At 68.5% G+C, this 227,029-nt stretch carries 202 protein-coding genes, 1 tRNA gene and 2 pseudogenes (2 of these 205 running past the window's edge); 107 read left to right on the plus strand and 98 right to left on the minus strand.

Annotated features, from left to right (window positions below; translation table 11 throughout):
• Positions 1 to 825, minus strand: the 5' portion of a protein-coding gene (locus tag IEY36_RS13075; protein ID WP_188967519.1) for a GntR family transcriptional regulator. 291 nt of this gene lie to the left of the window's left edge; 825 of the gene's 1,116 nt are visible here — the first part of the coding sequence; it begins with the start codon at positions 823 to 825; its stop codon lies off the left edge, out of view.
• 166 nt (positions 826 to 991) lie between these two features.
• Here IEY36_RS13075 and IEY36_RS13080 point away from each other — a divergent pair, with 166 nt between their 5' ends.
• From IEY36_RS13080 to IEY36_RS13100, 5 genes are read left to right on the plus strand one after another with little or no spacing between them, the layout of a single operon-like run.
• Positions 992 to 2,029 carry an extracellular solute-binding protein gene (locus IEY36_RS13080; protein ID WP_188967520.1) on the plus strand — a complete coding sequence of 346 codons (1,038 nt, stop codon included), beginning with the start codon at positions 992 to 994 and terminating at the stop codon, positions 2,027 to 2,029.
• A 4-nt stretch (positions 2,030 to 2,033) separates the two neighbouring features.
• A complete protein-coding gene (locus tag IEY36_RS13085; RefSeq protein WP_229681296.1) occupies positions 2,034 to 3,104 on the plus strand; it encodes an ABC transporter ATP-binding protein in 1,071 nt (356 codons plus the stop codon).
• Positions 3,101 to 3,925 (plus strand): ABC transporter permease, encoded by an 825-nt coding sequence (locus IEY36_RS13090; RefSeq protein ID WP_188967521.1) that lies wholly within the window; start codon positions 3,101 to 3,103, stop codon positions 3,923 to 3,925. Before IEY36_RS13085 ends, IEY36_RS13090 begins: the two co-directional genes overlap by 4 nt.
• The gene (locus IEY36_RS13095) at positions 3,922 to 4,716 is read left to right on the plus strand and encodes an ABC transporter permease (RefSeq protein ID WP_188967522.1); all 795 of its coding nucleotides are present in this window, start codon (positions 3,922 to 3,924) and stop codon (positions 4,714 to 4,716) included. The genes IEY36_RS13090 and IEY36_RS13095 overlap by 4 nt, the downstream gene beginning before the upstream one ends.
• A 2-nt stretch (positions 4,717 to 4,718) precedes the next feature.
• Entirely contained in the window at positions 4,719 to 5,618 is a 900-nt protein-coding gene (locus IEY36_RS13100; RefSeq protein WP_229681297.1) for a polysaccharide deacetylase family protein, read from the plus strand.
• 123 nt (positions 5,619 to 5,741) lie between these two features.
• Here the strand turns inward: IEY36_RS13100 and IEY36_RS13105 are convergent, their stop codons facing one another.
• The 4 genes from IEY36_RS13105 to IEY36_RS13120 are packed head-to-tail and all read right to left on the minus strand — an operon-like array spanning position 5,742 to position 10,598.
• The gene (locus IEY36_RS13105) at positions 5,742 to 7,811 is read right to left on the minus strand and encodes an acetate--CoA ligase family protein (RefSeq protein ID WP_188967523.1); all 2,070 of its coding nucleotides are present in this window, start codon (positions 7,809 to 7,811) and stop codon (positions 5,742 to 5,744) included.
• The gene (locus IEY36_RS13110) at positions 7,808 to 8,635 is read right to left on the minus strand and encodes an enoyl-CoA hydratase/isomerase family protein (RefSeq protein ID WP_188967524.1); all 828 of its coding nucleotides are present in this window, start codon (positions 8,633 to 8,635) and stop codon (positions 7,808 to 7,810) included. The genes IEY36_RS13105 and IEY36_RS13110 overlap by 4 nt, the downstream gene beginning before the upstream one ends.
• On the minus strand, positions 8,632 to 9,621 hold the full coding sequence (locus IEY36_RS13115; RefSeq protein ID WP_188967525.1) for a D-2-hydroxyacid dehydrogenase family protein: 990 nt from the start codon (positions 9,619 to 9,621) through the stop codon (positions 8,632 to 8,634). Before IEY36_RS13115 ends, IEY36_RS13110 begins: the two co-directional genes overlap by 4 nt.
• Positions 9,618 to 10,598, minus strand: a complete 981-nt coding sequence (locus IEY36_RS13120; RefSeq protein ID WP_188967526.1) for a Bug family tripartite tricarboxylate transporter substrate binding protein — start codon at positions 10,596 to 10,598, stop codon at positions 9,618 to 9,620. The genes IEY36_RS13115 and IEY36_RS13120 overlap by 4 nt, the downstream gene beginning before the upstream one ends.
• Before the next feature lie 136 nt (positions 10,599 to 10,734).
• Here IEY36_RS13120 and IEY36_RS13125 point away from each other — a divergent pair, with 136 nt between their 5' ends.
• Entirely contained in the window at positions 10,735 to 11,640 is a 906-nt protein-coding gene (locus IEY36_RS13125) for a LysR substrate-binding domain-containing protein (protein ID WP_188967527.1), read from the plus strand.
• A 2-nt stretch (positions 11,641 to 11,642) separates the two neighbouring features.
• Here the strand turns inward: IEY36_RS13125 and IEY36_RS13130 are convergent, their stop codons facing one another.
• The 4 genes from IEY36_RS13130 to IEY36_RS13145 all read right to left on the minus strand — a co-directional run bounded on the left by IEY36_RS13130 (position 11,643) and on the right by IEY36_RS13145 (position 14,946).
• Complete coding sequence (locus tag IEY36_RS13130) at positions 11,643 to 12,443, minus strand: SDR family NAD(P)-dependent oxidoreductase (RefSeq protein ID WP_188967528.1); 801 nt, start codon at positions 12,441 to 12,443, stop codon at positions 11,643 to 11,645.
• 44 nt (positions 12,444 to 12,487) lie between these two features.
• Positions 12,488 to 13,063: a carboxymuconolactone decarboxylase family protein gene (locus IEY36_RS13135; protein WP_188967529.1), complete on the minus strand. Its 576-nt coding sequence runs from the start codon at positions 13,061 to 13,063 to the stop codon at positions 12,488 to 12,490.
• 41 nt (positions 13,064 to 13,104) lie between these two features.
• Entirely contained in the window at positions 13,105 to 14,502 is a 1,398-nt protein-coding gene (locus IEY36_RS13140; RefSeq protein ID WP_188967530.1) for an aminotransferase-like domain-containing protein, read from the minus strand.
• Positions 14,503 to 14,574: 72 nt separating this feature from the next.
• Positions 14,575 to 14,946 carry a DUF983 domain-containing protein gene (locus IEY36_RS13145; protein WP_188967531.1) on the minus strand — a complete coding sequence of 124 codons (372 nt, stop codon included), beginning with the start codon at positions 14,944 to 14,946 and terminating at the stop codon, positions 14,575 to 14,577.
• A gap of 320 nt (positions 14,947 to 15,266) precedes the next feature.
• Here IEY36_RS13145 and IEY36_RS13150 point away from each other — a divergent pair, with 320 nt between their 5' ends.
• Positions 15,267 to 16,658: an amidase gene (locus tag IEY36_RS13150; RefSeq protein WP_188967532.1), complete on the plus strand. Its 1,392-nt coding sequence runs from the start codon at positions 15,267 to 15,269 to the stop codon at positions 16,656 to 16,658.
• 70 nt (positions 16,659 to 16,728) lie between these two features.
• Complete coding sequence (locus IEY36_RS13155; RefSeq protein WP_188967533.1) at positions 16,729 to 17,493, plus strand: citryl-CoA lyase; 765 nt, start codon at positions 16,729 to 16,731, stop codon at positions 17,491 to 17,493.
• A gap of 9 nt (positions 17,494 to 17,502) precedes the next feature.
• On the opposite strand, the gene IEY36_RS13160 is transcribed toward IEY36_RS13155, so the two are convergent.
• A complete protein-coding gene (locus IEY36_RS13160; protein ID WP_188967534.1) occupies positions 17,503 to 18,405 on the minus strand; it encodes a LysR substrate-binding domain-containing protein in 903 nt (300 codons plus the stop codon).
• A gap of 106 nt (positions 18,406 to 18,511) precedes the next feature.
• Between IEY36_RS13160 and IEY36_RS13165 the strand changes: the two genes are divergently transcribed.
• Positions 18,512 to 20,167 carry a hydantoinase B/oxoprolinase family protein gene (locus IEY36_RS13165; protein ID WP_188967535.1) on the plus strand — a complete coding sequence of 552 codons (1,656 nt, stop codon included), beginning with the start codon at positions 18,512 to 18,514 and terminating at the stop codon, positions 20,165 to 20,167.
• Positions 20,168 to 20,172: 5 nt separating this feature from the next.
• Positions 20,173 to 22,272, plus strand: coding sequence for a hydantoinase/oxoprolinase family protein (locus IEY36_RS13170; RefSeq protein ID WP_188967536.1), 2,100 nt, complete (start codon positions 20,173 to 20,175; stop codon positions 22,270 to 22,272).
• Positions 22,273 to 22,315: 43 nt separating this feature from the next.
• On the opposite strand, the gene IEY36_RS13175 is transcribed toward IEY36_RS13170, so the two are convergent.
• On the minus strand, positions 22,316 to 23,761 hold the full coding sequence (locus IEY36_RS13175) for an amidase (RefSeq protein WP_229681298.1): 1,446 nt from the start codon (positions 23,759 to 23,761) through the stop codon (positions 22,316 to 22,318).
• 120 nt (positions 23,762 to 23,881) lie between these two features.
• Between IEY36_RS13175 and IEY36_RS13180 the strand changes: the two genes are divergently transcribed.
• On the plus strand, positions 23,882 to 25,114 hold the full coding sequence (locus IEY36_RS13180; protein ID WP_188967538.1) for an aminotransferase class III-fold pyridoxal phosphate-dependent enzyme: 1,233 nt from the start codon (positions 23,882 to 23,884) through the stop codon (positions 25,112 to 25,114).
• 4 nt (positions 25,115 to 25,118) lie between these two features.
• Here IEY36_RS13180 and IEY36_RS13185 read toward each other — a convergent pair whose 3' ends face one another.
• From IEY36_RS13185 to IEY36_RS13205, 5 genes are read right to left on the minus strand one after another with little or no spacing between them, the layout of a single operon-like run.
• Complete coding sequence (locus tag IEY36_RS13185; protein WP_188967539.1) at positions 25,119 to 27,413, minus strand: penicillin acylase family protein; 2,295 nt, start codon at positions 27,411 to 27,413, stop codon at positions 25,119 to 25,121.
• Positions 27,410 to 28,987 (minus strand): ABC transporter substrate-binding protein, encoded by a 1,578-nt coding sequence (locus IEY36_RS13190; RefSeq protein ID WP_188967540.1) that lies wholly within the window; start codon positions 28,985 to 28,987, stop codon positions 27,410 to 27,412. Before IEY36_RS13190 ends, IEY36_RS13185 begins: the two co-directional genes overlap by 4 nt.
• Positions 28,988 to 29,028: 41 nt before the next feature.
• The gene (locus IEY36_RS13195) at positions 29,029 to 29,538 is read right to left on the minus strand and encodes a (2Fe-2S)-binding protein (RefSeq protein ID WP_188967541.1); all 510 of its coding nucleotides are present in this window, start codon (positions 29,536 to 29,538) and stop codon (positions 29,029 to 29,031) included.
• Positions 29,535 to 31,847: a xanthine dehydrogenase family protein molybdopterin-binding subunit gene (locus IEY36_RS13200; RefSeq protein WP_188967542.1), complete on the minus strand. Its 2,313-nt coding sequence runs from the start codon at positions 31,845 to 31,847 to the stop codon at positions 29,535 to 29,537. The genes IEY36_RS13195 and IEY36_RS13200 overlap by 4 nt, the downstream gene beginning before the upstream one ends.
• On the minus strand, positions 31,844 to 32,701 hold the full coding sequence (locus tag IEY36_RS13205; RefSeq protein WP_188967543.1) for an FAD binding domain-containing protein: 858 nt from the start codon (positions 32,699 to 32,701) through the stop codon (positions 31,844 to 31,846). The genes IEY36_RS13200 and IEY36_RS13205 overlap by 4 nt, the downstream gene beginning before the upstream one ends.
• Positions 32,702 to 32,913: 212 nt before the next feature.
• Here IEY36_RS13205 and IEY36_RS13210 point away from each other — a divergent pair, with 212 nt between their 5' ends.
• Both IEY36_RS13210 and IEY36_RS13215 read left to right on the plus strand, forming a co-directional pair.
• A complete protein-coding gene (locus IEY36_RS13210) occupies positions 32,914 to 33,690 on the plus strand; it encodes a TetR/AcrR family transcriptional regulator (RefSeq protein WP_188967544.1) in 777 nt (258 codons plus the stop codon).
• A 129-nt stretch (positions 33,691 to 33,819) separates the two neighbouring features.
• Positions 33,820 to 35,166, plus strand: coding sequence for an LLM class flavin-dependent oxidoreductase (locus IEY36_RS13215; RefSeq protein WP_188967545.1), 1,347 nt, complete (start codon positions 33,820 to 33,822; stop codon positions 35,164 to 35,166).
• 49 nt (positions 35,167 to 35,215) lie between these two features.
• On the opposite strand, the gene IEY36_RS13220 is transcribed toward IEY36_RS13215, so the two are convergent.
• The 3 genes from IEY36_RS13220 to IEY36_RS13230 form a co-directional block, all read right to left on the minus strand.
• Entirely contained in the window at positions 35,216 to 35,725 is a 510-nt protein-coding gene (locus IEY36_RS13220) for a fasciclin domain-containing protein (RefSeq protein ID WP_188967546.1), read from the minus strand.
• Positions 35,726 to 35,822: 97 nt separating this feature from the next.
• The gene (locus tag IEY36_RS13225) at positions 35,823 to 36,665 is read right to left on the minus strand and encodes an alpha/beta fold hydrolase (RefSeq protein WP_188967547.1); all 843 of its coding nucleotides are present in this window, start codon (positions 36,663 to 36,665) and stop codon (positions 35,823 to 35,825) included.
• Complete coding sequence (locus IEY36_RS13230) at positions 36,662 to 37,027, minus strand: hypothetical protein (RefSeq protein ID WP_229681299.1); 366 nt, start codon at positions 37,025 to 37,027, stop codon at positions 36,662 to 36,664. Before IEY36_RS13230 ends, IEY36_RS13225 begins: the two co-directional genes overlap by 4 nt.
• A 152-nt stretch (positions 37,028 to 37,179) precedes the next feature.
• Here IEY36_RS13230 and IEY36_RS13235 point away from each other — a divergent pair, with 152 nt between their 5' ends.
• The 3 genes from IEY36_RS13235 to IEY36_RS13245 are packed head-to-tail and all read left to right on the plus strand — an operon-like array spanning position 37,180 to position 39,849.
• Positions 37,180 to 38,607: a LutB/LldF family L-lactate oxidation iron-sulfur protein gene (locus tag IEY36_RS13235; protein ID WP_188967549.1), complete on the plus strand. Its 1,428-nt coding sequence runs from the start codon at positions 37,180 to 37,182 to the stop codon at positions 38,605 to 38,607.
• Positions 38,608 to 38,611: 4 nt separating this feature from the next.
• A complete protein-coding gene (locus tag IEY36_RS13240; RefSeq protein ID WP_188967550.1) occupies positions 38,612 to 39,319 on the plus strand; it encodes a LutC/YkgG family protein in 708 nt (235 codons plus the stop codon).
• The gene (locus tag IEY36_RS13245) at positions 39,316 to 39,849 is read left to right on the plus strand and encodes a Smr/MutS family protein (RefSeq protein ID WP_308423156.1); all 534 of its coding nucleotides are present in this window, start codon (positions 39,316 to 39,318) and stop codon (positions 39,847 to 39,849) included. Before IEY36_RS13240 ends, IEY36_RS13245 begins: the two co-directional genes overlap by 4 nt.
• A gap of 179 nt (positions 39,850 to 40,028) precedes the next feature.
• Here IEY36_RS13245 and IEY36_RS13250 read toward each other — a convergent pair whose 3' ends face one another.
• Entirely contained in the window at positions 40,029 to 41,798 is a 1,770-nt protein-coding gene (locus IEY36_RS13250) for a cation:proton antiporter (RefSeq protein ID WP_188967551.1), read from the minus strand.
• A 102-nt stretch (positions 41,799 to 41,900) separates the two neighbouring features.
• Here IEY36_RS13250 and IEY36_RS13255 point away from each other — a divergent pair.
• Positions 41,901 to 41,977, plus strand: a tRNA-Arg gene (locus IEY36_RS13255).
• Between the two features lie 245 nt (positions 41,978 to 42,222).
• On the opposite strand, the gene IEY36_RS13260 is transcribed toward IEY36_RS13255, so the two are convergent.
• Entirely contained in the window at positions 42,223 to 43,014 is a 792-nt protein-coding gene (locus tag IEY36_RS13260; protein ID WP_188967552.1) for an IclR family transcriptional regulator, read from the minus strand.
• Positions 43,015 to 43,328: 314 nt separating this feature from the next.
• Between IEY36_RS13260 and IEY36_RS13265 the strand changes: the two genes are divergently transcribed.
• Genes IEY36_RS13265 through IEY36_RS13285 form a run of 5 tightly spaced genes read left to right on the plus strand, consistent with a single transcriptional unit; the run spans position 43,329 to position 48,400 of the window.
• Entirely contained in the window at positions 43,329 to 44,402 is a 1,074-nt protein-coding gene (locus IEY36_RS13265) for a beta/alpha barrel domain-containing protein (RefSeq protein WP_188967553.1), read from the plus strand.
• A gap of 4 nt (positions 44,403 to 44,406) precedes the next feature.
• Positions 44,407 to 45,420, plus strand: a complete 1,014-nt coding sequence (locus IEY36_RS13270; protein WP_188967554.1) for a Bug family tripartite tricarboxylate transporter substrate binding protein — start codon at positions 44,407 to 44,409, stop codon at positions 45,418 to 45,420.
• A gap of 40 nt (positions 45,421 to 45,460) precedes the next feature.
• On the plus strand, positions 45,461 to 46,471 hold the full coding sequence (locus tag IEY36_RS13275) for a Bug family tripartite tricarboxylate transporter substrate binding protein (RefSeq protein ID WP_188967555.1): 1,011 nt from the start codon (positions 45,461 to 45,463) through the stop codon (positions 46,469 to 46,471).
• Positions 46,472 to 46,521: 50 nt separating this feature from the next.
• Positions 46,522 to 47,430: a hypothetical protein gene (locus IEY36_RS13280; protein WP_188967556.1), complete on the plus strand. Its 909-nt coding sequence runs from the start codon at positions 46,522 to 46,524 to the stop codon at positions 47,428 to 47,430.
• Positions 47,431 to 47,464: 34 nt separating this feature from the next.
• Entirely contained in the window at positions 47,465 to 48,400 is a 936-nt protein-coding gene (locus IEY36_RS13285; protein WP_188967557.1) for a DUF6282 family protein, read from the plus strand.
• A 246-nt stretch (positions 48,401 to 48,646) separates the two neighbouring features.
• On the opposite strand, the pseudogene IEY36_RS30620 reads toward IEY36_RS13285, so the two are convergent.
• The 6 genes and pseudogenes from IEY36_RS30620 to dctP all read right to left on the minus strand — a co-directional run.
• A pseudogene (locus IEY36_RS30620) lies at positions 48,647 to 48,751 on the minus strand (ATPase); the annotation flags it as partial.
• Positions 48,717 to 49,175: pseudogene (locus tag IEY36_RS13290) on the minus strand (IS21 family transposase); the annotation flags it as partial. The pseudogenes IEY36_RS30620 and IEY36_RS13290, both read right to left, overlap by 35 nt.
• Positions 49,176 to 49,283: 108 nt before the next feature.
• Entirely contained in the window at positions 49,284 to 49,733 is a 450-nt protein-coding gene (locus tag IEY36_RS13295; protein WP_188967558.1) for a type II 3-dehydroquinate dehydratase, read from the minus strand.
• Between the two features lie 36 nt (positions 49,734 to 49,769).
• Positions 49,770 to 51,071, minus strand: coding sequence for a TRAP transporter large permease (locus tag IEY36_RS13300; RefSeq protein WP_188967559.1), 1,302 nt, complete (start codon positions 51,069 to 51,071; stop codon positions 49,770 to 49,772).
• A complete protein-coding gene (locus tag IEY36_RS13305; RefSeq protein WP_188967560.1) occupies positions 51,068 to 51,544 on the minus strand; it encodes a TRAP transporter small permease in 477 nt (158 codons plus the stop codon). Before IEY36_RS13305 ends, IEY36_RS13300 begins: the two co-directional genes overlap by 4 nt.
• An 11-nt stretch (positions 51,545 to 51,555) precedes the next feature.
• Positions 51,556 to 52,545, minus strand: coding sequence for a TRAP transporter substrate-binding protein DctP (gene dctP, locus IEY36_RS13310; protein ID WP_188967561.1), 990 nt, complete (start codon positions 52,543 to 52,545; stop codon positions 51,556 to 51,558).
• 162 nt (positions 52,546 to 52,707) lie between these two features.
• Here dctP and IEY36_RS13315 point away from each other — a divergent pair, with 162 nt between their 5' ends.
• Complete coding sequence (locus IEY36_RS13315; RefSeq protein WP_188967562.1) at positions 52,708 to 53,451, plus strand: GntR family transcriptional regulator; 744 nt, start codon at positions 52,708 to 52,710, stop codon at positions 53,449 to 53,451.
• Positions 53,448 to 54,098, plus strand: a complete 651-nt coding sequence (locus IEY36_RS13320) for a GntR family transcriptional regulator (RefSeq protein ID WP_188967563.1) — start codon at positions 53,448 to 53,450, stop codon at positions 54,096 to 54,098. Before IEY36_RS13315 ends, IEY36_RS13320 begins: the two co-directional genes overlap by 4 nt.
• Before the next feature lie 490 nt (positions 54,099 to 54,588).
• Here the strand turns inward: IEY36_RS13320 and IEY36_RS13325 are convergent, their stop codons facing one another.
• The 4 genes from IEY36_RS13325 to IEY36_RS13340 form a co-directional block, all read right to left on the minus strand.
• Positions 54,589 to 56,484: a bifunctional sugar phosphate isomerase/epimerase/4-hydroxyphenylpyruvate dioxygenase family protein gene (locus IEY36_RS13325; RefSeq protein WP_188967564.1), complete on the minus strand. Its 1,896-nt coding sequence runs from the start codon at positions 56,482 to 56,484 to the stop codon at positions 54,589 to 54,591.
• 11 nt (positions 56,485 to 56,495) lie between these two features.
• Positions 56,496 to 57,131: a protocatechuate 3,4-dioxygenase subunit alpha gene (gene pcaG / locus IEY36_RS13330; protein WP_188967565.1), complete on the minus strand. Its 636-nt coding sequence runs from the start codon at positions 57,129 to 57,131 to the stop codon at positions 56,496 to 56,498.
• A 4-nt stretch (positions 57,132 to 57,135) separates the two neighbouring features.
• A complete protein-coding gene (gene pcaH / locus IEY36_RS13335; protein ID WP_188967566.1) occupies positions 57,136 to 57,864 on the minus strand; it encodes a protocatechuate 3,4-dioxygenase subunit beta in 729 nt (242 codons plus the stop codon).
• Between the two features lie 92 nt (positions 57,865 to 57,956).
• Positions 57,957 to 58,964, minus strand: coding sequence for a Bug family tripartite tricarboxylate transporter substrate binding protein (locus IEY36_RS13340; RefSeq protein WP_188967567.1), 1,008 nt, complete (start codon positions 58,962 to 58,964; stop codon positions 57,957 to 57,959).
• Positions 58,965 to 59,134: 170 nt separating this feature from the next.
• Here IEY36_RS13340 and IEY36_RS13345 point away from each other — a divergent pair, with 170 nt between their 5' ends.
• Positions 59,135 to 60,028 carry a shikimate dehydrogenase gene (locus IEY36_RS13345; protein ID WP_188967568.1) on the plus strand — a complete coding sequence of 298 codons (894 nt, stop codon included), beginning with the start codon at positions 59,135 to 59,137 and terminating at the stop codon, positions 60,026 to 60,028.
• Here the strand turns inward: IEY36_RS13345 and IEY36_RS13350 are convergent.
• The 10 genes from IEY36_RS13350 to IEY36_RS13395 form a co-directional block, all read right to left on the minus strand.
• Complete coding sequence (locus tag IEY36_RS13350) at positions 60,007 to 60,684, minus strand: TetR/AcrR family transcriptional regulator (RefSeq protein WP_188967569.1); 678 nt, start codon at positions 60,682 to 60,684, stop codon at positions 60,007 to 60,009. The genes IEY36_RS13345 and IEY36_RS13350 overlap by 22 nt on opposite strands.
• 200 nt (positions 60,685 to 60,884) lie before the next feature.
• Entirely contained in the window at positions 60,885 to 61,052 is a 168-nt protein-coding gene (locus IEY36_RS13355) for a hypothetical protein (protein ID WP_188967570.1), read from the minus strand.
• 138 nt (positions 61,053 to 61,190) lie between these two features.
• Positions 61,191 to 62,366: a M24 family metallopeptidase gene (locus tag IEY36_RS13360; RefSeq protein WP_188967571.1), complete on the minus strand. Its 1,176-nt coding sequence runs from the start codon at positions 62,364 to 62,366 to the stop codon at positions 61,191 to 61,193.
• Positions 62,363 to 63,469 (minus strand): mandelate racemase/muconate lactonizing enzyme family protein, encoded by a 1,107-nt coding sequence (locus tag IEY36_RS13365; RefSeq protein WP_188967572.1) that lies wholly within the window; start codon positions 63,467 to 63,469, stop codon positions 62,363 to 62,365. The genes IEY36_RS13360 and IEY36_RS13365 overlap by 4 nt, the downstream gene beginning before the upstream one ends.
• A gap of 5 nt (positions 63,470 to 63,474) precedes the next feature.
• Positions 63,475 to 64,224, minus strand: a complete 750-nt coding sequence (locus tag IEY36_RS13370; protein WP_188967573.1) for an amino acid ABC transporter ATP-binding protein — start codon at positions 64,222 to 64,224, stop codon at positions 63,475 to 63,477.
• Positions 64,221 to 64,946 carry an amino acid ABC transporter permease gene (locus IEY36_RS13375; protein ID WP_188967574.1) on the minus strand — a complete coding sequence of 242 codons (726 nt, stop codon included), beginning with the start codon at positions 64,944 to 64,946 and terminating at the stop codon, positions 64,221 to 64,223. The genes IEY36_RS13370 and IEY36_RS13375 overlap by 4 nt, the downstream gene beginning before the upstream one ends.
• A gap of 13 nt (positions 64,947 to 64,959) precedes the next feature.
• Positions 64,960 to 65,781 carry an ABC transporter substrate-binding protein gene (locus IEY36_RS13380; protein ID WP_188967575.1) on the minus strand — a complete coding sequence of 274 codons (822 nt, stop codon included), beginning with the start codon at positions 65,779 to 65,781 and terminating at the stop codon, positions 64,960 to 64,962.
• Positions 65,782 to 65,891: 110 nt separating this feature from the next.
• On the minus strand, positions 65,892 to 67,235 hold the full coding sequence (locus IEY36_RS13385; protein WP_188967576.1) for an NtaA/DmoA family FMN-dependent monooxygenase: 1,344 nt from the start codon (positions 67,233 to 67,235) through the stop codon (positions 65,892 to 65,894).
• Between the two features lie 289 nt (positions 67,236 to 67,524).
• Positions 67,525 to 68,865 (minus strand): NtaA/DmoA family FMN-dependent monooxygenase, encoded by a 1,341-nt coding sequence (locus IEY36_RS13390; protein ID WP_188967577.1) that lies wholly within the window; start codon positions 68,863 to 68,865, stop codon positions 67,525 to 67,527.
• Between the two features lie 8 nt (positions 68,866 to 68,873).
• The gene (locus IEY36_RS13395; RefSeq protein WP_188967578.1) at positions 68,874 to 70,466 is read right to left on the minus strand and encodes an ABC transporter substrate-binding protein; all 1,593 of its coding nucleotides are present in this window, start codon (positions 70,464 to 70,466) and stop codon (positions 68,874 to 68,876) included.
• Positions 70,467 to 70,618: 152 nt separating this feature from the next.
• Here IEY36_RS13395 and IEY36_RS13400 point away from each other — a divergent pair, with 152 nt between their 5' ends.
• Entirely contained in the window at positions 70,619 to 71,314 is a 696-nt protein-coding gene (locus IEY36_RS13400) for a TetR/AcrR family transcriptional regulator (RefSeq protein WP_188967579.1), read from the plus strand.
• On the opposite strand, the gene IEY36_RS13405 is transcribed toward IEY36_RS13400, so the two are convergent.
• Together IEY36_RS13405 and IEY36_RS13410 are read right to left on the minus strand one after the other, a co-directional pair.
• Positions 71,263 to 72,951: a hydantoinase B/oxoprolinase family protein gene (locus IEY36_RS13405; RefSeq protein WP_188967580.1), complete on the minus strand. Its 1,689-nt coding sequence runs from the start codon at positions 72,949 to 72,951 to the stop codon at positions 71,263 to 71,265. The two genes, IEY36_RS13400 and IEY36_RS13405, sit on opposite strands and share 52 nt — an antisense overlap.
• Positions 72,948 to 75,047, minus strand: a complete 2,100-nt coding sequence (locus tag IEY36_RS13410) for a hydantoinase/oxoprolinase family protein (protein ID WP_188967581.1) — start codon at positions 75,045 to 75,047, stop codon at positions 72,948 to 72,950. The genes IEY36_RS13405 and IEY36_RS13410 overlap by 4 nt, the downstream gene beginning before the upstream one ends.
• A gap of 239 nt (positions 75,048 to 75,286) precedes the next feature.
• On the opposite strand from IEY36_RS13410, the gene IEY36_RS13415 reads away from it, so the two are divergent.
• From IEY36_RS13415 to IEY36_RS13435, 5 genes are read left to right on the plus strand one after another with little or no spacing between them, the layout of a single operon-like run.
• The gene (locus IEY36_RS13415; RefSeq protein ID WP_188967582.1) at positions 75,287 to 75,895 is read left to right on the plus strand and encodes a 2-hydroxychromene-2-carboxylate isomerase; all 609 of its coding nucleotides are present in this window, start codon (positions 75,287 to 75,289) and stop codon (positions 75,893 to 75,895) included.
• Positions 75,892 to 76,878, plus strand: coding sequence for an ABC transporter permease (locus IEY36_RS13420; protein WP_188967583.1), 987 nt, complete (start codon positions 75,892 to 75,894; stop codon positions 76,876 to 76,878). Before IEY36_RS13415 ends, IEY36_RS13420 begins: the two co-directional genes overlap by 4 nt.
• Before the next feature lies 1 nt (position 76,879).
• Positions 76,880 to 77,797, plus strand: a complete 918-nt coding sequence (locus IEY36_RS13425) for an ABC transporter permease (RefSeq protein ID WP_229681300.1) — start codon at positions 76,880 to 76,882, stop codon at positions 77,795 to 77,797.
• Entirely contained in the window at positions 77,794 to 78,783 is a 990-nt protein-coding gene (locus IEY36_RS13430) for an ABC transporter ATP-binding protein (protein WP_188967585.1), read from the plus strand. The genes IEY36_RS13425 and IEY36_RS13430 overlap by 4 nt, the downstream gene beginning before the upstream one ends.
• The gene (locus tag IEY36_RS13435) at positions 78,764 to 79,699 is read left to right on the plus strand and encodes an ABC transporter ATP-binding protein (RefSeq protein ID WP_188967586.1); all 936 of its coding nucleotides are present in this window, start codon (positions 78,764 to 78,766) and stop codon (positions 79,697 to 79,699) included. Before IEY36_RS13430 ends, IEY36_RS13435 begins: the two co-directional genes overlap by 20 nt.
• Before the next feature lie 58 nt (positions 79,700 to 79,757).
• Here IEY36_RS13435 and IEY36_RS13440 read toward each other — a convergent pair whose 3' ends face one another.
• From IEY36_RS13440 to IEY36_RS13450, 3 genes are all read right to left on the minus strand, one after another.
• Entirely contained in the window at positions 79,758 to 80,951 is a 1,194-nt protein-coding gene (locus IEY36_RS13440; RefSeq protein ID WP_188967587.1) for a thiolase family protein, read from the minus strand.
• 123 nt (positions 80,952 to 81,074) lie between these two features.
• Positions 81,075 to 81,899, minus strand: coding sequence for an SDR family NAD(P)-dependent oxidoreductase (locus tag IEY36_RS13445; RefSeq protein WP_188967588.1), 825 nt, complete (start codon positions 81,897 to 81,899; stop codon positions 81,075 to 81,077).
• A 23-nt stretch (positions 81,900 to 81,922) separates the two neighbouring features.
• On the minus strand, positions 81,923 to 82,849 hold the full coding sequence (locus tag IEY36_RS13450; protein WP_188967589.1) for a 2-dehydropantoate 2-reductase: 927 nt from the start codon (positions 82,847 to 82,849) through the stop codon (positions 81,923 to 81,925).
• 118 nt (positions 82,850 to 82,967) lie between these two features.
• On the opposite strand from IEY36_RS13450, the gene IEY36_RS13455 reads away from it, so the two are divergent.
• Positions 82,968 to 83,543, plus strand: a complete 576-nt coding sequence (locus tag IEY36_RS13455) for a TetR/AcrR family transcriptional regulator (protein WP_188967590.1) — start codon at positions 82,968 to 82,970, stop codon at positions 83,541 to 83,543.
• A gap of 15 nt (positions 83,544 to 83,558) precedes the next feature.
• Here IEY36_RS13455 and IEY36_RS13460 read toward each other — a convergent pair whose 3' ends face one another.
• The 10 genes from IEY36_RS13460 to IEY36_RS13505 form a co-directional block, all read right to left on the minus strand.
• Complete coding sequence (locus IEY36_RS13460) at positions 83,559 to 83,696, minus strand: hypothetical protein (protein WP_188967591.1); 138 nt, start codon at positions 83,694 to 83,696, stop codon at positions 83,559 to 83,561.
• A gap of 103 nt (positions 83,697 to 83,799) precedes the next feature.
• On the minus strand, positions 83,800 to 84,573 hold the full coding sequence (locus IEY36_RS13465; protein WP_188967592.1) for an SDR family NAD(P)-dependent oxidoreductase: 774 nt from the start codon (positions 84,571 to 84,573) through the stop codon (positions 83,800 to 83,802).
• On the minus strand, positions 84,570 to 85,277 hold the full coding sequence (locus IEY36_RS13470) for an ABC transporter ATP-binding protein (protein ID WP_308423158.1): 708 nt from the start codon (positions 85,275 to 85,277) through the stop codon (positions 84,570 to 84,572). Before IEY36_RS13470 ends, IEY36_RS13465 begins: the two co-directional genes overlap by 4 nt.
• On the minus strand, positions 85,274 to 85,948 hold the full coding sequence (locus IEY36_RS13475; protein ID WP_229681301.1) for an ABC transporter ATP-binding protein: 675 nt from the start codon (positions 85,946 to 85,948) through the stop codon (positions 85,274 to 85,276). Before IEY36_RS13475 ends, IEY36_RS13470 begins: the two co-directional genes overlap by 4 nt.
• A 61-nt stretch (positions 85,949 to 86,009) precedes the next feature.
• Positions 86,010 to 86,975: a branched-chain amino acid ABC transporter permease gene (locus IEY36_RS13480; RefSeq protein ID WP_188967594.1), complete on the minus strand. Its 966-nt coding sequence runs from the start codon at positions 86,973 to 86,975 to the stop codon at positions 86,010 to 86,012.
• Positions 86,972 to 87,835: a branched-chain amino acid ABC transporter permease gene (locus IEY36_RS13485; RefSeq protein WP_188967595.1), complete on the minus strand. Its 864-nt coding sequence runs from the start codon at positions 87,833 to 87,835 to the stop codon at positions 86,972 to 86,974. Before IEY36_RS13485 ends, IEY36_RS13480 begins: the two co-directional genes overlap by 4 nt.
• A gap of 15 nt (positions 87,836 to 87,850) precedes the next feature.
• Complete coding sequence (locus IEY36_RS13490) at positions 87,851 to 89,038, minus strand: ABC transporter substrate-binding protein (protein ID WP_188967596.1); 1,188 nt, start codon at positions 89,036 to 89,038, stop codon at positions 87,851 to 87,853.
• A gap of 16 nt (positions 89,039 to 89,054) precedes the next feature.
• The gene (locus tag IEY36_RS13495; RefSeq protein WP_188967597.1) at positions 89,055 to 90,203 is read right to left on the minus strand and encodes an NADH:flavin oxidoreductase/NADH oxidase; all 1,149 of its coding nucleotides are present in this window, start codon (positions 90,201 to 90,203) and stop codon (positions 89,055 to 89,057) included.
• Positions 90,204 to 90,206: 3 nt separating this feature from the next.
• A complete protein-coding gene (locus IEY36_RS13500) occupies positions 90,207 to 91,850 on the minus strand; it encodes a hydantoinase B/oxoprolinase family protein (RefSeq protein ID WP_188967598.1) in 1,644 nt (547 codons plus the stop codon).
• Positions 91,850 to 93,859, minus strand: coding sequence for a hydantoinase/oxoprolinase family protein (locus IEY36_RS13505; RefSeq protein ID WP_188967599.1), 2,010 nt, complete (start codon positions 93,857 to 93,859; stop codon positions 91,850 to 91,852). The genes IEY36_RS13500 and IEY36_RS13505 overlap by 1 nt, the downstream gene beginning before the upstream one ends.
• 92 nt (positions 93,860 to 93,951) lie before the next feature.
• Here IEY36_RS13505 and IEY36_RS13510 point away from each other — a divergent pair, with 92 nt between their 5' ends.
• From IEY36_RS13510 to IEY36_RS13525, 4 genes are all read left to right on the plus strand, one after another.
• Positions 93,952 to 94,551 (plus strand): cupin domain-containing protein, encoded by a 600-nt coding sequence (locus IEY36_RS13510; protein WP_188967600.1) that lies wholly within the window; start codon positions 93,952 to 93,954, stop codon positions 94,549 to 94,551.
• A gap of 115 nt (positions 94,552 to 94,666) precedes the next feature.
• The gene (locus tag IEY36_RS13515) at positions 94,667 to 95,440 is read left to right on the plus strand and encodes an SDR family NAD(P)-dependent oxidoreductase (RefSeq protein WP_188967601.1); all 774 of its coding nucleotides are present in this window, start codon (positions 94,667 to 94,669) and stop codon (positions 95,438 to 95,440) included.
• Positions 95,441 to 95,471: 31 nt separating this feature from the next.
• Positions 95,472 to 96,293 (plus strand): polysaccharide deacetylase family protein, encoded by an 822-nt coding sequence (locus tag IEY36_RS13520; protein WP_188967602.1) that lies wholly within the window; start codon positions 95,472 to 95,474, stop codon positions 96,291 to 96,293.
• Positions 96,294 to 96,318: 25 nt separating this feature from the next.
• Positions 96,319 to 97,908, plus strand: coding sequence for an ABC transporter substrate-binding protein (locus tag IEY36_RS13525; protein ID WP_188967603.1), 1,590 nt, complete (start codon positions 96,319 to 96,321; stop codon positions 97,906 to 97,908).
• Between the two features lie 115 nt (positions 97,909 to 98,023).
• Here the strand turns inward: IEY36_RS13525 and IEY36_RS13530 are convergent, their stop codons facing one another.
• Positions 98,024 to 99,712: a dihydroxyacetone kinase family protein gene (locus tag IEY36_RS13530; protein WP_188967604.1), complete on the minus strand. Its 1,689-nt coding sequence runs from the start codon at positions 99,710 to 99,712 to the stop codon at positions 98,024 to 98,026.
• Between the two features lie 212 nt (positions 99,713 to 99,924).
• On the opposite strand from IEY36_RS13530, the gene IEY36_RS13535 reads away from it, so the two are divergent.
• From IEY36_RS13535 to IEY36_RS13560, 6 genes are all read left to right on the plus strand, one after another.
• The gene (locus IEY36_RS13535; RefSeq protein WP_188967605.1) at positions 99,925 to 100,158 is read left to right on the plus strand and encodes a peptidase associated/transthyretin-like domain-containing protein; all 234 of its coding nucleotides are present in this window, start codon (positions 99,925 to 99,927) and stop codon (positions 100,156 to 100,158) included.
• A gap of 499 nt (positions 100,159 to 100,657) precedes the next feature.
• The gene (locus tag IEY36_RS13540; protein ID WP_188967606.1) at positions 100,658 to 102,049 is read left to right on the plus strand and encodes an efflux transporter outer membrane subunit; all 1,392 of its coding nucleotides are present in this window, start codon (positions 100,658 to 100,660) and stop codon (positions 102,047 to 102,049) included.
• A complete protein-coding gene (locus IEY36_RS13545; RefSeq protein WP_188967607.1) occupies positions 102,046 to 103,398 on the plus strand; it encodes an efflux RND transporter periplasmic adaptor subunit in 1,353 nt (450 codons plus the stop codon). Before IEY36_RS13540 ends, IEY36_RS13545 begins: the two co-directional genes overlap by 4 nt.
• The gene (locus IEY36_RS13550) at positions 103,395 to 106,529 is read left to right on the plus strand and encodes an efflux RND transporter permease subunit (protein ID WP_188967608.1); all 3,135 of its coding nucleotides are present in this window, start codon (positions 103,395 to 103,397) and stop codon (positions 106,527 to 106,529) included. The genes IEY36_RS13545 and IEY36_RS13550 overlap by 4 nt, the downstream gene beginning before the upstream one ends.
• A gap of 4 nt (positions 106,530 to 106,533) precedes the next feature.
• A complete protein-coding gene (locus IEY36_RS13555) occupies positions 106,534 to 109,650 on the plus strand; it encodes an efflux RND transporter permease subunit (RefSeq protein ID WP_188967609.1) in 3,117 nt (1,038 codons plus the stop codon).
• 64 nt (positions 109,651 to 109,714) lie between these two features.
• Entirely contained in the window at positions 109,715 to 111,088 is a 1,374-nt protein-coding gene (locus IEY36_RS13560) for an LLM class flavin-dependent oxidoreductase (protein WP_188967610.1), read from the plus strand.
• On the opposite strand, the gene IEY36_RS13565 is transcribed toward IEY36_RS13560, so the two are convergent.
• Together IEY36_RS13565 and IEY36_RS13570 are read right to left on the minus strand one after the other, a co-directional pair.
• On the minus strand, positions 111,068 to 113,368 hold the full coding sequence (locus IEY36_RS13565) for a xanthine dehydrogenase family protein molybdopterin-binding subunit (protein WP_229681302.1): 2,301 nt from the start codon (positions 113,366 to 113,368) through the stop codon (positions 111,068 to 111,070). The two genes, IEY36_RS13560 and IEY36_RS13565, sit on opposite strands and share 21 nt — an antisense overlap.
• Positions 113,369 to 113,373: 5 nt before the next feature.
• A complete protein-coding gene (locus tag IEY36_RS13570; protein ID WP_229681303.1) occupies positions 113,374 to 114,378 on the minus strand; it encodes an Ldh family oxidoreductase in 1,005 nt (334 codons plus the stop codon).
• Positions 114,379 to 114,752: 374 nt separating this feature from the next.
• Between IEY36_RS13570 and IEY36_RS13575 the strand changes: the two genes are divergently transcribed.
• From IEY36_RS13575 to IEY36_RS13605, 7 genes are read left to right on the plus strand one after another with little or no spacing between them, the layout of a single operon-like run.
• Complete coding sequence (locus IEY36_RS13575) at positions 114,753 to 115,628, plus strand: transporter substrate-binding domain-containing protein (RefSeq protein ID WP_188967612.1); 876 nt, start codon at positions 114,753 to 114,755, stop codon at positions 115,626 to 115,628.
• A gap of 18 nt (positions 115,629 to 115,646) precedes the next feature.
• The gene (locus IEY36_RS13580; protein ID WP_188967613.1) at positions 115,647 to 116,312 is read left to right on the plus strand and encodes an amino acid ABC transporter permease; all 666 of its coding nucleotides are present in this window, start codon (positions 115,647 to 115,649) and stop codon (positions 116,310 to 116,312) included.
• Positions 116,313 to 116,318: 6 nt separating this feature from the next.
• Positions 116,319 to 116,984, plus strand: coding sequence for an amino acid ABC transporter permease (locus tag IEY36_RS13585; protein WP_188967614.1), 666 nt, complete (start codon positions 116,319 to 116,321; stop codon positions 116,982 to 116,984).
• On the plus strand, positions 116,977 to 117,783 hold the full coding sequence (locus IEY36_RS13590) for an amino acid ABC transporter ATP-binding protein (RefSeq protein ID WP_272873136.1): 807 nt from the start codon (positions 116,977 to 116,979) through the stop codon (positions 117,781 to 117,783). The genes IEY36_RS13585 and IEY36_RS13590 overlap by 8 nt, the downstream gene beginning before the upstream one ends.
• Positions 117,784 to 117,794: 11 nt before the next feature.
• Positions 117,795 to 118,958 carry an NAD(P)/FAD-dependent oxidoreductase gene (locus IEY36_RS13595; RefSeq protein ID WP_188967615.1) on the plus strand — a complete coding sequence of 388 codons (1,164 nt, stop codon included), beginning with the start codon at positions 117,795 to 117,797 and terminating at the stop codon, positions 118,956 to 118,958.
• The gene (locus tag IEY36_RS13600; RefSeq protein ID WP_188967616.1) at positions 118,955 to 120,214 is read left to right on the plus strand and encodes an NAD(P)/FAD-dependent oxidoreductase; all 1,260 of its coding nucleotides are present in this window, start codon (positions 118,955 to 118,957) and stop codon (positions 120,212 to 120,214) included. The genes IEY36_RS13595 and IEY36_RS13600 overlap by 4 nt, the downstream gene beginning before the upstream one ends.
• A gap of 19 nt (positions 120,215 to 120,233) precedes the next feature.
• Positions 120,234 to 121,133 (plus strand): aminotransferase class IV, encoded by a 900-nt coding sequence (locus IEY36_RS13605; protein ID WP_188967617.1) that lies wholly within the window; start codon positions 120,234 to 120,236, stop codon positions 121,131 to 121,133.
• A gap of 13 nt (positions 121,134 to 121,146) precedes the next feature.
• Here IEY36_RS13605 and IEY36_RS13610 read toward each other — a convergent pair whose 3' ends face one another.
• The 4 genes from IEY36_RS13610 to IEY36_RS13625 form a co-directional block, all read right to left on the minus strand.
• Positions 121,147 to 121,722: a hypothetical protein gene (locus IEY36_RS13610; protein ID WP_188967618.1), complete on the minus strand. Its 576-nt coding sequence runs from the start codon at positions 121,720 to 121,722 to the stop codon at positions 121,147 to 121,149.
• Positions 121,723 to 121,839: 117 nt separating this feature from the next.
• Entirely contained in the window at positions 121,840 to 123,504 is a 1,665-nt protein-coding gene (mdoH, locus tag IEY36_RS13615) for a glucans biosynthesis glucosyltransferase MdoH (protein WP_229681304.1), read from the minus strand.
• Between the two features lie 56 nt (positions 123,505 to 123,560).
• On the minus strand, positions 123,561 to 124,532 hold the full coding sequence (locus tag IEY36_RS13620) for a Bug family tripartite tricarboxylate transporter substrate binding protein (protein ID WP_188967619.1): 972 nt from the start codon (positions 124,530 to 124,532) through the stop codon (positions 123,561 to 123,563).
• Between the two features lie 588 nt (positions 124,533 to 125,120).
• Complete coding sequence (locus IEY36_RS13625) at positions 125,121 to 126,362, minus strand: methyltransferase (protein WP_188967620.1); 1,242 nt, start codon at positions 126,360 to 126,362, stop codon at positions 125,121 to 125,123.
• 86 nt (positions 126,363 to 126,448) lie between these two features.
• Between IEY36_RS13625 and IEY36_RS13630 the strand changes: the two genes are divergently transcribed.
• Complete coding sequence (locus tag IEY36_RS13630) at positions 126,449 to 126,964, plus strand: invasion associated locus B family protein (RefSeq protein WP_188967621.1); 516 nt, start codon at positions 126,449 to 126,451, stop codon at positions 126,962 to 126,964.
• Positions 126,943 to 128,142 (plus strand): 23S rRNA (adenine(2503)-C(2))-methyltransferase RlmN, encoded by a 1,200-nt coding sequence (gene rlmN / locus IEY36_RS13635; protein ID WP_188967622.1) that lies wholly within the window; start codon positions 126,943 to 126,945, stop codon positions 128,140 to 128,142. The genes IEY36_RS13630 and rlmN overlap by 22 nt, the downstream gene beginning before the upstream one ends.
• Before the next feature lie 16 nt (positions 128,143 to 128,158).
• Here rlmN and IEY36_RS13640 read toward each other — a convergent pair whose 3' ends face one another.
• From IEY36_RS13640 to IEY36_RS13660, 5 genes are all read right to left on the minus strand, one after another.
• Positions 128,159 to 132,250: a beta strand repeat-containing protein gene (locus IEY36_RS13640; RefSeq protein WP_188967623.1), complete on the minus strand. Its 4,092-nt coding sequence runs from the start codon at positions 132,248 to 132,250 to the stop codon at positions 128,159 to 128,161.
• 193 nt (positions 132,251 to 132,443) lie between these two features.
• Complete coding sequence (locus IEY36_RS13645; RefSeq protein ID WP_188967624.1) at positions 132,444 to 132,824, minus strand: rhodanese-like domain-containing protein; 381 nt, start codon at positions 132,822 to 132,824, stop codon at positions 132,444 to 132,446.
• A gap of 79 nt (positions 132,825 to 132,903) precedes the next feature.
• Positions 132,904 to 133,293, minus strand: a complete 390-nt coding sequence (locus tag IEY36_RS13650) for an MAPEG family protein (protein WP_188967625.1) — start codon at positions 133,291 to 133,293, stop codon at positions 132,904 to 132,906.
• The gene (locus IEY36_RS13655) at positions 133,293 to 133,775 is read right to left on the minus strand and encodes a YbaK/EbsC family protein (protein WP_188967626.1); all 483 of its coding nucleotides are present in this window, start codon (positions 133,773 to 133,775) and stop codon (positions 133,293 to 133,295) included. The genes IEY36_RS13650 and IEY36_RS13655 overlap by 1 nt, the downstream gene beginning before the upstream one ends.
• 10 nt (positions 133,776 to 133,785) lie before the next feature.
• Positions 133,786 to 134,178 (minus strand): MAPEG family protein, encoded by a 393-nt coding sequence (locus IEY36_RS13660; RefSeq protein ID WP_188967627.1) that lies wholly within the window; start codon positions 134,176 to 134,178, stop codon positions 133,786 to 133,788.
• Between the two features lie 51 nt (positions 134,179 to 134,229).
• Here IEY36_RS13660 and hemW point away from each other — a divergent pair, with 51 nt between their 5' ends.
• Positions 134,230 to 135,384: a radical SAM family heme chaperone HemW gene (gene hemW, locus IEY36_RS13665; protein WP_188967628.1), complete on the plus strand. Its 1,155-nt coding sequence runs from the start codon at positions 134,230 to 134,232 to the stop codon at positions 135,382 to 135,384.
• A gap of 191 nt (positions 135,385 to 135,575) precedes the next feature.
• Positions 135,576 to 135,809, plus strand: coding sequence for a hypothetical protein (locus IEY36_RS13670; protein ID WP_188967629.1), 234 nt, complete (start codon positions 135,576 to 135,578; stop codon positions 135,807 to 135,809).
• Between the two features lie 151 nt (positions 135,810 to 135,960).
• Here the strand turns inward: IEY36_RS13670 and IEY36_RS13675 are convergent, their stop codons facing one another.
• A complete protein-coding gene (locus IEY36_RS13675; RefSeq protein ID WP_188967630.1) occupies positions 135,961 to 136,635 on the minus strand; it encodes a hypothetical protein in 675 nt (224 codons plus the stop codon).
• A gap of 148 nt (positions 136,636 to 136,783) precedes the next feature.
• Between IEY36_RS13675 and IEY36_RS13680 the strand changes: the two genes are divergently transcribed.
• From IEY36_RS13680 to IEY36_RS13705, 6 genes are all read left to right on the plus strand, one after another.
• Complete coding sequence (locus IEY36_RS13680; RefSeq protein ID WP_188967631.1) at positions 136,784 to 137,635, plus strand: SirB1 family protein; 852 nt, start codon at positions 136,784 to 136,786, stop codon at positions 137,633 to 137,635.
• A 143-nt stretch (positions 137,636 to 137,778) separates the two neighbouring features.
• Positions 137,779 to 138,552: a (Fe-S)-binding protein gene (locus IEY36_RS13685; RefSeq protein ID WP_188967632.1), complete on the plus strand. Its 774-nt coding sequence runs from the start codon at positions 137,779 to 137,781 to the stop codon at positions 138,550 to 138,552.
• The gene (locus tag IEY36_RS13690) at positions 138,549 to 139,286 is read left to right on the plus strand and encodes a 2OG-Fe dioxygenase family protein (RefSeq protein WP_229681305.1); all 738 of its coding nucleotides are present in this window, start codon (positions 138,549 to 138,551) and stop codon (positions 139,284 to 139,286) included. Before IEY36_RS13685 ends, IEY36_RS13690 begins: the two co-directional genes overlap by 4 nt.
• A gap of 22 nt (positions 139,287 to 139,308) precedes the next feature.
• Positions 139,309 to 140,346, plus strand: coding sequence for a putative FMN-dependent luciferase-like monooxygenase (locus IEY36_RS13695; RefSeq protein WP_188967633.1), 1,038 nt, complete (start codon positions 139,309 to 139,311; stop codon positions 140,344 to 140,346).
• Between the two features lie 25 nt (positions 140,347 to 140,371).
• A complete protein-coding gene (locus IEY36_RS13700) occupies positions 140,372 to 140,971 on the plus strand; it encodes a CMD domain protein (protein ID WP_188967634.1) in 600 nt (199 codons plus the stop codon).
• 17 nt (positions 140,972 to 140,988) lie between these two features.
• On the plus strand, positions 140,989 to 141,561 hold the full coding sequence (locus IEY36_RS13705) for an alkylhydroperoxidase domain protein (RefSeq protein WP_188967635.1): 573 nt from the start codon (positions 140,989 to 140,991) through the stop codon (positions 141,559 to 141,561).
• Positions 141,562 to 142,038: 477 nt separating this feature from the next.
• On the opposite strand, the gene IEY36_RS13710 is transcribed toward IEY36_RS13705, so the two are convergent.
• From IEY36_RS13710 to IEY36_RS13720, 3 genes are read right to left on the minus strand one after another with little or no spacing between them, the layout of a single operon-like run.
• Entirely contained in the window at positions 142,039 to 143,658 is a 1,620-nt protein-coding gene (locus tag IEY36_RS13710) for a hydantoinase B/oxoprolinase family protein (RefSeq protein ID WP_188967636.1), read from the minus strand.
• On the minus strand, positions 143,655 to 145,730 hold the full coding sequence (locus IEY36_RS13715; RefSeq protein WP_188967637.1) for a hydantoinase/oxoprolinase family protein: 2,076 nt from the start codon (positions 145,728 to 145,730) through the stop codon (positions 143,655 to 143,657). Before IEY36_RS13715 ends, IEY36_RS13710 begins: the two co-directional genes overlap by 4 nt.
• A gap of 44 nt (positions 145,731 to 145,774) precedes the next feature.
• Positions 145,775 to 146,761: a Bug family tripartite tricarboxylate transporter substrate binding protein gene (locus IEY36_RS13720; protein WP_188967638.1), complete on the minus strand. Its 987-nt coding sequence runs from the start codon at positions 146,759 to 146,761 to the stop codon at positions 145,775 to 145,777.
• A 209-nt stretch (positions 146,762 to 146,970) separates the two neighbouring features.
• On the opposite strand from IEY36_RS13720, the gene IEY36_RS13725 reads away from it, so the two are divergent.
• Positions 146,971 to 147,870: a LysR substrate-binding domain-containing protein gene (locus IEY36_RS13725; protein ID WP_188967639.1), complete on the plus strand. Its 900-nt coding sequence runs from the start codon at positions 146,971 to 146,973 to the stop codon at positions 147,868 to 147,870.
• A gap of 91 nt (positions 147,871 to 147,961) precedes the next feature.
• Here the strand turns inward: IEY36_RS13725 and IEY36_RS13730 are convergent, their stop codons facing one another.
• From IEY36_RS13730 to IEY36_RS13740, 3 genes are read right to left on the minus strand one after another with little or no spacing between them, the layout of a single operon-like run.
• On the minus strand, positions 147,962 to 149,680 hold the full coding sequence (locus IEY36_RS13730; RefSeq protein WP_188967640.1) for a hydantoinase B/oxoprolinase family protein: 1,719 nt from the start codon (positions 149,678 to 149,680) through the stop codon (positions 147,962 to 147,964).
• The gene (locus IEY36_RS13735; RefSeq protein ID WP_188967641.1) at positions 149,680 to 151,761 is read right to left on the minus strand and encodes a hydantoinase/oxoprolinase family protein; all 2,082 of its coding nucleotides are present in this window, start codon (positions 151,759 to 151,761) and stop codon (positions 149,680 to 149,682) included. Before IEY36_RS13735 ends, IEY36_RS13730 begins: the two co-directional genes overlap by 1 nt.
• A gap of 42 nt (positions 151,762 to 151,803) precedes the next feature.
• Complete coding sequence (locus IEY36_RS13740; protein ID WP_188967642.1) at positions 151,804 to 152,772, minus strand: Bug family tripartite tricarboxylate transporter substrate binding protein; 969 nt, start codon at positions 152,770 to 152,772, stop codon at positions 151,804 to 151,806.
• 243 nt (positions 152,773 to 153,015) lie between these two features.
• On the opposite strand from IEY36_RS13740, the gene IEY36_RS13745 reads away from it, so the two are divergent.
• The 5 genes from IEY36_RS13745 (at position 153,016) to IEY36_RS13765 (ending at position 159,404) form a co-directional block, all read left to right on the plus strand.
• Complete coding sequence (locus tag IEY36_RS13745; RefSeq protein ID WP_188967643.1) at positions 153,016 to 154,410, plus strand: aminotransferase; 1,395 nt, start codon at positions 153,016 to 153,018, stop codon at positions 154,408 to 154,410.
• Positions 154,411 to 154,599: 189 nt separating this feature from the next.
• Complete coding sequence (locus IEY36_RS13750) at positions 154,600 to 155,610, plus strand: Gfo/Idh/MocA family protein (RefSeq protein ID WP_188967644.1); 1,011 nt, start codon at positions 154,600 to 154,602, stop codon at positions 155,608 to 155,610.
• Between the two features lie 16 nt (positions 155,611 to 155,626).
• Positions 155,627 to 156,607 carry a Bug family tripartite tricarboxylate transporter substrate binding protein gene (locus tag IEY36_RS13755; protein ID WP_188967645.1) on the plus strand — a complete coding sequence of 327 codons (981 nt, stop codon included), beginning with the start codon at positions 155,627 to 155,629 and terminating at the stop codon, positions 156,605 to 156,607.
• Positions 156,608 to 156,673: 66 nt separating this feature from the next.
• A complete protein-coding gene (locus IEY36_RS13760; protein WP_188967646.1) occupies positions 156,674 to 157,915 on the plus strand; it encodes an NAD(P)/FAD-dependent oxidoreductase in 1,242 nt (413 codons plus the stop codon).
• Position 157,916: 1 nt separating this feature from the next.
• Entirely contained in the window at positions 157,917 to 159,404 is a 1,488-nt protein-coding gene (locus IEY36_RS13765; RefSeq protein WP_188967647.1) for a M81 family metallopeptidase, read from the plus strand.
• Here the strand turns inward: IEY36_RS13765 and IEY36_RS13770 are convergent.
• The 3 genes from IEY36_RS13770 to hisD all read right to left on the minus strand — a co-directional run bounded on the left by IEY36_RS13770 (position 159,401) and on the right by hisD (position 162,426).
• The gene (locus tag IEY36_RS13770) at positions 159,401 to 160,180 is read right to left on the minus strand and encodes an enoyl-CoA hydratase-related protein (RefSeq protein WP_188967648.1); all 780 of its coding nucleotides are present in this window, start codon (positions 160,178 to 160,180) and stop codon (positions 159,401 to 159,403) included. The genes IEY36_RS13765 and IEY36_RS13770 overlap by 4 nt on opposite strands.
• 170 nt (positions 160,181 to 160,350) lie before the next feature.
• Positions 160,351 to 161,115 carry an SDR family NAD(P)-dependent oxidoreductase gene (locus tag IEY36_RS13775; protein ID WP_188967649.1) on the minus strand — a complete coding sequence of 255 codons (765 nt, stop codon included), beginning with the start codon at positions 161,113 to 161,115 and terminating at the stop codon, positions 160,351 to 160,353.
• 3 nt (positions 161,116 to 161,118) lie between these two features.
• Positions 161,119 to 162,426 (minus strand): histidinol dehydrogenase, encoded by a 1,308-nt coding sequence (hisD, locus tag IEY36_RS13780; protein WP_188967650.1) that lies wholly within the window; start codon positions 162,424 to 162,426, stop codon positions 161,119 to 161,121.
• 179 nt (positions 162,427 to 162,605) lie between these two features.
• Between hisD and IEY36_RS13785 the strand changes: the two genes are divergently transcribed.
• The 4 genes from IEY36_RS13785 (at position 162,606) to IEY36_RS13800 (ending at position 167,251) form a co-directional block, all read left to right on the plus strand.
• Positions 162,606 to 163,475, plus strand: a complete 870-nt coding sequence (locus IEY36_RS13785) for an FAD binding domain-containing protein (protein ID WP_229681306.1) — start codon at positions 162,606 to 162,608, stop codon at positions 163,473 to 163,475.
• Between the two features lie 4 nt (positions 163,476 to 163,479).
• Positions 163,480 to 163,962: a (2Fe-2S)-binding protein gene (locus tag IEY36_RS13790; protein WP_188967651.1), complete on the plus strand. Its 483-nt coding sequence runs from the start codon at positions 163,480 to 163,482 to the stop codon at positions 163,960 to 163,962.
• Positions 163,959 to 166,214: a xanthine dehydrogenase family protein molybdopterin-binding subunit gene (locus IEY36_RS13795; RefSeq protein ID WP_188967652.1), complete on the plus strand. Its 2,256-nt coding sequence runs from the start codon at positions 163,959 to 163,961 to the stop codon at positions 166,212 to 166,214. Before IEY36_RS13790 ends, IEY36_RS13795 begins: the two co-directional genes overlap by 4 nt.
• A 62-nt stretch (positions 166,215 to 166,276) precedes the next feature.
• Complete coding sequence (locus IEY36_RS13800) at positions 166,277 to 167,251, plus strand: Bug family tripartite tricarboxylate transporter substrate binding protein (RefSeq protein WP_188967653.1); 975 nt, start codon at positions 166,277 to 166,279, stop codon at positions 167,249 to 167,251.
• Between the two features lie 102 nt (positions 167,252 to 167,353).
• Here IEY36_RS13800 and IEY36_RS13805 read toward each other — a convergent pair whose 3' ends face one another.
• On the minus strand, positions 167,354 to 168,325 hold the full coding sequence (locus tag IEY36_RS13805; protein WP_188967654.1) for a tripartite tricarboxylate transporter substrate-binding protein: 972 nt from the start codon (positions 168,323 to 168,325) through the stop codon (positions 167,354 to 167,356).
• Positions 168,326 to 168,482: 157 nt separating this feature from the next.
• Between IEY36_RS13805 and IEY36_RS13810 the strand changes: the two genes are divergently transcribed.
• From IEY36_RS13810 to IEY36_RS13850, 9 genes are read left to right on the plus strand one after another with little or no spacing between them, the layout of a single operon-like run.
• Complete coding sequence (locus IEY36_RS13810; protein WP_188967655.1) at positions 168,483 to 169,736, plus strand: sarcosine oxidase subunit beta family protein; 1,254 nt, start codon at positions 168,483 to 168,485, stop codon at positions 169,734 to 169,736.
• Positions 169,737 to 170,012, plus strand: a complete 276-nt coding sequence (locus IEY36_RS13815; protein ID WP_188967656.1) for a sarcosine oxidase subunit delta — start codon at positions 169,737 to 169,739, stop codon at positions 170,010 to 170,012.
• On the plus strand, positions 170,009 to 172,945 hold the full coding sequence (locus IEY36_RS13820) for a sarcosine oxidase subunit alpha family protein (RefSeq protein ID WP_188967657.1): 2,937 nt from the start codon (positions 170,009 to 170,011) through the stop codon (positions 172,943 to 172,945). The genes IEY36_RS13815 and IEY36_RS13820 overlap by 4 nt, the downstream gene beginning before the upstream one ends.
• Positions 172,932 to 173,516, plus strand: coding sequence for a sarcosine oxidase subunit gamma (locus tag IEY36_RS13825; RefSeq protein WP_188967658.1), 585 nt, complete (start codon positions 172,932 to 172,934; stop codon positions 173,514 to 173,516). The genes IEY36_RS13820 and IEY36_RS13825 overlap by 14 nt, the downstream gene beginning before the upstream one ends.
• On the plus strand, positions 173,513 to 174,535 hold the full coding sequence (locus IEY36_RS13830; RefSeq protein ID WP_229681307.1) for an ABC transporter ATP-binding protein: 1,023 nt from the start codon (positions 173,513 to 173,515) through the stop codon (positions 174,533 to 174,535). The genes IEY36_RS13825 and IEY36_RS13830 overlap by 4 nt, the downstream gene beginning before the upstream one ends.
• Positions 174,528 to 175,499: an ABC transporter ATP-binding protein gene (locus IEY36_RS13835; RefSeq protein ID WP_188967659.1), complete on the plus strand. Its 972-nt coding sequence runs from the start codon at positions 174,528 to 174,530 to the stop codon at positions 175,497 to 175,499. The genes IEY36_RS13830 and IEY36_RS13835 overlap by 8 nt, the downstream gene beginning before the upstream one ends.
• Positions 175,496 to 176,449 carry an ABC transporter permease gene (locus IEY36_RS13840; protein WP_188967660.1) on the plus strand — a complete coding sequence of 318 codons (954 nt, stop codon included), beginning with the start codon at positions 175,496 to 175,498 and terminating at the stop codon, positions 176,447 to 176,449. The genes IEY36_RS13835 and IEY36_RS13840 overlap by 4 nt, the downstream gene beginning before the upstream one ends.
• The gene (locus IEY36_RS13845) at positions 176,446 to 177,321 is read left to right on the plus strand and encodes an ABC transporter permease (protein WP_188967661.1); all 876 of its coding nucleotides are present in this window, start codon (positions 176,446 to 176,448) and stop codon (positions 177,319 to 177,321) included. The genes IEY36_RS13840 and IEY36_RS13845 overlap by 4 nt, the downstream gene beginning before the upstream one ends.
• A gap of 26 nt (positions 177,322 to 177,347) precedes the next feature.
• On the plus strand, positions 177,348 to 178,964 hold the full coding sequence (locus tag IEY36_RS13850) for a peptide ABC transporter substrate-binding protein (protein ID WP_188967662.1): 1,617 nt from the start codon (positions 177,348 to 177,350) through the stop codon (positions 178,962 to 178,964).
• Between the two features lie 13 nt (positions 178,965 to 178,977).
• On the opposite strand, the gene IEY36_RS13855 is transcribed toward IEY36_RS13850, so the two are convergent.
• The 8 genes from IEY36_RS13855 to IEY36_RS13890 form a co-directional block, all read right to left on the minus strand.
• Complete coding sequence (locus IEY36_RS13855) at positions 178,978 to 180,105, minus strand: NAD(P)/FAD-dependent oxidoreductase (protein ID WP_229681308.1); 1,128 nt, start codon at positions 180,103 to 180,105, stop codon at positions 178,978 to 178,980.
• Positions 180,102 to 181,436 carry an NAD(P)/FAD-dependent oxidoreductase gene (locus tag IEY36_RS13860; RefSeq protein ID WP_188967664.1) on the minus strand — a complete coding sequence of 445 codons (1,335 nt, stop codon included), beginning with the start codon at positions 181,434 to 181,436 and terminating at the stop codon, positions 180,102 to 180,104. Before IEY36_RS13860 ends, IEY36_RS13855 begins: the two co-directional genes overlap by 4 nt.
• A 131-nt stretch (positions 181,437 to 181,567) precedes the next feature.
• Positions 181,568 to 182,431, minus strand: a complete 864-nt coding sequence (locus tag IEY36_RS13865) for an isocitrate lyase/PEP mutase family protein (protein WP_188967665.1) — start codon at positions 182,429 to 182,431, stop codon at positions 181,568 to 181,570.
• A 94-nt stretch (positions 182,432 to 182,525) separates the two neighbouring features.
• A complete protein-coding gene (locus IEY36_RS13870) occupies positions 182,526 to 184,112 on the minus strand; it encodes an ABC transporter ATP-binding protein (RefSeq protein WP_188967666.1) in 1,587 nt (528 codons plus the stop codon).
• Positions 184,109 to 184,942 (minus strand): ABC transporter permease, encoded by an 834-nt coding sequence (locus IEY36_RS13875; RefSeq protein WP_188967667.1) that lies wholly within the window; start codon positions 184,940 to 184,942, stop codon positions 184,109 to 184,111. The genes IEY36_RS13870 and IEY36_RS13875 overlap by 4 nt, the downstream gene beginning before the upstream one ends.
• On the minus strand, positions 184,942 to 185,919 hold the full coding sequence (locus IEY36_RS13880; RefSeq protein WP_188967668.1) for an ABC transporter permease: 978 nt from the start codon (positions 185,917 to 185,919) through the stop codon (positions 184,942 to 184,944). Before IEY36_RS13880 ends, IEY36_RS13875 begins: the two co-directional genes overlap by 1 nt.
• Positions 185,916 to 187,508, minus strand: a complete 1,593-nt coding sequence (locus IEY36_RS13885; RefSeq protein ID WP_188967669.1) for an ABC transporter substrate-binding protein — start codon at positions 187,506 to 187,508, stop codon at positions 185,916 to 185,918. The genes IEY36_RS13880 and IEY36_RS13885 overlap by 4 nt, the downstream gene beginning before the upstream one ends.
• A gap of 24 nt (positions 187,509 to 187,532) precedes the next feature.
• On the minus strand, positions 187,533 to 188,321 hold the full coding sequence (locus IEY36_RS13890) for a VOC family protein (RefSeq protein ID WP_188967670.1): 789 nt from the start codon (positions 188,319 to 188,321) through the stop codon (positions 187,533 to 187,535).
• A 201-nt stretch (positions 188,322 to 188,522) separates the two neighbouring features.
• Between IEY36_RS13890 and IEY36_RS13895 the strand changes: the two genes are divergently transcribed.
• Both IEY36_RS13895 and IEY36_RS13900 read left to right on the plus strand, forming a co-directional pair.
• Positions 188,523 to 190,079 (plus strand): D-aminopeptidase, encoded by a 1,557-nt coding sequence (locus IEY36_RS13895; RefSeq protein ID WP_188967671.1) that lies wholly within the window; start codon positions 188,523 to 188,525, stop codon positions 190,077 to 190,079.
• Between the two features lie 9 nt (positions 190,080 to 190,088).
• Positions 190,089 to 190,670, plus strand: a complete 582-nt coding sequence (locus IEY36_RS13900; protein WP_188967672.1) for an NAD(P)H-dependent oxidoreductase — start codon at positions 190,089 to 190,091, stop codon at positions 190,668 to 190,670.
• Between the two features lie 5 nt (positions 190,671 to 190,675).
• On the opposite strand, the gene IEY36_RS13905 is transcribed toward IEY36_RS13900, so the two are convergent.
• The 3 genes from IEY36_RS13905 to IEY36_RS13915 are packed head-to-tail and all read right to left on the minus strand — an operon-like array spanning position 190,676 to position 193,256.
• On the minus strand, positions 190,676 to 191,479 hold the full coding sequence (locus tag IEY36_RS13905; RefSeq protein ID WP_188967673.1) for an ABC transporter permease: 804 nt from the start codon (positions 191,477 to 191,479) through the stop codon (positions 190,676 to 190,678).
• Positions 191,476 to 192,240 (minus strand): ABC transporter ATP-binding protein, encoded by a 765-nt coding sequence (locus IEY36_RS13910; RefSeq protein WP_229681309.1) that lies wholly within the window; start codon positions 192,238 to 192,240, stop codon positions 191,476 to 191,478. The genes IEY36_RS13905 and IEY36_RS13910 overlap by 4 nt, the downstream gene beginning before the upstream one ends.
• A complete protein-coding gene (locus IEY36_RS13915) occupies positions 192,237 to 193,256 on the minus strand; it encodes an ABC transporter substrate-binding protein (RefSeq protein ID WP_188967674.1) in 1,020 nt (339 codons plus the stop codon). Before IEY36_RS13915 ends, IEY36_RS13910 begins: the two co-directional genes overlap by 4 nt.
• A gap of 193 nt (positions 193,257 to 193,449) precedes the next feature.
• On the opposite strand from IEY36_RS13915, the gene IEY36_RS13920 reads away from it, so the two are divergent.
• Genes IEY36_RS13920 through IEY36_RS13960 form a run of 9 tightly spaced genes read left to right on the plus strand, consistent with a single transcriptional unit; the run spans position 193,450 to position 201,620 of the window.
• Positions 193,450 to 194,415 (plus strand): Bug family tripartite tricarboxylate transporter substrate binding protein, encoded by a 966-nt coding sequence (locus IEY36_RS13920; RefSeq protein ID WP_229681310.1) that lies wholly within the window; start codon positions 193,450 to 193,452, stop codon positions 194,413 to 194,415.
• A 3-nt stretch (positions 194,416 to 194,418) separates the two neighbouring features.
• Positions 194,419 to 195,336: an SMP-30/gluconolactonase/LRE family protein gene (locus IEY36_RS13925; protein WP_188967676.1), complete on the plus strand. Its 918-nt coding sequence runs from the start codon at positions 194,419 to 194,421 to the stop codon at positions 195,334 to 195,336.
• Between the two features lie 42 nt (positions 195,337 to 195,378).
• Positions 195,379 to 196,161 (plus strand): ABC transporter ATP-binding protein, encoded by a 783-nt coding sequence (locus IEY36_RS13930; protein ID WP_188967677.1) that lies wholly within the window; start codon positions 195,379 to 195,381, stop codon positions 196,159 to 196,161.
• Complete coding sequence (locus IEY36_RS13935) at positions 196,158 to 196,916, plus strand: ABC transporter ATP-binding protein (protein ID WP_188967678.1); 759 nt, start codon at positions 196,158 to 196,160, stop codon at positions 196,914 to 196,916. Before IEY36_RS13930 ends, IEY36_RS13935 begins: the two co-directional genes overlap by 4 nt.
• Complete coding sequence (locus IEY36_RS13940; protein ID WP_188967679.1) at positions 196,913 to 198,100, plus strand: ABC transporter substrate-binding protein; 1,188 nt, start codon at positions 196,913 to 196,915, stop codon at positions 198,098 to 198,100. Before IEY36_RS13935 ends, IEY36_RS13940 begins: the two co-directional genes overlap by 4 nt.
• Positions 198,100 to 198,966: a branched-chain amino acid ABC transporter permease gene (locus tag IEY36_RS13945; protein WP_188967680.1), complete on the plus strand. Its 867-nt coding sequence runs from the start codon at positions 198,100 to 198,102 to the stop codon at positions 198,964 to 198,966. The genes IEY36_RS13940 and IEY36_RS13945 overlap by 1 nt, the downstream gene beginning before the upstream one ends.
• Positions 198,966 to 199,862, plus strand: coding sequence for a branched-chain amino acid ABC transporter permease (locus tag IEY36_RS13950; protein WP_188967681.1), 897 nt, complete (start codon positions 198,966 to 198,968; stop codon positions 199,860 to 199,862). Before IEY36_RS13945 ends, IEY36_RS13950 begins: the two co-directional genes overlap by 1 nt.
• A complete protein-coding gene (locus IEY36_RS13955) occupies positions 199,859 to 200,362 on the plus strand; it encodes a GAF domain-containing protein (RefSeq protein ID WP_188967682.1) in 504 nt (167 codons plus the stop codon). The genes IEY36_RS13950 and IEY36_RS13955 overlap by 4 nt, the downstream gene beginning before the upstream one ends.
• A 19-nt stretch (positions 200,363 to 200,381) precedes the next feature.
• The gene (locus IEY36_RS13960) at positions 200,382 to 201,620 is read left to right on the plus strand and encodes a metal-dependent hydrolase family protein (protein WP_188967683.1); all 1,239 of its coding nucleotides are present in this window, start codon (positions 200,382 to 200,384) and stop codon (positions 201,618 to 201,620) included.
• 9 nt (positions 201,621 to 201,629) lie between these two features.
• On the opposite strand, the gene IEY36_RS13965 is transcribed toward IEY36_RS13960, so the two are convergent.
• The 3 genes from IEY36_RS13965 to IEY36_RS13975 all read right to left on the minus strand — a co-directional run bounded on the left by IEY36_RS13965 (position 201,630) and on the right by IEY36_RS13975 (position 204,743).
• Positions 201,630 to 203,204 carry an ABC transporter substrate-binding protein gene (locus IEY36_RS13965; protein ID WP_188967684.1) on the minus strand — a complete coding sequence of 525 codons (1,575 nt, stop codon included), beginning with the start codon at positions 203,202 to 203,204 and terminating at the stop codon, positions 201,630 to 201,632.
• Between the two features lie 54 nt (positions 203,205 to 203,258).
• Positions 203,259 to 203,951, minus strand: a complete 693-nt coding sequence (locus IEY36_RS13970; RefSeq protein ID WP_188967685.1) for a GntR family transcriptional regulator — start codon at positions 203,949 to 203,951, stop codon at positions 203,259 to 203,261.
• Positions 203,952 to 204,143: 192 nt separating this feature from the next.
• Positions 204,144 to 204,743 carry a hypothetical protein gene (locus IEY36_RS13975; protein WP_188967686.1) on the minus strand — a complete coding sequence of 200 codons (600 nt, stop codon included), beginning with the start codon at positions 204,741 to 204,743 and terminating at the stop codon, positions 204,144 to 204,146.
• 226 nt (positions 204,744 to 204,969) lie between these two features.
• On the opposite strand from IEY36_RS13975, the gene tcuA reads away from it, so the two are divergent.
• The 5 genes from tcuA (at position 204,970) to IEY36_RS14000 (ending at position 210,279) form a co-directional block, all read left to right on the plus strand.
• On the plus strand, positions 204,970 to 206,367 hold the full coding sequence (tcuA, locus tag IEY36_RS13980) for an FAD-dependent tricarballylate dehydrogenase TcuA (protein WP_188967687.1): 1,398 nt from the start codon (positions 204,970 to 204,972) through the stop codon (positions 206,365 to 206,367).
• A gap of 4 nt (positions 206,368 to 206,371) precedes the next feature.
• Positions 206,372 to 207,478, plus strand: a complete 1,107-nt coding sequence (tcuB, locus tag IEY36_RS13985) for a tricarballylate utilization 4Fe-4S protein TcuB (protein WP_188967688.1) — start codon at positions 206,372 to 206,374, stop codon at positions 207,476 to 207,478.
• A gap of 383 nt (positions 207,479 to 207,861) precedes the next feature.
• On the plus strand, positions 207,862 to 208,476 hold the full coding sequence (locus IEY36_RS13990) for a M35 family metallopeptidase (RefSeq protein ID WP_188967689.1): 615 nt from the start codon (positions 207,862 to 207,864) through the stop codon (positions 208,474 to 208,476).
• Positions 208,477 to 208,702: 226 nt separating this feature from the next.
• Entirely contained in the window at positions 208,703 to 209,875 is a 1,173-nt protein-coding gene (locus IEY36_RS13995; protein ID WP_188967690.1) for a thiolase domain-containing protein, read from the plus strand.
• Between the two features lie 5 nt (positions 209,876 to 209,880).
• Positions 209,881 to 210,279 carry a Zn-ribbon domain-containing OB-fold protein gene (locus tag IEY36_RS14000; protein WP_188967691.1) on the plus strand — a complete coding sequence of 133 codons (399 nt, stop codon included), beginning with the start codon at positions 209,881 to 209,883 and terminating at the stop codon, positions 210,277 to 210,279.
• 326 nt (positions 210,280 to 210,605) lie between these two features.
• Here the strand turns inward: IEY36_RS14000 and IEY36_RS14005 are convergent, their stop codons facing one another.
• Complete coding sequence (locus tag IEY36_RS14005) at positions 210,606 to 211,346, minus strand: enoyl-CoA hydratase/isomerase family protein (RefSeq protein ID WP_188967692.1); 741 nt, start codon at positions 211,344 to 211,346, stop codon at positions 210,606 to 210,608.
• A 138-nt stretch (positions 211,347 to 211,484) separates the two neighbouring features.
• Here IEY36_RS14005 and IEY36_RS14010 point away from each other — a divergent pair, with 138 nt between their 5' ends.
• The gene (locus IEY36_RS14010; protein ID WP_229681311.1) at positions 211,485 to 211,985 is read left to right on the plus strand and encodes a CHAP domain-containing protein; all 501 of its coding nucleotides are present in this window, start codon (positions 211,485 to 211,487) and stop codon (positions 211,983 to 211,985) included.
• Between the two features lie 53 nt (positions 211,986 to 212,038).
• Here the strand turns inward: IEY36_RS14010 and IEY36_RS14015 are convergent, their stop codons facing one another.
• The gene (locus IEY36_RS14015) at positions 212,039 to 212,740 is read right to left on the minus strand and encodes a hypothetical protein (RefSeq protein WP_188967694.1); all 702 of its coding nucleotides are present in this window, start codon (positions 212,738 to 212,740) and stop codon (positions 212,039 to 212,041) included.
• A gap of 220 nt (positions 212,741 to 212,960) precedes the next feature.
• Between IEY36_RS14015 and IEY36_RS14020 the strand changes: the two genes are divergently transcribed.
• Positions 212,961 to 213,941 carry a Bug family tripartite tricarboxylate transporter substrate binding protein gene (locus IEY36_RS14020; RefSeq protein WP_188967695.1) on the plus strand — a complete coding sequence of 327 codons (981 nt, stop codon included), beginning with the start codon at positions 212,961 to 212,963 and terminating at the stop codon, positions 213,939 to 213,941.
• Positions 213,942 to 214,228: 287 nt separating this feature from the next.
• Here IEY36_RS14020 and IEY36_RS14025 read toward each other — a convergent pair whose 3' ends face one another.
• Entirely contained in the window at positions 214,229 to 215,230 is a 1,002-nt protein-coding gene (locus tag IEY36_RS14025; protein ID WP_188967696.1) for a TerC family protein, read from the minus strand.
• Positions 215,231 to 215,530: 300 nt separating this feature from the next.
• Here IEY36_RS14025 and IEY36_RS14030 point away from each other — a divergent pair, with 300 nt between their 5' ends.
• The 9 genes from IEY36_RS14030 to IEY36_RS14070 all read left to right on the plus strand — a co-directional run bounded on the left by IEY36_RS14030 (position 215,531) and on the right by IEY36_RS14070 (position 224,009).
• The gene (locus tag IEY36_RS14030) at positions 215,531 to 215,797 is read left to right on the plus strand and encodes a twin-arginine translocase TatA/TatE family subunit (protein WP_188967697.1); all 267 of its coding nucleotides are present in this window, start codon (positions 215,531 to 215,533) and stop codon (positions 215,795 to 215,797) included.
• A 136-nt stretch (positions 215,798 to 215,933) separates the two neighbouring features.
• Entirely contained in the window at positions 215,934 to 216,545 is a 612-nt protein-coding gene (locus tag IEY36_RS14035; protein ID WP_188967698.1) for a methylthioribulose 1-phosphate dehydratase, read from the plus strand.
• Positions 216,542 to 217,081, plus strand: a complete 540-nt coding sequence (locus IEY36_RS14040; RefSeq protein ID WP_188967699.1) for a 1,2-dihydroxy-3-keto-5-methylthiopentene dioxygenase — start codon at positions 216,542 to 216,544, stop codon at positions 217,079 to 217,081. The genes IEY36_RS14035 and IEY36_RS14040 overlap by 4 nt, the downstream gene beginning before the upstream one ends.
• Positions 217,078 to 217,776, plus strand: a complete 699-nt coding sequence (gene mtnC / locus IEY36_RS14045) for an acireductone synthase (RefSeq protein WP_188967700.1) — start codon at positions 217,078 to 217,080, stop codon at positions 217,774 to 217,776. Before IEY36_RS14040 ends, mtnC begins: the two co-directional genes overlap by 4 nt.
• A gap of 2 nt (positions 217,777 to 217,778) precedes the next feature.
• Positions 217,779 to 218,186, plus strand: a complete 408-nt coding sequence (locus tag IEY36_RS14050; protein WP_188967701.1) for a 2'-5' RNA ligase family protein — start codon at positions 217,779 to 217,781, stop codon at positions 218,184 to 218,186.
• A gap of 199 nt (positions 218,187 to 218,385) precedes the next feature.
• The gene (gene corA / locus IEY36_RS14055; RefSeq protein ID WP_188967702.1) at positions 218,386 to 219,432 is read left to right on the plus strand and encodes a magnesium/cobalt transporter CorA; all 1,047 of its coding nucleotides are present in this window, start codon (positions 218,386 to 218,388) and stop codon (positions 219,430 to 219,432) included.
• Positions 219,433 to 219,444: 12 nt separating this feature from the next.
• Positions 219,445 to 220,416 (plus strand): acetamidase/formamidase family protein, encoded by a 972-nt coding sequence (locus IEY36_RS14060; RefSeq protein WP_188967703.1) that lies wholly within the window; start codon positions 219,445 to 219,447, stop codon positions 220,414 to 220,416.
• Positions 220,417 to 220,466: 50 nt separating this feature from the next.
• Positions 220,467 to 222,143 (plus strand): ABC transporter ATP-binding protein, encoded by a 1,677-nt coding sequence (locus IEY36_RS14065; RefSeq protein ID WP_456307049.1) that lies wholly within the window; start codon positions 220,467 to 220,469, stop codon positions 222,141 to 222,143.
• Positions 222,144 to 222,392: 249 nt separating this feature from the next.
• Positions 222,393 to 224,009: an ABC transporter substrate-binding protein gene (locus IEY36_RS14070; RefSeq protein ID WP_188967704.1), complete on the plus strand. Its 1,617-nt coding sequence runs from the start codon at positions 222,393 to 222,395 to the stop codon at positions 224,007 to 224,009.
• A 642-nt stretch (positions 224,010 to 224,651) separates the two neighbouring features.
• Here the strand turns inward: IEY36_RS14070 and IEY36_RS14075 are convergent.
• Complete coding sequence (locus IEY36_RS14075; protein WP_188967705.1) at positions 224,652 to 224,954, minus strand: hypothetical protein; 303 nt, start codon at positions 224,952 to 224,954, stop codon at positions 224,652 to 224,654.
• Positions 224,955 to 225,014: 60 nt separating this feature from the next.
• Positions 225,015 to 225,254 (minus strand): phage baseplate assembly protein V, encoded by a 240-nt coding sequence (locus IEY36_RS14080; protein ID WP_188967706.1) that lies wholly within the window; start codon positions 225,252 to 225,254, stop codon positions 225,015 to 225,017.
• Between the two features lie 315 nt (positions 225,255 to 225,569).
• On the opposite strand from IEY36_RS14080, the gene IEY36_RS14085 reads away from it, so the two are divergent.
• Together IEY36_RS14085 and IEY36_RS14090 are read left to right on the plus strand one after the other, a co-directional pair.
• Complete coding sequence (locus tag IEY36_RS14085) at positions 225,570 to 226,763, plus strand: hypothetical protein (protein ID WP_188967707.1); 1,194 nt, start codon at positions 225,570 to 225,572, stop codon at positions 226,761 to 226,763.
• Between the two features lie 58 nt (positions 226,764 to 226,821).
• Positions 226,822 to 227,029: the beginning of an NAD/NADP-dependent octopine/nopaline dehydrogenase family protein gene (locus IEY36_RS14090; RefSeq protein WP_188967708.1), read on the plus strand. 824 nt of this gene lie beyond the right edge of the window; only the first 208 of its 1,032 coding nucleotides appear in the window; its start codon is at positions 226,822 to 226,824; its stop codon lies off the right edge, out of view.

The raw sequence follows: 227,029 nt of genomic DNA on the forward strand, positions 1-227,029 counted from the left end.
CACCAGACGCACCCGCTGGCCGCTGGCCTCTGCGGTAGCCTGCGCGGCGATGTGCCGGCGCAAGGTCTCGACCTGCGCGGGGGCGAGCCGGCCGATATCCGAGACGATGCCGGCCTCGATGACGCGCCGTGCCTCATAGGCGCGGGCGATCTCCGCATCCGAGGGGCGCGCAACGAAGGCGCCGCGGTTGCGCTCGATGTGCACCACGCCAAGGAAGGCGAGGCTGCGCAGCGCGTCGCGGATCCGGGTGCGGCCGGCACCGAAGCGGCGCGCCAGGGCTTCTTCGGCGAGCTTCTCGCCGGGCCGGAAATGGCCGGCATGGATTGCTTCGGCGAGTTGTGCCGCGACGCCTTCCGGCGGTGTGGTGCTGGCAAGCCCTTCCGGCGGAGATCGCGCGGGCGGCGCCGATGCCGCCGGGCGCCAGGCCGGGTCGGCGCGCGAGATGATTCGCCGGATGGTCGAGACGGAAAGATCGATGCCCGAATCCCGTGCCAGCCGGTCGCGGATCCGACCGAAGCCGAGGCCAGCATCGCGCAAGGCGAGCACCGCCTCGCGCTGCGCGGGTATCACCTTGCGCGACGGCGAATGAACCGGCGCTCGGCTGCGTTCCGCGAGGCCCGCGATGCCCTCGGCTTCGTAGCGCTGCCACCACTTGCGCAGCGTGGCCCGGGAAATGCCATGCCGGCGACAGACCTCCGCAGCATTGCCGCAGCGTTCATAGGCGGTGATCCAAGCGAGGCGCTGATCCAGGGCGGCGATTCCGGCGCGGAGGGTGAGATGAGCACTATGTCTTGACATCATATGCAGGCCAAGCGATAGCTTCATCCTGCCGATTATCTTTGATCAAAGAATGATTGATCCCGCGGCAGGCTGCCTCGGTGATCGCATTTTTTGTGTGCAATCTCGGTTGCGGCGTGGCGCGCAGGCGCTGCTTTCCGCTGGCACGAGCCTTGCTGCCCACCCCTGCGGTGATCCGACAGGAGTGGGCGACATGACGACATTCTCCCGCAGGGGCCTGCTGCAGGCCGCCTCCGCCGGCGTGGCGGTGACAGGCTTTCCCGGTATCCTTCGAGCGCAATCGCGCGACCTGGTGGTCGGCGGCGCCGCGGGCATGGCCGGCTACATGCGCGAATTCGTCTTCCCGGTGATCGAGCGGCAGAGCGGCATGCGCGTCGTCTTCGACGGTACGCGCTCGCTCGTGAACCTTGAGAAGCTGCGCGCTGACAAGGCCAGCCCGCGCATGTCCGTCGTGCTGATGGACGACCCGATCATGCAGATCGCCTGGGCCGAGGGGCTGCTCGAGAAGCTGGCGCCGAGTGCGACGCCGAACATCGCGAAGCTGATCCCGACGGCGATCCATCTCGATGGCGCCTGGGTCAACTACCAAGCGCCCTGGGTCGGCATCGGCTACAATAGGGACTCGATGCCGCGTGGCGTCGACAGCTACGAAGCGCTGTGGGCGCCGGCCAATCGCGGCAAGGTCATCCTGCCGTCGCTGCAGAACACCGAAGGGCTGTGGACGATGATCGTCGCTGCCCATCTCGAGACCGGCAAGCCCTTCGCTGAAGCGCAGTACGATGCCGATGCCGCCTTCAAGAAGCTGGCGACGCTGAAGCCGAACCTGCTGACCATCTACACGAACCAGCCGCAGGCGGAGAACCTACTCGAATCCGGCGAGGCCACGCTGATGTCGGGCCAGTTCTCCTCCTACACGCTGATCCGCAAGGCCGGCGGCGCGCCGGTCGACCTCGCCGCGCCGAAGGAGGGTGTCTTCGCCATGCCCTCAGGCATCTGCAAGGTGAAGAATGGACCGAATGGTGAACTCGCCAACGCCTTCCTCAACGCCTTCATGAGTGCCGAGATCCAGCAGATCCTCGCCGAGAAATCCTATGTCCTGCCGACCAATACCGAAGCGCGTCTGCCGGCCGGCTTCGTCGTTCCGCCCGGCACGCCCTTCGCGCCCGACTGGGAGAATGTGAACAAGAACCGCGATGCGTGGATCAGGCGCTGGAACGAGGTGATGGCCTGAGGCGGTGGAGGCGCATCTCGACATCGCCGGCGTCGGCAAGCGCTTCCGCCAGACGGTCGTGCTGGAGGATCTTTCCCTTGCCATGCGCAAAGGTGAGTTCGTCTCGCTGCTGGGCCCGTCGGGCTGCGGCAAGACGACGCTGCTGCGCATTCTCGCCGGACTGCTGAGCCCGGATGGCGGGCGGTTGCACCTCGCCGGGCGCGACATTGGGCGGCTGCCGCCGCATCGGCGCAATATCGGGGTGGTGTTCCAGAACTACGCGCTGTTTCCGCATCTGACCGTCTTCGACAATGTCGCCTTTGGGTTGCGCGCCCGCGGCACGCCGCGCGAGGAGATCGCCCCGCGCGTGCGCCGGCTGCTTGATATGGTGCGGCTCGGGCCAATGGCGTCGCGCGCCATCGCGCAGCTTTCCGGCGGCCAGCAACAGCGCGTGGCGATGGCGCGCGCGCTGGCGGTGAATCCGGAACTCATCCTGTTGGATGAGCCGCTGTCGGCGCTCGACCGAAAATTGCGTGAAACGATGCAGGTCGAGCTGCGGCAATTGCTGCGCGAACTCGGCATGACCGCGGTTTTCGTCACCCATGACCAGGAGGAGGCGCTGGCGCTGTCCGACCGGATCGCGGTGATGAATGCAGGCCGCATCGAGCAACTCGCCACGCCCGCGGAAATCTATGCGCGGCCGGCCTCGCCCTTCGTGCTGGATTTCGTCGGCCAATCCACGGCGCTGCATGGCGAGGTGGTGGAGGCCGGCGATGGCCGGCTTTCCGTGCAGACCGCCTACGGCGTCCTGCGCGCCCAGGGACATTTCGCAAAACGCGCCCGCGTGTTGGTCGCGGTGCGGCCGGAACGCATCGCGCCGCGCCCGGCGCCGGATGCCGAGTGGACCGGGATCGATCTGCCGCTTGCCGCGCAGACCTTCCTCGGCAGTCGTCGCCTGCTGCATGGCCATCTCGGCGGCGGTGATCGCGCCATCGTCGAATTGCCGGCCGAGACCGAGATCAGCGGCGACATGTTGCCGATCAGCTGGCGTATTACCGACACGCTCGTCTTTCCCGCGCCGGACGTTGCCGAATGACGCGCCTCGGCATCGGTTGGCTGGCCGTGCCGGCCTGCGTCTTCTGCCTGCTGGTCTTCGCCCTGCCGCTCGCGTTGCTGTTGCTGGAGAGCCTGCGCGACGGGCAAGGCTGGACGCTGGATGGCTATCGCAACTTCCTTGGCAGCGCCTATTCCTGGCAGGTGACGACACGCACCTTGCGCCTGGCGGTGTTGACGACGCTGATCTGCATCATCATCGGCTACCCCGCCGCCTTCGCGCTGGCGCGCGCGCGTGGGGTCTGGCAGGCGCTGTTCGTCGCAGCGCTTCTGCTGCCGCTGTCGCTGAGCGTCATCGTCAAGGCCTTCGGTTGGACGGTGCTGCTGCGCAGCAATGGCGTTGTGAACCGGCTGCTGATGGCAAGCGGCCTGACCGATGCGCCGATGCGCCTGATCTTCACCGAGACCGGGCTGTTGATCGGCATAGCCAACATCTTCCTGCCCTTCATGGTGTTGCCGATCTTCTCGGTGATCCGGCAGATCGACCCGCGCCTGACCGATGCGGCGGCGACCCTCGGCGCCGGGCCGATCCATGGCTTCACGCGGGTGGTCGTGCCGCTGACCATGCCGGGGGTGGTGGCGGGCGTGACGCTGGTGTTCTCGATGTCCATTGCCGCCTATGTCATCCCGACGCTGCTCATGGGCGATCGCTACCAGACCCTGTCCACGACGATCGCGACGTCATTCCTCTATCTGCAAGACCCGCAGCGCGGCTCGGTGGCGGGCGTGGTGCTGCTGGTGCTGTCGCTGCTGGTGGTGGGCGCGAGCGTTGTCCTGGCACGCAAGGTGAGGGCAACGCCATGACACGCGGCATTGGCCTGGCTGTCGCCTGGTTCGCGCTGATCGGTTGCATCGTCTTCCTGCTGGCGCCGCTGGTGGTGACGGTCGGCGTTTCCCTGTCACCCTCGCCGGTGTTCCAGTTACCGCAAGGGGAGATCTCCTGGCGGTGGTATGAGAGGCTGGGCCGGCTGGATGGCCTGCTGGATTCGGTGCTGCTCAGCCTGCAGATCGCGGCCTTCGCCACGGCGGTGTCGCTGGTGCTCGGCACCATGGCGGCGATCGCGGTGGTGCGCGGCACCTTCCCCGGGCGCGAGACACTCGCGACCTTCCTGGTCTCGCCGTTGATGTTGCCGGGGCTCGTGATCGGCATCGCCATGCTGCAGTGTTTCCGCGCGCTGGGGCTGCGGGACGCCCTGCCGTCGCTGCTCATCGCCCATGTCATCGTCGTGCTGCCCTTCGTGATGCGCACGCTGACCGCGGGCCTGTCGCTGTTTGATTTCAGCCTGCTCGACGCGGCGCGGACGCTGGGGCTGTCCTATCCGAAGGCGGTGATCCGCGTGATGGTGCCGGTGCTCGCGCCATCCTTCATCACCGGCGGGTTGTTCGGCTTCCTGGCGTCGCTCGACAACTACCCGATCTCGATCTTCCTGACCGATGTCTATCACCGCACGCTGCCGATCCAGTTGCTGCAATACCTGGGCGAATCGCCGGATCCGACGGTCGCGGCGGTGTCCACCTTGATCATTGCCATGACCGCGCTGCTGCTGATCGTCGGCGACCGCCTGGTCGGTCTGAATCGCATGGCCGGAGTCTGATAGTGCCTGTTCTGGAGCGTGATTTCCTGGGCTATGGCGCGACGCCACCCGACCCGGCCTGGCCGGGTGGTGCGCTCGTGGCAGTCTCCTTCGTCGTCAACGTCGAGGAAGGCGCGGAGCTGTCGATCATCGATGGCGATGAGCGGAACGAAGCGGTCTACGAAGTCACCGACGAAGTACGCGATGCACCGGACCCCTGCCGCGACACGCATTTCGAATATGGCACGCGGGTCGGCTACCACCGCATCATGCGGCTGCTCGATCAATACGGCGCGCCTTCGACGCTGAATGCCTGCGGCCGGGCGATCGCGCGATCGCCCTGGATTGCTCGGGATGCCGTGGCGCGCGGGCATGAGGTCGCCTGCCATGGCTGGCGCTGGGAACGGCATGCCGGCATGGCAGAGGCGGAGGAGCGCGTGACCATCGCCCGCGCCGTCGCTGCGATTCGCGATGCTGCCGGCGTGGCGCCGCTCGGATGGCACACGCGGTCGGCGCCATCGGCCAATACGCGGCGGCTGCTGTTGGAGCATGGCGGCTTTCTCTATGACAGCGACGCCTATAGCGACGACCTGCCCTTCTTCACGCAGGTCGACGGGCGACGCCACCTCGTGCTGCCCTACAGCTTCGACACCAACGACATGCATTTCCACCAGGGAAGCCAGCGCTTCACCACGGCGGGACATTTCGCGGAATATGTGATCGACGCCTTCGACGCCTTGTGGGCCGAAGGCGCGCAGACGCCGCGGATGCTGTCTATCGGGCTGCATCTGCGGATGATCGGCCGGCCTGGACGTATTGCGGGGCTGGAACGTGTGCTGCGGCATATGCGCGACAAGGGTGGTGTGTGGTTTGCGCGCCGCGACGCGATTGCGCGGCATTGGCTCGACCGCTTTCCGGCGTGAGTCCGTATCGGCGATGATGCGAGCACCTGGCGCCATGCGCGACGTGATGTCGGCAGGGGCTTTCTGACAGCACTGCATGATTCGTTCAATCGACGCTGGCGGCAGGCTGCCAGCGTCGATTGATCATCGCAGTACGACGAGCCCATCTACCGCCCGCACGCCCGCACCCTCGGGCAGCACGAAGAGTGGGTTGATCTCCGCCTCCAGCAACCTCTCGCCGGCGGCGCCGGCCATCGTGGCGAAGGCCATGACGGCATCGATCAGCGCGGCGATGTCGGCCGGCGCGCCACCGCGCCAACCGCGCAGCAGGCGAGCTGCCTTCAGCTCGCCCACCATCGCCTCGGCATCCGCGCGCGTGATGGGCAGCACGCGTAGGGCGGTGTCCTGGAACAGCTCCGCCGCGACACCGCCGGCGCCAAGCAGGATGACCGGCCCCAGCTGCGGATCGCGGTGAAAGCCGAGGATCATCTCGATGCCACCGCGGATGCGTTCCTGTACTAGGAAGCCCTCCGGCGTCGGCGCACCAGCCGCGCGCAGCGTCTCCAGCATCGTGGCGCAGGCATCGGGCACCTGCTCGGCCGTCAGTCCGACCCTGACGCCGCCGAGGTCGCTCTTATGCGCGATGGCGCGGGAGAGAATCTTGAGAACGACCTCGCCGCCAAACGCGTGTGCCGCTGCGGCCGCCGCATCGGCGTCGGCGGCGACATGCTCGCGTGTCACCGGCATGCCGAAGCGAGCGAAGATCGCCTTGCTCTCCGCCTCGTTCAGATTGCCCGCCGGCAGGCCCGCCAGCACGGCCTCATCGACGGCGATCGCCTCGGGCGCCGGGGGGAGGGGACGCCGGTGCAAGGCCCGCAATACCGAGGCGCAGCTCTCGGGCGTGGCGAAGGCCGGGATGCCCTTGCCGTTCAGCAACCGCACCAGATGCGGGGCATGCGGGCTGACATAGGCCAGCACCGGCTTGTTGCTGCGCGCCTGGCATTCGACGATCGCTCCCGCGACAATGTCTGGCGTCGCGAGGGCGGAGGAACCGATCACCACGACTACGCCGTCATATCCGGGGCTCTCCAGCAGTGCGTCGATGGCGCCGCGGAAGAGGTCCGGTCGCAGCCCGGCCAGCGTCACATCCACCGGATTGCGGCCGATCGCTGCCTGGTCCTCGTTGAGCAGCGTCGCGAGGCGTTCGGTCGTGATGTCGTCAGGGGGCGGCACCTCGATGCCCGCTATGCCGCAATTGTCAGCGAGCAAGGTGCCGGCCCCACCGGTCGAGGTCAGGATGGCGACGCGTTCGCCCGCCATGCGACGACCCGCGACGAGAGCGGCGGGAATGTCGAGCAGGTCCGTGAAGCTCCCAGCGCGGATCACGCCGACCTGGCGGAACAGCGCGTCATAGACGCGGTCGGCGCCGGCCAGCGCCCCGGTATGGGAGGTCGCCGCGCGCGCGCCGGATTCCGACCGGCCAACCTTGTAGACGACGATCGGCTTGCCAAGTTCGGCGGCACGACGCGCCGCGCGCTTGAATGCCTCCGGCCGCCGCAGCCCTTCCATGTAGACGGCGATGACGTCGGTCGCGTCATCCTCGACTAGGTGTTCGATCAGGTCGCTGCTGTCGAGATCCGCCTCATTGCCGGTCGAGACCAGCTTGGCGAAACCGATGCCGCGATCCGCCGCGCGCGACAGCAACGAACCCAGGATGCCGCCGCTCTGCGACACGACCGAGATGCGCCCGGCCGGCAGATCTGCGACCTCAAGCGCGCCGGTTGCCGAGAGCATGATGCCGTCGGTCAGGTTGACCAGCCCGATGGTGTTCGGGCCGAGCAACCGCATGCTTCCGGCGGCATCCTTCAGCGCCTGCTGGCGGCGCGCGCCATCCTCATTCGCTTCGCCATAGCCGCTGGCGAGTACGATGGCGGCCTTGCAGCCGCGCGCGGCGAGGTCGCGCACCGCCGCCTCGGCGCGGTCCGGCCCCAGCAACACGATTGCAGCATCCGGGGCGTCGGGCAGTGATGCCACATCCGGGTAGCAGCGCAGCCCGGCGATGGTCTCGACGCGCGGATTGACCGGCCAGATCGCGCCGTCGAAGGCGTATTTCTGCAGGTAGCCAACGGGCCGGCCGGTCATCTTGCTCGCGTCGGCGGAGGCACCGATGACGGCGACGCTGCGGGGCCGCAGCAGGGCGTTGAGCGCGGTCATGCCGGGTTGCCCTTCGCCGCGCGGCGTTGGGCGACGCCGTCGAGGAAGGCCGCGACCGATTCCTGATGCTCGCGCGAGCTGTAACAGATGGCCTGTGCCTGGCTGCCGAGAGAGAAGACCTGCTCGACCGTGAGTTCGAAAGTTTGGTCCATGATATTCTTGCTCAGCGCGAGCGCCGCCGGCGAGCCCTTGCTCAGTTGTTTCGCCCAGGCGCGTGCATCGGCGAGCAGCGTGTCGGCGCCGGTGACGCGATCGATCATGCCCAGGCGCAGAGCTTCCTCCGGTTCCACGGTGCGGCCGGAGAAGATCAGCTCCTTGGCGCGCGAGAGGCCGACGCGGCGCGGCAGGAAGTACATGCCGCCGCCATCCGGGATCAGCCCGCGCAGGATATAGGTCATGGCGAAGCGCGCGGCGTCGGAAGCGATGATGAAGTCGCAGCACAGCGCGACGTCGCAGCCGAGCCCGGTCGCCGCGCCATTCACCGCCGCGATGGTCGGCTTCGGCAAGGCATGCAGCAACGAGACGGCGTGGTGGGTGCGCTGCTGGCGGCGCCAACCGTTCAAGGCGACCTCGCCTGGCGGCACGGCGAGCCGCGCCTGCATCGACTTCACGTCACCGCCGGCACAGAAGCCCTTGCCGGCGCCGGTGACGACCAGCGCGCGGATCGAATCGGTGCGCGCCACATGGTCGAGCGCAGCCATCAGATCCGCGCGCATCTCGTCGTCGATGGCGTTGCGCGCGGCTGGTCGGTTCAAGGTGAGGGTCGCGACAGGCCCATCCGCCTGGAGCAGGATGGCGTCGGAAGCCGAGGTGCTCAGGGTCATGCGGGATTTCCTTGTGGAGCTTGTGCGACGCCGTTTAGCGGTCGCGGCAGGGCTTCGCCGGCGCGCCAGGCCTGCAGGCAGGCGACGACGCCATTGAAGTAGAGGCCGACATTCTGCCGCGTGACGTAGCCGAGATGCGGCGTCAGGATAGTGTTGGGCGCGTCGCGGATCGGGTCGTCGGCGGCCATTGGCTCGGGGTCATGCGTGTCGATCGCGACACCACCGAGCTGCCCGCTGCGCAGCGCCGCGATCAGCGCCACCCGGTCCACCAGCCCGCCACGCGCAGTATTCACCAGCAGCGCCCCAAGACGCATCGCACCGAGTTCCGTCGCGCCGACGATACCGCGCGTCGCTGGGCCAAGGCCGAGATGCAGCGTCACGATATCGGCGTCGCGGAAGAGCCCGATGCGATCGGTGAGCACGGCGCCGGCGGCCTCGGCCTTCTCCGCCGTCATGTTCGGGCTCCAGGCCAACAACCGCATGCCGAAGGCGCGGCCGATCGCGGCCACCGCCCCACCGATGCGACCGAGACCGGCGACACCGAGAGTCGCGCCCTCCAGCCCGAGCCCGGCGCCATGCTGCCAACCACCTTGCCGCAGCCGCTGTTCCTGCGCGGGAATGCCGCGCGCCAGGGCGAGGATCAGCCCCCAGGTCAACTCGACCGTCGGCGAGCCCCGCGAATCCGTTCCGCACACGGCGATGCCGCGCGCCACGCAGGCATCGAGGTCGAGCACGCGGTTGCGCATGCCCGCCGTGATGATCAGGCGCAGCGCCGGCAGACGTCGCAGCAGGCTTTCCGGCACAGCGGTTCGCTCGCGGATCAGTACCAGCGCGTCGGCATCGTGCAGATGATCGACCAGCGCTGCTTCCGAGAGCTTCTCGTGCAGGAATTCGACCGGCAAGCCCGACCAATCCGCCGCGCCGGGCGCCACATCGCCGTAATCGTCGAGCACGACGATCCGACGCAGGGGTGGGCGCGCGATCATTCGGCGCGGATATGCGTGCGGGTGACCACCTGCTGCCAGCGCTGCCGGTCTTCCTCGATCAGACGGCCGAAATCCTGAGGCGCGGCGCTGGGTTCGATCTCGACGCCTTCCTCGGTCAGGCGGTTCTGTACCGTCGGGTCTGCCAGGGTGGCGTTAAGCGCCGCGTGCAGCGCAGTGACGCGGCGTGTCGGCGTACCGGCCGGGGCGAGCAGCCCATACCAGGTGGAGGAGATGATCTCGGGGAAGCCGGCCTCCACCGTGCTCGGGACATCGGGCAGGATGGCGAGGCGGCGGGGCGCCGCAACGGCCAGCGCACGCAGCCCGCCCGAGGCGATGTGGGGCCGCAGCGGTGCCGCCGCATTGGTCAGGATCTGCACGCGGCCGGCCAGCACGTCGGTCAGCGCAGGACCGGTGCCGCGATACGGGACGTGGTCCATCTCCGCCCCGAAGGTGAGCGAGATGAGTGCGCCGAGCAGATGGCCCGTGGTGCCGACGCCGGGGCTCGCATAGGAGATCGGTGGGTCGGCGCGCTTCGCGAGGTCGCGCAGCTCAGCCATGCTGTGCACGGGCACACCGGGGTTGACAGTGATGACGTTCGGCGCGGCGCCGATGAAGCCGATCGGCGCGAAGTCGCGGATGATGTCGTAGGGCACGCGCGGCTGCACCAGGCTGCTGATCAGGAAACTGCCGCTGCCGCCGAGCAGGAAGGTGTAGCCATCCTTCGGTGCGCGGGCGACGACCTCGGTGCCCAGGATGCCGCCGGCACCGCCGCGATTCTCGATCACGATGGTCTGGCCGAGCCGCGCGCCCATGCCTTCGGCGATGACACGGCCAACGATGTCGTTGCTGCCGCCGGCGGCGAAGGGGATGACCATGCGCATCGGCCGGTCGGGGAAGGCTTCGCCCTGCGCCAGAGCCTGATGGCCGAGCATGGCGGACAAAGCGGGGATGAGAGTCAGGGCGGTGCGGCGCTGCATGGTGGCACGTCCTCCGGTTGTCATTGCGCGTGACCGCGGCGGCGGCCTGGCGATGCGCTGTCCTGCCACCGGGCCGGGGCGCCCCGAAAGCCACAGAGATTCTCGGCCTGCCCCAACCTCATGTTATGCTGACCCCATGCCGCGCCTGTCCCTGCCCCTGGAAAGTCTCTGGGCGTTCCACATCGTCGCCGAGACCGGCAGCATCACTGCCGCCGCGGCGGTGCTGAAGGTGACCCAGCCCGCTGTCAGCCGGCGGCTGCGCGAGCTGGAAGCCGGGTTTGGCTGCGCGCTGGTGCGGCGCAGCGCCAATGCGTTGCGGTTGACGGAACCCGGCGAGCGCTTCGCCCGCGAGTTGCGCGATGGCTTCAGCAAGATCGAGGCGGCGATGCGCAACCTCCAGGCGCAGGACGCGCCGCTGCGGATTCGCGCCTACACCACCTGGGCGCTGCGCTGGCTGATCCCGCGCCTGTCGGGCTTTCGCGCACTGCATCCGGGCATCGATGTGGAGGTGACGACGTCGACCGCCGCGGTCGACCTGGCGCGCGACGGCGTCGATGCGGCGATCAGGACGGCACCGATCGACGCGCCGCCGACGCCGGCGGCGCGACGACTTCAGGCGGTGATGATCGCTCCGTTCGCCGCGCCGTCGCTCGCCGATTCGCCGCGCGTCGCCGCCGGCTTGCCGGGGCGTCTGCTCGGCAGCCGGGTGCGCGCTGGCGACTGGATGCGCTGGCAGCGTCATGCGGGCCTCGCAGCCAACCCTTCGCCGTTGTTGTTCGAGAGCACGACGTTGGCGATCCAGGCCGCGCTGGAAGGCCTGGGCACGGTGATCTGTTCGCCGGTCTTCGTGCAGGAGGAATTGCGCGCTGGTCGCCTGCGCGCCCTGTCGGCCGACAGCGTGATGGCCGGCGATTGCTACTGGCTGATCCTGCCGCCCGGGCGCATCAGCCCGGCGCTGCGGATCTTCGCCGACTGGCTGCTGCACGAAGCCGAGGTGGAAGCGCCAGCCACGACGCCGCGCCCAAGGCGGCGTCGCGGCTGACCTCAGCCGCAGCGCACCGACATGCCGCCATCGACGACGAGTTCCGTGCCGGTGATGAAGCGCGCTTCATCGGAGGCGAGGAACAGCACCGCATTGGCGGTGTCGCGGCCGTCGCCGGCGAAGCCCATCGGGATGCGCGCGACGCGCTGTTTGATCAGCGCCTCGACATCGCCGCCGGTGCGCTGGCCGGCGAGCCGTACCTCGACCATGGGCGTGTGCATCTGCCCCGGCACCACCGTGTTCACGCGAATGCCCTTCGCCGCGTATTGCACGGCGACGACGCGGCCGAACTGGATTACGCCCGCCTTGCAGGCTGCATAGGCGACCTGCGCCGAGCCGGTCCATCGAATGCCGGAGGTCGAGGCTAGGTTGACGATGGCCCCGCGCCCCTGCGCTTCCATGATCGGCAGGACGTGCTTGCAGGTCAGGAACACGCTTTTCAGGTTGAAGTCGACCTGCGCGTCCCAGACTTCCTCGCTCATCTCAACCGGCCCGCCGGCGGCGGAACCACCCACGTTGTTGACCAGCACATCGATGCGGCCGAGGCGGTTGTGGCAATCCGCGACCATGGTATGGACCGCGGCATTGTCGGTGACATCGGCTTCCGTCGCGGTGAAGCTGCCGCCGAATTCGGCGATGCGCGCGGCGGTTTCCTCCATCGCAGCGAGGTTGCGGTCGACGCCATACACCTGCGCGCCCTCCTGCGCGAAGAGCACCGCGGCGGCGCGGCCATTGCCCCAGCCGCTGCCGACCGAACCCGCGCCGCTGACGATGACGACCTTGTCCTGGAAGCGCTTGGACATGTTTCTTCCCTTGCGTGACATGACGGTGGAGGACGCGATTCGTCTCAGGCGGCGCCGGTGGAGAATTCCGGGTCTTCCAACTCGGGCGCGACGCTGCCCGGCAGGCCGAGTTCGAAGGTGTTCAGCGTCAGGGCGACCAGGCAGTAATAGCCGAGGATGCCGACCAGCTCGACCATGCCGCGCTCGCCAAGCGTCGTGACGCCCTGGCGATACAGTGGCGGCGGCACGCGACCGGTGGCGAGCAAGGTCGTCGAGACATCATAGACCGCCTGCTCGCGCGCATCCGACAGGACCGGCGTCCGACGAGCGGCGATGGCGTCGATTGCCTTGGGGTCGAGCCCGGCCTTCAGCCCCTCGCGCTTATGCGCGGTCCATTCGTGATGGGAGGTCCAGTGCCGGCCGCAGACGAGGATGGCGAGTTCCGACAGGCGCGGTTCGAGGCTGGTCCTGTAGCGCAACAATTCACCGAGCTTCTGCGCTCGGCTGGCGAGTTCCGGGTTCTGCAGCCAAGCCACCATCGGCGCCGGCACGCGGCCGCGGATGCCCGCTACGGCCTCGGCGACGGCGGCCTTCTGTGCCTCGGTCATGGCGTCATCGGCGGGCAGGTCAAGACGAGGCATCGGGCGTTCTCCGTTATCGTGTGGTGTTGCCCGATCCTTCGTCAGACGACCATGGCTGACAAGGCGGGCGGCTGGTCCAGCAGGTCGACGATACGTTCAAGCCCGCGATCCAGCGCCTCGCGCGGGCCAGGCGCGCCGAGGCCGATGCGCACCGCCTCGGGCGGGTCCGTCAGGGCGAAGGCGTCGCTCATGACCACGCCGATGCCCGCGGCGTGCAGCCGGGCGGCGAAGATGCCGCGCGCCCAGCCTGGCGGCAAATGGAGCCAAAGATGGAAGCTCTCCGGATGGCAGGCGGCATTCGTGGCGGGCAGATGGCGCGCGACGAGGGCGCGGCGTTCGGCGGTTTCGCTGCGGATCGCCTCCAGCACGGCGGCGGCGGTGCCGTCCTGGATCCAGCGCGTCGCGGCCGCCGCCGTCAATGGCGATGCCATGCCCGAGGCGGCGCGGATGCCGATCGCGACACGCTGCGCAACGCGGGCATCCGGCACGACGAGATAGGCGATGCGCAAGGCGGGCGAGAGCGTCTTGGACAGCCCCGCGACGTGATAGCCCAGCTCGGGCGCGAGCGCGGCCAGCGGCGGCAACGGTTGTCGGGGCAGGGCGCCATAGGCGTCGTCCTCGATGATCGGCAGGGCGTGCCGGCGGGCGACCGCCACGATCGCCCCGCGCCGCGCGAGCGACATTGTCGCCGTGGTCGGGTTGTGCAGCGTCGGGGTGCAGTACAGCGCCTTCGGCCGTTCGCGCCGGCAGGCCTCGTCGAGCGCCTCGGGCAGCAGCCCCTCGTCATCCATTGCCACGCCGGCGAGGCGGAAGTGGAACTGGCCGGCCAGGCTGCGGAAACCCGGATAGGTGAGGGCCTCCGTCAGGATGGTGTCGCCCGGCTGCGCCAGCGTGGTGACGGTGGCCAGCAAGGCTGCCTGCGTCCCGGGGCAGACCAGCAGCCGGTCACGCCCGACATTCGGCAGGCGCGGGGCGAGCCATCCCGCCCCGGCCATCCGATCGGCCGGCCCGCCGCCAGGTTCCTGGTAGCGTTGCAGCAGGTCGAGGCCGCCGGCCTTCTCCAACGCCTCGAAGCCGCTCCACAGGCGGCGCCGGATGTCGGCATCCTGCAGGCGTGGCGGCAGGTTCATGCTCGTATCGACCGGAGCGGCGTCCGGCGTGTCACGGCCGGTGGAGGGCGCCGTCGCGATGACAAAGGTGCCTTGGCCGACGCGGCTGCGGACCAGGCCGCGCCGGGCGGCCTCGGCATAGGCGCGGCTGACGGTGGTGAAATCGATGCCGAGCCGATCGGCCAGAGCGCGCTGCGGCGGCAGGCGTGCACCGTCGGGCAGGTGGCCGGTGGCGATATCGGCGGCGATCGCATCGGCGATCACCCGGTACAGGGGACCCGCGCTCCGGTTGAGAACGGGGACCCAGCCGCTTGGGGCAGCGCCATTCATCGCGAAGCCTTGCCGGTCAATTGTATGGATACTGTAGGGCGGTGTATGCTGCCGCCGCAAGGGGCGTGAGCTCTATTGGCGGGCGGTGGCCCGCGTGACGCCATTGGCCCAGGCAATGCCAATCACCGCGCCCTTCATGAAGGGCAAGGTCGCCAGGGTGATGGCGACGATCAGCGGCACCCAGATGGCGAAGGTCAACCACAGCGCCGGCGCCCAGGCGCGCTCGACCACGAAAACGAAGGGCACCACCAGGTGGCCGATCAGCAGCAGGGTCAGGTAGGGCGGCGCGTCATCGGCCGGATAGACGCTGTTGTCCGCGCCACAGACCTCGCAATGCTCGCGCACCTTCAGGAAGCCGCGGAACAGGTGCCCCTCGCCGCAATGCGGGCAGCGCAGGCGTAACCCACGGACGATGCCTGTCTTGATCGAGTTGTTCCCGTTCATTGGCGGTTTCCCAGGGGCGGAGGCCGCGACCATGCGGGCGGGCGACATCGCCCCGCCTGTCGCCGCGACGCAGATATGACGTAGGTAGCCATCAAACGCAATAACAAACCAGTCAATAATTTATGCAATGATTGCATTCAATATGCTTCCGTCGGAGCGCTGCGAGCCGCCGGCGCCGGTGGTCGCGCATGCCAGCCGGCTGAGTGCTTACCCGGCGCGGTGCCGGCGCCACGCGCCGGGCCGCGGCGCGCGACCGCTCCGCTGGACGGGAGGCGCCTGCCGCGCCTCAATGGCGCGACCTTCAGGGGAGGCCTCCCGACATGACAGCCTATGCAACCGGCGACTTCCGCGCGCTCACCTTCCACGACGCGACGCCGCGCTTCGCCGATGGCACCGACACGCCGCGCGCCTATCTCGAACGCTGCCTCGAGACCATCGACGCGCGCGAGCCGGTGGTGCGCGCCTGGGTGGTGATCAACCAGGCCGGCGCACGGGAGGCGGCGGATGCCAGCACCGTACGCTGGAAGGCGGGCCAGCCGCTCTCGGCGATCGACGGCATGCCGGTCGGCATCAAGGATCTGCTCGAGACGCGCGACATGCCGACGCAGATGGGTAGCGAGGCATATCGGGGCAATTTCCCGAAACGCGACAATGCGGCGGTCTGGGCGTTGCGCCAGGCGGGCGCCGTGGTGCTGGGCAAAACCGTGACGACCGAGATGGGCGGCGCGCAGCCTGGTCCCACCACGAACCCGTTCGATCAAGGGCGCACGCCGGGCGGGTCGTCCTCCGGTTCGGCGGCTGCGATTGGGGCGTGCATGGTGCCGGCGGCGATCGGGTCGCAGGTCGGCGGCTCGATCATCCGTCCGGCTTCCTATTGCGGCAACTTCGCGCTGAAGCCGACGCAGGGCGGCATCAACCGTGGCGAGCGCCAGGCCACCAGCATGAGCACCCATGGCCCGCATGCCGGGTCAATCGAGGATATGTGGCTGGTCGCTATCGAGATCGCCCGACGCGCGGGTGGTGACCCGGGCCGGCTCGGCCTGTTCGGCCCGGCGACGCCGCCGCCGGCGCGCCGGCCGATGACGCTTGCGGTGATGGAGGCGGAAGGCTGGCGCCTGCTCGACGATGCAAGCGGTGCGGTGTTCGAGGCGGTGGTGGACGGGCTGCGCGCACAGGGCGTGACAGTACTGCGCCGCGCCGACCATCCGCTGCTCGAATCCTTCGAACGGGCGCTGGCTGGCGTGCAGGCGCTGACCGGCGTCATCACCGGCTGGGAGAACCATTGGGGCATCCGCAACGCCGTTGCGACCAACCCGGATGGCGTCAGCGCGCGGACCAAGGCGGTGCTGGCAGGGGCCGAGAAGCTGACGCCAGAGGATTATCGCGCAGCGATCCTGCAGCGCGAGGAGCTGCGCCGCCGTCATGAAGCGATCGGCCCGCTAGTCGATGCCGTCATCGCGCCGGCCTCGCCGGGGCCGGCGCCGCTCTGGGCCGGCGATGTCGCGGGGCAGCCGCAGGTCAAGCGGCCGACCGGCGATGCGGTGTACAACACGCCGAGTTCCGCGCTCGGCGCGCCGGTGGTGACAGTGCCGATGACGGCGGTCGGCGGCATGCCGATGGGGATCCAGGTGATGGGCCAGCCGCATACCGATGCGGCGGTCACCGCCATCGCGCGCTGGATGGTCGAGACCGTGCCCTTTGTCAGCGTCTGACCGGCCCGCTGTTGTCGATGGCGGTGCGCGGCGCGAGACTGTTGGGCAACGACCGATTCAGGGGAACGCCATGGACAACGACACCACCTATCTCTGCACCACCGACGAGACCTCGGTCACCATCCGCGGCAAGGATCTGGTGACCGAGCTGGTCGGCCATCTGACCTATACGGAGATGGTGTTCTTCCTGCTGCGTGGCCGCGTGCCGACGCCGCCCGAAACGCGCGTGCTGGATGCCTGCCTGGTCATCCTGATGGAGCATGGGCTCACGCTGAATACGCTGGTCGCTCGTTTCGTCGCGAGCGCGGTGCCCGACCAGATGCAGGTGGCGATGGGGGCGAGCCTGATGACCATCGGCGACACCTTCATGGGCACGATGGAAGGCTGCGCACGTATCCTGCAGGCCGGTGTTGCCGCCGATGGCGATCCGCGCGCCTATTGCGCCGAGGTGGTGGCGAAGCATCGCGCCGAGAAGAAGGCGGTGCCGGGCTTCGGCCATCGTTTCCACAAGCCGGACGACCCGCGCTCGCCGCGCCTGTTCGAGATCGCCGAGCAGGCCGGCGCCGCCGGCCCGCATATAGCCATGCTGCGCATCCTGGCCGAGGAGGTGGACCGCGTAGCGGGCCGCCACCTGACCATCAACGCGACGGGTGCGATCGGCGCGGCGTTTTCCGATATCGGCTTCAAGCCAGAGGTGATGCGGGGCTTGGCTGTTGTTTCGCGCAGCGGCGGCCTGGTTGCCCATATCGCCGAGGAGCGGGAGAGCGGTTCGGCCCGGTTGATCGAGAAGCTGGCCAAGCAGAACGTCCAGTACCGCGACCCGCCGGCCGAGTAGCGGCTTGCGTCACTCCGCGATGCGTTCGGCGTTTGCCAAATCGACCAGGCTGCGCAGCAACGCGCCGCCGCCGCGCCGGCGATAGGCCATCCAGATCCGCGACACCGCCGCCGCGTTGGCGATCGGCAGGACGCGGAGTTCCGGCAGGCTGAGCCGGCACAGCGAGCGCGGCAGGATGGACAGGCCGATCCCGGTGCCGATCAGCGCCAGGATCGAGCCGTTCTGGTTGGCTTCCTGTTCGATGCGCGGAACGAAGCCGGCGGTGGCGCAGACCGCGGCGACATGGTCGTGCAGCGCGCTGTCTGATCTCGGTGAGAAGTGGATGAAGGGCTCCTGCGACAGGGCCTCGAGCGGCACGGGTTCCTTGCTGCGTGCCAGCCGATGGTCGCGATGTAGCACCAGCATCAGCGGTTCGCGCAGCATCTCAGTCAGCGCGAAGCCGGCGGGAATGTCGGGGCGCATCGCGTGGCGTAGGAAGCTGATGTCGAGATCGCCGCCGGCCAGGTCGCGTATGGCGGCATGAACGGCCCGTTCACGCAGCACTAGCCGCACGCGCGGATGCTGCCGGCGGAAGCCGAGTACCGCGGCGGCGATCGGCGCGGCGAGCAGCGCCGAGGGAAACAGCCCGACCGTCAATTCACCGATCTCCCCGCGATGGGCGCGTGAAGCGGCCTGCCGCGCCCGGTCGGCCTGGGTGAGTGTTGCGCGCGCCTCCACTAGGAAATGGCGCCCAGCTTCTGTCAGTTCGACATGGCGGCTGGTGCGCTCGAACAGCTGGACCTGAAGGTCGTCCTCCAGGGCGCGGATCTGTTGGCTGAGCGGCGGTTGCGACATGCCGAGACGTTCGGCGGCGCGGCTGAAATGCAGCTCCTCCGCCACGACCACGAAATAGCGGAGATGCCGCAGCTCCATCGATCCATTCGCCACAGGTCTGGATATCAATAGAAATCATATTGGCGAGGCACGGCAAGCCATTCCTAAGATCAGCCTTCCACAGCAGCCTGACCGGATGGATGCGATGCCCGAAACGCCTGCGCCCGCCCTCGACCCCATTACGCTCGAGATCTATTGGAACCGCCTGATCTCGGCGGCGGATGAGGCGGCCACTGGCCTGCTGCGCACCGCCTTTTCCACCATCGTGCGCGAGTCGAACGACTTCGCCACGGTGCTGATGGACCGCAACGGCGACAGCGTGTCCGAGAATACCGGCGGGCTCGCTTCATTCTCCTGCATATTGCCACGCACGACGAAGGAGTTCCTGCGTCGCTACCCGGCCGAGACATGGAAGCCGGGCGATGTCGTGGTCACCAACGATCCCTGGCTTGCCACCGGACACCTGCCGGATTTCACCGTGGTCACCGGCATCTTCCATCACGGCAGGCTGGTGGGCTTCTCGGGCTCGATTTCGCATTCGCCGGATGTCGGCGGCGCGCTGTGGTCGGCTGATTGCCGCGAGATCTTCGAGGAAGGTATCCGCATCCCGCCCGGCTACCTGCTGCGCGAGGGGCAATGGAACCAGCAGATGCTCGACATCCTGCTCGGCAATGTGCGGGTACCGCGCCAGGTATTGGGCGATTTGCAGGCGCAGGTGGTTGCGGCCGAGGTTGGTGCGCGTCGTGTGGCGGAGTTCCTCGAGGACACCGGCCTGCCCGATCTTCAGGAATTGTCCGCCGCGCTCTCGATCCGCGCCGATCGCGCCATGCGTCGCGCCATCGCCGAGGTGCCCGATGGCACCTGGCATTCCGAGATCACCGCCGACGGTTTCGACGACAAGCACACCCGCATCGTCTGCGCCGTGACGGTGCGCGGCGAGACGATGCATATCGACTACGCGGGCACCTCGCCGCAGATCGATCGCGGCATCAATTGCGTGATGAACTACACCCACGCCTATTCGGTCTATCCGGTGAAATGCGCGCTGGATCCCTTCACGCCGCGCAATGAGGGGTCGTACCAGGCGATCACCGTGGCGGCGCCGGAGCGGTCGATCCTGAACCCGCTCTATCCCGCGCCGGTCAGCGCGCGGCAGTTGACCGGCCATCTGCTGGCGGGTGCGATCTACAAGGCGCTGTCGCAGGTCATCCCGACGCGCGTCATTGCCGAATGTGGCGGCGCACCGACCATGCGCGCGTTGTTCAGCGGCACCAAGCATGATGGCGACAGCTTCTCGCAGGTGCTTTTCGCCAGTGGCGGCATGGGCGCCTGTCCGCACAAGGACGGCATGTCCGCGACGGCCTTCCCGACCAATGTCGGCGCCGGCTCCATCGAGGCCTACGAATCCGTCGCCCCGATCATCATCCGCAAGAAGCGCCTGCGCACCGACTCCGGCGGCCCCGGCACTTTCCGTGGCGGGTTGGGGCAGGAAATCGAGATGGAACTGGATTCCGACAAGCCCGCGCGCCTCTCGCTGCTGTCCGACCGTCACGACAATCCCGCCAGCGGCATTCTCGGTGGCGGCGCTGGCGGGCCCTCGGTGATCACCTTCGGGGATGGGACAAAGCCGCATCCGAAGTCGCGCACCTCGATGGAGCCGCGCCAGAGCGTGACGCTGCTCTATGCCGGCGGCGGCGGCTATGGCGACCCCAGGAAACGCACGCGGGAGGCGGTGCTGGACGATCTTCGCCACGGCTATATCTCCGCCGATGCAGCCCGCAACATCTATGGCGTGGAGTGACGCGCATGACCACCGCCCAATCTGCGCGTGTCGGTGTCGATGTCGGCGGCACCTTCACCGATCTCGTGCTGCATGACCCCGTGCGCAACATCGTCCGTACGGGCAAGCTGCTGACCACGCCGGATGATCCTTCTGAGGCCATCCTCGCCGGCATCGCCCGCATCCTGCGCGAGGCCGACCTTAGGCCGGAGGACGTGCACAGCGTCATCCATGGCACCACACTGGTGACCAACACCATCATCGAGCGCACCGGGGCGACCGTCGGCCTGCTCACGACGGATGGTTTCCGCGACAGCATCGAGATTGGCCGCGAAACCCGTTACGACCTCTACGACCTGTTCCTCGAGACGCCGACATTGCTGGTGCCGCGCGCGCTACGCCTGGAGATTTCCGAACGCATCGCCGCCGATGGCCGCGTGCTGAAGCCGTTGGACGAGGCCGCCGTCGCATCGGCCGTCAAGCAGTTGGTCGAAGCCGAGCGCATCGAGGCCATCGCCGTCGGCTTCCTGCATTCCTACCACGCGCCGCAGCATGAAATGCGTGCCGGCGAGATCATCCGCGCGCTGTATCCATGGCTGCCGATCTCGCTATCCGCCGAGGTCGCCCCGGAGATCCGCGAATTCGAGCGCACCTCCACCGCCTGCGCCAATGCCTATGTGCAACCGCTGATGGCTCGTTACCTGGACCGCGTGCAGACCTCGCTGGAAGCGACCGGCTTTCGCGGGAATCTCTACATCATGCTCTCGGGCGGCGGCATCACCACGGTGCGGGAGGCGAAGGATTTCCCGATTCGCCTGATCGAATCAGGCCCCGCAGCTGGCGCCATGGCCTCCGCCTTCATCTCACGCCTGGCGGGGCTCGAGCATGTCGTGTCCTTCGACATGGGCGGCACCACAGCCAAGATGTGCCTGGTGGACCATCACGAGCCGAACCACAAATTCGACTTCGAGGCCGGCCGCGTGCGCCGCTTCCAGAAGGGTTCGGGCCTGCCGCTGAAGGTCTCGGTGGTGGACATGATCGAGATCGGGGCCGGCGGTGGCAGCCTCGCGCGGATCGATCCTGGTTCGGGTTTGATGAAGGTCGGCCCGCGTAGTGCCGGCGCGAAGCCGGGGCCGGTCTGCTACGGCCGTGGCGGCACGGAGCCGGCGGTGACCGATGCCGACCTGGTGCTTGGCCGTCTCGACCCGGCCTATTTCCTCGGTGGCGAGATGTCGCTGAATCTCGAACCGGTGCGCCGCGCCTTCGAAGCGCGCATCACGGCCGAAACCGGCATTGATGTCGAGCAGGCCGCCCTCGGCGTGCAGCGCATTGTCGATGAAACGATGGCGTCTGCAACGCGCATGCATCTCGCCGAAAAGGGCAAGGACCCGCGCCGCTACACCATGATCGCCTTCGGCGGCGCTGGGCCGGTGCATGCATGGAACCTCGCGCGACTGCTCAAGATCAGGCAACTGGTGGTGCCGTTGGGTGCGGGTGTCGCCTCGGCACTTGGCTTCCTGGTGGCGCCGCCGGCCACCGACATGGTGCGCAGCTATGTCGCGCGGCTGGAGCGCATCGATTGGGCGCGCGTGAATGCGCTCTTCGCCGAGATGAAGGCCGCGGGCCTGGCGCTGCTAACCGAGGCCGGTGCCGTGCCTGAGCAGATCACCTTCCGTCCTGTCGCTGAGATGCGTCATGTCGGCCAGGGCTTCGAAATCCCTGTTCCCCTACCGGGCCTGGAACTGAGCGAGGCCGATGTGCCGGGGATCCGCGCTACCTTCTTTGACAACTATCGCGATCGCTTCGAACGCGTCGTCGAGGAGAGCCCGATCGAGGCGCTGAGCTGGCGCCTGTCATGCGCCGCGCCGGGCTGGACCATCGACCTGGCCGGCGCCGTGCCCAGCACGACCGCCCCCGCCACGCCGACGCCGCGCACGCATCGTCGTGTGCTGTTTGAAGGTGTGGGTTGGCAGGATTGCCCGGTCTATGATCGCTACGCGCTGTGCATCGGCACACAGCTACGCGGCCCTGCCCTGATCGAGGAACGCGAATCGACCTGCGTCGTCGGCCCCGACAGCGCCATCGCGGTTGATGCCTTCCTCAACCTCGTCATTGACCTGCCCTAACGGCATCGATGGCCCAGCGCAATCGGCTGGGCCATCGGCTGCATCACGCGGAGGGCAGCACCGGCCGCCGATCCGCCCAGGGCCGCGCGCGTTCCAGCAGCGCGCCGACGCGCAGGATATCCGCCTCAGCACCCCAGCGCCCGACCACCTGCACGCCGGTCGGCAGGCCATCGTCGCCAACGCCCGAGGGTAGCGTGACCGCGGGATGGCCGGTCAGGTTGAAGGGGTATTGCGGCGATGTCCAACCCTGTCGCGTGATGCCGCATTTCTCTCCATCGATGATGACGTCATCATTGGCTGCATCGAAATCGGCGGGCAATGCGGTGCGCGCCATGGTCGGCGTCACCAGCACGTCGTAGAGCTCGAACAACGCTTGCATCGCGCGGAACAGCCGCGTGCGCGCGAACTCCGCATTGCGGAAATCGGCGAGGGTGAAATCCGCGCCGCGTTGCATGAAGGCGAGGGTCACCGGATCCATGCGGTTCTGCCACTGCGGCAGGAAGGGCGCGCAGAAGACTGAGAAATTCGCCTGGTACAGGACGCGACCTTCGTATTCGATCCAGTCGATGGCGTCGGTCACCTCCTCGACCTTCGCGCCCATGGCTGCCCAGGCATCGAGTGCAGCGCGCGTATTCGTCGCGACATCGGCGGCGACGCGCGGATTCGCGCAGCGCGGGATGTAGCCGACGCGCAGGGCCGACAGATCCTCCCCCATCAGTGCCGGCGAGAGTGGTCGCGCCCCGCCCGTTCGACCGAGGCTCCAGGGATCCTGCGCGCTGGGGCCGGCGAGGATTGTGTGCATTACCGCCGCATCCGTCACCGTGCGGGCCAGCGGCCCAGCGTAGCTGTTGTTGCCGAAGCTGTCGCGCGCTGTATCCCACGGCACCGCGCCGAGCGTCGGCTTCAGTCCGACCAGGCCGCAACAGGCCGCCGGCCCGCGAACCGAGCCCGCACCATCCGTGCCGAGGCCGAGCGGCCCCAGCCCCGCGGCCACCGCCGCCGCAGCGCCGCCCGAGGAACCTCCCGAGGTGCGCTCGAGATTCCACGGATTGCGCGTGGTGCCGAAGGACGGCCCGTCGGTCAGGCCCTTCACGCCGAACTCCGGCGTTGTTGTCTTGCCGATGATGATTGCCCCTGCCGCGCGCAGCCGCGCGACCAGCACATTGTCGCGAGCTGCCGGCGTCGCGTCGCTGAAGATCGCCGAGCCATGGAAGGTCGGCAGCCCGGCGACGTCGACGAGATCCTTGATGTGCACCGGCACGCCATGCAGCGGGCCGAGCGTTGCACTCGATGTCACGGCGCGTTCGGCCGCGACGGCGTCGCGCCGCGCGCCTTCCTCATCGACCGTGACGAAGCAATTCAGCACGGGCTGTGCGCGGGCGATCGCCGCGAGCACCGCATCGACATAGGCGACCGGTGAGAGATCCCGACGGCGGATTAACGCGGCGGCGCGGGTGGCGGGCATGAACAGCAGGTCGTCGTCGGCCATGGGCATCCTCCGGAGATGGCACAGCACAGCGCAGACCGCGCGCGCCGGCAATCGCCTGCCGGCTTGGCGTGCCCGGCGTGGCGGCGATAGGCTGCGCAAGGATCAAGGGAAGCCGCCGCCATGCCGAACGACCTCGCCAACAGCCTCGATGCGGCGCTGCGCCAGCGGGCGCGCCAAGTCATTCCAGGCGGGTTGTGGGGCCACCTCAACGCCGCCAATCTGCCCGAGGGCTACCCGCAGTATTTCGTGTCTGCCGAAGGTTGCCGCCTGCGTGACGCCGATGGCCGCGAGTTCGTCGATTTCATGTGTGGCTGGGGCCCGATGGTGCTCGGCTACCGCAACCCGATGGTCGAGGCGGCCGCGCGGCGCCAGGCTGAACAGGGCGATGCGATGAACGGCCCGGCGCCGGTGCTGGTGGAACTTGCCGAGACGCTGGTCGGCATGATCCCGCATGCCGATTGGTGCCTGTTCCAGAAGAACGGTACCGATGCGACGACGGCCTGCGTCACCATCGCGCGTGCCGGGACGGGCCGGCGCAAGGTGCTGGTGGCGCGCGGGTCGTATCACGGTGCGGCGCCGTGGTGCACGCCCTCGCTGGCTGGAGTGACGACGGAGGATCGCGCGCACCTCCTCCACTATGACTACAATGATGCCGCGTCGTTGCAGGTGGCGGCGGAGGAAGCGAAGGGCGACCTCGCCGCGGTGATCGTCACCGCCTTCCGTCACGACATGGGGCGCGATCTGGAACTGCCTGACCCCGCCTTCGTCCGCGCGGCACGCGAGATCTGCGATGTGACCGGCGCCGCGCTGATCCTCGATGACGTGCGTGCCGGGTTCCGGCTGCATCTTGGCGGGTCGTGGGAAGGCATCGGCGTGCGACCGGACCTCGCCGCCTACAGCAAGGCGATCGCCAATGGTCATGCGCTCTCCGCCGTGACCGGCAATGATCGTTTCCGCGAGGCTGCGACGCGCATCTATACGACCGGCTCGTTCTGGTGCGGCGCGGTGTCGATGGCGGCGGCGGTGGCGACGTTGAACGAACTGCGCCGCCTTGACGGCCCGGCGCATATGCGCGCGATGGGGGAACGGTTCCGCACCGGCCTCGCCGCGCTCGCGGCACGCCACGGCGTCGGAATCCGGCAGAGCGGTCCGGCACAGATGCCGCTCGTGCTGTTCGAGGATGACGCCGATGCCCGCAAGGGCGCGGCCTTCTGCTCGGCGGCGCTGCGCGCGGGGGCGTATTTCCACCCGCGACACAACATGTTCCTTTCCTGCGCGCATCAGGCGGCAGATATCGACCTCGCCTTGCAGGCGGCCGATGCGGGCCTCGCCGCCGTGGCGCGCATGGGCTGACGCGTCAGCCTGGCGCCAGCGATTGTCGCGCCGAAGCCGTTGCGGCGAGACCATCCCAGCCGTAGCGCATCGGCACCATGCGCGCCGCAGCCCAGGCCACGTGCTGGTTGGCGTAGTGTGGGCTGCCGGGATGGCCCGACGCACCGTGGAAGACGGTCCAGCGGGAGTTTTCCCAGGCCCCGACGTCAAAGGCGTAGCGCGCCAACGCGCCATAGGTCGCCCGCGTGCCCGCATGAGGCAGCAGCCCGTTCGCGAAGACCGTGTCGCCATCACCGCCGATGGCCTGCGCGACCGGGTCGAGCATCGGCGCGGCGTCGGGGAACATCGCCGATAACGGATGCATGAAGCGCGGGCGATGCGCTTCGCCCCAGGGCTGCGCCGCGAGTGGATCGACCGCGGCGGTGACGAGCGCGACCTGCAATGCCTGTGGCCAGCTCCAGTTACCCAGCAAGGTGGCGTCATTCGCCCGCAGCAGTGCCGGCAGCGTCCACCAGAGCTGGTTCAGCGGGACCACGCCAGGCGCCACGGCGAGCAGCGGATCGCCCGCCAAGGCACCAAGCCCGCTGCGTTCGGCGAGGATGCGCGTCAGTGCCAATCGCAGCGCGATGTAGCCACTCGCGGCGAGGCTCTCGGCCGACATCCGCCCGTCCCAGTCGAGCAGCCGCTGCCGCAGCGCTGCCGCTTCACCCGACACGGGCAGCGCGGCCAGGTTGTCGCGCAGCAGCAGCGCATTCGTTGAGAGCGTGTCACCATGAATCAGCGCCGATTGCGCCTCGGCATCCGCACCGGGCCGAGACAGCAGCTCCATGATGCGCCGCGCGCGATTGGGCGGATGGCAATCGGTGCAGAGGTAGTCCGCGCCACCATCGGCTACGACGCGGTTGTTGGCGGTGACGATGACGCCACCTTCCGGGTCGATCTGCTGCGGCATGGTCTCGAAGGGAATCCAGCCATCCCATTCATGCTCGCCGGTCCAGCCGGGCACCGGCAGCCAGCCATTCGCGCGCGGCCGTCGCGGCACCATGGCGCGCACCAAGTGGCCGATGCGGCCCTGCATGTCGCCGGCGACAAGATTATGGTCGATCAGCCCCCAGCCACGCGTTGCTTCGAACAATGCTGGCACGCTGGTGGCACGCAGCATGCGCGGCAGGCAATCGAAGGACAGGTCGGTCTCGGCGAATTGCACCGAGCGCAGCGCGATGGCCGTGCCTGAGGCCGGGTCGCCGGCGACGATCGGGCCATGCGCGGTCTCCACCACCTCGATCTCGCGCGGCGTGGCATCGCGGATGGCGATGCTCTCCCGCCGTCGCGTCACCGGTAGCCAGGTATCGCGGAAACGTACATGCGCCGCGGTGTCATCGAAGCGTTCGACGAACAGGTCGTGGATATCGACAAAGGCATGGGTGACGCACCAGGCGACGCTTCCGTTATGCGCAAAATGCGGAAAGCCCGGCACGCCCGGTACGGTCAGGCCGATGACGTCGAAGGCATCGCAGGCGAGATGTCCCTGCGCATACATGTTTGGGATCTCGAAAACACGATGCGGGTCACCGGCCAGGAAGGGCCGTCCGGTGGCGCTGCGTTGCGCGGACATCGCCCAGTTATTGCTGCCACCGCCGGCCGCATCCGGCGCGGCGCGGTCAAGCAACGCGGCGATGGCAGGCGCGAGTTCCATCAACGTTGCCGTCCAGCGCGGCGCCTCGACGCCAGGCGGGATGCAGAGCAGGTCGATCCCGCCATCCTCGTAGCGCAGCTTCATGGCCTGCTCGGCGCCGATATTCGGCAGCGCCGCCGCCCGCCACAGCTTGAACCACACCGATCCCATCAACAGGCCGAGCCGCCGCATCACGGCGATCGGGTGCCAGGCCTCCCAGCGCAGCGGCGTGGCACCCAGCAACCCGTATTCCACCGGCAATGGCGCGCCTGACTCCAGATAGGCATTCACGCCCGCGACATAGGCCTCGAGCATGGCGCGCGCCTCGTTGCCCAGTGCCGCAAAATCGCGTCGGCACGCAGCCTCCATGCCGAGGCGACGGCACAGCACATCCATCTCCGTCGCCGAGGCGCCAAGCCATTCGGCGCTGCGCCCGAGGCCGCGGCGCAGGTTCAGTTCCATCTGGAACAGTCTGTCCTGCGCATGGACGAAGCCCTGCGCCAAGAAGGCATCGCGCTGGCTCGCCGCGCGGATATGCGGCACGCCTTCCGGGTCCCGCAGTACCTCGGCAGGTTCGGCCAGGCCAGCGACGCGCAGCGTGCCGTCCAGTGGCGGCAGCGCCGCGCGCAAGGTCTCCGGCGTCATGCGGCGAGTTCCACCCCCCAGAAGATCGGGTAGGAGGATTGCACGATGTTCTTCAGCGTCGTGCGATACCCGGCCGGGATGGTGAACTGCCCCCACATCACCGAGGGCGTCAGCTCATAGGCGATGGTCTGGATGTCCGCTGCCACGCGGGCGCGGGCAGCTTCGTCCTCGGCCTTCGCGAACGATTGCAGCAGCCGCGGAATGCGGTCGTCGCAGGACCAGCCCGGAAAATCCGCGCAGGTCGAGGCGATGTAGAAATGCGTGAGGGGGGAGAACATGTCCGTCCCGTTCGCATAGACCGAGAACATCGACCACCCGTCGCGCCGCACGCGCCGCGCCAGCACCGTGCCCCAATCCATCACCTGCTGGTCCACCGTGAAGCCGGCATCCTTCATGTTCTGCACGAGCACCATGGACGCGGTCTGGCTGATCGACCCGCCCACCTCCATGGCGATCACCGGTTCGCCGCGATAGCCGGAGGCAGCAAGTTCCGCCCGCGCCGCCGCAATGTCCACCCGCGCAGCGTCGGCACCCGCTTCGGTGGAATAGGGCGCGTTGCACATCCAGAAAGACGGGCATTGCGGCGCGCGGAAGCGTTCCGGCACGCCGATCGCGGTCAGGATCGCGGTCTGGTCCGCCAGCTTCCACAGCACGCGCCGCACCGCCGGGTTGTCGAATGGCGGCGCCGCATGGTTGAGGCGGAAACTGCCCTGGAATTGCTGCAGCCCGCCGAGGCCCAGCAGTGCCACGCCACGCGCGCGTTCCAGCCGTGGCAGCAGGTCGAAGGGCAGGTATTGCATGTAGTGGATCTCGCCCTGCATCAGGGCGTTCGCGCCGGTCATCTGGTCGGGCATGACGCGCAGGTTGAGCTGGTCGACCTTCACCACCTTGCCGCCAGCGAGAAAGCTCGGCGCTTCGCTGCGCGGCACATAGTCGGCGAAGCGTTCCAACACCATGAGATTGCCCGGCCGCCACAGATCCGCCCGAAAGCGGAAGGGGCCGGAGCCGACGATCTCGGTGATGCGCTGCGTGTTCGGCACGCGCGCGAGGCGTTCGGGCATCATCACCGGTAGCGGCGCATTGGGCTTGCCCAGCATCTGCAACAGCAGCGGGAATGGTTCCTTCAGTGTCAGCACGAAGCTGCGCGCATCGGTCGCTTCCATTGAGGCGGTCGCCGCCGCCAGCATGCGCCCGAGCGGGTCCCTCGGCGCCCAGCGTTGCAGCGAGAGCACGCATTCCGCCGCCGTCACCGGCGCGCCGTCATGCCATTTCAAACCGTCGCGCAGGCGGAAGCGCCAGGTCAGGCGATCGGCGGAATTCTCCCAGGCCTCGACCATCTGCGGCTGGATCTGCCCATGGTCATCCATGGCGAACAGCGTGTCGAAGACATGGGTTGCGAAGGTGCGGGTGATCGCCGCCGTGATCACATGCGGGTCGAGGATCACCACCTCGGATTCCAGCACGATGTCGAGTGTGCCGGCGGCGCGCGCCTCGCGCGGATGGATGATGCCGGAGGCGGCGAGCGTCGCTCCGCCGGCAAGGATGGCCCGTCGGCCCGTGCCATGATGCAGCATGCCCATTTCCTTCACCCTTATGGGGCGAAGCCTAGGACCGTTTATGCCGGTGTGGAAATGGCCCCCGCGTCATCCCACCGCCCGAGCCTGCGTGCCGCCGCGCGCACGGCATCGAGGATGCCCTGATACCCCGTGCAGCGACACAGGTTCGATGACATCACCTCGCGCAGGCTTGCCTCGGTGATCTTCTGCGGCCGTTCCAGCATCCAGGTGGCGAGCATCAGAAAGCCCGGCGTGCAAAAGCCGCATTGCAGGCCGTGGTGATCCTGAAACGCCTGCTGCAACGCATTCAGCGTGCCGTCGGCGGCGGCGAGGCCCTCGATGGTGCGGATCGCGGCACCGTCGACCTGCACGCCGAAGATCAGGCAGGAACGCATTGGCGCGTCATCGACCAGCACGGTGCAGGCACCACACACACCGTGTTCGCAACCGACATGCGTGCCGGTCAGGCCACAATTCTCGCGCAGCGTCTCTGCCAATGTGCGGCGTGCTTCGATCTCCACGCATTGGGTCTGTCCGTTGACGGTGAAGGTGGTGCGGTGGCGGCTCATCGCGCGGCCTCGGCGGCGCGGATCAGGGCGCGGATGCGCGGCGGCGTCGCCGGGATTTCGGTGATCTCGATGCCGAAGGGCGCGAGCGCATCGCTGATCGCATTGGCGATCGCCGCCGGCGCACCGATCGAACCGCCTTCGCCCAACCCCTTCGCGCCGGTCAGCGTGGCCGGGCTGATCGTCTCGCGGTGATGGATCTCGATAGTCGGGATCTCGGCGCATGTCGGCGGCGTGTAATCCGCCAGCGTGCCGGTCAGGATGTTGCCATCCTCGGCATAGACGATCTCCTCGAACAACGCATTGGCGATGCCTTGTGCCACGCCGCCGCGCACCTGCCCATCGGCGATCAATGGATTGATGATGCGCCCGGCATCCTCGACGACGAGGTAGCGTTCGATGCGCACAAGGCCCGTCTCGGCATCGACCTCGACAATCGCGGCGTGGCAGGCGTTGGAGAAGGTACCGCCCGGATCATATGCGGCAGTCTCGGCCAAGTTGAAGTCGTCGAACAGGTCGCTGCGCTGATGAACCTGCTTCGCCAGCGCGGCGAGCGCAACGGAGGACCCGCTCGCGGCAACCGCCTGGCCGTCGCGCAGCGTGATCTCCTCGGCCTTCGCCTGCAGCACCGTCGCCGCCGCCGCACGCAGCCGCACTGCCAGCTTGTCAGCCGCCGTCCGGCAGGCACCGCCGCTGATCACCGTCGCGCGGCTGGCGAAACTGCCCCAGCCATAGGGTGTGCGGTCGGTGTCGCCATGGATGACGCGAATGACATCGGGTGACACGCCAAGCCGGTCCGCGACGATCTGCGCCAGCGTGGTGCGCAGCCCCTGCCCATGCGGCGACGCGCCGATGCGCAATTCGATCTCGCCGCCTGGCGTCATGGCGATGTCCACCACTTCATAGCCCGGCACGATGCCCATGCCGCGAGCCGCGAAGGCCGGCGTGCCATAGCCGGTGCGCTCATTGAACACGGCAAGACCCAGCCCGATGAACCGCCCCTCCGTCCGCGCCGCCGCCTGCCGCGCGCGAAAGGCAGGAATGTCGAGCAGCGCAACGGCGTCATCCAACGTCTCGACGTAGGACGCGTCATCCAGCGTCAGCCCTGTAGCCGTCTGATACGGAAAGCTGTCCACCAGGTTGCGCCGGCGGATCGCCACGGGGTCGATGCCGATGGCCTTCGCCGCCTGATCCATCAGGCGTTCCAGCCCGAAGGTGATGACCGGACGCGACACGCCGCGATAGGGCGCCATCGGGCAGGTATGCGTCAGCACGCCGCGCGCTCGCGCACTGTAGGCCTGCACCTTGTACGGCCCGGGATACTCGGCAAAGGCCATCAGCGGTTCGACGCCGCAGGTGGTGGGATAGGCGGAGAAGGCGCCAACATTGGCGAGGATCTCCGCCTCCAGCCCCAGCAGCGTTCCATCGGCATCGAAGGCGCCGCGCAGCACATGGCGCTGGTCGCGCGAATGGGCCGAGGCGATCAGGTTCTCGTTGCGATCCTCGATCCAGGCGAAGGCGCCACGATGCCGCCGCGCCAGCCAGACCAACACGGCGTATTCCGGGAACAGCGCCATCTTCTGCCCGAAGCCACCGCCGACATCGGGAGCGACGACCTGCAGGTCGCTCTCCGCCATGCCGAGCAGCTCGGCGATGCCGGTGCGCAGCATATGTGGCATCTGCACCGAGGCGGTCAGCCTGATGCGCCCGGTCGCGCGGTCATACTGCGCGCAGCCTGCCCGCGCTTCCATCGGCGTGGCATTCTGCCGGCGCGAGAGGATGGCAAGCTCAACGACATGCGGCGCCGCGGCGAAGACCGTTTCGCAGTCCGGCGAACGAAGCACGCCTTCCACCGCCACATTGCCCGGTGCCGCGCCATGCACCGGCGCCGCATCCGGCAACAATGCGGCGTCGAGGCCCACCACGGCCGGCTCGACCTCGTATTCGACTTCGATGGCTTCGACGAGATCCTCGGCAAGTTCCGCCGTTGCCGCTGCGATGGCCGCGATGGCTTGGCCGACGAAATGCACACGATCGCCCGGCAGCACCGGCTGTTCGACGGCGCGATAGGCGAAGCGATGCAGCATCGGCTTGATGGTGGCGGTGCCGGCCATCTCCGTGGCGCTGACGAACACCGCGCCGGGCGGCATCTCGGCCGGTGGGCGCAAGGAGACGATGCGGCCATTGGCGATCGGGCTGCGCAGGAAGCGCACCACCAGCGCGCCGCTGGTGGTATCGGCGGTGAAGCGGCCTTCGCCGCGCAGCAGCGCCGGATCCTCAAAACGGCGAAGGCTCCGCCCGACCCAGTTCATGCGGCGAAGGCCTGCGTCAGAGCGCGGCGGACCATGCTGCGGACCAGGTCGCGGCGGTAGTCGGCCGGCGCGTGGATATCGTCCTGCGGGTCACAGTCTGCGGCGGCGCAGGCGGCGGCCTCGCGGGCGATGGCAGCGCTTGGTGGCTGGCCGATCAGCAGCGCGGCCGCCCGCGACGCCAGTTCTGGCCGTCCGCCGATGCCGCCCAGCGCGATCCGGACCTCCCGCATCCCCCCATCCTCGATGCGGATCGCGACGACCGCCATGGTCAGGGCGAAATCCCCGGCGCGACGGCTGAACTCCGCAAAGCCGCAGCGCCAACCTGGATCGAGCAGCGGCAGCCGCACTTCCGCCAGCATTTCGCCGGGCTCGATCGCGGTGGTGAAGACACCCTGGAACCAATCCGCAGCGGCTATCTCACGTCGGCCATCGGGCCCGGCAAGCAGCAGTGTCCCACCCAGCGCGAGCACCGTCGCGCACCATTCGGAAGCCGGGTCGGCATGGGCGAGGCTGCCGCAGAAGGTGCCGCGCTGGCGGATTGGCGCATGGGCGATGCTGTGCGCGACCTGGGCGAGCAGCGCTCCGACCGGGCCAGCGGCGACCGGCGTCTCGAACCAGGCGTGGCGGGCGAGGGCACCGATGCGCAGGCTGTTGCCCTCGGCCTTGGTATAGGCCAGCGCGGAAATGCGGTTGATGTCCACCAGCACGCTGGGCCGCGCCATGCGGAATGCCATGGTCGGCACCAGGCTCTGCCCGCCGGCCAGGATGCGCGCCTCCTCGCCATGGTTTCGCAGCAGGTCCAGCGCCTGGTCGAGTGTCGCGGGCGCATGGTAGTCGAAGGCAGCTGGCTTCATCGAGGGCCCGACGGATGATGTGCGGAACGGCGTGCAGAGTAGGGGTGCCGCGCCCACCGGGTCCATCCGCTTGCGCGGGGGGACGGCCGGACCGGTCGCGCGGCTCGCTGCCGTCCCGCCCGGTCACGGAGGCTTGCCCGGCCGGCAAGTCATGAGAGGATGCGCCCCGCCGATGCCTGCGCGCCGGCGTCTGACCAGTCTGGAGGAACGCGGTGGCACGCTCCGCGCCGAAGCCAAGAACCACGGCCAAGCCAGCCGCCGAACCGACACCCGCCACCCCCGCAAAGCCGGCGGCCCGGCCGCGCGGTCGTGCCGCCGCCGCACGGCAGACCGAGGACCTGCTCAGCATCCTTGAACTCGGCGGCTACACGCAGCCGGCGCAGGGGCGGATCGTGCAGATCTTCGAGGTCGCCTGCCGGCTATTCGCCGGCAAGGGCTTCGACGGCGTCTCGATGCGGGACCTCGCGCTGGAATGCGGGATCTCCAAGGCGACGCTCTACCACTACTTCCCCGACAAGGATTCGCTGCTGCGGCCGCTGGCGATGGGCGTCACCAAGGCGATCTACCTGCATGTCGCGCGGCATGACGACCCCTCGCTCGGTGCCCCGGACCGGCTGCGCCGCTGCGTGGTCGAGAGCGCGCGATTCTTCGAACGCCATCGCTGGGCGTGGATCGCCTCCGCCTCCACCTTCTGGAACGATCCGGAGCTGCGCTTCCGGCGCGAACGCATCGGCTGGCGCGACCGCTATGAACGGCTGGTGCGCGAGATCCTGGAAGCCGGCATCGCCGCGGGCGAGATCCGTCCGCTGGATGTCCCGGTCGCCGGTCGCATGATCCTCGGCGCCATCAACTGGATGCCGCGGTGGTATGACCCGAAGGGCCCGCTGACCGCACCCGATATCGCGCAGTCCTTTTGCGACATGGTGCTGGGCGGCATCCTGGCGCCGGCCAAACGCGCGCCTGCCCGCAAGCCCCGCGCACCGGCATGACCGCCATGCGGGGCGACCGCGCGCCTCGCACCTTTGTTTGTCCGCCGCGCCTGCCTACCTGCTGGGGCAAGGGCCTCACGGCCATCGCCGGCGCCACCATCTCCGCGGCGCCTGACCAGGAGCATCACCATGTCCGATCGGCGTCGCCTGCATCTGGGGGCCTTCATGCGGCCCGTGACGATCCATACCGGCGGCTGGCGCTATCCCGGCGCCTGGCCGGAGGCGAATTTCAGCTTCCCGCGCCTGAAATACCTGATCCAGCGGCTGGAGGCGGGCAAGTTCGACGCCTTCTTCATGGCCGACCACCTGGCGCTGCTCAACATGCCGGTCGAGGCGCTGCGTCGCAGCCATACCGTGACGTCCTTCGACCCGCTGACGCTGCTGCCGGCGCTGGCCGCGGTCACCGAGCGGATCGGCCTGATCGCCACGGCGTCCACCACCTATAACGACCCCTATCATGTGGCGCGGAAATTCGCCTCGCTCGACCACATCTCGAACGGTCGCGCGGGCTGGAATGTCGTGACCACGGCCAACCCCGACGCGGCGCTGAATTTCGGCCATGACGCCCACATGGCGCATGGCGAACGCTACAAGCGCGCCCGTGAATTCTACGATGTCGTCACCGGCCTATGGGACAGCTTCGCCGACGACGCCTTCATCCGCGACGTCGAGAGCGGCATCTTCTGGGATCCGGCGAAGATGCATGTGCTCGACCATGTGGGCGAGGAACTGCGGGTGCGTGGCCCGCTCAACGTTGCGCGACCGGTGCAGGGCTGGCCTGTCATCGTCCAGGCGGGTGCGTCGGATGCCGGGCGCCAGCTCGCCGCCGAGACGGCCGAAATGGTGTTTGCCGCGGGTGGCCCGATCGCCGATGCGCAGGCCTTCTACGCCGATGTGAAAGGCCGCGCGGCGCGTGCCGGACGAGACCCGGAGGGCATCAAGATCCTGCCCGGCGCCCTGGTGGTGGTCGGCGACACTGTCGAGGAGGCTCGCGCCAAGCGCGCCCATCTCGACAGCCTGGTGCATTACGACAGCGCGATTGGCTCATTGTCGATCGCCCTCGGCGTGGATGCGCGCAGCTTCCACCCCGACGGCCCGTTGCCCGAGATCCCCGACACCGAATCAAGCAAAAGCGGCCGCGAGCGCGCCATCGCCCTGGCGCAGCGCGAGGGCCTGACGGTGCGCCAACTGGCCCAGCGGCTGGGCGGCTACGGGGGGGCGGCCATCGTCGGCACGCCGGCCACCATCGCCGACACCATGGAGGAATGGCTGGAAACCCGCGCCTGCGACGGGTTCAACGTGATGTTCCCGCATGTGCCGGTCGGGCTCGACGAGTTCGTCGATCGCGTGGTGCCTGAACTGCAGCGGCGTGGGCTGTTCCGTGCGGAATATGAAGGCACGACGCTGCGCGACCATCTCGGCCTGGCGCGGCCGGAGAACCGGTTCTTCGCGCCCGAGGCGCGCGCGGCGGAATAGGCCGGCTGATTCAGCCTGGGCGGGGTGGACCCCCGCCCAGCGCTTGACGTCAGGCCGGGACCAGCACGCTGTCGATGACCTGGATGATGCCGTTCGAGCACAGCAGGTCCGGCCGGATGATGCTGGCCGAGGCACCCGAGGGCTGCGCCCCGACGCGCACCGCCTGGATGCGCGGCGCGGTGTTCGTGCCGCCGACGATGCGGATGTCGATGCCGCTCAGCATGCGGACCCGGCCGTCACGCGCGCGGATATCGGCCAGGCGCAGGCGGCCGGCGGCGATCAGGTTGCGGAGCACCGGCGCACCGCCTTCGCGCATCGCCGGCGGGGCGCCTTCCAGCGCCGCATTGGTCGGGGCGAAGACGGTGAAAGGGCCAGCGCCGGCCAACAACTCGTCGAGATCCGCGCTGCGCAGCGCCGAGCGGAAGTTCGAGACGTCGGACATGATGCCGAGCACGCTCATGATGGGGAAGCGGCCATCGGCGGTGACCTGCTCCGTCGCGCAACCGGCGAGGGCCAGGGCTCCGCCGCCGGCGGCGAATAGGGAACGACGCGTGATCACCGGCGCTTCTCCTTGAATTGGGGCGAATCGGGTCCCGAGGACGGGGCGCGGCCTTTTCGCGCCCTGAAAGGCGGAGGGCAAGCCCCGAGAGGATGGATTACGAAATGGAATCAAAACGAGCGAGCGCCGGCAGCAGGTGCACCCTCAGCGCGGCGTAGTCCTCGCTCATCGGAAAATGGCCGAGGCCCTTCATGATCACGGCCTCGGCACCCGGTACGGCGGCGGCGGTGGCGAGGGTATCCTCCGGTCGGCAGGAATAGTCGTATTCGCCGGAGAGCAGCACGACCGGGCAGCGTTTCGTATCGATGCCGGCAAGACGGGGGCGCAGGTCGCCCTCGCCCTTGTAGAAATGCAGGTCGCCGCGGAACACGCCGGGGCCGCCCTGCATGTAGTGCCACAGCGTCTCCCAGCGATCCGCCTCGGGCGCGGTGGGGGCGATCAGGCCGGAGACGACGCCGGCGCAGACCTCCCCGCCATGGGCATGGGGGTGGTGCAGCCATTCGGTATCGTAATAGGGCGCGACGAAGGCCGAGGATTGCAGACCGATCACCCCGCGCACCGCCTCGGCATGTCCAGCGGCGAGGTCGAGCACGATCCGCCCGCCGATCGAACACCCCATCACCAGAGGCCGGTCAAGCCCGAGTGCGGCCGAGACGGCCAGCGCCATGCCCGTATAGGCGGCGGTGGTCAGGCGGTATTCCTCGCCCTGCCAACCCTCGGGCGGGGAGGATTTGCCGTGCCAGGGCATGTCGAAGGCGATGCAGCGGAAGCGGTCGGTCACCGCCGCGTCGTTCATCAGGTGGCGCCATTGGCGGCCGTCGCTGCCGGCGGTGTGCAGCAGCAGCAGCGGGATGCCTTGGCCGGCTTCCTCGACGTAGACGCGGTGCGGGCGGCCTTCGAGGTCCAGCCTCAGGTAGCGGCCGATGATGGGCTCGATCATGCCGCAGGCTCCCGCAGCAGGGCGAGGACGCCCTTGAACCAGAACAGATGCGCCATGAAGGGTTGGACGTTGCCCTCCACCCGCAGGGCGCCGTTGCGCATCAGTGCCATCAGGTCGTGCCAGCCGGGCGGCGGCGGGCTGGTCAGGAAGCGCGCCAGGCCATCCGGGGCGAAGCGTAGCGCCAGGTCAAAGCGCGGCATGATGGCGGCGGCAGGGTCGGCACTGATCAGGACGCCGTCGCGGACCACCAGGGTCCAGGCGCGGTCGCCGGCTTCGACCAGGACAGTGGCGTTCAGATGCCGGCCCCAGCGTGCCAGGCCCGGCGCAGCGGCTGCGCGGGCGGGCAGCGCGGCAAAATTCATGGGCATTCGGGCCTGAGGCTGGACATGATGCTTCCTCAATCGTTGCGGGAAGGCTAACCGCCGTCCACTGCCCACGCAAACCCGCCCCTCACGCCGGCGCGCAATTCGCGCTACAGGGTCAGCACGCGAGACCTTTTGTCGAAGGACACCCCGTGGTCCAGATCACCTCACCCGCCTTCAAGCAGAACGCCGCTCGGGCGCTGGCCGATGCCGGTCTGCAGAAGGCGCTTGGCAAGGCCAAGGGTGCCTTCCTGCAACGCCGTGCCGAGGCCGTCTCGCGCCTGCCGGAATTCGAGCAGTTGCGCGACATCGGGCGCGACATCAAGAACCACACCCTGGCCAATCTCGATTTCTACCTCGAGACCTACGCCGCCAATGTCGAACGCGCCGGTGGCACGGTGCATTGGTGCTCGACCGCCGATGAGGCGCGCGCTGCGGTGTTGGAGATCTGCCGTCGCGCCGGGGCGAAGACCGTTACCAAGGGCAAGTCGATGATCTCCGAGGAGATCAGCATCAACGACCACCTGGAAAAGCACGGCATCACCCCGGTCGAGACCGACCTCGGCGAATACATCATCCAGCTGCGCCACGAGCACCCGTCCCACATCATTGCGCCTGCCTTCCACCTGAACCGCGAGGATTGGGAGGCGGATTTCCGCCGCATGCACACGGACCTCGACCCGAACCGCGTGTTCAACGAACGCCGCGACATCCTGGCGGAGGCGCGCACCAAGCTGCGCTCACGCTTCCTGGCCGCCGATGTCGGGATCACGGGCGCGAATTTCCTGATCGCCGAGACAGGCTCCTCCGTCATCGTGACGAATGAGGGCAATGGCGACCTGACGCAGACCCTGCCGCGCGTGCACATTGCGCTGGCCAGCATCGAGAAGGTGGTGCCGACGCTGGAGGACGCGACCTCCCTGCTGCGCCTCCTGGCTCGTTCCGCCACGGGGCAGGATTTCTCCGTCTATACGACCTTCAGCACCGGGGCGCGGCGGCCGGCGGACCTGGACGGGCCGGAGGAATACCACGTCGTCCTGATCGACAATGGCCGGTCCAACATGATCGGCTCTGAGTTCCAGGAGATGCTGCGCTGCATCCGCTGTGCGGCCTGCATGAACCACTGCCCGGTCTATGGCGCGACCGGCGGGCATGCCTATGGCTGGGTCTATCCGGGGCCGATGGGCTCGGTGCTGACGCCGTCGCTGGTGGGCATCGACAAGGCGGGGCATCTGCCGAACGCTTCGACCTTCTGCGGCAAATGCGAGAGCGTCTGCCCAGTGAAGATCCCGCTGCCGAGCCTGATGCGCCATTGGCGGGAACGCGAATTCGAACGCCACCTGACCCCGGCGGCGGTGCGGTGGAACCTTGGACTGTGGGCGTGGTTCGCCAAGCGGCCGACGATGTACCGGCTGGCGACGCGGGCGGGCATCGGCGCCTTGTCGCTGTTGGCGCGGGGGAAGGGGGCGTTCCGGTCGATGCCCTTCGCGGGCGGCTGGACCAAGGGGCGCGACCTGCCTGCGCCGGAACGCGGCGGCACCTTCATGGCGCGCTACGCCAAGATGCAGCGGGGGCGCTGAGGTCATGAGCAAGGACGCCATCCTCGCTTCCATCCGCCGCGGACTGAAGCGCGGCCCGCTGCCGGCCGACCAGCGCGCCATGCTGGATGGGCGGCTCGCCACGCATCCGCGCCATTTGATCCCGGCGCGCTCGCGCGTGCCGCGGCCGGAGCAGGTCGCGCTGTTCATCCGCAATGTCGAGAAGGAATTCGGCTCGGTCGATCGCGTGGCCGATGCCGCCGAGATCCCTGGCGCGGTGGCGGAATACCTGGCCGCGCAGAATCTGGAACCGCGCTTCGTCATGGCGCCGAACCCTGACTTGCAGGCGCTGCCCTGGGCCGACAAGCCGCTGCTCGCCTTCGAGGCCCGCCGCGCCGAGGCGACCGATACCGTCTCCGTCCAGCATGGCTACGCGGCGATCGCCGAGACCGGCACGCTGATGCTGCCCTCCGACCCCGCGCGGCCGACCACGCTCAACCTCCTGGCGGAGACCGAGATCGTCATCCTGCGCACGTCGCGCATCGTCGGCGCCTATGAGGAAGCCTGGGACACGCTGCGGCGCGAACGCACAGACCCGGTAACCGGCGGCTTCATGCCGCGCAACGTCATGCTGGTGACCGGCCCCTCCCGCAGCGCGGATATCGAGCAGACGCTGGAACTCGGCGCGCATGGCCCGCGCCGGCTGCACATCATCCTGCTGGACGACGACCCCGCCGCTCTGCCCGCTGCATGATGCGACGGCGTCAGCGCGGGTTGTCGGAGGCGGACCGCGCCCTTTGGCGCGCCTATGCCGCCGAGATCATCCCGCTGCCCGGCCGCGCGCTGCCGCCAGAGCCGGCTCCCCCGCCGGCCCCGCCTGCACCGGTCGCAAAGGTTCCCGTGGCGGCCGCCCCGACCCCGGCGCGACGCTGGGCGCCGCCGGACATTGCCGTGAACACCCCGCCCTCGGGCCTCGACGACCGCCGCTGGCGCGACCTGCGGCGCGGCCGCATCGCCCCCGAGCGCACCATCGACCTGCATGGCCGCCGCGCGCAGGACGCCCATGCGGCCGTCCACGCCTTCCTGGCCGATGCCTATGCCGATGGCCTGCGCTGCGTGGCGGTGATCACCGGGCGCGGTTCGACGACCGAGGGCGGCGTGCTGCGGCGGGAATTGCCGCATTGGCTTAACGCGCCCGATCTGCGGCGGATCATCCTGGGTGCGGCGCATCCGCACCGGGCCAATACCGGCTCGGTGCATGTGCTGCTGCGCCGGCGGCGATAGAGCGCTTTCCGATCGGGCGACCTCGGCCGACATCCAGCATGCTGCCGTCGGATGACCGGGTGGCGGCGCGGGCCAGTGCCGCATCCGGCGCGTCGGAAAGCGTTTCGGACCGGCTTCCGATCGGGTGGGATCTCCGGATCGGGTGACGATTCCATGGCGAGCGGACCCCGCGCCCGGCGTCAATGCCCGGTCCGCAGCGTCTCGATCGTCAACATCGCCTCGGCCGGCGGCACGCCAAGGCGATTCATGGCGAAATCCGCCATGCCCAGGGCGATCTCGCGCTCCCCCATCACCACCAGGCCCATGCCCTGTTCGCGTTCGAGGAAGGCGGCTTCCTCATCGTCATGCGCCCGGGCGGCGGCCATGATGGCAGGGTTGGCGGCGCGCGCGAGGTCGAGCACGCGCCGGCAGCCCGCTGCCTCGGGCATGGCGAGCACGATGATGCGCGCGGTTTCCGGCCGCGCCGCCAGCAGCACCTCGGACCGCGAGGCGTCACCCCAGACCACCGGGATGCCGGCGAGGCGCAGCGCCTCGGCCGTGGCATGGTGGGCCTCGATCACGACATAGGGCTGGCCATGGCATTGCAGCGCCTGGGCGACGATGCGACCGACCCTTCCGTGTCCGACCAGGATTGCGTGGCCTTCGAGACCCTGTGGCGGGGGCTTCGACAAGCGCGCCTGGCCGCGCCGCTTCTGCCAGGCCAGCACGCGCCTGGTGCCTTCGAGCCACAATGCTAGGCGGTCCGTCAGGGTCTGCATCAGTGGCGTGACCAGGATGGTCAGGGTCACCGCGACCAGAAGAGGGCCGCGCGTCGCATCCGGTAGCAGGCCCGCGGTGATGCCGAGCTGGGCGAGGAGCAGGGAGAACTCGCCGATCTGCGCCATGGCGCCGGCGACGGTGGCGGCCGCCGGCAGGGGCACGCGCAGCGCCAGCAGCAGGGCGAGGATCGCCCCGCCGGTGCCCAGCAGCACCGCCAGCACGGTGGCGACCGAGGTCCAGGGCATGGCGAGCATCGCCGCCGGGTCGACCAGCCCGCCGACCGAGACGAAGAACAACGCTACGAACACGCGTTGCAGCGGCACCGTATCGGCAGCCGCCTGGTGGCCGAGCGGACTTTCGCCCAGCAGCACGCCCGCGAAGAAGGCGCCAAGGGCCGGCGAGACGCCGAACAGCGCCGAGGACCCGAACGCCGTGCCGAGGGCGATGACGATGACGGCGAGGGTGAACAGCTCACGCGATCCGGTCGCCGCGACCCGGGCGAGAAGCTGCGGCAGCAGCACCCTGCCGCCGATCGCCATGGCGGCCAGGAAGGCGAGCAACTGGAGCCCCGTGGTGGCCAGGGCGGCGGGCAGGCTGACATCCTGCCCCGTATGGGCGAGGGCCGGCAGCAGCACGAGGGCGAGCACGACCACCAGGTCCTGCACCACCAGCCAGCCCAGAGCGATCCGCCCGGCCTCACCCCCCAACCGGCCGCGTTCTTCCAGCGCCCGCGTCGAGACGGCGGTGGAGGAGATGGCGAGCGCCAGGCCGAAGATCATGGAGGCGGCAAGGCCGAGGTCGAAGGCGAGGGTGCCGACGGCAGCACCCAGCGCGGTGCCCAGGGCGATCTGCGCCAGCGCGCCGGGCAGGGCGATGCGCCAGACGGCCATCAGGTCGCGCGCGCGGAAATGCAGGCCGACGGCGAAGAGCAGAAGGGCGACGCCAATCTCGGCCAGGGCGGCCGTCACGCCGGCGTCGGCGATGAAGCCCGGCGTGTGAGGCCCGACCGCGATGCCCGCGGCGATGTAGCCGATTAGCGGTGGCAGACGCAGCAGCCGAGCCGCAAAGCCGAGGGCGAAGGCAAGGGCGAGGCCGACGACGAGAGTCGCCACCAGCGGTTCGGCATGGTTCATCGGTGGCAGGATAGCGTGTTGCGGCGCAGCGTCAGCCCATTGTGGATCTGCGTTCATGGTTGTGGGCGGTTCCGTGGGGGGCTTGGGCGAGGGATGTCAGGCGCCACGGTGTGGCGGGGCTTCCTTCCTGCCTCGGGCTGGGCTATGCGGTTGCGCGACGGACCCGTAGCTCAGCTGGATAGAGCGCTGCCCTCCGAAGGCAGAGGTCGAAGGTTCGAATCCTTTCGGGTCCGCCAACTAATTCAAGGGCATAGGCGCCACCGCGTAGCGCCTTTTTCATGCCCCGTTGCCAGATGTTGCCAAGCCCGGCGCGCAGGCCGGCAAGGGGCATGAGCGGTGGTTGCGCCTGCTTCGCACGCTCCGCGTCTTCGTCGCAGGTCGTCACGGTCATGGTGACATGGGCCCAGCCGGCGATGTTTTGGCCGAGCTCCCGCAGGGTCGTTCGTGCCCGAACAGTCGGATGCCGGGCTCGCGCGACGGTTCAGGCCAATCGGACGGGCAATTTCACGATGAGACGCTCGGCGCGCTTCGCTAGATCCTGAACGATCCTCAGCAATTGCGCGCCCGGTTGCGCTGCAATGTGCTGGATGGAACCAACCAGCGCCACCGCGGCGACAATGACGCCATTCGGATCAAGCACCGGCGCCGCCAACGCATTCACGCCCAGCAGCACTTCCTCAGGCGCGACCGCGTAGCCTTGCGCTCGGACTCGGGCGATCTCGGCCCTCAGGGCCGCGGCATCGGTGATGGTATGGGCGGTGAAAACCGGGAGCGGCGAGGCCAGGAGTCGATCCAGCAATCCGAGGCTGCCGAAGGCCAGGAACACCTTGCCCTGCGCCGACGCGTGCAGGGCCAGGCTGCTGCCGACACGCACGCCGATGTCCACCGGCTGCATACCCGAGACCGTCGTGAGCACGAATGCGCCCTGCGGTGTCGGCGTGCTGAGGACGACACTCAGCCCAGAGGTGTCGCGCGCCTCCCGAAGCGCGGGCTGGATGGCCACGGCGAGATCGTCGCCGCCGGACGCCATGCGCGCCAACAGGGACACTTTCGGCCCGAGAATGAAGCGGCTCGAGGAAGGATCCTGCACCAGGTAGCCGCGATCGAGGAGCGTACGCAGGTGACGGAAGGCGGCGCTCTTCGCGATGCCGACGGCGCCGGCAACATGGGTGACGCCGATCGGCTCGTCGGCATAGGCGACGGTCTCGAGCACGGTCAGCACGGTGTCCGCCGCCTGGACGCCGGTTCTCGCCGACCCTTTGATTTCGCGCATTGGGCTTGGCACCATTTTCATGTTCGCGACAAGAGAACAATGCGATATCCAGCGGACTGTCAAGTTAGTTTGCGATGGACGGCCATAACTAACGGAAGTTATTTGAAATATTTGACATATTGCAGATCGTGCCACGATCCAAAGGCGTAGCCACTTGACTTCATCGAGTGATCCAGGGTTCCTAATGAGAGAACAATGTTCGCATATGAGGAACGATCTGTGATCACCGTGAACGCCGCGGCGCGCGGCAAGGCGCCGCGACGGGTCAGACCGGCCCAGCCCGTCCGGACGCCCCAAGATCGGATCGCCGGCTGATGAGCGCGTCGCTCGAAGTTCCGATCGGCACGCTGCGGCTGAAGAACCCGGTCATCGCCGCGGCGGCCGAACACATGATCGATGCGGATGGCGTGCGTGCGGCGATCCGTGCCGGCGCCGGCGCCGTGGCGGTGAAGTCCACCAACGAATCCGACGCGGCGAAGGACCAGTTGCAGCGCGCCGAATACGTCGCGCTGGATGAACGCTGGCAACCCGTGCCCTGGGGCCCACAGGCGCCGCGTTCCGTCACCCTCGCCACGCGGTCGGGGCTTTCCCCGCTGCCCTTCGACGCCTGGCTGGAACAGGCAGTCTCGCTGGATCGCCTGGCGCGAGCGGAAGATGCGCTGCTGGTGCCGAGCCTCATCCTCGGGGCGATGGAACCGGCGCTCGCGATGGCACGCCGGGTCGAGCAGGCCGGCCTGCGCGTGCTCGAATTCAATATCGGCACCCCCTATGCCAGCCAGGCGGCGAAGGGCGTCGTCGCCACGGAACTTTCCCCCATGCGTGTCGGAGAGATCGTCACACAGCTCCGCGCAACGACATCCCTGCCGGTGTGGATCAAGATCACCGGGCAGAGCGAGCGCGTCCCTGACCTCGCCGCCGCCGCCTTCGATGCCGGCGCGCAATCCGTCGTCATGGCCGGGCGGCTGCTCGGCATGGTGCCGGACCTCGAAACCCTCGCACCGATGCTCGGCACCAGCCTTGGCATCGGCGGCTACTGGAACCTGCCGCTGACCTGCCATTGGCTCGCGCTGTCGCGCACGAAGCTCGGGCCGGGCACGCCGCTGATCGGCATCAACGGCGCGCAGGACGGGCTGGATGTCGCCCGCATGATGCTGGCGGGCGCGTCGGGCGTCGGCATCGCCTCGAACGTCATGCTGCGCGGCTTCGGCGTACTGACGGACGCCGTGACACAGCTCGCGGACTATCTGAACCGCAAGGGGCTGAGCGCCGAACAGGTCATCGGCCGCGCCGCCGATGCGCGGCGCAGCTTCGCCGAGATGCCGCTGCGCACCGATCAATGGCGCGCATTCATCCCGTCGACGGACGGGCAAATCACGAAGGAACGTTGAGTCCATGTCGGAGAGGATCGCTCCCCCCATCACCCTGTCGCGCCGCCGGGCCTTCGCCACGGGCGCATTGCTCGCCGCACCCGCGCTGCTGCGCATCGAACCCGCCCTCGCACAGCAGGGCTGGCCCGATCGCCCATTGCGCCTCGTCGTCGGCTTCGGTCCGGGCGGTGCGGGCGATCTCACCGCGCGGCTGATCGGCCCGAAGCTGACGGAAGCGTTGGGACGGCCCGTGGTGATCGAGAACCGGCCCGGCGCCGGCAGCATCGTCGCGGCGGAATCCGTCGCGCGGTCGCAGCCGGATGGCTATACGTGGCTGCTCGCGACAAACACCACCGCGACGGCGCCGTTCCTGTACAATCGCCTGCCCTTCGACCCGATGCGCGACTTCGAGCTGGTCTCGCGCGTGTCCTTCTTCGATCACGTCATCGCCGTGACGCCGAACCTGCCGGTGCAGAAGCTCTCCGACCTGCCCGCCTATGCGCGCGCCAATCCGGGCAAGCTGAACATCGGCTCGATCAGTGTCGGCAACGCGACGAATCTCGGGGCGGATCTGCTGCGCAGCATGCTCGGCCTGCAGGACGTCACGCTCGTGACCTATCGCAGCACGCCCGAGCTGTTGAACGCCACGGCGACCGGCGAGGTGCAGGTCGCCTCGGAAATCCTGCCGCCGGCGCTGCCGCAGATCACCGGCGGGCGCATCCGGGCCATCGCGATCGCCGCGCCGGAGCGCTTCGCCCGCCTGCCGGACGTGCCGACCTCGGCCGAAAGCGGATTGCCGGGCTACATCGTGCGGTCCTGGAACGGCATTGCCCTGGCGGCGCGCACGCCGCGCCCGATCGTGGACAAGCTGAATGCCGAGCTGAAGCGAATCCTCGACCTGCCCGATGTGCGCGACAGGCTGCTCGACATGGGCGTCAGCCCCAGCACGACGACGCCAGAGGAATTCCGCGCCTTCTTCGTCGAGGAAGCCGCGCGCTGGGCCCGCGTCATCGCGGATGCGGGGATCGAGAAGCAGTAGCCGCCGGGCGAGCCGGGCAATCGAGAGGAGGAAGATTACGATGAAGGATGACAAGGCCGGAACGCCTGGATCGGCATGCCCCGCGCGCAGGCGGGCCGTGCTGGCCGCGGGATTGTGCGGCGCGTTGGCAACGCCGGCTCTGGCACAGCCAGCCTGGCCGTCGCGACCGATCCGATGGATCGTCGGCTTCGCCCCTGGCGGTGTGGGCGACCTGACCACGCGCCTCGTCGCGGCCAAGCTCGGCATGGCACTCGGCCAGACCGTGGTCGTGGAGAACCGCCCAAGCGCCGGCGGCATCGTCGCGGCCGAAACCGTGGCGCGCGCCGCCCCCGACGGCCACACGCTGCTGCTGCTGACAACCACCGATGCGACGGCAAGCGCCATCTACCAGCGCCTGTCCTACGACATCATGCGCGACCTGGAATTCGTCGGGCAGATGTCCTTCTTCGACCATGCGCTGGTGACGAGTGCCAATTCGCCCTATCGCACGCTGGACGATGTGATCGCCGCGGCGCGGGCGCGGCCCGGCAGCATCAATCTTGGCTCCATTGCGGTGGGCAATGCGCAGCACCTGGGCGCGGAGCTGTTCCGCAGCATGACGCGCACCGACTTGGTGATCGTGCCCTATCGCAGCACGCCGGATCTGCTGAATGCGACGGCGACCGGCGATGTGCAACTCGCCTCGGAGATCCTGGCACCGGTGCTGCCGCAGGCCACGGGCGGCCGGTTGCGGGTGTTGGCCGTCGCGGCACCGCAGCGCTTCGCCGGCCTGCCCGAGGTGCCGACGGCGGAGGAGGCCGGCGTGCCCGGCTACGTCGTCCGGTCATGGAACGGCATTGCCGTGCCGGCGCGCACGCCACGGCCCATCGTGGACCGGCTGAACGCTGAGCTGCTGCGGACCGTCGCGCTGCCGGATATCCGCGAGAAGATGCTCGAACTGGGCGTGCAGCCCGTCACGACCACCACGCCCGAGAGCTTCCGCGCCTATGTCGCGCAGGAGCATGCGCGCTGGTCGCAGGTGGTGACACAGGCCGACATACCACGCCAATGACGTTGGGCAGGCCGCACGCCGCCCTCGATGCCGACCAGGAGTGAATTTCGATGTATGACGCTTCCGACCCGCGTGCGGCACTTGCAGGCACGCCGAAGACCCAGCCTGCCGCGACGGAATTCGCCGGCGCCGAGATCGCCCGCTTCTACGAGGAACCACCGCAGGAAAGTGGCCCGGAGGGCCGTACCTGGTACGTGCGCGGCCAGAACTTCCTGATCGCCTATACGCGTGCGGCACCCGGTGCCGTGTTGTCCCGTGCCGTGCAGCCCGACGAGTATGTGGTTCTGCTGCAGGATTCCGGAACATCGGTGATCATCGAGGCGGGTGGGCAGCGGGAGGAGGTTCCCGGCTATTCGCTGGCGGTGGTGCCACCGGGGGCGAGCAGCGTCACCGTGCCCAAGGGCGGCGAGGTGGTGCGCATCTTCAGCACGCAATCCAAGGATCTCGCGGCGCGCTGCGTCAATGCATCCTCCTATGCCACGCCGCATCCGAACTTGCCGTCCTATGCGCCCTGGCCGGCGCCGCGCGGCGGATACCGCATCCGCGCCTACAGCCTCGATGTGGCCCCGGCGCCGGGTCGGTTCGGTCGCATCTTCCGCTGCTCCACGCTGATGGTAAACATCATCGACCCCTACGAGGGGCCGCGCGATGTCCGGAAGCTCTCGCCGCACCACCATGATGATTTCGAGCAGGGCTCGCTGGCGCTGGGGGGCGCTTTCGTCCACCACCTGCGCTGGCCGTGGACGGTGGACATGACGCAGTGGCGGGAGGATCTCGCCGCCCATTGCGCGGCACCCTCCGTCTGCGTGATCCCGCCGCCGTCGATCCACACCAGCCGCGGCGTCGACACGGGCGTGAACCAGCTGATCGATATCTTCGCCCCGCCCCGCATGGATTTCTCGGAGAAGCCGGGTTGGGTGCTGAACGCCGACGACTATCCGATGCCCGGTCAGGGCTGAGTCCGCGTCCCACGACAAGCGCCCGGAGCCGAGCATGTCCGCCACCGATACCATCGAAGCCCGCATCGACCGTATCCTGATCGGTGCCATCGACCCGCACGTGCATTCCGGCCCGTCCATCGCGCCGCGCGCCATCGATCATCTGGAATTGGCGCGCGAATACGAGAAGGCAGGCTTCGCTGCGGTGATCACCAAGGATCACGACTACAGCGGCGTGATGACCGCCGCGTTGATTGCGCGCCACAATCCCGATCTGCGCACCAAGGTCTATTCCAGCCTGGTGCTGAACAATGTGGTGGGCGGCATGAATCCCTATGCCGTCGAGCATCATGCCGCGATGGGCGGCAAGATCGTGTTCATGCCGACGCTGGCGGCGGAGAATCACCTGCGTTGGGAGAAGACCTCCAACTGGTCACATCCCGCCTCGACCCAGAAGATGCGGCCCGCCGCGCCGGTGCCTGTCCTCGATGCGGACGGTAAGGTGCGTGACGATGTGAAGGAGGTGCTGGACATCGTCGCCCGAACCGACATGGCGCTGGCGAGCGGCCACATTCACGTCAGCGAGACCTGGCGGGTTTTCGAGGAAGCTCAGCGTCGCGGCGTGAAGCGCCTGGTCTTCACCCATCCGGAGGAGATCGTCGGCGCCAGCCTGAACGACGTACGTGGCATTGCGGCGATGGGTGCCTTCGTCGAGCATTCCATCTGCATGTTCATCCAGGGATCGAAGTTCAAGGTTTGCGAAGAAGAGTCGCTGCGCGGCCAGATCGACGCGGCGGGCATCGGGCAGACGATCCTTGCCTCCGACCTTGGCCAGACCGGGACGCTGACGCCACTCGAAGGGCTGCGGCGTGGCGTGCGGCTGTGCCTGGATCTCGGCTACCAGGACGAGGATATCCGTCGGATGGTCTCGACCAACGCCGCACGGGCCTTCGGGCTCGAGGCGGATCTGGCGGCGGCGACCGCGGGCTGACGCAACCGCGGCGCGCCCCTGACCGGACGCGCCGCTGACGTGCCTATCCCTTCCGGACGTTGTGGAAGGCCGGATGCCCCTGCAGGATGCCCGTGACATTGTTGCGATAAGCGGTGTTCTGCCGTCGCTCCTCTCGTTGGGGGCGTAGATTGTCAATCGGCAGGGAAATGGGATTCTGCATCGGCGTTGAAATGGGGACCCCTGATTGATGTGCTGATACGCGCTGCAGAGGCTTGATGAGAAGGCTCAGGCGCGGTTCTTGAATCGCCAGCTCTCGGTGCCGGTCTCGATATTGTCGCCGTGACGCATCAGACGATCCAGCAGGGCTGTGGCATCTTGACGTCTCCCAGCCCGACGCCAGCGTGCAAGCAACGGGATGGACCAGATGGTGGCTCCACATCTGCAGGAAACGCCCGTCGTAGGTGCGATCCCGCCATGCCAGGATCGCATCCATCGCGGTCCGTATGTTGTCGTAGATGCCGTGCGTGCAGGTGCCGCGAAAGAGCGCGAAGGCCCTGTCGTGCACGTCGAACACCATCTCCTGCGTCTCGCGCGGGTGGGCGCGGACGAACATCATCCGGCTGTGACACAGCCGGACATGCGCCACCTACACCGTCACCGTGGTGCCGCCGATCAGCACCACCTCACGGCTCCAGTCGAACTGATACGCATCACCCGGCGCGAAACTCAGCGGCACGAATGCTGACGCTGGCGTCCATGCGCGCAATTGCGCCCATCCCCGTGCATCGTGTCGCGCCGTGTCTCTCCTACCTTCTTTCGTCGGTACAAGTCTTTTTGGGGGGGCTATGCAAGCCTGGAGGCGTGAGGCAAGGGCAGCCCCGCTGCCGCCGCATCTCCACGGGATCCGATTGAATGCCAATCCCTATGCTCGTTCAGCCTCCTCAAGCATCTCGCGCACGGACCGGGTCGCGACTGCATAGCCTCTCGCGCCCAGGCCCGCGATCACGGCGGTCGCGGCTGCCGAGATCAGCGAATGGTGGTAGATCGCCTCGCGCTTGTGGATGTTCGAGATGTGCAGCTCGATGATCACGCCGCGGAACATTTTCAGCGCATCCAGCACGGGGATCGAGCGGAAGGTCAGCCCCGCGGGGTTGATCACGATGCCGCCGGTCTCCTCGTCGATCGCCTCGTGGATCCACTCGACGAGCTGTCCTTCCCAGTTGGTCTGGCGGAAGACGATTGCGTAGTCGCCGGCCTCGGCTCGGCACATGGCTTCGACCTCCGCGAGCGTCGTGCGGCCGTAGATTTCCGGCTCGCGCTTGCCGAGGCGATTGAGATTCGGTCCGTTCAGCACATGGATGGCGCGCGGCATGGCGGTTCCTCCGATCATCGTCGATCTGTCGGCACGTCAGCCCTGGTAGCCGAGCTGTCGCGGAAGCCAGAGCACGAGCTCCGGCACGTAGGTAATCATCGCCAGCGCCACCACCATCGCGGCGAGGAAGGGTAGCGTATCGCGCACCACGGCCATGAGGGGCTGCCCGGACAGCTTGGCGCAGATGAACAGCAGCAGCCCGTATGGCGGCGTGATCAGGCCGATCATGATGTTCACCACCACGACCACGCCGAAATGCACCATGTCGATGCCGAGCGCCTGCGCCGTCGGCACCAGCACGGGCACCACCACCAGCAGGATGGTGCTGCCTTCCATCAGGCAGCCCAGCACGAGCAGGATCACGTTTACCACCAGGAGAAACTCCCGCGGCGACATCTCCCAGCCCGCCAGGATGCCGCGCACCGTGTTCGGCACGTTCTCGCTCGTGATGACGTAGTTCAGTGCGAGGGCGCCGGCGATCAGCATGCCGATCGCCGCGGTGGCGCGCGCGCTCTCCCGCACCGCCTGCCATGTCTGCGCCAGCGTCAGGCTGCGGTAGAACAGCGCGGCGATCAGCCATGCATAGGCGGCGGCGACGGCCGCGGCTTCGGTCGGCGTCATCACGCCGCCATAGATTCCACCGAGCAGGATCACCGGCATCAGCAGTGCCGGCAGCGCCTCCAGCGTCAGGCGGGGAAACTCGCTCAGCGGCACGCGCTCGGCGACCGGGAAGTCGTGGCGATGGGCCATCCAGGTATTGATGCCCATCTGCGCGATCGCCATCAGAAGGCCGGGGATCACGCCGCCCAGGAACAGGTAGCCGATCGAGGTATCGGCGACGAGCGCATACAGCACCATCGGGATCGACGGCGGGATGATTGGCCCGATTACCGCCGTCACCGCGGTCAGCGCGGCGGCGTAGCTCGCCGGATAGGCGCCGTCCTTGGTCATCATGTCGATCTGCACCTTGCCGCTGCCCGCGGCATCGGCGATGGCGGATCCGGACATGCCGGCGAAGATCATGCTCTGCACCACGTTGACGTGACCGAGCCCGCCGCGGAACCGCCCGACCAGGAGGTTGCAGAAGCGCAGCAGCCGGTCCGTCAGGCTGCCCGCATTCATCAGCCCGGCTGAGAAGATGAACAGCGGCACGGCGAGCAGCACGTAGCTGCCGTTGAGCCCGTTCAACATCTGCTCCGCCGCGACGGACATATCCTGCCCGGACACGCCGAGATAGACGATCGTGGCCGTGATCATCGCGAGCCCTATTGGCAGGCCAAGCAGCGACAGCGCGAGCAGCGCGATCATCGCGAGCGTGAACGGATCGTACAGGTTCATGCGCCACCCCCGAGGATGCGGCGCCCCGTCAGCACGCGCCAGATCGTGGCGGCATGGCGGATGATCGTAGCCACGGCGAAGATCAAGTAGACCGAGTACAGGATATCGAAGCGGATGCCGAGATAGGCCGACTTCTCGACCTTCATGAAGGTGACGTAGTCCACCATCGCAGGCAGGGACCCGGCGAAGACGATGACCACCACGGTGCTGGTGATCCCGTCAGCGATCCGGCGCAGCGGCCCCGACATCGCGCCGTAGATGATGTCGAAGCGAATCTCCTCATCGTCGCGCAGCACCAGCCCTGCGCCCCAGAGGATCCCCCACACCCAGCAGAGGGTCGACAGCTCGGCCGTCCAGCTCAGAGGCGCATTCAGTACGTAGCGCGTCACGATCTGGAGCATGAAGGCGACGAACATCACGGCCAGCAGCGCGGAGAGCACATCCTCCGCGCGGCGGCCCAACCAGCCGGTCATCGGGCCGGGGATCAGCGGATCGCGTTGATGCGGTCGAGGATGCCCGGCGGCCAGCTCTGCGACTGGCTGGAGGCGAGGTAGCGGCGCTGCGCCTCGGTGCGGAATGCGTCGACATTCGGCGCATAGACCTCGAGGCCCTGCGCCTTGAAGAAGTCCACGCATTCCTGTTCCTGCACCAAGTGCCGCCGCGTGCTCTCTGCGATCGCCTTGTCGGCCGCGGCCTGGATGGCGCTGCGCTGCGCCGCCGTCAGCCCGTCCCAGAAGCGGGAGGAAACCGAGAGCAGGTCATAGGCGACGAGGTGGCTGGTCAGCACGAACTGCGTCGTCACCTCGTGGAAACGCATGGTGCGGCTGGCCGGCAGTGGATTGTCCTGTCCGTCCACCGTGCCCGACTGAAGCGCGGTGTAGAGCTCGGCGAAGGCGACGGGGGTCGGGTTGGCGCCGAGCGCCTCGCCGAGGAACTGCCAGGTCTCGCCCGGCGGCATGCGAAGCTTGATGCCGGCCATGTCGGCCGGCGTGGTGATGCGCCGCCGCGGCTTCAGGTTCACGTGCCGTGTGCCGAAATAGAGCGGCCCGAGGATCTGCACGTTGAGTTGGTCGCGCGCCATCTTCTTGAATTCCTCACCGACCGGGCTGGCGAAGACCTTGCTCATGTGATCGACGTCGCGGAACAGATAGGCCGAGGCCATCACGGACCAGGCCGGGATCTGGCGGGAGAAGTCCTGCGGGGCGAGGTTCGCCATCTCGACATTGCCGCGCTGGATGGCGACGAGCTCCGTGCCCTGGCGGAACAGCGTCGCGTTCAGGTGCAGCTCGATGTCGAAGTCGCCGGCGAGGTCACGCTGGAAGCCGCGCATCGCATCGGCGCGGATATCCTGGTCGGAAAAGACGGCGGTGAAGCGGATCCGGCGCCTGGCCTGGGCGTGGGCGGGCAGGGCGGGAGCCGCCAAGGTGGCGGCCGCGGCCGTCAGGACGGAGCGACGTCCGGTGTGCGATCGCATGGGTGTTTCCTTCCCTGGACTTTGTCCTTGGCCGCGTGGCGGCGTGCGGCTGACGCTAGGGGAGGCAGGTCGGGCGGATCAATAGAGATTCGATGGATCATCCGAGATTTTGTGAAATCACGGCTATTGCGTTGCCGCCGGCACCTCGCCGATAGTGGCGTCATGGCGCCAGCACCTGACAATGAGGAAACCCCGGGGGAGGCGGCGTATCGTCGCATCCGGACCGATGTCGTGCTCGGCCGCCTGGCGCCAGGCCGGAAGCTTGGTCTCGACGGTTTGCGCGAGATCTACGGCGTCGCCGTCGGGACGCTGCGGGAAGCCCTGTTCCGCCTCGCCTCTGAAGGCCTGGTGCTGGCCGAAGGGCAACGCGGCTTCGCCGTTGCGACGGTCTCGCCGGAGGATTTCCGCGAGGTCGCGGACCTCCGTCTCCTGCTGGAATGCCATGCCGTGGCGGGTTCTTTTGCGGCCGGCGACCTCGATTGGGAAGGCGGGGTGGTGGCCGCGCACCACAAGCTCGCGACATTGGAGCGACGCCTGCTCACCGGCGAACCGGCCGATGCAGCGCAATGGAAGCGCTACGACCGCGAGTTCCACCAGGCGCTGATCGCCGCCTGTGGATCGGCGACGCTGCTCGAAACCTACGCCGCGGCTTATGACCGCTTCCTGCGCTACCAGATGGTGGCGGTGGTGTTCCGTGGCGCCGTGGCGGCGGAGCAGCATGCGGCGCTGCTCGACGCCGCGCTGGCTCGCGCCGCGCCGCGCGCGCAACACATCCTGTGCGAGCATGTCGAGGGTTGCGTCGAGCATGTCGTGCGCGCCGGGACCCTGGCGCCCTTCGCCGGGCAGCCGCGCAGGACACGTCAGACGGCGGCCGCGCCCACCCGGGCGATGAGCGGTGGCCGGTGAGCGAGGCGACGAGCGAACGTGCCTTCGGCCGCATCCGCGCCGATATCCTGCGCGGGGTCCTCGCGCCCGGCCGCAAGCTCACGTTGGACCGGCTGCGCGAAACATACGGCGTCGGCCTCAGCACCCTGCGCGAGAGCCTGAGTCGCCTCGTCGCGGAACGCCTGGTCGTCGCCGAGGGCCAGCGCGGCTTTGAGGTCGCGGGCTTCTCCGAGACGGAGCTGCGCGAAGTGGCCGAGCTTCGCCTGCTGCTGGAAGGCCACGCGCTGGAACACGCCTTCCGCGCTGGCGATGTGGAGTGGGAAGCCGGCGTCGTCGCCGCCCATCACAAGCTGTCCCAGATGCAGGATCGCCTCGCCGCCGGCGATGCCGTCGCGTTGGAACCCTGGCGCCACTTCGACGCGGAGTTCCACCAGACGCTGATCTCGGCCTGCGGGTCGCGCATGCTGATGGCGACGCATGCGAGCATCTTCGACCGCTATTCGCGCTACCAGAACCTCGCCCTCGGTTTCCGCGGGGAGATCGCGGTGCGTGAGCATCGCGACCTGTGCGACGCGGCGATCCGGCGGGACGCCATGGCGGCGCGGGAGATCCTCGCCGCCCATATCTGCGGCGGCGTTGAGCATGCTCTCGCGAGCGGCGGCTTCTGACACCGTCTCAAGTGGGGCTCTGAGCCATCTCCGAGACGTGACGAAGCGTGCGTGCGGCATCGGGCGCCATGCCGCCACTGCCAACGCTCGGTGCTCGCGACCGTCGGTATCCACATCTTCGTGCCCGCGAACGCCGGATTCAAACCTCCGGCTTGCTTGGCGCCGTGCCGCAGGCACACCTCTCGCGTGATGCCGATCTCCCGGCGGGCCGCATCCGCGGCCTCGGCGTGAGTCGCAGCCTCATGCCGTTGGTACGAGGAGGCGAAGCGCCCCTGCCGCCTGGACCACAGCCACGCCGCCGCCATCGAGGGTGCGGGGGTTCAGCGCTCACGCGGTGCGCGGCAGCGCGGTCGCCGGCCGGCAGTGGGCGACGTCGGCGATCCAGAGCGCCGGCCCCAGCGGCGGCGCGGGCAGCGACATGCCGGGGCGCCCGGCCAAGGTCATCAGTTCGATGTTTGCTCCGGCGGCCACGCAGCCGCCGGGGCTCGGATCATTCTGCAGACGAGGTCCGGTCGACGCCCGGCCGCGCGTCCCTGCGCTGGGCCGCCATGCGTACCGGTGCATTCACCGCACCAAAGCCGGTGTAGCCACCATCGCGTTCGGCAACTTCGAGGAAGATCCGATCCCGGAACTGCCGCGTATAGGCGTGCCGGAAGACCCCACCCGCAGCGTCACGATCATACAGCAGATGCCGCCGCTGCAATGCGAGCAGTTCCGCATCCTCGAGACCAAGGCGTGCGGCGAGGTCCTCGTAGTAGTTCTCGGGGATGTCGAGGAGCGGTGCGCCACGCGCGGCCGCCAAATCCACCGCCGTCGCCACGTCCGCGACGGCGAAGGCGATGTGGTGCATGCCCGCGCCGGCGAGGGCGGAGACAAAGCGCCCGGTTCCTGTGCGCGTGCTCTCGGAGACGCTCAATGGGAGCCGCACACTGCCGTTTGGCGCCACGAAGGCGCGCGACCGTACCAGGCCATAGGGATCCGGCAGCTCCCATAACGTCTCCGCCTGGAGGCCGAGCAGCGTGCGATAGAAAAGCACGAAGCTATCCATCATGCCCGGCGCGACCGCCTCGGCGGCGTGGTCCACGCCAAGCAATGGCGCAGGGCTGTCCTCGACCGGTGATACGCTGAAATCGTCCTCCCAGATTGGCCGTGCGCCCTGCGCGGGGTCCTCGACCAGATAGACCAGCGTGCCGTCCGGCTGACGGACCGCGGGGATGTGTCGCTCACCCTCACCGATCCGTTCGCGCCAGACCGGGTATTGCAGGGCTTCGGCCCGTGCGACCACGCGCTCCGGGTCGTCGACGCGCAACGCCATGGCGCAGACGGTGGGACCGAGCTGTTCGAATCGCTCGGCCGCCGCACTGTCCGGCTCCGCATTCAGGACCAGGTTTGCCGCGCCGTTGCGCCACAGCTCCACATCCTTGGAGCGGTGCAGGCCCGCCCGCGCGAAGCCGAGGCCTCCGAGAAACCGTCCGAGTTCCTCGCGTGCCGCTGCATCGACCGCGAACTCCACGAACTCGATACCGCCGAGGGTCGGCAGCCGCGGGAGTTGAACGCGGCCGACCTGTTCCTCGAGCCAGAGCAGGCTGCGCAGCCCGTCACGGGCGGTGCGCCGCGACGGCGCACCGCGGAACTCATCGTTGAACACCTCGAGCGACAGGGTGCCGGCCCATCCGGCCTTCAGCAGGTCCTGCAGGAAGCGCGTGACGTCAAGCTCACCCTGCCCCGGGAAGAGCCGGTGATGCCGGCTCCAGCTCAGCGGATCCATGGCAAGGCGCGGCGCATCGGCCAGTTGCAGGAAGAAGACCTTCTCCGGCGGCACCGTTCCCGCAAGGCCCGACAGATCGTCACCAAGGGCGAGCGTGTGGAAGCTGTCGAGGCAAAGGCCGAGCGCCGGATGATCGGCGATGCGTATGATCTCCCAGGCCTGTCGCCATCGCTTCACGTGGCGCCCCCAGGCGAGCGCCTCGTAGCAGACACGCAGCCCGCGCCTGGCGGCGCGCTCGGCCATGTCGTGCAAATCGGCCGCGGCGCGCGCCGGGTCATCGAGCGCGCCCGGCTGGACATTGGAGCAGACGAGAACGAGGTCGGTGCCGAGCGCCTGCATGGTGTCGAACTTGCGTTCGGCGCGATCGAGATTCCGCGTCCGCTGCGGCTCGGGCATCGCCTCGAAGTCGCGGAAGGGCTGGAAGATGGAGATGCCGAGGTCGAGGTCCTCGCACGCCCGCCGCACATCCGCGGGCGTGCCGTCGAAGGTGAGCAGGTCGTTCTCGAAGATCTCGACGGACTGGAAGCCTGCCGCCGACGCAGCCTCTAGCTTGTCGGGCAGGGCGCCCGACAGGCAGACGGTGGCGATGGACTTGGGCAGCCGCGCCAGTTCGGTCATGGCATCCTCCGTCAGACGTCGAAGAAGACGGTCTCGCCTTCGCCCTGCAGGCGAATATCGAAGGTGTAGACCGGGCGACCCTCGCGCAGGGCGTGTGACGCGATCAGCGTCTTCCGGCGGTCCGGCTGTTCGATGACGCGCAGCACCGGGTCCTCCGCATTCGCGGTCGCCTCGTCGCCAAAATAGAGGCGGGTGGCGAGGCCGAGATTGATGCCGCGCGAGACGATCCAGACATTGATATGCGGTGCCATGCGATGATGGCCGCTGCGGCCGGCGATGCGGCCGGGCTTGATCGTCTCGAAGCACCAGAGGCCGCTCTCGAAGTCGGTCCCGGTACGGCCCCAGCCGCGGAAGGTTTCGTCACGCGGGCCGTCCTGGCGGTCGGCGGGATGGTTGAAGCGGCCATGCGTATCCGCCTGCCAGATTTCGACCAGCGCGTCGCGCACCAGGGCGCCGGTGCCGTCGAAGATGCGGCCTTCGATGCGGATCCGCTCGCCCTGGGTATCGGGTCCGAGCAGCGTCTCCCCGAGGTTGTTCTCGAAGATGTCGAAGCCGGCCTGCTTCGGGATCAGGCCGATATGCACATAGGGGCCAGCCGTCTGGGACGGCGTCTCGGGCAGGTAGCCAAGGGTGTTGTGCGGGATCATGGCGTCAGTTCCCCTGCAGGCGGTTCTCGAACAGCGTCGAGCGCGTGCCGCGCAGCACGATGTCCCAGCGATAGGCGAGGGTGTGCAGCGGCACGGAGGCGTTCAGGTCGAGCAGCGCCACCAGCCTTTCCTGTGCCGCGGGATCGGTGACGGTCTGCAGGATGCTGTCGTGGCGGATCAGCGGGTCGCCCTCGAAATACATCTGGGTGATGAGCCGCTGCGCGAAGCCCGAACCGAATACCGAGAAGTGGATATGCGCGGGGCGCCAGTCGTTCACGCGGTTGCGGTACGGATACGGCCCGGGCTTGACGGTGCGGAAGGCGTAGCGGCCCTCCGCATCGGTCAGGCAACGGCCGCAGCCGCCGAAATTCGGATCGATCGGCGCGTCGTAATTGTCGTTGCGGTGCCGGTAGCGGCCGGCCGCATTGGCTTGCCAGAACTCGACCAGCACGCCGGACACCGGGCGCGCACTGCCGTCCAGCACGCGGCCATGGACGATGATGCGTTCGCCGATCGGTGCGCCGTCGGCCTTGGCGTAGTTGTGCACCAGGTCGTTGTCGAGCGGGCCGAGCTCATGCTGGCCGAAGGCTGGGCCGGTGACCTCCGACAGAGAGTTCTGCAGCGACAGCAGCGGTCGGTGTGGCGCGCGGAAGACGCTGGTCTTGTAGATCGGCGTCAGCGCCGGCGGGTGGGCGGCGGGGTCGCGCGCGACGAATTCGCTGTCCGCGGTCATGGTCGTTCTCCCTTCTTCAGCCAAAGGCCGCGAGGCCGAGCATCTCCCGCGCCTGGCGGGCGGCGGCGTGTCGCCCCCGGCGCCACGGCGCGTCATTCCCCAGTGATGCCGCGGGTACGGATCAGCTCGCCCCACTTCGCGCTCTCGGCACGGAAATAGGCGGGCCACTGCTCCGGCGTGCCGGGCGTCGGGAAGATCGAGTTCTGGCGCAGGCGCTCCAGCACCTCGGGGTTGCGCATCACCGCATCCTTGGCTGTGGCGAGGCGTGCGATGATCGGCGCCGGCGTGCCGGTGGGGGCGAGAAGCGCGAAGTTACTGGTTGCCTCGAAGCCGGGGAAGCCGCTCTCAGCGATGGTCGGGACGGTGGGCGCGAGCGGGTTGCGCTCCGGCGTGCTGACGCCGATCGCCAGGATCTGGCCGGCCTGCATCATCGGCAGCGCGGTCACGCCGTCGACCATGGCGACCTGCACCTCATTGGTGATCAGGGCCTGCACCGCCGGCGCGCCGCCGCGATAGGTGACGTTCTCGATCTGGATGTCGGCGCTGCGCAGGAACAGCTCGGTCGCCAGATGCGCCGAGGAGCCGGCGCCGGACGAGGCATAGGACATGCGCCCCGGCGCTTCCTTCGCCTTGGATACGAGTTCCGCGATGGTCCGCACGCCGATCGTCGGGTTCACGCAGAGGAAGATAGGCGAAACGGCGACGCGGCCGATGCCCACGAAAGCGGTGTCGTCGTCATAGCCGCGGTTCGGGAAAAGGTGGCGCGACATTGCGTAGGTCGAGTTCACGCCGAGCAGCAGCGTGTAGCCGTCCGGACGGGCCCGCGCGACCGAGGCATGGCCGACCGTGCCCGAGGCGCCCGGGCGGTTGTCGACCACGACGCTGCCGTTCAGCTCGCGCGACAGGGCCTGCGCCACGACGCGGGCGACGAAGTCAGTGGACCCGCCAGGTGCCCAGGCGACGACGATGGTGACGGGGCGCGTACCCGGATAGGCCGGCGCGCCCTGCGCGCGCACCGGGCGTGGGCGGAGGCCGCTGCCGGCCGCGCCGGCAAGCAGAGTGAGGGCCCCGAGGCCGAGGCGACGACGATCGAGCGACATTTTCGCTGCTCCCTGGACAATTTCCCTGCGCGGCCCTCGGCGTGATTGCCCGCCTGTGGTTCCGCGTTGACGTGTATGTACTAGTTAGTACAAAATGGCGTCAAGCGGAATCATCGCCCCGCCGGAGAACGCCATCTCCGGTGGCAGGACTGGCCAGGAGGAACGCCTACATGACCCTTTGGGACCGATGCCCCGCCTTCCTTGCGGGCTTGATCGGCCGCGGGATCGCCGGTTCCCGCACCCCGGCGATGCATGAGCGCGAAGGGGCCGAATGCGGGCTGCGCCTGATCTACCGGCGGATCGACCTCGAGGTGCTGAGGCTCGGCCCCGAGGCGCTGCCCGAGCTGCTGCGGGCCGCCGAATGGATGGGTTTCGCCGGCCTCAACATCACCTACCCCTGCAAGCAAGCAGTCGTGCCGCTGCTCGATGAGCTGTCGGCGGACGCCCAAGCGCTCGGTGCGGTGAACACCGTGGTCCTGAAGGATGGCCGGCGCATCGGACACAACACGGACCTGACCGGCTTCGCCGAGGCCTTCCGCCGCGGCCTGCCCGGAGCGGCGCGGGATCGTGTGGTTCAGCTGGGCGCCGGCGGTGCGGGGGCGGCGGTGGCGCATGCCTTGCTGTCGGAGGGCGTCGGCTGCCTGATCCTGGCCGACACGGACGCGGCCCGCGCCGAGGCCCTGGCCGATGACTTGCGCGCCCGCTTCGGCGTCGATCGCGCCGTGGCCTGCATGGATCTCGCCGCCGCGGTCGCGGGCGCGGATGGCGTGGTGAACTGCACGCCGGTCGGCATGGCCAAGCTGCCAGGCTCGCCGCTGCCGGTCACGCTCCTCCGGCCCGCGCTCTGGGTGGCGGACATCGTCTACTTTCCGCTCCAGACCGAGTTCCTGCGCGCCGCCCGCGCCATCGGATGTCGCGCGCTCGACGGTGGTGGCATGGCGGTGTTCCAGGCGGTCGGCGCCTTCCGGCTTTTCACCGGTCTCGAACCGGACGCCGCGCGCATGCTGCGCCACTTCGCCGAATTGTCGGCAGCCGAAGCCGCTCAGTCACCAGGGCGGACGTAGCGCAGGACCGCCTCGGCGATCATTCGCCGGTGAGCGGCGGCAACCTCGGGAAGCCGTCCGTCCCGGCCGAAGATCGCCCGGAGCGTGTGCCGGTTCGACACGCGGTAGAAGCAGAAGGACGAAATCAGCATATGCAGGTCCAGGGCATCGAGCCCCGGTCTGAAGGCGCCCTCGCGCTCGCCACGCTGGATGAGGGCGCGGAGCGCGCTGATCACCGCGGCGTTGCGTTCGCGGATGACCGGCGAGGCCATGACGTTGCGCCCTTCGTGGATGTTCTCGACGCTGACGAGGCGGACGAATTCGGGATGGGCGGCGTGATGGTCGAAGGTAATCTCAACCAGGCGTCGCAACGCCTCGATCGGCGCAAGGCGGTCCAGGTCGAGCGCCGCCTCGGCGTCGCGCATGCCGCCATAGGCGCGCTCGAGGACTGCCGCGTAGAGCTGCTGCTTGCCACCGAAGTAGTAGTAGATCATGCGCTTGGTCGTACGGGTGCGCGCAGCGATGTCGTCGACGCGGCCGCCGGCAAGGCCCTTTTCGCTGAACTCCGCGGTCGCGGCGTCGAGGATCTCGAGGCGCGTCCGCTCCGGCGCGCGCGTACGGACGGGCTGCGGCGTGGCGCCAGGTTCCGCCGGGTCGCGTTGGGGCGCGGAATTCATGGTCTATTGAACTCTCTGGTTCGTTCAGAATTCCAGTCTAGCCCGCGGTTGGCGAGGGTCCACGAAAAGATGGGCGGCTCGGCGATGGCCACGCGGGCGCTGGACGTCGGCAATCGTCGCTCCATGGTGCGGCCGCGCCTGGGCGGGGCGGGGCGCGGCGAGACTTGGCGGACCCGAAGCACCTCGGGCGTTGAACCGCCTCAAAACCCTATCAGGTTGCCGCGGAAGGTCTTGTGCCTGTCGCCCGGCTTGCCCAGACGGCGACGCTGCAGCTCAGCTACCAGCCCGTCGCGGATCTCCGCGACGTAGCGACGGTCGAAGTCGCCATGGACCAGCCGGAAGCCGTCGCCGCCGACGGCCCGCATCATGCCAGCCACATGGCCGGGTGTGCCGCTGTCGTCGATGCCGGCGCGGTATGCGGGTCCTTGAGCGCTCGAATCATGCTCTCGAGCACGGCGGCCAGCGAAGGGAGCGGTCGGGCCCGGAAGCTCGTCGAACAGCGGTGGCTACTCGCAATCGATCACGTGAATGCCGCGCGGAATCGTACCGCCCAACTGCCGACAGCCGCCCTCGGCAATCACGATCGACTCGCTGATACCGACGGTGAAGGCGCCCCATTCCCGCAGCGTGATCGGGATGTGGAAGCACATGCCTGGCTCCAATTCGACATCGACCCCGTCGAACAGACTCATCACCTGCCACTCGCCCCAATCCGGCGCGAAGCTGACCCCGAGCGAATAGCCAGAGCGCTTGCGGTAGCGATCCGTCATGCCGGCGGCGTCGATGACCGTTTGCGCAGCGTGATGGACCTCGGCACAGCTGCGTCCCGGTCCGGCCACGCCGATGGCAGCCTCAAGAGCGGCGAGCACGACACGTTCCAGGTCACGGGCCAGCGTCGGCGGCTCGCCGAGCCAGGCCGTGCGCATCAGGCCGGAATGGTAGCGGTCCGAGCAGCCGGACATTTCAAGGAAGACCGCATCACCTGCTTCCAGGCGGCGTCGACGCCAGGTCGCATGGGGCACGCCCGATCGCGGGCCGGAGGAGACGAGCGGCTCCATGCCCATGTATTCCGCGCCACCGGCAATGGCGGCCTGCATCATCGCGGCTACGATGTCGTTCTCCGTCGCACCAGGCCGGATGGCCGCGAGCCCTGCGCGCATGCCGGCATCGGATTGCGCCACCGCGCGCTCGATCGCCGCGAGTTCGCCTGGGGATTTCACGCGCCGCATCTGCTCCACGATGCCGGTGGCGTCGTCCGGTCGTTCGGGGAGGGCTTCGACCAGGCTTTCATAGAAGGAGATCGGCAGGAACCAGCCACCCTTCTCGATGGCGATGCGTTTGCGGCTGAGGCCGAGACGATCGAGCGCTGCGAGCAGAAGCCCCGCCGGCGCAACGCCATCGCCATAGGTCTCGAAGGCCGTGACAAAGCTGTTGCGCAGGAAGTTGGTGAGCTCCAGTTCCCGCAGCAGGAAGATCGGTTCGCCGGCGACCGGCAGGATCAGACATTGGAAGGTGTAGTAGCCTGGCGTCTGCTGGCTGGTCAGCCAGAAGATGTTTTCCGGGCCTGTGAAGATCGCCGCATCCAGGCCGCGTGCCACGAGGGCCTGGCGGACGCGCGCCTGGCGCGCCTGGTATTCGGCGGCCGGGAAGACAGCCTCCACGCCGCGCTCGATGATGTTCATGGCCGATGGTCCCACAACACGTTGCATTCTTCGGCGGCGTGTTTCGACAGGCCAATCCCCGGCCCTCTCGGCAGGTCCAGGCCGCCGTCGCGATAGACCAAGCCGCCCGCCGGATCTCGACGGAGCTGGTCCGCGCCGTAAAGCTCGCGCAGGGTCACGCCGAGCGCGACGGCGGCATGGGCGGCGGCGAGTGTGCTCACCACCCCCTCATTCATCTGGCCGACCATCACGCCGATGCCTGCTTTCTGTAGGAGCCGCCCTGCCGTCATGAGCCGGTCGAGGCCACCCAGCTTGGCGAGCTTCAGATGCGCCAGCGGCACCGCACGCGTGGTGACGAGACGCTCGACGGCCGCCATGTCACCGAGGCTTTCGTCGAACATGAGCGGCAGCGGCGATCCGGCCGCCAGCCGCGCGGCGCCGTCCCAATCGGCCGCGGGCAGGGGCTGTTCCAGGTATTCGAGGCCGAGGCCGGCGAGCTGCGCAAGCCGCGGCCCCGCCTCGGCCTCGCTCCATCGGCCGTTGGCATCGGCGGAGAGCCGCAAGGCCATGCCGAAGCGGTCACGCAACAGCCGCAGGCGGCGCAGGTCGGTATCGAAACCCTCAACGGCGATGCGCAGCTTCAACTCGGAGAAGCCGCGCGCGACGTAGGTCTCGGCGCGATGCCGAAGCGTGTCGTCATCGCACCAGAACAGCGTCTGGTTGGTCGCGCTGTGCGCCTCGAACGCGCCGCCGAGGTGCTCCGCCAGCGGCACACCCATCGCACGCGCCGCACCGTCCTGTGCCGCCATCTCGAACAGCATGCGTGCGGGTGCCGAGAGCCTCGGCATCGCGGCGTCCATCGCGGCGGTGAACACGGCCCAGGGCAGACGCCAGTCCAGTCGCGGCGCAGCGTCGAGGATCTCGGCTTCAAGCCTGGGTGCGTCGACGCCGGTCAGATAGCTGATGTTCGTGCGGCTGGCGCCCACGGCGGCCAAGGCGCCGTCGCATTCCACAATGAGGCGTAATTCGCGCAGGCCCGGCACCGCGCCAGAGGTGGCCGTGTGCAGCGCCATCCCTCCTTCGTAGGCGAGTGGAATGGCGAGGATGCGGACGCGCAGGGACATGCCCGTCAGTGCGACAGGTGGCTGAGGAAGCGCGTCAGCCGGTCCGGAATGTCGGCGCCGCGGCCGAAGAATGTCTCGGGTGGCGCGGCGAAGACCACCGATCCGTCGTCCATGAAGACGACGCGGTCTGCCGCGCGGCGTGCGAAGCCCATCTCATGCGTCACGACCAGGCTGGTCATGCCTTCCTCCGCCAATTCCTGCATGACCTGGAGCACCTCGCCCACCGTCTCGGGGTCGAGCGCGCTGGTCGGCTCGTCGTAGAGCATCAGCGCCGGGTCCATTGCCAATGCCCGGGCGATGGCCACGCGCTGCTGCTGGCCACCGGAAAGTTCATCCGGGAAGGCGTCCGCCTTGTCGGGGAGATGGACCTTGTCGAGCAGCGCGCGCGCCCGCTCGCGCGCCCGTGCGAGACTTTCGCCTTTCACGCGCTGGGGGGCGAGGACGATGTTGTCGAGTGCGCTGAGATGCCGGAACAGCTCGAAGTTCTGGAAGACCATGCCGATGCGGCGGCGGATCTCCGGTGCCTCGCGCCGCGTGCTGCGGGCGATGTCGCGGCCCTCGAAAAGGATGCGCCCATTCTCGATCGGCTCCAGCACGTTCAGGCAGCGCAGGAGCGTGGATTTGCCGGAGCCCGACGGGCCGACGATGCAGAGACATTCGCCGCGGCCGACATGAAGATCGACGCCGCGCAGCACCGGCACCGCGCCATAGGATTTGTACAGCCCGGCGACTTCGAGCAGCGGGGCGTCACTCATCGCACGCGCGCCCCATCGGCGGTGGCGCTCAGGAAGCGACCGAGCAGGCCGCCCTGCATGGGCCGCCCACGCCGCCGCAGCGTTGCCTCCAGCAAGGCCTGCAACACCATGAAGACGGTGGTCATGGCGAGGTAGTAGATGCCGGCCGCCGACAGCGCCTCGAGGTAGCGAAAGTTGGACGAGGCGGCCTGGTTGGCCACCAGGAGCAGCTCCTCGACGGCGATCACCGAGACGATGGCGGACAGCTTCAGCATGCCGATGAACTGGTTGCCGATCGGCGGGACGATGATCCGCATGGCCTGCGGCAGCACGACCCAGCGCATGAGCTGCATGTCCCGCATGCCGAGGGCCCGTGCCGCCTGTCGCTGGCCAGCCCCCACTGCCCGGATGCCCGAACGCATGATCTCCGCCATGTAGGCACCCTCATTCAGAGATAGCGCCAGCACGGCGCAGGCAAAGCCGGAGAGGACGATGCCGAAGCTAGGCAGCACGTTGAAGGCGAAGATGAGCTGAAACATCACCGGCGTGCCCCGGAAGATCCAGAGGTAGAAGACGGCCAGGATGCGCGCCGGCAGGAACCGCACTTCCTGCAGCAGGGCGACCACCAGCCCGGCCAACATGCCACCCGCCAGCGAGCAGAGGCTGATCAGGAGCGTCATGCCGGCGGCGGTGACGAAGCGCTCGCTGGACAGGTAGTGAAGAACGAACTCCCAGAAGTTCATCGGCCGCGGCCGGTCAGAACATGCTGCCTTCGCGCGGCAGGTTGTACTTGGTCATCAGGCGGTGATAGGTGCCGTCAGCCACGACCTGGCGGATGGCGGCACCGATGGCCTCCGACATGGCGTTGTCGCCCTTGCGCACGGCGATGCCGATGCGGGTGCCGAATTCGAAGACTTCGCCCACCGCCTGATAGACGTCGGACAGCTCCGAGACGATGCGCGCGACGCCGGCCGTGCTTTCGTAATAGGCGTCGGCGCGCCCGTTGCGCACCGCGAGTGCTGCCTCCTGCGCGCTTGGCAGGGTCATGACGGTGAGCTCGGGCTTGCCAGCCGCCTTGCAGGCGTCGGCGTCCTGGCGAGCATAGGTCTCCTGGATGCCACCGAGGGTCACGGCCACCCGCCTGCCGCACAGATCCTGCCGCCCGGCGACGTTCGACGGATTGCCGCGGCGCACGACCATCTGCTGTCCGATGAGCATGTAGGGCACGAAGTCCACCTGCTCGGAGCGCGCCGGGTTGATGTACATGGCGCTGTTGATGATATCGACGCGCCGGCCCTGCAGCGCGGGGATCAGGCCGCGGAACTCCATGTTCACCGGATTGGGCTCAAGGCCCATCTTGCGGGCGACCGCCTCGCCGAATTCGATATCGTAGCCGGCCATGCGGCCATCGAGCATGAACTCGAAGGGCGCGAATGTTGCTGCGACACCGTAGGTCAGCTTGCCGGGCGTGATGAGGCTCGGCGTGGCCTGCGCGGAGGCCTGCCGCTGCGCGCCCAGGAGACCGGCGGTCGCGCCGAGGAGATGCCGGCGGCGAAGCGGAATGCGGGATGTCGACATGTCGGTTCCTCAATGCGGCGGACGTGGACGGGAATGGTCGGCTGCGGTTGGCAGCAATTACCGTGCCGGGCGGCGCTGCCGGGTGTCGCAGGTGCGGTTAGAAGGCTGGCTCAGGAATCCAATAGATTTTCACGCAGGGTGCGTCCGGCGTAGGCGGTACGGAACCGACCGCGGCGCTGAAGCTCCGGGACCAGGAGATCCGCGATTCCGATGAGGTCGAGCGGCATCGAGGCCGCATGACCGAGCATGAAGCCGCCTCGGCTGCCCGTGGCCTCGAATGCCTGCTCCAGCCGATCCGCAATATGCGTCGGGCTGCCGGCCAGCGTGGTGTCATAGTTGGTGGCGTCGCGTCGCCCGTGCTCGAAGAACTCCGCGCGTGTCAGCCTGCTGTCCGGACCCAGGCGGATCGACAACTCGTGTAGGAAGCCCATCGGCGAGGCCTGGCTGGCAATGATCTCCTGGTGCAATTCCCGGATCGTGAAGCTCTGCGGCAGCATCGCGAAGTCGTAGCCACAATTGTAGGACAGATAGGCGCCCACCGCTTCATCGGGCAACGATGCGGCGAGCCGGTCCAGCCGGGCCACGGCTTCGTGCGTCGTCGGCGCGATCACGATGGGCGTCTGCCAGAGGATACCGACCTGCTCGGGGTTGCGGCCCGCAGCCGTGAGCGCCTCGTCGAAGGCCTTGCGTTGGCGGACCTGCAGTTCGAGCGGCATGTCTCCGCCGAAGACGACGTCGGCGAAATAGGCCGAGGCACGGATGCCGCGCGGCGACCCACCCGCCTGGATCAGTACAGGCCTGCCCTGCGGCGAAGGCGGTGTGTTCAGCGGCCCATCCACTTTGAAGTGGCGACCTTCGTGGTGGACGTCGTGGACCTTGCGCGGGTCGCCGACACGCCCGGTCGTGCGATCCCAGATCATGGCGTCGGGCTCCACGCTCGCCCAGAGCTGACGGCAGACGTCGACGAACTCCTCCATGCGGTCGTAGCGGGCGCTGTGGTCCATCAGTTCGCCCATGCCGAAATTGGCGTAGTCCGAACGGCGCGTGGAGGTGACGAGGTTCATCGCGATCCGCCCCTTGGTGAGGTGGTCGAGCGAGTTCATCAGTCGCGCCGTGTAGTAGGGATGCATGAAGGTCGAGGAATAGGTCAGCCCGAAGCCGATATGCTTCGTGACACGCGACATGGCCACCGCGATCGGGTTGAGGTCCTGGCGCGGCCAGTTCACGCCCCATTCAACGGCGGCGTCGCGGTTGCCCTTCCAGGTGTCCGGAACGCCGGTACCGTCGCCGGAGAAGATGATGTCCAGCAACCCTCGTTCGGCGATGCGGGCCATCCCCTCGAACATCTCGATGTCGGGGAAGGTATGGCCAGGCCAGGCGCCCGCCGCGCACCAGCGGCCGGCCATGTGCGAGTAGGAGAAGTCGAAGCCGAGATGCATCTTCCGCTTGGGCATGGTGCTGTTCCGATTGGGGCGAACGCCGGCTTGCGATGCAATTTGGGGACCAGAATGGGTCCATGCGCCCCGCAGCCTCAATTATTGGACAGGCAGCAGGCCTCTGGTCCCAAGGGCTCCTCGCCCGGACATCCTTCGGCACGCAACTGTTGACTGCCGAGCTTGGCGTCGAGCGCTCCAGCCGAGCGTTCTCTTGCTCAAGGTGATTCGCACGTCGCCGATGATCGACCCTAAACCGGCGATGCTCGGCCGGCCAACGTTCATGTTCAGGCCGAGCAGGCGCGCGGAATCACTGTTCCGCCAGGTTCTCGCGCAGTGTTCGGCCTGAGTATTCCGTCCTGAACAGGCCGCGCCGCTGCAACTCGGGAACGAGCAGATCACCGATCGATTGCAGGTCGGCGATCACTGCGATGGCCTGACCGATCATGAAGCCGCCACGACAACCGGTCGCCTCGAAGCGCTCCTCCAGGACATCCGCGACATGCTGTGGCGTTCCGGCGAGGGTGTTCTCGTACTGCGTCACGGTCAGCAGTGCCTGTTCCAGAAAATCCTCGCGGCTGATCATGGTGTCGGCGCCAAACTTGTAGGCCAGCCTGGTGACGAGGCCGTTCGGCGACGCCTGTGTGGCGATGATCTGCTCGCGCAGTTCGCCCAGCGTGAAATGCTCCGGCAGGGTGGAGAAGTCATAAGCGTCGAGGTAGGAGAGATAGACGGCAACAGCTTCCGGCGACATGGAGCCGCGCAACATCTCGCGGCAGGCTTGCGCCTCCCGGTCCGTCTCGCGCACTGCGATGGGCGTCTGCCAGAGCACGCCGACGCTGTCCGGATCGCGGCCCTCCGCGACGAGCGCCGCATCAAGGGTGGCGCGCTGCTTCACCTGCACGCCGATCGGCATGTCGGCACCGAAGATGTGGTCGGCGATGCGCGCCGAGGCCTGCACGCCACGTGGCGACCCACCAGCCTGCACGATCACCGGTCGGCCCTGTGGCATGGGCGGCGTGTTCAACGGGCCCTCGACCTTGAAGAAGCGGCCGGCGTGGTGGACGTCATGGACCTTCGTGGGGTCGCCCACCACGCCGCTCTCTCGGTCCCAGACCATCGCATCTGCTTCCGTCGCGTCCCAGAGCTGGCGGCACACGGCGACGAATTCCTCCATCCGATCGTAACGCGCGCCATGTTCCATCAGCTGATCGAAGCCAAAATTTGCGGCGTCCGTGCGGCGCGTGGACGTCACCAGGTTCATCGCAACGCGCCCGCCGGTGAGATGGTCCATCGAGGCCATCAGCCGCGCCAGGTAGTAAGGATGCATGAAGGTGGTTGAATAGGTCAGGCCGAAGCCGAGATGCTTCGTCACGCGCGAGGCCGCGGCCATGACCGGCAGCATGTCCACTCGCGGGAAGAAGACGCCCCATTTGACCGCGCCATCACGTGAGCCGCCCCAGGTGTCCGGCACCCCGGTGCCATCGCCGGAGAACAGCATGTCGAGGCAGGCACGTTCCGCGAGCCGGGCGGCATCCTCGTAGAGCGTCACATCCGGAAATACCCGGTCATCCCAGGCACCCGGCAGGTTCCATCTCCCGTTGTTGTGCGTCGTCGAGAGATTGAATGCCAGGTGCATCTTGCGGCGCATACTGAACCTCAGGCGTCGAGATAGGCGTGGGCGAAGGTTCCCTCGAAGCCATCGGCGCTGACGGAATGCCCTTCGACGTTCTTCTGATGGATCGTCATCCAGTTGGGGGAGACGAGGTTCAGCGTCGGGATGTCGCGCATCACGATACGCTGCACCTGCTTCCACATGTCGATGCGCTTCGCCTGGTCGAGCTCGGTCATCGACGCCTCCATCAGGGCATCGGCTTCCGGATTGCTGTAGCCACTGGGATTCGAGAAGGGCACGCCCCTGACGATGTTCTTCGACCAGTAGCAGCGCTGCACGCCGACACAGGGGTCGAAGAGGTTGCTCATCGAGGCGATCTGCATGTCGAAGTCGCGATCCGTGTAGACCCGCTTCACATGGGCGCCGAAATCGTTGCTGCGCGTCTCGAGCGCGACGCCGATGCGGCTGAAGGCGGCACGGAGATAATCCGCCAGTCGCTTGTTGTCCTCGCCAGGATAGTCGAGCCGCAGCCGCAGCCGGGTGCGATCGCCGCCGCGCGGATAGCCGGCTTCCTCCAGCAGCGCCTCGGCCTTCCTGACGTCGAAGGCATAGGGGCTGGGCGTCGGATCATGGAAGTCGGTCAGGCCCGGGACGACGGGCGACGCGCACGGTGTCGCCAGGGCGTAGAACACGGTTCTGGCGATGACGGCGCGATCCACCGCATGCGCCAGGGCCTGCCGCACCGCCGGCTTGGCCAACGCTTCATTGGACAGGTTGAAGTCGACGCAGATGATGTTGGGCGGCGAATAAGTGTAGCCCTTGCGCTCGAAGCCCAGGAAGTTCAGGCCTTGCAGCCGGGTGACGTCGTTCAGCACGACGGGCGTGCGATAGCCGATGTCGCTGCTCTTCGTCTCGAAGGCGACGGAGCGCGACGCCATGTCGGGATAGTATTTGGCGATGATGCGATCGAGATAGGGACGCGGCTGGTCCCAATAGTTCTCGTTGCGCTCATAGATCATGTGGCTGCCGCGCACCCACTCCTTGAACTTGAAGGGGCCGGTTCCGATCGGCGCGTTGTTGTGCGGGTTGGTGAAGGGGTCGGTGCCTTCGTAGAGGTGCCGCGGCACGATCGGCGATTCCGCAGCCTGCAGCGAACGCAGCAGATACGGCGTGGGCTTGGCCAGCCGCAGTACGACGGTGTGCGCATCCGGCGTCGCCGCCTCGCTCACCTGCGAGAAGGTGCTGCGCCCACGCGGGTGGACCGTCTTCAACGTCATGATGGAATAGGCGACATCGGCGCTGGTAAAGGCGTGGCCATCATGCCACTTGACCCCTTGCCGTAGCTTGAAGGTGTAGGTCAGCCCATCGGGCGACATGCTCCATTCGGTGGCGAGCTGCGGATGCGGCACCATGTCGTTGTCGTATTCCAACAGGCCTTCCGTCACCTTCGCCGAAAGCGGCAGGCTGGAGGTGCTGGTGAAGGACAGCAGCGCCGGGGGTTCCCAATTCAGCATCACGTTCAAGGTGCCGCCACGCCTCGGTTCGGCGGATTCTCCGGCGCCTGGCCGCAACGCCGGCAGGCCGGCCAATGCGCCCATCACGGCCCGGCGGGACAGGCGGAAGTGCTGATCGCTCATGCGCTTGACTCCTTGGCCCCGTCCTGGGGCGATGATGAGGCGCCAGCGCGGCCGGGTCGGTTGACCATGGCCGATGGCGGATGCGATGTAGGTTGCAGTCGGGATGCGGGAGGACGCGCCGGATGCGCCGCACTACAAGGCCTTCGTCGACGATGACTGCAGCGGCGAAGCCGGACCGTCCGTCCGCACTTGACCAGAAGAAGCGCGTCAAGCTCGCGGCGATCCGGGCTGCGGCGCGCGCGGCCTTCGCGGAGAAGGGATTCGAGGCGGCCACCATGCAGGAGATCGCCCGTCGCGCGCATGTCGCGATCGGCACGCTGTTCCTCTACGCGGACAACAAGCGCGACATCGCCTTCCTCGCCTCGATGGAGGATTTCGACCGAGCCAAGGCCATCGGCGCCGCCCTGCCGACTGATGCATCGCTTGCCGAACAGTACACCGGCATCTTCGGCGAGTACTACCGGCTCCACCATGCCCATCCGGCCATGGCCCAGGTCATCCTGAGCGAGTTTCCCTTCTTCAATGTCGGCAAGCATGCGCATCAGCATGCCGAAGGCGTGCGGCTGTTGAAGGCGGAGTTGGCGCGCCGAGCCAGACTGGCCGCCGAGCGGGGCGAGTTGCGCGCGACTGTCGCGCCGGCCGACGTGGCGGAGCTCGTCTATTTTGTCTTCCAGGGCGCGGTGCGCGCCTGGGTGCGCGCCGGTCCCGACGATCTGGTGGCGGGCCTCACGACCCTTCGCCGCATGCTGTCGCTGGCGCTGGAAGGCGTCATCGCTCGGGCTACCCCGCTGCGGCGTCATCGTGCCGCCGGCAGCAGGCTGTCGGCCGCTACCGCCTCCATGCCATAGGCGTCACGTGCGGCCTGTGGGCTGATCAATTCGGCCCGCAGATCGGCCTGCACCGCGGCAGTGTCGCGCTTTGCCGGATCGCCGATGCCGCCACCGCCGGGCGTGCGGATCAGCAACCTGTCGCCGGCCGGGACGGGCTGCACGCCCTTGCCTCTGAGCCGAGGGCCGGAGCGCAGCGCCAGCAGCCCCGGCATGCCGTCCTGCCCGCCATCGTAGCCGCGTGGCGGATAGATGATGCGTTCATGCGCGGCGTGGAAGTTGAAGTCCTCGCCGATGCTGCTCTCGATCTCGATCGCCTGGCCTAGGCCACCGCGATAGGTGCCGGCGCCGGCACTGTCCTCGGCATATTCCTTCCGCCAGAAGATGACCGAGGCGATGGTCTCGACGATCTCGACCGGCGTTCCGCGGACGCCGGACGGATAGCCGGTGACGGAAAGTCCGTCGCGGTAGGGCAGGGCGCCCATGCCGCCGCTGCCGGTCATGGTGGTGCGGAAATTGACGCCGAAGCGCGGCGGGCTGTGGCGGGCGCCGCTGACCGTCACGTTCCACAGCGTGGCCGAGCCTTCCGCCGGCACCCGGTCCGGCACCGCCTGACGCAGGCAGCCGAACACCAGGTCGGGCATCAGCTGGCCGATGATGTGGCGTGACCAGACGGCGGCCGGCTTCATCGCATTGACGATGGCATTCTCCGGCGCCGCGATCGTCAGCGGCTCCAACGAGCCGTAGTTGTTCGGGATGTCCTTGGCGACGATGCAGCCCAGCCCGTAGGCCGTGTAGGCGAGCGTATAGCAGAGCGGCACGTTGATGCCGCGGGGCACGATCGGGTCAGTGCCGGTGAAATCCACATGGATGCCGGCATCCGAGATCGTCAGCGCCGCCTGCAGGGTAATCGGCTTGCCGTAGCCATCGGTCACCAGCGTGTTGTGCCAGGTGCCGCGTGGCAGCTTGGCGATCTCCGAGAGGACCGCGGCGCGAGAATGGGCGATGATATGCTCGGCGAGTTCGTCCAGGCTGGCCAGGGCGAACTCGTCCATCATCTCGACGAGGCGGCGGCAGCCGACGTCGTTGCAGGCGATCAGCGAATAGGTGTCGCCTTCGGTGTCGATCGGCGTGCGCGTATTGGCTCGGATCATCGCCATCAGCGTCTCATTCACCGCGCCCCGGTCGACAATCTTCAGCATGGGGATGTAGAGCCCCTCCATGAAGACGTCGGTCGTCTCCGTCGAGGCGTTCATGCCGCCGATATCGATCAGATGGCTGGTGCAGGAGAACAGGCCGATCATCCGGCCCTTATGGAAGCAGGGCGTGGTGACGACGAAATCGCTGGTATGGCCGGTTCCCATCCAGGGGTCGTTGGTGATGTAGGCGTCGCCTTCCTTCATCGTCTCGGCGGGGAAGTGGCGCAGCACGTGGCCGACGGTGAGGGCCATGGAATTGATGTGGCCGGGCGTGCCAGTGACCGCCTGCGCCAGCATGCGCCCCTGCATGTCGAAGACGCCGGCCGACAGGTCGCCGGCCTCGCGCACGATCGGGCTGAAGGCGGTGCGTTGCAGGACCTGCGCCTGTTCCTCGACCACGGCGATCAGCCGGTTCCACATGATCTGCAGGTCAATGAGGCTGCTCTGGACGGCGGTCATGCCGTGGGCTCCCGTGATTTGCGCTGCATCACGATGCATCCGGTGACATCGACCCAGGCATCGTAGCTTGCGGTGACGAAGGTCGATGTCTCGTCCTCGACGATCACCGCCGGGCCGGCGATGCGCGCGCCGTTGGCCAACTGCGCCCGGCGGTAGCGCGGAACGGGAACGAAGGCGCCGGCGCGACCGTCGAAGAAGTTGGCATGACCATCCGGCGATGGCGTCGGGCCGGCCGGTGGCGATTGGCTGATGGTCGCTGGCAATTCGGTCTTCGTGGCGATGGTGACGGACCAGGCGAGGATCTCGATCGGCGAGTTCGGGATGAAGCGCCGGAACATATCCGCGTAGGTCGCCTCATAGGCCGCGCGCAGCGCCGCGCCCGCATCGGGCGGTAGGGGGCCGTCCGGTAATTGCACCGTGATCTCGTGGCCCTGGCCGACATAGCGCATGAACACCATGCGCTTCTCGAACAACGCTGCGCCATGTGCGGCCGGCTCGACCCAGGCGCGGATCTCGCGGGCCATGGCGTCGAGCAGCGTGGTTGCGACCGCGGCGTCGAAGACGTCGAGGCGCATGTATTCACTACGCACCAATTCGAAGGAAATCGGCGCCGCCAGGAAGCCGACTGCCGAACCGACGCCGGCATTGGGTGGCACTACCACGCGCGCGGCGCCGATCTTCTCGGCGACCCGACCGACATGCAGTGGCGCGGCGCCACCGAAGGCGATGACGGTGTGTTGGCTCGCTGTCGCGCCGCGTTCAACGGCATGGACCCGCGCCGCGCTTGCCATGTTCTCGCACACCATCTCATAGACGGCATAGGCGGCCATCTCCGGTGGCATGCCGAGCGCGTCGCCGATCTCCGCCTGCAAGGCCCGGCGAGACATTTCAGGCACCAGGCGGATGGTGCCACCGGCAAAGGCTGCAGGGTCGAGCAACCCGAGCACCAGATCAGCATCGGTGACCGTCGGCCGCGTGCCGCCACGGCCATAGCAGGCGGGACCTGGCACCGAGGAGGCGCTTTCCGGCCCCACCGTGACCCGCTTCAGCGTGTCGAGATGCGCGATGGATCCACCGCCGGCACCGATCTCCACCATTTCGATCACCGGGATGCGCACCGGCAGGCCGCTGCCCTTCAGGAAGCGCGCCGCGCGGTCCACTTCGAAAAGCCGTGCCGATTGCGCCGCGAAGTCCTCGATCAGCGTGATCTTGGCGGTGGTGCCTCCCATGTCGAAGGCGATGACCTCGGTCTCGCCGAGCAAGGCGGCGATCTGCGTGGCGAAGATGGCACCACCGGCCGGGCCGGATTCAACGAGACGCACGGGAAAGCGCCGTGCCGTCTCGATCGAGGTCAGTCCACCACCCGAGGTCATCAGCCCGATCGTGCCGCGGAAGCCTTCCTCGGCCAGCCGCGCCTGCATGCGGGACAGATAGCTGTCCATCAAGGGCTGCACATAGGCGTTCACCGTGGTGGTGGAGGTCCGTTCGTATTCACGGATTTCCGGGCACACCTCGCAGGACAGCGACAGGCTGACATCTGGCATGGCCGCGCGCAGGACGGCGGCGGCCCGGCGCTCGTGGTCCGGATTGGCGTAGCTGTGCAGGAAGGCGATGGCCACGGCCTCGACCTTCGCGGCGCGCAGCGCGGGTACCAGTGCAGCAACAGCATCCTCGTCCAGCGCCAACCGCACACCGCCCGCGGCATCGATGCGTTCCGGCACCGTGAAGCGCAGCTCGCGTCCCGCCAGCGGCTTCGGTCGTACAAGCGCCAGCTCGTATTGGTCGTAGCGACTCTCGGTGGCGATATCGAGCACGTCGCGGAACCCTTCGGTCGCCAGCAGGGCGATGCGCGCGCCGCGGCGTTCGATCACTGCGTTGGTGGCGAGCGTCGTGCCATGGACGAAGTCCAAGACATCGGCAAGCCGCCGGTCGCTGATGCGCATGATCTCGTGAATGCCGCCGAGCACACCTTCCTCCGGCCGCGCCGGCGTGGTCAACACCTTGCAGGTCCACCGCCTGCCGCCCTCGTCGAGAACGATGTCGGTGAAAGTGCCGCCAACATCGGCGGCAAGGCGCAGCTTTGGAGCAGCATTCACGCGTAGGCTCTCCTTCCTGTTGGCGCGAGTATGGCACCGGCCCGTCAAGAATGAACAGGTTCAGTTTCTCGATTTGATGCGCAGCCGATCGACGATTGCACGCGAAGCGTTCATGCGCGCTGCGATCAGGAGCAAATCCGTGCAATCGCTCCGCCGCGACGCACCATTTGGCGCAGGGTCGTGGTTGACCCGATCAAAATGAACGCGTTCACTCTAACTATGACGCAGGGAGCCGCGCCATGCCGAAGACCATCGAGTACTACTTCAGTGTCTCTTCGCCCTGGGCCTATCTCGGCACGCCGCGACTGCTGGCGCTCGCCGCGCGCCATGGCGCCGTCATCGATTCCGTGCCGATCGCATTGATCGGCGAGAATGGCGGGATCTCCGTCCGCAACCGACCGGAGGCCCGGCGTGCCTATTGGTTTCGCGACCTCGCACGCTGCGCCGCACATCTCGGCATGCCGTTGTTGATGGAGGGGCGCCCGCCACTGCAGGACGCCGGACTCGCCTCGCCGATGCTGGTCGCTGCGCAACGGGCCGGGCTCGACGTGATCGCGCTCGGCTTCGCGTTGCAGCGAGGCTATTGGGCGCAGGGGCGCGACATCGGCGATGCCGCCACCCGTGCCGCCATCGCCACCGAGGCCGGCTTTGACGGCGCGGCGCTGCTGGCTGCCGAAAGTGCGCCCGAAGCAGCCGTGCAATGGGAGGCGAACCTTGCCCGGGCAACCGCGGCCGGGGTCTTTGGCGTGCCGACGTATCGCCTGGCTGGCGAGTTGTTCTGGGGTCAGGACAGGCTGGATTATCTCGAGCGCCACCTGAGCGGCATCGCTGCCATGGTCACCGCATGACGGGCCTCGGCCGCGCCGGGCGTACCCTGCGCCGCACCGCGTGGCAGGCGTTGCCGACGATGATCGGCATCATCATCCTATGCTTCTTCCTGCTGAAGCTCGTGCCCGGCGATGCGGCCGACGTGATCGCCGCCGAGGCCGGGTCCGCCACCGCCGAGACCATGGCGGCGCTGCGCGCCCGCTTCGGTCTGGACCAGCCGCTGCTGATGCAACTGCTCGCCTATCTCGACAATCTCGCCCATCTGCGGCTCGGCTTTTCAGCGCGCTTCAACATGCCGGTGTCGGAACTCATCATGGCGCGATTGCCGAATACGCTGATGCTGATGCTCGCGGCCATGAGCATGGCGCTGGTGGTTGGCATCCTGGCGGGCTGGGTCATGGCGATCTTCGCCAATCGGTGGCCGGACCGGATGTTGCAGGTGGTGGTGCTGATCTTTTACTCGACGCCTGGCTTCTGGATCGGGCTGATGGCCATCGTGCTCTTCTCGGTGAAGCTGGGCTGGCTGCCGGCCAATGGCAACATGACGATTGGTGCCGACCTCACCGGGTTCGCCCTGATCGCGGATCGGGCGCGATACCTCGTGCTGCCATCTCTCGCCCTGGCCTCGTTCTTCATCGCTGTTTATGCCCGACTAACACGCGCCTCGATGCTGGACGTGCAGCGGCAGGACTTCATGCGCACCGCCGCGGCCAAGGGTTTGCATCCTGTGACGATTCAGTTGCGGCATGCGCTGCGCAATGCGCTGATCCCGGTGACCACGATGGCCGGGCTGCATCTGGGCAACCTGCTCGGCGGCGCGGTCGTGGTCGAGACCGTGTATGGCTGGCCAGGCATGGGGCGGCTGGCGCTGGAAGCGGTTACCGGGCGCGACTTCAACGTCCTGCTGGGCGTGCTGCTGTTCTCCTCGCTGCTGGTCATCGTGGCCAATGTCGCGATCGACCTGCTGCATGCGTGGCTCGACCCGCGCATCGAGGTGCACTGAGATGTCCCGTGACGGCACTCTCGACGGCGCCATCGACATCGCCGCGCCGGCCGCGGCGGTGCTTCGCCCGGCACCCCGACGCCGTGGCGGACGCCTGCTGCGCGCCTGCGTCACGAATCCCGGATTCCTGATTGGCCTGTTGATACTGATGACGGTCTCCGGCATCGCGCTTCTCGCACCCTGGCTGTTCCCCGGGGACCCGCAGGACATGGTCGCGGCGCCCACACTCTGGCCCGGTGAGGATTGGGCCTATCCGCTCGGCACCGACAGCCTGGGGCGCGATGTCGCGTCGGGGCTCGCGCATGGTGCGCGGGTCTCGCTGATGGTGGGGCTGTCGGCGACGGCGATCGGGCTCGTCATCGGCACGCTGGTTGGCGCCAGCGCGGGCTATTTCGGCGGCCATGTCGACAACATCCTGTCGCGCCTGACCGAGGTGTTCCAGACCGTGCCGACCTTCCTGCTGGTCATTGTCATCGTCGCCATTGTGCAGCCGGCGGCATCGACCATCGCGCTGGCCATCGGCGTCGCCTCCTGGCCGACCGTGGCACGGCTGGTGCGCGCGCAGTTCCGCTCCCTGCGCGAGGCGGATTTCGTCATGGCAGCGCGATCGCTGAGCTACTCGGCGCCGCGCATCATCGTCATGGAGATCCTGCCCAATGCGCTGCCGCCGATCATCGTGACCACCTCGGTGATGGTGGCGAATGCGATCCTGACCGAGGCCGGCCTCTCCTTCCTCGCCATGGGTGACCCCAACCTGGTCTCCTGGGGCAGCATGATCGGCGACGGGCGCGACCTGTTGCGGACCGATTGGTTCCTCACGGCCCTGCCTGGCGCGGCGATCGCGCTGACTGTGCTGTCGCTGAACCTCGTCGGCGATGGGCTGAACGACATTCTCAATCCTCGCTCAGGCTTGGCATGACCTATCCCCTGCTGCGGGTCGAGGACCTGACCATCGGCTTCCCCTACGGCACGGTGGTGCACGGGGTCAGCTTCGATGTGCACCCCGGCGAGACCATGGCGCTGGTCGGCGAGAGCGGCTGCGGCAAGTCGATCACCGCCTTCGCCCTGATGCGCCTGCTGCCGCCAGGCGCGCGCATCCAGGGCGGGCATGTGATCTTCGATGGCGTCGACCTCGCCGCCGCCGCACCGCACGCGCTTCGCGACATCCGTGGGCGCAGTCTTTCGCTCATCCTGCAGGAACCGATGACGTCGCTGAACCCGGTGCTGCCGATTGGCATGCAGATCGCCGAGGTCATGCGTCGGCACGAGGGGATCGGCAAGGCGGCGGCTCGCCGTCGATCCGTCGAGCTGTTGGAGCTGGTCGGTGTGACTGATGCCGACCGCCGCTACGACGATTTCCCGCACCATTTTTCAGGCGGGATGCGGCAGCGCGTGATGATCGCCATGGCCGTCGCCTGCAAGCCCAGGCTGCTGATCGCCGATGAGCCGACGACGGCGCTCGACGTCACCATCCAGGCGCAGGTGCTCGAACTGCTTGATGATCTGCGGCGGCAGCTCGGCATGGCGGTGTTGTTGATCACCCACGATCTCGGCGTGGTGGCGCAATGGGCCGACCGGGTGACGGTGATGTATGCCGGACGCGTCGTCGAGCAGGCGCCGGTTCGCCCGTTCTTCGCGACGCCGCAACATCCCTATGCGCGCGGCCTGCTGGATGCCTCGGTCGGGCATGATGGGGAGGCGCATTACACCACGCGTCGGCTTAATGAGATTCCCGGCTCGATTGCCTCGGCCGCGGGCGAGGCCGGGTGCCCCTTTGCGCCGCGCTGTCCCGACCGCATCGCCGCCTGCCGCCGGGCGCCACCAGTGCTTACCGCGCTGGGGCCGGACCATAACGTTGCTTGCATCGTCGCCGCCGGGACCGATCATGTCGCTGTTGACCGTTGAGAATCTCCACACACGCTATGTCTCGCGCGGCCGCACGGTCACGGCCGTCGATGGCGTGTCGCTCACCGTGGCGGGCGGCGAGACCGTCGGCCTGGTTGGTGAAAGCGGCTGTGGCAAGTCCACGCTGGGCAAGACCATCCTACGGCTGGTCGACCCGGCCGAGGGCAGCATCCGGATCGCCGGGGAGGAGATCGCGACGCTGCGCCAGGCGGCGCTCGCCCCCTTCCGTCGCCGCATGCAGATGGTCTTCCAGGACCCCTATGGCTCGCTGAACCCGCGCCAGACGGTGGCCACGCTACTGGAGACGCCACTGAAGGTGCATGGCATAGGCGGCCGCGCGGAACGTCGGGCGCAGGTGCTGGACATGCTCGCCCGGGTCGGACTGCCAGGCGATGCTGCGGAGCGCTACCCGCATGAATTCTCCGGCGGGCAGCGGCAGCGCATCGGCATCGCTCGTGCCCTGGTGCTGAAGCCGCAACTGGTGATCTGCGACGAGCCGGTCTCGGCGCTGGATCTGTCGATCCAGGCGCAGATCCTGAACCTGCTGGTCGGGCTGAAGCGCGACCTTGGCCTGTCGTATCTGTTCATCTCGCACGATCTTTCAGTCGTACGCTATTTCGCCGATCGCGTGATGGTCATGTACCTCGGTCGCATCGTCGAAAGCGCCGACCATGTCACGCTTTGGCGCAACCCCCAGCACCCCTATTCGCGGGCGCTGCTGTCGGCCGTGCCGGTCGCGGATCCCACCCGCGCCCGCGCACCGATGACGATGCGCGGAGAGCTGGGTTCAGCGCCCACCACCGGATGCCGCTTCCGATCGCGCTGCCCGGTCGCGATTGACCGCTGCAGCGTCGAGGACCCGGTGCTGAGGGATGTGGGTGCGCAGCACCGTGTGGCGTGCCACAGGCCGGGTTAGCTGCCATTGCCGAGGAGGACGTCCTCGACGGCAATCGACATGGTTCTGCCGCTCATAGCTAATCTGCCGGTTCGGCTTCCAGCGCGAGTGCGATGCCTTGCCCGCCGCCGATGCACAGCGTCACCATGCCGCGGCGCAGCCCATCGCGCTTCATCCCATGCAGCAGGCGGGTGACCAGCACCGCGCCGGTCGCGCCGATCGGATGGCCATGCGCGATGGCGCCACCTTCCGGATTGACGATGTCCTCCGGCAGGCCGAGTTCCTGCGCGACGGCGAGTGGCACGGCGGCAAAGGCCTCGTTGATCTCGATGCGTTCGAGGTCGCCGATGCCCCACCCCGCGCGTTCCAGCGCCCGCCGTACCGCCGGCACCGGGCCCAGGCCGAACAGCCCGGGTTCCACTGCGGCGATGCCATAGGCGACAAGCCTGGCGCTGGGCTGCAGGCCGTGCGCCTCGGCGAAGGCGCGGCTGGCCACGACCATCGCCGCGGCGCCACTGTTCAGGCCCGGCGAGTTGCCCGCGGTGATACTGCCCTCTGGCCTGAAGGCCGGCCGCAGCCGTGACAGCACCTCGACCGTCGTATCGGGCCGCGGCGCCTCGTCACGCGCGAACACTTCCTCGCCCTTGCGACCCTTGATGATGACCGGGACGATCTCGGCGTCGAAGTGCCCGGCCGCCTGCGCCGTGGTGAAGCGCTGCTGCGACCGCGCGGCGAAGCGGTCCTGCGCCTCGCGGGTCAGTTGTGCCTTGGTCACCAGGTCCTCGGTGTGCCAGCCGGAATGCCTGCCGGAAAAGGCATCGTCGAGCCCGTCTCGCAGCATGCTGTCGTGGATCTCGGCCGGGCCCATGCGATAGCCCCACCGACCGCCATCCATCAGGTAGGGCGCGCGGTCCATGTTCTCCATGCCACCGGCAACGGCGACGTCGTGCTGGCCGGCGCCGATCTCCTGCGCCGCGGTGACGATGGCCTGCGCACCGGAACCGCAGACGCGGTTCACCGTCATTGCCGGCACGCTGACCGGCATGCCGCCCCCGATCGAGGCCTGACGCGCCGGGTTCATCCTGTTGCCGGCCTGAATGACGTTGCCGAGAATGACGCTGCCGATCGTCTCAGGCGCCAGCCCGGCGCGCGACAGCGTCTCGCGCACCACCGTGGCGCCGAGTTCGGTCGCCGGCACGCCCTTCAGCGCCCCATTGTAGGCCCCGATCGCAGTGCGGACGGGATTGCAGAGCAGGATGTCGTGGCTGTTCATGCTGACCTCCGGGAGGATGTGTTCAGAGCGGGCCCAGGGCATCCGCCTTGCGCAGCGCGACCGCGACGACGCGAGCGGGCAGCGCCCGGGTCGTGGCGACGATGGCCCGGGCGGGCGAGCCGGTCATGTGCTGGCCGGAACCGGCAGGTCGACGCTCAGGTAACGCTCAGCGGGGTACCTGCGCGACAGATTGGGGCCGAGCGCGAGGCGTGCTGCGTCAAGCCTCTCCCAATCGGCGACGTCAGGCAGCGAGGGGATGGTGACGAGTTCGCCGGCATCCAGGCCGGCCAAGGCGGCTTCCACCATCTCCTCCGCCCCCATCACCATCTCCGGCGGCAGGCTGTCCACGTCCACGCCCGCGGCCTCCCACAGGGCGGTCCTGGTGGCGCCGGGTAGCACGGCCTGAACGCGCACGCCGGCGCCGCGCAGTTCCGCGTCCAGCGCCTGCGTCAGCGCCAGGACGAAAGCCTTGCTGCCCGCGTAGACGCCGTTGAAGCGTTCCGGCGCCAGCGCCAGGACGGAGGCGATGTTCACCAGCGTGCCGCCGCCGCGCGCCTTGAAGCCGGCCACCGCCGCGACCGCGAGACGCATGGCCGCCAGGATGTTCAACTGGATCATCGCCTCCAGCCGCGCCGGGTCGGCATCGGTGACCGGGCCTGCCAGGGCGATACCGGCATTGTTGACCAGCATGCCGATGCGATGGTCGTCCCGCAGCCGCTGTTCGACGAGCAGCAACTCGGCAGTCTGCTGCAGGTCCGCGGGCAAGATCTCGATGGTGCGGCCGGCCTGGCTGCGCAGGCGGGCGGCAAGATCCTCCAGCCGCGCGACATTGCGCGCGACGAGGATCAGATCATGGCCGCGCCGCGCCAGGTGTTCGGCATAGACGGCGCCGATGCCGGAGGAAGCGCCGGTGACCATGGCGGTGCCGGCGGTGATGGATGACGACATGGGGGTCTCCGTTCGGGTGGGGTTCAGGCGTTGGCCGCGCGCGCGGCGTAGACCTGCAGGTTGCAATGAGCGGCAGTGAGCAGCGGCGCGGCAATGCCGGCAGCGGTGCCGCGACGGATGAGGTCGCCGAGGATCGCGTCCGCTTCGAGCCGTGGCAGGCCGGCATCGATGTCGCGCATCATCGAGGCCGCCCAGCGCGAGGCGGGGTCGGTCAGCATGCGATGCGTCTGGGTGGCGGAGGGCGGTCGCGGCGCGTGGCCATGGGCGTCGGCGATCGCCCGGCATTCCGAGATAAGCGCGTCGGCGATGCCGGGGCCGGCGTCGGTCGCCATGATCTCGCCGACCGTGCCGCGCATCAGGCAGGTTAGGGCGGCGCCCGCCGCCAACATGCACCACTTCTCCCACAGATCCTGCAGGATCGTCGTCGATGAACGGGCGGTGATGGGCGTCGCGGCGAACAGCGTGGTGAGCGTCTCGACCTGCCAGGGGGCGGCGGCGGCGCGCGGGCCGAACAGGATGAGGTCGCCGGGGCTGGCATGATGGATGGTGCCGTCCGGCGTGAGGGTGACGGCAATGTAGCAGGCGCCGCCCAGAATCCGGCCGGCGCCGAAGCGGGCATCAAGCGCATCGAAATGTGCGAGCCCATTCAGCAGCGGCAGCACGATCGTCTCCGGCCCGACTGCCGGCGCGATCGCATCGAGCGCTCCATCGAGGTCGTAGGCCTTGCAGGTGAGGAGGACGAGATCGGCGGGCGCCTCGATCCGTCCGGCCTGAACATGGCGCACGGGGCGGCGCAACTCCTGCCCGCGGCTCGCCACCACCAGCCCGTCGCGTGCGAGCTGCGCCGCTCGCCGGTCGCGCACCAGGAAACTGACGTCGGCGCCGGCCTCCGCCAGATGCAGACCGTAGTAGCCGCCGATGGCACCGGCACCGAGGACGAGAATGCGCATGTGGCGGGAGCTTTCGGAGGAGGGATCTGTTTGATAGCGATCGCAATCTTTGACATAAATTGCGAGCGCTACTAAAATAGTCAAGCGGCAAATCAGAGATTTTCGAAGGGAGGCGAAGGTGCGGGTATCGAAGGAGACGGCGGCGGCGAACCGGGCGCGAATCCTGGCCGAGGCGGCGCGCCTGTTCCGCGAGCGTGGGCTGTCGGGCGTCGGCGTCGATGCCCTCGGCGAAGCCGCGGGGCTGACCCATGGCAGCCTCTACAGTCAGTTCGGCTCGAAGGAGCGGCTCGCGGCCGAAGCGGTCGCACAGGCGATCTCCGGCAGCGCCCTCGCGCGCATCCCCGAGGATAGCGGGCCCGAGGTGTTGCCTGGGATCATCGCGGGCTACCTCTCCGCCCGGCACCGCGATGCACCGGGCCAGGGCTGCACCTTCGCCGCATTGGGCGGCGAGATGCCCCGCCAGGGACCGGCCCTGCGCCAGATCTTCACCGAGGGGTTGCGATCGCGCATGACGCGTCTCGCCGCGATGCTGCCGGGCCGGCGCCGCGCGGCGCGCGAGGACCGGGCGCTGGCGCTGCTGGCGAGCATGGTTGGTGCCCTGGTCCTCGCCCGTGCCGTCGACGATCCGGTGCTGTCGGACCGGCTGCTGGAGGCGACCGCGGCGGAACTGCGCTCGCGTTTGGATCAGGCCTGACAGCAGCGCGACGCATCAGCGCAGGGAGCGCGGGACCTCGGTGGCGACGTCCCGAACACGGAACAGGAGGGCCTGGCCGGCATCGGGATCGAGCACCGGCGTGGTGTCAGGCGCTTCCTGCGGCGGCGCATGGAACCGACAGGCCGGGATCATCGCGGCGTCATTCTCCGGGCCAGATACCCGATCTCCGCGACGACGACGGCCGCGGCGGCCCGATGGCGCAGCCGACCCATTGTCCGGCGTCAGGCAGGGTTGGTCAGGTTCCCGAACGCGCCGGCGGAGGTGGATGCCTGCCAGTCATCCAACCGCCGTCGACCGCGATAACCTCGCCGGAAACAAAGGACGCATCGGCCGACGCCAGGAAGGCGATCACGGCCGCGACCTCGTCCGGTTGCCCGGCGCGCCGCAGCGGCGTCGGGTCCAGCATCGCGCTCTGGTAGTAGCGGTCGTGATGCAGGCGGTCGCGTGTCATCGCCGTCTCGATGAGTCCGGGGGCGACACCGTTGACCAGGATGCCCTCTGGCGCGAGATCGGCTGCGAGCTGCCGCGTCAGCTGCGCAACGCCCGCCTTCGCAACCGCGTAGGGCGTTGAACCCGGGTAGCCCACCAAGCCGAAGACGGAGGCCACATTCACGATCCGTCCGCCTGGCCGTGTCAGATGCGGCATCGCGGCGCGGGTCATCTTCAGGACCGCCATCAGGTTCGTGCCAATAATGCGCTCAAGCAGCGCGTCGTCGCATTCGGCGAGCGGCCGCGACCCGCTGATGCCCGCATTGTTGACCAGGATGTCCAGGCGCCCGAAGCGTTCGCGTGCCGCCTCGACCACGCGTTCCGCCGCGCCCGGTGTCGCCAGGTCGAGCTGAAGCGCCGTCGCGCCGAGGTCCTGCGCCCTTGCCGTCACCTCCTCCGCCACATCCACGAGCAGCACGGCGGCACCCTCCCGCGAGAGCCGCGCCGCGGTCGCCGCGCCGATGCCCCGTGCCGCGCCCGTCACGATCGCCACCTGTCCGGCGAAGCGGTCCGCGTTCATGCATCCTCCAAGGTCAGGTGGCGGCGGACGACGTCGGTGGCCGCGCCGAGCGCCGCCGTGTCGCCGGCCCAGACGATGTGGCCTTCGTCGATCATGACATGGCGATCGGCTACGGCGCGGCAGACCTCGAGGCTCTGTTCGACCAGCAGCATCGGCAGACCATGCGCCTTCAGCTCCTTCAACAGCACCACGAGCCGCTCGACGATGACCGGCGCCAGGCCTTCCGTCGGCTCGTCGAGCAACAGCAGCCTCGGCCCCGGCATCAGCGCCCGGGCGATGGCGAGCATCTGCTGCTCGCCACCCGAGAGTTTGCCGCCCGGCGTGCGGCGTCGCGCGGCGAGGGCCGGGAACATCGTCATCGCCGAGTCGAAGGTCCAGGCCGAGCCGCGCCGGACGGCGAGCCGCAGGTTCTCTTCAACGGTCAGCGCTGCAAAGACCCCGCGATGCTCCGGCACCAGCGACAGGCCGAGCCGCGCCACCGCATGCGATGGCATGCCCCGCAGGTCGCGCCCGTCAAAGGCGATGCGGCCCGCGGTGGGCGGCAACAATCCCATGATACAGCGCATGGTGGTGGTCTTGCCGGCGCCATTGCGGCCGAGCAATGCGACGGTCTCGCCGGCAGCGACCGACAAGGTGACCCCGTGTAGCACGCGACTCTTGCCATAGCCGGCTTCGATGGCGTCGAGTTCCAGCAGCGCGCTCACAGCCCCGATCCCAGATAGGCTTCGCGCACGGCGGCGTCACTTCGGATCATCGCGGGCGTCCCTTCGGCGATCGGCCTTCCCTGTGCCAACACGGTGATGCGATCCGAGATGTCCAGCACGACGCGCATGTTGTGTTCGATCAGCACCACCGTGCGTGCGGGTACCAGGCGGTGAATCAGTTCCTTGGTGCGATGGACATCATCGATGCCCATGCCGGCGAGCGGCTCATCGAGGAAGATGATGCGCGGATCGGCGGCGAGGGCCATGCCGATCTCGAGTGCTCGCTGCGCCCCATGCGACAGGTCGCCGGCACGCCGGGTCGCGCGCGCCGCAAGGCCGACTTGCTCCAACAGGGCCTCCACCGTCTCGCGCATCGGTCGATGCGCGCGCCAGAACACCCACGGCTCACCGCCTGCGACAGCCTGGGCTGCCATCCGCAGATTCTCGGTGACCGTGAGGTCGGCGAAGATGTTGGTAACCTGGAAAGAGCGCGCCATGCCGAGATGCACGCGACGATGAGCCGGCATTTGCGTCACATCATGTCCGGCCAGCACGATGCGTCCCTCGCTAGGCCGCAGCCGACCGGTCAGCACGTTGAACAGAGTGGTCTTGCCTGCACCGTTGGGGCCGATCACGGTATGCAGCGAGCCGGCCGCGACGGCGAGCGTCACTTCGGACAAGGCGCGGAAATCACCGAAGCGAACGCCAATGCCACGCGCGTCGAGCAGCGCCTCAGCCATGTCGCCGATCCCGTGCCCAGCGCAGCGCCGCCGCAATGCCGCCCCACAGGCCACCACGCAGGAACAGGACGATCGCGATCAGCAGGAAACCGATCAGCATCAGCCAGCGTGGCCAGAGCGCCGAGAGCACATCCGCCATCACGATGTAGAAGCCGGCCCCGAAAAAAGCGGCAACCGGCGCACCTGTTCCGCCGATGATCGCCATGATCACCAGTCGCTCGCTCATCTCGAGTTCGATGACGTTGGGCGGTGCGAAACCGAGGAAAATGGTGTGCATGCCGCCCGCCAATCCCGCCAACAGCCCGGCCAGGGCGAAGGCCGCGGTCTTGAAGCGCCGGATGTCGTAACCCAGCGCCTCGGCTCGCGCTTCGTTCTGCCGGATGGCGCGCAGCACTGAGCCGAAGGGCGAATCCGCCACGCGCCGAACGAACAGATAGGCGAGGAAGGCCAGGGTGGCGAGCAGCGCGTAGACCGCGCCGGAATTGGCCAGGGCGCCGAAACCGGCGATCAGCGGCGGCCGCGGCACGCCGGTGAGCCCGTTCTCGCCGCCGGTCACATCCCGCAGGGCGAGCATCGCGAAATAGCCCATCTGCGCAAAGGCCAGCGTCAGCATGACGAAATAGACACCCTGTCGCCGCACCGCCAGCAGGCCGAGCAGTGCCGCGCCGAGACAGGCGACGACCGACCCGGCCGCGATCGCGGGCAGCGTGCCGACCCCGTGCTCCTTCAGCAGCACGGCCGAGACATAGGCGCCGATGCCGAAGAACAGGCCCTGGCCGAAGGACAGCAGACCGACCTGCCCGAGCAGGAAGATGCAGGACAGCGCGGCCACGGAAAACACCACCACTTCGGAGGCCAGCGTCACCGATGGCAGGATGACGGGCAGCGCGACGAGGGCGATGACCACGCCGATCGCCCCGATGCCGAGCGGGCGGACGCCCTCGGTCTCGACGCTCATGCCCGCCCCATCAGGCCGGTCGGGCGCACCAGCAGCACCAGCGCCATGGCGCCGTAGATCATCAGTCGCGCGCCTTCCGGCCAGAGGCTGCTCATCACGCTCTGCACCACGCCGATCAACAGGCCGCCGAGAAGTGCGCCGGTGAAGGAGCCGATGCCACCGACCACAACGACGACGAAGGCGATGCCGAGCGCCTCCAGCCCCATGAAGGGTTCAACGCCGCGCAACGGCGCCGCGAGCGCGCCGGCAAGCCCGGCCAGCGCACCGCCGAGTGCGAAGGCGGCGAGAAAGACGCGCTGCACATTGATGCCGAGCAGGCCGACCATCTCGGCACTCTCCGAGCCGGCGCGCAGGATCGCGCCGAACCGTGTCCGTTCCAACGCGACCCACAGCAACAGCGCGACCAGCGCCGAGACGGCGACGACCGCCAGCCGATAGGCCGGATAGACGAAGGGGCCGAGAAAGACGATGCCGCCGAGGAAGTCGGGCACCGGCACGTTCTTGGCGAGGGGATCGAAGAGCAGGATCACACTCTCCTGCACGATCAGCGCGACGGCGAAGGTGATGAGGATCTGCGCCTCATGCGCCATGGCATAGGTGTGCCGCAGCAGCAGCCGCTCGGCGACGACGGCGAGCGCCGCCGCCACCAGCGGGCCGAACAGCAGGGCCCAAAGCATCGAGCCCGTCAGCACGCTCACCACATAGGCCGTATAGGCCGCCACGAGATAGAGCGCGCCATGGGCGAAGTTCACGAAGCGCATCAGGCCGAAGATCATCGACAACCCGACCGACAGCAGGAAGTAGATCATCCCGATGCCGATGCCGTTGAGCAACTGGAAGACGAGGACCTGGCCTGACATCGACGTGCTCCGTCGTCAGCTCATCCGGCAGCCGGCCTGTTCCGGTGTCTGGAACGCCTTCGTGCCGGCGAGAACCTCGGCGAAGTCGGCCGGGTCGCGCATCGCGCTGCGCGCCTTGCCGAGCATCAGGTAGTAGTCCTTGATCACCTGGTGGTCGCCGGCGCGGATCACTTCGGTGCCGGTCGGCCCCTGATAGGACAGGCCTTCGAGCGCGCCGATCACCGCCGGCACATCAGCGGTGCCGGCCTTGTTCAGCCCTTCCACCATCATCTGCGCGACCGCCCAGCCGCAGGCCTGCAGGTAGTTGGTCTGTGCATTCGTCTTGGCGCGCACGACCTCCTGCAGCACGCGATTGCCCGGGGCGTCGACGCCATGCCAGTAGTTCGCGCCGAAATAGACACCCTCGCAGATGTCCGGCCCCCAGGCCTGGAACTGGTCGAGCCCGGTCGACCACGGCACCACGATCTTCACATTGCGCTTCATGCCGAAGGAGACGGCCTGGCGCACCACGTCGAGCGTCTGGTTGCCGAAGTTGCAGACCGCGAGCACGTCGGGCTGCGCCGCGATGGCGGCGGTGATGTAGCCTGAATACTCGCGCTCGCTCAGCGCGTGATAGGAATTGCCGACATGCTGCCTGCCGGTCTCCTGCAGCACGGTCTTGAGGTTGGACAGCAGGCTGTCACCGAAGACGTACTGGCCGGTGATGGTGTACCAGCGCTTGGCATTGGGGTTGCGCTCGATGAAGGGACGCAGCGTCGCATTCACCGCGGTGTAGCTCGCACCCGGCCAGCGGAAGGAGGCGCGGTTGCATTCCGAGCCTGTCGCCTCGTCGGCGCCGGCCATGTGGATGTAGACGCCGCCGCGGGCGTGCACTTCCTTCGCCACCGGCAGGGCGATGGAGGACAGCGTGCAGCCGACGATATGCTTGACGCCCTGGCCCATGGCTTCCTGCACGCGGCGCACCGCGCGACCCGGGTCGCCCTGGTCATCCAACAGCGTGTAGTTGATGCGCTTGCCGGCGCCGGTGCCGTAATGCTCGAAGGCCCATTGCGTGCCCTTGTTGAGCAGGTCGCCCACATTGGCGAAGGTCCCCGACAGCGAATAGACGCCGGCAATCTGAATCTGATCACCTTGTGCGCGGGCGAGGGACGGCGCTGCCAGAAGCCCGGCGCCCGCCCCGAACAATGTCCTGCGTTGCAGCATCGATGCACTCTCCCTGTTATGTCGCGGGGGCGCGCGCTGCGCGGGCCCGCTTTTCCAGCCACCAGCCCCAGGATGGCGGCCATCCGTCGAACCCCGGATCAGCGCCGAGCGCCTGCGCCGCATGCAGCACCCAGTGCGGATTGAACAGCGCCTCGCGTCCGATGGCGATCAGGTCGGCGCGGCCCTCGCGAATCACGGCCTCGGCATAGTCCGGCGTGCGGATCAGGCCGACCGCGATGGTCGGCATGCCGGCCTCGCGCCGGATGCGTTCCGCGAAGGGCACCTGGTAGCCTTCCTGGCGGCGGATCATTCTTGTCGTCGTGCGTTCGCCAAGACCACCCGAGGAGCAGTCGACCAGGTCGACACCGCGCGCCTTCAAGGCGATGGCGGCGGCGACGCTGTCCTCGATCGTCCAGCCGCCCGGTTGGTCGTCGATGCATGACAGGCGCACCGAGAGTGGCAGATCCGACGGCCAGCCGGCCCGCACCGCTTCCGTCACGGCCAGGAGGAAACGCTGGCGACCGTCGAGATCGCCGCCCCAGCGATCCTCGCGCCTGTTGGCGATGGGTGAGAGGAAAGAATGGATCAGATAGCCGTGCGCGGCATGGATCTCGAGAAAGCGGAAGCCCGCCCGCGCGGCCCGCAGCGTCGCGCCGTGATAGGCGTCGATCGTGCGCGCGATCGCGTCCTCGTCCATCGCCAGGGGTTCGTGCCAGCCCGGATTGGCCGGCAGCGCGCTGGCCGCGAGCGTTGTCCATGGTGGTGTGCCGCGGGCGGCATCCGTGGCGGTGAGTGGATCATAGCCTTCCCATGGACGCCCGACGCTGCCTTTGCGGCCGGCATGGATGAGCTGCGTCGCCGGCACGGCGCCAGCGGCCTCGACCATCGCGGCGATGGGGCGCAGCGCGTCCTGCTGGGCGTCGTTCCACAGGCCGAGATCATGCCATGTCACCCGGCCTTCCGGTGAGACCGCGAGCGCCTCGGTCATCACCGTGCCGGCGCCGCCAATGGCCTGGCGGCCGTAATGCTGGTCATGGAAGGCGGTGGGCAGGCCATCGGCCCCCGCCATGTACTGCTGCATCGGCGAGATCATGACGCGGTTGCGCATCGTCACCCCACGGAGGGTGAGCGGGCTGAACAGCACACTGTCCGGGGTGCCGGTCATCGTTCAGCCCGCGCCGGCCGGTACTGTCACCAGGCCATCCTCGATGTCGCGCGCGAGGGCGGCCGGATCGCGCCGCGCGGCCTCGCCATATCCAGCGCCACCGCCGAGCGCCAGGGTTACGATATCGCCCTTGCGCAGTTCCATCTGATCCTTCGAGCGGGTCGGAATCCGCTGACCGTCGCGCTCGATCTCGCACCAGCCGGTTGCGCCCGTACCGCCGCCGAACAACCCTTCGGGGGCGCGGCGGAAGCGGTCGGAATAGAGTGCTAGCCTTGTGCCGTCCTCCAGGATCTCGATGCGGCGGATGAAGCCGGCACCGCCGCGATGCTGTCCGACGCCGGCGCTGTCCGGCCGCAGCGCGTAGTCGGTCACGCGAAAGAAGGAGAAATCCTGGTCCATTGCCTCCACCGGCGTGTTCGAGCAGTTGGAGAGTGGATTGTCGACGCCATCGCAGCCATCGCTCTCCGCCGTGGCGCCGAATCCGCCACCATAGACCTCGAGGTAGACCGACCAGCCCTGCGACCGGAGATGGGAGAGGCAAAATGAAGTGGTGGTGTCGAAGCCGCAGGCGATGACGCGTTCCGGCACCGCCTGCGCGAGCGCCTTCATCACCGCGTTCCAGGCGCGCGAACAGGCCTCCATGCGGGCGCGCACCGGCGCGGGATGGCGCGGATTGAGCAGGGAGCCCAGCGGTGCCTCGACGTCGATCGGGCGCATCGCGCCGTCATTGAACGGGATGTCGGGGCTCGTCAGCGCCGCCTTGATGGCCGAGACCGTCGCCGAGACGGTGGAGGCGAAGGGCGCATTGAGGTTGGTGCGTACCTGCGGCGACGTGCCGCTGAAATCGACCGAGATGCTCTCGCCCCTGACCGTGACGGTGGCGCGGACCGGCAACGGCGCATCGCTGATGCCGTCGTCATCCACTGCATCCTCGCCGACATAGACGCCGTCGGGGACGGCTGCGATGGCCGTGCGCATCCGTGTCTCGGAATAATCCTGCAGCGCGGCCATGGTTGCGCGCAGCTTGGCTACCCCGTAGCGCTTCGCCAATTCCTGCATGCGCAGCACGCCGACGGCATTGGCCGCCATCTGCGCGTCGAAGTCGCCCATCGTCTGTTGCGGCACGCGGACATTGGCGCGCAGCAGTCGCTCGAAGCCGCCACCGTGCCAGTCCCGCTCAAGGTCGATCTTCATCGGCGGGATGATCAGCCCTTCGGAATAGACGTCCACCGCGGCCGGATTGAGCCCGGGGCTGCCGCCACCCAGGTCGAGGTGATGCGCAACCGAGGCAGCGAAGCCGATCACCTCCCCATCGACATGGACCGGGTGGAAGATGAAGACGTCCTGTAGGTGCTGGCCGCCTGAATAAGGGTCGTTGATGAACAACACCTCGCCCGGCTTCAGCGTCTGCGGCGGGAACATCGCGGCGCAGGGGCCGAAGATGCGCCCGATGGTGCCGAGCTGCATCGGGATCAGCTCGGCCTGCGCGACCGTCTGGCCGCGGGCGTCGAGCAGCGCCGCCGAGCCGTCGCGCGCCTCGCGCAGGATGGTGGAATAGGCCGAGCGGATCAGCTTCGCGCCCATCTCCCGCGCGGCGGCGATCAGCGACTGGCTGAGGATGGCGTATTCGACGGGATCAAGCTGCATCACGCATCCCTCCGCAGGATCAGGTTACCTGCCTCGTCGCGTCTGGCAATCCAGCCTTCCGGCACCCAGGCCGTGGAGGAATAGCCCTCGATCAGCGCCGGGCCGGTGACGGCATCGGAAAAGCGCGCAGCGGGCACCAACCGTGCCTCGAGCGTGCGGCCATCGGCGGCGCGGATCGGCGCCGTGCCGGTGCGATCCGCGCCATCGCGTTCCTTCACCTCTGGCAGCGTGTCGAGCCGCCGCCGCACGCTGTAGCGGAGCGAGACGATCTCCGACTTGCGGCCCGGTTCACCACCATGGAGATAGACCCGGCGATGCGCCGCGGTGAAGCGTTCAGCCAGGGCGCCTTCGGTAAGGCCTTTCAGCGCGGCTTCCTCAATCGCCACCGGGATCTCGAATGCCTGGCCGACGAAACGCATATCGGCCTCGAGGCCATATTCCAGCGCGCCGTCGAGGCCGAGGCCACGGAATTCATCCGACGCCGTGGCCCGCAGCCTGGCCTCGGCGGCGCGCAACGCATCGGGCGCGGCATCGTCGAGCGCCATGCGCCGCGTGACGCCATAGACCTTCACGTAATCCGCCGAGAGCAGGCCGAGCGCGGAAATCACGCCCGGATTGGGCGGCACCAGGATCTCGGCGATCCCGAGCTCCTCGGCGATCTCGGCGGCGAGCAGTGGGCCCGCGCCGCCGAAGGGCACCAGTGCATAGTCGCGCGGATCGCGCCCGCGTTCGGTAGAGACCAGCTGGATGGCGCGAACGATGTTCGCCACCGCAAGGCGGATCGCCGCCGCGGCCGCCCCGCGCACATCAGTGCCGAGCCGCGCCGCGACTTCCTCGAAGGCGCGATGCGCGGCATCGGCATCGAGGCTCATGGTGCCGCCGAGGAAGCTCTCGGGCCGGATGGTGCCGCGCACGACATGGGCATCGGTGACCGTCGGCAGCGTGCCGCCACGGCGGTAGCAGGCCGGGCCGGGGTCGGCGCCGGCGCTGCGCGGGCCAACCCGGAGCATGCCGCCTTCGTCGATCCACACCAGGCTGCCGCCGCCCGCTCCGACCGAGACGATGTCGAGCACCGGCGTGCGGATCGGTAGCCCGTCCACTTCGGTCTCTGGTGCTAGCGCGGCCTCGCCCTTCTGCACCAGCGAGACGTCCGTGGAGGTGCCGCCCATGTCGAAGGTGATGAGGTCGCCACGACCCGAACGACCGGCCTGCCGGATGGCGCCGACCACGCCGGCGGCCGGGCCGCTGAACAGCGCCGTGATGGCGTTGCGCCGCATGGCGACAGCCGGCAGGCGTCCGCCATTGGACTGCATGACGCTGAACCGCCCCGTGAAGCCCGCCTGCGCGAGCCGCTCCCCGAAACGGTCGAGATAGCCATCGATGACCGGCTGCACATAGGCCGAGAGCACCGCGGTCGAGGCGCGCTCGTACTCGCGGAACTCCGGTGCGATGGCGTGGCTCGGCGCGATGCGGATATCGGGCAGCGCCGCGCCGATCAATTCGGCCAGCCGCATTTCGTGCAGCGGCGATGCGTAGGAGGACAGCAGGCAGATCGCCACGGCCGCGTAACCGCCGGCGGCGAGGGCGGGGATCAGCATCCGCGCGACCTCGGCCTCATCGAGCGGCAGCACGATGTTGCCGCGCGCGTCGAGGCGCTCCGTCACCTCGAAGCAATCGCGTCGGCGCACCGGGGGCTCCGGCTTGGCGTAACGCAGGTCGTAGATGCTGCGGCGATCGTGGCGCTGCATGAAGAGGATGTCGCGAAAGCCGCGGGTGGTGACGAAGGCCACCTTCGCGCCGCGGCGTTCGAGAATGGCGTTGGTCGCGACGGTCGATCCATGCACCAGGTCGGTGACCGCGCCAGATGGGACGTTGCCGGCGATGAGCGCGTTGAACGCACCGATGTCGGGGCTGCGCGGCGTGCTCGGCACTTTCGCGACGACGGCGCGTCCGCCATCCAGCGCGACCAGATCGGTGAAGGTTCCGCCTACCTCGATGCCGACCCGCATGGTTTTCCTTCCGTGCCCTTGATTTTCAGCTTTATGGTAGTCACACCCGTCGCATCGGAGGCAATAGTGAAAATCAGAGGTCTGATTTTTCAATGAGCGAGTTGGCGCCGACCGATCCAGCCGAGGATTCCGGGCCGTTGGCCCATATGGGCCAACGGCTGCGCGACTTGAGGCGCCGGCGGGCGCTGACGCTGCAGGCGCTGTCCGATGAGAGCGGCGTGTCGATCGGTATGCTCAGCCAGATGGAGCGTGGTGTCTCGACGCCATCCATCCGCACGCTGCAGCGCGTGGCCGAGGCACTGAAGGTGCCGATCAATTGGTTCTTTTCCGACGGCACGTCGCCCACGGGCGCACCGCCCTGGGTCCTGCGCCGCGCGCATCGCCGCACCCTGTCGCTCGGTACCAATGGCGTGACGAAGGAACTGCTCGCTCCGGCGGGCGATGGGGCGATCGAGTTGCTCTACGTCACCATCGAACCCGGCGGCTCGTCGGGGCCGTCGCCCTATAGTCATGTCGGCGAGGATGCGGGCATGGTGATCGAAGGCAGCATGAGGCTCGAGGTCAATGGCGAGACGTGCCTGCTCGGTGCGGGCGACGCCTTTCGCTTCAAGAGCACGCTGCCGCATCGCTTCGAGAACCCGGGCGAGGCGCGCGCAGTCGTGTTGTGGGCCGTGACGCCGCCCTTCTACTGACGAGGGAGTCTGCTTTGACAGCGCTCCGGAACGCGCCGTACCGTCCTGGAGCGGCCTTGGCGCAAGAGCGAGGCGTTCACGGAGGACTGCCGGAAGATTGTCGGGAGGCAAGGCCATGTCTACTCGGATGGACGATCGATCGCAATTCGCCGGGCGCGTCGGCCTTGTGACCGGTGCTGCATCGGGCCTGGGCCGCAGCGTTGCGGTGGCGCTTGCCGACGCCGGCGCGCGTCTCGTCCTTTTCGATCGTGATGCTGACGGATTGCACGCGACGGCGACGCAGTGTCCGGGGTCTGTCGCCGTCGCCGGGGACGTCTCGCAGGGCAGTGACATGGCACGCGCGGCGGAGGCGCTTGATGCGCTCGGGCCGGTTTCCCTGCTGGTCACGGCCGCCGGCATTCTCGGGCCGACGGCGCCCCTGGCCGATGTCACCGAACAGGCGTGGGACCGGCTGTTCGCCGTCAACGTCAAGGGAAGCTGGTTGGCGCTGAAGCACGTCCTGCCGCGCATGATTGCGGCAGGTGGGGGCTCCGTGGTGACGCTGGCGTCGGGAGCGGGACTTGCCGGCAATGCCACCTTTCCCGCCTATTCCGCCAGCAAGGGAGCCGTGGTGTTGATGACGCGCAGCGTCGCCGCCAGCCATACCGCGCAGGGCATCCGGGCCAACACCGTCTGTCCCGGGCCGATCGAGACGCCGATGCTGCGCGAGACCTTTGCTGCCGCCGGCGAGGGTGCCGCGGAGCGCGAGGTCATCTTCCGCACGCGCAATCCGATGGGCCGCTTCGGCACGCCCGACGAAGTCACTGCCGCGGTGCTGTTCCTGCTCAGCGATGCGGCATCCTACATCAACGGCGTCGCGCTGCCCGTGGATGGCGGGCGCCTCGCATGACACTTCCGCCGCCTGCGAAGGGGACCCATGAATGACCGGATCAAGCGTGAACTGGCCCGGCGGTGCGCGCATCGCCGTCACCCTGACCTTCGACTTCGACGCCGAGACGCTGTGGCTGTCGCGCGATCCGGCGAATGCGCAGCGCCCGGGCACGCTTAGCCAGGGCGTCTATGGCGCACGGATCGGCGTGCCGAAGATCCTCGAGACCCTGAAGGAAGCCGGCGTGCCGGCCACGTTCTTCATCCCCGGATGGACCGTTGAGAACCATGCCGATCGGGCGGAGATGGTGCTCAAGGCCGGTCATGAGATCGGCCACCATTCCTACTCCCATGCCTGGATCGACCCCGCCTTTCCGGAGCAGGAGGTGGAGGAGATGGAGCGCGGTCTCGACGCGCTGAAGCGCGTGCTGGGCGTGGTGCCGAAGGGCTACCGTTCGCCGGCCGGCGAGACCAGCGACAACACCATCCGGCTGCTGGCCAAGCACGGCTTCCTCTACGACAGCTCGATGATGGCGGAGATCAATCCGTATCGCATCACGGCGCCGGACGGCTCCTCGATCATCGAACTGCCCTGGCATTGGAGCCTCGACGACGCGCCGTTCCTGCTCTTCTCGATCAAGACGCCGCGGCCGATCTTCACCAACAGCCACATCCGCGAGGTCTGGCAGGACGAGTTCCGCGAGATCCATCGCTGGGGCGGGTACTACAACCTGGTGATGCATCCGCAGTTCACCGGACGTCCGAGCCGCATCGCCCTGCTGCGCGAGATGATCGCCTTCATGCGTGGCTTCGAGGGTGTGTGGTTCGCCACCTGCAGCCAGGTCGCCGAGGCCTGGGCCACGTCGCAGTCCTGACCGATCCAGAAGGAGAGCACCGCCGATGCTGACCCGCAGACAAGGCCTCGCCGCCGCCGGCGCCGCGATGGCGCTGCCCCGGCTCGCCCTCGCGCAGTCGCGTGAGCGGCCGTTCCGCTTCGTGGTCAATGTGGGGCTGCAGAATCTCGATCCGATCAGCAGCCCTTCCTTCATCACGCGCAACTTCGCCTATCTGGTCTTCGACACGCTGGTCTCGATGGACAGCCGCGGCGAGTACCGACCGCAGATGCTGCAAGGATGGGAGACCAGCGCCGACGGCCTGACCTGGACATTCCGGTTGAGGCCAGGTCTTGCGTTCCACGACGGGGCGCCGGTCACCGCCGAGGATGTGGTGGCCTCGCTGCGCCGCTGGGGCAACCGCGATTCCATCGGCCGGCGCCTGATGGCCGCGACGGCCGAATTGACGACGTCTGGCACCGATGGCTTCGTCCTGAAGCTGTCGCGCCCGTATGGCGGCGTCATCGACGCCTTGGGCAAGCCATCGGTCCATGTTCCCTTCATCATGCCGGCACGCATCGCGTCGGCAACGCCGCCGGCGCAGCAGGTGCGCGAGATCGTCGGCTCCGGCCCCTTCGTCTTCCTGCGCGACGAATGGCTGCCGGGGGACCGCACGTTCTTTCGCCGCAACCAGCATTACGTGCCGCGCGACGAACCGGCCGATGGGCTCGCCGGCGGCAAGGTGGCGAAGGTCGATCGCGTCGAGATGATCACGATGCCCGACATCGCGCTGCGCGCCGCATCGTTGCAGCAGGGCGAAGTGGACTATCTGGAATATGCGCCGGTCGACAACCTGCCGCGCATGCGCGGCGACCGAAACATCGTCATCTCGCAGGCAAGTGGCCGGGCGGAGATGATGTACGCCGTTAGCATCAACCATGACCTGCCGCCCTTCAACAATGTGTTGATGCGTCGTGCCTTGCAGCAATGCCTTGACCGCAACGAGATCCTGGCCGGTACCGGCTTCGGCGAACTCGGCCGGCCCGATTGCACGGCGATGTTCATGTGCGGCACGACCTACACGAGCGAACTTGGCAGCGACGCGATCAAGCAGCCGAGCCTCGATCGGGCGAAAGCGCTGCTGCGGGAGGCCGGTTACAACAACGAGCGTGTCGTGCTGATGCATCCGCTCGATTCGGCGCTGCTGAACCCCTTCGGCCTGGTGTTGATCGACCGCATGAAGCGGGCGGGGTTCAATCTGGATATTCAGGGTTCGGACTGGTCCTCGATCGCGCAGCGCTGGGTGCAGCGCCAGCCGCTCGACCGCGGCGGCTGGAACGTGGTTCCCGTTGTCTACACCGGCTTCGACATGGCCGATCCGCTGTCGAATCTCGGCGTCGGCTTCAACTGCACCGGCAACCAGCCCTGGGGCTACTGCGAAGCGGAGATGACGCCGGTCATCGAACGCTTCGAGGCGGAAGGCGATCCCGCCAAGCGGCGCGAGCTCGCGGCGCAGCTGAATCGGCTGGCCATCGAGCGCGCGACCTTCCCGATTGCCGGACAGTTCCGGGCACCGGCCGCCTGGCGCAAGGAATTGCGTGGCGTGATCGACTTCGGCTTCCCGGTTGTCTGGAACATCGAGCGGGGTGGGAACTGACCCGGCACCCGCCTCCACGACGGCGGCCGAACCGCGCGGCTCGTGATCGGTAGCGCACGGTGCTGCAATTCGGGCCAGTCCATGCCCGGCGCCGCTCCGGCGGCGCCGGGGCGGTTCATCCAGCGCCAGCCAGTGCCCGCATCCAGACGACGACGGCGCTTGCCCCGGCATCAGCAGCACCGAGCGCGCGGTCGCCGAGATAGGCCGCCCGGCCCAGGCGCGGTCGCATGGAGGCCGTTGCCAAGCAGCCCTGCTCCGCGGCGAGTGACGCGCCGCGCCAAGCCTCCGCCAGGGGCACGCCTTGCCGGACCTGCTCGGCCAGCGTCTGCGCGGCGGGTGCGAGCGCATCGAGCATGGTGCGGTCGCCCGGCTTGGCGCCGCCCAACGCGCCGATCGATGCCACGGCGTCGGTGAAGGCCCTCGCCCAGTCCTCCGCACCGGGCGCCTCAGCGTCCAGGTGTCGCGCCGCGCGAATCAACGCCGTTGCGTAGAATGGCCCGGAGCTGCCGGCGATCGCGCGGCGCAGCGCATGGCCCATCGCCGCAAGCGCGATGGCCGGCGTGTCCCAGGCGTCATCTGGCAGGCTGCGGATCGCGGCGGCGCCGCGCGCCATGCTGATCCCCAGATCCCCGTCGCCTGCGCGGCTGTCCAATGCGGTCAGTTCATCCTGCGCCGCATCGAGCGCATCGGCCACGAGATGCGCCGCCCCACGCAGTTGCGCCGGGAGCGGCCCTGCTCCGCGGCCGCGCCGAACCGTTGCGGGCTCACTCGGCGCGGGCAGCGGCAGGCGCGAGCCGACCTGCCCGCGACCAGGCCAGGCGGATGCTCCGGTCGGGGCGTCCAGTCGCGCCAGCATGGCGTCGTTGACGCGCAACAGTGTCAGCGAGCAGCCTGGCATCTCGAGCGCGGTCATGAAGTTCCCGCACCAAGCGCGTTCGATCCGGATCTCCCGCTCACGCAGGACATCCATGGCGCGACGGCTGACGATGGCAAGTTCCATCGGTGGCGTCCCGCCCAACCCGTTCACGAGGAGGGCGACACGGTCGCCCGGCGCGCCGGACAGATCGTCGAGCACCGTCGCGAGGATGCTGTCCACGATGGCATCGGCCGGCTGCAGGGAAAGGCGCCGAACGCCTTGCTCGCCATGGATGCCGAGGCCGAGCTCCATCTCGTCATCGCCAATGGAAAATCCGGGCCGGCCGGCGGCGGGCACCGTGCAGGCGCCCAGTGCAACGCCCATCGATGCCAGGCCGGCGCCGACACGCGTGGCTTCGTCGACAACGGCATCAAGCGGCAAGCCGGCAGCGGCGGCCGCGCCGGCGACCTTGTGGACGAGCACCGTGCCGGCAATGCCCCGCCGATGGCCACGTTCCACCGTGTCGCGCAAGGCGGCGTCATCGGCGACGATCACCATGCGGGTCGGGATTCCCGCGGCCGTTGCCATCTCGGCGGCCAGGCCGAAATTCAGCCGGTCGCCAGTGTAGTTCTTGACCACCAGCACGGCGCCGCGCGGCCCCGCCGTGGCGTGTATCGCCGCCAGCACCGCATCGACGCTGGGTGAAGTGAACACGTCGCCCGCCACGGCGGCCGCGAGCATGCCGTCCCCGACATAGCCGGCATGGGCCGGCTCGTGCCCGCTGCCGCCACCGGAGATGACGGCGACGGGACGCTCCGCCGGCGGCGCGATGGGCAGCCTGACCACTACATCCTCGCGATCCAGCAGGGCCAGTGCCGGGTTCAGCTCGACCAAGCCCTCCAGCATCTGACGGACGACGGCACGAGGGTCGTTGACGAGCTTCTTCATGGGCGTCCTCCGGTCCGTTGCGCGATGGCCAGCGGCAGGCCAATGAAGGCGAATTCCGCCTTGGAGGGAAGTCCAACGCTGGCGTCGAGCGTGCCATCCCGTTCGCGCGGTCCCGGGGCGGCAGGATGGCTGGCGGCACGAGCACGACGTAGTGATGCAGCGCGGGTTGCGGTGGAAGGCTTCTCACTGCCGTCGTGGCGCGAGCTCCATGGATGGGCGGGCTGTCGGCGCTGATCGGTATCGGCGGGACCGCCACGCCGAAACACGGCGAATTCAAGCTGTTCCGAGACCTGCTCGGCGTTTCGGTGCTGGTGGACATGGTGAACCTGCCGGCGGGCGTGACAAACGGATCGCGCCCCGGTCCCTACCAGCGGGGCCATCCGCCTGACCGGGCCGGCGTCACGGCCCGGATGGGCTCGTCCGGCGCTCGGGCCGTAGCGCCATGATGCAGCGAAAGCCCGGGCCGAGGTACGGCGTGCTGCCGAGTTCGACGAGCCGGCCGCTCTGCGTGAACTGGCTGTGGGTGATGCGCAGCGTGGGCGCGCTGCGTCTGGCGACGACCGGGCGCCGTCCACCGATACCGCAGTGACCCGAGCGGTTGGCCATTCTTCGCACTCACGCACAATCCGGTGAGTCGCAGCCGGTGCTGGTCGGCGCCTGCGACCAGAGTCGCACCTCGGCGCCACTTGGCACGACCGATGCGGATCGCATCATGCGGAAGACGGCGACGAAATTGCAGTGCGCATGCCCGGCGTCCGCCCCCGTCGCGAGCGCTCTGTCTGAAACCGCCCGTTGCCATTCGAAACTGGCGGTATGGCCTTCCCGGGGCCACATAGGAGCCAAGGGGAGTGCCCATGGTTATATCACCGCTTGATGTCTCGCTTCGCCAAACCCGTCCCATCAACGCGGCATCTCGGCCGATGCCGCGGTGCGCTTGCCCTGAGCATGGCCCTGTCCGCCTGCGCGCTGCCGATCGAACCGGCTGACCCCGGCTTGCCGGCGCCAGAGCGCTTCGTCAGCGCCGCCATCGCGCCGGCGCCGGCGCCCGACCCGAGCTGGTGGCAGGCCTTCGCCTCGCCCGAGCTGGACCGCATCATGGCGGCGGCGATGGCAGGCAATCTCGACCTCGCCGCAGCAGTGGCACGGTTGCGCCAGGCCGATGAAGCGCTGCGTATCGCTGGCGCCGAGCTGCTGCCGCTGGTCACCGGCGGTGTCTCGGTGGGGCGCGCCCGCGGCACCTCAGCGACGCCCGGGACGCCGGCCAATGCCGGCCGGCAATATGGCGGCTCCCTGCAAGCCAGCTACCAGATCGACTTCTGGGGCGGCTTGCGGGCGCAGGAACAGGCGGCGCGCGACAGTGTCTCGGCCGCAGAATTCGGCATCGGTACAGTCACGCTCAGCACACAGGCGGCGGTCGCGAGCACCTTGTTCGACCTGCTCGGCGCACAGGAGCAACTCGCCAACCAGCAGGACAATCTGCGCATCGCCGAACGCACCCTCGGCATCCTGCGCCAGCGCCTGGCGGTCGGCACGGCGACCGGCCTCGATGTCGCCCAGCAGGAGACCGTGGTTGCCCAGCAGCGGGCCCAGGTCCCGCCGCTGCAACAGATCGTCGAGGCGGATACCTTCGCCCTGGCGACGCTTGCCGGGCTGCGGCCAACGGAGATCGCCGTGGCCGGGCAGCGCCTCGCCAGTATCCGCGTGCCCGACATCGCGCCGGGCTTGCCCTCCGCCGTGCTGGTCCGGCGCCCCGATGTGCGCCTGGCAGAGGCGAATCTCGCCGCCGGCAGCGCCGATGTCACCGCCGCGCGCGCCGCGCTGTTCCCCACCATTTCGCTGACCGCCGAGGGCGGCTTGCAGAGCATCGCGCTGCAGACCCTGCTGCGCCCGGGGGCGACGATCTACAGCATTGCCATCGGCCTCACGCAAACCCTGTTCGACGGCGGCGCGCTGCGTGCCCAGCTGGCGCAGACCCGCGCGCGGCGGGAAGAACTGCTGTCCAATTACCGCAAGGCGATCCTGGCCGCCTTGCAGGATACGGAGACCAGCCTCTCCGCGCTGGCGCGCAACCGCGAGTTGGTCGACCTGCAAATGGCCCGCGTGGAGGCCGCGCAACGCGCCTATACTATCGCTGACGCTCAATTCCGCGTGGGGACGATCGATTTGCTCACGGTTCTCACCACCCAGACGACGCTGTTCAATGCGCGGCTGGTCCTGACGCAGGCGCGCACGGCACGGCTGCAGGCGGCGGCGGCGCTGTTCACCGCGCTTGGCGGCGGCTGGTCGGTGGAGGACCTGCGCGCCGCACAGCGCGCTGCCGCTGGAACCGCGCCATGAATGAGCTGCCGCGCCCGCCGGTGCCCGTGACGCCGACCCGCCTGGAGACGACAGCCACGCCGCGGCGTCGCCGCGTGTGGCGCTGGCTGTTGCTGCTGGCGCTGCTCGGCGGTGGCGGCTGGTATGCCTGGCGACAAGGCTGGCTGCCCTTCCTGCCGCCGCCGCAGCCTGCCGCGACGACGGCGGCGCCTGCCGGGTTCGGGCCGAATGGCGGGCCCCGCGGCCGCATCGCCGTGCCGGTCAGTACCGCAGAGGCGAGCGTGACCGATGTGCCGATCATGCTCGACGCGCTCGGCACGGTGCAGGCCTTCAACACCATCACCATCGTGCCGCAGGTGACCGGCCGCATCACAGAGATCGCCTTCACCGAAGGGCAGGAGGTGAAGGCCGGCGACGTGCTGGTCCGGCTTGATCCACGCGCCTATCAGGCGGCGCTCGACCAGGCGGTGGCGACCAAGGCGCAACGCGAGGCGCAACTCGCCAATGCAAGGCTCGACCTGCAACGCTATGCGACGCTGGTACGCGGGCAGGGCACGTCCCAGCAGACGCTCGACACGCAGCGCGCGGCCGTCGCGCAGCTCGAAGCCCAGGTGCAGTACGACCAGGCGACCATCGACAATGCGCAGGTGCAGCTCGACTACACCGTGATCCGCTCGCCGGTGGATGGCCGCGTCGGGTTGCGCCAGGTCGATATCGGCAATCTGGTGCAGAGCAGTTCGAGCGGCATCGTCACCGTCACGCAGATTCGCCCGATCAGCGTCACCTTTACCCTGCCGCAGCAATCGTTGCCGACGGTGATGCAGGCGATCGGCGCCGGCCCCGTGCAGGTGGAAGCGCGGCTGCCCGACCCGGCGATCCCGCGCGCCGACGGCGTGGCGCCGCCGGCCAATCCGGTGGGCAGCCTGGTGACGCTCGACAACCAGGTGGACCAGGCCACCGGCACCATCCGGCTGAAGGCGACCTTCGCCAATGACGACGAACGGCTGTGGCCCGGCGCCTTCGTCAATATCCGGCTGCAGGTGGCGCTGCTGAGCGACGTCACCGCGATTCCGCTGGTGGCGGTGCAGCGCGGGCCGGAGGGGCCTTACGCCTTCGTCGTGCAGGCGGACAACACTGTGGAGCAGCGGCCGCTCGTGCTTGGCGTCATCGCCGGCACGCAGGCGGTGGTGCAGCGCGGGCTGCGACCTGGCGAGCGCGTGGTGACCTCGGGCGCGCTGCGGCTGACCGCCGGTGCGGCCGTGCAGGTGGCCGAACCGGTGCGCCCACCCGCCGTGACACCGCAGCAGCGGCGGCGCCGCCCGCAGCAGCAGCCGGGTGGTGCTGCGCCGAGCCCGCCACCGCGCCCATGAACATCTCGGCCCCGTTCATCGCGCGGCCGATCGCCACCTCACTATTGGCGATCGCTTTGTTGCTGGCTGGTATCTATGGCTATCTGCGCCTGCCGGTCTCTTCGCTCCCGGAGGTCGATTTCCCGACCATACAGGTGACCACGCAATTGCCCGGCGCCTCGCCCGACACCATCGCGGTGCTGGTGACCGCCTCGTTGGAGCGGCAATTGGCGCAGATTTCGGGTCTCAGCGAGATCGTCTCGGTGAGCGGCCCGGGCGTCAGCCGCATCACGCTGCAATTCAATCTCGGCCGCGACATCGACGACGCCGCGCAGGATGTGCAGTCGGCGATCAACGCGGCGCGCGGCACGCTGCCATCGAGCCTCCCCTACCCGCCGACCTACGCGAAGGTGAACCCGGCCGACCCGCCGATCCTGACACTGGCGCTGACCTCGGACACGCTGCCGGTCGCGCGGCTGTCGGATGCGGTGGACACCTTGCTGGCGCAGCGCCTCGCGCAGGTGGGCGGCGTCGGTCGCGTCGCCGTGCAGGGCAACATGCGCCCGGCGGTGCGGCTGCAGGTCGATCCGCGGCGGCTCGCTTCCTACAATCTAGGGCTGGAGGATGTGCGGACCGCGGTCGTCGCCGCAAATGTCGCCGGGCCGAAAGGCTCGGTGGATGGGCCGCAGCAGGCTTCCGCCGTCATGGCGAATGACCAGCTGACCACGCCGGCCGCCTTCGCCAATCTGATCATCGCCTGGCGCGGCGGGGCGCCGGTCCGGCTCAGCGATGTCGGCACCGCGGTCGAGGGGCTGGAAAACACGCTGACCGGCGCCTGGTACAATGGCCGCCCGGCCGTGCTGGTGGATGTGCAGCGCCAGCCGGGGGCGAATATCGTGGCGACCGTCGCCGCGCTGCGCGCGCAGTTGCAGAGCCTCGAACGCGCCCTGCCGGCCGGCACCCAGCTTTCCATCGTCGCTGACCGCACGGAGATGATCCGCGCTTCGGTCGCGGAAGTGCAGATGACGCTGGTCATCGCCGTGGTGCTGGTGGTGCTGGTGATCTTCCTGTTCCTGCGCACCGCGCGTGCCACCATCGTGCCGGGCGTCGCCCTGCCGCTGTCGATCGTCGGCACCTTCGGGGTGATGGCGCTGCTCGGCTACACCATCGACAACCTCTCGCTGATGGCGCTCGTCATCGCCACCGGTTTCATCGTCGACGATGCCATCGTGATGATCGAGAACGTGGTCCGCCTGGTGGAGAAGGGCCTGCCGCCCCTGCAGGCGGCCTTCGAGGGCGCGCGGCAGATCGGCTTCACCATCGTCTCGCTGACCGTTTCGCTGATCGCGGTGTTCATCCCGCTGCTGTTCATGGAAGGCGTAGTGGGGCGGCTGTTCCGTGAATTCGCCGTCGTGCTGGCGATCTCGGTGCTGGTGTCGATGGTGGTCTCGCTGACGCTGACACCGATGATGTGCGGCTACCTGCTGCGCCCGGCCTCCGAGGAGCGTCCCGGCCTCATCAACCGCACCTTCGAGGCGGCGTTCGAGGCCCTGCGCCGAGCCTATGCGCGCAGCCTGGGCTGGGCGCTGCGGCGGGAGGGGCTGATGCTCGTCATCGCGACGCTGACGTTGGGCGGGACGGTGTGGCTCTACATCGCCATGCCGAAGGGATTCCTGCCCTTGCAGGACACCGGCATCATCGCCATCACCACCGAGGCGCCGCAGGACGTCTCCTTCCAGCGCATGTCCGCCTTGCAGCGCGGCCTCGCCGAGATTGTCGGGCGCGACCCGGCTGTCGCCGCGGTGACCTCGGTCGTCGGCGCCGGCACCATCAACCAGGCGCAGAATGCCGGACGCTTGACCGTGGTGCTGCGTCCGCGTGGTGAACGACAGGACGACACGCAGGCCGTGCTCGACAGGCTGGCGCCACAACTCGCCACGCTGCCAGGCCTCGTCGCCTACCCACAGCCGGTGCAGGACATCCAGATCGGCACCCGCGCCTCCAGCACGCAATACCAATACACGGTGATGGATTCTTCGACGACCGAGCTCGCCACCTGGGCGCCGCGACTGCTCGACGCGCTGCGCGCCCTGCCGGAACTGCGCGACGTCGGGACCGACCAGCGAGAGGACGGGCTGCGCCTGGCGCTCGATATCGACCGCGGTCGCGCCGCGCGGCTCGGCGTGACGATGCAGTCGATCGATGACGCGTTGTACAGCGCCTTCGGCCAACGCCAGATCAGCACCATCTACGGGCAATCCAACCAGTATCGCGTCGTGCTGGAGATCGACCCGGCCATCGCCAATGACCCTGCCGCGATCGGCCAGCTGCGCGTGCCGGGCAGCACCGCCGTCACCACCAATGGCACCACGACCACCACCAGCGCCCAAGTGCCGCTGGCCGAGCTCGCCACCATCACCCGCGTGCCCGGGCCGCTGACCGTGACGCGGCAAGACCAGTTCCCGGCGGTGACGCTCAGCTTCAACCTCGCCCCTGGCGTCGCGCTGGGCGAGGCCGTCGCCGCGATCGCCCGCGCCCAACAGCAACTCGGCTTGCCCGAGACGATCGTCGGCAGCTATGGCGGCGATGCGGCGGAATTCATGCGCTCGCTAGCCGGCCAGGGATGGCTGATCCTCGCCGCCATCATCGTCATCTACATCGTGCTCGGTGTGCTCTACGAGAGCGTGATCCACCCGATCACCATCCTCTCGACGCTGCCATCGGCGGGCATCGGCGCGCTGCTCGCGCTCGAGATGTTCGGGCTCGACCTCAACGTGGTCGGGCTGATCGGCATCGTGCTGTTGATGGGCATCGTTAAGAAGAACGCCATCATGATGATCGACTTTGCCATCGAGGCGCAGCGCGAACACGGCATGACGCCGCGCGAGGCGATCACCGAAGCCTCCATCCTGCGCTTCCGCCCGATTATGATGACGACGATGGCCGCATTGCTCGGCGCCGTGCCGCTGGTGATCGGCCGTGGCGCCGGCAGCGAGCTGCGCTTGCCGCTCGGCATTTCGGTGATCGGCGGACTGCTGCTCAGCCAAGTCATCACGCTCTACACCACGCCAGTCATCTACCTGGCGATGGAGGACCTGCGCGCCCGCGTGGCGGCGCTGGTGCACCGACCGCGCGCGCAGCCGGCCGAATAGCGGCATGGCGATCTCCGCCCCCTTCATCGCGCGGCCGATCGGTACGTCGCTTCTCGCCATCGGCCTCGCCTTGGCGGGGTTCGTTGCCTATTTCAACCTGCCGGTCGCGCCGTTGCCGAAGGTCGATTTCCCGACCATTGCCGTCAGCGCCAGCCAGCCCGGTGCCGACCCGATCATCATGGCGGCCTCCGTCGCCGCACCGTTGGAGCGCCGGCTCGGCGAGATCCCGGGTGTCACGGAACTCACCTCCCGATCGAGCCTCGGCTCCTCCACCATCATCGTGCAGTTCGACCTGTCGCGATCCATCGCCTCGGCGGCGCGGGACGTGCAGGCGGCGATCAATGCGGCGGGGCCGGACTTGCCCGCCGGGCTGACCTCGCCACCCTCCTTCCGCAAATTGAACCCGGCCGATGCGCCGGTGCTGATCCTGGCGTTGACCTCGAACACCGTGTCGCCAGGGGCAATCTACGACGCCGCCGACAGCATTCTCGGCCCGCGCATCGCCCAGGTCCCCGGCACCGCGCAGGTCAGCCTCTCGGGTGCGGAACAGCCGGCGATCCGCGTCTCGGTGGATCCGGCGGCGGCCAATGCGGCGGGCGTGTCGCTCGACCAGATCCGCAGCGCGATCACCGGCGCCAACGTCACCCAGGCGACCGGCTTCATCGATGGTGCCGAGCAGGCCGCAACGATTTCGGTCAATGACCGTCTGACCACGCCGGAGGAATTCGCCGGCATCATCGTGCGCCGCGCCGGCGACGCGATGGTCCGGCTCGATGGCGTCGCCACGGTGGAACAGGGCCCGCGCGACCGCCGCCAGGCTGGCCTGTACAACGGCCGGCCGGCGGTGATTGTCACGGTGTACAAACAGTCCGACGCCAACGTGTTGGAAGTGGTGGACGGCATCCGTGCCCTGTTGCCCAACTTGCAACGTTGGATGCCCGCCGGCATCGACGTCGCCATCATGCGCGACCGCTCGCAGACCATCCGCGCCAGCGTGAAGGAGGTGGAGCACGCGCTGCTCATCAGCATCGCGCTGGTCGTGCTGGTCGTCGCCGCCTTCCTGCGGCGGAAATCGGCGATCTTCGCTGCCGGCATTGCGGTGCCGCTGTCGCTGCTCGGCACGCTTGGCTGCATGTGGCTGGCGGGCTTCTCGCTGAACAACTTCACGCTGATGGCCCTGACCATCTCGGTCGGCTTCGTCGTCGATGATGCCATCGTCATGATCGAGAACATGGCGCGCTTCACTGAACGCGGCATGAAGCCGATGCAAGCAGCACTCGAAGGCGCGAGGCAGATCGGCTTCACCGTGGTCTCGATCAGCCTGTCATTGATCGCGGTGTTCATTCCGCTGCTGTTCATGGGCGGGATCGTCGGGCGGATGTTTCGCGAATTCGCGGCGACGCTGTCGATCGCCGTCGCTATTTCGGCGCTGATCTCGCTGACCGTGACGCCAATGCTGGCGGCGCATCTGGCCAGCGCCGCGCCGCGCCCACCAGGCTGGTTCGGCCGGCATTTCGAGGCGGCGATGGACCGCCTGGTCGGGAGCTACATGCGTAGCCTCGCCGTCGCCCTGCGTTGGCGGCGCTCGATGCTGGCGCTCACTGTCGGTCTCGTCGCGCTGACGGTCTGGCTCTACACCGTCGTGCCACGCGGATTCTTTCCCGACCAGGATAGCGGCCTGATCTTCGGCTTCGTCCAGGCACAGCCCGACACCTCCTTCCAGCAAATGACCGTCTACCAGCAGCGCGTGATGGATGTGATCCGCGCCGATCCGGCGGTGGAGAATGTCTCGGCCGCGGTCGGTGGCGGTGGCTTCTTTGGCTCCGGCGCATCGGTGCGCCTGCAACTGACGCTGGTGCCGCAGAACCAGCGGCCGGGAGTGAAGGCGAATGACGTCATCAACCGGCTGCGCCGGCCACTGGCGACGGTAACGGGTGTGCAGACCTTCATGCGGCCGGTCTCCGACATCATCGTCGGTGGACGCCAAGGCAATGCGTCCTATCAGTACGTCCTGCTGACACCGGACATCGACGAGCTGTTCACTTGGAGCGAAGCGCTGGTCCGCCAACTACGCACGGTCCCGCAGGTCGAAGACGTGTCGAGCGATCAGCAGCGCACTGGCCTCGTCGCGCGCCTGTTGATCGACCGCGAGGCGGCGGCGCGGCTCGGCATCTCGGTGCAGGCACTCGATGCGACGCTGAACAACGCCTTCGCGCAGCGGCAGGTCTCGACCATCTATCGCACGCGCAACCAGTATCGCGTGGTGCTGGAGATCGACCCGCTGTTGACCGAAGCACCGGAGAACCTGGACCGGATCTTCCTGCCCGGCCGCAGCGGGCCCGTGCCGCTGGGCGCCGTAGCCAGGCTCGAACGCGGCATCTCGCCCAGCACCATCACGCATCAGGGGATGTTCCCGGCGGCGACCATCACCTTCAACCTGGCCGATGGCGTCTCGCTCGGCGAGGCCGCCGCGGTGATTGAGCAGGCCGCGCTTGCCATCCAGATGCCGGCCTCGATCCGCGGTGAATTCGCCGGCAATGCGCGCGCCTTCCAGAGCTTCCAATCCGGCCTGCCGCTGCTGATACTGGCCGCCGTCATCGCAATCTACATCGTGCTCGGCGTGCTCTACGAAAGCCTGATCCATCCACTGACGATCATCTCTACATTGCCGACGGCAGGCATCGGCGCCCTGCTGGCGCTGCTGGCGACCGGCCTCTCCTTCACGGTGATCGCGCTGATCGGCGTCATCCTGCTGATGGGCATCGTCAAGAAGAACGCCATCATGATGGTGGACTTCGCTCTGGAACATGAACGCGCCGGGGGCGAGGGCGGCATGCAGGCGATCCTCGAAGCCTGTCGCGAGCGATTCCGACCGATCCTGATGACCACGCTGGCGGCATTGTTCGGCGCCATTCCGCTGGCCCTGGCAACAGGTCCCGGTGCCGAACTCCGCTCGCCGCTCGGCATCACGATCATCGGCGGGATGATGCTGTCGCAGGTGCTGACGCTCTACACGACGCCGGTGGTCTACCTGGCCCTGGAGCGTCTGGCGACCGCTCGCCGCGGGCCCCTGCGCCAGCTCGAGCTTGGCCCGGCGGGAGCGCCGCACGCGCCGTCCTAAGACCAGCCACTGGCGCCGGGCAGGGCTTCATGCTGACCTTGTCTATGCGAATAGGAGAGACGTGATGACGGACCGCAAGATCGCCCTTGCATTGCTGGTGCATGCGACCGGCTATCATGGCGCCTCCTGGCTGCACCCCAGCACAGACCCGGCTTCCTCGACCAGCATCGAGTGGTATCGGGACACGGCGCTGCTGGCCGAACGCGGATTGTTCGACCTGTTCTTCATCGCCGACACGCCTGCGGCGCGGACAACGCAGTTGGAAGCCTATAGCCGCTTCCCGATGTTCATGAATGTGTTCGAGCCGATCACCCTGCTCTCGACCCTGGCCGGGCTGACCACGCGCATCGGCCTCGGCGGCACGGCGAGCACGAGCTTTTCCGAACCCTACAACATCGCCCGGCAATTCGCCTCGCTCGACCATCTCAGCCACGGTCGGGCGGCATGGAACGTGGTGACGTCGGCGAATGATTTCGCCGCGCGCAATTTCGGCCAGGACCGGCTCGCCGCGCATGGCGACCGCTACGAACGCGCGCGGGAATTCATCGAGGTGGTGCAGAAGCTCTGGGACACATGGGAAGACGATGCCTGGATCCGCGACCGCGCGCGCGGCCAGATCTTCGACCCGACGAAGCAGCACCCGGTCGATCACGACGGCAAGCACTTCAAGGTTCATGGTGCGCTGAACATCGAGCGCACGCCGCAGGGCCAGCCGGTGATTATCCAGGCCGGTGCCTCGGATACCGGGCGCGAACTCGCCGCCGAGACCGCGGAGGTGGTCTTCGCCTCCGACAGCACGATCGAGAGCGCGCGTCGCTCCTATGCCGATCTGAAGGGCCGCATGCCGCGCCATGGCCGCGATCCCGACAGCCTGAAGGTGCTGGCGGGCAAGCCCACCATCCTCGCCGACAGCGCGCAGGAAGCCGAGGACATGTATCAGACGCTGCAGGAGATGATCCACCCGATCGTCGGCAAGATGCGCCTCGGTATGGACCTCGAAACCGACCTTTCCGACCTGTCGATCGACGAGCCGATCCCCGAGGATCGCATCCCGAGGAATGCCAATCTCCACAAGGCCTATTTCGACCATATCGTCGGCATGATCCGCGAGGGCCTGACGCTGCGGCAGCTCTATCTGCGCTATGAGCGCGGCCACAAGACCTTCCGCGGCACGCCAGCGCAGATGGCCGACCATCTGGAGGAATGGTTCACCGAGGAGGCCTGCGACGGCTTCATGATGACCTTCAGCCTGATGCCCGGTGGCCTCGCCGCTTTCGTTGACGGTGTGGTGCCGCTGCTGCAGCAGCGCGGCCTGTTCCGCAGCGCCTACCAGGGCACCACGCTGCGCGAGCATCTCGGTCTGCGGCGCCCGCCGAACCGCCACGTCTCAACGGCAGGCGGGGCCTTGGCGGCGGCGTCAAGCGCCGGCGTCGCGTAGCGCCTGCCATATCTTCGCCGGCGTCGCGGGCATGTCGATCGCCGCGATGCCGAACGGCGCGAGCGCGTCGAGCACCGCGTTCATCACCGTCTGTGGCGCACCGATGCACCCGGCCTGCCCTGAACCCTTTACGCCGAGACGGTTCGACGCCGTCGGCACCTCGATGCAGGTGACCTCGAGCGGCGGCAGATCCTCCGCGCGTGGCAGGCAGTAATCCATCAGCGATGCCGTCAACATCTGTCCGGAGGCGGCGTCATAGGCCACCTCCTCGAACAATGCCTGACCGATGCCCTGGGCGAGCCCGCCCTGCACCTGGCCGATCGTCAGCATCGGGTTGATTAGCCGACCGTAATCGTCGATCGCCACATAGCGTTCGAGCCGCACCACGCCGGTGTCCGGGTCGATCTCGACTTCGGCGACCTGGCAACCATTGGGGAAGGTGACGAGGTCAAGATCGCTGTCCACCTCGGCATCGATCGAGGCGCCGGCGTCACGCGCCGCCTGGGCCAGCTCGATCAACCCGATGCCACGGCCCGCCGCATCGTCGACGACGTTGAAGCGACCATCAGCGAAGTCGAGTGACGCCTCCGCGCATTGCAGCAACTGCGCCGCGAGGGAGCGGCCCTTCGCCAGCACCGCGTCCATGGCGCGAACCAGCGCCTCGCCGCCCATATGCAGCGACCGGGCGCCACCATGCCCGTTGCCGCGCGCGACATGCCGCGTATCGGCCTGCACCAGGCGGAAATGCTCCACCGGCAGGCCGAGGCGATCCGCGGCGATCTGCGGGAAACTCGTCTCGTGCCCCTGGCCGTTGGATTGCGTGCCGATGGCGAGCGCGACGCGACCGTCCGCCTCGAAGCGCACCGCCGCCCATTCGCCAGGCGCGCCGCGCGACGTCTCGAGGAAGCAGGCAACACCCATGCCGCGCAGCTTGCCGCTCCGCTGCGCCGCGGCACGCCGTGTGGCGAAGCCGGCCGCGTCCGCCGCCGCCATCGCGCGGTCGAGATTGGCCGTGAAGCCGCCGCAATCGATCGTCATCCCCATGGCCGTCCGATGCGGGAAGTCGGCGATCAGGTTGCGCCGGCGCAACTCGGTCGCCGCGATGCCGGTGCGCTGCGCGGCAAGGTCGATCAGCCGTTCGATGACGTAGTTTGCTTCAGGCTTCCCGGCGCCGCGATAGGCATCGATCGGCACCGTGTTGGTGAAGGCGCCGCGCACATCCATGTGGATCGCGGGAATGTCGTACAAGCCGCCCATCGCAGTGCCCGGTGCATTGGTGGAACTTCCCGGCCCGCTGGTCGACAGGTAGGCACCGAGATTCGCCACGGTCTCAACCCGCAGGCCGAGGAATCGGCCCTCGGCGTTGAGCGCGATCCGTGCCCGCGTGCGATTGTCGCGGCCCTGCGCGGTGGAGAGAAAATCCTCCATCCGTTCCGACACCCAGCGCACCGGACGGCCAAGCCGGCGCGCCGCGAACAGCAGCAACACATATTCCGGGAATAGAAAATTCTTGGCGCCGAAGCCGCCGCCGACATCGGGCGCGACCACCTGTACCTTATCGCGCGGCAGGTGGAAGACGTCATTGGCAAGCTGATCGCGGATCGAATGCACGCCCTGGCCGCTGACCTCCAGCAGGAAGCCGCCGGTCGTCGCATCGAAGCTGCCAATCGCCGTGCGCGTCTCCATCGGTGCCGCGGTAACGCGGTTGTTCACCAGATCCAGTTCGACGATGGTCGTGGCATCCGCGAAGGCGGTGTCCACCGCCGCGGCGTCGCCCTTGTGGAAGCGGAAGGCGAGGTTGCCCGGCGCCTCGGGCCAGAGCTGAGGCGCATCGGCACCGAGCGCCGCCGCGCCATCCGTCACGGCGGGCAACGTGTCGTAGTCGACGACGATCGCTTCGACTGCGTCGCGCGCCTGGTTCGGCGTCTCGGCGACGACGAAGGAGACCGGGTCGCCGACATGGCGGACGATGCCGTCGGCCAGCGCCGGCCTCGCCGGGATGATGAGCGGCGCGACCGTCGCCACCTTGGCGATGCAGGGCAGCGGACCGATACCGTCGGCCAGGAGGTCCGCCACAGTATAGATCGCCCGCACGCCGGGCATCGTGGCGGCGGCTGTCGTGTCGATCGCGACGATCCGCGCATGGGCGTGCGGCGAGCGCAGCACGATGGCATGCAGTGCGCCCGCCACGACGATGTCATCCACGAAGCGCCCAGCGCCGCGCAGGAAGCGGTCATCCTCGATCCGGCGGCGGGATGTGCCGGTTTCTGCGTTCTGCATCGTCATCATTCCTCGCCAGCCAAGGCCAGCAGCTTCGCATGGATCGCCGCCGGGATCGCGATACCGTCGCGCAAGGCCAGCGCGCGGCGATGGTGTCGCTCGTCGCCGGGCATGCGCTGCGCGCCGGCCTCGCGCAACACGCCGACCAGCGCGGCGATGCGGCCGGGAACATCGCCGCCCGGGCCACGCGCCGGGTCGATCAGCAGCAGGAACTGCCCGGCGCGCGAGGTCTGCGCCCCGGGAAAGCTCGGGGAGTCATCCTGGAAGCCGAAGCGCCCGCCGGTCAACGCGGCGGCGAGCACCTCGACCATGAAGGCGATTCCTGCGCCCTTGTGGCCGCCGAAGGGCAGCAACGCGCCGCCATCTAGGATCGCGGCCGGGTCCGTGGTCGGTGCGCCGGCAGCGTCGAGGCCGATGCCCTCCGGCACGCTTCGGCCTTCCACGCGCGCCTTCAGCACCTCGCCCTGAGCGCGCAGGCTGGAGGCCTGGTCCCAGACCACCGGCGGGCCGTCGCTGCGCGGGCAGGCAAAGGCCATCGGATTGGTGCCGAGTACCTTTCGCTTTCCGCCCCAGACCACGATGCGGCCACGCGCATTCACCATCGTCAGGGCGATGAGGCCCTGTTCGGCGAAGGGCTCGATGTCGGGCCACAGCGCGGCGAAGTGGTGCGAGTCCGATACGCAGACCGCCGCGAGCCCCTGACTGCGTGCTGTTGCCGTCGCCTGGTCGCGCACCGCGGCGAGGGCGACCTGGGCGAAACCGTTGGCGGCATTGACGGCGAGGATCGACGGCGCCGGCTGCGTCACCACCGGCACCGCCCGTCCATCGACCCAGCCGCTGCGCAGCGTCGCGATGTAGCCGTCGAGGCGCAGCAGGCCATGGCTGGCCGCACCGTCACGCTCGGCAGCGGCGACCACGGCGGCGACCAGCCCGGCGTTGGGCGCGCTCATACCGTGGCGCTCGAAGGCGCGCGCGATAAGGGCGGCGAGTGCCGATTCAGTCAAGGTCATGGCTCGGTCTCCCGCGGTGCCGGTCTGGTCTCGACCAGCCTCCATGCCAGCATCGCGCGTTTGCGCGGGGCAGGCGATATCATTGGCAACAGTGGTGGCGGTCAAGGCGAGCGCCGAGGTCGCGCCAACGAACGCATCCGAACGGTTGCGACGAAGGTTCGCGACCCGCCGCGGCGCCAAAGACGATGATGCAATGCCCTGACCCGCAAATAGGGGATAGGCGACCTCACCAGCTTGTGGCTACCGTTCCCACCGGGAGACGATGCGGCTTCAATAGGGCGGGCGCCAGGCAGCACAAGATGGCTGTCTTCCTCCCGCTTGGTGACCGACGCCACGGCGCATGCCGCGAGGCGGGGATCAAGGAGGCTCGAACAATGGAAGTGTCGATCGCACGCCGGATGCTGCCGGCCCTGGCCGCCGCGGGTGGCGCGCTGCTCGGTTCGCGTGCAGCTCATGCCCAGGGGGCGGCATCCACCTGGGACCAGATCATGCAGACCAGGCGTCTGCGCGTCGGCGCCGCGCTGACCGAACCCTGGTACTTCAAGGACACGGCCAACAGCAGCGCGCCCGGCGGCGTCAAGATCGGCGACGTCACCTGGCGCGGCATCGGGCCGAGCCTCGGCGACGCCATCGCCAAGGCGATGAACGTGCAGCTCGAAATGGTGGAGGTCACCTGGGGCACCGCCGTCGCCGCGCTGCAGGCGAACCAGATCGACACCATGTTCATCCTCGACCCGACGCCCGAACGCGCGTTGGCGATCGACTTCGTCAACAACCCGATCCTCTGGTATCCGGTCGCGGCGCTCGCCAAGAACAATTTCGCGCCCACCACCTGGGCGGAGCTGAGCGATCCAGCCGCGCGGAGCGGCGTCGTGCTCGGTACCTCGACCGACCAGACCCTGACGCGCCTGTCGCCGCGCGGCAGCATCCAGCGCTATCAGACGACGGGCGAGTTGCTCGCGGCGTGGCAGGCCAACCGGATCGACGCGGCCTTCATGACCGCACCCGGTTCCGACCTTGCCATCGCGCGGCTGCGCAGCGGCAAGACGCTGATCCCGCGCCCGGTCGTCGCCGTGCCGGCCGGTGCAGGTGTGCGCAAGGAAGCCGACACGCGTTGGGCGAACTACCTCTCGACCGTGGTGGCGTACTACTACAACGCCGGCATCACCCAACGCTTCTATGATGAGTACATGGCCTTCCGTGGCCTTGAACCCGGCCGCGCCACCGCCATCCAGCGCGAGGCCTGGTAACGGCGCGGGCGCGGCACGATGGAGTATCAGTGGGATTTCGCCGCCGTCTTCCGGCACGGCGACCTGCTGATCGAAGGCGCCAAGGGCACCTTCGCCCTGGCCGGGATGGCGATCCTCATCGCCTTCCCGATCGGGCTGCTGGTGGCGCTGATGCGGCTGTCGCGCCTGCCCGTGATCGCCTGGTTCGCGGTAATCTACACGGACCTGTTCCGCGCCTCGCCGACCATCGTGCTGATCTATTGGTTCTACTTTGCCTTCCCGCTGCTGGTCGGTGTCGACTTCAACACCTTCACCGCCGTGTCGCTGACGCTGGGCCTGCAGACCGGCGCCTATATGGCCGAGGTGTTCCGCGGCGGCATCCAGGGCGTGAAGGCCGGACAATGGCAGGCGGCCAAGGCGCTCGGCATGGGGCTGGGCCGGACGCTGCGCTACATTATCCTGCCCCAGGCGGTGCGCCGCATGGTGCCGATCTTCTTCACCCGGCTGACCGAGCTGTTCAAGACCACCTCGCTCGCCGCCGCCATCTCCTACACCGAGATCGTGCAGATGGCGCAGCGCACGGCGTCGGACACCTTCCGCCCGATCGAGACCTTCACCGTCGTCGCGCTGTTCTTCTTCACCGTCATCTTCACGGCGAGCCAGTTCGTGCGCTTCGCCGAGCGCCGCTTCGCGGTGCCGGAGTAGCCGAGGATGGGGCATGAATGGGACTTCGCCTTCCTGCTCGGTCAGCGCGACTTCATCCTGCGCGGTATCCTCGGCACCTTCGGCCTCGCCATCACCTGCGTGCTCGCCGGCATGGCGCTTGGCCTGGTGTTCGCTGCGGCACGGCTGTCGCGTTTCGCGGCGCTGCGGCTGCTCGGCACCTGCTATGTCGAGTTCTTCCGCAACATCCCCGTCTTGGTGCAGATCCTGTGGTGTTACTTCGCCATCCCGATCATCACCGGCGCGCAGCCAGGCCCCTTCGCCGCCGCCGCGACGGCGGTGTCGCTCTATGCCGGCGCCTACATGACCGAGATTTTCCGCAGCGGCATCCAGTCGGTCGAGAAGGGCCAGTGGGAAGCCGCGCGCGCCATCGGCTTCGGCTATCTCGCGCAGATGCGCTACGTGGTGTTGCCGCAGGCCATGCGGTCCATCACGCCGCCGCTCACCAACCAGGTGATGGAAGTGGTCAAGACCACCGCCATCGCCTCCACCATCGCCTATGGCGAGGTGCTGTATTCGGCGAAGGTGCTGAGCGACCAGGAATTCCGCCCGATCGAGAGCTACACCGCGGTCGGCGTCTTCTTCATCGTCGTGCTGGCGCTGGTCAGCGCGGCATCGTCCCTGCTGGAAAGGAGGCTGCGCCGGCATGGATGAAGTGCTGCGTGTCGAAAATCTGCACAAGCGTTTCGGGTTGCTGCATGTCCTGCGCGGTATCGACCTGTCGGTCCATAAGGGCGAGACCATCGTCATCCTCGGCGCCAGCGGCTCGGGCAAGAGCACGCTGCTGCGCTGCCTGAACTTCCTGGAAATGCCGAGCGAAGGCCGCATCACCATCGAAGGCCGGCTGGTCGGCCGCGAGACAGGCACGCCCGGCGTGATGTCCTACGGCACGCGCGAACTCAACGCGCTGCGCGCCCGCGTCGGCATGGTGTTCCAGCAATTCAACCTGTTCCCGCACATGACGGTCGAAGGCAATGTCATGATCGGGCCGATGAAGCTGCGCGGCATGACCGAGGAGACCGCGCGCACCCTGGCGCACGACAACCTCCGCCGCGTCGGTATCCTGGAGAAGGCGCGCGAGTATCCGGCGCGCCTGTCGGGCGGCCAGCAGCAGCGCGTCGCCATCGCCCGTGCACTCGCCATGGAACCGACGATGATGCTGTTCGATGAAGCTACCTCCGCGCTCGACCCCGAATTGGTCGGCGAGGTGCTGCTTTCCATGCGCCGCCTCAGCGAGGAAGGCATGACCATGCTCGTGGTCACCCATGAGCTTGGCTTCGCCTACAACGTTGCCGACCGCGTCATCTTCCTAGAAGGCGGCATGGTGCACGAGGAAGGCACGCCGCAGGAGGTCCTGCAGAACCCGAAGCAGGAACGCACGCGCGAATTCCTGCGCAGCCACACCCTCTTTCGCCTGCCGGACCCCGCCCCCGAAGCGGCCGGCCATTCCTGAAGGACGCGAGCATGCGCCGGATCGTCATCATCGGTGGCGGCATCATGGGTTCCGCCATCGCCTACAGCCTGGCGCGCGCCGGCGCGGCGGCGGATGTCATCGTGGTGGAGCCCGACCCCACCTATGAATTCGCCGCGACGCCGCGGGCGGTGGGCGGCGTGCGCCTGCAACACGCCATCCCCGAGAATGTGCAGATGTCGCTCTATGGCGACGAGGTCTATTCGGCCTTCGACCAGCACGTCACTGGCGGCAAGGTCACTTTCGACCCGGCCTTCCAGCGCCTCGGATATCTGTTCCTGGTGCAGGGGGCGGAAGCGCTCGCTTCGCTCGAAGCCAATGTCCGCATGCAGCAATCGCTCGGCGTCGAGGTCGACGTGCTGGACGCCGCCGAATTGCGCCGGCGCTACCCCTCCTTCAGCTTCCACGGAGTCGATGCCGGCGCGCTGTCTCCCGGCGATGGCCAGATCGACCCCAACGCCGCGCTGATGGGCTATCGCCGCGCGGCGGAAGGCCTCGGCATCACCTACCTCAAGGACCGTGTCGTCGGGCTAGACGTCGTCGGCAACAAGGTCGTTGCCGCGCGGCTCGAATCCGGCGCGAGCCTGCCGGTCGACATCGCCGTCAACACCGCGAATTGCTGGGCCGCGGATGTCTGCGCCATGATTGGCATGTCGGTGCCGATCGAGCCCATGCGCCGGCAGCAATTCCATTTCCTGACGCAGGACCCGGTGGAACCCTTCCCCGCCATGCGCCACCTGGCCGGCCTGTCGGTGCGCCGGCATGCCGGCGTCTATCTGTGCGGGCACACCAACTTCAACGAAGCCGCCGGATTCAACTGGGAACTCCAGCACGAGGTCTTCGAGGAATCGCTCTGGCCGCAACTCGCCGAACAATGCACGGCCTTCGAGACAATCAAGCCGCGCGGCGGCTGGGTCGGCCATTACGACATGAACCGCCTCGACGGGAATCCGGTGATCGACTGGTACGACAAGGTGCCGAACTTCCTGCTCTGCGCGGGCTTCTCCGGCCATGGACTGCAACACGCCCCGGCGGTCGGCCGCGCGGTGAAGGAGATGATCCTCGATGGCGGCTTCCGTTCCATCGACCTGTCGCGCTTTTCCTGGCAGCGCATCCTCGACGGCACCCCCATCCCGGATGACGGTCCGAAGGCATGAACGCCCCGGTCGTCGTCATCGGCGGCGGCTTCATCGGGCTGTGCTCCGCGCTGCAGATGCAACGGCGCGGCCTCGCTGTCACGCTGGTCGATCCGGGCGAGGCGGAACGCGCGGCCTCCTTCGGCAATGCCGGACAATTCGCTGTTGGCGAGGTCGTACCGCTGTCCGGGCCGGATACGCTGCGCAAGGTGCCTGGCTGGCTCGCCGACCCGCTCGGGCCGCTGGCGATACGCTGGCGCCATCTGCCGCGCCTCACGCCCTGGCTGATCCGCTTCCTGCGCGCCGGCAGGCCGGATCGGGTGGCGGCGATCTCGGCCGCCATGGCGGCGTTGTGCGACCGCATCCATCTCGACTACCAGCCATTGCTCGACGCCGCCGGCGCGCAGGCGCTGGTGCAGCCCGGGCCGCATCTACGCCTCTATGGCTCACGCGCGGATTTCGAGGCGGAAGGCTGGCGCTGGCAGTTGCGGGTCAAGGCCGGGCTGCGCCACGAATTGCTCGACCGCGCCGCGCTGCACGCGCTGGAACCGACCCTTGGCGAGAGCATCACCTTCGCCGTCGCCTCGCCGGACCGTAGCTCGGTGATCGAACCGCTGCGCCTGATGCGCGCGCTGGACGCCTGTTTCCGCGCCGGTGGCGGCGAGGTCGTCACCGGCAGCGTCGCCGGCTTCCGCCGCGAGGCGAACCACGTCACCGGCGCCATCCTCGCCACTGGCGACGTTGTCGCCGCGAGCCAGGTGGTGATCGCCGCGGGGGCCTGGTCGAACCGGCTCACGGCGCTACTGGGCGACCGCGTGCCGCTGGAGAGTGAGCGTGGCTATCACGTCGTGCTGCCCCAGCCCGGCGTGATGCCGCGCCACAGCATGTCGCATGTCGCGCGCGGCTTCGCGCTGCTGCCGATGGGCGAGCGGCTGCGCCTCGCGGGTACGGTGGAACTCGCAAGCCTCGAAGCGCCACCCAACTGGGACCGCGCACGCCGGCTGATCGACACTGCCCGCACCTTTTTGCCAGGCTTGCAGACCGGGGGCGCCAGCTTCTGGATGGGCCATCGCCCGAGCCTGCCGGATTCCCTGCCGATCATCGATCGCGCCTCGCAGACCGCGAATGTCATCTACGCCTTCGGCCATGGCCATATGGGCCTGTCCTGGGCGGCGACGACCGGGCGGCTGGTGGCGGACCTCGCCACCGAGACACCGGGCAATCTCGACACCACGCCCTTCCGCCTGGCGCGCTTCGCTGGACCAGCCTGGGCATGACAAGCACACCGGAGGTTCCATGAAGGGCAGCCAGGATTTCGCCGCCGACCCGCGCAATGCGACGGTGAAGGTCTATGTCAGCGGCGCGCTGGTGCCGCGCGACGAGGCGCGCGTGTCGGTCTTCGATGCCGGCTTCGTGCTCGGCGACGGCGTGTGGGAAGGCATGCGGCTGCACAAGGGCCGGCTGGTCTTCCTCGATCTGCACCTCGACCGGTTGTTCGACGGCGCGCGGGCGATCGACCTCGACATCGGCATGACGCGCGAGGCATTGGTGGCGGCGTTGTGGGAGACGCTGCGCGCCAACGGCATGGAGGATGGCGTCCATATCCGCCTGATGGTGACACGCGGGTTGAAGAAGACGCCGAACCAGGACCCGCGCCAGACCATCGGCCGCGCGACGGTGGTGATCGTCGCCGAATGGAAGCTGCCGAGCCCGGCCATCGTGACGACCGGGCTGTCGCTGTTCACCTCCAGCATCCGTTGTTCGCCGGCGGACATGTTCGACATGCGGCTGAATTCGCACAGCCGGCTCAACCTCATCATCGCGCTGAACCAGGCGATCAAGGCGGGCGCGGACGAGGCGCTGATGCTCGACCCGCACGGCTTTGTCTCCTCCTGCAATGCGACGAACTTCTTCTTCGTGCGCGGCGGCGAAGTGTGGACCTCGAGCGGTGACTATTGCTTCCGCGGCGTCACGCGCGGGCATGTCATCGCACTGTGCCGGGAGAACGGCATTCCGCTGCGGCAGGCGAATTTCGCGCTGATGGACGTCTATGGCGCTGAGGAGGCTTTCGTCACCGGCACTTTCGGCGGGCTGACACCGGTGCGGGCGATCGACGGCCGCGTCCTTCCCGCCGCGCCACCCGGGCCGATGACGCTGCGGCTGCGGTCGCTCTATGAGGCGTTGAAGGACCGCTGAGCGGGCCGCGCCGTTACGTGCGGCGCTTCCATTGAGCGCGGACGGCACGGATGCGGGCGACCAGGCCGGGGCCGTCGCCGAAGATCCAGCGCCGTGCTGTCGCGGCGAGGTCGCGCGCCGCCAACTTGGCCCGCTGCACCGTCCGGCGCGCCGCCTGCCAACTGGGTGAGGCGTCGAGATAGGCGTGGGCGCGTGCCAGCAGGGCAACCACGACGTTCCGCATCCGGGCGAAGATGGCGATCTGCATCAGCTTCGGTTCCGCCACGGTATAGAGATGCGCCGACAGCGCGGTGCCGACGAACTTCGCCGAGAGCAGCAGCACCACGCCCTTGATCGGGTGCCCGCCGCCGATCAGCCAGACCGCCGCGAGCTTCAGCGGGATCAGCCCGAGCAGCGGGATCAGGAACAGCAACAGGACGAGGCGCGGATCAAGCCGCAACACGAGCCGTTCCAGCCCGGCGAAGATTGGCAGCCGGGCGATCTGGGCGCCGAGCAGGCCGGCCCAGTGCCATATGGTTTCCTCCAGCACCACCCAGAGGAAGGCGAGCAGGAGCAGTGGCGCGCGCAGGATACGGCGGAGGTGGAGCATGACCGGCAGAATAGCAGGCTGGGCAATCGGCCGGTCTTCGATTTCGCAGGAATCGCCCGAAGGCGCAGTAACCTCCGCGTCCGCCGGGCTGCTCGAGGGGCAGCGCCCCTCAACCTTCTACCGCCCGCCCAACCGTTCCTCCGGCATGGCGCAGATCTCCTCCCGCCGCAGCCAGGAGGAGAACCGGGCATCCGCGGTCACGACCGCGAAGGGGATCGCGAACAGCAGCGACACCAGCACTGGCAACGCCAGCAGCAGCGCCAATGGCGAGGCCACCGCGAAGGCCAGGCCCAGCACCAGGCCGGCCAGCGTCGGCGGCCAGAATTGCCGCGCCGCATCGGCCCAGGAGACGCCGCGATCGGCGCGGTTCTGCGGCACCCAGCCGACCTTGAGGCCGAACGGCAAGGCGAGCAGAAACAGCGCCTGCGCCATCAGCCGGGCCGGTTCCATCAGCGTGGTGAAGCCGATCTCGGCGGCGGCGCCGCGCAGCACGTCGTCGCGGCCGCCATAGGCTTCGGCGAGGGTGGGCTTGAGCAGCAACTCGGCATAGCCGGCGAGCTTCGGCGCGTAATGGCATACCCAGCCGACGAACAGCAGCAACAGCAGCCAGCCGGTCGGCGTGGCGCCGCCGCCGGTCAGCGCGTTCAGCGCTGCGAAGACCAGGATGGCGCACCACAGCGGCGCGCCGATGAACAGCAGCATGGCCTGCAGCAATTGCCAGCGCGCCATCGGCGTCTGGCCGGGCAGGCGCAGCAGCGCGAGGTACTGCATGTTGCCGCCGGCCCATCGCAGGTCGCGGGTGACGAAATCGCCGAAGGTCGGCGGATTGCCCTCACGGCTGCCGGTGTCGTCGGGCAGCACGCGCACCTTCCATCCCGCCGCGGTCAGGCGGGTGGCCTCGACCTGGTCGTGGGACAGGATGCGCGACCCGTCCGGCAGCGGGGCGAGCCGGCCATGCTCGCGAAACAGCGCGATGCGGATGACCGCGTTGTGACCCCAATAGGGGCCCTCATCGCCCTGCCACCAGGCCTGGCCGATCGCCCATGTGCGCATGCCCTGGCGCATGCCGAACTGGAACAGGCGCGGGAAGGCGGCGGTGGCCGGCCGGCCATGGATGAGTTGCTGGACGATGGCGAGTTTCGGGTCGGCTTCGAGGATGGCGACGAGGCGAAGGACCGCCTCCGGCGTCATCTCGGAATCGGCGTCGAGACAGAGGAAATGGTCGAGCCCCTCGGCATGATGGTCGAGGAAATCCATCACATTGCCGGCCTTGAAGCCGTCATTGGCGGCGCGGCGGCGGTAGTTCGTGTCGGTGCGGCCCTCGACGAAGGCGCGGATGGCGGCTTCCTCGGCCTCGGCGGCCGGGCCGGCCGGGGTGTCGGAGAGCACCCATAGGGCGAAGCGGCCGGCCATGCCGCGCGCGGCCAGCCCATCCATCAGCCGCGCCAGGGGCGGCAGGACGGTGGCCATGTCCTCGTTGCGGATACAGATGGCGATGGCGGTGCGGCCCTGCGGCGGGCCTTGGCGGGCGGCGCGGGCCTGCGGCAGCACGGCGGCGACAGGGTCCTTCGCAACGAGCAGAATGGCCAGGCCGACCAGGGCGTTGGCCGCCGACAGCGCGCTCCAGGGCATGGTGCCGAGGAAGCAGAGCAGGATCAGCGCTTCCCAGACCGTCCAGCCGCCCGGCGCCAGCACGGCGACGGCCAAGCGCAGCAGCCCGGCCATGAGGGCCAGGGCCAGTAGCACGAACAGGATGCGGCGGTGCAGGATCGGTTCAGTCACACCGCCGGTCTATGCCCGGAGCGTGGCCGGAAGGCGAGGGCGCGCCGCCGCCCCGGTCAATCCACCTGCGCGCCGGATGCGCGGACCACCGGCGCCCATTTCGCCACCTCGTCGCGCATGAAGGCGTCGTAGGCGGTGGGGCCGAGCGGCCAGGGTTCCGCCCCGTAGTCGCGCAGACGCTGGGCGATGCCGGGGTCGTTGAGGGCGGCGACGATCTCCGCGCCGAGCCGGTGGCGAATCGCCACCGGAACGGCCGCCGGCATGGCGATGCCGTACCAGGATGCCACATCGAAATCGGGTACGCCCTGTTCCTGCAGCGTCGGGACGTCGGGCATGGTGCTGGCGCGCTGCCCGGTGGAGACGCCGAGCGCGCGCAGCATGCCGGCAAGCACCTGCTGGCGGGAGGCCGGCGCGTTGTCGATGTTGAACAGCACCTCCCCGTTCAGCACCGCGGCCATGGAGGGCGCGGTGCCGCGATAGGGCACGTGGGTCAGGTCCAGGCCCATGCGCATGCCGAACAAAAGCCCCCCCAGATGCGACGAGGTGCCCGAGCCGGCCGAGGAGAAATTCGCCCGCGCCGGATTGGCGCGGCAGAAGGCCACCAGTTCCTGCACCGATTTCACCGGGCCGTCGCCCTTGACGATCATGACGTTCGGCATCGCCGCGATGCGCGCCACGCCCGGCAGGTCCTTCAGCGGGTCGAAGGAGAGGCGGCGGTACAGGGTCGGCCCGATGCCGTGGGAGGCGACGTGGTTGACGTAGTAGCTGTAACCATCGGGCGCGGCGCGGGCGGTCACCTCGGCGCCGACCATGCCGCCGGCGCCTGGGCGCGGGTCGATGATGACGGGTTGGCCGAGCTTTTCGCGCAGGCGGTTCTCCATCATGCGCACGAAAATGTCCGACACGCCGCCGGCGGCACCGCCGATGACGAAGCGGATCGGCTTGTCGGGCCAGGGGGCCTGGGCGCGGACGGATGGGGCGGCGAGCAGGGCGACAGCAGCGCCGCTGAGGGCGCGACGGGTGAGCATGTGGGTTTCCTCCGGGCCTCAAGCGGGCCTTGGCGGGGAGCCTAAGGCAGGGCGAGGTGGGAACGGAATGGGTCGAGGCGTGGATTGCGCCCCGGTGGCGTGCCGCCATGGCGGCCGAACGCGGCTCCCCAACAGACGAAGCCGTTGATTTCACTTACTTTAAGATTTTAGGATTTTAGACTTTTAACGCCATTCGGCGTGAATTTCGCCGCAGACGCACTTCGCCCATTGATTGTTGAAACATAGCAAGAACAATGGCCAGAATCCAGCATTGCCTGCCGTGCCTGTGGGCATCGGTGCGGTCCTGTTGGATGACCTCGACGAAAGGTTGGAGGGGCACTGCCTCTCCAAACCGTCCCGCCAAATGACGGGGCATTTGGAAAGCTGGCTACTGGCGTTGGCTTGGCGTTCATCCTGCGCCCACGCAGCGCCATTCGTATGCAAGGGCGGGTCTCGGCGCCCGGCGTCAAATCGAGGTGTCCAGAGGCCCTTAGGCCTTTGGTGGGGAGGGTCCGGGAGGGGCAAAGCCCCTCCTGGTTCCACCGGCCAACAAAAAGCGCCCGTGGGGCTGCAGAGAGCCGCGACGCCCTACCGAGCCGCGAGCAGCAGCCGGTTCACCCGCTCCATCGCCCGTGCCACGGCGGCGAAATCCTTCGCAAAGGCCTCCCGCGACACGCCCTTCTCAGCCAGCTCGTCGCCGATCGCGCCGATGCTGCGCTGCCCGTCCACCCGTGCGAGGATGGCCTGCGCCAAGCGTGGCAGGGCGACCGGCACGGTCAGCCCGTCGAAGGCGATGCGTAGCACGCCATCGGCCGGGATAGTCGCGGCGAGCTTCACCCCGTCAAGTTCCCGCAGCACCGGCACCGATTCCGGGTCGTCCCAGGCCGGCAGCGGCGCCGCCTGCCCGGCGCGCACGCAATAGGCGATGTGGATGCCCATATTGCCCGAGGTCGCCTCGGCCAGGGCGGCGCGCTGCACCGGGTCCAGCCCGGCGGTGCGTTCGCGCAGCCGCGGGTCGGTCAGGAAACTGTCCGGGTCGTAGCGGAAGGGTTCGACCAGGCAGCGGATCTCGAGCCCCGCGGCGGCGACCATCCCGGCCAGCTTCGGCACGGTGAAGGCGATGTCGCGCGGGTTCAGCAGCAGGTCGTAGATGCCGGCATCGCCGCCCTTCACATGGTCGGTGATCCAGGGGTTGCGGCGCAGCCAATTGGTGTCGGGCAATTGGCGCCACAGGCGCTTGGCGACCTCGACCCGCTCGCGCGGCGGCTGGCTGGCGGGCGCGAGCAGCCGCAGCGCATCCTGCACCATGTAGACGCCGGTGCGCCCATGCGGCGCATAGACCATCAGCCCGACGCCGCCGCCCGGTGCGAGCACCGAGACCAGCGCGCGCAGCCCGGCCAGCGGGTCCGGCAAATGGTGCAGCACGCCGCAGCAATCGATGTAGTCGAACGGGCCGAGGCCGCTGGCCGGCAGGTCGAGGAGGGAGCCTTCCTCGAATATCACGTTATCGAGAGATCGGGCAGCGACGCGGGCGCCGGCCACCTTCCGCGCGGCGGCGGAACGGTCGAGCCAAGTGACGCTGCCCGCGCGCCCGGCCGTGGCCATCTGCTGGGCCAGCATCAGCGTCGCATCGCCGGAGCCGCCACCGGCGACCAGCGCCTTCAGTGGTTGGGTGGCGGGGCGGCGGGCGCCGAAGATCCAGTGGTCGACCTCCCGCAAATGGCTCGGGCTGCCGACGATCAGGCGCTTCGCCTCATCGCGCGGGTCGCGTTGGGGGTAGGGGTAGGATTCGTACTGGGCGGCCAGGGCGGCATCGGCGGCGTCGCTCATGCGCGGCGTGTTACGCCGGGACGCGCCGGAGGACCAGAAGGGTGCTTGCGGTTGCCCCGGGCGGCCGGGCTTCGTATCAAGGGGGCATGCGCAAGTTCATTCTCGTTCCGGCCTTGATTGCCCTGGTGGTCGGGCCCGCCCTGGCGCAGCAGCGTGGCGCAGCGCCAGCCAATGCGCCGCGACGGCTGGGCGACTTCCAGGCCTGGACCGCGGCGGTCCACAGCGAGGGCGGGCAGAAGGTCTGCTACGCTTTTACGCGCGCCTCGCGCACCGACCCGTCGCGGGAAGGGGTGATCCTGACCGTGGCGCACCGTGCCACCGGGCGCGACCAGGTGGCGCTGTCGGCGGGCTATGCCTATCCGCGCAACGCGGCGGTCACCGTCGCGGTCGGCCAGACGCAGCTTGCCTTCTACACAGGCGGCAATTCGGCATTCGCACGGGATGGGCGGGCAGCGGTCGCCGCCTTCCGCGGCGGGTCGACGGCGGTCTCGCGCGGGCCACGCGCCGCCGGGCGCGGCGTCGCGACGGACACTTTCAGCCTGTCGGGCTTTTCCGCCGCCTATGACGCGATCAGCCAGGAATGCCCGGCGCCCCGGCGATGAGCACCACCCTCACGACTGACGGGCTGGAAGAAGCGGAGCGCGCACGGATCCTGGCGAAGGCCGCGATCTTCGCGCCGCCGCCGGCCATGCTGCCCGATGGGCGGCGCGACCTGGTCGGGCTGTCGCGCGAGGAGTTGATCGCGGAGATGGCCGAGATCGGCGAGAAGCCGTTCCGCGCCAAGCAGCTCTGGCACTGGATCTACCACCAGGGCGAGACCGATTTCGCCAGGATGACGACCATCGCCAAGCCCATGCAGGGCAAGCTGGCGGCACGGTTCGTGGTCGGCCGGCCCGGGGTGGCGACACAGCAGGACAGCAGCGATTCCACCCGCAAATGGGTGTTCGCCTTCCGCGACGACCAGCGGGTCGAGACGGTCTACATCCCGTCGATGGATGAGGATCGCGGCGCGGTCTGCATCTCCACCCAGGTCGGCTGCACGCTGTCTTGCAAGTTCTGCCACACCGGCACGCAGAAGCTGGTGCGCAACCTCGGTGCGGCCGAGATCGTCGGCCAGTTCATGGCGGCGCGCGATTCCTATGGCGAATGGCCGTCCCCGAAGGATGGCACGGCGCGGCACCTGTCGAACATCGTCGTCATGGGAATGGGCGAGCCGCTGTACAATTACGAGAACGTGGCCAAGGCGCTGCGCATCGTGATGGACCATGAGGGCATCGGCCTGTCGCGCCGGCGCATCACGCTGAGCACGTCCGGCGTGGTGCCGATGATGGACCGCTGCGGGGCGGAACTTGGCGTCGGCCTGGCGGTGTCGCTGCATGCGGTGACGGATGAATTGCGCGACGAGATCGTGCCGCTGAACCGCAAATACCCGATCGCCGAATTGCTCGCCGCCTGCCGGCGGTATCCGGGCGCGTCGAATGCGCGACGCATCACCTTCGAATACGTCATGCTGCGCGGCGTGAACGACAGCGAGGCCGAGGCGCGTGAGCTGGTGCGGCTGATCCGCGGCATGCCGGCCAAGGTGAACCTGATCCCGTTCAACCCCTGGCCGGGCAGCGCGTACAAGACCTCGACCTCGGAGGCGATCCAGCGCTTTGCAGCCATCCTGAACGAGGCCGGCTATGCCAGCCCGATCCGACGGCCGCGCGGGCGGGACATCCTCGCCGCCTGCGGGCAGTTGAAGACCGAGAGCGAGCGGCGCGCCAAGGGCGCCGCCTGACCTCATCCCGGCGGCGTCAGGCCAGGATCAGGTCGGTCTCGACGAGGGGTGTGGCCACGGTCATGCGGATCAGTATCTCCACCGTGGCGAGGTTGCCGTCGGTATCGATCCGCAGCAGGCCGGCTTCGGCGTCCCAGGCGACCTGGTGGGCGGCGGCGAAGCTGCTGCCGGTGACGAAGGCCTCATCGGCCCAGCCACCGATATCCGTTCCGATCACCGAGAGGTCAATGCGGTCCTCGCCGCTGGCGAAGCCGAAGATCAGTTCGCGATTGGCGGGCGCGCTGTCGGAGGCCTGTTCGTAGAGGAAGACGTCGGCGCCGGCGCCGCCATTGAACTGGTCCAGCCCGGCGCCGCCGACCAGCGTATCCGCTCCGTCACCGCCGGCCAGCACGTCGTTGCCGGCGAGGCCGCGCAGCACATTGTCTCCAGCGCTGCCGATCAGGCGATTGTCCATCGCGTTGCCGGTGCCGTCGGTCGGGCCGGTGCCGACCAGACTCAGTGATTCGACGTTGTCCACCAGGGTATGGTTGAGGCTGGCATAGACAAGGTCGTTGCCGTCATCCGTGGCCTCGACCACGGTGTCGTCGGCGGAGACCACGATATAGACGTCGTCGCCCACGCCGCCCACCAGGCGGTTAGCGCCGTTGCCGCCGGCGAGGCGGTCATTGCCCGACCCGCCTTCCAGCGTATCCGCCCCCGCCCCGCCATAGAGACTGTCGGCGCCGCTGCCGCCGACCAGGCTGTCATCGCCATTGCCGCCGATCACCGCCTCGAAGCCGGATAATGTGTCGCCCTGCGCATCGCCGCCGGTGCCATGGCCGGTGGCGAGGTCCACCGTGACGCCCGCGGTGGCGCCGGCATAGGTGAGCACATCGGCATTGCCGGGGCCGCCATCGAGGCTGTCCGCCCCGGCGCCGCCACGGATCGTGTCCTGGCCATCGCCGCCGAGGATGGTGTCGTTGCCGCCTTCGCCGCGCAGCAGGTCGTTGCCGCCCATGCCGGAGACGTGGTCGTCGTCGCCGCCGCCGCGCAGCGTGTCGGTGCCGCCGCCGCCGGCGAAGTCGTCGTCATTGCCGATCGCGGCGAGCACCTGCGAGATGCCGAGCGATGCGCCGCGGGTCGGGCCCGAGAGCACCACGGCGAAGCCTTCACGCTGTTCGGCGAGGGTGTCGCCGGCGATCTGGATGGTGATGGTCTCGGTGGTTTCCCCGGCGGCGAAATACACCGCGCCATTGGGCCGCCGGCCACCGATGAAATCCGATGCCGAGGCGGCCGCGCCGCCGCTGCCGTCGGGGCGCACGGCCCAGCGCACCGCCTGCGCGACGCTGAGGTCGCCGCTGCGGGTGACGGTGAAGGTGAAGTCGGTGGTGCCGGAGTCGCCTTCGGCGAGCAGCGGCGTGGAGGTCGCGAGGTCGAAGGCGGAATCGTCGTTGGGGATGAAGCCGAAGGCCGCGCCGTCGCCGATCGTGGCACCGCCGGCCGGGTTGGCGAGGGAAAGGCGGAAGAACTCGTTGCCTTCGACGACCGCATCGGCGGTGATCGGCACCTCGATGACGCCGGTGCGCTGGTTGGCCAGGATGGTGAGCGTGCCGGATGTCGCCGTGTAGTCCAGGCCGGCCTTGGCGCTGCCGTCCTGGGTGGCGAAATTCACCGTGATGTCGGTGCCGACGGAGTAGGACAGGCCGACGGTGAAACGCATCACCGGGCCGCCATCGGTGCCCTCGGTGATGCGGGCATCCTGGATGTCCATCACCGGGGCGGTGCGGCTGTCGTCATTGGTGATGGTGACGGTGCCGCTGCGGTCGATGATCTGCGCGCCGACCGCATTGGCGAGCACGATGCGGAACGCCTCATTCGCTTCCCACAGGTCGTCCGAGGCGACGGTGATCTCGATGGTCTTGCTGGTCTCGCCGGGGGCGAAGGTGAGGCTGCCGGAGGCGGCGGTGAAGTCCGACCCGGCCTCTGCCGTGCCATTCACCGTCGCCCAGTCGACCGTGACGGGCGAGGCGCTGGCGGTGAGCGTGACCGTGGCGGTGGCGGTCACGGTGCCGCCGCCATTGCCTTCGGTGATCGTCACATTGCCGATGGCGAGGCCGTCATCGTCGACGATGGTGGCGGTCGCGGTGGCACGCAGGATGCCACCGGCGGTCGGGTTGCTCAGGGTGACCGTGAAGGTCTCCTTCGATTCCGAATCGGTGTCGGTGGTGATCGGCACGCTGAAGGTGCGGCTGGTTTGCCCGGCGCTGAAGGTCAGGGTGCCCGAGGTGGCGGTGTAGTCGGCGCCGGCCAGCGCAGTACCGTCGGATGTGGCGTAGTCGATCGACGCGCTCGCCGACATCGCCGAGGCGAGGCTGACCGTGAAGAGCAGGTTGAGGCTGCCGCCGCTGCCTTCCACGACGGACGCGTCGGTGATCGAGAAGCCGTCATCATCGATCAGCGTGACGGTGGCGAGGTCGTCGCGGATCGCCACGCCGCTGGCGTTGGACAGGCGGACGCCGAAGGTCTCGCCGCTCTCGACCACGGCATCGCGGATGATCGGAATGGCGACGGTGGCCGAGCTCTGCCCCACCGCGATGGTCACGGTGCCGCTGCTCGGGACATAGTCGATCCCGCCGATCGCGGACCCGTCCTCGGTCGCGTAGTCGACGGTGACCTCCTGCTCGGCCGGGCCGGCCAGGCTGATGGTGACGGTGGCGGTGCCGGCGCTGCTGTTGGTGCCTTCGACCAGCGTGACGTCGCGGATGACCAGCCCGTCGTCGTCGACGATCGTGCCGGTGGCGCTGGAGCGTGCGATCGGTGCGCCGGAGGCGTTGGACAGGGTGACCGACAGGGTCTCGTCGGCCTCGTTCGCCGTGTCGCCCACGAGGCTGACGGTGACGAATTTCTGCGTCTCCCCGGCGGCGAAGGTCAGGCTGCCGCTGGTCGCGGTGTAGTCGTCCCCGGCGGTCGCGCTGCCGTCGGCGGTGGCGTAGTCCACGGTGACCGCCTCGGTCGAGGCGGTCAGCAGCCGTACCTCGAAGACCATGCTGCCGGGGGCGCCGGCATTGCCCTCCACGGTCGTGACATTGGCGACCGAGAGGCCGTCGTCATTGGTGATGGTTACGACGCTGAGGTCGTCGCGCAGCGCGGCGCCGCTCGCGGCGTAGAGCCGCACGGTGAAGGTCTCGTCGGCCTCGAGGCGCGTGTCGCCGAGGATCTCGATGAGGATGTCCTGCTGCGTGACGCCGGGGGCGAAGGTCAGGGCTCCGCGCTGGGCGACGAAATCCTCCGCCGCGCCAGCGGTGCCAGCGCCGGTGCGGTAGAACACGGTCACCGGTTCATCCGACGGGGCGGACAGCGTGACCGGCACCGAGACGAAGCGCGGCGAGGTGCCGTCGCCTTCCAGCACCTGCGCGTCGCCGACGGCGAGCGTCGCGAGCACGGCGCCGTTGCGGATGGCGAACTCATAAGTGCCGGGCGTGCCGATGTTGCTGGCGGCTTCGAGGGCGAGGATCGCGGCCTGGTTGCCCGATTGCGGCAGCTCCAGGTAGTCGAGCCCATTGCCCGAGGAATAGCCCGCCCGCGCCACCGTGCCGCCGAGGCCGCCGCTGCCGCCGGAGAAGTCGCCCGTGGTCCAGTCGACGTTTTCGTAGCGGAAGGTGATGTTGAAGTCGCCGTCGTCGCCGACCTTGGCGAGTTCCAGCTGGAAGGCGTTGAGCTTGTCGGTCTTGCGGTTGAAGTAGCCGACATCGTCCCAGGTAACGGTGAAGGTGCCGGTGGCGGTGTCGAGGTCATACCAGACTTGGTTGCTGCCGGCGGAGGTGCCGCCGGCAGAGGGGGCGGCCGGCCCGCCGCGGGTATCCACATCGGCCCAGAAGGGCGTGATCAGCGGGTTCGCCGTGCTGCCGGTGATGGCGGTCGGCGTGAAGCTGCTCATGCTGCTGGCGAAGCTGACGGAGCCGTTGTTGTTCACCCACAGGCCGGTGAACAACTGGCCGAAGAAATTGAGGCCGCCCGGCAGGACCGTCGTCAGGTCGATGAAGGTGGAGGAGCCGTCATCGGTGCGGACGACCGCGTTTTCCCCAAATCCCGCCGCGCCGCCGAGACCGTTGACCAGAGTCGTTGCCATGAAAGGCCCCCTTGGGGCCCCGTCATGGATGAAGGGGCCGTGATGGGCCGATTAGGCAGCGATCCCGGCTAATGGCCGGTGAACGGCCGAGGGCTTCGTCCTCCGGTGTCGTTGACCTTCCTGGCGCCAGCCGGCGCCGCGGCCGCTGACCTGACGCGCGATACGGCGCCGGGGTCGCAGCGGCCGTGGCGGATCAGGCCTTCTCGACCTCGCCGCCGGCATCCACCCAGCCCTTGAAGCCACCGAGGTTGCGGACGTTCTGGTAGCCCATGTCGTGCAGCGTTTTCAGCACCAGCGCCGAACGCCCGCCCGAGGCGCAATAGGCGACGATCGTCTTGGCACGGTCGAAATTCGCGTCATGCAGCGGCGAGGCCGGGTCGGCACGGAATTCCACCAGGCCGCGCGGGATGGCGAGCGCGCCCGGCACCTTGCCCGATGCCGCGACCTCATTCGGTTCCCGCACATCGAGGAAGACCACGTCGGGGCTGCCGACCAGGCCCTTGGCTTCCTCCGCTGCGATGCGCGGCACCACGGCCTCGGCGGCGGCGAGCATCTGCTGGACGGTGACGGTCATGTGGCATCTCCCTTGAGGCGTTCGGTGGCGGCAGCTTATGGCAGCGCGGCCGATGGCGCATCCCCGTCGTGTCGCCCGGTCACCAGCCGACCAACACCGCCACCAGCGCCGCCAGTGCGGCCACGGCGATGACCGAGAAGGTCGCCATCATGCCGCCGACGCGAAAGCGGTAATCCTCCGGCTGCCGCACGATGCCCCAGCCATGGGCGATGCGCCCGGCCAGCAGCGCCGCACCCAGCGGGTGGATGACCCAGCCCGGCGTGCCGCCCCCCTCGGCCAAGGCGAGCAGCACGAGCGCGAAGGGCACGTATTCGGCGAAATTGCCTTGCGCCCGGATGGCGCGTTCCAGCACCGGGTCGTCGCCCGCGCCGATGGCCACCCCCGCGTGCCGCCGCTCGCCAATGACGCGCAGCGAGAGCCACAGGCAGACCGGCGCCAGCAGCGCGGCCCAGAGCGTCGTGGCCTGCATCAGCCATCCTCCCGGATGTCGGCAACGATTGCCGCGGTAATGCGGCACAGCTCGGCCGGCGTGGTCCGGAACACATGCTGGGGCGAACCTGCCGCTGCCCAGACCGGGTCGAGCGCCATCAGCTCGGCGTCGAGCAGCAGGATCGGCGGTGCCAGATGCCCGACCGGGGAGACGCCACCGATGGCGAAGCCAGTCGCATCGCGCACCCAATTGCCGTCGGCGCGCTTGACCGGCTGTCCGATGGCGGCGGCGACCTTGGCCATATCCACCCGGTTGGCGCCGGAGGCGATGACCAGCACGGCCCGCGTCCCGGCGCGGAAAACGATGGATTTGGCGATCTGCGCCACGGCGCAGCCGACCGCGGCGGCGGCATCGGCAGCGCTGCGCGTGCCGTCGGGGAAGGTCTCGATGGTGTCGGGATGGCCGGCGGCGGCGAGCGCCGCGCGCACGCGGTCGACTGAGGAGGAGGAGGATGCGCTCATACGCCCGGCGCTACCACAGGTGCGCCGCGCCGCCGAGGGCAAGGAGCGCCGCGAGCGCCAGCCCCGACAGCGTCAGGATCATGCCGCCGCCGCGCAGCGGCACGATGTCAGGGTCGTGCGACATGCCGATGCTATGCGCGACGCGCCCGGCGAGCATCGCTACCCCGGCGGCGTGCAGCGCCACGGCGGGCGCGCCGCACAATTCGGCGGCGAGCAGCGTGACCAGGAAGACCGGGACATATTCGGCGCAATTGGCGTGCGCCCGCACCGTCCGTTCCAGCATCCGGTCACCGCCGGTGCCGAGCACGACCTGCGCCTTGTAACGCCTCGCCAGGACCCGCGCGGTCAGCACCAGGAAGAGCAGGAGCAGCAGGCCGGCATAAAGGGCGGTGATGCGTGGCATGATGGTCCCCCGGGTTCGACAGATCGCGCCTCGCACGCCATATGCCACCGCGTGACCGAACCCCTCGCCCTATACATCCACTGGCCGTTCTGCGCCGCCAAGTGCCCATATTGCGACTTCAATTCCCATGTGCGCGACCGGGTGGACCAGGCCCGTTTCGGCGACGCGCTGCGGCGGGAACTGGCGCATGAGGCCGCGCGCGTCGGCCGCCGGCCGCTTGCCAGCATCTTTTTCGGCGGCGGCACACCCTCCCTGATGGACCCAGCGACCGTCGCCGCGCTGATCGAGGATGCGCGCGCGCTGTTCGATGCCGGCCCGGATATCGAGATCACGCTGGAAGCCAACCCGACCAGCGTCGAGATCGGCCGCCTCGCCGCCTTCCGCGATGCGGGGGTGAACCGAGCCAGCCTCGGCGTGCAGTCGCTCGATGAAGCCGCGCTGCGCTTCCTCGGCCGCAAGCACGACAGCGCTCAGGCGATCGCCGCGCTCGAAGCCGCCCGCAGCATCTTCCCGCGCCTGTCCTTCGACCTGATCTACGCCCGCCCCGGCCAGGACGAGGCCTCCTGGCGGGCCGAGCTGCGCCAGGCGCTGGCGCTGGCCGCCGACCACCTCTCGCTCTACCAACTGACCATCGAGCCAGGGACGCAATTTGCCACCCTGCATGGCCGCGGCGCCTTCACTCTGCCTGAGGGCGACGAGGCCGCCCGGCTGTATGTCGCCACCGCCGCGGAAGCCGGACGGTTCGGCCTGCTGCCTTACGAGGTCAGCAACTATGCGAAGCCCGGCGCGGAGAGCCGGCACAACCTGGCGTATTGGCGGTATGGCGATTACCTCGGTATCGGCGCCGGCGCGCATCAGCGGCTGTTGCTGGACGGGCGCATGCTCGCCACCCGCCGCCACCGCGCGCCCGAGGAATGGGCGAACCGCGTCGAGCGCGACGGGCATGCGGTGGTGGAGGAAGAAGTGCTTTCAGAGGCCGACCGCGCCCGCGAGGCACTGCTGATGGGGTTGCGGCTGGCCGAGGGGATCGACCCGGCACGCATCACCGCCCGCTCGGGGCTGCCTTTCGAGCAGACCGTGGACCCGGCGATGCTCGCCGCGCTGCTGGATGAGGATTACCTGGCCTGGACAGCGGAGGGGCGGCTGCGCGCGACCGCCGAGGGGATCGTCAGGCTGGATGCGCTGTTGCCGGTGTTATTGCGGTAGGAAGGTCGGGGGAGAGAACTCCCCCGAACCCCCTCCTTCTTCTACCAATTGACGCTGGGTGTGGCTGTCGGTTCGTGGATGTTCGGGTTCGAGTGGGCGCGGATGGCTCCACATAAAGGGTGGCAGGCACGAATTGAGGAAGAGGCGGCGATGCTGCGGCTTGCCGAACGCGTAGTGGGGGCGCCGTCGGCATGCTGCTCCGGGCGGGCGCCGCGTTCGTCGGTTTCATCGTGATTGTTGTTCGGGTTCTAGATGGATCTGCCTGCGAACCGGATGAAGCGGCGGGCTGCGGCGCTTCGGTGGTGTTTCTCGCCGCGTTTCTCGGGTTGCCCTTGGGTACCATATTCGGCGGAATCGCCGCGACCCGCCTCATCCAATGGCCTCAGTGTCGCGCAGAGCAGGCCACCAAAGATCAGCCGGTGTGACGTTGGGGTGCTGGCGTACCAGTTCATTCAGGACGCCATCTGCGCCACGAAGCCCTGGCTCGAGGTCCGCGGCAACGCGACGCCCATTCAATACCAACAGACAAAAAAAGGAGGGGGCTCGGGGGAGTTCCCTCCCCCGACCTTCCTCCCCTCACCGCCGCCGCGCGCCCGGCACCGGCTCCGGTTCGGCCGCGGCGACGGACGCCATCGCTTTCTGCTGCTCCAGTTGCGCGAGGTCCGCCGCGAGATAGTCGTTCAGTGTCTCTGCCGTGTCGATCGTCGCGTTGGGCGCGCGTTGTGCTCGTGCGATGGCGGGTGCCGCGGCCTGGCGTAGCTGCGTCGCGCGGTCGGCGAACCAGGCGTCCAGCGCGGCCTGTGAGGCGAAGGGCTGCGGTGGCAGCGGGATGAAGGTGTTGTTGTAGCGGCGTGTCCGGCCGGTCTGCACGGCCTCCAGGTTCTGCGCGATGCCGGTGCCGACGGGTTGCGGGTGGTGGATGTCGGTGGCGAAGTCGCGCACGGGGCGGATTGCGACGGTGGTGGTCATGCTGCCGGGGGCGGTGCAGATGGCGTTGATCGTGGCGGTGCCGCGCGGCAGCGGGATGGTGGCGGGCGTAGTGACCTCGGCGACGAGGCTGTTGGTCACCGTGTTCGTCAGCACGCAACGGGCCGCTGCCGGATCGGCGGTCAGCGTGATGCTGCCGGTGTAGGGTAGCGGCCTGGGGTCGCTGCCGATGGCGGAGGAGTCGCTCAATGCGGTGCCGCAGCCGGCCAGCGCCACGGGCGCAAGCAGGGCGGCGGCGATCGTGAGGTGACGGCGCCTGGTCATGACATTCCTCGCGAAGTGGGCATTTTGCCGTTGCGCCTCAGATACGGACGCGACTTCATGCGATAACGTACATGTGATTCTTTATGAACGAGAAGCGCAATGTGACGTCTGCCTTGATGGCGCCGCCTGCCGCCGCGACACTGGGTTCATGCCGCCACCCAACCAGGATGAGGCCCGCGCCGCGCTCGAAGCCGCCGGAAGCCTGCCCGATACCGAACTCGACATCGCCGCCGTGGCGCTTCAGCTCGCCCGCGTGGACGCGCCCGAGGCCGACTGGCGTGCGGCGGCCGAGCGACTGACCGCGATTGCCCGCGCCGCGGTGCAGGCCGCGACGGCGGATCGTGAGGCCGATGGCGGGGACCTCGACCGTCGCCGCGCGGTGTTGGCCGGCGTGCTGCACGGCCAGTTCGGCCTGACCGGCGATGGCGAGACCTATGACGACCTGGCCAATGCCAATCTGATCCGGGTGCTGGAACGCGGCCGCGGCCTGCCGGTGACGCTGGGTATCCTGTGGCTGCATGCGGCGGAAGCGGCCGGCTGGGGCGCGCATGGCGTCGATTTCCCGGGCCATTTCCTGGTCGCGCTGGAAGCACCGCGCGGGCAGTTGATGGTCGATGTGTTTGCCGGCGGGCTTGCGCTCGATGCCCCGACGCTGCGCGCGCTGCTCAAACGGGTGGAGGGGGAGGCGGCGGAATTGCGCCCCGGCCTGCTGCGCCCGATGGCGAAGCGAGAGGTACTGCTGCGGCTGCAGAACAACATCAAGCTGCGGCGGCTGCGCGCCGGGGCGATCGATGGCGCGCTCGCCTGCACCGAGGACATGCTTCGCCTGGCCCCGGACATGGCACCGCTGTGGCGGGAGGCGGGGTTGATGAACCAGCGGCTGGACCGGATCGGCGCCGCGCTGGCCTGCCTCGACCGCTTTCTGGAGCTGGTGCCGGAGGGCGAGGCGGCGGTGCGCATCCGCCAGCTGGTCGCCGAATTGCGGCAGCGGTTGAACTGATACCGACGACCGAGTGCCTCGACCGCTGGTATCCGCCGCATCCGGCCTTCAGGCGCCGGGCTGCCGGCGGTATGGCCGGCCTGCGCGGCGGGCGTGCATCGGGGACTGTCCGTGCGGCGAGGAGAATCCTATTCTCCCGCCCCATGTCCCAGAACCGGCCGCGCGTCGCGCTCTTCGTTACCTGCCTTGTCGACCTTTACCGGCCGACGGTGGGCTTCGCGGCCATTCGACTGCTGGAGAATGCCGGCTGTCTGGTGGAGGTGCCGCCGGTGCAGACCTGCTGCGGCCAGCCCGCTTACAATACCGGGGACCGCGCGACGGCGCGCGACCTGGCGCGGGCGGTGATCGACGCCTTCGGCGGCTACGACTACGTGGTGGCGCCGTCGGGGTCCTGCGCGGGCATGGTCTCGCACCATTACCCGACGCTGTTCGAGGACGACCCGCAATACCGCGCCAAGGCCGCGGCGCTGGCCGAACGCACGCATGAGCTGGTGTCCTTCCTGCGCGACGTGCGGGGCGTGGCCGCCGTGGCGGCGCGCTATGAGGACAGCGTCACCTATCACGACAGTTGTTCCGGCCTGCGCGAGCTTGGCGTGAAGGCGCAGCCGCGCGCGCTGCTGGCCTCGGTCGAGGGGCTGAGCCTGACCGAAATGGCCGATCCCGAGATCTGCTGTGGCTTCGGCGGGACCTTCTGCGTGAAGTATCCGGATATCTCGACGCGGATGGTGTCCGACAAATGCGCCGACATCGCAGCGACGGGCGCCGGCACGCTGCTGGCGGGTGATCTGGGCTGCCTGCTCAACATGGCCGGGCGGCTGAAGCGGGAGGGTGTACCGGTGAAGGTGCGTCATGTGGCGGAGGTATTGGCGGGGATGACCGGCGAGTTGCCGCCGATCGGCGAAGGGAGCGTGTCGTGACCGTGCCTGCGGGGCCGCTGGCCGAGCTCGCCGCACGCGGTTTCGCGCGCGTGCCGGGGGCGATGATGGCGTCGCTGATCGGCGAGACCGGGGCGCCGGCCGCGCTGGCCGCGTTCTTCGCGTCGTGGGACCGGTTGGAGACGGATGCCTTCATGCGCGATGGCGGGCGCTACCGCCGCCGTCGCATCGCCAATTTCACCGCCGAGCCGGGCGTGTCGGGGCATGTGCGCGGGGAACATCGGCCGCATTTCCAGGCAGTCGTGCACAATACGCTCAATGGCGGCGTCGATCGCTGGTTCGCCGCGATGGAGGACGAGGTCGCCGCCGGCGCGCCGCTGCGCGGGCTGCTCGACCTCGGCCGTTCCATGGCCGAGGCCCTGCACGGCCCGCAGCCCTGGTTCGTCGAGGCGCATCAGTTCCGCATCGAGGCCGCCGCCGGTGCGCCGGGGTTCCCGACGCCCGAGGGTGTGCACCATGACGGGGTGGATTGCGTGCTGATCACCATGATCGCGCGCACCAACCTCGATGGCGGCGAGACGGTGATCGAGGATGATGACGGCAACCGGCTGGCACAATTCGTGCTGCGGGATCCGCTCGACACCGCGGTGCTGGACGACCCGCGGGTTCGGCATGGTGTGACCCCGGTCGCGCCGGCCGACCCGGCGAAGCCTTCCTGTCGCGACGTGCTGGTGTTGACCTGGAAGCGCGGCGGCGTGCCGGGCCAGGCGGGGTGATCGCGACGGAGAAGGCGGGCGCATGACCAAGGCAGGCGGGCTGCGGCTCGGCTTCTTCTCGAGGCTGCTGGATGAGGGCAGCGCGGCCGACCGGTATCGCCTGGCGACGGAACAGATCCGCCATGCCGAGGCCTGCGGCTTCGACAGCGCGTGGGTCGCGCAGCATCACTTCCATGAAGGGGAGGGCGGGCTGCCCTCGCCCTTCGTGTTCCTGGCGCAGGTCGCGGCGCTTACCAGCCGCATCCGGCTGGGCACCGGCATCGTCACCCTGCCGATGGAAATGCCGATCCGCGTCGCCGAGGATGCGGCGGTGTTCGACCTGATCTCGGGCGGGCGGCTGGAACTCGGTGTCGGCTCGGGTGGCAACCCGGCGGCCTTCGCCGCCTTCGGGCTGGAGGATGCGCAGCGGCGGGCGATTTTCGAAGGGCATCTGAAGGTGCTGAACACGGCGCTCGCCGGGGACGCGCTGACGGGTGGGGACCGGCTGTATCCGGCGCATCCGTCGCTGCTGTCGCGGCTGTGGTACGCGACCTTCTCGGTCGATGGCGCGCGGGCGGCGGGGCGGATGGGGGCGGGGCTGCTGCTCTCGCGCACCCAGCCGCGCACGCAGGACGCGCCGGATGCGACGCTGGCGGAGATCCAGGACCCGATGCTGGATGCCTATCTCGAGGCTCTGCCGGCCGGGGTGGCGCCGCGCATCCTCGCCTCGCGCTCGGTCTTCGCCGCCGACCGGCGTGAGGACGCGATCCGCTTCGCCGATATCGGTTTGCGCCGGCATTACGCGCGGCTGGTCGAGTCCGGCCGGGCGCCGGACGTGACGCCCACGGTGGATGACATGATTCGCCGCCAGGACGTGCATCTCGGCACGGTGGAGGAGGTGGTTGCCTCGCTGCGCGCCGACCGGGTGATGGACCGCGCGACGGACCTCGCGGTGCAGGTGCATTCGGTCGACCCGCCACATCCCTATGTGCTGCGCTCCATCGAACTGGTGGCCGAGGGCGTGGCGCCGGCCTTCGGCTGGCGGCGCGCGGATGAGACCGAAGCGCGTCGCGTCGCCTGACGATCCAGACAGGAACCATGCAGAGATGACCGCAAACGACACCGACGTGATCGATACGCTGGTCGGCATCGTGCCGGGCTCGGCCCTCGACGGCGCGCGGGCGCGACGGCCGGCGGCGCGCAGCCATGCCGAGGCGTCCTATCGCGCGCTGCTGCTGCCGGCCGAGCCGGGCGACGTGACCATCGCCGAGCGTTTCGCGGTGGCGGCCTATGTCGCCGGGCTGCATGGCGGGGCGGCGACGGTTGGGCATTACAACCGCGCGCTGGTCGAGCATGGTGGCGCCGCGCTGGCCGCGACCGTGGCCCAGGCCGTGGCGGAGACGATGAGCCGCGGGCCGACCGGGCACTACCCACCCGGCCCGCTCAGCGTCGAAGATGTGCCCGGGCCGGATTTCGCGCTCTCCGCGCCGGTCACGGCGGCGCTGGGGCCGAAGCTGGCGGCGGGCTTCGCTCATGCGCATTACCTGGTGTTTCACCCGCGCGACGCCGCCCCCGAGCGCTTCCCGCCGCTGATGGAGGCCGGCTGGAGCGAGGACGGCATCGTGACGCTGTCGCAACTCGTCTCCTTCCTCGCATTCCAGATACGCGTCGTGGCCGGCTTCGCCGTGCTCGCCGCGACGCCCTGACCCCGGAGGCTCCCGCCATGACCGCCCCCGTTGCCTTCTCCCGCGATCATTTCGACTGGCTGCCCTGGGTCGACCCCGTGGCCGAGGACGCGTTGACCGAGCGCCAGATGGTCGCGCTGGTCGATGCCGCGCGTGCCAAATCCGCGTATTTCCGGCTGCTGGCGCGCGACCCGGATGCGCTGGAACACCGCACGCGGACCGACAAGGACATCTTCTACAACACCGATGCCGGGGCGCCGCGCGCCGACCGCGAACTCGCCGCCGCGGCGGTGTCGCGGTTCAATGGCTGCATCTATTGCGCCTCGGTCCATGCGCGCTTTGCCGCGACCTACGCCAAGCGCGAGGCGGATGTGGACCGGCTGCTGGCGGAAGGCGTCGGCGCGGATCTCGGCGAGCGGTGGAATGCGATCGTCGCGGCGGCGGTGGCGCTGACGGCGCTGCCGATGCGCTTCGGGCCGGAGCATGTGGCGCGGCTGCGCGCTTGCGGGATGGACGACCTCGCGATCAGCGACGTCATCCAGGGCGCGGCGTTCTTCAACTGGGCGAACCGGCTGATGCTGTCGCTGGGGGAGCCGGCGATCCAGGGGTGAGCCGGGGCGGGTGGCGCCGGAGAGGGTCTTGCCCCCTCCGGACCTCCCCCACCAATGGCCTCAAGTCCTCTGGACACCGGGTTTCCGCCCTTGCACCGGGACAGATCTGGTATTCGGCGGATGTTTCTGATATGTTCTTCGCGCCCAGGTGGCAAATGCGCTTGGTGCGTCCACAGCAAATAAAATCCTAAAATCTTAAAGTGCGTAAAATCACTATCTTAAGCTGATTCCTGGCCGGCAAGGCCCGCCGGCGCCGCAACGCTGTCACACAGCCCGACACCAACGCATGGCGTCGAGAGGCCCTTCGGCCGTTGGCGGGGTGGTTTGGAGGGGCGGAGCCCCCCATTCGCCGGTGCCCACACAGGCCATCGACCAGGGCCGCTGGCACAGGCCCGAGCGATTCCCTTGGGCGTGTCGGCAGCAAGCCGTGGTGGGGGAGGCCCCGAAAGGCGGGCAACGTCCACTTCCGAGGCGCCGTCACCGTGCTGCCGTCACCCAACCATTCGCGATGTCCGCCACCACCGCCGCGGGGGCGCGCTGCGCCGGGTCGCCATGCCCGCCGCCACCGGGCGTGGCGAGCGACACGGTGTCGCCGGCCTTCAGCACGTATTGCCGCTTCGGATCGATCTTCTCGCCATTGATCTTCAGCACGCCCGGTGCGCCGTCCTGCCCGCCCTCAATGCCGAAGGCGGGGAAGATGGTGCGTTCGGCGAGGAAGGACACCGCGATCGGCGTCGGCGAGCGGCTTTCGAGCAGGATCTCCTGCCCCAGCCCGCCACGATGCCGGCCCGGGCCACCGCTATCGGGCCGCAGGCGCTTGTGGTGGATGCGCAACGGCGCGATGTGCTCGCTGATCTCGACCGGCGTGGAGGAGACGTTGGACGGCCAGGACAGGCAGGAGATGCCATCCCCCTGCACATTGCCGCCCATGCCGCCATTGAAGAAGAACATGTTGGCGTAGGGCTTCCCGGCGGCGTTCACGCCCGACTGGTTCATGCCCCACATCGGCGAGCCGCAGGCGGCCATGACGCGCTCGGGCACGACCTGGCCGAGGCAGCCGAAGACCAGCATCGGCAGGTAGTGCCCGATGAGCATGCGCGAGCCGCCCGAGGCGGGGAATAGCGGGTTCACGATGCAGCCCGGGGGGGCGAAGAGGGAGATCGGCCGCCAGGCGCCTTCGTTGTTCGGCAGGGTGGGGCTGGTGCAGACCTTCACCCCGTACATCACCATCGCATAGGTGTAGCAGAGCGCGCAGTTGATGGCGCGGTCGACCTGCGCGTCGGTGCCGGTGAAATCGGCGGTGATGGTGTCGCCCGTGATGGTCAGGGCGAGCTTGATGGTCACGGGCGCATCGAGCAGGCCGTCGGTCTTGAGCTCGCTGTGATAGGTGCCGTCGGGCAGCGCGGCGATGGCGCTGCGCATGGCGGTTTCGCAGCGGCGATGGATCTCGGCGGCGAGGTCCGTCAGGTCGGCGAGCTGCGCCTGTTCCATCAGGACGTGGAGGCGTTCCTCCATGAGGTCGAGGGCGACGACCTGCGCCCAGAGGTCGCCCATGGTCTGTTCGGGCGTGCGGACATTCTGGCGAATCATCGCCACCAGCGTGTCGTCGGTGACGCCCGCGCGCATCAACTTCAGCGGTGGGATCTGCAAGCCTTCCTCGAACACCTCGCGCGGTTCGGGGCTGCGGATCTTGCCACCGATGTCCGGGGCGTGAGCGGTCGACGCGCTGAAGGCGACGACACGGCCGTCGCGGAAGATCGGCTTGGCGACGGTAATGTCGGGCAGATGCCCGGTGCCGAGCCAGAGGTCGTTGGTGATCAGCACGTCGCCGGGCTGCAAGGTTTCGATCGGGAAGAAGCGGATGAAGTGCTTCACCGTCTCGGGCAGGGTGCCGATGAAGGAGGGGATGCTCTCGGTTGCCTGCACCAGCGATTGCCCGGAGGCATCGGTGACGACGCAGGAGAAGTCGTAGGATTCGCGCACCAGGGTGGAGAAGGAGGTGCGCACCAGCGCCGCCGCCGCCTCATCGACCAGCGAGATCAGGCGACGCCAGAGAAGTTCGAGTTCGACCGCGTCGAAGTTGCGTGCGGTGTTCATGCGAGGCGCTCCGCCAGGATGGAGCCGTCGGGCAGCACGGTGATGCGCGCGCCCGGGCCGACGATGAAGGTGCTTTCGTTTTCCTCGAAGACGGCGGGGCCTTCGAGCTGCGTGCCGATCGGTACGGCATAGCGGTCATAGACCGGGGTGGAGACGGCGCCGCCGGCATCGGGGAAATGCACGTCGCGATGGCCCTTCAGCGCGGTGTCGCCGGCGCCAAGGCCGTCCAACCGCAGCGTGCCGCCGGAGCCCGGCATCGGCGCGGAGAGGGCGAGGCGCAGCGCGACGAATTGCGCGCTGGCACCGGGTGGCGTGCGGCCGAAGAGGGTGCGGTAGGCGGCTTCGAAGGCGGCGAGCACGCCCTCGGCCGTCAGCAATTCCGGCAGGGCGACGGTGATCTCCGAGCCCTGGCCGACATAGCGCATGTCGGCGAGGCGGCGGATGTCGCGGCGGGACAAATCGGCGCCGGTGGCTTCGACCACGGCGAGCGCGTCCGTCTCCAGCCCGTCGAAGATGCTGCCGACGACCGACCAATCGACATCGGACAGACGCACATTCAGCGAGGCAACGCGGTCGATGCGCGCGGGCGCCATCAACATGCCGATGGTGCTGCCCGCGCCGGCGCCCGGTGGGCAGACGACGCGCGTCACGCCGAGCTTGCGCCCGACATGCCAGGCATGGACCGGGGCGGCGCCGCCCGTCGCCAGCAGCGCGTAATCCTGCGGGACGCGACCGCGTTCGGCGATGGCGACGCGGGCGGCGCCGGCCATGTTCTCGTTCACCACGTCATGGATGCCGAAGGCGCCGCGCGACGCGTCCAGCCCCAGCGTGCCGGCCAGGGTGCCCAGGGCGCCGCGCGCCGCGTCGGCATCGATGGTCATCGCGCCGCCGAGGAAGAAGTCGGCGTTGAGGTAGCCGAGGGCGAGGTCGCTGTCGGTGACGGTCGGGTTCGTGCCGCCGCGGCCGTAGCAGACCGGGCCGGGTTGCGCGCCGGCGCTCTCGGGGCCGACATGCAGCGTGCCGAGTTCGCTGCGCCGCGCGATGGAACCGCCGCCGGCACCGATCTCGATGAGTTCGACGGTGGCGATCTGCACCGGCAGGCCGGAGCCGCGCAGGAAGCGCTTGGTGCGCGCCGCCTCGAAGCCCCAGGCGACGAGTGGGTCGCCGTCATCGACCAAAGCGAGCTTCGCGGTGGTGCCGCCCATGTCGAAGGCGAGCACGCGGTCGAGCCCGGCATGGCGGCCGAACCAGGCACCGGCGAGCGCACCGGCCGCCGGGCCGCTTTCCAGCAGTTGCACGGGCGCGCGCTTGGCTTCGGCGACGTGCGTCAGCCCGCCGTTGGAGAGCATGAGGAACAACCCGCCTGGAATCCCGGCGCGCTTCAGCGCGGCTTCCAGCGTGTCCAGATAGGTCTCGGCGATCGGCCGCACATAGGCGTTGGCTGCCGTGGTGACCATGCGCGGGTATTCGCGGATTTCCGGCGCGAGATCGCAGGAGAGCGACAGCGACAGCGCCGGGAAGCGCCTGGCGATGGCTTCCGCCGCGAGGCGTTCATGCACCGGGTTGGCGTAGGAATGCAGGAAGCAGATGGCGAGGCTGGTGACGCCGGCGGCGACCAGCGATTCGACTTCGCGCAAGGCGGCATCGACATCGAGCGGGCGTTCGATGCTGCCGTCGGGGCCGAGCCGTTCCAGCGCCGGACGTCGCCAGGGGCGCGGCACCAGCGGCGCCGGCATCTCCAGGAACAGATCGTAGAGTTCGTATTTCCGTTCGCGCGCGATCTCGAGCACGTCGGTGAAGCCGTCGGTGGTGAGCAACCCCGTGGCCGCGCCCTTGCGCTCGATGAGCGCGTTGGTGAACAGCGTGGTGGCGTGCACGACGCGGCCGATGGATGACGGCGCGATGCCGCCCTTCTCCAGCAGGCGCATCAGCCCGGTGATCGCGCCACGCGACGGGTCGTCGGGCGTGGTGCTCTCCTTCCAGATCACCGCCCGGCCATCCTCGGGGTCAAGGATGACCAGGTCGGTAAAGGTGCCGCCAATGTCGATGCCAAGCGAAAGCGACGCAGCCATGATGTTCCTTGGACGCGGAGGGTCGAACGGGAAGGGGATTGAGGTCAGTCGCCGCGGATGCCGTTGGTCTCGACAACCTGGCGCCAGCGGGCGCGGTCGACGCGGATGCGTTCGGCGAAGGCGGCGCCGCTGTCGCCCAACGGGATCAGGCCACGATCCATCAGCCGCTGCGCGGTCTGCGGGTCGCGCACCGCGGTCGAGAACAGCTCGGACAGGCCGGCGAGCACATCGGCGGGCAGGCCGGCGGGGCCGGCCAGGCCGAACCAGTTGGTGAAGTCGAGCGTCGGGAAGCGCGCGGCGAGCGGCGTCAGTTCCGGCATCAGCGGTGTCGGTTCCTTGGCGGTGACGCCGAAGCCCTTGAGCTGGCCGGCGCGGATGGCGGGCAGCACTTCCGCGACATTGGCGACCATCATGTCGACGCGCCCGGCGGTGACGTCGAGCATCGCCGGCGCGCCGCCGCGATAGGAAATGTGGTTGAGCGTGATGCCCGCGGCATTGGCGAAGAGCAGCGCGCCGAGCTGGTTGATCGAGCCATTGCCGGAGGAGGCGAAGGTGGCCGCGCCGTTCTTCTCGCGCGCATAGGCGATCAGACCGTTGATGTCGGTGAAGGGCGCGTCGGGCCGCACCACCAGCGCCATCGGCGTGCCGGCGAGGGCGATGACGGGCGTCAGGTCGCGGTCGAGGTCGAGCGGGATGGGGATGCCCGGGATGGCGGGTGCTACGCTCATCATGCCCATGATGGCGCTGGCCAGCGTGGTGCCATCCGGCGCGGCGCGCGAGGCAGCCTGCGCGGCGATGAAGCCATAGGCGCCGCTGCGTACTTCCGGGATGACGCTGACGCCGCGCAGGCGCTGGGCGCCCTCGGCGACGATGCGCACCAGGATGTCTACCGCGCCGCCGGGCGGATAGCCGACCAGGATGCGGATGGGTTGTGGCGGCGTCCAGGCCGCGCGCGCGGATGCGAGCGGCGCCAGCGCGGCGGCGGCGCCGAACACGGCGCGGCGCGACAGGGGACGGAACGTGTCAGTCATGATGCCTCCTTGCTTCACCGTCCGGCCCAGCGTTCCCGTGCCGCCAGGTTGGCCCCGGCGGTGATGGCGCGGTGCATTTCATGCGCGCGCCGCATGGAAGGCGAAAGGTGCCCTCTCTGTGGCAGGCAGTGTTCGTCGGTTTCCGGGGGCTGGCAACCGATACTCCGTCATGCCTTCATGATGGATTGGAATGAAGTCGGACGTTGCCGATGCGTCGCCACACCCCGCCCATCGCCGCCTTGCAGGCCTTCGAGGCCTGTGCGCGCCACCTGTCCGTCTCCCGCGCGGCGGAGGAGCTGCATTTGACGCAGAGCGCGGTGAGCCGGCAGTTGGCAGGGCTGGAGTCGTTGCTTGGCGTGCGGCTGTTCCTGCGGGTGCGGCAACGCCTGGTGTTGACGGCGGCCGCGGCGTCCTATGCGCCGCAGCTGCGCTCGGCGCTGGCGCGGATCGAGAGCGCGACGCTGGAGGTGATGGCGCATCAGGGGGCGGGGGGAACATTGACGCTCGCGGTGCAGCCGACCTTCGGCACGCGCTGGCTGATGCCGCGACTGCCGCGCTTCCTCGCCGCGCATCGGCGCATCGTGGTGAATTTCCGCAACTACACGACACGGCCGACACCAATCGACTACGACGCGGAGGATGTGGACGCGGCGATCATGCTGGACGCCGGGGCGCGGCCGGGTGTCGCGACGCATCTGCTGGTCGCCGATCTGCGCCTGCCGGTCTGCGCGCCGGCGCTGCTGGTGAATGGCGCGTTGGCGCGCGTCAGTGATCTCGCCCGGCATACGCTGCTGCAACACTCGACACGACCCCGCGCCTGGGCGGAGTGGCTCGCGATGATGGGGGACACGGATGTCGATGGCTTTCGCGGCCCGCGCTTCCACCACCACGCGATGGTCGCCGAGGCAGCGGCGCAGGGGATGGGGGTCGCGCTGATGCCGCGCTTCATGGTGGCGGAGGAACTCGCGGCCGGACGGCTGGTGGTGGCCTTCGACCGGGCGTTCGATGCCGGGGAGGGGTATGTGCTGGCCTATCCGGAGGCCTCGGCAGACGTGCCGGCGCTGCGGCTGTTTCGGGACTGGCTGTTGGCGGAGGCGGCGGAAGGTTGAGGGGGCCTTGCCCCCTCAAGCTCCCCCACCAAAGGTCCGGGGCCTTTGGAATGCCATCCTGGGTGCCGGCCCTTGCTGGCTCAGGCTGTCTTCAACCTGCCTCGCCGCGACGCCGCTTCGTCGCCGCGGCATCCGGCTCGCCGCTGGCGGTCAGGATGACGCCGTAGTCGGCCTCGGCCTGTTCGGGTTCGATCAGGCCGTAGCGCACGTCGCGCGCGACCAGCGTCGGGTCGCGGGTGAAGGGGTCGCCATAGCCGCCGCCACCGGGCATCTCGACGATGAGCCGGTCGCCCGCCGGGATCACCTGGAGGCCCTTCACCTTCAGCGGCCCGCCCTGTTCGAGCGACAGCCGCCCCAGCCCGCCCGGCGCACCGCCGCTGCGCCCGCGCGCGGGGTATTCGCCGCGTTCGAAACGCGCCTGGATGCCGAAGGCCGCCGCATCGCGGTTCTCGATTTCCATGCGCTGGCCGAGGCCACCGCGCTGCCGACCCGGCCCGCCTGAGCCGCGCCGGAATTCCTTCTTCCACACCACCAGCGGCGTGATCGCCTCGGTGATCTCGACCGGCACGTTGCGCACGCCGGACGGGAAGGGCGTGGCGGACAGCCCATCCTGCTTCGGCCGAGCACCGGCGCCACCAGAATGGAAGGTGGTGACGTTGAAGGCGCGCACCGCGGAGCCTTCGCTGCCCGTCAGGCCGTGGCCCGCGAGCAGGGAGAGGTTCCACAGGCTGGAGGTGCCTTCGGCGGGCACCGTGTCCGGCATCGCCTGGTCGAGGCAGCCATAGACAACGTCCGGCAGCATGTGGCCGATGACGGAGCGTGCATAGACCGCGGCAGGGTGCGGTGCGTTGACGATGGTGTTCTCCGGCGCGGTGACGATCACCGCATCAAGCGTGCCAGTGTTGTTGGGAATCCAGGGCGCAAGCGCCGCCTTCACGCCGAAGGCCGTGTAGGCATCCGTGTAGCAGATCGGGCAGTTGATCGCGTAGCGCGACAGGCCCGAGGTGCCGGTGTAGTCGACCAGCACGCGGTCGCCGGCGATGGTCAACGTCGCGGCCAGCGTCACCGGGGCTTCGAAGCCGTCGATCGTCATGCTCGCCGACCACGATCCCTGCGGCAGTTTCGCGATGACGTCGGCCATGGCGCGGCGGCTGCGGGTGATGATTTCCTCGCCGAGCAGTTCGAGGTCGCGCAGCTTGAACTCGCGCATCATCTCGACCAGGCGGGTGCCGCCCTTCTCGTTGCAGGCGATCAAGGCGTAGATGTCACCCACCACCTGGATCGGCTCGCGCACATTGGCGCGCACCATGCCGAGCAGGTCGTCATTCATCTGGCCTTCCCGCGCGAGATACATCAGCGGGATGTAGAGGCCTTCATGGTAGATCTGCCGGCCTTCCGCGCTGACGCCGAGGCCGCCGATATCGACCACATGCGTGGTAGAGGCGAACAGCGCGACGGCGCGGCCATCGAGGAAGATGGGTGTGACCACCGTCAGGTCGAAGAGATGGCCGGTGCCCTTCCACGGATCGTTGGTGATGAGGATGTCGCCATCCTTCAGCGTCGCGGCCGGGAAGGCGTCGAGGAAATGCACCACCGAGCGCGCCATCGAATTGATGTGCCCCGGCGTGCCGGTGACGGCCTGCGCCAGCATCCGGCCCTTCATGTCGAAGACGCCGGCGGAGATGTCGCCGGCCTCGCGCGCCGCGGTGGAGAAGGCGGTGCGCACCAGCGTCTGCGCCTGTTCCTCGACGACCGAGAGCAGGCGGTTCCACAGGATCTGGATCTCGATCTCGCCGAGCGTGTTGCTCATCAGGCGATCCTTTCGATCAGCAGGTGGCCGGCGGCGTTGGGGCCGGCGGTGAAGCCATCGGGGACGAGGGTGGAGGTCTCGGCCTCCACGATCACCGCGGGGCCGGAGATGCGCGCGCCGGGCAGCAGCGTGGCGCGGTTGTAGATGGCGGCGTCGACGGGACCGCCGGTGCCGGGGTCGATGATGCGCCGCGTGCCGGCGGGTGGTGGTGCCGCGGCGGGCGGGGCGTCGGGGATGCGCGCGGGCAACGGCTTCGCCTCGGTCAGCGAGAGCGTCCAGGTCAGCACCTCGATCTCCAGCTTGGGGATGATGCGGCCGTAGAGCGCGTGGTAGGTGGCCTCGAAGGCCGTGCGGAAGGCGGTGGTGCCGTCGCCGTCGGCATAGGGGCCGTCGGGCAGGGTGACGGCCACCTCGTGGCCCTGGCCGCGATAACGCATGAAGCCGGTGCGGACTTCCTGCATCGTCGCATCGGGCGCGCCGAGGCGGACCACGGCCTCGGCCTCGATGCGCATTGCGTCGTACAGATCGTTGACCAGCGCTGCATCGAAGGCGTTGAGGCTGACGAGGCGCGTGCGCACCACCTCATAGCCCATGGGCGCGCCGAGGAAGCCATGCGCGGATCCAACGCCGGCGCCCACCGGCACGAGCACGCGGTCCATGCCGAGTTTCGCCGCCATGCGTGCCGCGTGCAGCGGCGCCGCGCCACCGAAGGCGATCATGGTGCGCCCGGCGGTTTCCTTGCCGTTCTCGACCGCATGGACGCGCGCGGCGTTCGCCATGGTCTCGGTGACGATCTCGGTGATGCCGAGGGCGGCGGTCTCGGCCGTCATGGCCAATGGCGTGGCGACGGCGTTGGTGCAGGCGGTGACGGAGGCGGCCGGGTCGAGCGAGATGAAGCCGCCCGCGAACAAGGCCGGGTCGATCCAGGAGAGCACCAGGTCGGCGTCGGTGACGGTCGGCATGGTGCCGCCGCGGCCGTAGCAGGCGGGCCCGGGCATCGACCCTGCGCTGTCCGGCCCGACGGTGATGCGGCCAAGGCCATCGACGCGGGCGATGGAGCCGCCGCCGGCGCCGATCTCGACCATGTCGATCACCGGGATGCGCACCGGGATGCCGCTGCCTTTGACGAAACGCGCGGCGCGGGCGATCTCGAAGTGCCGCGCCTGCTGCGGCTTCATGTCGTCGATCAGCGTGATCTTCGCCGTGGTGCCGCCCATGTCGAAGGCGAGCGCGCGCGGGATGCCGTTCTCGGCGGCGAGGATCTGGGCGAGGATCGCCCCGCCCGCCGGGCCGGATTCCACCAGGCGGATCGGGAAGCGTCGCGCCGTCTCGATGGTGGTGATGCCGCCCGAGGACATGATGAGCAGCAGCGGGCAGGTGGAACCGAGCGCCTTCAGCCCATCCTCGAGCCGTTGCAGGTAGCTTTCCATCAGTGGCAACACATAGGCGTTGGCGACCGTGGTGGAGGTGCGTTCGTATTCGCGGATCTCGGGGCAGACCTCCGACGAGATCGCGATCACCTCGGCCGGCAGGTAGCGCGACAGGATCTCGCGTGCCCGGCGTTCATGCACGTCGTTCTGGTAGGCGTGCAGGAAGCAGATGGCCAACGCCTCGACGCCCTCGGCCTTGGCGGCGGCGCCGATGCGGTCGAGGGAGGATTCCTCCATCGCCAGCAGCACCTCGCCATCCGCGGCGATGCGTTCGGGCACTTCGAAGCGCAGCGGGCGCGGCACCAGCGGTTCGGGCCGCTCCATGTACAGGTCATACTGCTCGAAGCGATGTTCGTAGGCCATTTCGAGGGAATCGCGGAAACCCTCGGTGGTCACGAGCGCCGTCTTTGCCCCCTTACGCTCGATCAGCGCGTTGGTCGCGAGCGTGGTGCCGTGGATCACCAGCGCGAGGTCCGACGCCGCGATGCCGGCCTGGGCCAGGATGGTGGCGGTGCCGTCGAGCACCGCGCGTTCGGGTGCCTCCGGCGTCGTCAGGACCTTGGTGGAGAGCGACCTGTCCGGCAATGCGAGGACCAGGTCGGTGAAGGTGCCGCCGATATCGACGGCCAGGCGCGCGGTCTTGCTCATCATGTCCCTTGTATTGGTGCGGGCGGGCGGAGGAAGGCCCTTGCGTCAGTCGACGGATCGGATGTTGGCGGCCTCGACGACCGCCTTCCAGGTGTCCAGCTCGGCGCGGACGAAAGCGGCGAATTCGGCGGGCGGCATGGCGGCGGGCTGGAAGCCGATGCGTTGCAGCGTCTCGACGATCGCCGGGCGCTTGATGATGTCGGCGACCTCGGCGGCGATACGCGCGCGGATCGGCTCCGGCGTGCCGGGCGGGGCGATGATGCCGTACCAGTTGGAGATGTCGAAGCCGGGCACAACGCTGCCGACCGAGGGCGTTTGCGGCGAGGTGTCCCAGGTCGCGGCAGAACTGACCGCCAGCAGGCGCAGCTGCCCCTGCTGCACCATCGGCCAGGCGGAGGTGTCGGAGAAGAAGATGTCCACATTGCCGGCGATGAGGTCGGTCAGCGCCGGGCCGGTGCCGCGATAGGGTATATGCACCATGCGCACACCGAGGCGCAGGTTCATCAACTCACCCGCGAGATGCGTGCCGGTGCCCACGCCCCCGGAGGCGAAGCGGACCGCCTCGGGTTCGCGCTTCACCAGCGCGACGAACTCGGCGAGGTTCTGCGCCGCCAGCGTGTTGCGGCAGACCAGCAGCAGCGGCGATCGCACCACCATGGTGACGAAGCCGAGCGACAGCGGGTCATAAGGCGTTGGCCGCACCAGCGGGCCGGCGGTCATGTTGCCCGGGCTGACCATCGAGAAGCTGTAGCCATCGGGCGGCGATTTCGCGACCTGGTCGACGCCGATGGCGCCGCCGGCGCCGGCGCGGTTCTCGACCACCACGGGCTGGCCGAGCAGGGTGCCGAGCGGTTCGGACAGGATGCGTCCGACCGCGTCGACGCCGCCGCCGGGCGGGAAGGGCACCACCAGGCGTATGGGGCGGGTGGGGTAGGCCTGCGCCTGGGCTGCGGGGGCGAGGCCCAGTGCCAGGCCGGTGCCCAACAGGGTGCGGCGGGTGGTGGAATGGCTCATCGAGGTAGTTCTCCTGAACGATGGGCCGTGACGAAGGCTTGTCCCGAAGCGTCGTCCCGGTCGTTCGATGCCAGGCACGCCATGGAGCGGAGCCTAGATCAGCATGGCGAGGCGGGGAATGGGGGCAGGCGCCGATGGCGGTGGTAAATGCGAACGTCTCGCATCAGACCTTTCGCCCTTTCCTCCATCGCCAAGCGGCGCGACGATGGCGAGTGAAGCAATAGCCATCGCGAGGTGCCTCGAATGTCGCTCACCAACCAGCCCGATCCCGAAGAACGTCGCCGCGTCGTCGCGCAGGACCTCGCCAATGTGATGCACCCGATCGTGCAGCATCGCGCGCTCGAGAAGTCGCAGATGGTGGTGACCGGCGCGCAGGGGTCGACCATCGTCGATGCGGATGGCACGAGCTATCTCGACGCGATGGCCGGGCTGTGGTGCGTCAATATCGGGTATGGCCGCACCGAGCTCGCCGAGATCGCGGCCGAGCAGATGCAGCAGATGTCGTATTACCCGCATACCGGCATGAACCTGCCGGCGGCACGGCTGGGCGAGCAGCTCAACACGCTGATGGGTGGCGACTACCACACCTATTTCGTCAATTCGGGGTCCGAGGCGAATGAAGCCGGCTTCAAGGTCGCGCGGCAATACGCCAAGCACGAATTCCCCGGCCAGTTCCGCTTCAAGACCATCGCGCGGCATTATGCGTATCACGGCACGACGCTGGCGACGCTCGCCGCCGGTGGCATGGGCGAGCGCAAGATGAAATTCGAGCCCTATGCGGGCGAGTTCATCCATGTGCCGGCGCCGACCTGCTATCGCTGCCCGCTCGGCCTGGAATACCCGTCCTGCAAGACCGCCTGCGCGACCGCCTTCGAGGCGACGATCCTCGCCGAAGGCCCGCAGACCGTCGCCGAGGTGATCGTCGAGCCGATCATGTCCGCGGTTGGCGTCGCGGTGCCGCCGGATGACTACCTGCCGAGGGTCGAGGCGATCTGCCGCAAGTATGACGTGCTGCTGCATGTCGATGAGGTGATCAACGGCTTCGGCCGCACCGGCAAGATGTTCGCCCACCAGCATTACGGCATCAGCCCGGACATCATGGCGGTGGCGAAAGGGATCGTCTCCGCCTACCTGCCGATCGCCGCGACCGTGGTGAAGAACCGGGTGTTCGAGAGCTTCCTCGGCGAGGTAGCGGAAGCGCGCCAGGTGATGCAGGTGAACACCTATGGCGGGCATCCGGTGGCCGCGGCGGTGGCGGTGCGCAACATCGAGATCATGCTTGAGGAACAGCTGCCCGAGCGCGCCGCGACGATGGGCGCGTATCTGATGGATGGCTTCAAGGCCACGCTGTTCAAGCACGCCATCACCGGCGACATCCGCGGCAAGGGCTTGCTGATCGGCATCGAGCTGGTGACGGACCGCGAGAGCAAGGTTCAGCTCGACGGCGCGCTGGTGCAGGGCGTGGTGGATTTCTGCAAGGCGAATGGCGTGATCGTCGGGCGGTCCGGCGGCGGGTCGCGGCATTCCAACACCATCGTTTTCTCCCCGCCGCTGGTGATCACCCGCAGCGAGTGCGACACGCTGATCGAGGTGATGGACAAGGCGCTGGCGGCGACGGTCGCCAAGATGGCGGGCTGAGGCGCGGGAGGGCGCGCCCTCCCGACATGCTCCGGCCTGCCTCGAAGGCGGGCAATCGGTCGTGGTGGTCGCCTGCGGTGCGGGCGATCCACGCGCGGCGCGTCGTCGCACCCCCCTCGCCAGGTCGTGAGGCAGCGGTAAGATGCGGCTAACGGCCGGGTGGCCGATCGCAGAGGGGGCCAGCACGGCATGATACGCGCCGCCATCATCGGGCTTGGGGCCTGGGGGCAGAATCTGGTGCGCAACGTGCCGCCGGACAGCCCGCATCTTCGCTTCGTCGCCGCGGCCACGCGTACCCCGGCCAAGGCGGCCGACTTCGCGGCCGCGCGCGGCTTGCGCATGTTCGACGACTACGCGGCGGCGCTGGCGGATCCCGACATTGACGCGGTGGTGCTCGCCACGCCGCACACCCAGCATACCGAGCAGATCATCGCGGCGGCGGCGGCCGGCAAGCATGTGTTTACCGAGAAGCCGCTCGGCGTGAATGCCGCCGCCGCGGCGCGGGCGGCCGAGGCGTGTGCGGCAGCCGGCGTCACCCTCGCGGTTGGCTACAATTGGCGGTTCCAGCCGGCGTTGCAGCATATCCGCAAGCTGCTCGATGACGGGACGCTGGGGCGGCTGCTGCATATGGAAGGCAATTTCTGCGGCCCCAGCGCCTATCGTTTCCCCAAGGGCCATTGGCGCCATGACCGGGACGAGGGCCCGGCCGGCGGCATGACCGGGCGCGGCGTGCATGTGGTGGATGCGATGCTGCATCTCGCCGGGCCGATCGCGCAGGTGACGGCGCAGAGTTTTCGCCTGGTGCAGGATTTCGGCATGGACGACACGACGTCGATGCTGTTCCGCTTCAAGGGCGGTGCGACGGGGTATCTCGGCACGGTCATCGCCACCGCCGAGACGTGGCGGTTGCAGGTGTTCGGTTCGGAAGGCTGGGCCGAGGTCGGCGATGTCGAGCATCTGACCACATGGGACCTGAAGCTCTGCCGCATCGACCGCGCCAATATCGGCGTGAAGCAGCGACCGGAGGTGATTTCCTTCCCCAAGACCAGCACCGAATGCGCGGAGCTGGAGCATTTCGCGCAGGCCGCCGCGGCACGGCGACCGCTGGCGCTGCCTGGCGGCGATGCCGTGCACAATGTGCAGGTGTTGGAAGCGATCCTGGCCTCCGCGCGCAACGACGCGCCGGTCCGGCTGGGTTGAACGGGAGCGGATGGCGATGGGTGCGCTGACACGACGACAGGCTATGCCGGCCCTGGCGGGGCTGGCCGGCACCACCCCGGCCCTGGCGCAGGCGCCCGCGGAATGGCCGTCGCGGCCGATCCGCGTGGTGGTACCCTCGCCGCCCGGCGGGCCGCCCGACCTGATCCTGCGCGCCATCGGGCCGAAGATGCAGGCCGCGCTGGGCCAGCCCGTCATCACCGAGAATCGCGCCGGCGGCGGCGGGCTGGTCGGCACCGCCTATGTCGCGAGGGTGCCGGCCGATGGCTATACGTGGCTGTTCACCACCGCTTCGCACACCAACATTCCGCCATTCAACAACAACGTCACGTACGACCCGGTGCGCGACTTCACGCATGTGACGCTGGCGGCGCAGAATTTCGGCCAGGCGCTGGTGGTGCATCCGGGCGTGCAGGCGACCAACCTGCAGGAATTGCTGGCTCTGGCGCGGCGCGAGCCGGGCAAGCTGACCTACGTCAATGCGGGCAACGGCACGGCGAGCCACATCCCGGCCGAATTGATGAAGACCATGACGGGCACCGACATCCTCTCCGTGCCCTATCGCGGCGTGGCGGAGGGGATGACGGACCTGCTGGCGGGGCGCGTCGACATGTTCTTCGTCGGCACGCAGATCGCGCTACAGCATGTGCAGTCCGGCGCGCTGCGCTGCCTGGCGCTGACCGGTGCGCGGCGCTGGAAGGGCATGCCCGAGGTGCCGACGATGCAGGAACAGGGGCTGGTCGGCTTCAACGTGGTGAACTGGTTTGGCCTGTGGCTGCCCGCCGGCGCGCCGGCACCGATCGTGCAGCGTATCCACGGCGCCGTCGCGACGGCGGTGGCCGACCCCGATGTGCGCCAGCAATTCGACGTGCTGGGGCTTGAGGGCGTGGCCATGCCGCCGGATCGTTTCGCGGTGTTCGTCGCCGAACAGGCGGGCATCGCGCAGGAGATCGGGCGGCGGGTGAACGCACCACGCTGATCCCGACTTGATCGATCGACGACCCCGCGCGCAAATGGCGCGCGGCTTTGAAGGGAATATGCGGGCATGCCGGCATCGGCGATCGTTCTTGGCGCGGGCATGGTGGGGGTTTCGGTCGCGCTACATCTGCGCCGGCGCGGCCTCGATGTCCTGCTGGTGGACCGGCAGCAGCCCGGCGAAGGGGCCTCCTTCGGCAATGGCGGGCTGATCCAGCGCGAGGCGGTGCATCCGCATCCCTTTCCGCGCGACGCTTCCGAAATCCTGCGCATCGCGCGCAACAAGTCGATCGATGCCTATTACCATTGGGGCGCGCTGCCGGGGCTGGCCACGCCGTTGCTGCGCTATTGGTGGAATTCCGAACCGCAGCGCTATGCGCGCATCGCCGAGGCCTATGCCAAGTTGATCGAGACTTGTCTCGACGAGCATTACGCCTTCGCGCGCGGCACCGATGCGATGCCGCTGCTGCGCCCGATTGGCTGGATCCGCATGTATTCGGATGAGGCGAGCTTCACCGCCGCGCTGGCCCAGGCCGAGGAAGGCAAGCGCCAGCATGGCGTCAACTTCACCGCCATGGACAGCCAGGCATTGGTCGCCGCCGAGCCGTCCCTGTTGAAGTCGCGCCATGGCGGCATTCACTGGACCGACCCGGTATCGGTCAGTGATCCGCATGCGCTGGTGATGTCCTATGCGCAGCGGTTCCTGGAGGCTGGCGGGCGCTTCGTGATCGGCGATGCGACCTCGCTGACCCGCGCGGGCAGCGGCTGGCGCGTGCAGACCAGCGACGGGCCGGCCGAGGCCGAGCAGGTTGTCGTCGCCCTCGGGGCCTTCGCCAACAAGGTGACAAAGCCGCTCGGCTATGACCCGCCGACCTTCGGCAAGCGCGGCTATCACCGGCACTACACGCTGCAGGGCAATGCGGTGCTGAACCGGCCGGTGCTGGATACCGAGAGCGCCTTCCTGCTCGCGCCGATGCGCGCCGGGGTGCGGCTGACCACGGGAGCGGAATTCGCCGGCATCGACGAGGCCCCGACGCCGGTGCAACTCGCCCGCGCCGAGCCGGTGGCGCGGACGCTGCTGCCGCTCGGCGATGCGGTGGAGCCGGAGCCCTGGATGGGCGTGCGCCCCTGCACGCCGGACATGCTGCCGATCATCGGCAAGCTGCCGGGCCAGGACGGTGTGTGGTGCGCCTTTGGTCATGCGCATCAAGGCTTCACGTTGGGGCCGACGACGGGGCGCATGCTCGCCGAGATGATGACCGGCGAGAGGCCCTTCATCGACCCCGAGCCCTATCGCGCCGATCGGTTCTGAGATGCGTATCGCCGTCCTGCAATTCGCGCACGAGACCGTGACCTTCCTCCCCTTCGACACGACGGAGGATGACTTCCGCTATCCCGGTTCGCCGGCGACCGGCGAGGCGCTGCTGGCGACCGACCCGAAGGGGTACATGGGCGGCTTCGTGCAGGTGGCACGGGAGTTCGAGGGCGTGGAACTGGTTGGCATCGAATCGCCGCTGTGGCCGAAGACCGGGACCGGGTCGGGCTGGATCACGAACGAGGCCTTCGAGAGCTTCGTCGGTCGCCAGATCGAGCAGTTGAAGGTACAGGGGCCCTTCGATGGCGCCTATCTCGCGCTGCATGGGGCGATGGGCGTGCGCGGCGTGCCGCGGCCGGAAGCCGAGATCGCGCGGCGGGTGCGCGCGGTGCTCGGCCCGGCGGCGCGCATCGTCGGCACCTTCGACCCGCATGGCAACGAGGATGAGGAGTTCCTGCGCCACGCCGACATGGCGTTCTGCGTGAAGTATTTCCCGCATTACGACATGCATCTGCAGGGCGAGCGCGCGGCGCGCATGCTGGTGCGCGCCGTTCGCGGCGACTTCGTGCCGAGCCATGTCACGCTGAAGCTGCCGATCCTCTCGCCGACGGCGCTGCAATGGACCGGGGCCTCGCCCTGGTCGGATCTGGTGCAGCGCGCGCTGACCTGGGAAGCGCGCGAGCCGGACGTCTTCGTCAATGTGTTCTTCGGCTTCCCCTGGAGCGACGTGCCGGATGCCGGCATGACCTTCCAGGTGCTGACCAATGGCAAGCCCGACCTTGCGCAGCGGGTTGCGCGGGACATGGCTGACTGGACCTGGCGGCGGCGCGAGGCGCTGCTTGGCACGACGAAGGTATTGCGCATCGGCGAGGGCGTGACGCTGGCGAAGCAGGCGGTGGCGGAGGGCCGCACGCCGGTCGTGCTGGCGGACCACAGCGACCGCTCCGGCTACGCCACCTGGCTGCTGCGGGAGATCATCGCGCAGGGCCTCTCGCGCACGCTGGTGGCGACGATCGCGGCGCCGGACGCCATCGCCGGGCTGATGGAAGCCGGCGTGAAGCCGGGTGATGCGGTGGAGGTTGAGATCGGCGGGCGCGTCGATCCCTCGGCCGGCGAGCCGGTGCGCATCATCGGGCAGGTGCTGCTGGTTGCCGACGCCACCACGGCGCGCGCCAAGGGGCGTGGGCAGGCATGGGTCGCCATCCGTTTCGGCGACGGCAATGTCGTGGTGCTCAGTCCCTTCCTGGTGCAGATCATCGAGCCGGATGAACTGTGGAGCCTCGGCCTGTCGGCGGTGGATTACGACGTCATCGCCATCAAGTCGCGGGTGCATTTCCGCCGCGGCTTCGACGACAGCGGCTTCGCGCCGACCATCCTGCTGGTGGAACCGGACGAGCCCTTCCTCGGGACCGTCCGGCTGGAGGCGCTGCCCTATCGCCACCTCACCATCGGCGATTACTATCCCTACGGAGCGCCAGCGCTTTAGCGATTGCGCCAGGCGGGCTTGCGCTTTTCGGCGAAGGCCTTGGGGCCTTCGATGTAGTCCTCGCTGTCGATGTTGCGCTGCTGCGCGGGATAGATCGTGCCGATCGCCTCCTCCAGCGTCGGCTTGTCCAGGCCGGCATAGACCGCCTGCTTGGACGCTCGTACCGCGAGGGGCGAGCATTCCAGGATCAGCGCCGCCCAGCGCTTCGCGGCGTTCAGCGCCTGTCCCTCGGGCACGACCTCATTGACGAAGCCGAGCGCCTTGCCCTCGGCCGCGGGCACGCGCCGGCCGGTCAGGATCATGCCGAGCGCCTGCTTCTGGCCGATCATGCGCGGGAGGCGGTGCACGCCGCCGGCGCCGGCGATCAGACCGACGCGCGGTTCGGGCAGGGCAAAGAGGGCATTCTCGGCGGCGATGATAAGGTCGCAGGCGAGCGCGATCTCGAAGCCGCCACCCATCGCGATGCCGTTCACCGCGGCGATCACCGGCTTGTCGAGGTCGTAGCGCTTGGTCAGGCCGGCGAAGCCGGAGGGCGGTGTCGGCCCGCGCTTGCCGGCCGCCTGCACCTTCAGGTCGTTGCCGGCGGAGAAGGCGCGTTCGCCCGCGCCAGTCACGATGGCGACCCAGAGGTCCGGGCTCGCGGCGAATTCGTCCCACACCTGGGCGAGTTCCTGATGCGCCTCGCTGTGCAGCGCGTTCATCACCTCGGGCCGGTTCAGCGTGACGATGCGCAGGCGGCCTTCATCCTGCACGATGCAGTGGCGATAGGTGGTCATGGTTGTCGTTCCCTCCGATTGTACCAACTGTCCGGCCCGATGCCCTGCTTCGCGCCGCGAGCGCAAAGCGCGACGGCGCCCATCCTGCCCGTCACGCCCAGCGAACCAGTGCATGGCGCGGAAGCCAAGCCCGCGGCTGCGGGCCCCGGCGTCTGAGGCACAAGAATGAATCAATCCGCCGTCCAGCCGCCATCCACCACCAGGGCCGAGCCCGTCATTAGCGCCGAGGCATCGCTGGCGAGGAACAGGATCGCACCCATCAGATCCTCGACCTGACCGATGCGACCGAGCTTGATCTTGGTCAGCACGCTGGCCTTGAAGGCGGCATCCTCGAAGAAGGGGCGCGTCAGCGGCGTTTCGATGAAGGTCGGGCCGATGGTGTTCACGCGGATGCCCTGTGGGGCGAGTTCCACCGCCATCGCCTTCGTCAGCCCCTCCAGCGCCCATTTCGAAGCGCAGTAGATGGTCCGGTTCGCTGCGCCGACATGGCCCATCTGGGATGAGATGTTGATGATCGAGCCCGGGCGGCCGGCCCCGACCAACCGCTTCGCCACCGCCTGCGCCACGAAGAAGGCGGCGCGCAGGTTCAGGTCCATCACCGCGTCGAAATCGTCATGGGTGACGTCGATGAACGGCTTGGGCCGGTTGGTGCCGGCATTGTTGACCAGGATGTCGAACGGGTCGGCCGTGGCGATGGCGCGTTCGGCCGCGGCAATATCCAGCACGTTCAGCACCAGCGTCGATGCCGCGCCACCCGTCGCCCGTATGGCGGCGGCGGCCTGATCGATCTCCGGCGCGTTGCGGGCCACCAGCGTGACATGCGCCCCGGCCTCGGCCAGCGCGGCGGCGGCGGCGAGGCCGATGCCTCGCCCCGCCCCGGTCACCAGCGCGCGCTTGCCGTCAAGGCGGAAGCTCGGCGTTCGCGGCAGGTCCATCTTTCAGTCCGCCGCGGTGCCGTAGGGGATGTTGCGGCCGCCATAGCGGCGCACCCGGATATTCGCCTGTTCGGCGTGCCCGGCGAAGCCTTCCAGCATGCACAGGCGCGAGCAGTATTCGCCGATCATCGCCGAGGCCTCGTCGGTGAGGACGCGCTGATAGGTCACGGTCTTCATGAACTTGCCGACCCACAGCCCGCCCGTGTAGCGCGCGGCCTTCTTGGTCGGCAGGGTGTGGTTGGTGCCGATCACCTTGTCGCCATAGGAGACATTGGTGCGGGGGCCGAGGAACAGCGCGCCGTAATTGGTCATATTGGCGAGGAAGTATTCCGGATCCCGCGTCATCACCTGTACGTGCTCGGAAGCGATGCGGTCGGCCTCGCGCACCATCTCTTCCTCGCTATCGCAGACGATCACCTCGCCGTAATCCTCCCAGGCCTTCCGGGCGATGGCGGCGGTGGGCAGGATGGTCAGCAGGCGTTCGACCTCGGCCATGGTCTCGCGGGCGAGTTTTTCCGAGTTCGTCAGCAGCACGGCCGGGGAATTCGGGCCATGTTCCGCCTGGCCGAGCAGGTCGGTGGCGCAGAGTTCGCCGTCGACGGTGTCGTCGGCAATGACCATGGTCTCGGTCGGGCCGGCGAAGAGGTCGATGCCGACGCGGCCATAGAGCTGGCGCTTGGCCTCGGCCACGAAGGCATTGCCGGGGCCAACCAGCATGTCCACGGGCTCGATGCTTTCCGTGCCCAGCGCCATGGCGCCCACCGCCTGGATGCCGCCGAGGCAGTAGATGACATCCGCGCCGGCCATGTGCTGCGCGGCGACGATGGCCGGTGCTGGACGGCCCTCGAAGGGTGGGGCGCAGGTGATGATGCGCTTGCACCCGGCGACCTTCGCGGTCAGCACCGACATATGGGCGGAGGCGAGCAGCGGGTATTTGCCGCCCGGCACATAGCAGCCGACCGAGTTCACGGGGATGTTCTTGTGGCCGAGCACCACGCCGGGCAGCGTCTCGACCTCGATGTCGCGCAGCGCGGCCTTCTGGTGTTCGGCGAAGTTGCGCACCTGGTCCTGGGCGAAGCGGATATCGTCGAGGTCGCGGGCGGAAAGTTGGGCTAGGCAGTCGCGGATCTCGGCGTCCGTCAGGCGGAAATCGGTACGGTCCCATTTGTCGAAGCGGATCGACAATTCTCGCACCGCGGCATCGCCGCGCGCGGCGATGTCGGCGAGGATGCCTTCGACCGTCGAGCGGACCTTCGCGTCGTCCTCGGCCCGCGCCTCGGCGTCGCGGCCGCACTTGAGATGACGTGCCATGGTCGTTCCCCTATGCTGGTCCACAAGCCCTAGCTCTTGGCCGGGCGGTGTCAACCGGTAGGTGTGGGGGGCTATGCTGCGCGACGTGGGCGGCATAGCCTTGCCGACCGGCTGTGACCGAGGCGCAGCCATGTCTGGCATTCCCGGGCCAACGGGATGCAACGGGATGGGAAGCAGGAATGACAGATATCCGATACCTGGCGCCGAACACGCTTGATGAAGCGGTGAGCGCCTTTGCCGCCGCTTCGGGAGCCGCGAGCATCCTGGCTGGCGGGACCGACCTGCTGGTCCAGATGCGCGCCGGCGTACGCAAGCCCGGCACCATCATCGACATCAAGAAGATCCCGGCGCTGACGGCGATCGAGGATCTCGGGGGCGGCGCCTTCCGCATCGGCGCCGCGGTTTCCGGCGCGGTGCTGGCGGAGCACATGGGCTTTGCCAAGGCTTGGCCGGGCGTCTTGGAGGCGATCAACCTGATCGGGTCCAAGCAGGTGCAGGGGCGTGCCTCGCCGGGCGGCAATCTATGCAATTCCTCGCCAGCCGGGGACAGCGTGCCGGCGATGGTCGCCGCCGGGGCGGTGGTGACGATCCAGGGGCCGAACGGCAAGCGCGAGGTGCCGGTGGAAGCCGTGCCCGCCGGGCCGGGGCGTACCACCCTGGCGCCGGGCGAGATCGTCGTCTCCTTCACCTTCCCGGTGCGGCCGAAGGGGGCGTCGGACGCCTATCTGCGCATGATCCCACGCACCGAGATGGATATCGCGGTGGTCGGCCTCGGCGTGAACCTGACGATGGAAGGCGGCGTGGTGAAGGCCGCGCGCGTCGGCCTCGGCGCTGTGGCGCCGACCGTGCTGCTGGTCGAGGGCGCGGCGAAGGCGCTGATCGGCTCGCGGCTCGAGGATGCGGCGGTGGAAGCGGCGGCGGCGGCCTGCCGTGCCGCCTGCAAGCCGATTGATGACAAGCGCGGCACCATTGCCTACCGGACCAAGGTGGCGGGCGTGCTGCTCAAGCGCGTGGTGGCGATCGCCGCCGCCCGCGCGGGGGGGAACTGAGACCATGTCGAAGATGCATGTGACGACCACGATCAACGGGGAGCCGGTCGAGTTCCTGGCTGACGTGTCCTCCACCCTGCTCGACGCGCTGCGCGGGTCGCTGGGGCTGACAGGCACCAAGGAAGGCTGTGGCACCGGCGATTGCGGCGCCTGTTCGGTCACCGTCGATGGCCGGCTGATGTGTTCTTGCCTGATGCTGGCGGTTGAGGCCGAGGGCAAGTCGATCGGCACAATCGAAGGCATGGCCCAGGGCGACCACCTGCACCCGCTGCAGCAGAAGTTCCTGGAGATGGCGGCGCTGCAATGCGGCATCTGCACGCCGGGCGTGCTGATCTCGGCACGCGCGTTGCTCGAGAAGAACCCAGACCCGACGGAGGAGGAGGTGCGCTTCGGCCTAGCCGGCAACCTCTGCCGCTGCACGGGGTATGACAAGATCGTCCGGGCGGTGCTGGAAACGGCCGCCGACATGAGGGAGTCCGCGCGATGAACGACATGTCCAACAAGTGGATCGGCGCCCGCACGATCCGCCCCGACGGCGCCGACAAGGTGACCGGCCGCGCGACCTATTCGGCCGACAACACCATGCCCGGCATGATCTGGGGCAAGGTGCTGCGCAGCCCGCACGCCCATGCCGTCATCAGGTCGATCGACACCTCCAAGGCCGAGGCGCTGCCCGGCGTGAAGGCTGTGGTCACTGCGAAGGATTTCGTCGACTTCCCGATCGACAAATCCGTGATGCTCGGCATCCAGGACATGCGCTGGATGGCGCGCAACATCCTGGCCAAGGAGAAGGCGCTGTTCCACGGCCATCCGGTGGCCGCCGTCGCCGCGATCAGCGAGGAAGTGGCCGCCGAGGCCTGCAAGCTGATCGAGGTCGACTACGAGGTCCTGCCCCACGTCATCGAGATCGAGGACGCGATCAAGCCGGACGCGCCGATCCTGCACGACTGGGTGCGGCATGAAGGCAAGCCGTCGAACATCGCCGGCACCATGGTGCTGAAGGCCGGCGACATCGAGAAGGGCTTCGCGGAAGCCGACATCGTCGTCGAGCGCACCTTCACCACACGTCCTGTCCACCAGGGCTACATCGAGCCGCATGCCTGCACCGTCTCCCACGCGGCGGATGGGCGGGTGACGATCTGGTCGTCGAGCCAGGGCCAGTTCATGGTCCGCGCCATGACCTCGCTGCTCACGGGCATTCCGCAGAGCAACATCCGCGCGATCCCGGCCGAGATCGGCGGTGGCTTCGGTGCCAAGACGATCGTCTATCTCGAGCCCGTCGCGGTGATGCTGTCCAAGAAGTCGGGCCGCCCCGTGAAGATCGTGATGACGCGCGACGAGGTGCAGCGCGCGACGGGCCCCGCGCCCGGCTCGCTGATGACCGTTAAGATCGGCGCGAAGAAGGACGGTACGCTGGTCGCCGCCCAGGGCACTTTCTACCTGCAGGCCGGCGGGCTGCCTGGTTCGCCGCTTCGCGGGCCGGTCGGCTGCTCCTTCGCGGCCTATGCGATCCCGAATGTGCTTTCGACCGGCTATGACGTGGTGTCGAACCGCTCCAAGGTCGCGGCCTATCGCGCGCCGGGCGCGCCGCATGGCGCCTTCGCGACGGAATCCGTGCTGGACGAGATCGCGGAGAAGCTCGGCCTCGATCCGCTCGACATGCGCGTGCGCAACAGCGCGAAGCCGGGCGACAAGGCGATCTACGGCGCGACCTTCGGCGACGTCACCTTCGTCGAGACGATGGACGCGATCCGCAAGCACCCGCACTACAAGGCGCCGCTCGACAAGAACCCGCGCCCGGGCGTGAAGCGCGGCCGCGGCGTCGCCTCGGGCTTCTGGTACAATGCCGGCGGTGAATCCTCGGTGCAGGTGAACATCACCGAGGACGGCAACGTCGTCGTCACCACCGGCCATCCGGATGTCGGCGGTAGCCGGGCCTCGATCGCCAATGTCGTCGCCGAGCTGATGGGGATCGACCATTCCCGCGTCAACGTCATCATCGGCGACACGCAGACCATCGGCTTCTCGAACCTGACGGGCGGCAGCCGCGTGACCTTCGCCTCGGCGATGGTGGCGACGGCATCGTGCGAGAAGGTCGTCGGCCAGCTGAAGGAACGCGCGGCGAAGATCTGGAAGATCGACGCCGAGGCGGTGAAGTGGGAGGACGGCATGGCGCTGCCGGCCGGCGACAATGCCGGCAAGTTCCCGCCGCTCTCGCTCAAGGAGCTCGCTGCCAAGGCGAATGAGATGGGCGGGCCGATCGGTGCGCAGGTGCAGCTCAACACGACCGGCGCCGACCCCGGCTATGCGACGCATTGCGTGGATGTCGAGGTGGATGTCGATCTCGGCATCATCCGCGTGCTGCGTTACACGGCGGCGCAGGATGTCGGCCGCGCGCTGCATCCGTCCTATGTCGAGGGGCAGATCCAGGGCGGCGTGGTGCAGGGCATCGGCTGGGCGCTGTCGGAGGAATATCTTTACGACAAGCAGGGGCGCGTCGATAACGCCTCCTTCCTCGACTACCGCATGCCGGTTTGTTCCGACGTGCCGATGATCGAGGCGGTGGTCGTCGAGATCCCGAACTCCAAACACCCGCAGGGCGTTCGCGGCGTGGGCGAGGCGCCGATCGTGCCGCCGCTCGCGGCGATCGCCAACGCCGTCCATGACGCGCTCGGCAAGCGCTTCTATGCGCTGCCGATGTCGCCGCCGAAGGTGACGGCGCGGATGGACGAGGCCTGACACGATCGGCCGGGATGCAGCAACGCATCCCGGCCGGCGCGTCTTGGGGGAAACGAACCACAATGAACCGTCGCGGATTGCTGGTGGCCGGCGCCATGGCGGGGCTGGCGCGTCCCGCGCTGGGCGCCGATTGGCGGCCGTCGCAGCCGCTGCGCGTGCTGGTCGCCGCCGCACCGGGTGGCACGCTCGACATTCATGCTCGGGCGGCGCAGGGCCCGCTGTCGGCCGTGCTCGGCCAGACCGTCATCGTCGAGAACCAGGGTGGTGGCGCCGGTCGCGTGGCCGCGCTGCAAATGGGTCGTGCCGTGCCGGATGGGCACAACATGCTGGTCGCCTCGGGCGACGGGCTCGTGCTGCAGGACATCCTGGCTGGCGCGCGCCATGGCAAGGCGAGGACCAACCTGCGCGCAGTGACCATGACCATCAGCGCGGCGCAACTGCTGGTGACGCATCCGCGTTCGGGCATCACCGATGTGCAGGGCTATTTCGCCGCGCTGCGCGCGCGTGGGGACCGGGTGACGCTCGCCGTGCCGGGGATCGGCGGCATCGCGCACATCATCAGCGAGATGGTGAACCGCGAGCTTGGCGTGAACGTAACCCACGTGCCCTATCGTGGCGGCGGGCCGGCGACGCTCGACCTGCTGGCCGGCCAGGTGGATGCGATGATCATCACCCTGCCGGCGGTGACGACGCATGTGCGCGAGGGGCGGCTGGTGCCGCTGGCGGTCTCGACCCGCGAACGCGATCCGGCGATGCCGAACGTGCCGTCCTACAGCGAAACCGTCGCGCCGGGCTTCGACGTGCCGAGCACCCAGGGCGTTCTGGTCCCGGCCGGCACACCGGACGCCGCCGTCGCCGCGCTGGAGGAAGCCTGGCGCACGGCGCTGACCGATGCTGTGGTGCGCGAGCGCCTGCAGGCGCTCGGCTTTGTCATCCGCGCGACGACATCGGCAGCTTTCGAGGCCAATCTCGCCAGTTCCGAGACGCGCTTCGCGCAGGTGATTGCCGCGGCGGGCATTCGCGGCGACGACGGCTAGATCGATCACCGATCAGACGGCACCGGCCCGCCACCCCCACTCAGGTTCCTGCCGTTGGGTGGCCAGGTGAAGGTGCGGGCCGGTGCCGCATCCGACGGGTCTCTAATCCGCGTAGGCGCCGGCCGCCTGGATGATCGGGCGCCAGCGCTCGATCTCCTCGAGATGGTAGCGGCGGTGGAAGGCGAGGCTGGCGCGTTCCGGCGTCGCCGGGTCGGTCTGCAATTCGGCGAAGCGGGCGCGCAGCCGTTCATCCTGCATGGCCGCCACCAGCGCGGCGTTGAGGCGCTGCTGGATCGCCTCCGGCGTGCCGGCCGGGGCGAACAGCCCGTGCCAGGTGCTCATGGCGATGATCGGCGCGCCTGATTCGGCGGTGGTCGGGATGGCCGGCAGCCCCGGCAGCCGCGCCGGGCTGGTCACCGCGAAGGCGCGAACGCGATTGTCGCGGATGAAGGGCGCGGTGTTGGTCGCCTGGTCACACAGCAGGTCCAGGCGTCCGGCCATGAGTTCGGTGATTGCCGGCGCCGTGCCGCGGAAGGCGACGATGGTCATGCGGCTCTGCGCCTGTTGCTGCATCAGCAAGGTGCAGAGATTGGCGGCAGAGGCGAGGCCCGCCGTGCCGATGTTCAGGGCTTCCCCACGGCGACCGATGTCGGCGAGCAGGCCGCGCATGTCCTCGGCCGGATATTCCGGGCGGGCGATGATGGTCATCGCGGCGTCGGACACCAGGCCAAGCGGGGCGAAGGCGGTGGCGGTGTCGAAGGACAGCCGACGGAACAAGGTCGCGCCTGCGGCGAGGCCGACATTCGACATCAGCAGCGTGTAGCCGTCCGGCCGCGCTTGCGCGACGCGTTGCGCGCCGACATTGGCGGGCGGTGTGTTCTCGACCACTACGGGTTGCGGCAGGTGGCGCGCCATGGCTTCCGCCACGATGCGCGAAATGACATCGGTCGGCCCACCCGCGGCGGCGCCCGCGACGATGGCGATTGGGCGGTCGGGGTAGGTCTGCGCCTGCGCCGCGAATGGCACGAGAGCGAGCGAGGCGGCGCAGAGGAGCATCCTGCGGAACGGCATCATCCTGTTTCCTCCCGGCGCGGCTGCCTCATGCGGCAGCGCGCTCCTGCTTTCATTGCAGGCATCCTTGCCCGAAATGCGCCGGTCGTCACCCCTCGCTGTCTTGCCAGCGGCGAATGCACGACCCTAACGTTGCGCGGGCCACGATCGAAGGATCCCGATGGCGCGCTATTCTGGCTTACGCATTCTCGGCGAGGGGTTCCGCGGCAACAGCGGCTGGCAGCCCGCGTGGCGCAAGCCTGCGCCGAAAGCATCCTACGACGTCGTCGTCATCGGCGGCGGCGGGCATGGCCTGGCCACCGCCTTCTACTTGGCGGAGGTGCACGGCATCCGCAACGTCGCGGTGCTGGAGCGCGGGCTGATCGGGCAGGGCAACACCGGGCGCAACACGACGATCGTCCGGTCCAACTACATGCTGCCCGAGAACAACAATTTCTACGAGCACTCGCTGAAGCTGTGGGAAGGGCTGGAGCAGTCGCTCGGCTACAACGTGATGATGAGCCAGCGCGGCGTCATCAACCTGTTCCACAACGACGCGCAGCGCAACGCGGCGCTGCGGCGCGGCAATTCCATGCGGCTCAACGGTATCGATGCGGAGATCATCGACCGCGAGGGCGTGAAGGCGATGTGCCCGATCGTCGATCTCGACAATGGCCGCTATCCGGTGATGGGCGGGCTGTTGCAGCGGCGCGGTGGTACGGCGCGGCATGATGCGGTGGCCTGGGGCTTCGCCCATGCGGCGGATGCGCGCGGTGTCGACATCATCGAGCATTGCGAAGTCACTGGCATGATCGCGGAGGGCGGCGCCATCCAGGGCGTGCGCACCTCGCGCGGCGAGATCCGCGCGCCGAAGGTCGGTCTGGCTGTTGCCGGTCACACCAGCACGCTGACCGAGATGGCCGGCTTCCGCGTGCCGATCGAGACGCATCTGTTGCAGGCCTTCGTCAGCGAGGGGCTGAAGCCGCTGATCGACTGCGTCGTCACCTTCGGCGCCGGGCATTTCTACGTCAGCCAGTCGGACAAGGGAGGGCTGGTCTTCGGTGGCGGGCTGGACGGCTACCCGAGCTACGGCCAGCGCGGCACGTTGCCCGAGGCGGAACACGTCTATGCCGCCGGCGTCAGCATGATCCCGGCACTGGGGCGGCTGCGTGGGCTACGCTCCTGGGCGGGGGTGATGGACATGACGCCAGATGGGTCCTTCTACATCTGCAAGACGCCAGTGCAGGGACTCTATATGACCGCGGGCTGGTGCTATGGCGGCTTCAAAGCGACGCCCGGTTCCGGCTGGTGCCACGCCTGGACGATCGCGAAGGATGAGCCGCACCGGCTCAACGCCGCGCATACGCTGGATCGATTCCGCGAGGGCCGCATGCTCGACGAACGGGGCAACGGCCCCTTCTTCTGGGCGCAGTAGATGCTGCGCATCCCTTGCCCCCATTGCGGCGCGCGCGACGAGATCGAATTCACCTATCGCGGCGATGCGACGGTGGCGCGGCCCGGCCCCGACGCCGGCGTCGATGCCTTCCATGACTACCTATATCTGCGCACCAATCCGCGCGGCTGGCAGGCGGAATGGTGGCAGCACAGCAGCGGCTGCCGCGCCTTCCTCAAGCTGCTGCGCCATACAGTGACGCATGAGATCCGCGCCGTCGCCACGGCCACCGAGACGCTGGAGGTGCCGGGGGCATGACGCAGCCGCACCGCCTTGCCACCGGAGGCCATGTCGATCGCGCGACGCGGCTGTCCTTCAGCTTCGATGGCCGTCGATATGAGGGCCATGCGGGCGATACCCTCGCTTCCGCGCTGCTTGCCAATGGCGTGCGGCTGGTCGGGCGCTCCTTTAAGTATCATCGGCCGCGCGGCATCTTCTCCGCCGGCGTCGAGGAACCGAATGCGCTGGTTGAACTGCGCGAAGGTGCGCGGCGCGAACCGAACACGCGCGCGACCGTCGCCGAGTTGTTCGATGGTCTGTCGGCGACCAGCCAGAACCGGCGCGGCTCGCTCGCCTTTGACTGGATGGCCGTGAACGGGCTGCTGTCGCCCTGGCTTGGCGCCGGCTTCTACTACAAGACCTTCATGTGGCCTGCCGCCTTCTGGGAGCGGGTCTATGAGCCGATGATCCGCAAGGCGGCCGGTCTTGGCCGGGCGTCCAGACTGCCTGATCCCGACCATTACGACGCGGCGCATGCGCATTGCGATGTGCTGGTGGTCGGCGCGGGCGCGGCGGGGCTCGCCGCCGCACGCGCGGCGGGCGCGACCGGCGCGCGCGTGATCCTGATGGAGCAGGATTTCATGCTCGGTGGCGACCTGCTGAACGAGCCTGGCCTCGAAGCCTGGCGCCGCGAGACGGTCGCCGCGTTGGCCGCGATGCCCGAGGTCACGCTGATGCCGCGCAGCACCGTCTTCGGCTTCTACGACCAGGGCGTGCTGGGGGCGGTGGAACGCCTTGCCGACCATCTGGCCGAACCGCCGCCGCATACGCCGCGCCAGCGCTACTGGACGATCCGCGCGAAGGAGGTCGTGCTGGCGACCGGGGCGCATGAACGGCTGATCGCCTTCCCCGGCAATGACCGTCCCGGCGTGATGCTGGCTGGTGCAGCGCGGACCTATGCGCGTCGCTACGGGGTGCGGGCGGGCGAGACCGCAGCGCTGTTCGCGACGCATGACGGTGCTTATGACGCCGCCTTCGCGATAGCCGAGGCCGGCGCGCGCATCGCCGCGATCATCGACCCGCGCAGCGATAGCGCGGCCATGCAACGCGCGCGGGAAGCGGGCTTCAGCGTGAAGGCGGGCAGTGTCGTCAGCGGCACGATGGGCGGCAATGCGCTGCGCGGCATCGCCATCGGCGCGCAGGGCAGTGGCGCGCGCGGCGATGCGGTGCCGGTCGATCTGCTGATGGTTGCCGGCGGCTGGAATCCGGCGGTGCATCTCGCTTCCATGTCCGGCGCGGCGCTCGCCTGGGATGAGGCGCTGCACACCTTCGTTCCGGGCACGCCCGTGCAGCGCGAGCGCAGCGCGGGTGCCTGCCGTGGCGTCAACGGCATTGGCGCGGCTGCGGCGGATGGGGCCGCGGCGGGGCGCGATGCCGCCATCGCCGCGGGCTTCGCCGCCGGTCCTGACAATACGCTTCCCGACACGCTGGCGGCGGACCATTGCTCGTATCCGGTCTGGGAGGTGAAGGGGCGCGGCAAGGCCTTCGTCGATCTGCAGGATGACGTCACCACCAACGACATCCGTCTCGCGCATCGCGAGGGCTTCAGCCATATCGAGCACGCCAAGCGCTACACCACCCACGCCATGGGCACCGACCAGGGCAAGACCGGCGGCATCGTCGGCGCCGCGGTGCTGGCCGAGGCGCGTGGTGAGCCGGTCGCCAAGGTCGGCCTGCCGCGCTTCCGCCCCTACACCGCGCCGATCGCCTGGGGTGCCATGGCCGGGCAGGAGGTGGGCAAGCATTTCCAGCCCGTGCGGCGCACGTCGCTGCATGCGGTGCATGACGCGGCCGGTGCGGTGTGGATGGATGCCGGCATCTGGAAGCGCCCGGCCTATTACCCGAAACGCGAGGATGCCGATGCCTGGGCCAGCGTGCTGCGCGAAGCCCGCGCGGTGCGGCAGCGTGTCGGCATCTGCGATGTCTCGACACTCGGCAAGATCGCGGTGGAGGGGCCGGATGCGGCGACCTTCCTCGACCGCGTCTATGCCAACACGTTTTCGACGCTGCCGGTCGGGCGGGCGCGCTACGGGCTGATGCTGCGCGAGGACGGCATCGTCTTTGACGACGGCACCACGAGCCGCATCGGGCCGGAGCGCTTCTTCGTCACCACCACCACGGCGCAGGCCGGGCCGGTGATGCAGCATCTGGAATTCCATCTCGCCAGCGCTTGGCCGGATCTCGATGTCAGCCTGGCGAGCGTCACCGACCAATGGGCCGCGGTCGCCATCGCCGGACCGAAGGCGCGCGAGGTTGTCGCCGGCATGGTGGAGGGCATCGACCTGTCGAATGACGCCTTCCCCTTCATGGCGGTGGCGGATTGCATCGCCGCCGGGGTCCCGGCGCGGCTGTTCCGAATTTCCTTCTCTGGTGAACTGGCCTACGAAGTCGCGATGCCGGCCGGTCATGCCGCGCATGTCTGGCGCGCCGCGATGCAGGTTGGCGCCACGCATGGCATCGAGCCCTACGGCATGGAGGCGCTTGGCTTGCTGCGCATCGAGAAGGGGCATGTCGCCGGGTCGGAACTGAATGGGCAGACCACGGCGCATGACCTCGGCCTCGGTCGCATGCTGAAGAAGAAGGGCGATTTCATCGGGCGCGTGCTGGCGCAACGGCCGGGCATGACCGACCCGTCGCGGCCGCGGCTGGTCGGGCTGCGCAGCGTCGATCCGCGGCGGCAGATCCGTGCCGGGGCGCATCTGCTGGTGGATGGCCGGGACCAGGGCTGGATCACCAGCGCGACGCAATCGGTCGTCGATCCGGGCTGGATCGGGCTGGGCATGTTGCGGGAGGGCGAAGCGCGCATCGGCAGCACGATCCTCGCCGCCAATCCCCTGATGGGCGAAGAGGTGCCGGTGCGCGTGGTCAGCCCGCATGGTTATGATCCGGAGAACCGCCTTGTCCGCGCCTGAAGCCACCCATCCGCTGGCCGCCGTCGCCACGCCGGGCTTGCGCGGCGCGGCGGGCGTCGCACCGCTGCGTGTCAGCCTGCCGGTGCGCGAGACGGTGCAGGTGATGGTCCGGCGCGGCCGCGAGGAGGCCTTCGCCGCAGCCATGGAGGCGAGTTTCGGCATGGCGCCGCCGGCGCCCGGCCACACATTGGCCGGCGGCGCCGTCACCGCCATCTGGATTCAGCCCGGCGGCTTCATGCTGACCGGCGCCGGGCCTGGCCTGGCCGAACGCGCCGCCTTGGCCTTCGTGGGTCTCGCGGCGGTCGAGGACCAGAGCCATGGCCGCACCACCATCACGGTCTCCGGCCCCGCCGCGCGGGCGGTGCTCGCGCGCGGCTGCCGCCTTGACCTGCATACCCGCGCCTTCGGCCCCGGCCGTGCGGCCATGACGCAGATCGCCCATATCGGCTGCCTGCTGCATCAGGTCGATGACGCGCCGAGCTTCGAGCTGACGGTTTTCTCGACCCTGGCTGAGCCCTTCTTCCACTGGCTGGTCGAGGCCGGTTCCGGCGACGGCGTGGTGATCGCGTGACCGCCCAGGCGACCCTCCCGCGGCATGCAGGGGCGGCCGCCGCCGAAGCGCCGCTGCTGAGCGTCCGCGACCTGACGCTGCATATCCCGGTGCCGCCGCATGTGCTGCGCGCCGTCGATGGCGTGTCCTTCGACCTGCGCCGTGGCGAGACGCTCGGTCTGGTGGGCGAGAGCGGCAGCGGCAAGACGCTGACCGCGCTGACGCTGATGCGCCTGCTGGAGCCGCCGCTGGACCATCTGCCGCGCGGGCAGGTCGTGCTGGATGGCCAGGACCTGATGCTGCTGACCGAGACGCGAATGTCCGCGCTGCGCGGCCATGCCATCTCGATGGTGTTCCAGGAACCGATGACCTCGCTGAACCCGGTGATGACCGTGGGGCGGCAGATCGCGGAACCGTTGATGCGCCACCTCGGACTGCCAACCCGCGCGGCGATGGCGCGGGCGGAGGAGATGCTGCGCCTGGTCGGCATTCCCGATCCGGCGCGGGTGCTGCGCGCCTATCCGCACCTGCTCTCGGGCGGCATGCGGCAGCGGGCGATGATCGCCATCGCACTGGCCTGCCGGCCGCTGGTGCTGGTCGCCGATGAGCCGACCACGGCGCTCGACGTCACGGTGCAGGCGCAGATCCTGGAGCTGCTGACCGAACTGCAACGCGAGATGGGCAGTGCGATCCTGCTCATCACCCACGACCTCGCGGTGATCGCCGAGACGGCGCATCGCGTGGCGGTGATGTATGCGGGCCGCATCGTCGAGGAAGCGCCCGTCGCCGAGTTGTTCGCCGACCCGCGCCACCCCTATGCGCGTGGGTTGCTCGCCTCGATCCCGCGCATCGAGCGCATGCCGCCGGCGACCCTGCCGGAGATCCCCGGCATGGTGCCCGGCCCCGCCGAGCGCCCGATCGGCTGCGCCTTCATGCCGCGTTGCGCGCGCGCCATCTCGGGCTGCGCGGCTGAGCCGCCGCCGCTGGCCGAGGTCGCGCCCGGTCATCGCGTCGCCTGCTGGAATCCGGTCCATGGTTGAACCATTGCTCCGGGTCACGGGCCTCGAGGTCCATTTCCCGATCCGTTCCGCGCTGCTGCGCCGGCGCACCGGCACGGTGCGCGCGGTGGATGGCGTGACGCTGGAGGTGGCACGCGGGGAGACGCTCGCCATCGTTGGCGAAAGCGGCTGCGGCAAGACCACCACGGGCAAATCCATCCTGCGGCTGATCGAACCCACCGGCGGGTCGATCCGCTTCGATGGCGAGGAGATCACGCATCATTCGGCGAGGCAGCTCTCGCCGTTCCGCCGGCGCATGCAGATCGTCTTCCAGGACCCCTATGCCAGCCTGAATCCGCGCATGAGCGTGGGCGGCATCCTGGCCGCGCCCTTCGAGATCCATCGCATCGGCGACGCGAAGGATCGTGCCGATCGTGTCGCCGAGTTGCTGCGCACCGTCGGTCTGCCGCCTGAGGCCGCGCGCCGTTATCCGCATGAATTCAGCGGCGGGCAGCGCCAGCGCATAGGCATCGCGCGCGCCCTGGCGCTGCGGCCTGAACTGGTGATCGGGGATGAGCCGGTCAGCGCGCTCGATGTTTCGATCCAGGCGCAGATCATCAACCTGATGAAGCGGCTGCAGGCGGAACTTGGCCTCGCCTACATCATGATCTCGCACAACCTTGCCGTGGTCAGTCATGTCGCGGACCGCGTCGCGGTGATGTATCTCGGCCGCGTGGTGGAAACCGCCCCGCGCGAGGCGCTGTTCTTCGAGGCGCGGCATCCCTACACCCAGGCGCTGCTCTCGGCCGTGCCGGAACCAGTGCCGGGCCGCCGCCGTGCCCGCCATGTCCCGCAGGGCGACGTGCCGAGCCCGTCGCGTCCGCCGTCCGGCTGCCATTTCCACCCGCGCTGCCCGCATGCGATGCCACGCTGTGCCGAAGAAGCGCCGGCGTCGCGCATCATCGCACCTGGCCATGCCGTCGCCTGTCATCTGGTGACGCCATGATCGGCTTCATCGCCAAGCGCCTGTTGCAGGCGGTCCCGCTGCTGATCGGCGTGTCGCTGATCGGCTTCGGGCTGATGCATCTTGCGCCGGGCGGGCCGTTGGCGATCTACACGCTGAATCCGACCATCCAGGTGCAGGACATCGAGCGCATCAAGGTCATCTTCGGCCTCGATCAGCCGCTGCATATCCAATACGTCAAATGGGCGACGGGCATCTTCTCCGGCAATTGGGGCTACACCTTCTTCGGCGGGCGGCCGGTGCTGGATGTCATCCTTGAACGCGTGCCGGCGACGCTGCTGCTGATGGGGTCGGCCTTGTCGGTCGCCATCGTGCTCGGCCTGTCGGTTGGCGTGCTCGGTGCGGTGAAGCGGTACTCGGTGTTCGACGTGCTGGCGACGACGGGCGCGCTGTTCGCGCTGTCCTTCCCGACCTTCTGGTTCGGGCTGATGGCGATCTTCGTCTTCGCGATCGAACTGCGCTGGCTGCCCTCGGGCGGCATGTGGGAACTCGGCGAGGAGGGCAACCTGCTCTCCCTTCTGCGGCATCTCGTGCTGCCGACAATGGTGCTGGCGCTGGTCATCACCGCGACCTGGAGCCGGTATTCGCGCTCGGCCTTCCTCGAGGTGATGCATCAGGATTTCATGCGCACGGCGCGCGCCAAGGGCGTGCCGCCGGGCGCGCGGCTGCTGCGCCACGCCTTCCCCAACGCCGCCAAGCCGCTGATCGCGCTGCTCGGTGTCGAATTGCCCTTCCTGTTCTCCGGCGCGCTGGTGGCCGAGACGATCTTCGGCTGGCCGGGTATGGGCCGGCTGTTCGTCGATGCGCTCAGCATGAAGGAATACCCGGTGCTGATGGGGATGATGATGTTCACGGCGATCTTCGTCATCATCGGCAACCTGCTCGCCGACATCGCCATCGCCCTGATCGACCCGCGGGTGCGGCTGTCATGAGCGCCGCCGCCGCCCCGCCGCAGAGCCAGTCCGGGCGCATCTGGTCGCGCTTCCGCCGCCATCGCCTGGCGCTGGCCGGCGGCTTCGTGGTGGCGCTGCTGCTGGCCTCGGCGCTGTTCGCGCCGCTGCTGGCCCCCCAGGACCCGACGCTGCTCGACACCGCGCTGCGGTTCCGCCCGCCTTTCGCGGACTGGCATTTCCCGCTCGGCACGGATGAACTCGGCCGCGACACGCTGTCGCGCCTGTTGTGGGGTGGGCGCGTCTCGTTGACGGTTGGGCTTGTTGCGATGATCACTACCGTGATGACCGGCGCGCTGATTGGCATCACCGCGGGTTTCATCGGCGGCTTCGTGGACACGCTGCTGATGCGTTTCGTCGACACGATGCTGTGCTTCCCGCAGGTTTTCCTGCTGCTGGTGGTCGCCGCCTTCGTGCCGCCGACATTGCTGTCGATCTCGCTCATCATCGGCCTGACATCCTGGATGGAGGTCAGTCGAATCGTTCGTGCCGAGATCCTCAACCTCAAGGAGCAGGACTTCGTCGCTGCGGCGCGGGCGCTCGGGGCGTCGCGTACGCGCATCATGTTTCGCGAGTTGCTGCCCAATGCCGCTGCGCCGATCCTGGTGGCGGCGACGCTGAAGGTCGCCTCCGCCGTGCTGATGGAAAGCTACATCTCCTATCTCGGCTATGGCGTGCAGCCGCCGCTGGCGTCCTGGGGCAACATGCTGACCAACGCGCAGGGGTATTTCGATACCGTGCCGTGGCTCGCCATCCTGCCAGGCGTGGCGATCACCCTCACGGTGATGGGCTTCAACTTCCTGGGTGACGGGCTGCGCGATGCGCTCGACCCGCGCCTGCGCATGGATCCGTGACCAACAACAAGAAGGAGGCTTGCGACATGACCATCAGGATCTCCCGCCGCGGCGTGCTGGCCGGTTCTGCGACGCTGCTCGCCGCGCCGACGGTCTGGGGACAGTCGATCAATCGCGATCGCATCATCCTCGCGATGACGCAGGAGCCGGTGCAGTTCAATCCGCTATTGTACGTCAATGCCGGCACCGAGAATGTGCCGGAAGCCTGCCTGTTCGACGCGCTGTGGGACGTGAACGAGAAGGGCGAGTTCTTCGCCAATCTCGCCGCCGAGGTGCCGTCCCGCCAGAATGGTGGCATTTCCGCCGATGGGCTGACCTGGACGGTGAAGCTCAAGCGCGACGTGAAATGGTCCGATGGGCAGCCCTTCACCGCGAAGGATGTGGAATTCACCTACCAGACCATCATGAACCCGGCGGTCGCGGTGCGGTCGCGCTCGGGCTTCGACCTGATCAAGGCGTTTCGCGTGAAGGACGACCTGACAGTCGAGATGGAACTGTCGCGTCCTTTCGTGCCGTTCCTCTGGGCGTGGCAGAACATGCACATCGTCCCGCAGCACATCCTGGGGCGCGAGGCGAACATCCAGACTGCCGCCTTCAACAGCCAGCCGGTCGGCACCGGGCCATACTTGCTGCGCAGCCGCACGGCCGGCAGCCACATGGTCTATGAGCGCAACCCGAACTATCACCGCGGCCCGGCCAAGACGCGTCAGTTCATCCACAAATTCGTGCCCGACCAGATGGCCGCCTATGGCCAGGCGCGCACCGGAGAGGTGGACTACTTCGCGCTCGGTGGCGTGCCGCCCGATCGGTTCACGGAGGCGCGCGCCTTCCCTGATCGCGACTTCCTGCTCTATCCGACGCCGAATGTGCAGTTCATCTACTTCAACTGCGGCAAGCCGCAATTCGCCGACCCGCGGGTGCGCAAGGCATTGACGATGGCGACGCAGATGCAGAAGTCGATCGACGACATCTATTTCGGCACATGGCCGCGCACCCTGTCCTATCTGCAGCCGACGCACTGGGCCTACAACAGCGACCTGCGCGACTACACCAACGATGCGCCCGGCGCGGAACGCCTGCTGGACGAAGCCGGCTGGCGCAAGGGTGCCGACGGCATTCGCGCCAAGGACGGCGTGCAGCTGAAATTCACCATGTCCACCACCGCTGGCAACGTCGCGCGGCAGGGTTGCCAGGCGTTGTTCCAGCAGAACTGGAAGGCGATCGGCGTGGAGATGGAAATCCGCAACATGCCGGCGTCGGTGGTGTGGGGCGAATACACCACGCAGTCGCGCTTCGACACGCTTCTGGTGGCGTGGGACCCGACGGTGGGCCTCGACCCCGACTACACGGCGCGCTGCCATTCCAGGATGATCCCGGTGAAGCACCGCCAGGGGTCGAACTACGTGCAGTATGAGAATGCGGAGGTGGATCGCCTGCTCGAACTCGGCGTGACGCAGACCGAACAGGCCGACCGCATCACCACCTACAAGCAGATCCAGGCCATCCTGCATGAGGAGGTGCCGTTCGCCGCGCAGGGCGGTTCGGTGCAAGGGCATCTGAAGCGCAAGCAGCTCCAGGGGCCGACGCCGAACCAATACGTCACCGACATCACCTGGAACGTCTACAACTGGGCCTGGGCGTAAAGCGCCCCAGGCGTCACACCGGCAGGGCGTCCCAGCCCTGCCGGCTGCGCCAGTCCAGTGGCAGATTGCCGAAGCGCGACAGTTTCAGTTGCGACAGATCGGCGAAGTCGCAATGGCCTTGCAGCACCAGTTGCGCCAAGGCGCGCCCCGTTGCCGGCGACAGGCCGAAGCCGACCGATGACATGCTGGCCACCACGACATTGCCAGGGTCCTCCAGCCGATCGAGGATCGGTCGCCCATCCGGCGTGTTCTCGACGATGCCGCCCCAGGAGCGGATGACGCGCACATGCCCCAGGCGCGGGAACAATTCGTTGAGCCGTCGCGCCAGGCTCGCCACCACGGGTGAATTCACCGGCCGCGGCGTCGCCTCGCCATCGAGGTCGATCCATTCATGCGGGCCGCCGCCATAGGCGAGGTTGCCGCGCAGTGTCTGCCGCCCATACAGCCCGTTGCCGTCCACACCGCCCATGACAATCGGTGGCAGCGGCTCGGTGACGATCATCTCGACGCGCGCGGGTGCCATCGGCACGCGATGGCCGAGCGGCGCGGCGAGTGCCGCCGTATGCGGACCCGCTGCGATGACCACGGCATCGCAGCCGATCTCGCCGGCGCTGGTTTCGACCGCCACCGCGCGGCCGCCCTGCGTGCGGATGCCGCGCGCCGCCGTGTGCTGCAGGATGCGACCGCCGAGGCGTTCCACCGCCCAGGCATAGGCCTGGCTGGTGCGTTGCGGATTGGCGTGGCCACCATACCGCCAATGAATGCCGCCCACGGCATTGTCGCCGACCCAGGGCACCAGCTCGCGCATCTCGGCGCGGTCAAGCTTCACCGCTTCGAAGCCTTGATCCGTCGCGAGCTTCGTCGACTTCCACAAGCGGTCGAGCTGCCCGTCATCGAGCGCCACCTTCAGCCGATGCGGCCGCCATTCCGTCGGGTGGCCGAGCAACTCGTCCATCATCGGCCACAGCCGCTGCTCCTCGCGAAACAGGGGCGAGTAGGGATGCGTGCAGCCGCCGCCGTTGCGACCACTGGCCTCCCAGCCGACGATGCCCTTCTCGACGACCGTGACGGGATGACCATCGCGCGCCAGCCAGAAGGCGGTGGACAGGCCGGTGACGCCGCCGCCGACGATGACGATCACTTCACCACATCCTCTCCGCTGAGCCGGCCGCCGATGTATTCGGCATCCTCCGGCGCCGGTTCCCAATGCGGCAGCCATTGCGCGGCGATGCCGAACCAGCCGGTCCAGTTGGCACGCAGCGTCGGGTCCTCCTCCAGCGCGGCGAGCACCGACAAAGGCAGCGGCCGCAAGGGCGCGCGATGCGATGCCAAGGGCGCGACCCCATCGCGCGACAGCAGCGCATGCACCGCCTCGCGACAGCGACGCCCCTGGCAGGGCCCCATGCCGGCGCGCGTCAATCGCTTCACCTGGTCCTGGTTCAGCGGACCGAGCGCCGCAAGCCCGGCCTGCGGCCCCGCGGCATCGAGGTAACGCGGCGGCCGCAGCGCGCGCAGGTCGCCCGCCGTCACATCCTCGCAGGCGCAAACCAGCGCGTGGTCCTCGGCCAGGGCGGCATCCAGCCAGGCCGCGCGCATCGCCGGCACCGTGCCCGCGACGTCTCCGACCATGGCGATGACGCCCGAGGCGGCCGGCACGAAACCGCCGCGCGCCGCATCCCAGCCGATCGAGGCGCCGAGCAGATCGGGCAAGTCCACCATTGGCACCGTATCCACCGCCATGACAACGGTGTCGCAGGTAACCGTTTGCCGCTGCTCGCCATCCTGCCAGGCGAGGCCGGTGACTTCCTCGCGCCCCTCGATGCGCAGCGGCGCCGGCGCGGTGAGGCGGGCGACGACATCAAGCCCCGCCTCTCGTGCGGCAGCGAACACGCCATCGGCCAGCGCGCCGCCGCCGAGCACCGCGATGCGTCGCCCGGTGAACGCGCCATACAGCCGCAGCACGGCATCGAAGCCGCGCGCTCCCATCACGCCCGGCAGCGTCCAGCCGGGGAAGGGGAGCACCACGTCGCGTGCGCCCGTCGCGATGGTCAGCCGGTCGAAACCGACGAGCCAGGCGGCGTCGCGATCCGCCAGGCCGAGCAGCGGCTTCGCCAGTGCGCGACTGGCCTGCCCACGGACGAAGCCGCCCCAGGCAGCGGTGCCGAGCGCGACCTCGACACCGTCTTCCATGGCGGCCATCAGTGCGGGGCGCGCGGTGACGATGCGTTCTTCCATCCGCGACGCGTTCAGGATCGCCGCATCGAAGCGGGCACCGAACAGATAGGGGATGTCGAGGCCGAACAGGCCGGGGTCGAGCGGATGTTCATCCACCAGCAGCGTCTTCGCGCCGCCGGTGGCCGCGGCGCGCGCGGCTTCGATGCCGGCCTCGCCGGCGCCGACCACCACATGGTCGAAATTCCCGTGAAGCGGGAAGGCCTTGCCGGCAATCGAGGTCGGATCGGGTGCTGCCATACGGCAAGGATAGGCGAGCGTCTTGCGCCCGTCATCGGCGCAATGCAGGCTAGACAGGCAATCGAGGAGGACGTGATTGCCTCCCTTCCGCTGGATGGACCGCGCCCTGTTGGGCGCGACCCTGTCCCGCCCTAGCCGCCGATGATGAACTTCTTCGCCGCCGCGTCGTAGTCGGCATAACCGAGTGTCGCGCGCAGTTCGGCGGGCGGCAGGGCCATCGGCGATTCCGCTTCGCCGGCGGCCAGCGCAGCCAGGCCGGCCTTGATCCCGGCCGTGGCCGGCGAGAGCATCCCGGTCGGATAGGTGCCGATCTTGAAGCCGAGTTCGATCGCCTTGCCGCGGTCCGGGGTGGCGCGCGGGGCGCCAGGCGACAGCACGGCGAAGGAGGGCTTGCCGGCGGCGGCCTTCACCGCGCGGCGGATTTCCTCATCGTCATGCGGGCTGTCGAGGAACAGGATGTCCGCCCCTTCCTCGACATACATCTCGATGCGCGCGACGGCCTCGTCGATGCCCTGGGTCGGGCGGCAATCCGTGCGGGCGAGCACGAGGATGCCCGATTCCTTCGCCGCTTCGACGGCGGCGCGGATCTTCATGCGCGCTTCCTCACGCGGCAGGCATGGCTTGCCGGCGGCGGTCAGGGCGCGCGGGGTGATCTTGTCCTCGATCAGCACCGCCGCCGCGCCGGCACGGCCATAGGCGCGCACCGTGCGCTGCACATTCATCGCATTGCCGTAGCCATGGTCGCCATCGGCCAGCACCAGCAGATCGGGCGCGGCGCCATGCACCATCTGGAAGCTGTCGAACATCTCGGCGAAGGAGATGAGATCGAGATCCGGGCCGCCCAGCCGGCTCGCCGCGACGCAGGAGCCCGACAGGAAGGCGGTCTGGAACCCGGCCGCCGCCGTCAACTTGGCGGTAAGTCCGTCCCAGACGGCGGGCATGGTGACGAAGTCAGGCTTGGCGAGCAGGGCGCGCAGGCGGTCCGGTGCGGTCATGGAGGCTTCCTCGGGGTGATGCCCCGGCCTTCGTGCCGGTGGCGTGCATCAACGACTGAAGCACGCCACGCGGAAGCTGCGAACCCGGCCGCGGTCAGGCGCTGAACAACGCCCGGCCGGGGATCGCTTCGATCAGGCTGCGCGTGTAGTCGCTGCGTGGCGCGGCGAAGACGGATTGGATCGGCCCGGCTTCCTCGACCACGCCGTTGCGCATCACCGCGACCACGTCGCAAAGCTGCGCGGCGACGCGCAGGTCATGCGTGATGAACAGGATCGACAGGCCCAGCCGATCCTGCAGGTCGCGCAGCAGGGCCAGCACCTGCGCTTGTACGCTGACATCGAGCGCGCTGACCGGCTCGTCCGCCACCAGAACTTCCGGCTTCATCGCCAGCGCGCGGGCGATGCCGATGCGCTGCCGTTGTCCGCCGGAGAACTCATGCGGGAAGCGATCCACCGCCTCGGCGTCGAGCCCGACCATGGTGAACAGCCGGCGTGCCTCGGCCATGGCGGCGGCGGCCGGCACGCCGATGGCGATCGGCCCCTGCGCCACCTGGGCGCCGACGCGGCGACGGGGATTGAGCGAGGCGTAGGGGTCCTGAAACACCATCTGCACGAGTTGTGCGGCGTCGCGTCGGTTCGTCGGCAGCGGCGCGCCGCCGATCACCACCTGGCCGCCATCGGTGCCCAGCAACCCGACGACGCAACGCGCCAGGGTGGATTTGCCCGACCCGCTCTCCCCCACCACGGCGAGGGTCGAGCCGCGCTGCAACGTCATTGACACGCCATCCAGCGCGCGCACCGGCTTGCGGCGACGGAACAGGCCGCGGCTGGCATAGGTCTTGGTCAGGCCGCGCACCTCCAGCACCGTATCGGGCGACAGCTCGCGCGGTTCCGGGGCACGTAGTCCCGGCACGGCGGCCAGCAGCGCGCGGGTGTAGTCATGCTGCGGGTTGGTCAGCACCTCGCGCGCCGTCCCTTCCTCGACCACATGGCCGAGGCGCATCACCGCGACGCGGTCGGCGATCTCGGCCACCACGCCGAAATCATGGGTGATGAACAGCACCGCCGTACCATGGCGCTTCTGCAGATCCTTGATGAGCGCTAGCACCTGCGCCTGGGTGGTGACATCGAGCGCGGTGGTCGGCTCGTCGCAGATCAACACCTCGGGTTCCAGCGCCAGCGCCATAGCGATCATCACGCGCTGCCGCTGCCCGCCGGAGAGTTCATGCGGGAAGGCACGCAGCGCGCCCTCAGGGTCCGGCAGGTTGACTTCGCGCAGCGCGGCCAATGCGCGGCTGCGCGATTCGGCGGCGTCGAGGCCGAGATGGACGCGCCACATCTCGCCGATCTGCGCGCCCACATTCATCAGCGGGTTCAACGCCGTCATCGGTTCCTGGAACACCATGGCGATGCGCCGTCCGCGCACGCCGCGCCAGGCCTCGGGGGAGAGGGCGCACAAATCCTCGCCAGACAGCGCCATGCCGCCACCGGCGATGGCCAGGCCCGGCGCCAGCAGGCCCATCACCGCCGAGGCAGTGACGGATTTGCCCGACCCGCTCTCGCCGACCACGCACAGGATCTCGCCCGATGCGACTGACAACGAGACGTTCTCGATGGCGTTCGACCGATCCGCGCCGCGCGGCAGTCGGACGGTCAGCCGGTCAACCAGCAGACGTGTCATCGGCCACCCGCCAGGCGCGGGTTCAGCGCGTCGTTCAGCCCTTGGCCAACCAGCGAGACGCCAAGAATCGTCAGCAGGATGGCGAAGCCCGGAATGGCGGAGACGTACCATTCCGTTCGCAGCACGCTGCGTCCCAGCCCGATCAGATTGCCCCAGGAGGGCACGTTGGGGTCGGACAACTGCAGGAAGGCGAGGGCGCTTTCGAGCAGGATCGCCACCGCCATTACCACCGAGGCATAGACGATGACCGGCGGCAGCGCATTGGGCAGCACCTCGCGCAGGATCAGGTGCACATCGCCCAGGCCCTGGATGCGGCAGGCCTGCACGAATTCGCGTGTGCGCAGCGAGAGGAATTCAGCCCGCGTCAGCCTTGCCACCGGCGGCCAGGAGACGACGCCGATGGCGATGGTGACCGTCTGCAATGTGCTGCCGAACACCGCGACCAGCACCAGCAGCAGCAGGAAATTCGGCACGGTCTGGAAAGCCTCGGTCAGGCGCATCAGCGCGGTGTCGATCGCGCCGCCATAGAAGCCCGCCACCGCGCCAATGGCGATGCCGATCACCACGGCGATGGAGGTGGCGACGAAGCCGATCAGCAGCGAGATGCGTGCGCCATGGAACAGCTGCGCCGCGATGTCGCGCCCCGACGGGTCGGTGCCGAGCGGGAATCGCGGATTGGCGCCCGGCCATTGCAGCGGCCGGCCAGCCAGGCCGAGCGGATCATTCGGGTAGAACCAGGAGGCACCGAGCCCCATCACCAGCAGCGCGAGCAGGATCGCCGAACCAATCAGCGCCGCCGGGCTGCGCGCATAAGCCTTGAGTACGCGCATCAGGACCCCGACACGATGCGCGGGTCAAGCCGCGCGTAGAGGATATCAACCAGGAAGTTGATCGTGATCACCAGCAGCGCCGAAACGAAGACGATTCCGAGCAGCGTGTTGAGGTCCCGCTGCACCACGCTCTCATAGGCGAGCCGACCGAGGCCGGGCAACGCGAAGACGCTCTCGACCACCACCGAGCCACCCAGCATGGTCCCCGCCTGCAACCCGATCAGCGTCACCATCGGCAGCATGGCGTTGCGCAGGACGTGCTTTGTCACCACCCGCGTCTCGGACAGACCCTTGGCGCGCGCGGTGCGCACGAAGTCGAGGCTCAGTACCTCCAGCATCGAGGCCCGCATGATGCGCAGGTAGATCGCCAGGAAGATCAGCCCGAGCGTGAAGGTCGGCAGCACTAGGTGCTGCGCGATGTCGAGCACCGCTGCGATGCCTGTGTAGGACTGCGTGATGTCACCGAAGCCGCCCGCCGGCAGCCATTGCAGATAGACGCTGAACAGCACGATGGCCATCAGGCCGAACCAGAAGGACGGCGTGGCGTAGAAGATGAGGCCGAGCGTCGAGATCAGCGTGTCCGGCCATTTGTTCACCCGCCGCGCGGCGATGACGCCGAGCACCAGTCCGAAGAAGAAGGCGAAGGACAGCGATGCCGCCATCAGAAGGATGGTCGGCGGCAGGCGTTCGAGGATCACGGTCGCGACGGGCTTGCCGTAGATGGCCGAGAAGCCGAGGTCGAGCGTCGCCAGCCGCATCAGGTAGTTCCACAACTGCGCCGCGATGCCGACATCGAGCCCGTAGAAGCGGCGCAGATCCTCGGCCAGCGCCGCATCGCCGCCACCCATCTGCGCCATCAGCGCATCGACCGTGTCACCGGGCGCCAACTGCAACAGCAGGAACATCCCGGCGAGAATCAGCAGCAGCGTCGGCAGCGAGGCCGCCAGCCGCCACAGTGCGAGGCGAAGGACCCTCAAGACGCCAGCCAGGTGTCATGCCAGGAGGAGGACGCCCAGCGTGGATTGTTGCCGGCATTGCGGATGCGTCGATTGAACACCGAGACGAAGATCTGCTCGATCGGCATCCACAGCGGCAATTCGGTCTGCGCGCGCTGCACAAAGTCGGCATAGAGTGCCTTGCGCTTCACCGGATCGACCTCGGTCGCCGCATTGTCGATGATCGTGTCGATGGTGGGGTCGGTCCAGCCCCACTGGTTGGTCCAGGGAGCGCCGCGTGGGCTGCCCGAACGGTACCACACCGTCGTGCTGACCGCCGGGTCCGAGCGGTACTGGTGCCAGCCCGTCGCCAGGTCGAAATTCCAGTCATTGTAGACGGTGCGCAGGAAGCCCGCGGCGTCCAGGCGCACGATTTCGACGCGGATGCCCACCTGTTGCAGCGACTGCTGGATGAAGGTGCTCCACAGCGCGATGTCCTCGCCCCAGGGGGCGGGGTTGAGGCGCAGATTGAAGCGCACGCCGCCGGCGCCACGCCGGTGGCCGGCCTCGTCCAGCAGCCGGTTAGCCGCCGCGACGTCATAGCCATACTGCGGCATCGGCGACGTCGGGTAGTAGTCGGTCGAGACGGACGGGATCGGCCCCGTGCCAGGCTTCGCGAAGGGCCCGAGGAAGTTCTCGATGAAGAATGGCACGTTCAGCGAATGTGCGATCGCCTTGCGCACGCGGACATCCGCCAGGATCGGATTGCGGAAGTTGAATTCGAGCGTGTTGGTGCGGACATTGCCCTCATTGCCGCGCGTCGTCGCTTCGAAGCGTGGGTCGCGGCCGAGCCGCTGCATGTCCGCGATCGACAATGCGGAGTACGGGCTGAACAGCAACTGCCCGGACTCCATCTGCGCCGCCGCCGCCGCGCGGTCGCCGACCACGCGCCAGATGATGCGGTCGAGATACGGCATGTTCTCGCGCCAGTAATTCGGATTGCGCTCGGCGATGATGTGCTGCCCGCGCTCGTACTGGACGAACTTGAAGGGTCCCGTGCCGATCGGCGCGTTGTTCGCCGGGTTCTGCCGGATGTCACCCGTCTCGAAGATATGCTTGGGCGAGACATAGCCGAGATCCGGCAACCCGCGCAGCAACAGCCCTTGCGGCATCGGGCGTTCGTATTTGAAGATCGCGGTATGCGGATCGGGCGTCTGCACCTCCGTGAGGAACTGCTGCATCGTCGTCCCGTAGTTCAGGATCTTCTTCCACATCTCCATGGCGGAGAAGGCGACGTCCGCCGAGGTGAAGGGCTTGCCGTCATGCCAGGTCACGCCCCGGCGCAGGCGGAACACATGGGTCAGCCCGTCCGGCGCGCTCTCCCAGGATTCCGCCAGCACGCCGACCGGATTGCCCTGGGCGTCCAGATCGACCAACGCCTCCTGCATCTTGCCGCCGACGATATACACGCCGGTGGAGGCCTGCAGCGAGGGGTTGAGAATGCGCTGCTCGGTGGAGAAATGCACCGTCAGCACGCCGCCACGGCGCGGTGTTTCCTGCGCGGCGAGGCTGGTTGGGATCATCGCGGCGGCGCCCAGCAGCAGCATCTCGCGGCGGTTCGGTCCGGTCATGGTCTTTTTCTCCTGTCGCGGGGATCAGGCGGTCTGGAAAACAACGGCAACGCCGGTGGCGAGGCCGGGGGGGCGCGGCGTGCGCGTGGCAAGCACCATGCCGGCGCCGCCTTCTTGGGGCAACGCGTCCTCGGCGCAATGGGCGAGGCGGGCGATGACCGCGCGTGGCGCGAAGGCGATGTCGGCGCGATTCGGCCCGGTTGCAACGAGATGGAAGTCGCCATCCTGGCGGACCGTGCTGTCGATGGCGCCGGCGAGCTTCGCCGCCGCGCCGGCCGGGTCCTGCGTCGCGGCCAGCGCGCGCAAGATCCGCGTCACGCCATTCGCGTGGGTCTGCAGCGATGGCACCCAGACCGCCTCGCGTGTGTGGTGCTGGCAGGCGAAGATGCCGAGTCCGGCGGGGTAGAGCGATGCCGGGAAACGGAACACGCTGAAGCGCGCTTCCGTGCTGCTGCCGTCAGGCATGGGCACCGGCCTGCCGAAATGCAGCGGCCCCACGGAATCGACACCGCGCGCGCGCAGCGCATCGGCGCCGGCGGCGGCATCGGTGGTGGTGAAGGCGGCGCGTTCCAAGCCTTCGCGCTTCGCCAGGAAGTCGCGCAGGGCCTGGTTATGCGGCTGCGGCGTAAGCACCGCGAGCAGTTCGAGGTAATCCTCGCCGAACATCATGGTGTAGTTGCCGCTGCCGACATGGGCGCTGTGCAGGCCGCGCGGCGACAGGGTGAAGCCGAGCGCGCGCCACGAATCGGCGGCCGCATCGAGGTCCCGGACGGCGACAACAAGATGATCAAGCCCAACGATGGTCGGGATCATGCGTAACACTCCAGTGAGGTGCGGACCTTGGCATCGCCTGTGGTGCGCCGCAACATCGGTGATCCCTTTTTTCCTGCGGAAGTCCCGTCCTTAGTCTGCCACTCCAAACGGCGCCTGTGCCGCGAAATTCATCTCCGTTCCAACGGCGGCGCGCCACGACCGGGAATTGCGAAGCGCCGGCGATGACGCGACACTGCGCGCATGACCGACACGCCGCTTGAACGTATCGCGCGCGCACTGCCGCGCCAGTATCCCGGCCCGGGTGGCGCGGCCGCCGTGCTGCGCGATGGCGAGGTGATTCTCCGCCATGCCTGGGGCTTCGCCAATGCCGAACGCCGCATCGCCTTCACGCCGCGCAGCCTGTTCCGCATGTGCTCCATCACCAAGCAATTCGCCTGCGCCACGCTGCTCGACCGGCTGCCGGACCCGACCGTGCTGGACACCGATCTGCAGGGGCATCTGCCACTGCTGGAGGGCGTGGCGCCGGGCACGCTGCATCTGGCGCACAACCAGTCCGGGCTGCGCGATTATTGGGCCGTCGCGATGCTGCACGGGTCGCCGGTGGAGGCACCCTTCGGCGCGGAGGAATCGGCGCGCGTCATCGGCGGAACGCGCACGCTGCAGTTCGCGCCGGGCACGCGCTATTCCTATGTGAACCAGAATTTCCGTCTGCTGAGCGAGATGCTGGAGGCGCGCACCGGCCACAGCTTCGCCGACCTGCTGCGCACCGGCATCTTCGACCAGGCGGGCATGGAAACCGCGCTGCTCGCCGCCGATACGCGCGCCATGCCCGATGGCACGGAAGGATATGAGGGCACGCAGGCGACCGGCTTCCGCCCGGCGGTAAACCGCATCCACTGGACCGGCGATGCGGGGCTCGGCGCCTCGCTCGACGACATGATCGCGTGGGAGAAGCATATCGACGCGACGCGCGACGACGCCGCCTCGCTGTACCGGCGGCTCTCGGCGCCGGTCACCTTCGCCGATGGCGCGCCGGCCTCCTACGGCTATGGCCTGGCGCGCGGCACGGAATTCGGCCGCGCCGCCACCGGCCATGGCGGCGCCCTGCGCGGCTGGCGCAGCAATCGCGTGCACCTCGCCGCCGAGCGCCTCTCCGTCGTGGTGATGTTCAACCATTTGTCGGACGCGCATGCGGCGATGCTGGACCTGCTCGCCGCCGCACTCGGCGAGGACCGTGCGACGCCGGCCGCCGATCTGCCGGCGCCTGACTGGTGCGGCGCCTATCTCGACCCCGAGACTGGCCTCTCGGCGCGGATCGAGGCGGCATCGCCCGGCCGGATCCGCCTGCGCTTCGGCCATAGCGCGGAGATGCTGGACCTGCGCGACGATGGCTCGGCGGAGAATACCCAGACGCGGCTGCATCAGACCCCGCAGGGTCTGCGCATGGAACGCGCGAAGGAGAACCAGGCGACGCTGCTGCGCCCCGCCGATGGCCCGCCGCGTCTCGATGCCGCTGGACGCTATCGATGCGCGGAACTGGGGGCGGAACTCAGCATCGTCGATGCCAGTGGCGCGCTCTATGGTGGCTTCTCCGGCTTCCTCGGCCGTGGCCGGATGGAGTTGCTGGACCCGATCGGCACTGACCTCTGGGCGCTGCCTTGCCCGCGCGCGCTGGATCACACGCCGCCGGGCGACTGGACGATTGCTGTCCATCGCGACGACGCCGGACGCGCGACAGGCGTCACGCTGGGCTGCTGGCTGGCGCGTGACTTGCGCTACGATCGCGTCGGGTGCTGAACCCCGACGATGCGCGTGCTGGTGGTCCACGCCCATCCGCGGGCTGACAGCTTCTCCGCCGCGCTACGCGACACGGTGCGAACCGCGCTGGAAGCTGCCGGTCATGCGGTGGAATTGCGCGACCTTTACGCCGAGGGCTTCAACGCCGCGCTGACGGCCGAGGAGCGCGCCGTCTATCATACCGAGGGCGCCAATGAGGCCGGCATCGAGGACCACGTCGCCGCGCTGCGCCGGACCGAGGCGCTGGTCCTCGTCTATCCCACCTGGTGGTACGGCTTGCCGGCGATTCTCAAGGGCTGGTTCGACCGCGTCTGGTCGCCGGGCATCGCCTTCCACATCGGCGAGGGCGCGATCGAGCCGCTGCTGACGAACATCACCCGCATCGCCGTGGTGACGACCTATGGCTCGCCGCTCTGGCTGCTTTGGTATATCGGCTGGCCGGACCACAAGCTCATTGGTCGTGGCATACGTCGCCTTTGCGCCAAGGAGTGCCGGCTCGACTGGGTCTATCTACACGGGATGGACCGGCGGCAGCGGCCCGCGCTCGAGGCCTTCCTGCACCGGGTTCACACGCATTTCAGCGGTTGGTGACGGGCTTACCGCCGGTCGTCGCGGCCCATCGCGCTGTCATGCCAGTGGCGCAGCAGCAGATGCGACAGCAGCGTCAGCGCCAGGAAGATGACGATGCCCATTCCCGACACCAGCACCAGCGCAGCGAACATGCGCGGGATCTGCAACTGGTAGCCCGCCTCGAGGATGCGGGACGCCAGGCCCGACGCATTGCCGCCGGTCCCAGCGACGAATTCCGCGACGATCGCGCCGATCAGCGCGAGCCCGCCGGAAATGCGCAGCCCCGCGAGGAAATAGGGCAGGGCGGAAGGCAGCAGAAGGCGCCACAGCGTCTGCCAGCGACTGGCGCGATACAGCTTGAACAGGTCGATCAGATTGTGGTCGGCGGATCGCAACCCGACCGTGGTGTTCGACAGGATCGGGAAGAAGGCGACGATCCAGGCGCAGATCAGCAGCGAGATGGTGACGTCGTTCACCCAGATGATGATCAGCGGCGCGATGGCGACGATCGGTGTCACTTGCAGGATCACGGCGAAGGGAAACAGCGACAATTCCAGGACGCGCGATTGCGCGAACAGGATGGCGAGCAGCAGCCCCAGCCCCGCCGCGACCGCCAGCGCCATGGCGGTGATCTTCAGCGTCACCAGCAGCGAGACCGACAGCGTACCCCAATCCTGCACCAAGGTCTGCGCGACGAGCAGCGGGCCAGGCAGGATATAGGGCGGGATGTCGTTGAGCCGCACCACGGCCTCCCAGCCGCCTAGGAACAGCAGGGCGATGACGCTCGGCGCCAGGATGCGCAGCCAGAGACCTTGCGGCGCGTTCTTCATGCCGCCGCGCCCATCGCGGCGGACAAGGCGTGGGAGACGGTGCGGCACTGCGCCGCATACTCGGCCGAGGTGCGGAATTCCTCGCCGCGTCGCGCCGGCGCCGTGACCTCCAACGACTGCGCTATGCGCCCGGGGCGCGGGGCCATGACGACGATTCGTTCGGCGAGAAAGACGCTCTCGAATACCGAATGGGTGACGAAGACGACGGTGAAGCGTTCATCCTGCCACAGCTTCAGCAGGTCGTTGTTCAGGCGAAAGCGGGTGATCTCGTCCAGCGCGGCGAAGGGCTCGTCCAGCAACAGCAGGCGCGGACGCGTCACCAGCGCGCGGGCGATCGACACGCGCATCTTCATCCCGCCGGACAAGGCGCGCGGATAGGCGTGCTCGAAGCCGCCGAGTTCGACACGCGCCAGCCATTCGGCGGCACGATCCTCGGCCTCGGCGCGCTTCATGCCGGCGAGTTCCAGCGGCAGGGTGACGTTGCGCAGCACCGTTGCCCAGGGCATCAGCGTCGGTTCCTGGAAGACGAAGCCGACATCGCCGCGCCCTTCGCCGGCCGCCCAGTCGATGGCGCCGGCCGAGGGCGCCGCAAGCCCCGCCATAATGCGCAGCAATGTGGACTTGCCGCAGCCGGACGGTCCGAGCAGCGCCAGGAAATCGCCCTGCCGGACGGCGAGGTCGATCCCGTCCAGCGCCAATGTCCCGGTCGCATAGCGCTTGGCGACGCCGCGCAGCGAGACGAGCGGCGCGCCGAGATTCACGTGAGGCCCACGCGCTTGTTGACGAATTGCAGCGAGTAGCCGCGCTTGACGTCGAGCCCCGCCGGCACCGCGCCGGCATCGCGCATGATGGTGTAGAAACTCTGCCACCGCGCATCGGTCATGGCGCCGATGCCGAGCGTCTCCGCATCGCCGGAGAAGACGATGCCGCGTTCGTTCATCACCCGCACGGCATAGGCGATGCGCTCAGCCGTCATTTCCGGATTGTCGCGCATGATCATGCGGTTCGCCGCCTCGACATTCTCGCCGCGCATGTATTGCGCCCAGCCTTCGATGGTCGCGTCGACGAAGCGCTGTACGATGTCGGGCTTCTGCTCGACCAGGCGGCGGGAGATGTCGATGGTGGTCTGGTAGTTCGGGAAGCCCGCATCGGCGATCAGATGCACCCGCGGATGCGCACCGGCCAGCATGGCGGAGTAGGGCTCGGAGGTCAGGAAGCCCTGCTGGATGGCGCCCTTGTCGGCGAGAAAGGGCTGCAGGTTGAAGGTGTAGGGGCGGATCTGGTCGTCGCTGAAGCCGAATTTCGCGCGCAGGAAGGGCCAATAGGTGATGCGCCCGCCGGCGCCGATCAGCAGCGGCCGCCCGCGCATCTGTTCGAAGCCGTTGATGCCGGCTTCCTCATGGCTCATCAGGATCTGCGGATCCTTCTGCATGATCGCGGCGATGGTCAGGAAGGGCAGATTCTCCCGCACATAGCTCAGTGCCTGGAAGCCGTTCGACATCACCATGTCGACGCGTCCGGCGAGCAGCAGCTGCGCGAGGTTCTGCTGCGGCCCGCCCATGCGCAGGTCGCACTCGATGCCATGGCGGCGATAGATGCCGGCGGCGACCGCCTGATAGTAGCCACCCTGTTCCGCCTGGGCGAGCCAGTTGGTCTGGAAGGAGACGCGGTCAAGCGTCTGGGCAACGGGCACTCGCGCGCCGGCCACGGCGGTGAGCAGGAAGGCCGCGCCGCCCGCCAGCGTGCCGCGACGTTCGATCCGGTATCTGCTGCGCATGGTTCGCTCCTGTCGCGGTCGGTGGGTGCGGTGCCGGTCACGCGAGGCATGTTGCGCCGAACCGACATGCGGCAAGCCATGCATGGGACGATAGCGGCCGGCCACGGTAGCCAGCGGTGCCACCGCCCGGCAAGCCTACTGGACCCGCGGCGCCAGCTGGCGCAGGCTCGAAGAAAATCACGAGGGTATGTCCATGTCCTTCCATCGCCGGGCGCTGCTGGGCACTGCCCTTCTGTCGGCCGCTGGCCCCGTCTTGGCGCAGGGCTTTCCGACCCAGCCCCTGCGCCTCATTCCGCCCTATCCGCCCGGTGGCGGCACCGACACGGTGGCCCGCCTGTTGCTGCCGCATCTGATCGCGCAGCTCGGCCAGAATGTCGTCATCGAGAATCGCGGCGGCGCCGGCGGGTCGATCGGCGCCGCCGAGGTCGCGCGCGCACCGAAGGACGGCCACACCATGCTGCTCGACAGCATGGGCCATGTGGTGAACCCGACGCTGATGCCCGGCCTGCCTTTTGATTATGCCACGGCCTTCGCACCGATCACGCAGCTTACCTGGCAGCCGCAGATGCTGGTGGTGCCGGCGAACTCGCCCTATCGCACGACGGCGGACCTTGTCACGGCGGCCAAGGCGCGGCCGGGCACCGTGTCCTATGCTAGTTCCGGCAATGGCACCGGCGCGCATCTGGCGATGGTGGAATTCTCGCGCCTCGCCGGCATCGAGGTGACGCACATCCCCTATCGCGGCGGCGGGCCGGCGATGACTGACCTGGTGGCGGGCAACGTCAATTGCGCCTTCGCCTCGGCCGCGGCGGCGACGGCCCATGTGCAGGGCGGGCGGCTGCGTGCCCTGGGTGCTGCCGGGCTGCGCCGCATCGGCGCGCTGCCCGATGTGACGACGCTGGACGAACAGGGTTATCGCGGCTTCGACTTCGACGAATGGAACGGGTTGTGGACCGTCGCCGGGTCGCCGGCCGCGGCGGTGACACGCCTGCATGCCGCCGCGCTGTTCGCCCTCAACCAGCCCGATGTGCGCCAGCGGCTGGACCAGATCGGCATCGTCCCTGTCGGGAGCAGCCCCGACGACTTTGCCGCCTTCGTCGTCGCGCAGCGTGACCGCGCCGCGCGGCTGATCCGCCTCGCCAACATCACCCTGGGTTGAACCATGTACGCCGCACCGCCTTCCGTCACCGCCGAGATCCACACCGAAGTCCCGGAGGCGTTGCGCATCCGCGACCGTGGCAGCGACTGGCTGTATGGCCGGCCGGGACCGACGCCGCATTCCTTCCTCGAAGGCCCGTCCTTCGACCGGGCCGGCAATCTGTGGCTCACCGACATCGTCTTCGGCCGCATCTTCAAGGTGAGCCCGGCGGGCGAGTGGACCGTCGTCGCGGCGTATGACGGCGAGCCCAACGGCCTCGCCTTCCATCGCGACGGCTGGGCGGCGATCACCGATGCGAAACGCGGGCTGCTGCGGCTCGACCCCACGACCGGCGCCGTCACGCCGCTGGTCCCCCGTGCGCGGCGCGAGGGCTTCCGTGGCGTCAATGACTGCACCTTCGCGATGAATGGCGACCTGTTCTTCACCGACCAGGGCCAGACCGGCCTGCACGACCCTGCCGGGCGCGCCTATCGCCTGCGCGCCGGCGCCGACCAGGCCGATGCGCTGGTCGCCAACGTGCCGAGCCCGAATGGGCTGGTGCTGACGCCGGATGGCCACACCCTCTACGTCGCCGCGACGCGCGACAACGCCATCTGGCGCGTGCCCATCACCCCCGATGGCGGGGTGATCCGCGTCGGGCGCTTTATCGCCATGTCGGGCGGCCTGGCGGGACCGGATGGCATGGCGCTCGACAGCCAGGGCAACCTCGTGGTCGCCCATGCGGGCATGGGCACGGTCTGGATCTTCTCCCGTCTGGGCGAGCCGCTGTTGCGCATCCGTTCCCCGCGCGGCCTCGGCACCACCAACGTCTGTTTCGGCGGCCCGGACAACCGCGACATCTTCATAACCGAGAGCGAGTCGGGTTCCGTCCTACGGACACGGTGGGAGCATCCGGGCCAGCCGCTCTTCGCCCACGCCTGAAGCCTCTTGCCAGCGGGCGCGGAACAGGGCGTTCTGCGCGTCATGGTGGCTTCACAAAGCAGCGATGCGCTGTTGGCGGTGGACGGGCTGCGCCTGTCCTTTGGCGGGTTGGCGGCGCTGGATGGCGTTGCCTTCGGCGTCGTGCCCGGCCGCATCACCGCCCTGATCGGCCCGAATGGCGCCGGCAAGACCACGCTGTTCAACGCGGTCTCTGGCCTTGTGCGCCCGCAGGGCGGCAGCGTTCGGCTGCGCGGTGAGGAGATCCTTGGCCTGAAGCCGGAACAGATCACCGCGCGGGGTATGGTTCGGTCCTTCCAGATCGCCCGTGGCTTCCCGAAACTGTCGGTGTTCGAACATCTGATGCTCTACGGCCAGGACCAGCCCGGCGAGAGCTGGACCGCCGCGTTGCTTGGCACAGCGGCGGCGCGCCGGCGCGAAGCGGCGCTGGCCGAACAGGCGTTGGCGACGGCGCGCCGTCTGCGCCTGACGCACGTCATCGACAATCAGGTGACTGCCTTGTCAGGCGGGCAGAAGAAGCTGCTCGAGATCGGCCGCACGCTGATGGCCGAACCGGCGCTGATGCTGCTCGACGAACCCGCCGCCGGGGTGAACCCCACGCTAGCGGAGGAAATCGGCGACCTGCTGCGCGCCATCGTCGCCGAGGGACGGACGATACTCCTGGTTGAACACGACATGGCGTTGATCGAGCGCATCTCCGACCATGTCGTGGTCATGGCCTCCGGTCGTACCCTCGCCGAGGGTTCCTTCGCGCAGATCCGCGAGGATGCGGCGGTCCAAGACGCCTATCTCGGAGGCGCGGCATGACTGCGCTGACCGTGCAGGAACTGACCGGCGGCTATGCAGCGGCCGACCATGTCGTGAAGGGCGTGTCCTTCACCGTGGCGTCGGGCGAGCTGGTCTGCGTCATCGGCCCGAATGGCGCCGGCAAATCCACCGTGCTGAAATTGCTGACCGGGCTGCTGCGCCCGCGCGCGGGCCAGGTCGCGCTCGATGGGCGCGACATCACCGGCCAGTCGCCGCGCGTGGTGATCGAGGCTGGCATGGTTCTCGTGCCGCAGGAACGTAACGTCTTCGGCACGCTCTCGGTCGAGGAGAACCTGGCCATGGGCTGCTTCCTCGATCCGGGGCGTGCCAAGGCGCGCATGACGGCGGTGATGGACCGCTTCCCGCTGCTCGCCGAACGGCGCCGGCAGGCGGCGCGCACCATGTCGGGTGGGCAGCGGCAGATCCTCGCCATGGGCCAGGCGCTGATGAGCGAGCCGCGCGTGCTGCTGCTCGACGAACCCACCGCCGGCCTGTCGCCCAAGGCGGCGACGGATTTGTTCGCCCTGGTGCGCGCGACGGCCGAGACCGGCGTCGCCGTGCTGATGGTCGAACAGAACGCGCTGCAGGCGATGCAGATCTCCGACCGCGCGCTGGTGCTGGTCGACGGCCGCAACGCGCATGAAGGCCCAGCGCCGGCGCTGGCGCGCGACCCCGCGATACGACGCCTGTTCCTCGGCGGTCGCGGGGAGGGCAGGATGGACGCGACAGGGACCAACAGGGAGACTAGCCCATGACCATCATGACCCGCCGCACGGCGCTGATCGCTAGCGCTTCGCTTCTCGCCATGCCGTCGCTGGCGCGTGCGCAGGGCGCGCCGATCCATCTCGGCACGCTGACGCCGCTGACTGGCGCCGGCGGCCCCTATGGCCCGGTGATGGCCAATTGCGTGAAGTCGGTGATCACCGAGGTGAACGGTGTGGGCGGCGTGCTCGGCCGCCAGGTCCAGCTCACCAGCGAGGATGACCAGACCAACCCCGAAGCCGGGCTGCGCGCCGCGCGCAAGCTGATCGACATCGACCGCGTCGCCGCCATCATGGGCACCTGGGCGTCCTCGGTGACGACCGCCGTCGCGCCGCTGTGCTGGGAGAACAAGACCTTCCTGACCACCGTCTCCGGCGCCGATTCCATCACCGCCCTGCCGCACAATGGATGGCTGATCCGCACCCAGCCGAACACCACGCTGCAGGGGCGCAAGTTCGGCGAATATGCGGTCGAGCTTGGCGGCAAGAAGATGTTCTTCATGGCGCCGCAGACGCCTTTCACCCAGTCGCAGCTCGCCAACATGAAGCCGCCGATCGAAGCCGCCGGCGGCAGCATCGAGCTGCTGATCTACGACGCCGCCAAGCCCTCCCTGCGCACCGAGGTCGATCAGGCAATGCGGGCGCGGCCCGACATCATCATCCTCGGCGGCTACACGCCGGACACAACGGTGCTGCTGCGCGACATCTTCCGCGCCGGCTATCGCGGCAAGCTGCTGGCCTATGCCTATTCGGTGAACCAGCAGATGATCGGCTCGCTGCCGCATGACGTGACCGAGGGCATCTACACCCTGGCACCTTCACCGGCGCAGGGTTCGGGCGGCTTCGACCGCGTCAAGCGCATCGTCGGCAACGACAACCCCGACCCCTACACCTGCCAGATCTACGATCAGGTCAATCTGGTGCTGATGGCGATGGCCGTCGGCAATGACGCGACCGGGCAGGGCATCCACGACAATATCCGCCGCGTCAGCCAGGGTGGCGGTGACAAGGTGGACAATGTGATGGACGGCCTGCGCGCCATCGCCGCCGGCAAGAAGGTCGACTACGACGGCGCCTCGGGCCCTTGCGACTTCACCGATGCCGGCGACATCACCGACTGCAAGTTCCGCTACGATCAGGTGCGTGGCGGGCAGCAGACGCTGATCCGCATCGCCTGATGATTGAGGCGCTTCTCCAGGCGCTGATCAACGGCGTGATCGCCGGCACCATTCTCGCGGTGCCGGCGCTAGGCTTCACGGCGATCTTCGCGGTGCTGAACTATCCGAACTTCGCGATCGGCGCGCTGGCGACGGTGGGGGCCTATGCCGGCTGGGTCGGCAATACCGTGTTCGGCCTGCCGATGCTCGGCGCGCTGCCGCTCGCCTTCGGAGTGGCGGGCCTCGCCGGGCTCGCGGTGCAATCACTGGCGGTGAAGCCGCTCGAGGCTTCCGGGGCGTTGATGATGGCGATCGCCTCGCTGGCCGCGGGGCTCGTGCTCGAAAACATCCTGCGCTTCGGCTTCGGCAATGACCTACGCGGCTTCGAATTGCCCCTGCTGCGCGACTGGCGCATCGGCGAATTCCGCATCGGGCCCCAACAGTTGGAGAATTTTGGCCTCGCCCTCGCCTGCATGGCGCTGCTCTGGGCCTTCCTGCGCTTCAGCCGCACCGGGCGGGCGATGCGCGCGGTGGCGGACAATCGCGACCTTGCCCTGCTGCGCGGCGTCGATCCCGTGCGCGTCGCGCTGGTGACGGTGATCGTCGGCGCCGGGCTGGCGGGCATGGGCGGCATGCTGGTCGGGCTCGACACCTCGGTTGATCCACTGACCGGCACGCGACTGGTATTGTCGATCTTCGCCGCTGCCGTGCTGGGCGGGCTGGGCTCCATTCCGGGCGCGGTGGCCGGCGCCATCGCTATCGGCATGGCCGAGGAATTGTCCGTCATCGTCTTCAACCCCGCCTATCGGCTGGTGGTCGGCTTTGTCGTCATCCTCATCGTGCTGACGTTGCGGCCAGCCGGCCTCTTTGGCACGCGGGCATCCTGATGGTCTCCTACCTCATCTTCCTGCTGGTGGTCGGAGGCATCTATGCCTTGCTGGCGCAGAGCCTCTGCCTCGCCTGGGGCGTCACCGGGCTGGTAAATCTGGGCCTTGCCGGCTTCTTCGCGATCGGCGCCTATGCCTCGGCGACGCTGACGAAATGGGGTGGCGTGCCGGTGCCGCTCGGGCTGGTCGCCGCGCTGGTGGCCGGGGCGGTGGCGGGCTTCGTCGTCTGTGTCTCGACACTGCGGCTGCGCGACGACTACCTCGCCATCGTCACCCTCGGCTTCGCCGAAGCCGTGCGCGTCATCGCGTCGAACGAGATCTGGCTGACCGGCGGCACCGATGGCATTTCCGGCATTCCGGCCGGCATGCCGCGCGACTGGGGGCAGCGGTTCCACATCATCTCGCTGGTGATCGTCACCATCTTGCTCGGGCTGGTGTGGCTGGCGCTGCGGCGGCTGGTGGCGTCACCCTGGGGCCGGGCGCTGCGCGCGGTGCGCGAAGATCAGATCGTCGCCGCCGTCGCCGGCAAGCGCGTGACGCGGCTGAAGGCGGAGGCCTTCGCCATCGCCTGCGCCATCGCGGCGTTGGCCGGCGCGCTGTATGGCCACTACACCTCCTACATCGCGCCCGAGATCTTCCAGCCGCTGATCACCATTTACGTCTTCCTCGCCGTCACCGCGGGCGGCAACGGCCGCCCGACCGGCGCGGCGATCGGCGCCTATATCCTGATCGCGTTCCTCGAGGCCACGCGCTTTGCCGCCGAGATCGTCCCGGGCGTTTCCGCCGTCCAGGCGGCGGCCCTGCGTGAGGCCTCGGTCGGCATCGCGTTGATCCTGCTGCTGCGCTTCCGCCAGCGCGGCCTGTTCCCCGAACTGAACCAGAAGGCACCCGCATGACCGTGGACCTGCCCCCATCGCTCATCACCCTGGCGCGCAGCGCGGCGGCCGATGCCGACCCCATCGCCGTCTTCCGCGCCGCCGAGGCCGCGTCCAAGGCGCTGCTCGGCCATCGCCTGTTCACCACGCTGTTCGTCGTGCCTGGTGGCGCGGAGGTGGAGCGCGTCTATTCCTCCGACCCCGCCGCCTATCCGCTGACCGGGCGCAAGCGCATGGGTCCGACGCCGTGGGGCGAGCATGTGCTGACGCAGGGCCGCACCTGGCTCGGCAACGGTATGGACGACATCCGTTGGGCCTTCCCCGACCATGCGCTGATCGAAAGCCTCGGCTGCGCCACCTGCATCAACATCCCGGTGCGGGAGGGTGGCGTCGTCGTCGGCACGTTGAACATCCTCGATGCCCTGGACGCCTATACGGCGCAGCATGTCGCCATCGCCGAGGTGATCGGCGGGTTCCTGCCGGGCGCGCTTCGTCGCGCCGCAGACCTTGCCTCAGCCTGAGTTTCCGGAGACCACCCGCATGACCGAATCCGTCCTGTTCGAAAACGCCGCCATCCTGGACGGCACCGCCGAGGGCGCCGTGCTCGGTCATGTGCTGGTCGAAGGCGGCAACATCAAGGAAGTCAGCGACAAGCCGATCGCCGCCGCATCCGCGCGCCGCATCGACCTGCGCGGCCGCACGCTGATGCCCGGGCTGATCGACGCGCATGTGCATGTCGTCGCGGGGGTGGTGAATCTCGGCCTCAACGCCATGCTGCCCGATGCCGTCGTTGCCTTCCGCGCCGCGAAGATCATGAACGGCATGCTGATGCGCGGCTTCACCACGGTGCGCGACCTCGGGGGCTGCACTCATGGTTTGCGCATGGCGCGCGACGAAGGGCATTTCGACGGGCCGCGCCTGAACATCGCCGGCAAGGCGCTGTCGCAGACCGGCGGGCATTGCGACTTCCGAGGCCGGCACGACACGCGCGGCACGGATTTCTTCGCCGCGCGCCTGGGCAGCCTCGGCCGCCTGGTTGATGGCGTGCCCGATGTGCGCCGCGCCTGCCGCGAGGAAATCAAGGCCGGTGCCGACTACATCAAGATCATGGCCAATGGCGGCGTCGCTTCGCCGACCGACCCGATCGCCTTCGTCGGCTTCTCGCGCGAGGAAGTGCTCGCCGCCGTCGAGGAAGCCGAGAATGCCGAGACCTACGTCTCCGCGCATCTGTACACCGACAGCGCGATCCATCGCGCCGTCGATTGCGGCGTGCGCAGCCTGGAACATTGCAACCTGATCCAGGGACCGACTGCGCGCTTCGCGGCGGAGCGGGGTGCCATCGCCTGCCCGACCCTGGTCACCTACCAGGCGCTGAAGGATGAGGGCGCCTCACTCGGCTTGCCGGCCGAGTCGGTGAACAAGATCGACGATGTGCGCACCGCCGGGCTGCGTTCGCTCGAAATCATGCGCGAGGCCGGGCTGATGATGGCCTTCGGCACTGACCTGCTCGGCGAGATGCATCGCCATCAATCGGCGGAATTCGTCATCCGCGGCGAGGTGCTGCCGGCCATCGAGGTGATCCGCAGCGCCACCATCAACGCGGCGAAGCTGCTGATGTCCGAGGGGAAGATTGGCTGCGTCGCACCTGGTGCTTACGCCGACCTGGTGGTGGTCGAGGGCGACCCGCTGAAGGACCTCTCCCTGCTGGCCGGGCAGGGCGAGGGGCTGTCGGCGATCATGCTCGGCGGACGCTTCGTGAAGAATGCGCTGGCCGCCTGAACGGCGCGGTCAGCGCGCCAGCGGGCGCGCGTGATAGGCGACCATCTGCTCATCCATGCGCGGCGTGTACTCGATGCCGCGCCGCGCCGCGACCACCACCACCTGGTTGTAGATCGGGATGAACGGCACTTGGTCGAGCGCTTCCCGCGCCACCTGCCGCAGTTCCGCCTCGCGCCCCGCATCGGCGCTGGTGATCACGCCATCGATCAACCCATCCAGCCGCGCATCGCTGAAGCCGCCGCGATTGCCCTGGCCGAAAGCCTGCGCCGGGATGCGCGTATGCACCGCGGTGGACAAGATGTAGGAGGCATCGCGCGAGGAGGACAGCGACAACCCATACAGCATCAATGGCAGGTCGTTGCGCGTCGCCAGAGTGCGCGGCGAGAATACGTTCCAGGGCTGCGTCTCGACCTTCACCTGGAAGCCCGCCCGCGTCAGCATCTGCCCCGCCGCCTGGCACAGGCGCGCATCATTGACGTAACGGTTGTTGGAACAGCCCAGCGTCAGCGTGAAGCCATGCGGGTAACCGGCCTCGGCGAGCAACGCACGGGCGCGCGCCGGGTCGGCGGCAGGCACCGTGATCGACGGGTCGTAGCCGCCGAACTGTTCCGGCACCATCTGCACCGTCGCGACACCCTGGCCATCGAGTGCGCGCGCCACCAGCGCCTGGCGGTCGAGGGCTATCGACAAGGCACGCCGTACACGAACGTCACGCAGCGGGTTGTGGGGCAATTGCTGGCCGCCGGCGTCGGTCAGCAGCGGGAACTGGTCCAGCCGTACATTGGGCAGCAGGTACATGATGCGGTCGGAATTGCGCCGGAACACCGAGAGCCGCGCATCGTGCTGCAGCCGTTCCACATCCGCCGGCGGCACGCTTTCGATGATGTCGACATCGCCACTCAGCAGCGCCGCCAGGCGCGACGCGTCATTGCCGATCACCCGGATATCGACGCGCTGATACGCCGCCCTGTCGCCCCAGAAGGCCTCGTTGCGCAGCACCGTCATGCCCTCGCGCCCGCGCGCTTCCTGCAGGCGGAAGGGGCCGGTGCCGATGGCTGCGCGGCCGCTGTTGAAATCGGCGGTCGAGGCATTCTCCGCCGCGCGCTTTGACACCACGAAGATGTTGGTGAGCTGGCCGGGCAGCACCGGGTTCACCCGGTCAGTATGCAGGCGGACGGTATAGGGATCCACCACCTCCACCCGCTCGATGGTACGCAGGTTGGACGTATAGGGGCCGGGATTGTTCTCGATGCTCGGCACCCGCGCGATCGAGAAGGCGACGTCATCGGCGGTGAAGGGGCTGCCGTCATGGAAGGTGACGCCGTGACGCAGCCGTAGCTCCCACACCTGTGGTTCGACCATCGCCCAGGATTCGACGATGCCCGGAATGAAGCGGCTTTCGGGATCGCGATTGATCAGGCTGTCATAGATGTGGCGGGCCGCGGCCATGTTCGGCCCGGCGAAGAGGAAATGCGGGTCGAGGCCGAAGGGTGCCTCCACCGCCATGGTCAGCGATTGCGTGCGCGCGGGCTGCGCCAGGCCCAACAGACAGGCCGCCACGAGTGCGAGGGTAACGCGCTTCATCGTGAATCTCTCCGGCATTGCTGGCGCCAACCCTTCGGCGCCGCGGCCTTCGAGTCAATCGGGCGACGGCGCGCCGGGTGTCGCGAGCGGCACGCCGATCGTGCCCACCATCCAGGCGAGGCGATGCTTCTGCGCCGCCCGCGCATGCGCCCGCGCGGCCGCTTCCGCCGCATCCCCGTCGCGACTGACGATCGCCGCGAGGATGGCGCAGTGCTCGGCATGCGCCTGTTCCGCCCGCCCGCCGCGCGTCAGCAGCGTCGGCAGCAGGGACATGGTCGCGGCGAGCTGTTCGAGGCTGCGCAACAGGTACCGATTATGCGCAGCGAGATAGAGCAACCCGTGCAGCCGCTGGTTCACCGCGGCCAGGGCGGCGGCGTCACCATAGGCGGCCGGTTCGCCCTCGACGATCTCGGACATGGCGGCGATCTCGGTCTCGCCGGCATGCTGCGCGGCGAGGCGCGCGGCGGCCCCTTCCAGCACTTCCCGCATGACATACAGTTCCACCACCTGCTGGTGGTCCGGGCGCGTGACCGTCACGCCGCGCCGCGCCTCGTGCGTCAGCAGGCCTTCCGCTTCCAGCCGGGCGATCGCTTGGCGGACCGGGGTGCGCGACACGCCGAAGCGCGCGGCGAGGTCGGTTTCGGTCAGCCTTTCGCCCGGTGCCAATGCGCCGCCACGGATCGCCGCCCGGATGCGGGCATAGGCTTCCTGGCCGAGGTCGCGCGAGGAGGTCGGGGTGCCGTCCATGGCGGAGCTATAGCCGATGCCGCCGGACCGGCGAAAGCAAGGCCCCGCTCAGAGCCCGTTTGGAAACTCGCCTGCCGGTGTGCTTTCGGGTCCGGCAGCGATCCGCACCGCCACCCGGCCACCCATTCCAGGATACTGACGTGGCTGGCCGGGTGGGGGTGCGGGCCGGTGCCGGACTTTCCAAACAGCCTCTCAGGGCGAATGGAAATAGGCGGTGCGGTAGGCATCGACCTGCCAGGGTTCGATCAGGGTCCGCCCGCCGAATTTCTGCGTTTCCATGTCGAAGGTGCCATAGGCCATGATGTTGTCGGTCATCGCCTGGTCCCCCACCATCAGCCGCGGTTCGGACAGGTCCGAGAAGCCCGGATGTTTCAACCCGGCGCAATGGCCGGCTTCATGGGTCATGGTCAGGCCGTCATTGTTCAGCGTGTAGGCGTCCAGCACGACCCAGGGCAGCCAGTCGAGCTTCTGGCCGATCGAACCCGGGGCCTCCCCGCCGCCGCCATTGATCTGGCAGAGGATCACCGGCAGGCGGTTGTCATTGCTGTAGTAGCGCGAATTCGCCGCCATCCGCAGGGCGAGCCGCTGGGCCAGGCCTTCGCCCACGCGGCCGTTGGATGAGAGTGGTTCATGCCAATCCAGGTCGAGGCTGCCGGCTACAGGATAGACGTCGAACCGCAGGTTGTGTGGGCGCAGGAAGGCATTCCCCCGCTCGACCTGCTTGTAGAATATGGCGCTCGCCGAGCCACTGACCGGGGCGACATGAAACAGCGTGAGCTTGAGGACGCCCATGGATGGCTCTCTCCGGGATACCGCCGTGCCGGAACGGGCGGGGCGGTCCCCCGATCATGACTGGCGCGGCGCAGAGTGTCGCCGGGTCGATAATGAAACAACATGAAAATTGCCGGCTATCCTGTGTGGCGCCGCACAGCGCCGTGCCGGTTGCCAAACGTGGCGCTTCGTATATGACTGAATCCAGTTGGATACAAAGCTGGCCATTGTCGAAAGGGGGCTGCCCATGGTGGACCTGACACAGACCTTCGACGTGCTGATCGCGGGCGGCGGCAATGCCGCGCTCTGCGCCGCGATCACGGCGCGCCGGGCCGGCGCGACCGTCGTCGTGGCGGAACACGCGCCGAAGTCGATGCGCGGCGGCAATTCGCGCCACACCCGCAATGTCCGGTCCCTGCATCACGGCCCGACCGGGGTGCTGACCGACAGCTACCTTGAAGAGGAATACTGGGACGATCTGCGCCGCGTCACGGCGGGCAAGACGGATGAACCCCTCGCGCGCATGTGCATCCGCGCCAGCGAGGAGGCCCCGAAGTTCCTTGAATCCTGCGGCGTGGTGTTCCAGCCCTCGCTGTCGGGGACGCTGTCGCTGTCGCGCACCAACGCGTTCTTCCTCGGCGGCGGCAAGGCGCTGATCAATGCGCTGTACCGCACGGCGGAGGCGCTCGGCATCACCATCCTCTACGACACCGAGGTCCAGCACATCGAGGTGAAGGACGGCTTCGCGACGAAAGCGATCGTCTCCCACCGTGGCTTTCCCGCGCGCATCAAATTCAAGGCATTCATCGCCTCCGCCGGCGGCTTCCAGGCGAACCGCGAATGGCTGCGCAAATACTGGGGCGACGCGGCGGATAATTTCCAGATCCGCGGCACGCCCTATGCGCAGGGCCGCATCCTGAAGGACATGCTGGCCTCCGGCGTGCAGGAGGTGGGCGACCCGACGCAGTTCCACGCCGTCGCCAACGACGCCCGCGCGCCGATGGAGGATGGCGGCCTCGCCATGCGGCTCGACTGCGTGCCCTTCTCCGTCGTGGTGAACCGCGATGTCGAGCGCTTCTACGACGAAGGCGAGGATGTCTGGCCGAAGCGCTACGCCATCTGGGGCCGCTTGATCGCCCAGCAGCCCGACCAGGTTGCTTTCGCCATCAACGATTCCAAGGCGCAGCACAATTATCTGCCACCGGTCTTCGCGCCTTATGAGGCCGGCAGCATCGCCGAACTCGCCGGCATGATCGGCCTCGATGCCGGCAAGCTGGAGAAGGTCGTCGCCGACTACAACGCCGCGGTGCAGCCCGGCACCTTCAGCGCGCAGACGCTCGACGATTGCCGCACCGAAGGGCTGACGCCGCCGAAGTCGCACTGGGCGCGGCGCATCGATACGCCGCCCTATTACTGCCACCCGCTGCGGCCGGGCATCACCTTCACATTCCTTTCGGTGAAGGTGAATGACCGTGCGCGCGTGATGATGGCCGACGGCACGCCCAGCGCGAACATGTTCGCGAGTGGCGAGATCATGTCCGGCAATATCCTCGGCCAGGGATATCTCGCCGGTTTTGGCATGGCGATCGGCACCGTCTTTGGCCGCATCGCCGGCGAGGAAGCGGCCAAGCTGGTGAGGAACTGAGACGATGGCCACTGAAAGCGCGACCGTCGCCGAAGCCCGGCGGCAGATGGAAATCTGCAATGCCTGTCGCTATTGCGAGGGCTATTGCGCCGTCTTCCCCGCCATGGCGATGCGCCGGTCCTTCACCGAAGGCGACCTGACACACCTCGCCAACTTGTGTCACGGCTGCAAGGGTTGCTACCACGCCTGCCAATACGCGCCGCCGCATGCCTTTGGCATCAACATCCCGGCGACCTTCGCCGAGCTGCGCAACGAGAGCTACGCGGCGCATGCCTGGCCGGCGCCGCTCGGCGCGGTGTTCGAGCGCAACGGCACGATCGTCTCGCTGTTCGCCGCCCTCGGCGTGGCGCTGGCACTGATCCTGACGGTGGCGTTGCAGGACCCGGCGGTGCTGTGGTCGGCACAGCGCGGTGTCGGCGCCTTCTTCCGCGTCATCCCGCATTGGCTGATGATTTCGCTCGGCCTGCTGACTTTCGGCTTCGCCATCGTCGCGCTGGCGATGGGGGCGCGCAGCTATTGGCGCGCCACGGGCGGCGGCGGCGGTGCCTTCGCACCGGCCCCGGCGGCCGAGGCGGTGGTGGACATCGCCATCATGCGCAACCTCGGCGGCGGCGGGCATGGCTGCAACGATCTCGATGAGGGTTTCTCGACGCGTCGCCGCTGGCTGCACCAGGCGCTGATGTATGGCTTCCTGCTGTGCTTCGCGGCGACCTGCACGGGCACGATCTATCACTACTTCCTCAGCTGGAAGTCGCCGCATGCCTTCCTGTCGTTGCCGGTGCAGTTCGGCTTCTGGGGCGGCGTGCTGATGATGATCGGCACGGCCGGCCTCGCGCATGTGAAGATCATCACCGATCCGGGGCCGGTGTCGCGCAAGGTGATGGGCGGCGAATTCGCCATCCTTGGTCTGCTGTTCCTGATCGCGGCGACCGGGCTGCTGCTGTTGGCGGTGCGCCATACCGGGGCGATGGGGCTGATGCTCGCCATTCATCTCGGGCTGGTCTTCGCCTTCTTCCTGGTGCTGCCCTATTCGAAGATGGTGCATGGACTGTATCGCGGCATCGCGCTGCTGCGGAACGCGCAGGAGAAGCGGCGGGCTGTGGCCGTCTGATACCGGCGGACACGAATAGGAGGGGCGCTGCCCCTCCAAATGACAGTGCCATTTGGAACGCCAGCTGTTGGCGCGAGGCCGCGCGGGCTCGCTGCCCCCATGACACGCGCTGTGCGCGAGAGCGGGTGTCGGCGCGCATTCTGCCCTGGGCGCACGGCGCCAAATATCGGTTTCCAAACGCCCTCAGGCCTTTGGTGGGGTGAGCTCGAGAGGGGCAAAGCCCCTCTCGTTCCGGTCAAGCAGGACATACGTAGGCTCATCGCCCGCGGGCCGACGAACGGATGCCGGTGTCCGAACCAAACACACCAAGCTGAACCGTTTCAGCGCCGGGCCGACTTCGCCGCGTCATTCTCCCCCTGCCACCCAACGCAAGGCAGACCGAGATGCGCAAGACCTTCGCCACCGCCGCCGCCCTCGCCACCCTGATGCTGGCCCCGCTGCCGCTCGCGGCGCAGGGTGTGAAGGGTGGCGATCGCCAGGCGCAGTCCCAATCCGGCGCCTGCTCGCAGGAACAGCGTGTCGCCATCCGTCGCGGGTTTTCCGATGCGCGGCAAATGATGAACGCCTCCATCGCCTCCCTGACCCTGCAGCCCGAGGCGATCCGCCCGCATCTGACGCGCATCTTCGGCGCCAATCCGGCCGGCGCGATCGCCAAGAATTTCCGCGCCATCTCGGCCGGCATGGACCAGCGCGAACCCCGCCTCGTTTATGAATGCAACCGCGCCGAATCCTGCCGTGGCCAGACCTTCGCCTATGTCCGCTGGGGCGGGAATGCGCGGGAGGTCATGGGTGTCTGCCCGGCCTTCTTCCGCGCCGCGCGCACCGGCCAGGACAGCCAGGGCGGCATCATTGTGCATGAGATGAGCCACCTCACCCTGGGCACCCGAGACCACGCCTACCAGCCCGCCCGCGTCGAGGCGCTGGCCAAGGACGACCCGGCTGCCGCGCAGATGAATGCCGACAGCTACGAATACTTCGCCGAGTTCCTGCCGCGCTGATACTGCCCCCCAGCCAGGCAGCGAAACCCCGCCGGGTGTCGTGCAATCCCGCACGGCATCCGGCGGGACTCTCCTTTCCCGTCCGCGCCATGCGCGACCGCACCACGGCCGCTGACGATGCGCCCATCCTGCTTCCGCCGACCGATCGGTTGGCCCCCCTCGACAGCGGGGCGCGGCACTGCTTCCCTGCGGCCCGCTTGAACCAGCAGGAGGAAACGCTCCCGTCATGAGCATCAACGGCCAGGCCTATCTCGTCGGGGCTTTCGAGCACCCGACGCGCAAGGCCGAGAAACAGTCGGTCGCGCAACTCCATGCCGAGGTCGCCTATGGCGCCCTGCAGGATGCCGGCCTGTCCAAGGACGACGTCGACGGCTTCTTCTGCACCGGCGCCGCCCCGGGCCTCGGGCCCATCAACATGGCGGACTACATGGGGCTGACCAAGCTGCGCCATGTCGATTCCACCGACATGGGCGGCTGCTCCTACGTCATGCATGTCGGCCATGCCGCGCAGGCGATCAAGGAAGGCCGCTGCAACGTCGCGCTGATCACGCTGGCCGGCCGGCCGCGCGCCGAAGGCATGGCGACGGGCACCGTGCCGCGCTCCTGGGCGCCGAACATCCCCGACGATCCCTTCGAGATCCCGATGGGCCGTACGGTGGTGAATTCCTACGGTATGGTGGCCATGCGCCACATGCATGAATTCGGCACCACCTCGGAACAGCTCGCCTGGATCAAGGTCGCCGCCTCCACCCACGCCCAGTACAACCCGCATGCCATGCTGCAGAAGGTTGTGACGGTCGAGGAAGTGGTGAACTCCCCGATGGTCTCTGACCCGCTGCACCGGCTCGATTGCTGCGTCATCTCCGATGGCGGCGGCGCGCTGATCGTGGCGAAGCCGGAAATCGCGAAGTCGCTGAACCGGCCGCTGGTGAAGGTGCTCGGCTGCGCTGAGGCCACCAAGAACCAGGCCGGCGGCGGCATTGACCTGTCCTATTCCGCGGTGCGCCAGTCGGGCGCGGCCGCCTTCGCCGAAGCGAAGGTGAAGCCGACCGACATCCAGTACGCCTCGATCTATGACAGCTTCACCATCACGGTGCTGATGCAGCTTGAGGACCTTGGCTTCTGCAAGAAGGGCGAGGGCGGCAAGTTCGTGATGGACGGCAACCTGATCAGCGGCGTCGGCAGGCTGCCCTTCAACACGGATGGCGGCGGGCTGTGCAACAACCACCCGGCGAACCGCGGCGGCATGACCAAGGTGATCGAGGCGGTGCGTCAGCTCCGCGGCGAAGCGCATCCCAAGGTCCAGGTGCCGGGCTGCAAGCTTGCGCTGGCGAACGGCGTGGGCGGGCTGCTGGGCCACCGCCACGGCGGCGCCACCCTCATCATGGAGCGGGAGTGATCATCATGGCGACGCAATCCGCCAACCGCGCCATCCCGGCGCCGAAGGAAGACCCCACCACCAAGCCGTTCTGGGACGCCGCCCGCGAGGGCAAGTTCCTGATCGGCCTGTGCAAGGATACCGGCAAGCATTTCTGGTATCCGCGCGGCTGCTCGCCGTTCACGCTCTCGAACAATATCGAGATGGTGGAAGCGAAGGGGACGGGGACGATCTACAGCTTCTCCGTCATGCGCACGAAGGAACCGCATGCGGTAGCTTACGTCGAGCTCGACGAAGGCCCGCGCATGTTCACCAACATCGTGGATTGCGACCTCGATGCGCTGAAGATCGGGCAGAAGGTGAAGCTGGTGTTCAAGCCGACTGAAGAAGGCGCCGCGCCGGTGCCGATGTTCACGCCGGCCTGAGACTGTGACCCCGGAGAGGGGCTTTGCCTCTCTCCGGACCAGGGGTACCCATTGACGTTGCGACGCAACGCCAATCGGGCCCATCGGACTAAGGGCCTCTGGACGCCTCGATTTGATGCCGGGACGCACAGGCGTTGTTACTTTAAGATTTTAGGATTTTAAGCTCTTAACGGTCGTACCGCGCGCCGACGCAGCGCCACCGCCGATGTGGTGAACATATCAGGAACATCGCCGCCCGTCCACCCTGGCGTGACCGCTCAACAGATGGTTTCCAAAGGCCTCGGGCCTTTGGCGGGGTGGTTTGGAGGGGCGGCGCCCCTCCCACCTTACTTCCGTCCTGCCAGCGCTTTCGCCCGATACGCCTCAACCCGCGCCTTCAGCCCCGGCCGCGCCACCGACCGCGCCAGCGCCGCCAGATCCGCGTCATCCGCCGCCTGGCGCGTGCGCGCATGCAGTGCCGCGACCGTCTCGGCATCGAGCCTGACTGCCCCAGCGCGCGCATTGGCCAACACCGTCTCCAGCGCCGCCTCCTCGACAATATCCGTCACCAGGCCGAGCGCGAGCGCGCGGTCCGCCACCACCGGCGCGCCAGCCAGCAACAGCCGCCGCGCCGCCCCGTCGCCGACCAACCCGGCCAGCCGCCCGGTCCCAAGCACCAGCCCGAAGGCCGGCCCGGGAAAGGCGAAGCTTGCCCCCGGCAGCGCCACGCGATGGTCGCAGACGGCGAAGAGGTCCGCCCCGGCGCCGAACACCCGCCCACCGGCCACCGCCATCGTCGGCACCGGCAGCGCGTCGATGCGCTGCAACAGCAATTCGATGCGGATGATGCGCAGCGCTAATTCGCCATCGGTGACGGTGTCGAGGTCGGCGAGATCGAGCCCGGTGCAGAAATTCCGTCCCCGCCCGCGCAACACCACCAGCCGCGCGCCGGCGGCGAGCGCGCCGTCCAGGGCGGCCTCGATCGCCGCGACCAGATCGGGCCCTAGCGCATTGCCGCGTTCGGGGCGGGCGAGCCAGAGCGTCGCCACGCCGTCCTCGATGATGCTCTCCACGGCCGGTCCGTCCATCGCGAATCCCCTCGATATGCGGCGCGCAGCATGGCGCGGTCGGGGGTTGTCGCAAGCGCACGGTTCCTGCTGCACAGCCCCGGCGAGTCGTGCTACTGGGAAATGAGGGGAATCAGGGGGTTCGGGATCGTGCTTCGCATGATCGCGATACTGGCCGCATTGGCCTTGGGGGCCTGCGGCAGCACGCGTGGCACGGTGCCGGGGGGCTCCGTGCCTGGGTATGCGGGGGGCAATACCTCCTGCGTGCCCTATGCGCGCGCACGCAGTGGCATCAACCTGGCCGGCGATGCCTGGCAATGGTGGGATGCTGCCGCGCAATCGGGCAGCTATGACCGCTCGCGTCGTCCGCGGGTCGGCTCGGTGCTCGTCTTCATGCGCACCCAGCGCAACCGGACGGGCCACCTGTCGGTGGTGACGCAGGTCGTGTCGTCACGTGAGATCCGGGTGGATCACGCCAATTGGGCCTCGGGCGGCAACCGCGGGCGCATCGCGCGCGACCAGCCGGTGGTCGATGTCTCGGCCAACAACGACTGGTCGTTGGTGCGCGTCTGGTTCCCGCCGGCCGGCGGCCTCGGCCAGTCGAACTACCCGACCTTCGGCTTCATCCATGGCGGCCGGCTGCTGGCCGAGGCGCGCTGAACCGCACCGCCGCGGATCCGTCCGGCCGGCATGCTCTCGCGCCGCTGCCTACCTCACTCCGGCCTGCCGACCGCGGCAACCTGAAGGCTCCCGGACGGCGTGGATGCGGTGGCGGTGCTGGCGACCTGCGCCTGCCGGCGCAGGCGGTCGAGCCGCGCCAAGTCGTCATCCTGTTCCTGGTGCATCACCATGCCAGCCGGGTCGCAGGTGGAGTCGGGCTGCGCGGCGCAGCGTTCATCGGCCAGGGCGATCTGCGCCGCGCGGGAGGCGATGATCGCCCCGCGCCGCGCCTCGAAGAACCGCGTGCGCGTTTCCTCGTCGGGGAAGACGGCCGGCACCATGGCGACGGTGACCTGGCCGGGGTAGCGCATGGTCCGCGCCGAGGCGAGGCTGATGATGGTCGCCGTGGCGCCGATGATGCCGTTCGGCGCCATGCGGAACACCGCCGGGTCATCCTGCGGGCGCATCAGCACCGCGGTCTCGAGGTAGCCCTCCGCCTGGCAGCGCACTTCGAGCACCGCATGCGACCGGGTCAATTGGACGGTGGCCGGGACGGCCTGCGGCTCGGCGACGACGTTCTCGCCGCGATGCACCGCGCATTGCGCGCCTGGTGGCTCGGAGGCGAGGGCGACCTCGCCATTCCAGGCCGGTTCGGGATGGGCGGCGCGCATCGCGGCGTTCATCGCCACGGTGGCGCAGCCCGGCAGGCCGAGGAGGACGGCGCCCAGCGCCACGAAACGCGAAAATGCAGCCATGGATTGTGCTCCTGGGAGGCGGAACGCGTGCAGATTGTAGCATCAACCCTTAGGGGAAAGTGAATGTCCATGATGCGATCCGCGGTGCTGGACGTCGCGCCCCGCGCCATGCTGCATCGCGCCGATGGCGGCTTCCATCCGGCCGGTGCCGGGAATAGGACTGCCTCCCCGGATGGCGGCCCGGGACCGAACTGCGCCGCCCGGCCGGAGGAAATGCGCCATGACCCTGACCCGCCGCGGCCTTGTCGCCGCCCTGCCCAGCCTTGCGCTGCTGCCCTCCGTGGCGCGCGCGCAGGATGGCTGGCCCGACCGTCCGGTGCGCTTCATCGTGCCGTTCCCCGGCGGTTCCAGCCCCGATCTGACCGGCCGTGTGGTGGCAGAACACTTGGCGAAGGTGCTCGGCCAGCCGGTGGTGGTGGATAACCGCGCGGGCGCCGGGGGCAATATCGGCACCGACGCCATCGCCAAGGCGACCGACGGGCATGTCATCGGCCTGTCGATCAACGGGCCGCTCACGACCGCACCGGCGCTCTACCCGAACCTGCCCTACGACCCGGTGAAGGACCTCGTCGCGGTGTCCCTGCTGGCGCGCGGGCCGCAATTCCTGGTGGTCAACAACGACCTGCCGGTCACCGACCTGCCGGGTTTCCTCGCCCATGTGCGGGCCAATCCGGGCAAGCTCGCCTTCGGGTCGGTGGGTGCCGGGTCGGGCGGGCATCTCGGCATGCTCGACCTGCTCGGCCGGACCGGCGGGCTCGAGATGCTGCACGTCGCCTATCGCGGCTTCGCGGCGGCGACGCTCGATCTCGTCGCCGGGCGGATCCAGGCGATGATGGTCACCACCGCCGCGGTGCTCGGTCAGGTGCAGTCGGGCCAGATCCGTGCCATCGCGGTGACATCGGCCAACCGCTTCGCGCTGACGCCGCAGGTGCCGACCCTGGCCGAACAGGGCGTGGCCAATGCGGAATCCTACGGCTGGCAGGTCATGGTCGTGCCCTCCTCGACCCCGGCCGAGCGCGTTGCGCGGCTGGCGACGGAGGCGCAGCGCGGCCTGCGCGAACCCGCCGCGCGCGAACGGCTGGAGGCGGCGGGCTTCGAGGTGATGGCGACCACGCCGGCCGAGGCCACCGCCTTCCTGGCGGAGGAGACCGCGCGCTGGGGCGGGATGATCCGGCGGCTCAACATCCGGCTGGATGGCTGAGGCGGCGGTCTGCGTTGCGACGGGCGGACCGGGAAGGGCTTTGCCCCTCCCGGACCCTCCCCACCAAAGGCCTAAGGGCCTCTGGACACCTTGAATTGGTGCCGGGCCCAACGGGCTCACCGGGAAGGAAAAGGCGCTCCGGGGCAATGACCGGTACCGGGCGAGGAGCTTGCTCACCTCGGAGAAACGCCAGCCCTGCCCAACACCAGGTATCGGTTTCCAAAGGCCTCGGGCCTTTGGTGGGGTGAGGTCCGGAGAGGAGCAACGCCCTTCTCCGGTTCCACCCGTCACCCCACCGCGACGGTGTCCTTCCGCGTCTTCCACAACGACCACAGCACCCCGCCCGCGATCAGCGCCAGCGTCACCCCGAGCGAGATCGCCGGGTCCACCTTCCCCATGATCTGGTTCCAGAAGATCTTGCCGCCGATAAAGACGAGCACGAGCGCGAGCGCGTATTTCAGGTAGTGGAAGCGATGCACCATCGCCGCCAGCGCGAAGTACAGCGCGCGCAGGCCGAGGATTGCCATGATGTTCGCCGTGTAGACGATGAAGGTGTCGGTGGTGATGGCGAAGATCGCCGGCACCGAATCCACCGCGAAGACCAGGTCGGCGATGTTGATCACCACCAGCGCCAGCAGCAGCGGCGTAGCGAAGGCCGCGATCTTCCCCGTCACCGGGTCGGGCTGGCGGATGATGAATTTCTGGCCGTGCAACTCGTCCGTTACCCGCATGTGTCGGCGCAGGAAGCGCACCAGCGGGTTGCGCGAGATGTCCTGCTCACCTTCCGGCACCACCAGCATCTTGATGCCGGTGCCGATCAGGAAGGCGCCGAATACATAGAGCAGCCAAGCATACTCCTGCACCAGCGCGGCGCCGGCGGCGATCATGACGCCGCGCAGCACGATGACGCCGACGATGCCCCACACGAGCGCGCGATACTGATAGGCGCGCGGGATCGCGAAATAGCCGAAGATCAGGCTGATGACGAAGACGTTGTCGATCGACAGCGCCTTCTCGATGAAGAATCCGGTGAAGAAGGCGACGCCGGCATGGGTGCCGTCGCTGGTGGTCAGCAGGCCGGCGTCATGGGCCCACCAGATGCCTGCGCCAAACAGCATGGCGAAGCCGATATAGAAGGCCGACAGGCGCAGGCTTTCCGCGATGCCCATCTCGCGGTCGCGGCGGTTCAGCACGCCCAGGTCAAAGACCAACAAGGCCAGGACGATCGTCAGGAAGCCCGCCCACATCCACAGGGGCTTGCCCAACCATGCCGCTTCAAGGAATTCCATCCCCGGTTTGCTCCTCTCTGGCGCGATTCGTCATTGGCCAGAAAGGGCCCGAATCGCGCGGTTTCCCACGCGATCCGACATCACGGACGCCGCCCATAAGGGCAGACGGCCGCCAGAGGGGCCCGGATCGAGAGCCGGAGATGGTTTCGAGCACGCCCGGCGTCAAGACCGGTTGCGGCCGAAGCCAGGATGCCCCATGTGGATTTGCAAGGGCGCATCCGGGACACTAGGTTGCGACCCGTTCAGACGATTAGGGCTGCTCCCACAAGGGTGCGTCCGCAACGGGATCGAGGCGTCGCCATGGGTTCGTTCAGCATCTGGCATTGGCTGGTTGTTCTGCTTGTCATCCTGCTGCTGTTCGGCGGCGGCAAGATCTCTGGCCTGATGGGCGACCTGGCCAAGGGCATCAAGTCCTTCAAGGCGAACATCAAGGAAGACGAGAACGACGCTTCCATGGAGGCGCAGGCCCCCGCCACGCCGCCGGCCGGCAATATCCCGGGTCCGCAGCAGGGCACGACCGCCGCGGCCCAGCCGCAGCCGCAGCCGGGCAATCGCCCGGCGGCCTGACCGACCGTTCCAAGCGGCGGCCCCGGCCCGTCCCCCTTGCTGCGTGCGGCCCTGAAGGGCTGCGCCGGGCAGGGGAGACGGGCCGGTGTCGTATCGGGGTGCCACCTGGCCCCGCCGCATCGGGAGGGATCCCGCGATGACCTTCGAAGACGCCGCCAGCGCCATCGCCGCCGCCGGGCGCCGGATGGACGCGATGGGCTGGGTGCCGGCCACCGCGGGCAACATCTCGATCCGCCTCGCGCAGGACGAGATCGCCATCACCTGCTCAGGCCGCCATAAGGGGCTGATGACGGCCGCCGATGTGATGGCCGTCGATGCCGCCGGCGCCCCGCGCGAGGCCGGCGCCAGATCGTCCTACGAAACCCTGCTGCATTGCGGCATCTACCGCCGCTTCGCCGGGGCAGGAGCGGTGCTGCATGGCCATTCCCTCGCCAATACCGTGCTCTCGCGCCGTGCGGGAACGTCGATCCGCCTCGCCGGATATGAATTGTTGAAGGCATTCCCGGGCGGGTCGACCCACGACACCGCCGTCGACCTGCCGGTGTTCGACAACGACCAGGACATTCCCCGGCTGCAACAGGCAATTGATGCGCTGTGGGATGATGCGCCGGGCGCCCCACCGGGCTATGTGATCCGCGGCCACGGCGTCTATGTCTGGGGCGCCGACATGAACGCCGCGATGACGCGGCTGGAGGCGCTGGAATTCATGCTCCTGTGCCATCTGGAAGAAGGGAGGCATTCGTCATGAGCCTGCTCACCGTACGTGACGCCGAGACCGGCGCCGAGACGCTGCGTACCGACGACCCGAAGGCGATGGCCGAAGCGCTCGGCGCCATCGGCGTGCGCTTCGAACGCTGGCCGGTCGCCGACCTGCCGGAAGGGGCGGAAGCCGATGCCGTGCTCGCCGCCTATCGCCCGCAGCTCGACGACTTCCTGCGCGAGAGCCGCGCGGGCACCGCCGACGTCATCCGCCTGACCGCCGACCATCCGCAGAAGGATGCGATCCGCGCCAAGTTCCTGTCGGAACACATCCACACCGAGGACGAGGTCCGCTTCTTCCATGAAGGCGCGGGCAACTTCGTCATGCATGTGGATGGCAGGATCTACGACGCGCACTGCACGCGCGGCGACCTGATCTCCGTCCCCGCCAACACGAAGCATTGGTTCGACGCTGGCGAGATCCCGCACGTCACCGCCTTGCGCGTCTTCACCGACACCACGGGCTGGACGCCGCACTACACCGGCAGCGACATCGCCGCGCGCATGCCGGTGACGGCCGGGTGATCCCGCCCGCCTGCATCCTCACCGACATCGAGGGCACCACCAGCGCCATCGCCTTCGTGAAGGAGACGCTGTTCCCCTTCGCCGCCGCCGAACTCGACGCCTTCCTCGATGCGCATGAGCACGACCCGGCGGTGGCCGCCATCCTCGCCGAGGTGCGCACCATTGCGCCGCACCAGGATCCGCGCTCGGTCCTGCGCCTGTGGATGGGCGAGGACGCCAAGGTCACACCGCTCAAATCCCTGCAGGGGCTGATCTGGCAGGCGGGGTATCTGGACGGGCGGCTGAAAGGGCATCTGTGGCCCGATGTGGCCCCATGCCTGCGCGCCTGGGCGCGGGCCGGGCTGCGCCTGGCGGTCTATTCCTCCGGCTCGGTCGGCGCGCAGAAGCTGCTGTTCGGGCATTCGGCGGCCGGTGACCTGACGCCGCTGTTTACCGGCTTCTTCGACACTAAGGTCGGCGGCAAGCGCGACCCCGCTTCCTACGCCACCATCGCGGCCGGGCTGCATGTCCCGCCGGGCGAGGTGTTGTTCCTCTCCGACGTGGTCGAGGAATTGGACGCCGCCCAGGCCGCCGGCCTGCGGACCTGCCAACTCGTCCGCGCCGGGGATGGCACGCTGCCTGCCGGCCGGCATGCCGAGGCGGCCGACTTCCCCGCCGTCGCCCGCCAGTTCGGGCTGCCGCTCGCCGCGGGCTGACCGTGCCCTACGCGGTCACGCTGCGCCTTGGCGCGGCCGCCGCCGCGTCGATCGAGGCGATGTGGCGCGCCCTCGCCGAGGCCGGGCTGCATGACGATGCCATGGCGCTCGGCTATCCGCCGCACCTGACCCTCTCTATCCAGCCCGATACGGTCGATCCTGGCCGGCTGCGCGACGCCGTCATGCAATGCGCCGAGGCCTGGGCCGCCGAACCGTTGCACTTCGCCGGCTTCGGCATCTTCGTCGCGCCCGAGCCGGTGCTGTGGCTCGCGCCGGTGGTGACCGATGCCCTGTTGGCGCGGCATGCCGCCCTGGCCACGGCGCTGGCCGACCTGCCCGGCGACCCCCCACTACCGACCGGGCGCCTGGGTGCCGCATGTCACCCTCGCCAAGGGCGGCGCGGTGGCTGAACCAGGCTGGATGGGCCGTGCGCTCGATTGCCTTGCGCCCTTCTGGTCCACGGTCCCGCCCGCTGGGCCGGACCGTGTCGAGCTTGTGAAATTCCGTCCAGTATCGGTTCTCGCCAGCCACAGCATCGATGGCGTGTTGGCGCTTCCGGCACGAGGCGTCTAGAAGCGGCATTATCGCAAAGCGCGGAGGTACACCGTCATGCTGACCACCTGGACGGTCGAAGACGGCCGCTGTCACGTCCGCGAAGGTGCCGTGTCCGACGTCACCGCCTCGCTGCCGGCAGCTGAATCGCGCGCCGCCGCGGTGGCCGTCGCCGAACCGGAAAGCCTGCGCCACGCCGTCTGGATCGACCTGCTGAACCCGACCCCGCAGGAGGAAAAGGCGGTCCAGGATGCCCTGCATGTCGAGATCCCGACACGCGAGGAGATGCAGGAGATCGAAAGCTCCTCCCGCCTCTATCGCGAAGGCGACGCGCTGTTCCTGACCGCAAGCTTCCTCTACGGCGTCGAGATCGGCGAATATGCCTCGACGCCGATCACCTTCGTGCTGACCAACACGACGCTGATCACCGTGCGCTACGCCACGCCCAAGGCCTTCACCGCCTTCGGCGTGCGGGCGCAGCGGCAGCCGGGCACCGTGCTGGTCACGTCGGATGCGGTGATGCTGCATCTGTTCGAACAGATCGTCGATCGCCTGGCCGACGTGCTGGAACGGCTGGGGGCGGACATGGACCGCGCTTCCCAGCGGACCTTCCGCGCCGCGCGGTCCAACATCAAGGCGAACCGCCGCGACGAGCAGCTCAAGGAGACGCTGATCACCCTCGGCCAGGTCGGTGAAGTCACCAGCCGGACCATGGAGACGCTGATCGGCCTGACCCGCATCCTGACCTTCATCGGTGCCGAGAAGGCGACGGCGGTGCGCAAGGAAAACCAGAACCTGCTCAAGACCCTGGTGCGCGACGTGCGCTCCCTGGTCGATCACTCCAATGCGCTGACCAGCAAGGCACAATTCCTGCTTGATGCGGTGCTCGGCGTGATCAACGTGGAGCAGAACAACATCATCAAGACCTTCACCGTGGCCTCGGTGGCGCTGATGCCGCCCACGCTGATCGCCTCGATCTACGGCATGAACTTCGAATACATGCCGGAGCTGAAATGGGCCCAAGGCTACCCGATCGCGTTGATCATGATGGTGGTCAGCGCCATCCTTCCCGTCCTGTATTTCCGCCGCAAAGGCTGGCTGTAGGAACCGCACGAGATGTCCGAACCGACGCGCGTCGCCGCATCGCTGACCAATTGCCGCTGGGGGGCCTTCGACGCGTCCTTCCCGCCAGTGGCCTCGATCGACCCCGGCGAGCTTGTGATCCTCGAATGCCTCTCCGGCGGGCCGGAAGTGATGCCGCGGGACGAGCAGATGCTCGCCGTCCCGCCGATGCTGCGGGAAGTGCACCAGAAGCTGCCGCGGCTTGGCGCGCACATCATCACCGGGCCGGTCGAGGTGCGCGGCGCCGAGCCGGGCGATGCGTTGCGGATCGATATCGAAAAGATCGAGCTCGGCAACGATTGGGGCTTCTGCGGCTTCCGTCCGCTGTTCGGCACGCTGCCGGAGGACTTCCCCTATCGCCGCACCATCCACATCCCGGTGGACAAGGAAGCGATGACCGGCCGGTTGCCCTTCGGCCCGAAGGAGGGTGGCATGGACCTGCCGCTCGCGCCGTTCTTCGGCGTGATGGGCGTCGCCCCGCCGCGCGACTGGGGGATGATCAACACCAAGGAACCACGCGCGATGGGCGGCAACCTCGACAATAAGGAACTGACCGAGGGCACCACGCTGTTCCTGCCGGTGTTCAACGAGGGCGCGCTGTTCTCCGCCGGCGACGGCCATGGCGTGCAGGGCGATGGCGAGGTCTGCATCAACGCGCTGGAGATCTGCCTGACCGGGCATTTCCGCCTCTCGCTCGTGAAGGGCGGCGGTGCCAAGGACCCGGTGCTGAAATTTCCCCGCGCCGAGACCAAGACCCACTTCATCACCATGGGCATGAACGAGGATCTCGACCTCGCCATGAAGCAGGCGCTGCGCGAGATGATCGGCTTCATCTGCTCGCGCACCAATCTATCGGATGCCGATGCCTACCAGTTCTGCTCCCTGGCGGTGGATTTCCACGTCACCCAGACGGTCAACGGGGAGAAGGGCGTGCACGGCATGCTGAAGAAGGGGTTGCTGTTCTGAAGCAAGGGCTGCTGCGGCGTTTCTTCGCCTATTACCGCCCCTGGAACGGTTTGTTCTTTCTCGATTTCGGCTGCGCGGTGCTGTCCGGGCTGCTGGAACTCGGCTTCCCGATGGCGGTGCGCGTTTTCGTCGACAAGCTGCTGCCCGGGCAGGATTGGGGCCTGATCCTGCTCGCGGCGGCGGCGCTGATGGCGATCTACCTGCTCAACGGCGCGCTGACGGCGATCGTGAACTATTGGGGCCACATGCTCGGCATCAATATCGAGACCGAGATGCGCCGCCGCGCCTTCGACCACCTTCAGAAGCTCTCTTTCCGCTTCTATGACGAGCAAAAGACCGGGCATCTCGTCGCCCGCGTCACCAAGGATCTCGAGGAAGTCGGCGAGGTCGCCCATCACGGCCCCGAGGATCTGTTCATCGCGGTGATGACCTTCCTCGGCGCCTTCGCGCTGATGTTTACGGTGAACCCGGCGCTGGCGCTGATCACCGCGGCGATCGTGCCGCCTGTCGCCATCCTCTCCACCCGCTACGGCAGCCGAATGACGGCGACCTGGCGCGCCATCTTCGGCCGCGTCGGCGCCTTCAACGCCCGCATCGAGGAGAATGTCGGCGGCATCCGGGTCGTCCAGGCCTTCACCAATGAGGACCATGAACGCACCCTCTTCGCGCATGACAACGCCCGCTATCGCGACACCAAGCTGGCGGCCTATCGCATCATGGCGGCGAGCCTGTCGCTCTCCTACCTGGGGATGCGCCTGACGCAGATGGTCGTGATGGTCGCCGGTTCCTGGTTCGTGCTGCGCGGCGAACTGACCGCCGGTGATTTCGTCGGCTTCCTGCTGCTGGTCGGCGTGTTCTTCCGCCCGGTCGAGAAGATCAACGCCGTGCTGGAAACCTACCCCAAGGGCATCGCCGGCTTCCGCCGCTACCTCGAATTGCTGGAAACCCAGCCGGACATCGCCGATGCGCCCGATGCCGTCGCCGTCGGCCGGCTGCGCGGCGTGATCCGCTATGAGGGCGTGAGCTTCGGCTATGACGCGGCGCGCCCGGTGCTGCGCGGCGTCGACCTCGCCATCGGCGCCGGCGAGACGGTTGCCTTCGTCGGTCCTTCCGGCGCCGGCAAATCGACGCTGTGTTCCCTGCTGCCGCGCTTCTACGAGGTGCAGGGCGGGCGCATCAGCATCGACGGCATCGACATCCGCGCCATGACGTTGGCGTCCCTGCGCCGGCAGATCGGCATCGTGCAGCAGGATGTCTTCCTGTTCGGCGGCACGCTGCGCGAGAACATCGCCTATGGCCGGCTCGATGCCAGCGAGGCGGAGATCATCGAGGCCGCCCGCCGCGCCAGGCTCGACACGATGATCGCCGGCCTGCCGGCCGGCCTCGACACCATCGTCGGCGAGCGCGGCGTGAAGCTCTCCGGCGGGCAGAAGCAGCGCCTGGCGATCGCGCGCATCTTCCTGCGCAACCCGCCCATCCTGATCCTGGACGAGGCGACCTCGGCGCTCGACACCGAGACGGAACGCGCCATCCAGCAGTCACTGGCCGAACTCGCCGAGGGCCGTACCACGCTCGTCATCGCGCATCGCCTCGCCACCATCCGGCATGCCGACCGCATCGTGGTGGTGGAGGGCGGCGGCATCGCTGAACAGGGCCGCCACGGCGAGCTGATGCGGGCCGGCGGGGTGTATCAGCGGCTGCAGGAGGCGCAGGCGCTGGCGTCATGAGCTTTCGGCGGGGAAGGGCGTGGGAGAGAACTCCCCCGATCCGGTCACCCATCGACGTTGCTTCGCAACGCCAATGGGCCCCCAAGCCTTCCTTCTTCCATCTGTTGGAAACTGACAGCGGCGGCCGGCGCCAAAAGACAGAAGAAGGGTAGGGGTTTGGGGGAGGTTCTCCTCCCCCAATATGTCTTCATGCTCGGCACACCCATTGCATCCCCTGCGCGGCACACCGCTCAGGGGTCTGCGCACGCCATGACCATCTCGCCCTTCACCCGCCGCGCCTTGATGGGCGCGGCCGCCACCGGCGTCGCCGGCATCCCGGACCTCGCCCGCGCCCAGGCCGAACGCGTCATCCGCTACGGCATCTCCATGGCCGATATTCCGCAGACCACCGGCCAGCCGGACCGTGGCGCCGGCGCCTACCAGTTCACCGGCTACACGCTCTACGACCCGCTGGTGGCCTGGGAGATGGACGTGGCCGACCGCCCCGGCAAACTGGTCCCAGGTCTCGCCACCGCCTGGGAAGCCGACCCGGCCGACCGCCGCAACTGGGTATTCCGCCTGCGCCCGGGCGTGAAGTTCCACGATGGCGCCGACTTCGATGCCGACGCCGTGATCTGGAATTTCGACAAGGTGCTCAACGCCCAGGCACCGCAGTTCGACCAGCGCCAAGCCTCCCAGGTTCGCCCGCGCCTGCCCTCGGTCGCCTCCTATCGCAAGATCGACGCGATGACGGTCGAGGTTACCACCCGCGCGGTGGACAGCTTCTTCCCCTACCAGATGCTGTGGTTCCTCATCTCCTCCCCGGCGCAATACGCGAAGCTCGGCAATTCCTGGGAGCGCTTCGCCAATGACCCCTCCGGCACCGGCCCGTTCCGCCAGGCGCGGCTGAACCCGCGCCAGAGCGTCGAACTGGTGAAGAACACCGACTATTGGAACCCCGCCCGCATCCCCAAGGTGGACCGGCTGATCCTGGTGGTCGCGCCCGAGGCGACGACGCGCTCGAACGCGCTGATCTCCGGCCAGGTCGACATGATCGAGACGCCGGCGCCAGACATCGTCGATCGCATGCGCCAATCCGGCGCGCGCATCGTCGAGAACGTCACGCCACATGTCTGGAACTACCATCTCAGTCTGCTCGAAGGCTCGCCGTGGCGCGACATCCGACTGCGCAAGGCGGCCAACCTCGCCATCAACCGCGACGAGGTGGTCGGGCTGCTGAACGGATTGGCCAAGCCGGCGGTGGGCGTGGTGGACCCTTCCTCGCCCTGGTTCGGCCAGCCGGAATTCCGCATCCGCACTGATATGGACGAGGCCCGCAAACTGGTGCGCGAGGCCGGCTACAGCCCGCAGAACCCGCTGCGCACGCGCTTCCTGGTGCCGGCGGGTGGCTCGGGCCAGATGTTGTCCATGCCGATGAACGAGTACATCCAATCCTCCTGGCGGGAGGTCGGCATCCAGGTTGAGTTCCAGGTCGTCGAACTGGAGGTCTCCTACACCTGCTGGCGCCAGGGCGCGGCCGGCGAGATCGCGCGCGGCGGCAACATCACCGCGAACAACGTGGCGTATGTGACGTCGGACCCGCTCTACGCGCTGATCCGCTTCTTCCATTCCGGCCAGATGGCGCCGCGCGGCGTGAACTGGAGCCACTACAGCGACGCCGAGATGGATCGGCTGATCGACGCCGCCGTGCAGTGCTTCGACGTGGCGGAACAGGATGCGCTGCTGCGCAAGGTGCATGAGAAGGCGGTGAACGAGGCGCTGCTGGTCTATGTCGTCCATGACACCAACCCGCATGCCCTTGGCCGCAACGTGCGCGGCTACACCCAGGCGCAGCACTGGTTCCAGGACCTGACGACGATTTCCTGAGTGTCGGTTTGAGAACGCGCCATCCGGCGCCTTCTCGTGCCCGCTGCCCAGCCTGGTGGCCCATGCCAGTTGCTGGCGTGGGCGGGCCGGCGCCGAACGTGTCATGGCGGCGGCCCTTGATCTGGGCCGGTGGGAACGAGAGGGGCATCGCCCCTCTCGCGCTCTCCCCACCAAAGGCCTAAGGGCCTTTGGAAACCTCGACTTGGCGCCTTGCACCGTGGTCAGCAGGGCTGCCGAAACCCGCCCTTGCGCACGAAGCGCGCGCCGCGGCCATACCACGCGCTCCACGCCCGGTGCCAAGAGATGGCATTCCAAAGTGCACTGCACTTTGGCGGGGTGGCTTGGAGGGGCGGCGCCCCTCCAACCTTTCTTCTCCCGTCGCCACATAGCTCTGTTGGTTTCAGACGGACCCTGAGCGCCCGGAAACGGGCGCGCAACGCGAAGCGGGACGACGCTTGGTGTTGCGCGCCGGCCCGCACTCCCGCCTGGTCGGCCAATGGCCGCATCCTCCCCGGCGGTCCGGATCGGTGCTGAGGTTTCAAGAAGGGCCTCCGGCGCGGGCAGCCGCGGGCCCCGCTGCGGTGCCCTGCGCCGATGGGTCGAGGCGGCAACTCGATCCGACGTGACCAGCCCTACTGCGTCTCAACGCAAGGGTCCGGGCACCCCGCCGATCTGCGGCTGCAGCCACACGCCGATCGGCGGCGAGGGCCCGCCGCCCTGGCTCGTCGCCGGGTCAGGCGGGCAGAGCGGCCGCATCACCCCGCAGTCCCAGACGAACCGGTCGGCCCGGCCGGTCAGCTGGCCGCCGCGTTCGAACCGGCATTCGCACAGCTTGCGTGCCATGCACGCGGTCTGGCCTTCGATCTCGGCGGTGCAGGCCGGCGGGCCCTGCGCCGCGGCGGGCAAGGCAGGGATCAGCAACAGCAGGGCCATCATCCAGCGCATGGCGCCAGACTGCGCCGGGAAGATTGCCGTTCGGTTGCCGCCCGACCGGTCCCGAGGCGCCTATTGCGGGTAGGTGCCCATGATCACGGGGTGGGACGGATCGCCGCCCTCGAACATGACCCAGACCGCCTCGCCCACTGAGGGTGGCGCCGCCCCGGGCATGCCGAGGGCGCGGCAGGGCATCGCCCAACTGGCGTCGTCGCCGCCGAATACGGCGGGCACCCGCACCAGCACGCGCCCCCGGGCCTGCGGGTCCAGGTTGTCGATGCAGATGCCGCGAAATATCCCATGGTAGATCATGCCGGAGCCTCCGATCTCGCCGGCCGCAGCATGACATGGCCGCCGCCGAGGCGCACAGCGGCGTGAGGCGCTTGACGCAACGCAACACAGGCAGTCTATCTCACCAAGGACTGCCCGGACGGGCCTCCAGCCGGCACCCCGCAGCCATGGGGACGCGCCGACCGGGAGCAACCCTGCCCGGACAGCCTGGGCCTGTGGCGCGATGGCGGGCTTCGCCCCTTAATGGCGAGGAACGACTCCACGGCGCGGGTCGAACCGGCCCTTTGCCGGCACGCGACCCGTCGTGCGCCGGACAACGCGATGCGAGGCGATGCCATGCCGCTGGGTGACACCGACGCCGACCCCGCCTCATCAGCCTTCGTGCGCCTGGTCGGCGCGCGCACCTGGTCGAACCGCCTCGCCGCGCTGGCGGAACGCACGCAGACTGGCCCGCTCTCGGGCCGCGCCGCGCAGCAACGCCACGCGCTGGAATTCGCCATCGCCCGCGCCGCCGACCCCACCAACGCCGCCAAGGCCGGCCCCGCCGAACGCCGCGTGCTCGCCTTCGCGCAGGACGCGGTGCGCCTCGCCCGCTGCCTGCCTGCCGCCCCGCGCGCCCGCCTGCGCGCCCTGCTGGCCGAGGGCCTGACCGGCGATGCCACACTCATCCCGCTCTGGCACCTACTGCGCAGTGCGGCGCTCTATCGGGACCGCGGCTTCAGCGTGGACTTCGCCGGCCTCGCCGAGGGCGCCCCCTTCGACCTGCGCATCACCCGCGACGGCGCGGTGGCCGAGGTCGCATGCGAAACCGTCTCGGCCGAGGAAGGCCGCCCGGTCCATCGCGGCGACTGGTGCGCCCTGGTCGACCGCGTGCATCCCGAATTGCAGACCTGGCTCGCCGCCCATCCCGGTCGCTACCTGTTGAAGGTCACGCTGCCCGAGGGCCTGTCCGGCCCCGACAAGGCGGCCGAGCTGCAATCGCGCATCATCGCCCTGCTCGCCGCCCAGAAGCGCCAGGACAGCAGCGCCGATGCGGTGTTGAAGCTCGACCCGCTGGTGCTGGCCGGCGCCCAGGCCGCTGCCCTGCCGCAGCATCTGCGCGCCCAGTTCGGGCCGGAGGCGCATCTCGCCGTCACCTCCCATGGCACGGGCGGTTCCGTCTTCGTCATGGCCGCCCGCGCGGGCCGGGAGAATGCAGTCGCCGATGCGGTCGTCGCCCGCCTGCGCGTCGCCGCCGAAGCGCGGCTGACCGGCGCCGCGCCCGGCATCCTCGCGGTGTTCGTCGATGACCTCGACCGCGCCGAATGGCGGTCCCTGCGCGAGACGCTGGGGTTGGAGGGCGCAGTGCGTCGCTTCTTCACCACGCTCCCGGCGCGCCACGTGGTCGCCGCCGCCTGCGCCTCGCGCATGGAGATGTTCGGCATGGCGCCGCCCGACGCAGCGCCGGATGGCGAATTGCGCTTCCGCAACCCGGTCCACCCGGCGGGCAAATCGGTGGCGCTGGCGCCCGCGGTGACCTCGCTGGGCTGAAGGCGCGCCCTGCTTCAACCAGGCCCCATCAAGGGCCGCGACTACAAAGGGGCCGGCGATGCGCCTGGCGATTCTCGGGGCCGGCGCGATCGGCCCGGCCTGCGCGGCACTGGCCGCGAGCCGCGGCCACACGGCGGTGCTGTGGTCGCCCTCGGGCGCCGGCACACGCGGCATCGACGCCACGCTGCACGCCGAGGGCCTGCTCGAGGGCTGCTTCCCCGTCACCGTCGCCACCCGGCTGGCCGAGGCCTTTGCCGGGGCCGATG

Source organism: Neoroseomonas lacus (assembly GCF_014644535.1).
Lineage (GTDB): Bacteria > Pseudomonadota > Alphaproteobacteria > Acetobacterales > Acetobacteraceae > Neoroseomonas > Neoroseomonas lacus.

Coding starts and splice junctions, on each gene's coding strand:
- IEY36_RS14025 (WP_188967696.1), bottom strand. CDS start 215,230: ATGGAATTCCTTGAAGCGGCATGGTTGGGCAAGCCCCTGTGGATGTGG.
- IEY36_RS13790 (WP_188967651.1), top strand. CDS start 163,480: ATGTCGAAGATGCATGTGACGACCACGATCAACGGGGAGCCGGTCGAG.
- IEY36_RS13750 (WP_188967644.1), top strand. CDS start 154,600: ATGATACGCGCCGCCATCATCGGGCTTGGGGCCTGGGGGCAGAATCTG.
- IEY36_RS13095 (WP_188967522.1), top strand. CDS start 3,922: ATGACACGCGGCATTGGCCTGGCTGTCGCCTGGTTCGCGCTGATCGGT.
- IEY36_RS13660 (WP_188967627.1), bottom strand. CDS start 134,178: ATGCCACGCATCACCGCCCTTTATGCCGGCCTGCTGCTCCTGCTCTTC.
- IEY36_RS13205 (WP_188967543.1), bottom strand. CDS start 32,701: ATGAAGCCAGCTGCCTTCGACTACCATGCGCCCGCGACACTCGACCAG.
- IEY36_RS13620 (WP_188967619.1), bottom strand. CDS start 124,532: ATGCTCACCCGTCGCGCCCTCAGCGGCGCTGCTGTCGCCCTGCTCGCC.
- IEY36_RS13185 (WP_188967539.1), bottom strand. CDS start 27,413: ATGACGCCGGAGACCTTGCGCGCGGCGCTGCCGCCACTGGACGGCACG.
- IEY36_RS13645 (WP_188967624.1), bottom strand. CDS start 132,824: ATGACCGTCACCGTCCAGCAGATGCTCGCCGCCGCCGAGGCCGTGGTG.
- IEY36_RS13765 (WP_188967647.1), top strand. CDS start 157,917: ATGCGTATCGCCGTCCTGCAATTCGCGCACGAGACCGTGACCTTCCTC.
- IEY36_RS13775 (WP_188967649.1), bottom strand. CDS start 161,115: ATGGACCTGCCGCGAACGCCGAGCTTCCGCCTTGACGGCAAGCGCGCG.
- IEY36_RS14040 (WP_188967699.1), top strand. CDS start 216,542: ATGAGCCTGCTCACCGTACGTGACGCCGAGACCGGCGCCGAGACGCTG.
- IEY36_RS13630 (WP_188967621.1), top strand. CDS start 126,449: ATGCGCAAGTTCATTCTCGTTCCGGCCTTGATTGCCCTGGTGGTCGGG.
- IEY36_RS13285 (WP_188967557.1), top strand. CDS start 47,465: ATGTCCGCCACCGATACCATCGAAGCCCGCATCGACCGTATCCTGATC.
- IEY36_RS13450 (WP_188967589.1), bottom strand. CDS start 82,849: ATGCGCATTCTCGTCCTCGGTGCCGGTGCCATCGGCGGCTACTACGGT.
- IEY36_RS13860 (WP_188967664.1), bottom strand. CDS start 181,436: ATGGCAGCACCCGATCCGACCTCGATTGCCGGCAAGGCCTTCCCGCTT.
- IEY36_RS13300 (WP_188967559.1), bottom strand. CDS start 51,071: ATGAACCTGTACGATCCGTTCACGCTCGCGATGATCGCGCTGCTCGCG.
- IEY36_RS13730 (WP_188967640.1), bottom strand. CDS start 149,680: ATGAGCAACACGCTCGGCGAGATCGAGATCCAGATCCTGTGGAACCGC.
- IEY36_RS13155 (WP_188967533.1), top strand. CDS start 16,729: ATGGACAACGACACCACCTATCTCTGCACCACCGACGAGACCTCGGTC.
- IEY36_RS13120 (WP_188967526.1), bottom strand. CDS start 10,598: ATGCAGCGCCGCACCGCCCTGACTCTCATCCCCGCTTTGTCCGCCATG.
- dctP (WP_188967561.1), bottom strand. CDS start 52,545: ATGCGATCGCACACCGGACGTCGCTCCGTCCTGACGGCCGCGGCCGCC.
- IEY36_RS13175 (WP_229681298.1), bottom strand. CDS start 23,761: ATGGCCGACGACGACCTGCTGTTCATGCCCGCCACCCGCGCCGCCGCG.
- IEY36_RS13215 (WP_188967545.1), top strand. CDS start 33,820: ATGTCCGATCGGCGTCGCCTGCATCTGGGGGCCTTCATGCGGCCCGTG.
- IEY36_RS13400 (WP_188967579.1), top strand. CDS start 70,619: ATGACTGCAGCGGCGAAGCCGGACCGTCCGTCCGCACTTGACCAGAAG.
- IEY36_RS13315 (WP_188967562.1), top strand. CDS start 52,708: ATGGCGCCAGCACCTGACAATGAGGAAACCCCGGGGGAGGCGGCGTAT.
- IEY36_RS13355 (WP_188967570.1), bottom strand. CDS start 61,052: ATGATGCGGGCCGTCGGCGGCGACGGCTTCCGGCTGGTCCATGGCGAC.
- IEY36_RS13445 (WP_188967588.1), bottom strand. CDS start 81,899: ATGTCGTCATCCATCACCGCCGGCACCGCCATGGTCACCGGCGCTTCC.
- IEY36_RS13520 (WP_188967602.1), top strand. CDS start 95,472: ATGACCGGATCAAGCGTGAACTGGCCCGGCGGTGCGCGCATCGCCGTC.
- IEY36_RS13810 (WP_188967655.1), top strand. CDS start 168,483: ATGGCGCGCTATTCTGGCTTACGCATTCTCGGCGAGGGGTTCCGCGGC.
- IEY36_RS13840 (WP_188967660.1), top strand. CDS start 175,496: ATGATCGGCTTCATCGCCAAGCGCCTGTTGCAGGCGGTCCCGCTGCTG.
- IEY36_RS13135 (WP_188967529.1), bottom strand. CDS start 13,063: ATGCCTCGTCTTGACCTGCCCGCCGATGACGCCATGACCGAGGCACAG.
- pcaH (WP_188967566.1), bottom strand. CDS start 57,864: ATGACCGCGGACAGCGAATTCGTCGCGCGCGACCCCGCCGCCCACCCG.
- IEY36_RS13845 (WP_188967661.1), top strand. CDS start 176,446: ATGAGCGCCGCCGCCGCCCCGCCGCAGAGCCAGTCCGGGCGCATCTGG.
- IEY36_RS13835 (WP_188967659.1), top strand. CDS start 174,528: ATGGTTGAACCATTGCTCCGGGTCACGGGCCTCGAGGTCCATTTCCCG.
- IEY36_RS13110 (WP_188967524.1), bottom strand. CDS start 8,635: ATGACCCTGAGCACCTCGGCTTCCGACGCCATCCTGCTCCAGGCGGAT.
- IEY36_RS13890 (WP_188967670.1), bottom strand. CDS start 188,321: ATGATCCCGACCATCGTTGGGCTTGATCATCTTGTTGTCGCCGTCCGG.
- IEY36_RS13125 (WP_188967527.1), top strand. CDS start 10,735: ATGCCGCGCCTGTCCCTGCCCCTGGAAAGTCTCTGGGCGTTCCACATC.
- IEY36_RS13740 (WP_188967642.1), bottom strand. CDS start 152,772: ATGAGCCATTCCACCACCCGCCGCACCCTGTTGGGCACCGGCCTGGCA.
- IEY36_RS13705 (WP_188967635.1), top strand. CDS start 140,989: ATGACCGCCCCCGTTGCCTTCTCCCGCGATCATTTCGACTGGCTGCCC.
- IEY36_RS14000 (WP_188967691.1), top strand. CDS start 209,881: ATGGCGACGCAATCCGCCAACCGCGCCATCCCGGCGCCGAAGGAAGAC.
- IEY36_RS13725 (WP_188967639.1), top strand. CDS start 146,971: ATGCGTCGCCACACCCCGCCCATCGCCGCCTTGCAGGCCTTCGAGGCC.
- IEY36_RS13940 (WP_188967679.1), top strand. CDS start 196,913: ATGACCATCATGACCCGCCGCACGGCGCTGATCGCTAGCGCTTCGCTT.
- IEY36_RS13675 (WP_188967630.1), bottom strand. CDS start 136,635: ATGACCAGGCGCCGTCACCTCACGATCGCCGCCGCCCTGCTTGCGCCC.
- IEY36_RS13295 (WP_188967558.1), bottom strand. CDS start 49,733: ATGCCGCGCGCCATCCATGTGCTGAACGGACCGAATCTCAATCGCCTC.
- IEY36_RS13605 (WP_188967617.1), top strand. CDS start 120,234: ATGAAGGGCAGCCAGGATTTCGCCGCCGACCCGCGCAATGCGACGGTG.
- IEY36_RS13180 (WP_188967538.1), top strand. CDS start 23,882: ATGCCGAACGACCTCGCCAACAGCCTCGATGCGGCGCTGCGCCAGCGG.
- IEY36_RS13230 (WP_229681299.1), bottom strand. CDS start 37,027: ATGAATTTTGCCGCGCTGCCCGCCCGCGCAGCCGCTGCGCCGGGCCTG.
- IEY36_RS13190 (WP_188967540.1), bottom strand. CDS start 28,987: ATGCTGCATCATGGCACGGGCCGACGGGCCATCCTTGCCGGCGGAGCG.
- IEY36_RS13540 (WP_188967606.1), top strand. CDS start 100,658: ATGGCCCTGTCCGCCTGCGCGCTGCCGATCGAACCGGCTGACCCCGGC.
- IEY36_RS13925 (WP_188967676.1), top strand. CDS start 194,419: ATGTACGCCGCACCGCCTTCCGTCACCGCCGAGATCCACACCGAAGTC.
- IEY36_RS13995 (WP_188967690.1), top strand. CDS start 208,703: ATGAGCATCAACGGCCAGGCCTATCTCGTCGGGGCTTTCGAGCACCCG.
- IEY36_RS13370 (WP_188967573.1), bottom strand. CDS start 64,224: ATGAGTGACGCCCCGCTGCTCGAAGTCGCCGGGCTGTACAAATCCTAT.
- IEY36_RS13245 (WP_308423156.1), top strand. CDS start 39,316: ATGATGCGACGGCGTCAGCGCGGGTTGTCGGAGGCGGACCGCGCCCTT.
- IEY36_RS13525 (WP_188967603.1), top strand. CDS start 96,319: ATGCTGACCCGCAGACAAGGCCTCGCCGCCGCCGGCGCCGCGATGGCG.
- IEY36_RS13260 (WP_188967552.1), bottom strand. CDS start 43,014: ATGCGCGAAATCAAAGGGTCGGCGAGAACCGGCGTCCAGGCGGCGGAC.
- IEY36_RS13870 (WP_188967666.1), bottom strand. CDS start 184,112: ATGACACGTCTGCTGGTTGACCGGCTGACCGTCCGACTGCCGCGCGGC.
- IEY36_RS13955 (WP_188967682.1), top strand. CDS start 199,859: ATGACCGTGGACCTGCCCCCATCGCTCATCACCCTGGCGCGCAGCGCG.
- IEY36_RS13700 (WP_188967634.1), top strand. CDS start 140,372: ATGACCGCAAACGACACCGACGTGATCGATACGCTGGTCGGCATCGTG.
- IEY36_RS13340 (WP_188967567.1), bottom strand. CDS start 58,964: ATGTCGCTCGATCGTCGTCGCCTCGGCCTCGGGGCCCTCACTCTGCTT.
- IEY36_RS13610 (WP_188967618.1), bottom strand. CDS start 121,722: ATGCTCCACCTCCGCCGTATCCTGCGCGCGCCACTGCTCCTGCTCGCC.
- pcaG (WP_188967565.1), bottom strand. CDS start 57,131: ATGATCCCGCACAACACCCTTGGCTACCTGCCCGAGACGCCGTCCCAG.
- IEY36_RS13895 (WP_188967671.1), top strand. CDS start 188,523: ATGACCGACACGCCGCTTGAACGTATCGCGCGCGCACTGCCGCGCCAG.
- IEY36_RS13225 (WP_188967547.1), bottom strand. CDS start 36,665: ATGATCGAGCCCATCATCGGCCGCTACCTGAGGCTGGACCTCGAAGGC.
- IEY36_RS14035 (WP_188967698.1), top strand. CDS start 215,934: ATGACCTTCGAAGACGCCGCCAGCGCCATCGCCGCCGCCGGGCGCCGG.
- IEY36_RS13170 (WP_188967536.1), top strand. CDS start 20,173: ATGACCACCGCCCAATCTGCGCGTGTCGGTGTCGATGTCGGCGGCACC.
- IEY36_RS14005 (WP_188967692.1), bottom strand. CDS start 211,346: ATGGACGGACCGGCCGTGGAGAGCATCATCGAGGACGGCGTGGCGACG.
- IEY36_RS13945 (WP_188967680.1), top strand. CDS start 198,100: ATGATTGAGGCGCTTCTCCAGGCGCTGATCAACGGCGTGATCGCCGGC.
- IEY36_RS13680 (WP_188967631.1), top strand. CDS start 136,784: ATGCCGCCACCCAACCAGGATGAGGCCCGCGCCGCGCTCGAAGCCGCC.
- IEY36_RS14010 (WP_229681311.1), top strand. CDS start 211,485: ATGATCGCGATACTGGCCGCATTGGCCTTGGGGGCCTGCGGCAGCACG.
- IEY36_RS13270 (WP_188967554.1), top strand. CDS start 44,407: ATGTCGGAGAGGATCGCTCCCCCCATCACCCTGTCGCGCCGCCGGGCC.
- IEY36_RS13695 (WP_188967633.1), top strand. CDS start 139,309: ATGACCAAGGCAGGCGGGCTGCGGCTCGGCTTCTTCTCGAGGCTGCTG.
- IEY36_RS13275 (WP_188967555.1), top strand. CDS start 45,461: ATGAAGGATGACAAGGCCGGAACGCCTGGATCGGCATGCCCCGCGCGC.
- IEY36_RS13465 (WP_188967592.1), bottom strand. CDS start 84,573: ATGAACGCGGACCGCTTCGCCGGACAGGTGGCGATCGTGACGGGCGCG.
- IEY36_RS13550 (WP_188967608.1), top strand. CDS start 103,395: ATGAACATCTCGGCCCCGTTCATCGCGCGGCCGATCGCCACCTCACTA.
- IEY36_RS13480 (WP_188967594.1), bottom strand. CDS start 86,975: ATGAGCGTCGAGACCGAGGGCGTCCGCCCGCTCGGCATCGGGGCGATC.
- IEY36_RS13920 (WP_229681310.1), top strand. CDS start 193,450: ATGTCCTTCCATCGCCGGGCGCTGCTGGGCACTGCCCTTCTGTCGGCC.
- IEY36_RS13600 (WP_188967616.1), top strand. CDS start 118,955: ATGAACGCCCCGGTCGTCGTCATCGGCGGCGGCTTCATCGGGCTGTGC.
- IEY36_RS13565 (WP_229681302.1), bottom strand. CDS start 113,368: ATGCAGAACGCAGAAACCGGCACATCCCGCCGCCGGATCGAGGATGAC.
- IEY36_RS14020 (WP_188967695.1), top strand. CDS start 212,961: ATGACCCTGACCCGCCGCGGCCTTGTCGCCGCCCTGCCCAGCCTTGCG.
- IEY36_RS13970 (WP_188967685.1), bottom strand. CDS start 203,951: ATGGACGGCACCCCGACCTCCTCGCGCGACCTCGGCCAGGAAGCCTAT.
- IEY36_RS13435 (WP_188967586.1), top strand. CDS start 78,764: ATGTCGCTGTTGACCGTTGAGAATCTCCACACACGCTATGTCTCGCGC.
- IEY36_RS13530 (WP_188967604.1), bottom strand. CDS start 99,712: ATGAAGAAGCTCGTCAACGACCCTCGTGCCGTCGTCCGTCAGATGCTG.
- IEY36_RS13900 (WP_188967672.1), top strand. CDS start 190,089: ATGCGCGTGCTGGTGGTCCACGCCCATCCGCGGGCTGACAGCTTCTCC.
- IEY36_RS13165 (WP_188967535.1), top strand. CDS start 18,512: ATGCCCGAAACGCCTGCGCCCGCCCTCGACCCCATTACGCTCGAGATC.
- IEY36_RS13580 (WP_188967613.1), top strand. CDS start 115,647: ATGGAGTATCAGTGGGATTTCGCCGCCGTCTTCCGGCACGGCGACCTG.
- IEY36_RS14015 (WP_188967694.1), bottom strand. CDS start 212,740: ATGGCTGCATTTTCGCGTTTCGTGGCGCTGGGCGCCGTCCTCCTCGGC.
- IEY36_RS13080 (WP_188967520.1), top strand. CDS start 992: ATGACGACATTCTCCCGCAGGGGCCTGCTGCAGGCCGCCTCCGCCGGC.
- IEY36_RS13510 (WP_188967600.1), top strand. CDS start 93,952: ATGAGCGAGTTGGCGCCGACCGATCCAGCCGAGGATTCCGGGCCGTTG.
- IEY36_RS13655 (WP_188967626.1), bottom strand. CDS start 133,775: ATGAGCGCATCCTCCTCCTCCTCAGTCGACCGCGTGCGCGCGGCGCTC.
- IEY36_RS13385 (WP_188967576.1), bottom strand. CDS start 67,235: ATGCCCAAGCGGAAGATGCATCTCGGCTTCGACTTCTCCTACTCGCAC.
- IEY36_RS13905 (WP_188967673.1), bottom strand. CDS start 191,479: ATGAAGAACGCGCCGCAAGGTCTCTGGCTGCGCATCCTGGCGCCGAGC.
- IEY36_RS14030 (WP_188967697.1), top strand. CDS start 215,531: ATGGGTTCGTTCAGCATCTGGCATTGGCTGGTTGTTCTGCTTGTCATC.
- IEY36_RS13490 (WP_188967596.1), bottom strand. CDS start 89,038: ATGCTGCAACGCAGGACATTGTTCGGGGCGGGCGCCGGGCTTCTGGCA.
- IEY36_RS13745 (WP_188967643.1), top strand. CDS start 153,016: ATGTCGCTCACCAACCAGCCCGATCCCGAAGAACGTCGCCGCGTCGTC.
- IEY36_RS13865 (WP_188967665.1), bottom strand. CDS start 182,431: ATGACCGCACCGGACCGCCTGCGCGCCCTGCTCGCCAAGCCTGACTTC.
- hisD (WP_188967650.1), bottom strand. CDS start 162,426: ATGGCACGTCATCTCAAGTGCGGCCGCGACGCCGAGGCGCGGGCCGAG.
- IEY36_RS13715 (WP_188967637.1), bottom strand. CDS start 145,730: ATGGCTGCGTCGCTTTCGCTTGGCATCGACATTGGCGGCACCTTTACC.
- IEY36_RS14060 (WP_188967703.1), top strand. CDS start 219,445: ATGTCCGAACCGACGCGCGTCGCCGCATCGCTGACCAATTGCCGCTGG.
- IEY36_RS14075 (WP_188967705.1), bottom strand. CDS start 224,954: ATGCGCTGGATGATGGCCCTGCTGTTGCTGATCCCTGCCTTGCCCGCC.
- IEY36_RS13575 (WP_188967612.1), top strand. CDS start 114,753: ATGGAAGTGTCGATCGCACGCCGGATGCTGCCGGCCCTGGCCGCCGCG.
- IEY36_RS14085 (WP_188967707.1), top strand. CDS start 225,570: ATGCCGCTGGGTGACACCGACGCCGACCCCGCCTCATCAGCCTTCGTG.
- IEY36_RS13415 (WP_188967582.1), top strand. CDS start 75,287: ATGCCGAAGACCATCGAGTACTACTTCAGTGTCTCTTCGCCCTGGGCC.
- IEY36_RS13710 (WP_188967636.1), bottom strand. CDS start 143,658: ATGAACACCGCACGCAACTTCGACGCGGTCGAACTCGAACTTCTCTGG.
- IEY36_RS13930 (WP_188967677.1), top strand. CDS start 195,379: ATGGTGGCTTCACAAAGCAGCGATGCGCTGTTGGCGGTGGACGGGCTG.
- tcuA (WP_188967687.1), top strand. CDS start 204,970: ATGGTGGACCTGACACAGACCTTCGACGTGCTGATCGCGGGCGGCGGC.
- IEY36_RS13380 (WP_188967575.1), bottom strand. CDS start 65,781: ATGTCGACATCCCGCATTCCGCTTCGCCGCCGGCATCTCCTCGGCGCG.
- IEY36_RS13350 (WP_188967569.1), bottom strand. CDS start 60,684: ATGAATTCCGCGCCCCAACGCGACCCGGCGGAACCTGGCGCCACGCCG.
- IEY36_RS13395 (WP_188967578.1), bottom strand. CDS start 70,466: ATGAGCGATCAGCACTTCCGCCTGTCCCGCCGGGCCGTGATGGGCGCA.
- IEY36_RS13760 (WP_188967646.1), top strand. CDS start 156,674: ATGCCGGCATCGGCGATCGTTCTTGGCGCGGGCATGGTGGGGGTTTCG.
- IEY36_RS13090 (WP_188967521.1), top strand. CDS start 3,101: ATGACGCGCCTCGGCATCGGTTGGCTGGCCGTGCCGGCCTGCGTCTTC.
- IEY36_RS13975 (WP_188967686.1), bottom strand. CDS start 204,743: ATGGGCGTCCTCAAGCTCACGCTGTTTCATGTCGCCCCGGTCAGTGGC.
- IEY36_RS13755 (WP_188967645.1), top strand. CDS start 155,627: ATGGGTGCGCTGACACGACGACAGGCTATGCCGGCCCTGGCGGGGCTG.
- IEY36_RS13365 (WP_188967572.1), bottom strand. CDS start 63,469: ATGTCCCTGCGCGTCCGCATCCTCGCCATTCCACTCGCCTACGAAGGA.
- IEY36_RS13650 (WP_188967625.1), bottom strand. CDS start 133,293: ATGCAGGCCACGACGCTCTGGGCCGCGCTGCTGGCGCCGGTCTGCCTG.
- IEY36_RS13915 (WP_188967674.1), bottom strand. CDS start 193,256: ATGCGCAGCAGATACCGGATCGAACGTCGCGGCACGCTGGCGGGCGGC.
- IEY36_RS13280 (WP_188967556.1), top strand. CDS start 46,522: ATGTATGACGCTTCCGACCCGCGTGCGGCACTTGCAGGCACGCCGAAG.
- IEY36_RS13950 (WP_188967681.1), top strand. CDS start 198,966: ATGGTCTCCTACCTCATCTTCCTGCTGGTGGTCGGAGGCATCTATGCC.
- IEY36_RS13145 (WP_188967531.1), bottom strand. CDS start 14,946: ATGAACGGGAACAACTCGATCAAGACAGGCATCGTCCGTGGGTTACGC.
- IEY36_RS13360 (WP_188967571.1), bottom strand. CDS start 62,366: ATGAACATCATCGAGCGCGGCGTGGAGGCTGTCTTCCCGGCCGCCGAA.
- IEY36_RS13785 (WP_229681306.1), top strand. CDS start 162,606: ATGACAGATATCCGATACCTGGCGCCGAACACGCTTGATGAAGCGGTG.
- corA (WP_188967702.1), top strand. CDS start 218,386: ATGCTGACCACCTGGACGGTCGAAGACGGCCGCTGTCACGTCCGCGAA.
- IEY36_RS13430 (WP_188967585.1), top strand. CDS start 77,794: ATGACCTATCCCCTGCTGCGGGTCGAGGACCTGACCATCGGCTTCCCC.
- IEY36_RS13375 (WP_188967574.1), bottom strand. CDS start 64,946: ATGAACTTCTGGGAGTTCGTTCTTCACTACCTGTCCAGCGAGCGCTTC.
- IEY36_RS13640 (WP_188967623.1), bottom strand. CDS start 132,250: ATGGCAACGACTCTGGTCAACGGTCTCGGCGGCGCGGCGGGATTTGGG.
- IEY36_RS13560 (WP_188967610.1), top strand. CDS start 109,715: ATGACGGACCGCAAGATCGCCCTTGCATTGCTGGTGCATGCGACCGGC.
- rlmN (WP_188967622.1), top strand. CDS start 126,943: ATGCCCGGCGCCCCGGCGATGAGCACCACCCTCACGACTGACGGGCTG.
- IEY36_RS14070 (WP_188967704.1), top strand. CDS start 222,393: ATGACCATCTCGCCCTTCACCCGCCGCGCCTTGATGGGCGCGGCCGCC.
- IEY36_RS13820 (WP_188967657.1), top strand. CDS start 170,009: ATGACGCAGCCGCACCGCCTTGCCACCGGAGGCCATGTCGATCGCGCG.
- IEY36_RS13200 (WP_188967542.1), bottom strand. CDS start 31,847: ATGAACTGGGTCGGGCGGAGCCTTCGCCGTTTTGAGGATCCGGCGCTG.
- IEY36_RS13150 (WP_188967532.1), top strand. CDS start 15,267: ATGACAGCCTATGCAACCGGCGACTTCCGCGCGCTCACCTTCCACGAC.
- IEY36_RS13130 (WP_188967528.1), bottom strand. CDS start 12,443: ATGTCCAAGCGCTTCCAGGACAAGGTCGTCATCGTCAGCGGCGCGGGT.
- IEY36_RS13535 (WP_188967605.1), top strand. CDS start 99,925: ATGGGCGGGCTGTCGGCGCTGATCGGTATCGGCGGGACCGCCACGCCG.
- IEY36_RS13265 (WP_188967553.1), top strand. CDS start 43,329: ATGAGCGCGTCGCTCGAAGTTCCGATCGGCACGCTGCGGCTGAAGAAC.
- IEY36_RS13570 (WP_229681303.1), bottom strand. CDS start 114,378: ATGACCTTGACTGAATCGGCACTCGCCGCCCTTATCGCGCGCGCCTTC.
- IEY36_RS13545 (WP_188967607.1), top strand. CDS start 102,046: ATGAATGAGCTGCCGCGCCCGCCGGTGCCCGTGACGCCGACCCGCCTG.
- IEY36_RS13460 (WP_188967591.1), bottom strand. CDS start 83,696: ATGATCCCGGCCTGTCGGTTCCATGCGCCGCCGCAGGAAGCGCCTGAC.
- IEY36_RS13805 (WP_188967654.1), bottom strand. CDS start 168,325: ATGATGCCGTTCCGCAGGATGCTCCTCTGCGCCGCCTCGCTCGCTCTC.
- IEY36_RS13735 (WP_188967641.1), bottom strand. CDS start 151,761: ATGATGAGCAAGACCGCGCGCCTGGCCGTCGATATCGGCGGCACCTTC.
- IEY36_RS13440 (WP_188967587.1), bottom strand. CDS start 80,951: ATGAACAGCCACGACATCCTGCTCTGCAATCCCGTCCGCACTGCGATC.
- IEY36_RS13140 (WP_188967530.1), bottom strand. CDS start 14,502: ATGAATGGCGCTGCCCCAAGCGGCTGGGTCCCCGTTCTCAACCGGAGC.
- IEY36_RS13885 (WP_188967669.1), bottom strand. CDS start 187,508: ATGACCGGACCGAACCGCCGCGAGATGCTGCTGCTGGGCGCCGCCGCG.
- IEY36_RS13495 (WP_188967597.1), bottom strand. CDS start 90,203: ATGACCGGCACCCCGGACAGTGTGCTGTTCAGCCCGCTCACCCTCCGT.
- IEY36_RS13390 (WP_188967577.1), bottom strand. CDS start 68,865: ATGCGCCGCAAGATGCACCTGGCATTCAATCTCTCGACGACGCACAAC.
- IEY36_RS13485 (WP_188967595.1), bottom strand. CDS start 87,835: ATGTCAGGCCAGGTCCTCGTCTTCCAGTTGCTCAACGGCATCGGCATC.
- IEY36_RS13595 (WP_188967615.1), top strand. CDS start 117,795: ATGCGCCGGATCGTCATCATCGGTGGCGGCATCATGGGTTCCGCCATC.
- IEY36_RS13500 (WP_188967598.1), bottom strand. CDS start 91,850: ATGCAGCTTGATCCCGTCGAATACGCCATCCTCAGCCAGTCGCTGATC.
- IEY36_RS13505 (WP_188967599.1), bottom strand. CDS start 93,859: ATGCGGGTCGGCATCGAGGTAGGCGGAACCTTCACCGATCTGGTCGCG.
- IEY36_RS13720 (WP_188967638.1), bottom strand. CDS start 146,761: ATGACTGACACGTTCCGTCCCCTGTCGCGCCGCGCCGTGTTCGGCGCC.
- IEY36_RS13935 (WP_188967678.1), top strand. CDS start 196,158: ATGACTGCGCTGACCGTGCAGGAACTGACCGGCGGCTATGCAGCGGCC.
- IEY36_RS13685 (WP_188967632.1), top strand. CDS start 137,779: ATGTCCCAGAACCGGCCGCGCGTCGCGCTCTTCGTTACCTGCCTTGTC.
- IEY36_RS13555 (WP_188967609.1), top strand. CDS start 106,534: ATGGCGATCTCCGCCCCCTTCATCGCGCGGCCGATCGGTACGTCGCTT.
- IEY36_RS13990 (WP_188967689.1), top strand. CDS start 207,862: ATGCGCAAGACCTTCGCCACCGCCGCCGCCCTCGCCACCCTGATGCTG.
- IEY36_RS13105 (WP_188967523.1), bottom strand. CDS start 7,811: ATGACCGCGCTCAACGCCCTGCTGCGGCCCCGCAGCGTCGCCGTCATC.
- IEY36_RS13325 (WP_188967564.1), bottom strand. CDS start 56,484: ATGACCGAACTGGCGCGGCTGCCCAAGTCCATCGCCACCGTCTGCCTG.
- IEY36_RS13670 (WP_188967629.1), top strand. CDS start 135,576: ATGCTGCTCCGGGCGGGCGCCGCGTTCGTCGGTTTCATCGTGATTGTT.
- IEY36_RS13240 (WP_188967550.1), top strand. CDS start 38,612: ATGAGCAAGGACGCCATCCTCGCTTCCATCCGCCGCGGACTGAAGCGC.
- IEY36_RS13250 (WP_188967551.1), bottom strand. CDS start 41,798: ATGAACGCAGATCCACAATGGGCTGACGCTGCGCCGCAACACGCTATC.
- IEY36_RS13305 (WP_188967560.1), bottom strand. CDS start 51,544: ATGACCGGCTGGTTGGGCCGCCGCGCGGAGGATGTGCTCTCCGCGCTG.
- tcuB (WP_188967688.1), top strand. CDS start 206,372: ATGGCCACTGAAAGCGCGACCGTCGCCGAAGCCCGGCGGCAGATGGAA.
- IEY36_RS13515 (WP_188967601.1), top strand. CDS start 94,667: ATGTCTACTCGGATGGACGATCGATCGCAATTCGCCGGGCGCGTCGGC.
- IEY36_RS13960 (WP_188967683.1), top strand. CDS start 200,382: ATGACCGAATCCGTCCTGTTCGAAAACGCCGCCATCCTGGACGGCACC.
- IEY36_RS13815 (WP_188967656.1), top strand. CDS start 169,737: ATGCTGCGCATCCCTTGCCCCCATTGCGGCGCGCGCGACGAGATCGAA.
- IEY36_RS13405 (WP_188967580.1), bottom strand. CDS start 72,951: ATGACCGCCGTCCAGAGCAGCCTCATTGACCTGCAGATCATGTGGAAC.
- IEY36_RS13195 (WP_188967541.1), bottom strand. CDS start 29,538: ATGAGCCGCCACCGCACCACCTTCACCGTCAACGGACAGACCCAATGC.
- IEY36_RS13590 (WP_272873136.1), top strand. CDS start 116,977: ATGGATGAAGTGCTGCGTGTCGAAAATCTGCACAAGCGTTTCGGGTTG.
- IEY36_RS13420 (WP_188967583.1), top strand. CDS start 75,892: ATGACGGGCCTCGGCCGCGCCGGGCGTACCCTGCGCCGCACCGCGTGG.
- IEY36_RS14080 (WP_188967706.1), bottom strand. CDS start 225,254: ATGATCTACCATGGGATATTTCGCGGCATCTGCATCGACAACCTGGAC.
- IEY36_RS13875 (WP_188967667.1), bottom strand. CDS start 184,942: ATGCGCGTACTCAAGGCTTATGCGCGCAGCCCGGCGGCGCTGATTGGT.
- IEY36_RS13770 (WP_188967648.1), bottom strand. CDS start 160,180: ATGACCACCTATCGCCACTGCATCGTGCAGGATGAAGGCCGCCTGCGC.
- IEY36_RS13795 (WP_188967652.1), top strand. CDS start 163,959: ATGAACGACATGTCCAACAAGTGGATCGGCGCCCGCACGATCCGCCCC.
- IEY36_RS13160 (WP_188967534.1), bottom strand. CDS start 18,405: ATGGAGCTGCGGCATCTCCGCTATTTCGTGGTCGTGGCGGAGGAGCTG.
- IEY36_RS13115 (WP_188967525.1), bottom strand. CDS start 9,621: ATGATCGCGCGCCCACCCCTGCGTCGGATCGTCGTGCTCGACGATTAC.
- IEY36_RS13625 (WP_188967620.1), bottom strand. CDS start 126,362: ATGAGCGACGCCGCCGATGCCGCCCTGGCCGCCCAGTACGAATCCTAC.
- IEY36_RS13850 (WP_188967662.1), top strand. CDS start 177,348: ATGACCATCAGGATCTCCCGCCGCGGCGTGCTGGCCGGTTCTGCGACG.
- IEY36_RS13425 (WP_229681300.1), top strand. CDS start 76,880: ATGTCCCGTGACGGCACTCTCGACGGCGCCATCGACATCGCCGCGCCG.
- IEY36_RS13345 (WP_188967568.1), top strand. CDS start 59,135: ATGACCCTTTGGGACCGATGCCCCGCCTTCCTTGCGGGCTTGATCGGC.
- IEY36_RS13800 (WP_188967653.1), top strand. CDS start 166,277: ATGAACCGTCGCGGATTGCTGGTGGCCGGCGCCATGGCGGGGCTGGCG.
- IEY36_RS13965 (WP_188967684.1), bottom strand. CDS start 203,204: ATGAAGCGCGTTACCCTCGCACTCGTGGCGGCCTGTCTGTTGGGCCTG.
- IEY36_RS13585 (WP_188967614.1), top strand. CDS start 116,319: ATGGGGCATGAATGGGACTTCGCCTTCCTGCTCGGTCAGCGCGACTTC.